The sequence below is a fragment of the Sulfurimonas sp. HSL1-2 genome, from assembly GCF_039645565.1.
GTDB classification, from domain to species: domain Bacteria; phylum Campylobacterota; class Campylobacteria; order Campylobacterales; family Sulfurimonadaceae; genus Thiomicrolovo; species Thiomicrolovo zhangzhouensis.
In genome coordinates this window covers 2,210,425-2,438,158 of the sequence record NZ_CP147914.1, presented here as the reverse complement: position 1 = coordinate 2,438,158, position 227,734 = coordinate 2,210,425, and the positions used below count along the sequence as shown (strand labels likewise).

Below are 227,734 nucleotides of genomic sequence, written 5' to 3'. Positions count from 1 at the left end.
CTTCATTGATTATCGACTACTAGTCCACTATAATGCCGTCTGATTTTTCAGACGGAGCCTCTTTTTGTTACGTACGCTTTTTCTCCTGCTCATTTCCATTCAGCTCTTTGCCATCGTGGCGATCAAACCCCGCGAGGTCGGCGAGAAGCCGGGTCTTTCGGGTGAACTGACCGGCGCCTTTGAGACCAGACGCGGCAACACGGAGAAAGACAACTACGCCGGGAGCCTCCAGCTGCAGTATGACAGCAATGCGAGCTACGTCGTCTGGGGTGTCCTGCGCGGCGAATACGGCGAAGCGGGCGGGGTACGGAACACGAACAACCTCTTTGCGCACCTCCGTTATATCGAAAACGTGATGGGCTCCGACGTGGCGGCGGAAGGGTTTGCGCAGATGGAGCAGGACGAGTTCAAGTCCATCAAGGACCGGGCCCTCGCCGGCGGGGGGATGCGCTGGAAAGTGCTGAACAAGAAGCGCGGCCAGTGGGGCGGGCTCTTCATCGGTGCAGGGGCCTACGCCGAATATATCGGCTATTCGACCGCCGTCGACCCGCTGGAGCGCAACCTCCGTTTTAACAGCTACCTGGCCTACAGTCTTCCGCTCTCAAGTGAGGGGCTGTTCACGGCCGTCGGGTATTACCAGCCAAAATGCGATGATGTCAATGATTACTATGCGACGGCTTCGGCGCGGATCGAACTGCAGATCTACCGGCAGCTCTACCTCGGTTTCTCGGTGGAGTACGCCCACGATTCAAAGCCTGCTGTCGGCATCAAGCAGGATGATTTCTCCCAGCGGACCCTGTTCACCTTCAAATTCTAGCCGCGCCGCAACGCGACGACGGCGAGCGCCGATGCGGCCGCCGCGGTGAGAAAGAGCGCCCCGGGCAGAAACTCATAGATGTACCCCGAACCGACGGCCCCGATAAATCCCCCCAGCCCGTAGCTGATCCCGAAGAAGAACTGCTGCGCCAGCTTTTTCTGCGTAAAGAGGGTGTAGAGGTAGCTGATGGCCGCCGTGTGAAAGAGGGCGAAACTGATGGCGTGCATGCTCTGCGCCACGAACAGCAGCGGCAGGTTCTCGGGGAACTGCCAGACGATCAGCCAGCGCAGTACGGTCACGCCCGCGGCGAACTCCAGCAGTGCATGCAGATTGCGGCGCAGCAGGGGTCCTTGGAAATAGAAGAGGACGATCTCGGCGATGACGCCGAAACTCCAGAGGTAGATGGTCATGTCGAGGCTGACGCCGTGGGCGGTCTCGTAGATGGTGAAGAAGTTGTAGAAGGGGCCGAAGCTGATCTGCATCAGTAAAAAACCCAGCCAGAGCCCGGGGTGCGTCAGCAGTGTAAAGCCGCCGCTGTCGGCTACCGCAGGCGCTTCGGTCTGTTTTTTGGCATCATGCCCGGCGATGAGGTAGCCGAAAAGGGCTGTCAGCAGCGTGGTGCCCATCAGGAAAAAGAGCGCCGTCTGCGGCGCGTCCAGTACCTTGACCAGTGCCAGGGCGACAAGGATGAAGCCGACCGAACCAAACAGCCTCACCTTCCCGTAGCGCTCTTTGCCGATCAGCTCCAGGACGATCACTTCGATATAGGGGAGGATCAGGCTGAGCCCTATTCCGAGGGTGATGTTGGCGGCCAGCAGCGCCCAGAAGTGGGGCAGGGCGGGGAAAAACGCGGCGGCGGCGCCGAGCATCAGCACCAGGGCGCCGTTGAAGACCGTCCGGTCGAGCCGGAGGCCGCGCATAAAGGCGAAGGGGACGGCGAAACGTACCAGCGGCGCACTGGCGAAGATGATGCCGATCTCGGAGGGGGTGTAGCCGACCATCTCGAGCACCTTGGGCATAAAGATGACGTAGACGCCGATGATCGCGAAGTAGAAAAAGTAAAAGAAGGAGACGAGCAGGGGCATTCAGGCGTTGATGACGGCGGTGCCGCTGATCAGGTCGTGCAGGGCCCTGCCGTCGCGGCGGAACAGGCCGGTAAAGAAACCGACCAGGGTGATAAAGGACAGAAAATAGCCGACGAAGCGCAGGACCAGCCGCCCCCAGGAGGCCGTTCGGAAGGTGGCTGCGTCGACGACCCGGATGTGCATCATCTTTTTGCCGGGCGTCTGCCCGCTTTTGTGCCAGAAGAGGACGAAGGTGACGGCATAGAGCAGCATCTGCGTTAAAGATGCGTAGGGGTTGGGGGCGTGTTTCTGCGCCTCGGCCGGGTTCATCAGTACGTCCATTCCGCCGGCGCTGTTCATCATCTGGTCATGCCCGAAGACGATCATGATGAGCAGGGTGATGGGAATGCCGATCATGAAGATGTCCGTGACAAAGGCCAGTGCCCGAGTACGGAAGTCGGCATAGGTCACTGTCGGGCCGCTTTTTGGTTTCGGTTTCGGTTTGGTGTGTTTGATCTCTCGCCATCGCATGGCGCCATTATAGCGAAAGGGGCGGCGGGCAGAGGGGAAATAAAACTATTTGTTATACTTAAACATAATATAAAAGATTTGTATTATAGTTGCATGTTTACGGCCAGTTTACCTCTGTTTCCCTATAATTCGCCTGTCTCAACGACAACAGTAGCAGTCATTGAGTTTCATTTATACACTCCTTATATACCTATGAAGCGCATCCCGGTTTCCCCCCCCTCCTTTTACCGGGATGTTTTTAAGCCACACTTTACATTTCACATTGCATAGCCTGGGAAACCAGGACCTTTGCAACTTCATGCTTCCCGTCGACGATATGGCCGACATGCAGCGCTTCAAGCCCTTTTTTCTCTTCGAGCGTCACGATTTTCACGACAAGGTTGGCCTGCGGATTGATGGCGAGGACCGTTTCGCAGATCAGGCTTTTCTTTTCGGGGTTGTCGAGCGTCACGATGACGGCGGAGGCGTTCTCCGTATGCAGCGCTTCCGCAATGGCCGGCTTGGAGAGGTCGCCGAGGTAGATGGCCTCATTGCAGGCAAGCCCCTCTTTGACGTGTTTGAGGGAGTTGTCGATAATGACATAGTCCATCCCCAGCGCCTTGAGCTCGGCTGCGACGAACTTCCCGACGGTACTGAAACCGCAGACGATGATGTGGTCACGGTGCTCCGCGATGGGGGCAAGGTTGTCGTGGAGCCCCTTCTGCTGGAACCGCTTGAGCACGAAGGGGTGGACCTTCGGCAGGTAAAAGGGGGTCAGGACGAGGGAGACGACGACCATCATGATTAGGTACTGCTCCAGCGCCGGGTCGAGCAGCCCGTCCGAGGCGGCGAGGGCGAAGATGGCGAAGGAGAATTCGCCGAGCTGGGAGAGCGACAGTGCCGTCTTCAGGGCGACGGGCGTCGGGCTGCTCAGGCGGATCAATGCAAAGATGATCAGGCTTTTGAGCAGCATGACGGCCGCGAGGATGCCGAGGATATTGACGAGGTGACCGGCGAAAAAAGCGAGGTCTATTTTCATGCCGACGGTGACGAAGAAGACGCCCAGCAGGAGGTCTTTGAAGGAGGCGATATCCGCCTCGACCTTGTGATGGTACCTGGTTTCGGCGATGATGACCCCGGCGAGGAAGGCGCCCAGAGAGTAGGTGAACCCCATGGCATCGGCCAGCAGGGAGGCCCCGACGGCGATGACGAGGACCGAGCCGAGGAAGAGCTCCTCGATCCCGCTGTCGGCGGCGAAATGCAGCAGCCAGGTCATCAGCGGCCGGCCGACGGTGAAGAGAATGAGCAGGATCAGGACGGCACTCTCCGCGGTGTGCAGCAGGGTGCTCTGCCAGTCTCCCCCCTCGCTGGCGAGGAAGCCGATGAGCAGCAGGATCGGGATGACGGCGATGTCCTGGAAGATCAGGATCCCCATGGCGCGCTGCCCGTAGGGGAGGTGGATCTCCTTGGAGCTTTTGAGGTAGCTGAGCACGACGGCGGTGGAGGAGAGCGCAAAGGCGCTCGCGATGATGATGGAGGAGGTGAGGCCGATGCCGAAGAGGCCGTAGGAAAAAGCAAAAACCGTCACCGCCGTGACCAGGACCTGCAGCAGGCCGTTGACGAAGACGATCTGTTTCAGCGCCCCCAGCCGCGGCAGGGAGAGCTCCAGTCCGATCGTGAACATCAAGAAGACGATCCCGAATTCCGCCATCTGCTCCAGGGTATGCGAATCGCTGAAGTGGCGCAGGTCGAAAGCGTAGACGATGATCGTGCCCGTCAGGATGTAGCCGATCACCTGGGAGACGCCGATCTTCTTGAGAAGGATGTTGAGGATGACGGAGATGGCGAGGGCCGTAACGGCGTAGATCAGGGGCTGGTCCATTGACGTTTCTTTTTTCCGGTAAGTATAGCAGGTCTTTCTCATACAGCGATAAGCCGCCGCCCGATATAATTGCGAAAAAATAAAGCTTCAAACGGGGTCTGCGATGACGAAATATATCTTTGTAACGGGCGGGGTACTGAGTTCCCTCGGAAAAGGGATCACGGCCGCTTCCATCGGTGCGCTGCTGAAGCATGCCGGCAAAAAGGTCGGGATGCTCAAGATCGACCCCTATATCAACGTCGACCCGGGGACGATGAGCCCCCTGGAACACGGCGAGGTCTTCGTGACCAAAGACGGTGCGGAAACCGACCTCGATATCGGGAACTACGAACGTTTTCTCGATACGGCGTTCCTGAAGACCAGCAACTTTACGACCGGCCAGGTCTACAGCTCGGTCATCGAGCGCGAGCGCGCCGGGGGCTACCTGGGACAGACCATCCAGGTGATCCCGCACATCGTCGGCGAGATCGTCGACCGTATCAAAATGGCGGGCGAAGGGCATGATATCCTCGTTGTCGAGCTCGGCGGGACCGTCGGTGACATCGAGGGGCAGCCGTTCATGGAAGCCGTGCGCCAGATGAAACACGACGAGGAGGTCTCCGGGACCTTCTTCATCCATGTCACCCTGATCCCCTACATCAAAGCGGCCGGCGAGCACAAAAGCAAGCCGACGCAGCACTCGGTCCAGGAACTGCGCCGTATCGGTATCACGCCGCAGATGATCATCGCGCGCAGCGAGCACGCCCTGCCGAAGACCTTCAAGAAAAAGCTCGCGTTCTCCTGTGACGTTCCCCAGGACAGCGTGATCGAAGCCCTGGACGCGCCGAGCATCTACGCGGTGCCCATCAGCTTCATGCACCAGAACATCCTGCCTCCGATCGCCAAGGCGCTCGAGCTGGGCGACCTGAACCCGGATATGGAGCAGTGGGATGCGCTGGTGAAGAAGATTGTCTCCCCGCAGGAGCGCATCAGCATCGGTTTCGTCGGCAAGTACCTGGAGCTCAAGGAGTCCTACAAGTCCCTGATCGAGGCGCTGATCCATTCGGGTGCCCACCTGGATACGAAAGTCGACTTCTGCTGGGTCGACAGCGAGGAGATCGAGGAACGCGGCGCGGAGGCACTGCTGCAGGATTGCGACGCGGTCCTCGTCGCCGGCGGTTTCGGTTCGCGCGGGGTGGAAGGAAAAATCCAGGCGATCACCTATGCCCGTACGAACAAGGTCCCCTATCTCGGGATCTGCCTCGGGATGCAGCTCACTCTTGTCGAATACGCCCGCAACGTGCTGGGTTACGAGGGTGCCAACTCCGTCGAGTTCGACGAAGAGACGCCGTACCCGATGATCTACCTGATCGACAATTTCATCAACCAGAGCGGCGAGACCGAACTGCGCACCCACAAGTCCCCGATGGGCGGGACCCTGCGCCTGGGCGAATACCCCTGTGACACGAAAGAGGGCTCTTTGCTGCGCGAAGCCTACCGCGGTGAAAAGACGATCTTCGAACGCCACCGCCACCGCTATGAGGCGAACCCAACCTACCGCAAAGCGCTTGAAGATGCCGGCATGATTGTGACCGGTGAATCCAACGGCCTGATCGAAGCCGTCGAGATCCCGGCACACCCGTGGTTCCTCGGTGTCCAGTTCCACCCGGAATTCACGTCGCGCCTGCAGACGCCGAACCCTTCCATCCTCGCCTTCGTCAAGGCGGCACTGGCCCATGCCAAAGGCGCCTGACGCCCCGCTGCTGGACAAGCGCTCGCTTGACGCTCTGCTGCGTTCGCGCTTCGGCTCGGGCTTTTCCAAACTCTCCGATATCCCGGACCCCGCCGGTCTGACCGATGCCGCGAAGGCCGCCAAACGGATCGCCGATGCCATCAGAGGCGGCGAACGCATCGCCCTCGTGGGGGATTACGATGTCGACGGGGTGACCGCGACGGCGATCACGACCCTCTTTTTCCGGCAGATTCCCTACCCGCTCGACGTGACGATCCCCAACCGTTTTACGGACGGCTACGGCGTTTCCGAGCGCGTGCTTGAACGTATCGATGCCGACGTCGTTTTTACCGTCGACAACGGCATCAACGCTTTCGCCGCGGCCGAGGTGTGCAAAGCGCGCGGTATCGACCTGATCATCACCGACCACCATACCCCTTCTGATACGCTGCCCGACGCCTACGCCGTCGTGGACCCCAAGCGCGAAGATGACCACTACGCCTTCCCGGAGATCTGCGGGGCACAGGTGGCGTGGCTGCTGATGGCGCTGATCAAGAAGGAGCTGGGGCTCACTATCGATATGGGGCAGTTCCTCGAGCTTCTTGCCCTGGCGGTCATCGCCGACGTCATGCCACTCGTGGGGATCAACCGTGCGATCGTGCAGGCGGGGCTTGCGCAGATGGAACACTCTTCCCGCCCGGTATCCGTCATCGTCCGCGAGGCGCTGGGGAAAACGAAGCTGGGGGCGGAAGATATCGGCTTCCAGGTCGCGCCGCGCATCAATGCCGCCGGCCGCCTGGAAGATGCCTCTTTGGCCCTGGAGCTGCTGATCGCGCCGGATGAAAAGACGGCCTTCAGGCAGTACGAGCTTCTGACACAGCTCAACGCGATGCGCAAGGCCATCGAGGCGGAAGCGACGGAGGAGGCCATTGCCCTGGTCAGGCCGGACGACCGGGTGATTGTCGTCGCCCACGAGGGGTGGCACGAAGGGGTCGTGGGCATCGTCGCCGCACGGCTGGTCCAGCGGTTCGAGCGGCCGGCCATCGTGCTGAGCATCGAGGAGGGGCGGGCCAAGGGGAGTGCGCGTTCGCTCGGCAATGTCAGTATCTACGACCTGATCGCCACCCAGGAGACACTGCTCGAGAAGTTCGGCGGCCACAAGATGGCGGCGGGGCTCTCCCTGCGCGCCGAGGATGTTGACGCCTTCCGCGAAGGGGTCAACGCGGAAGCGGCTGCACTCGATCCGGACGATTTCCTGCCGGTCGAAGAGATCGTCGGGCAGCTCGATACGGGCAGCGTGGATTTCGAACTGCTGGAGATCCTGGAGCGCTACGAGCCCTACGGCGAGGGCAATCCCCGCCCGCGCTTCCTGGCGCGGGACGCCGAAGTGGTCGGGATCCGTTACCTCGGCAGCGACGGGGACCACTCCAAGGTCAGCCTGCGGCTTTACAGGCATGAACGCCAGACCTTTGACCTCATGGCCTTCCGGCGGAAGCTGGAGCGCCCCGAGAGCGGACGCCTCACCTGCAGCTATACCCTGGCCCGCAACGAATGGGGCGGCCGGGTTTCCATCCAGATGATGCTCGAACGCCTCTACGGCTAGGCATCGGCCGTTTTAGCGGCATTTTTTTCTTACACGTTTTTCAGAAGATTTTTACAGGAGTGCAGTGCGCAGCCCGTGCGGCGTCAGGCCGCTTTGAGCATAAGGGTTTTGAGTCCCTCTTCGGTGAGGAGCTCGGCATCGTATTTGATGATAATGAGGCTTTCGGTCTCGTTGACATAGAAATCGGAGATCCCTTCCATCCCCTTGAGCGACGGCACCTTGGCCTTGTCATAGGCATCGAAGTCGAGGAAAACGGTTGCGCGCAGCCCCGGGTTGCGCATGCCGAGGATCCAGAGGAACCAGAGCACTGATGCACCCATGACGAAGAGCGCGACCCCCTCTTTGGAGTAGTGCTGGTAGAGCGCCCCGCCCAGGGCGCCGCCGACGAAGATGCCGACGTAGGCGAAGGTGTTGGCGACGCCCAGCGCCGCACCCTTCTGGTGCACCTTGGCGAACTTGCTGACGAAACTCTGGAGCAGCGGTTCGAACATGTTGAAGCCGATGAAGAAGAAGACGGCACCGACGGTGAAGGCCCAGAAAGAGGTTGTAAAGCCCATCAGCGCGAAGGCCGCGATAATGAAGCCGATGGAGATAAGGAAGATCTGCTTGCCCTTGGCGTATTTCTCGCCGAAGACGGCCGCCGGCCCCATCGCAAGGATCCCGAAAATAACGGCGGGGAGGTAGACCTTCCAGAACTCCATCGTACTCATTTCGAACTGCTGTTTCATAATGATCGGAATAAGGAAGAAGGCGATCGCCATCGTCGAGCTGTGAAAGAGGAAGGTGATGTACATGCGCACCAGTTCCTTGTCCTTGAAGACGTGCTTGATCTGCGCTTCGTCCTCACTGTAGTGGTGGACGATCTGCGGCGGTTCCGGTACGGCGGTGAAAAGGATGACGAGTGCCGTGACGGAGAGGATCGCCGTCAGCCAGAAGAGGGCGGAGACGGACCAGACGCCGGCGACGAGCGGCCCGATGATCATCGAGGCGGCGAAGCTCATGGCGATGACCATCCCCATGACGGCCATGGCGTGGGCGCGTTCGTCTTCACGGACCTGGTCGGCGATCATCGCGGTGACGACGGAGCCGATGGCGCCCGCACCCTGCAGGAAGCGGCCGAAGAGGAGCCAGTAGACGTTGTCCGCCAGTGCGGCGATCACGGAGCCGGCGGCAAAGATCAGCAGGCCGACGAGGATCGTCTTTTTGCGGCCGAATTTGTCGCTCATGGCCCCGAAGGGGACCTGCAGAAATGCTTGCGTCAGCGCGTAGCCGCCCAGGGCGACCCCGGCAAGGAAGGGCGTACCGCCCGGCAGTTCCAGGGCATATTGCGACAGCACGGAGAGGACGATAAAGAGCCCGAAAAAGCGCAGGCCGATGATCATACTCAGGGGGAGGGTTTTCTTCATGATGGTTTTCATCAAGTATCCTTGGACGGAAAAATCCCAGTATTATAAGAAGAAATACTTAGGGTGTATGTTTACTTTCGGTACAGAAGGTAGCTTTATTGTTCGTTTAAGCTGGCTCCCCGTCCCCGCGTATTTTACGCAGCCACTCCCCCATCTTCTGCTCATAGCCGATGGGTTTGAAGTCGACGAAGTGCAGCGGTTCGGTGAGGTACTCCTGCGGCACCCAGCCGCCGAAGTCGTGGGGGTAGAGGTAGTGCTCGTTGAACTGGCGGATCGTTTGCGGCGGATCGAGCAGCACGCCGTTCCTGATCGCCTGCTGGGCGGCGTTGATGGCATTGTAGGCGCTGTTGGACTTGGGCGAGGCGCAGAGGTAGATGACGGCCTGGGCGAGGATGATGCGCGCTTCGGGGTAGCCGATCTGCTTGACGGAGGTCATTGCGGAGGTGCAGAGCGTGAGCGCCTGGGGGTTGGCGTTGCCGACGTCCTCGCTGGCAAGGATGACGAGGCGGCGGGCGATGAATTCGGGCGGTTCGCCCCCCTCGATGAGGCGGGCGAGGTAGTAGACGGCGGCGTCGGGGTCGGAGCCGCGGATCGACTTGATCAGCGCCGAGGCGAGATCATAATGCTCCGTCGCTTCGGCGCTGCCCCGGCTCTGGGCGGCGGGGCGAAGGCTCTGAAGCAGGTCGCGGTTCACGTTGCTGCGGATCGCCAGGGCGAACTCCAGCAGCTTCAGCATCGCGCGGGCATCGCCTCCGCTGGTGCGGATAAGGTAGTCGCGGGCATCCTCCTCAATGGTGCATCCAGACTGGGCGACGGCCTTCTCCAGGATCGTCGCCATCGCCGTTTCGTCCACGGGCTTCAGTTCAAACAGCATCGAGCGCGAGCGCATCGCCGCCGTCAGCGAAAAATAGGGGTTTTCCGTGGACGCACCGATGACTAACACGCTGTTAGTCTCCATAACGGGCAGCAGTACCTCCTGCTGGTTCTTGGCCAGGCGGTGCACCTCGTCGATGAAGAGCAGCGGCCTTGTGAGCGCATTTTTGTACTGGTCGAAGATCTTGCGCAGCTGTTCGATCTTCAGCGAGGTGGCGTTGAATTCGTAAAAGGGAAGGTCCATTACCTTCGCGATGATGCGGGCGATCGAGGTCTTTCCCGTTCCGGGGGGACCGTAAAAGAAGGTGTGGCCCAGAGCGTTCTTTTCGCACAGGGTCCGCAGCGGCGCGTCCGGGGCGCTCAGGTGCGGCTGCCCCAGCAGGGCGTCAAAAGAGTCGGGGCGGAGCAGCGCGGTGAAGTCCATCCCTAGCCGGCGATGATCTTGATCATGACTTCACGCGCTTCGCGCGGCCCGTCGAACTCGGCAAAGAGCACCCCCTGCCATTCGCCCAGCAGCGGGCGGCCTCCGACGACGGGGACGGTGACACTGACCCCCGTGCGCGCCGACTTGATATGGGCCGCGGCGTTGCCGCCGCCGTGGGCGTAACGGACGTTGTCCGGCGCGATCCGCGCGAGCGATCCCAGCAGGTCGCGCTGCAGCCGCGGGTCGACGTTCTCGGAGAGCAGGATACCCGTCGTCGTGTGCGGGGTAAAGATGACGCAGATCCCCTCTTTGACCCCCGAAGTGATCACGGCTTCCCTGACGTCGTCGGTAATGTCGGTGATCTCCGTTTTGCTTTTGGTGGTGAGCGTCAATGTTTTCATTTCTTCTTCTCCTCTTCTTTGATGAAGTCGCGCAGGCTGGCATACTCGTTGCGCGAAAGGAAACGGGTTTTCCCCGTCGGCAGGTTGTTGAGCTCGACCCCGCCGTAGGAGAGGCGCTTCAGGTCGGCAACCTCGGCGCCGAAGTGGGCGAAGAAACGGCGGATCTCGCGGTTTTTCCCCTCGCCGATGGCGATCTTGAGGATGGAGTAGTCGTGGCGGTTCTTCTGCACCTGGTAGGCGTAAAAGGGGGCGAAGCTCATCGCCTCGATATCGTTTTTGGCGTGCGCACCTGCCGACGCATCGTCAAGGTGCATCCCCTCCCGCATCGCCTCCTCCATTGCTTCGGTCACAGGCCCTTTGATCTTGACCTTGTAGACACGTTCCAGGGCGGAGTGCATCAGCACGGAAGCGACGCGGGGGCTGTCAGTAAGCAGCAGCAGCCCCTCGGTGGCGTAGTCGAGCCGTCCGACGGGAATGAAGTGTTTGTACGGCTTCTCCAGGGTGTCGTAGATGGTACGGCGCCCCTGGGGGTCTTTTTTGGTCACGAGTTCGCCGCGGGGTTTGTTGTAGACGATGACGGTCATCTTCTCCACGGTACTGACTTTTTTCCCGCTGATGTAGACCTCGTCGTTCTTTTCGTCGACCTGGGTGGCGGGGTTGGTGACAACCTCGCCGTTGATGCGGACGTAGCCCTCCTGGATGGCGCGGTCGGCCTCGCGGCGCGAATAGGTGGAGTGGTGGGAGATAAATTTGTTGAGACGCGTCATGCAATCCCCTTTTCAACGAGGTCGTGCAGGTGGAGCACGCCGTGGATATGCCCGGCTTCATCGGTGACGATGAGCAGCTGGATCTTCTTTTCTTCCATCAGCACGAGGGCATCGCTGGCGAGCATCTCGCTCTCTCTGACGGTCCGTGGTTCGGGGGTGGCATAGGTTTTCGCCGGGGCATTGATGTCAAAGCCGGGCAGCATCAGGGCGCGGCGCAGGTCCCCGTCGGTCAGCAGGCCGTGAAGCGTGCCGTCGCTGCCGGTGAGCAGCACGGCGCCCAGGCGCCCCTCGCTCATGGTGACGATGGCCTCTTTGAGCGGGGTGTTCTCGTCGGTGACGGGCAGCTGCTTCTTACGCATGATATCCGCGACCTTGACGAAGAGTTTCCGGCCGAGGCTGCCGCCGGGATGGAAGGAGGCGAAATCCTCCTTCCGGAAGTCCCGGGCTTTCATCAGGCAGACCGCCAGGGCGTCGCCGACGGCGAGGGTCAGGGTCGTCGAGCTTGTCGGGGCGACGCCGAGGGGGCAGGCTTCGCGTTCGACGCGGATGGGCACGAGGACGTCGCTGTAGCGCCCCAGCGTCGATTCGGCGCTGCGCGTCAGGCCGATGAGCGGAATATCGAACCGTTTGATGTGCGGCAGGATGGAGCTGAGCTCCTCGCTTTCGCCGCTGTAGCTGATGGCAAGAACGGCATCCTCCTTGCCGATCATCCCCAGATCACCGTGCAGCGCTTCGGTGGGGTGGAGGAAGAAGCTCGGGGTTCCCGTCGAGGCCATCGTGGCGGCGATTTTGGCGCCGATCAGGCCCGATTTTCCCACCCCCGTCACGATCAGTTTGCCGCGGGTTCCGAGGATAAGGTCGACGGCGAGGTTGATGCTTTCATCAAGGGCTTCCGAGGCCTTTTGCAGGGTCTCGGCTTCGATGACAAGCACCTCGCGTGCTACGGGAATATAGTTTTGTTTCATAGAGGGATTATAACTGAAATGTCGTTAAGGCTGGGATGATGTGGCAGGCGCTAGTGGCGCGCCTTGCGGATGGTGGCCAGGACGACCTTGGCGAGGCCGAGGGCCTTGGAGCGGTGGGAGATGCGTTTCTTGATCTCGCCGTCCAGTTCACCGAGGGTCTGATCATACCCCTGGGGGATGAACATCGGGTCGTAGCCGAACCCGCCGTCGCCGCGGGGGGTGTCGATGACCTTCCCGTGCATCCAGCCGTGGACGGTGTATTCACCTTCGCGGCAGACGATGCTGATGGCGGCGGTGTAGAAGGCGGGGGATTCGGTGAGCCCCTTCGCCTTGAGCGCATCGACGAGCTTGTTCAGGTTGTCCTTGTCCGTCGCGCCTTTGCCGGCGTAGCGGGCACTGTAGATGCCCGGGGCGTTGTCCAGGGCCTCGACGCTGATGCCGCTGTCGTCGGAGAGGACGATGGCGTCGGGGTCGTTCAGGGCGTCATAGACGGTGCGCGCCTTGATCATCGCGTTGGCGGCGAAGGTATCGCCGTCCTCGACGATCTCTCCGAGGTTGATGAGGTCGCTGAAAGCGACGACCTCGAAGCTGTCGCAGAGCTGGGCGATCTCCCGGATCTTGCCCTTATTGGATGTGGCGAGTACGAGTTGCATCTTCTCTCCCATCGTTACAGCCGGTCGAGCCGGATGACCCGGACGACGGTCCCCGCTTCCAGCGGGCCGTCACTCTCGTCGGTGATCATCAGGGCGGCGTTGCCGAGCATATTGGTCAGCACCGCGGAGGAGGCGGTTTTCTTCTCTTCGAAATCGACGAGGTAGCGTCCTTCGCTCAGGCGGAGGTTGCAGGTCGTGAATTCGCTTTTGTTCGAGCGCTTGTTGAACGGTTCGGCCAGGGTCGCTTCGACGATGGCGTGGCCGGGGTCGCGCCCGAGCATTTTGCGGATGAGCGGCAGCGCGTAAAGGATGAAGGTGACCGTGGAGGAGTAGGCGAAGCCCGGCAGGGCCAGGATGAACTGGCTGCCGCGCTGGGCGACCATGACATGCTGCCCCGGCTTCATCCGTACCCCTTTGAAGATGACGGTGGCCCCGAGGGCGGGGACGACATCCTTGACGAAGTCGTAGTCGCCGACGCTGACCCCGCCGGTACTGACGACGATATCGCTGCACGCGAGCGCATTCTCGAAGGCGGCCGTAATGCTGTCGCGGTCATCCTCGGCGGTCCCGAGCTGGACGACTTCCGCACCCGCGCTTTGCGCCAGTGCGGCGAGGGTATAGTTGTTGGAGCTGCGGATCTGCGAATCGGTGCGTTCGGGTTCGCCGAGGTCGAGGATCTCGCTGCCGGTCGAGAGGACGCCGACGCGGGGGCGGCGGGCGACGGGGATCATGACACGGTTCAGTCCCGCCATCACCCCGATCTCGGCATAGCCGATGGCCGTGCCGGCGGGGATGAGGATCTCGTCTTTGAAATAGCTCTCGCCGACGGGACGGACGCTGAACCCTTCGCGTACGGCGGTGTCGATTCGGATGGCACCGTTTTCGACCGTGACGTTCTCGATGGGGATGAGGGTGTCGGCACCCTCGGGCATCTTGGCGCCCGTAAAGGTCTTGACGGCAATGCCGCTGCGGACGGCTTCGCGGCCGTCGCTGCCCGCGGGGTTGTCACTGTGGGCCAGGGCGATCGTGCCTTGCGTCTGGTCGGCGGCCACGATGGCGTAGCCGTCCATGGAGGCCGTCGGATGGCGGGGGTAATCTTCGTCGGCGACGATGTGCTCGGCGAGAATACGCCCCAGTGCGTCGGGCAGGGCGACCTTTTCGACACGGACGCGGCCGGTGTCGAGGGAGAGCAGGCGGTCGACGGATTCAGAATAGGAGAGGAAACTCACGCGTCACCCCCGGCCAACAGCCCGCTGCCTTTGATGGCCGTGGAGCGGTCGTCGGCATAGATGCGTTCACCGTTTACGAGGTCATATTTCCAGATGGGAGCGCTGGCTTTGAAATCCTCGACGAACTCCTCGATCATCTCCAGCGCGACGCGGCGTTTCGGGGAGAAGACGGCAGCGATATAGGAGGACTCGTGCAGCAGGACGTCGCCCCGGCTGTGGGCCATCTTCAGTACGGCACCCCGCTCGGCGGCTTTCTCCTGCCAGGCGTCGAACCAGCTGTTTAGGATCGGTTCGTAGATGTCGAAGCTCAGCCCTTCGATGCCGTTCTCGTCGCGGACGGTCCCGACGAAGGGGATGTAGGCGCCGTAGTTGCTCTGCGCCTCCTCTTCATACCAGCGTGTCAGCAGTGCGGGCACGTCGAGTGCCCCGTCATAGAGCTTCAGCACCCCTCAGCCTCCGCAGACCGGCGGAAGCAGGGAGACTTTGTCCCCGGATTTCAGCGGGGTCTCGAGGCCGGAGACGAGGGTGTCGTTGACGGCGACGGCGCTGTTCTCCAGCCAGGGGGCGAGTTCCGCGTCCTCGCGCAGGGCCTTGGCGACGTCGGCCAGGGTGGCGGCTTCCATCTCGATGGCCGGTTTGCTGATCGGCCCCAGGAATTCGATACGAACCATATTCACAATCCTTATGAAAACAAGTCCGTGATTATAACAAAGCGGAGTTGAGGGCGGGTTATTTCAGAGGAGGCGCCGTATAATTGTTAGCTTTATTTCAGGAGGCAATATGCGTTTTGGCCGGATCGAATACCTGAATCTGCTGCCGTTTCACGTCTTTATGAAACGCTATGTACGTTCGTCGCAGTCGCAGATGATGCTGCGCCACGGTTCGAACGTGCCTTCCGCCATCAACCGCGCCTACCGGATGCGCAAGATCGATGCCGCGTTCATCTCCAGCATCCGTGCCAAGGGGCAGAAGCACCTGAACCTGGGGATCATCGCCGACGGCCCTGTGCAGAGCGTGCTGCTGCTGCCGTCCGAAACGCCTCAGACGGACACGGCCTCGGAAACCTCAAACGCCCTGGTCCGGGTGCTGGGGCATGAAGGGAGGGTTCTCATCGGCGATCCCGCTTTGCGGGCCTACCTGGAGGGCGTCGAGGCCCTGGACCTAGCCGAAGAGTGGCACAAACGCTACGGCCTCCCTTTTGTTTTCGGACTGCTGTCGTACCAGGCGAACGAAAAACAGATGCAGCGGCTCGGCCGTGCCTTTGCCCGCCGCCGCCAGAAGATCCCGCAGTACCTGCTCAAGCGCGCTTCCGCGCGTACCGGCGTCCGGCCGCAGGATATCCTCGCCTACCTGGAGGGGATCCACTACCGTTTGGACCACCGTGCCCGCCGCAGTCTCCGCCTTTTCTGGCGCCTGACGGAAAAGGGGCGCTGAACCTGGGTTTCGTTTAATAAGCGGGGGACGCTTATGCTATACTCGACCTCATGAAATACTGGTTCGCTGCGATCGTTTTATCGGCCTTTTCAACGCTTGCGATGGGGCAGGAACCCATCGAGCCGCTTCCCCGGCATGTGGCGTATGATCCGGCCAAGGCGGCGCTGGGGAAGAAGCTCTTCAGCGAAACCCTGCTTTCCAGCGACAAAACGGTGGCCTGTGCCACCTGTCACAGCTTCAATTACGGCGGCGCCGACCCCCGCCCGGTCTCCATCGGGGTCGGGGGGAAAACGGGCAACGTCCAGTCGCCGACCGTGTACAACGCCCGCTACAACTTCAAGCAGTTCTGGAACGGGCGCGCGGAATCGCTCACGGAGCAGGCCAGCGGGCCGATCCACAACCCCGTCGAAATGGGAATGGAGAGTGCCACGGTTACCCAGCGCCTCAACGCGGACCCCGCCTACGTTAACGCCTTTGCCGCCGTCTACGGGGAAAAGGGGGTCACCTATGAGCAGGTGATCGATGCGATCGTCGAGTTCGAAAAGGCGCTGGTGACGCCCGACAGCCCCTTCGACCGCTTCCTGCGGGGGGAAACCACCCTCTCCCCGCTGGAGCAGGAGGGATACCAGCGGTTCAAGGCCTACGGCTGCATCACCTGCCACAACGGGATCAACATCGGGGGGAACTCTTTCCAGAAGATGGGGCTCTTCGTCCCCTATGAACACGACGAAGCGGCTCCGGACCTGCATGCCATTACGAACAAACGCAGTCATGTGAATGTCTACAAGGTTCCGACCCTGCGCAACATCGCCCTGACGGCGCCCTATTTCCACGACGCCTCCTCCAAGACCCTGACCGACGCGGTGCAGAAGATGAGCTACCACAACCTCGGGGTCGAATTGAGCGACAAGGACGTCAAGGCGATCGTGGCGTTCCTCAAAACGCTGACCGGCGAGCGTCCGGAAGTGCTGCGATGAGTGCGCTGCTCCGGCAGATCGGCTGGAAACCCTTCCTGGCGCTTGCGGCCGGGGTGGGGTCGTTTTCGCTCCTGCTCTATTTCTACCTGTCGCAGCGCCATGTCGAGTACAACTTCCGGGAGGTGCGGGGTCATTTTCATACGATCGACCGCAACTACCACCGGCTCAACTACGAGATCCTTCGCAGTTCCCTCTTCGCCTATTCCAACCAGGACGAAATCACGGGGGATCTCGATACGCTGAAGCATGAGTTCGAGGCGCTGCGCAAAAACGCGTTTTTGCAGCGCGATGCCTACCGGCAGAGCTACCGCTCTCTGGTGCGTCTCGGTGAAGCGCTGAACCGATACGAAACGATGATCGGCGACTTTATGATGCTTAACGCCGGGATCAAGAACTCCTTTGTCTACATCACCTCGCTTTCGGCGCAGAAAGTGAAACTGTTCGAAGACGATCCGGTGACCTATGCCCGTATCCTCTCCATCATCGCGGAGGTCTCCCAGGCCCGGATACTTTTCGATGCCACTTTCCTCGGCGATCTCAATGAAGAGGTGGAACCGCTGGGGTTTCTTTCGGGCATGTCCAAAGAGCAGGCGGCCCTGATCCGGAGTTTCATGCTGCACGTGCATTATATCGCCGCAAACTATCCGGGATTCGTGCAGAACGTCAACCGCATCGAAACCTTCGACCTCGACCGGCGGATCGTCGAACTGGAAACGAACTTCCTCGATGAGGCGAAGCGGGATTACGAGATGCTCGACCGTTTCGTCGTCATCCTGGCGGCGCTTTTCCTGACGGCCCTGATCCTGGTTATCGGCCTGCTGGTCCATGCCGGGAATGAGAACCGCCGTCTGCGTAAGCTTGAAGGGGAACTGCGCCATGCGATCAGCCATGACCAGCTGACGGGACTGCTCAGCCGCAGCCGCTTCGAACAGCTACAGACGCAGTTCGAATCTCCGTATTTGCTGCTGCTCAACCTGGACCGTTTCAAGCATGTCAACGACTTTTACGGCAGTGCCGCCGGCAATGCGATCCTCAAAGAGATCGGCCTGCTGATCCGCCAGCCGGTCCTGGAGCCGTACCGCCCCCACTACTTCCGTCTGGGAGGGGATGAATTCGGCGTGGTGCTCCAGGGGATTGACGCCGAGCGTGCTCGTCAGATGGCCGTAATGCTGAAAAAAAGCATCGAGGGGTACACCTTCTTCGTGGACGATATCGAGGTCTACCTGACCGTTTCCGTCGCAGTCAACAGCGTGGCGCCGCTGCTGGAGAATGCGGACCTGATCCTCAAGTACGACAAAGCGCGTCACAGCGAAGGGGTGCTGGTCTTCTCGGAGGAGCTGCATCTCAAAGAACAGGCGGCCAGGAACATTGCCACGGCCCATGAGCTCAAAAGAGCCCTCGACCGCGACGCCATCGTGCCGTGGTTCCAGCCTATCGTGCGGCTGAAAAGCGGCGAGGTCGCCAAGTATGAAGCCCTGGTGCGGATGGTGGGGAGCGACGGCGCCGTCAGCGGTCCGGCGGCCTTTTTGAAAACGGCGATGCAGACCCCCTATTACCGCCGGATCACCGCGGTCATGGTGCAGAAGGTTTTCGAGGCGATGGCGGGGTACGATACCCGTTTCGCCATCAACCTCGGGATGCGCGACCTGGCCGACGAAAAGATGGTCTCGATGCTGCTCTCCGTGCTGGAGACCTACAAAGAGCGTGCCGGCCGTTTGGATATCGAACTGCTCGAAAGCGAAGAGCTTGACGACCTCGAATCGGTCAAAGCGTTTATCAAACGGGTCAAGGCGTACGGCTGCCGGGTCGCCATTGACGATTTCGGCGTCGGCTACTCCAACTTCGCCTACCTGATGGAGCTGGATATCGACATTCTGAAGATCGACGGTTCGCTGATCTCGAAGGTGGTCGGGGACGAGATGACCAAGCATACCGTCAAGACCATCGTCCGTTTCGCCAAGCAGCTCGGTTTCGAGATCGTCGCGGAATTCGTCGAGGATGAAGCGACGATTGCCGTGCTGGAAACGATGGGCGTCGAGTACGGACAGGGGTACTACTACGGCCATCCCGCACCGTCGCCGGAGGGAGTGACATGCAATACAAGGAGTTAACATGAGCCCTGAAAACCAGCTCGGCGCGGTCTGTTCGCAGCTGCTGCATCCCCAGGACCTGGAGATCGGGGAGGAACTGCTGAACGCGCTGCGGCAGTCCCCCATCGTCACACAGATCACGCAGGCCGAAGGCAAGGCCGCGGTACGGCTCTATTCCCGAGAGCAGCTGCTGCTCTCCGACATCACCCCGATCCTGCATGATTTCGCCTTCGTGGTGGTGGACGAGGTGACCTATACGGTTGAACCGGAGAAGAAGCCGGTCCATGTCTGCCGCTTCAACCTGCAGGTCGATGACACGGAGGCCTTCTCCCGGGCCAAAACGAATATCGAGTCGGTCATCACCGATTCGCTGCTGGGGCGGACCTTCAGCAGCTGCCGCATCTATTCGCTGGTCTACAAGCAGAACCTGAGCCTGCGCCAGGTGACGCTGCTGCGCTCCTTTATCGAGTACATCAACCAGGCCGTGCCGTCGATCAATTTCGAGACGATCCTCCACACGGTAACGCGGCACGACGAACTTTCGGCCATGCTGCTGCACTATTTCGCCGCGCGTTTCAACCCGGAGGCCAAGACGCGGGCGCAGAAAAGTACGGAAATAGAGGGGATCATCGCCGAGGCGATCAAAGCCGTCCCGGACATCATGGATGACAGGATCCTCAAGCTCCTCTTCGCAATGCTCGGCGCCATGAGCCGGACCAACTTTTATCTGGACCGCAGCGCGATCGCGTTCAAGCTCGATATGTCGAAGTTTGCCGAACATCTCCACGGCATCCAGCCGCGCATCGAGGCCTTCGTCTACCACCAGGATTTCCGTGGCGTACACCTGCGGATGGGTCCCGTCAGCCGCGGGGGGTTACGCTGGAGCGAACGGTACGACGACTACCGCAGCGAGGTACGCTCCTTGATGGTAACCCAGGAGGGGAAGAACGCGATCATCATCCCCGACGGCGCCAAAGGCGGCTTCGTCATCGACCGGCCGCGCAGCGAGATCACCAAGGAGCTCTTCAGCGAGATCTACAGCACCTTTATCGAGAACCTGCTGGATCTCGTCGACAACGTCGTGGAAGGCGAAGCCGTGCATGACGACCGGATCGTCGCCTACGACGGGGAGGACAGCTACTTCGTCGTCGCGGCGGACAAGGGCACGGCGGCGATGAGCGATACGGCAAATGCCATCGCACTCAGACGGGGGTTCTGGCTGGGGGATGCTTTTGCCAGCGGCGGAAGCAACGGGTACGACCACAAGGCCATCGGGATCACGGCCAAGGGGGCCATGCGCTCGACACAGCGCTTCTTCCTCGAGCGCGGCATCGACCTCTACAACGACCCCATCACCGTCGTCGGCATCGGGTCGATGAACGGCGACGTCTTTGGCAACGGGGTACTCCTCTCACGGGCGTTCAAACTGCTCGGCGCGATCTCACACCGGGAGATCTTCGTCGATCCGAACCCCTCGCCGCAGGAGGCGTACGAGGAGCGCAAGCGTCTCTTCGGGTCCAAGGACGGCAGCTGGGGGGCCTATAACAGGGAGCTGATCTCCGCGGGGGGCGGGGTCTGGAACCGAAGCGACAAGGCGATCCCGCTCAGCGAAGAGATACGCCGGATGCTCCAGACCCAGGCGCGTTACATGAGCGGGGAGGAGCTGGCCCGGGCGCTGCTGTGCATGAAGGTCGACCTGCTGTTCAACGGCGGGGTCGGCACCTATGTGAAACACTCTGAGGAGAGCGACTTCGAACTGGGGGACAAGCAGAACGAATCGGTGCGGATCAACGCCGCGCAGCTGCGCTGTTTCGCCGTCAGCGAAGGGGGGAACCTCGGCTTCACCCAGCGCGCCCGCATCGAATATGCCCTGGGCGGCGGCAAAATCAACCTTGACGGCATCGACAATGCCGGCGGGGTGGACACCTCCGACCACGAGGTCAATATCAAGATCCTGCTCGAGGCACTGAGCCGGAAAGGGCTGCTCGATCAGCAGAGCCGCACCGAAGTGCTCGGGCGCCACGGCGAGCAGGTGGAGAACAGCGTTCTGTGGAGCTGCTACCGCCAGGCGCTGGCGATCTCCCGCGACGAACAGCTCAGCCGGATCTACCTGGAGGATTTCCAGGAGGCGATCGACGTCATCGCCGAGGAGAACCCGGTCTTCAACCGCCGTGACTTCTTTATCCCGAAAAAAGAGAATATCTTCGAGGTGCTCTCCGCCGAGGGGGGGATCGTACGGCCGATCCTGGGCTCGCTGCTCTCCTACGCGAAGATCTTTATCAAGCAGCTGATCATCGATACGGAATTGATCGACGAGCAGTTCGCCCATCGCTATCTGTACAAATATTTTCCCAAGGCCTTTGTCAGTGCGTACGAGGAGGAGATCCGCCACCACCCGCTGCGCCGCCAGATCATCGCGACGATGATCGCCGACATGGTCATCAACAACCAGGGGGTCTCTTTCGTCAGTGACTTCCGGCGGCTGGGGAAAGCGCGTTTCCTGACGAAGATCCGCGCCTACCTGATCTGTAACGCCCTCTTCGGGGCGAACGACATCCGCCACACGATCTTCCGTTCCGACTACACCATGCCGGTACGGCAGCAGTATGCCCTGCTGGACCAGATCGAACACGTCCTCAACTTCGCGACACGCTGGATGGTCAAATATGTCGATGTCGAATCGATCGACAGCCTCCATTTCATCGAGCACAGGGAGGAGCTCTTCGACATGCTCTCGAAGATCAAACCGAAACAGCCGCGGATGCTGATCGAGGGGAACGACACCTTCAACCGATTCTTCGACGTACTGGATTACCTCCGCTTCGCGGTCGCGGTCATCATTACCAAAGAGCAGAGCAAACACTCATTCAGCGATGTCGCGACGCTTTTCTACCTGGTCATCGAACGGTTTGCGATTCTGCGGATCATCACCATCCTCAATGCCCTCGATCTCAAAGACGAACGGGACCTCAGTCTCCGGCGGCAGCTGCTGCAGTTCGTCGAGTATATCGCCGTGCACTATACGAACCGCATTCTCGCGTTCCAGCGCATCAACGAACCGCCGCTGGAAGCGTTCGAGAACTTCCTGACCAACGACCGGGAAGCCTTTGCCGATATTCTGGAATCGATCGCGGCGCTGGAGGCGAACCAGAAGCCGTCCCTGCGGGACGTGACCCTCCTGGTCAACCTGTTGATGACGTCGGTGATCTAGCGCCTATTCGGGCTGGCAGTCGACGCAGATACGCTCGGCGAGTGCTTTGCGGTAGGCATCGATATCGAAGTCACCGATACGGGCGACGCCCGTGTGGAGCGCCGCCGCGGCGACGGCGCTGGAGACCTCGACGATCAGACGCCTGTCGAAGGGTTTGGGGATGAGGTAGTCACGGCCGAAGGTAAGTTCGGTACCGTAGAGTTCGTTCAGGTAGGCGGGGACTTCCGTCCGGGCCAGGCGCGCCAGCGCTTCGGCGGCGGCGATCTTCATCTCCGTATTGATCGCTTTGGCGCGTACGTCGACGGCCCCGCGGAAGATGAAGGGGAAGCCCAGGACGTTGTTGACCTGGTTGGGGAAGTCGCTGCGCCCGGTGGCGACGATGGCGTCGGGACGGGCCTCGCGCACCAGTTCCGGCATAATCTCCGGGGTGGGGTTGGCAAGGGTGAAGACCACCGGGTTTTCGGCCATGCGCTTGACATCGTCTGTGCTGAAGGTGCCCGGGCGCGAGAGGCCGACGACGACGTGGGCGCCTTCGAAGGCGTCACTCTGGCTGGCGGGCACCTTGATGGCAAACTCCGTTTTGTAGGCATTGAGGTCGCTGCGGCCCGTATGGACGACGCCCTTGGAGTCGATCAGGATGATGTTCTCCACACCCAGGTAGCGGTAGAGGCGGGCGCAGCTGATCGCTGCGGCCCCGGCTCCGACGATCACGATGCGCAGGCTCTTGATGTCGCGCCCCGTCAGGCGGCAGGCGTTCATGATGCCCGCGGCGCTGATAACGGCGGTCCCGTGCTGATCGTCATGCATCACGGGGATATCGAGCCGGGCGACAAGCCGTTTCTCGATCTCGAAGCACTCCGGTGCCTTGATATCCTCGAGGTTGATGCCCCCGAACGTGGGGGCGATCGCCTCGACGACGCTGCAGAAGCGCTCGATATCTTTCGTATCAACCTCGATGTCGAAGGCATCCAGGTCGCTGAACTTTTTGAAGAGGACGGCTTTCCCCTCCATGACGGGCTTGGAAGCCTGTGCGCCGATATCGCCGAGTCCCAGGACCGCGGTGCCGTTGGAGATGACCCCGATCAGGTTCGCCTTGGCGGTATAGCGGTAGGCGTCGTCGGGGTTCTGCTCGATGGCAAGGCAGGGTACGGCGACCCCGGGGGTATAGGCGAGGGAGAGGTCCCGCTGGCTTTTGAAGGATTTGGTGACGCTGATACCGAGTTTCCCGGGGGTGGGTTCGGCGTGGTAGGCGAGGGCCTCGTCATTGGTAAGCGGGTTGGCCATGGGAACTCCTTTTTCAGTCGAGTTGTGCCGTCAGTCCGGCGATGCGTGCGAGGGTCTCCTCACGGCCGATCGCCGCCATGATGGTATCGACGCCCGGGCCGGAGAGTTTGCCCATCAGGGCCAGGCGCAGCGGCATGCCGATCTTGCCGAAGCCGATTTCCATCTCGGAGACGACCGTTTCCATCAGGGCGTGGTAGTCGGTCGGGAGATGGAGGCCGTCGGCGGCCTCTACTTTGGCGGCGAAGGCTTCCAGGACGGCTCTCGAGTCGGGTTTGACCGCTTTTTTGAAAGCCTTTTCATCGTAGGCGGCCGGTGCGGTCAGAACCTCTTTGACCATCTCGGCGAGTTCGACGAGCGTCTTGGCACGCTCTTTGAGGGCGTCAAGCAGGATCTCTTTTTTATCGTGGGCGTTCAGGTCGACGCCGAAGGGGGTCAGTTCGCGGGCCAGCGCCTCGTTGGCGAGGTTCTTGATGTAATGGGCGTTAAGCCAGTCGAGCTTTTCGGTATTGTAGATAGACGCCGACTTGTTGATATTGTTCGGATCGAAGAGTCTTTTCATCTCGTCGATGGAGAAAATCTCCTGGTCGCCGTGGCTCCACCCCAGGCGCACGAGGAAGTTGAGCAGCGCTTCGGGGCGGTAGCCCTGGCGCTTGTACTCCATCACGTCCGTTGCGCCGTCGCGCTTGGAGAGCTTTTTGCCTTCGCTGTTGTGGATCATCGGCACGTGGTAGAACGCGGGGGCTTTGAAGCCCAGCGCCTCGTAGACGACGAGCTGTTTGGGCGTATTGGAGAAGTGGTCGTCCCCGCGGATGACTTCGTTGATACCCATCAGCGCATCGTCGACGGCGACGACGAAGTTGTAGGTCGGGCTCCCGTCGGCGCGGGCGATAATGAAGTCGTCGAGGATGTCGTCGACGTTGAAGGTGACTTCGCCCTTGATGCCGTCAAAGACGGTGATGGTCCCCTCGGTCGGCGCCTTGATGCGGATAACGGGGGCGACCCCCTCCGGCGGCGTGCCGGTAAAGTCACGGTAGCGGCCGTCGTAGCGCGGGCGCTCTTTGCGTGCCGTCTGCGCTTCACGCAGGGCATCAAGCTCCTCTTTGCTCATATAGCATTTGTACGCCTTGCCCTCCTGGAGGAGCTGTTCGATATACATCTGGTAGACACCCGTGCGCCGTGACTGGTAGAGGATCTCGCCGTCGTGTTCGAGGCCGATCCATTCGAAGGCATCGACGATCGCCTGGGCCGCGTCTTCGTTGTTGCGGCTCTGGTCGGTGTCTTCGATACGCAGAACGAATTTCCCGCCGTTGCGGCGGGCCCAGAGCCAGGAGAAGAGCGCGGTGCGCAGCCCCCCGATATGCAGGTATCCGGTCGGGCTGGGAGCGAAGCGGGTGACAACCATGGTATACAAACCTTTTTTTTGGCGCCATTATAACTCATTACGGTTTGGAGGTAGGAAAAGCGCGGCGCGGCGGCAGCGTTTCCGGTTTTTTCAAAAGCGGAGCGGGAAATGCGCCCGCGGATGGTGCCGCGTGGGGCGAAAAACGGGCGCCGGAGCGTCCATTCAACAAAAGCGGGTAAAATGGTGCCTTTCAATCAGGAGATCTCTTTGCAAAAAACAGCACTGCTTTTCATACTCTTTACCGTGGCGTTGTACGCCCGGATGGTCGACGGCGTCGCCATCCTTGTCAAGGAGGAGCCGATCACCCTCTACGCCATCACGCAGAAGATGCAGGAGAACGGCATGACGCAGGCGCAGGCCGTTGACCTGCTGATCCGCGAAAAACTGGAGGCCCAGGAGGTCGCCCAGCGTGAGCTCAGCGTCACCGAGACCGAGCTGCAGGAGCGCATCAAGCAGATCGCCGGACAGAACAACATGACGACGGCCCAGCTTTTCGATGCGGTCTGGCAGACCGAGCACCTGAGCCGCACGGATTTTGAAGCCAAGCTCAAAAAGTCGATGCTGACCCAGAAGCTCTACGGGGCGATCGCGATGGCCAATATGGAGGAGCCCGGCGATGCGGAGATGCAGGAGTATTACCGCCTGCACTCGGACAAATTCTCTCACCCGGAGAGCTTTGACGTGACCGTTTACCATGCCCCCGGACAGGGCGTTTTGAAACGCAAGATGGACAACCCGATGCTGATGCTTTCGGAGGTGACGATGCAGGAGGCGTCGCTGCCGTATGAAAAGATCGAACCGCAGCTCGCCGCGCTGCTGATCAAAACGGAGATCGGTGCCTTCACGCCGATACTGACCGACCCGAAAGGGGGCTTTGCCTCTTTCTATGTCCGCAACAAGAGCCTCCCGGTGATGCAGCCGTTTGAGACGGTCAAGGCACAGGTTCAGGAGGAGATGATGGACGATGCGCGCGAACAGACCCTCAAGGATTATTTCGACCGTGCCCGCCTGAATGCGGAGATCACCATCGTCCGTCTGCCGGACCGGCAATAGGGAAGTGCTACCAAAGCGTCGTGTTGTTTGCGGGTGAAAGCGGGTAGGGCCGGAGGCCTTACCCTTTGTAGTTCTCGAGGTACTTCGTATCGAAGTTGTTGGAGATGAAGTCGTCGTTCTCCATCATTTTGATGTGGAACGGGATCGTCGTGCGGATACCGCTGATGGTGAATTCACTCAGCGCACGGTGCATGCGTTTGATCGCATGGTCACGGTCGCGTCCATAGACGATCAGTTTGCCGATCATGGAGTCGTAGGTCGGCGGAACGATGTAGCCCGCATGCGCGTGGGTGTCCATACGCACGCCGATACCGCCCGGCGCGATCCATTCGCTGATCTTTCCGGGGCACGGCAGGAACTTGATAGGATCCTCGGCCGTGATACGGCACTCGATGGCGTGACCCTTGAGGACGATCTCCTCCTGCTTCGGCAGGCTCTTGCCTTCGGCCACCTGGATCATCAGCTCGATGAGGTCGAGGCCGCTCACCTCTTCGGAAACGGTGTGTTCGACCTGCAGACGGGTGTTCATCTCCATGAAGTAGAAGTCGAGGTTCGCATCGAGCAGGAACTCGAAGGTCCCCGCACCTTCGTACTTGATGAACTCCGTGGCGCGGACGGCGGCGGCATGGAGGCGTTCGCGGACTTCCGGGGTCAGTACGACCGCCGGGGACTCCTCGATGAGCTTCTGATGGCGGCGCTGCATGGAGCAGTCGCGCTCGCCGACGTGGATGACGTTGCCGTGGCTGTCCGCCATGATCTGCACCTCGATATGGCGCGGGTTCAGGATGAACTTCTCCATATAGATGGTGCCGTCGCCGAACGCGGTGATCGCTTCGGATTCGGCGGCAAGGAAGGCGTTCTCGAGGTAGCTTTCATCCTCGACGACGCGCATCCCGCGCCCGCCGCCGCCCTGGGCGGCTTTGAGGATGACCGGGTAGCCGACTTCGCGGGCGCGTTTTTTCGCGTCCTCGATATCGGTGATGGCGCCGTCGCTTCCCGGGACGACCGGGACGCCTGCGGAGATCATGACGTCTTTGGCTTTGGACTTGTCCGACATCAGTACCATGACTTCCGGCGTCGGCCCGATGAACTTGATGCCGTGGTGGGCACAGATCTCGACGAAATGCTGGTTCTCGCTCAGAAAGCCGTAACCCGGGAAGATGGCATCACAGCCGCTCACTTCCGCGGCGGAGATGATGGCGGGGATATTGAGGTAGCTTGCGCTGCTCGGCGCTTCGCCGATACAGATGGCGGCGTCGGCCAGCTCGAGGTAGGAAGCGCCTTTGTCCCCTTTGGAGTAGACGGCGACGGCTTCCTTCCCCATCTCTTTGATGGTACGGATAGCACGCAGGGCGATCTCGCCGCGGTTTGCGACCAGGATACGCTTGATCTCTGCCATCAGAGCTTCTCTACCACGAAGAGCGGCATGTCGTACTCGACCGCCTGGCCGTCGGAGACGAGCACGTCAAGGATTTTGCAGTCGAATTCCGCTTCGAGTTCGTTCATGATCTTCATCGCTTCGAGGATCGCGATGACCTGCCCTTTTTTGATGGTGTCGCCGACTTTGACGAACGGCGCGGAATCCGGTGACGGTGCCGCATAGTAGGTCCCGACCATCGGGGAGAGGATCTCGTCACCGCTGACAGAAGGGGCCGGAGCTGCTGCCGGAGTAGGTGCTGCCGCCGCGACGGCGACCGGTGCTGCGACCGGTGCAGGGGCGGCTACCGGTGCCGCGACGGCACCGATGACTTTTTCCAGTTCCATCTCGAACCCTTCTTTGGTGATCTTCAGTTTGGAAAGGCCGCTCTCGTCAAATTCCTGCATCAATGCCTTGATCTGTCTCATATCCATGTCAAAACGCTCCTGGGGACCCCGGAAATATCGTAAAACCGTCGGTTTTCCGCGTCGGGGCCGCCTAAATTTTAATGCGTTATAATAGCACAACTTAATTTAAGCCGCCCGGGAAACGCCCCGTGGCAGGGAAGGATTTTTATGGGACTGAAGGCGGACAGCTGGATCAGGGAACAGGCGCTTGAACACGCCATGATTACGCCTTTTTGCGAGGATCAGGTCGGCAAGGGCGTGGTCAGTTACGGGCTGAGCTCGTACGGGTACGATATCCGCGTCAGCGACGAGTTCAAGATCTTTACGAATCTCAACTCCACCGTGGTCGACCCGAAACATTTTGATGACGCGAACGTCGTGGATTACAAAGGCGACATCTGTATCGTCCCGCCGAACTCGTTTGCGCTGGCGCGGACCGTCGAGTACTTCAAGATCCCCCGTGACGTGCTGGCGATCTGTCTGGGCAAGTCCACCTACGCGCGCTGCGGTATTATCGTCAACGTGACCCCCTTTGAACCGGAATTCGAAGGGCACATCACGATCGAAATCTCCAACACCACGCCGCTGCCGGCGAAGATCTATGCCAACGAGGGGATCGCCCAGGTGCTCTTCCTGCAGGGCGACGAAATGTGCGAAACAAGCTACGGCGACAAGGGCGGAAAATACCAGGGGCAAGAGGGTATTACTTTACCACGCATTTTACAGTAATACGCTATAGTGGCGTTATGGGACGTGGAAGCGGAGCCCAAAAAAGAAGAGGACAAAACATGCTGCACGAATACCGTGAAATCATCACCAAGATGAAGGAAGACGGAAGCGCCAATGCGCATTTTCTGAAAATTTTCGAGCGTCACAACGAGCTGGACGATCTGATCACGAAGGGTGAAAGCGGTCAGATCCCGATGGATGACGTCGAGATCGAAAAACTGAAAAAAGAGAAGCTGCTGCTCAAGGACGAGGCGTACGCCGAGATCATCAAGTACAAAAAAGAAAACAACCTCTAAATTGACTCCCGGCCGCCCCAAGGCGGCCTTTTCCCCTACGCTTTTACCAGATCGACCACTTTTTCCGGCGGACGCCCGATAACGGCTTTCCCGTTTGTAATGACGACGGGACGCTCAATCAGTTTCGGATGCTCCGTCATGGCTTTGATCAGGGCAGCTTCGTCAGTGACGTCTTTGAGACCGAGCTCCTTATAAATGGCCTCTTTCGTACGCATCAGATCGCGCGCACCGATGCCGAGCATCGCCAGGAGATCGCGCAGCTGCGTCTCGGTCGGAACGTCGTCGAGGTAGCGGACGATCTCCGGGGTGATCCCCTCTTCCTCCAGCAGTTTCAGGGCTTCGCGGGATTTGCCGCAGCGGGGGTTGTGCCAGATGGTCACTGTCGAATGCATCGAGACTCCTTTTTTCCGAAATTGTAACGCTTTTCTGATTTGCCCCCCTTTGCATGAGGCGTGCCATGACATCGATCACAAAAATGCGTAAAATATCCCAATGGAACAACTCAGACTCTTTTTGATCATGCTCAAAGGCTCCTTCACTGACCTGGCTCCCATCATCGCCGTCATCGCCTTTTTCCAGATCTTCATCCTGCAGCAGATGCCCGACAATCTGCTCTCTGTCGCGACGGGACTTTTCATCGTCGCCGTAGGGCTCGCGCTGTTTATCCAGGGGCTGGAAGTCGGTATCTTCCCCGTCGGGGAGAACCTCGCGCAGGAGTTCGCGCGCAAGGGCTCCGCGTTCTGGCTGCTGCTCTTCGCCTTTCTCATCGGTTTTTCGACAACCATTGCCGAACCGGCCCTGATCGCCATCGCCGACAAGGCGGCGGTCATCAGCGACGGGAAGATCGACTCTTTGGTACTGCGGCTGACCGTTGCTTTTTCGGTCGGTTTCGCCATCGCCCTGGGGACGTTCCGCATCCTGACGGGCCATCCCATCCACTTCTATATCATTACCGGCTATGTCATCGTCGTCCTGCTGACCTTCTTCGTCCCCCCGGAGATCGTCGGGCTCGCCTACGACAGCGGCGGGGTAACGACGTCGACGGTGACCGTTCCCCTGGTCGCAGCGCTCGGCGTGGGGCTCGCGAGCAGTATCCGCGGGCGGAACCCGGTTATCGACGGTTTCGGGCTGATCGCCTTTGCCTCGCTGACGCCGATGATCTTCGTACAGGTCTACGGGATCGTCGTTTACGCTTCCGGCAACGGCGAGGCGATTGCCGCCGTGGCGCAGAGCGTATCGGAGCACGTGGAACACAGCCGTACCATCGGTCAGCAGGCACTGGCGCTGCTGCTTGAGCTCTTTGATGTCATCAAGGACGTGCTGCCTATTCTGGGCGTGATTTTCTTTTTCCAGTATGCCATTATCAAGAAACAGGTGCCCTACCTGCGCCGCATCGTTTTCGGTATCGTGCTGGTGATCCTGGGGCTGTATGCTTTTATCGTGGGACTTGAGATGGGGCTCTTCCCTATCGGGGAAACGATGGCGCTGCAGCTCACGGAGCAGGATAACCGGCTGCTCATCTACCTGTTCGCCTTTCTGATCGGCTTCTCGACGACGATGGCGGAGCCGGCGCTGCTCGCGATCGCGATCAAGGTCGAGGAGATCTCCGCCGGGAAAATCCGGCAGATGGTCCTGCGGATCGCCGTGGCCCTCGGGGTGGCGGTGGGCATCGCGCTGGGGGCGTACCGTATCGTGGCTGGGGATCCCATCCACTACTACATTATCGCGGGGTACATCGTCGTCATCATTCTGACCTATTTCGCCCCGCGCTACATCATCCCGATCGCCTACGACAGCGGCGGGGTGACGACGTCGACGGTTACCGTGCCGCTCGTTGCGGCACTGGGGCTGGGGCTGGCGACCAACATCGAGGGGCGGAGCCCGCTCATTGACGGCTTCGGGCTGATCGCGTTTGCGTCACTTTTCCCGATGATCACCGTCATGGCCTACGGGGTGATTACGGAACTGAGTGCCAGGAGCACAAAAACTCAATACAAGGAGGAGTTTGAATGAGGTTTGCATTATTGGTAGCGATCGTGGAACAGTCGCTGGAAGAGGAGGCGATCGATATCGCCAAGGCCAACGGAGCCGGCGGGGTGACGAGCCTGACCGGCAAAGGGACGGGGCTGAACGAGAAGAAGACCTTTTTCGGCCTGACGTATGAGCGCCCGGAGAGCGTGCTGCTCTTCATCCTTGAGAAACGGACCTCCGTGAAAGTGATGAAGGCGCTCAAGAACGAACTGCATCTTGAAACCGAGAACAAGGGGATCGTCATGTCGGTGCCCATCGAACATCTCGCGGGGATCGCCAGCAACCAGATCGAAGCATTTGCCAACAGACTCAAAGAGGAGAAAGAGGTATGAAACTGATAACAGTGCGGGATATTATGACGCCGGCGGACGAGATCGCGATGATTTCGCCCTATGCCACGGTACGTGAGCTGATCAACATGATGGATACGCGGAGCGTACGCTCGGTCATCGTTGAGCGTACCAGCGATAACGACGCCTACGGGATCGTCACCTACTCCAATATCCTGGAGGCGATCTACAGCAACGACGGCGATATGGACCTGCTGAACGTCTACGACATCGCCAGTAAGCCGATGGTGCAGATCGTACCGGACCTCGACATCCGCTACGCGGCACAGCTCATGATCAACCAGAAGATCAAGCACCTCTCCGTCACCTGGGAAGGGCGCCTGACGGGGGTGATCAGCATGACGGATATCGCCCGGGTCCTGATGGAGGAAGCGCGCGCCGATATGTAACCTGCCGCCGGTCACTCTATAACGATAATCAATAAGTATTGTTAAAGAGAACGGGTGTTATATTGTCCGGAAGCGATAGCATTGAAGGAGTGAACATGTTTGATACGTTGTGCAAAAGCGGCGTGGCGATTGCCGCGGCAACTGTACTGTTTCTGAGCGGCTGCGGCGGGGGCGGCGGCAGCGGAACGACCAGTCTGCCGACACTGAATGTGCCGGAGGCGAATGCAACGGCGGCGAACGGTGCGGAAGCGGTAGCTGCGATCTTTTCCGGTCAGATCGGTAATATTTTTATTCCTTTCTCTGCTGCTGCTTCGCAGCCAACCGGATTTGATCCTGCCTATTTTATGCTGGACAAAAACGGGCCGGTCTCGAAAGTTCTGGGGTATCGTCCCGAGACACTGAATGCAACCTACTCAGACTCCATCACATGTGATTACGGCGGGACAATGTCGTTGACAGAGAGTTACACCGAGACGCATATGGATGCGACGGTGACATTCAGTAACTGCGCATTTGATCCGAATTTTGTTATGAACGGGAAGATGCGTGTGAGCGCGGCGGGAACCAATTACGGCGATACGTTGACCTATATGGCGGTCTCTTTCCCTGCCGATTTCACCATTACGGACGAGATGTATACGTTCTATATCAGTGCCGGCAGCAATATGCGCACGGATTATAGTGTGTATGACTACTACAATGATAATTATGCCGGTACGATGACAAGCAGCGTGCAGTGGGGTATCGACGGCGATATGGGACGTTACGACAACTTGACCGTAGTGTTCACGCAGGATTATTACAGCACTCCGATTGAGACCTATTGCTATAAGTCTGGGCGTATCTATGTCAATAATCTGACCGCAAGTCTCGATATCGATCCGACCTATGATCCAAATTGTACGGATCCTTTCTATTATGACTATTTTGATCTTATCAGCGGCAGCATGCGCCTCATCGGTTCGGACGGCTACATCAACGTCAATGTCACCGATATCAATACGATCACGGTGACGGATCAGAACGGTACGGACATCAACGTTACGCTTTGACGACCGCTTCACGCCGTACAATCGCGTCTATGATGCTGGCGGCGATTCCGCTGTCAGGGGATGGACTTTTTGCCGGCATCAAAGGGTTCAATGCCACGCTCTCTTACAGGGTAGCAGATCCTGCGCAGGGCCTGGAAGCACGGCTCCGCTTTCCCGCAACGGCAGCGGTCGGGGAGCTTGGGTATACCTTTGATACGCCGGCGGGCGTGCTCCGCTTTTCATTCGCTTCCGCCTTCACTTCTCTAACACGTACCGGGGATGATACTGACTGGGAAGGCGGCAACAAAACAGTCTACTCGGAGTCGGACACGGCGCTGGACAGCTATTATGCGTTCCATGTCGATTGCCTTTACCCGGTGACGCCGGATTTTGCATTGGGTACGGACTTTTTCTACGAACAGTGGCAGCTTGGCTGGTCGCAGACCCGGCAGACCGATTATACGGACGGGACAAAGATCGATATTGGCGGTAAAACCGTCAACTTTTCGCAGCAGTCGGGTGGGGTGAGCCTGTACAGCCGTTATGAGGCGCAACTATTCGCGTTGCCATGGACTTTCCGCGGTGGAGTGCTGCTGTCGCGTCAGCACTCCAGAGACGAACATTTGCTCAGAGGGTTCTATACCCTCAGCGACGGATGGATGACGGGGATTTCAGTTGGGGCAGATGCCCTGCTGTTCCGGCATAGCGGTTCCGAAATCAGCGCCGGAATTTCCTACCGCCGCCTCGAAGGGGATACGGATATGCACTTTTACTACGATTACGGTCCGCACTACAGGACATTACCAGCTACCTTCACGACGGAGATCACCGAAGCCGGGCTCTCTTACCGTTACGCTTTCTGAGCTACAGCAGGTGCTTTTTCATCCAGTGTGAGAGCACGAAGAGGCTCCACACCTGCTGCTTGAAGCGCCCCCGCTTTACAGCCGCGTCGATGTAGCGCGCCAGCATCTCTTTTTTGAACAGCCCCGTCTGCTCGTTGACCTCGGTGATGAGGTCGATCTTCCCCGAGGCGTGCAGGTACTCCATATAAGGCGAGGCAAACCCCTTCTTTTTGCGATTCAGTATCGCGTCGCCGAGGTAGGGCTGCATGATCTGCTTCAGCAGCGCTTTCGGACGGCCGTTGCCGATCTTGAGTGCCGCCGACGTACCGAAGACCGTCTCTGCCAGGCGGTGATCGAGCATGGGGGTGCGGGACTCGATGCCGTGGGCCATGGAGACGCGGTCGAGCTTGGCAAGGTAGTATTCGGCCTGGAGATGGCGCAGGTCGAGGTAGCTGTACCACTGCGCGGGGTGTGTCCAGCGGCTGGCATCGAAACGGTCGCGTTCGGGCTGGATGAAGCGCAGCCCCTCCTCGTCGCGGACGTTCCGGCGCATCAGGGCATTTTTCTGCAGGTCCGTGAACTTTTCACCCGCCCCCCGGAAAAGAAGCGTATCGTCGAAGGCGCGCTTGTACCACTCCCATTCGCGGTTGACGGAGAAGTGGCCGTGAAAAAACTTCTTCAGCCATGCCTTGCGCTGCAGGGAAGCCAGCTGCTCGATATCGAGGTAGTCGAAATACTGCCGGTAGCCCAGGAAGAGTTCGTCTCCCCCCTCGCCGCTGAGCACGACGCGGTACCCCTCTTTTTTGATGGCGCCGAAGAGGAGATAGAGCGGAATCGCCGCAGGGTCGTTCAGGGGCTCGTCGAGGGCGTCCATGACCGGGTCGATGGCATCGATGAAGTCGGTCTGTCCGATGGTGATCTTCGTATTGTTTACCCCCAGGATGCGTGCTGTTTCGGCGGCACTCTCGCTCTCGTCGTAGTTCCAGCGCTCTGCGTAGCCCAGGCTGAAGGTCTGCAGCGGACGGCCGAGTTTCTTGGCAAAGGCGTTCACGGCGGCGCTGTCGATCCCGCCGCTGAGCAGTGCCGCGACGGGGACGTCGGCCTCGAGGCGCATCGCGATGCTCTCTTCCATACGTGCTTCGATACGCTGCGGGGCACTGCTTTCATCCACCGGTTCGGCATGTTCGAGCAAACAGTAGTAGAAACGCCGGCTAACGCTGCCGTTTGTCACTGTTATGAGCTCTCCGGGCGCGATTTTTTCGATGCCTTCGAAGAAGGTATGGGGCGCTGTAGGGGCCTGGTGGGAGAGAAAACCCATCATTGCATCGTCGTTCATTCTGACGCGAGAAAGGAAAGGGAGGATACCTTTGATCTCCGACGCAAATACGAAACGCTCTTTCTGTTTGGCAAAAAAGAGGGGCTTTTTCCCGAGCCGGTCGCGGAGCAGGTGGAGGGTCCCGTCGTCGTAGATTGCCAGGGCGAACATGCCGCGGAACCGGTGGACACAGTCGATGCCCCAGCGCAGGTAGGCCGCCAGAACGGTTTCGGCTTCCGTAGCTGCTTTGAGCTGCAGCGTTTCCGCGATTTCACGGTAGTTGTAGATCTCCCCGTTGAAACTGAGCAGGACATTGCCTTCGCGCAGCGGCTGGTGGGAGCGCTCATGCAGGTCGCGGATGCTCAGGCGGTGCTGGGCGAAAAAAAGCCCCCGCTCCTCGACGATTCCGCAGTAGTCCGGCCCGCGGTGCGCCAGCGCGGCGAGACCCCTGCGGGCCATTGCAGGATCGTAGTCGCCGAGGATGCCGAAGACAGCACACATCAGGCGGTCCGCCGGAAAAAGGGAAGGGTGACAGGGAAATACATGGCGCTATTTTACAGCAAACGGAAGCGTTTAGAGTTCTGTTGGTGATGGGGCGTTATAATATGTCACTTTCATGTAAGAAGCTTTTATGGTCGGGGCGTTTGGGCACATTCAGTTGACAACGCCTGAGCAGGCGGCTTCAGAGGGCATCGGTAGATTGGGTCGTCTGGCTTGACGTGAAGGGCACTGTGGAAAATCCGACGTGGAGACTGTAAACGTATGAAGAATTTTGCGCTGATCGGCGCGGCCGGGTATATCGCGCCGCGCCATATGAAAGCGATCAAAGAGACGGGCAACGACCTGATCGCGGCCCTCGACCGCTGCGACAGCGTCGGCATCATTGACAGCTATTTCCCGGAGGCCAGTTTCTTTACGGAGTATGAGCGCTTTGACCGATTCGTCGACAAATGGCACCGCAGTCACAACGACCGCATCGAATACGTCAGCATCTGCTCACCGAACTATCTGCATGACAGCCATATCCGGTTTGCGCTCAAAAGCGGTGCGGACGCCATCTGCGAAAAACCGCTCGTGCTCAACCCCCATAACATCGACCAGTTGAAGATCATCGAAGAAGAAACGGGCAAAAAGGTCTATAACATTCTCCAGCTGCGGCTGCACCCCTCCATCATCGCCCTGAAGGAGCGAGTGGCGCGGGAACTGTCGGAGAACCCGGGGAAGGTCTACGACATCGATTTGACCTACCTGACGTCGCGCGGCAAATGGTACTTTATCAGCTGGAAGGGCGACGAAAGCAAAAGCGGCGGGATCGCCAGTAACATCGGGGTGCATTTTTACGACATGCTCACCTGGATTTTCGGCGGCGTCGAAGAGAATATCGTCCATCTCAAAACGCCGTATGCCAACGCGGGGATGCTTCGTCTCAAACATGCCAACGTCCGGTGGTTTCTCTCTGTCGTCTACGATTACATTCCCGACGAAATCAAGGCCCAGGGGCAGCGTACCTACCGTTCGATCACGGTGGACGGTGAGGAGATCGAGTTCAGCGGCGGTTTTACGGACCTGCATACGCGCTCGTACGAAGAGATCCTCGCCGGCAACGGTTTCGGACTGGAGGAGGCGTACGGTTCCATAGAAACCGTCGCCGCGATCCGGAACCTGTCGCCGGTCGGCCTGCACGGCGAGTATCATCCCTTCTGCAAAAAGGTGGAGGTCTGAAGATGGACGAACCTAGAAGATTGACGCCGGAGGAGTGGAAAAAGCGGTTGCGTTCGAAGGGAAAAGCGGAAGAACGGGACAAACCGGTGCCGTTTTTTGTGCATGAATCCGCGTTTGTCGATGATGCGGTCTCTATCGGGGATGCGACGAAGATCTGGCATTTCTGCCATATTCTGTCGCACACCCGCATCGGGTGTCAATGTTCGTTCGGCCAGAACTGCGTCGTCGGCCCGAAAGTCGTCATCGGCAACGGCGTGAAGGTGCAGAACAACGTCAGCATCTATGAAGGGGTTGAAATAGAGGATGACGTTTTTCTGGGGCCTTCGATGGTCTTTACCAACGTCATCAACCCCCGCGCCTTCGTCGTCCGCAAGACGGAGTTCAAAAAAACGCTGCTCAGGCGCGGATGTACGGTCGGGGCCAATGCGACGATCGTTTGCGGGGTGACGATCGGTCGCTATGCGATGATCGGCGCCGGGGCTGTCGTGACGAAGGACGTGCCTGATTTCGCACTGGTGACCGGGGTACCGGCAAAGCAGATCGGCTGGGTAAGCCAGGCGGGGAACCGGCTGGTGCTTGACGAGAACGGCGAGGCGCTTGACCCTTACGACAATTCGCGCTATCGCCTCAGCGGCGGCCGGTTAATGACACTGTAATGCGGCGTTATCACGGGAAGGAAAACGCTTTTTCCAGAAACGTAGTGACGCTGATGACGGGAAGTTCCGTTGCCCAGGCGATCCCGATCGCCATCAGCCCGGTTCTGACCCGGATCTATTCTCCGCAGGATTTCGGACTCTTTGCCGTTTTTGTCGCCGTCGTTGCGCTTTTCAGCGCTATAGCGGGCGGGCGCTACGAGATGGCTGTCCTGCTGCCTGATTCGGACGAGGATGCCCTCAGCATCCTGGCGCTGGCCGCGTTGCTGGTGACGGGGGTAAGCATCGTGCTGCTTCTGCTTACGGTGCTTTTCGGTGCGCAGGTGTCCGCTCTGGTGCCGGAGGCGGGGCTGGACGTTTGGCTTTACTGGGTCCCGCCGGCGGTTTTCCTGACCGCCTTTTTCAACTTGATGACGGCGTACGGCAACCGCCTGGGCGATTACACGCTGATCGCCAAGGCCACCGTATTGAAATCGATCATACTTGCGGCGGTGCAAATCGGTCTCGGCGTGATGAAGTCCGGCGCTTTCGGGCTTATTGCGGGTCAGATCGTTTCCAATTTTGCCGCGACGGTTCGGATGATTATGCGCGGAGTCGATCTAAAAAGCATGCAACGGGTCTCCTGGTCGTCGATGAAACGGCTTGCGCTGAGCCATGCCAATTTTCCGAAGTACCAGGTACCGCATGTGTTCCTCAACACCTTTTCGTCCCAACTGCCGGTGTATCTCTTCAGCACATTTTTTACCGCTTCGATTGTGGGGTTGTATGCCCTGGGTACCCGGGTCGTCTTTGGCCCGGCCATGATCATCTCTGCCTCCATGGCCAAGGTGTTCAATGCCGAGGCGGCGGCACTCCGTAACACACAGGGGGATGTCCACGGGCTGGCGGTCAACCTCTCCAGAAAGAGCGCACTGGTTTTGGCCGGGCCGTTTGCGCTGTTTGTCCTGTTCGCGCCGGAGCTTTTTTCACTGATTTTCGGGGAGCAGTGGCGGGAAGCTGGGGTCTATACGCAGATCCTCTCCCCCTGGCTCTTCATGGTGTTCATCGTGTCGATGATCGCTTACATTCCGAACCTTTACGCTCAGCAGAAGACTGCGCTCCGGATCGAGATTGTCTATTCGCTTTTGCGGCTTGCGTCACTGGGAGCCGGCGCGCTGTACGGCGATGTCTATCTCGCACTGGCGCTTTTCAGTGCCAGCGGCGTCGTGATGCTCACTTTTAACTTGTTCTGGATGCTGCATCTGACGAAAGGAGCGCAGTAGTGGCGGGAATTTACGGGGTCATTGCCAGGGAGGCCCTGCCGGAGGTCCGGGAGGTCTACCGTCTCTTCTTTTCCGCATCGGTCGAGGGGACGCGCAACGAGGAGATCGTTGCGGGGCGGATGCTGTTCGGCCGGAGCGTTCCCGACCGTTTCGACAGGGACCGTGTCCTGTATGAGGAGGGGGACGTCATTATCGCGTTTGAGGGGGTCTGTTACAATCTTGGGGCTCCCTATGACCATATGGGGAAAATGCTTCTGGCGCTCTACCGGGAAAAAGGTACAGGCTTTGTCGAGGAGATCGACGGCAATTTCAGCGGCTTTCTCCTGGACAGACGCACCAACACGCTGCTGCTCTTTACGGATCATCTCAATACCAAGCCGCTCTATTTTTTCCAAAATGATGCCTATTTCGTTTTTGCCTCGGAGCTGAAGGTTCTGAGTGCTTTGCTGCCCCGCCTCGGGATCAAAACGGCGCCGGACCGCAACGGGATTTTGTCGTTGGCCGCTTTCGGCTATGTGCTCGATAATGCGACACTGCTTGAAGACGTCAGGAAGCTCCCCTACGGAACCCTGATGACGCTGGACATTGAGCGCTGGAAGGTGACGCAGGCACACTATTTCGACTTCTCCGCCATCGGGGAGAATGCGCCGGAGAGCGAGGCGGAGATGATCGAGCGCATCGATACGCTGCTGACGGCCGGTGTCGCCGCACAGTGGCGCAAGGACGAAGCGTACGGGTACAAGCACTATCTCTTTCTCAGCGGCGGGCTGGACAGCCGCGTCAACGCCCTGCTGGCCCATGAACTCGGTTTTACGGAGACAACAGCACTGACGTTTGCGCAGCGGCAGAGCGATGACGCGGTCATCGCCGGACGGATCGCCGCGGATTACGGGTTCGACTACCGGTTCATGCCCCTGGACGGCGGGCATTATCTCGAAGGGGACCTGACGCGCTTCGTTGCGGCCGGTGACGGGATGAACCTGCTGATCGGTTCCGCCGCCGGGTTCGATTTCCTCAGCCGGATGGACCACCGTGCTTACGGGACGCTTCATACGGGACAGATAGGGGACCTGCTTTTCGGCTCGTACGTCAAGCCGTCTTTCTCGCTTCAGCAGGCTGCATTGACAAAGGAGCGGTCGCTGCTGGAGTCGATCGAGTGGTTTGAACCGCTGCGGCAGCGCTATGAAAACCGGCCGGAGCTCTTCGGGTACGAACAGCGGGTCATGCACGGCACGTTCAACGGCGACCGGAGCCTGGCGCACTTTACCGATATCAGTTCCCCTTTTTACAACAAGGAGCTGATCCGCTACTGCTTCGGTATGCCCAAAGCGGCAAAGCTGCATGAAGGCATCTACCTGAAGTGGATCAACGCCCGGCATCCATCTATTGCAAAGTATGTCTGGGAACAGGCCGGTGTCCGGCCGACGTCCGTGCGGAAAACGGTGTGGGGAAGGCAGTGGAAGCGCTACCAGAACGCACTGCGGCGCCGGCTCGGACTGAGCATTAACGATATGAACCCGTTTGACCAGTGGTACCACGGCAATCCCCGCCTGCGGAAGAACCTCGATACGGTTTTCCGTGAGCGCATCGAGGAGGTTACAGACCCGATGCTGCGCACGCTGCTGCTGGAGATGTATGCGCCTCCCCAGGAGCGGGGTCATTACGGGCGGTATAACAAATACCTCGCCGTGACCGTACTTCTGGCGCTCGAACTGCATTTTCCGGGAGGCAAGCGATGACCCTGCTGCTGATCGGAAACCACGGGAGTGTTTTCCCCGGCGAAGTGACCCGAAAACTGCGTGATAGCGGCATCGGTGTTTCCCATGTGGATTTTGTATCGCTTGCCGTTGAACGCGGGGACGGCACGGATATGACCTATGCCGGTCTGCTTCGGAACAGCCGGCTTCCGGCGAAGCTGCAGAGCCTCGCACGGATAGGTGTCTTGGCGAAAATGCTTGAGGAGTCGTCCGAGGATATCGTGCATTTCCATTATGCCCGGTGGTTCTACTTTTTGCTTGTACCGGTCATCAGATGGCTGGGGAAACCTGTCGCCGTGACGGTGTACGGCAGCGATTACTACCGCATTCCCCGCTGGAAACGCTGGCTGCAGCGCCGCTTTTTTCATGCCGTCGACGCCGTGACGTTCACCAATGAGGCAACGATGCGCTCGCTGCTCGCCGAAGACGGGACGCTGGAGGCGAAGTGCTCCGTCACCCGTTTCGGACTCACACCGCTTGAGGCGATCGACCGGTACAGCGGGACAGACAAGGAACGCATGAGGCAGGCCCTTGGCGTGCCGGCATTCCCCGTGACGGTTTGCTGCGGCTACAATGCCAATGCCGGCCAGCAGCACCTGAAAATGATCGATGCGCTTCAAAAGCTCCCGGAGCCGCTGCGCCGCACGACGCTCTTCCTGTTTCCGCTGACCTACGGGGGGAGCGAACCGTACAAGCAGAGCGTCATAAGCGCGTTGAAGGCGAGCGGGCTGCACTATACGGTCCTGGAGACCTTTTTACACGGTGAGCTGAATGCCTATGTCCGGCTTCTGCCCGATATCATGGTCAACATGCTTGTCAGCGATCAGCTGTCGGGGTCGATGCAGGAGCATCTGTATGCCGGCAATTGCGTCATTGCAGGCACATGGCTTCCCTATGGCGTTTTTGAGCAGAGAGGGGTCGTCATGGCGCGGGCGGATTCTTTTGACGCATTGCCCCGGATACTGGCGGAGCAGATCGGGAATCTGCATGTGTGTGAACAGTATCGTGACGGGAACAGGCGGGCCATCGCATCGCTGTCGCGCTGGGATGAGGTGCTCGGGGCGTGGGAAGCACTGTATGCGCATCTGCTGAGGGGAAAAGGATGAAACATATCGTGCATATGACGTCGGCCCATCCCAGGTACGATACGCGTATTTTTCTCAAGGAGTGCGGCGCACTGGCTGAAACGTTCAGAGTGTCGCTCGTCGTGGCAGACGGCAAAGGGGATGAGGTCAAAACGGGTGTGGGGATCGTAGATGCCGGGGCGTCCAAAGGCCGGACCGACCGTATCGTGAATGCCGCGAGCAGGGTATACCGCAAGGCCCTGGCACTCGATGCCGATCTGTACCACTGCCACGATCCGGAGCTGCTTTGGGCCGCGCTGAGGCTTAAACGGCGGGGAAAAATAGTGGTGTTCGACATACACGAAATGGTCACCGAACAGATCAAGTCGAAACATTATCTGCCGAAATGGCTGCGCGCGGGGGTAGCACTGGCCTACGGGATGCTCGAACGTGTCCTGTTGCCGAAACTCGACGGGCTGGTCCTTGCCGAAGCCTCCTACCGTTCCCGCTACGCTCCGTTGAACGATACCGTTGCCGTCGTGCAGAATATGCCGGATGACGCTTTTCTGGCGCCGTTCGTCTCTTCGCAGCGGGACCGGAACGAACTCTTCTACGTCGGGGCGATCTCGGATGCGCGGGGGCTGGATGTGACGCTCCGCGCCCTGAAGCTGCTCAAGCAAAGAGGCGTGGCGTTCAAAATGCATTATATCGGCAACCTGCAGGGCAGCACGCGCGAAGGGCTTGATCTCGAGGGGATCGAAGAGGAGGTCGTTTTTTACGGCCGACTGACGCTGGATGAGGCGTACGGGCTGTCGCTGCATGCGAAAGCGGGCCTGTCGGTCCTGCAGCCCATCGGGAACTACTTGCACTCCTATTCAACGAAAATATTTGAATACATGGCAATAGGCCTGCCGGTGATCACCTCCGACTTTGAACTGTACAAAGATGTCGTGGAGAAACACCGGTGCGGGATCTGCATCGATCCCCGTTCCCCGGAAGCGCTGGCGGAGGCGATCGTTTTCCTGTTCGACCATCCGGACGCGGTGGCACGGATGGGTGAAAACGGGAAAGAGGCCGTGCATTCGGTCTACAACTGGTCGCATGAAAAAGCGGCGCTTATGCGGCTTTACGGGGCGGTGATGCAATGACGATCTGGATTATCAACCATTATGCCGTGACGCCGGGCCATCCGGGGGGAACGCGCCACTATGATCTTGCCCGGGTACTGACTGCACGCGGCCATGACGTCACGGTGATCGCCTCGAGCTTTCATTATGCTACGCTGGCCGAGACGAAGCAGTACGGCGAAAGGGAGACGTTCCGGGTCGAAATGCTGGAGGGCATCCGGTTCGTCTGGGTCAAGACCGCACCCTACCGCGGCAACGGCTTCGGCAGGGTACGCAGCATGTTCGAATTTACCTGGAAACTGCGCCGCCTGCGTGAACTCGACCTGCCGATGCCCGAGGTTATCGTCGGGTCGTCGGTCCATCTTTTTGCCGTGTACGGTGCCTATCGGCTGGCCCGGACGTTTCACGTTCCGTTTGTCATGGAGGTCCGCGACATCTGGCCGCGGACGCTGGTGGACATGGGGGTGCCCTCGTGGCACCCCTTCGTCCTGCTGTTGAGCGTACTGGAGCCCTTTTTGTATCGTCGTGCGGTGCGGATCATCACGCTGCTACCCCGGGCAGGGGAGCATATCACCGCTTTCGGTGTGCCCAGGGAGAAGGTGCATTGGGTCTCCAACGGTGTCGATCTTACGCCATTCGTCTCCGTAGAGCGGTCGCATCTGCTCGATCCCGGGAAGTTCAACGTCCTTTATGCCGGAACGATGGGACAGGCGAATAACCTGGAACCGCTGATGGCTGCCGCGGCGCTGCTGGCCGCGACGACGGACATTCATATTACACTGGTGGGGAGCGGACCGTTGAAGGGGACCTTTGCAGGGCAGGCCGAAGGGCTCGCGAACGTCACGGTATTGGATGCGGTCCCCAAGGAAGCGGTCGCGCCGCTGCTCGCCGAAGCGGATCTTCTTTATGTCGGCCTGAAAGACCTGCCGCTTTACCGTTACGGGATGAGCATGAATAAGGTGTTCGACTATATGGCGGCGGGGCGCCCCGTCGTTTTCGCCGCCGCCGTACCTGAGAACCCGGTCGAAATGGCAGGTTCGGGTCTGATCGTCCGGCCGGACAATCCGGACGCGATTGCAAATGCAATCTTGACACTATATAATTACACACCGTCGGAGCGCTCCGCCATGGCAGCGAAAGGGGAGGCGTATGTACGTTCCCACTTTGGCATGGATGTCATCGCAGGTGCATTTGAGTCGGTTTTGAAAGAGGCAATAGATGAGTATAAAACAGATTGATTTTGGCAGTAACCGGCTCGGGTTTATCACTATTTTGATGGCGGCGGCGTACCTTTTTTCGCTTCTGATCCGTATGATCTGGGTCTACCAGATGGGCGGTGTCGCTGATTTCCATTGGAACGGCCAGCTGATGATCAATACCAACGACGGCTACTACTTCGGTGCGGCGGCGCAGAAGGCCCTGGAGGGGCTGCATCAGTTCAACCCCCGGCTGCCTGACTGGCTGGGCTCGGGCGTCGTCTTTTTCACGGTCCTGCTGACAAAATACACGCCGTTTTCCCTTGATACCGTCATGCTCTATCTTCCCGCGGTCGTTTCAAGTATCGTCGTCGTGCCGATCATTCTGATAGGGCGGCTCTACGGGTCGGCGCTTCTGGGCTTTTTCGCGGCATTGATCGGTTCGATCGCCTGGAGTTACTACAACCGTACCATGACGGGATATTATGATACGGATATGTTCTCGGCGATGATGCCGATGTTCATCCTCTATTTCCTGCTGGCGACCCTGGAGACGGAAAAACGCATCTTTATGCTGCTGTCGGCGCTCTCGATTATGATCTACCCGTTCCTGTACGATTCGGGGCTTTCGCTGATCTACGCGATGGGGCTGCTCTATATGGGGTACATGGTCGTCTTCCACCGCAATGATACGTTCACGTGGCACTCCATCATCCTGATCGCTGTTGCGCTGATGGGTATCCCCACGGTGGCGAAGTTTGTGCTGATCATCGGACTCTACCTGCTCTTTTCGAAAACGGCGTTTACCCAGCAGAAACTGATGATCGCCGCGGGGATCACCGTCCTGCTCTTTTTATACACGGGAAATGTATTTACCCTGATCTGGGCGAAGTTCTCCACCTATTTCTACCGCGGCGTCGACGAGAGCGGCGGTCTGCGGTTTTACGAAGTGGCCCAGACCGTGCGCGAGGCGGGGAAGATCCCGTTCGAGATGATGGCCAACCGCATCAGCGGTTCCGTCGCGGCTGTTCTGGCGGCACTGGCGGGCTATATCGTCCTGGTGGTGCGTCACCGCGGGTTCATTCTGGCGCTGCCGCTGATCGGAATCGGCATTTTTTCACTGTGGGGCGGTCTGCGTTTTACCGTCTATGCCGTTCCGGTAGCGGCGATCAGCGTCGTCTACCTGTTTTACATGCTGACATTTCAGGTGGCCAACCGCTGGGCCCGCTACGGGGTCGTGGCCGCACTGACGGGATTGGTGCTCTACCCGAATATTACGCATATTCTCGGGTATAAGGTCCCGACGGTCTTCAGTGTACCCGAAGTGCAGGCGCTGGACAAGCTCTCAAAAACGGGAAGCCCGAAAGATTATGTCCTGACCTGGTGGGACTACGGTTATCCGATCTGGTTTTACGGGGACAAAAACACACTGATCGACGGCGGGAAACACAACCATGACAACTTTATCGTTTCGCAGATGGTGTGCGGCGAATCGCAGCTTGAAGCTGCCCGGCTGGGGCGCCTGGCCGTCGAGGCCTATGTCGCCGCCGACTATAAAAAACCGGCGGCGGATATACTGTTCCGCAACAACCAGCCCGATCAGGTGGAGCCCAACGCTTTCCTGGAATCTCTCCGCTACGGCGACATCACGCTGCCTGAAAGCACACGCGATATTTTCGTCTATCTGCCGCTGCGCATGCTCGACATCTTTCCGACCGTCTGTACGTTCAGCAACCTCGATCTCAACTCCGGACAGCGTTATGCCCCTCCGTTCCTATACGTAACGTCGCAATTCCAGGAACGGCAGGGGATGCTGCTCCTTGGTAACGGGATCACCCTGGACCAGCGCCGCGGTGTCGTCAGTGCCGGAGGACAGGAAGTTTCCCTCAAAGCCTTCTACACGACCGGCCTTTCGTCCAACGGTGACGTAGAGGTCAAATCGCAGCTGGTCAAGATGGACGGTACCCTTTCACTGATCTATATGGCGTCGTACGGCCGGATGCTGCTGCTCGACGATTCGGTATTGCATTCTAACTATATCCAGATGTTCGTGCTGGGGCGCTACGACCCGGCCCTCTTCGAGCCGGTTGAGACGTCGCCTTATGTCAAAATATTCAGGGTTAAAAACTGACCGATGTACCGCCGTCTCCTCAAGCCGCTGCTTGACCGGATCGGGGCAGCGGTACTGCTGCTGCTGTTTTCGCCATTGATGGCCGTCGCTTTGGCAGCGGTGTATATTTCACTCGGACGCCCGCTCTTCTTTACCCAGAACCGTCCCGGGCTCGGCGGAAGGCTTTTCACGATCTACAAGCTTCGGACGATGGATGGGCGGCGTGACGCGGAGGGGAATCTTCTGCCTGACGACCAGCGGCTCCGCGGTGCGGGAAGGGTGATCCGGTCGCTGAGTCTGGACGAACTGCCGCAGCTGTACAACGTCTTGCGCGGGGAGATGAGTTTCATTGGCCCCCGCCCGTTGCTCGAGGAGTATCTTCCGCTGTATAATGAGGAGCAGAAGCGCCGGCATGAGGTCAAACCCGGGATAACGGGCTGGGCCCAGGTGAACGGGCGCAATGCGATCAGCTGGGAACAGAAGTTCGCCTACGACGTCTGGTATGTCGATCATCTGTCATGGCGGCAGGACCTCAGGATCGCACTCCTGACGATCAAAAAAGTGTTTGTCCGCGAAGGCATCAATGCCGAGGGACATGTGACGGTGGAGAAGTTCAATGGAAACAACTAAGCGCATCGGTATCTATGGGGTCGGGGGACATGGTCGGGTCGTTGCCCAGATCGCACGGGCATGCGGCTATACCGATATCCTCTGGATCGACGATGCGGTGAAAGAGGGCGCATGCGATTTTGATACGTTCAAAACGGCAAATGCGGACATCCCCGTCGCCCTCGGTGTCGGGAGCAATGCGGCCCGCCAGCGCGTTTTCGAAAAGTTGGTGACCATCGGGGCGGAACCCTTGACACTTATCCACCCCTCTGCCGTCATTGCAGCGGATGCGGCTGTCGGGAGCGGCAGCGTGATTATGCCGCTGGCCGTTGTCAACACCGGTGCAACGATCGGGGAAGGGGTTATCGTCAATTCCGGCGCCGTTGTCGAGCACGACTGCCGTATCGGAGCCTTTGCACACCTGAGTCCGAACGTTGCGCTGGCAGGTGCGGTGAGCGTCGGCCTGCGGACGCATGTGGGGATCGGAAGCAGTGTCGTGCAGGGCGTGAGCATCGGCAGTGATGCCGTTATTGCCGCGGGATCGGCTGTTATCGCCTCGCTCCCCGACGGTGTGATGGCCGCCGGCGTCCCCGCCGTCATCAAAAAGGAGCTGAAACAATGAGCGGACGTCTTTTCCTCTCCCCGCCGCATATGACCGGCAATGAACAGCGCTACATAGCCGAGGTCTTCGAGAGCAATTACATCGCGCCGCTCGGGCCGATGGTGACGCGCTTCGAGCAGGCGATTTGCGACTACACGCAGGCACCCTATGCATTGGGGACATCCAGCGGGACGGCCGCGCTGCATCTGGCGCTGCGCGTCAGCGGTATCGGGGAGGGTGACATTGTGCTCGCATCGTCATTTACCTTTATCGGTTCCGTTGCCGCCATCCTCTACCAGAGAGCCACACCCTGGTTCATTGATGCGGAGATGGCGAGCTGGAACCTCTCGCCCGAACTGCTCGAGGCCGCGATAGCGCGTTCCCCGAAACCGCCGAAGGCCCTCATTGTCACTCACCTCTACGGCCAGTGTGCGGACATGGCACGTATCACGGAGATCTGCCGTCGGCACGGCATTATTGTTATCGAAGATGCGGCCGAAAGTCTCGGGGCGACCCTGGACGGCGTCCATACGGGCATCTGGGGCGATTTCGGCATCTACTCCTTCAACGGGAATAAGATCCTCTCCACCTCCGGCGGCGGGATGCTTGTCGCCAAAAACGGGGAGGCGATCAAAAAGGCGATGTTCTATGCGACGCAGGCCAAAGAGCCGACCCCGTGGTACGAGCATAAAGAGCTTGGGTACAACTACCGAATGAGCAACGTGCTTGCCGCCATCGGCGTGGCACAGATGGAGGTGCTTTCCGAGCGGGTCGCACAGCGGCGTCAGATCTTTGAGTGGTACCGCGAAGCGCTGGGGGAGATCGACGAGATCACTTTTATGCCCGAACTCCCGGGAGCGCACGGGAACCGCTGGCTGACGACGCTCACCTTTGGTCACACCGATCCCGAACGGGTCCGTACGGCACTGGAAGCCCAGGATATCGAAAGCCGCCCCCTCTGGAAACCGATGCACCTCCAGCCCCTGTTTGCCGGGGCGGACGCAGTGACGGACGGTGCCAGTGAACAGTTGTTCTTGCGCGGCCTCTGCCTGCCCAGTGGCACCCAGATGGGCCGGGAGGACGTGCTCAGGGTCTCCGACATTGTCCGGGGGGCAGTGGTGTGACCGCTCTTCTGCGACCCACGTCCGGAAAGCGGATCGCTTTCTTTCTGTTGCTGGATATGCTGCTCTCCCTGGCCACCCTGTACGGTGCCTATGCGCTGCGTTTCAATTTTGACATTCCGCTGCGTTTCTTTTCATCCTTCGATACGGTGTTCCTCTATCTGGTCGTCATCAAGGTCGCCGCGTTTTTCCTTTTCAGGATCTACTTTATTGTCTGGCGTTTCGTTGGCTTCGCAGAGGCGAAGAATATTGTCAAGGCGCATGTGGCTGCCTATACGGTTTTTACGGCGGTTTACCTTCTCTTTCCGGAGGAGTTCGACCCCTTTCCCCGCAGTGTCATCATCATTGACTTTTTTCTCTCCCTCTTCGCCATCGGGGCGCTGCGCATTTCAAAACGGCTTCTGACGGAGCAGGAGCACGCCTTGGGACAGCAGCCGGCGCTGCTGCTGGGGGTCAACCCTAAAACGGCTTCGATCATCAAGAGTGCGCAGGAGGGGGATATCCCTTACTACCCCTCTGCCGTTGTTGTACTGACCGAGGAGAACCGCAGTGCTGTGGGGACCTACATCAGCAATATCCGGGTGTACGGCGAGGAGACGCTGGAAACCCTGATCGACGAACGCGGGATCAGTACGGCAATCGTGACGAGCAGCCTGACCCAGGCCGAACTTCAAGCCCTTTACCAGCGTCTGAGCGATGCCGGGGTGACAGAAGTCAAACGGGTACGGCTGCTGGGGGGACAGCACGACAAACTCGAAGATCTCTCCATTGAAGACCTCCTCGCCCGCCACCCGAAGGACCTTGATAGGGAGGTGATTGCCGCTTTTGTGAAAGGTAAACGGGTCTTCATTACGGGGGCAGGGGGCAGTATCGGCAGCGAGATCGCCCGCCAGTGCAGCCGTTTCGGGGCGGTGGCCCTGGCACTGATCGATCACAGCGAATTCAACCTCTACAGCGTCGGCGAGGAGATCCCCGGGGCGGAGCTGGAGATGTTCAGCGTGACCGACCGGCATATGCTGGATGCAAAGATGGCGGCCTTCAAACCCGATATCGTCATCCATGCCGCGGCCTACAAGCATGTTCCCCTCTGTGAAGCCAACAAAGCGACGGCCGTGCGCAATAACGTGCTGGGGACGAAGAATGTTATCGATGCGAGTATCGCCGCCGGGGTGGAAAAGGTGGTCATCATCTCGACGGACAAGGCCGTACGCCCCACCAATGTGATGGGGGCGACGAAGCGGGTGACGGAGCTTTATGCTGGGAACGTGCAGAGCGGCGGCACGGAAATCGTTGCGGTACGCTTCGGCAACGTGCTGGGTTCCAGCGGCAGCGTCATCCCGAAGTTCAAACGCCAGATCGAGGCGGGCGGACCGGTGACGGTGACCCACCCGGAGATGACGCGCTACTTTATGCTGATCCCCGAGGCGTGCCAGCTGGTGCTGCAGGCGGCCGCTATTGCCAAGGGGGGAGAGCTCTTTATCCTTGACATGGGCGAACCGGTGAAGATCATCGATCTGGCGCGCCAGATGATCCGGCTCTACGGCAAAGAGGATGAGGTCGGGATCGAGCTGTGCGGCTTGCGTCCGGGTGAGAAGCTTTACGAGGAGCTCCTGATCGACGACAGTGAGAAAAAGACGCAGTACAGCTCCATCTTTATCGCGGGCAAGACGGATTACCCGATCGGGAAGCTGCAAGAGGATATTGCTGCGTTACTGGCAGAGGATGACAAGGTGTCGGCATTGAAAAAGATCGTTCCGGAGTTTGATCATAAGCCCTAAAGGGCAATACATGCGAGCAACTAAATTGCGAGTCGTACAAGCCCTAAAGGGTCGTGCAGAGTTGAGAGGGTGTGAGGTCGTTTGCTGTTGACGGACGGGACGTCAGTCCAGTTCCGTCTTCAGTACCGCGCCGTTGGAGGCGTTGGAAACCAGCAGGCTGTAGCGCTTGAGCCACTTGGAGTTGATAGACTTTTTGTGGGCTTTGAAGTGCAGACGGCGGCGTTCGAGTTCCTCGCCGGCGACGTTGAGCTGCAGCAGGTGCGTGTCAACGTCGAGTTCGATCTCGTCGCCATCCTCGATCAGGCCGATGAGGCCGCCCTCGGCAGCTTCGGGGCTGACGTGGCCGATGGAAGCACCGCGGGTCGCCCCGGAGAAGCGGCCGTCGGTAATGAGGGCGACGCTCTCGCCGAGGCCCATCCCCATGATCAGCGATGTCGGTGCCAGCATCTCCTGCATACCAGGTCCGCCTTTGGGGCCTTCGTAGCGGATGACGACGACGTTGCCCGGCTTAACCTTGTGGCCGATGATGCCGGCGATCGCCTCCTGTTGCGAATTGAAGCAGACGGCGGTTCCTTTGAACTGGCGCATACTCGGTGCGATCCCGGCCGTTTTGACAACGGCGCCCTCTTCGGCAAGGTTGCCGAAGAGGATGGAGAGGCCGCCGACCGGGGAGTAGGCGTTTTCGTTGGTGTGGATGACGTTGGTATCCTTGATCGTCGCATCGGCGATGCGTTCGCCGATCGTCTCGCCCGTGACCGTCGGGTTGTCCAGGTGCAGCAGTCCGCCGCGGCGGCTGACCTCTTTCATGACGGCGTTGACGCCGCCGGCACGGCCGATGTCCTCCATGTGGACCGTTCCGAGGGACGGGGAGATCTTCGCGATGTGCGAGACGTTCTTGGCGATCTGGTTGATCTTGGTGATGTCGAAATCAACCTCCGCCTCTTTCGCAATGGCGAGCATGTGGAGGACCGTATTGCTGGAGCCACCCATCGCCATGTCGACGACGAAGGCGTTATGGATCGCTTTTTCATTGAGGACGTTTCGCAGGTTGTACTTCGCATCATCCGCCTTGGCCATTTCGACGATGCGTTTCGCCGCCGCTTTGACCATTTCGATACGCTCCGGCGTCATCGCCAGTACCGTTCCGTTGCCCGGCAGGGCGATTCCCATCGCTTCGCAGAGGGTATTCATGGAGTTCGCGGTGAACATGCCGGAGCAGGAGCCGCCGGATGGGCAGGCTTCACACTCGATCTCGTAGAGCTCTTCGTCACTCATATTGCCTTCGGCATGCTGGCCGACGGCCTCGAATGCGGTCGCAAGATCGATCGGCGTCCCGTCTTTTTTGTGGCCGGCCGCCATCGGGCCGCCGGAGACGAAGACCGTCGGGACGTTGACGCGCAGGGCACCCATGATCATCCCCGGGACGATTTTATCGCAGTTGGGGATACAGATGAGCGCGTCGAGCTTGTGTGCATTCATGACCGTTTCGATACTGTCGGCAATCAGTTCGCGGCTGGGCAGGGAGTAGAGCATCCCGTCGTGGCCCATGGCGATCCCGTCGTCAACACCGATCGTGTTGAACTCGAACGGGACGCCGCCCGCTTCGCGGATCGCTTCTTTGACGATACGGCCGTACTCCTGCAGGAAGAAGTGGCCCGGAATGATGTCGATGTGGCTGTTGGCTACCCCGATAAACGGTTTGTCGAAATCCTCGTCTTTGAGGCCGGTCGCTCTGAAAAGACTCCGGTGCGGGGTGCGGTCGAAGCCGCGTTTGACTGTATCGCTGCGCATAGGTCAGGTCCTTCTATATTTATATAAAATGCATATTTTCGAGATTATAACGAAGTTTTCGCAAAAACGGCGAAAAGCCCTTGACATTGGGAGTGAATTTCCCTATAATTTCGGTCCACAACAACAGATGCGGGAATAGCTCAGTGGTAGAGCACAACCTTGCCAAGGTTGGGGTCGCGAGTTCGAACCTCGTTTCCCGCTCCATTTTTATTCATTTAAACACCCCAACTGAAACTTCTTTTCTTTACAAGAGGTCTGAGTTGGGGTTTTTTTTGGTGTCTTGAGCCCGGATGGCGAAATTGGTAGACGCAAGGGACTTAAAATCCCTCGATCATTGCGATCGTGCCGGTTCGATCCCGGCTCCGGGCACCACCGGTGGCGCCATAGCCAAGTGGTAAGGCATGGGTTTGCAAAACCTTGATCCCCGGTTCGAGTCCGGGTGGCGCCTCCACCAAAACTCCGACTTTTTTTATGGACAGATGGCAGAGCTGGTTGAATGCACCGGTCTTGAAAACCGGCGAGGGTCATACCTCCCAGGGTTCGAATCCCTGTCTGTCCGCCACCACCTTTCTCACAATTCACAATCCAAAACTAACGATTGACAATTTTTCGAATGTACCGATTCGGCTGATTTTTTCCTGGGATACGTATTGCCTCCCGCTCAGGATGCCACTGTTCCCGCCGAGTCACAACAGATGCCATCGTCCGGCATTTTATGGAGTGTACAGGTTGTTCAAAGGCATTTCCCGCCAATGTTTTTTTGCTTTTAATCTGTAAAAGTTATAAAGTATTATTTTAGAAGAGGCCAATGATATTCGGCAGTTAATCGTTTCGGGTATTTGCCGGCACTTATGTATAATCTGAGTAGATAGTTTTTATAAAAAGGGGTTCTGTGCAGCAGAATATATTCCATCGGCTGGCGACGGGCAGCGGTATGATGATGCTCGGGTTGATATTGCTGTTCAGCGGTTGCGGGACGAGTACCAGCTCGGGAACGGCGACGGATGATCCCGTGACGCCGAGTGACCCGACGGCAAAAAACAGTGTGGCATTGGGCCCTATAAGCGGTGCAACGATCACAGTATGGGACGTCGCGGGGCAGAATCTCTACCAGACGAAGACAACAACATTCAATGCCGCAACAGAGCTGATGGATGACAACCATACGCTGGTGCCTTACGCGGAGCAGACGGTTGGTAAGTTTGCCGTTACGTCACTTGGCGGCTTGGCATCGACAAGGCTGGTACTTGTGAAAAGTGAAGGGGGCGTGGATATCGACCCCGACGACGACGGCCAGTATGTTAAAGTCGAGATCAAACCGGTGCAGGGTAGCCTTTATGCGTATGTGACGGTAGCGGATCTACTTAACAATAATGTGAGGGTGAACGCCTTCACCACGATTGCAGCGGAGTGGATCCGACAGGAGAAATTGACAGACGAAACAGAGATTAAATCGGTGCTTGCCAAGCTTTCCGAGCGTCTTTTCAAGGTTTCAGGGACGGCGCTCAGTGCATTCAACCCGGCGAAACTGAGCACGGGCGGTGTGATGGAAGATCTGACGCTCCTGTCTGATGCGCAGTCCTATGCAGATGCGGCGGCATCGGCGACCATACAGGAACTGTATACGGGAACGGTCCACCTGTTCCACGATACGGACAATGACGCTCTTTTTGATGATTTCGAACTGCTGGTCGGTACGAATCCGGCAGCCGCGAACAGCGACGGGGATGCACTCGGTGATTATGGCGAGTTTTTTGCCGGAACCGATCCGACCGTGAGCGATACAGTAGACCACATAGATGCCCTTTATGATTATCAGTGGCACCTTGAAAACACCGGACAGGATGCAGGCAGCATTTATGGCGGCAGTGGCATACCGGGGAACGATATCAATGTCGTCCCGGTATGGGAATCTTACGCGGGCCGCAGGAGTATTTTTGTCGGTGTTGTTGATACCGGGGTTCAGGCGGTTCACCCTGATCTGGCCGCTAACCTTGACCTTTCAAAAAGTTACCGATATTCCGACGGTGCCAGTGATCCCTCACCCGATGCGGATCAGCTGACATCGGATCCTTACGGCTCCAGCCACGGGACAGCTTGTGCAGGTTTGATCGCTGCTTCTGGGTGGAATGACATCGGGGTGCGAGGGGTGGCTCCTTTTGTGAAAGTGGCAGGATACAATGTATTCTCGCTTCCGACAGATGCAAACTTTGCCGATGCGCTGAATAAGGCGATAGATATTTCCTCGAACAGCTGGGGGTACGGTTCGGAGTTTTTGGTTCCCGATCCGACGCTTGTCGCTTCAGTGCAGACGGCAACGGAAACAGGCAGGGACGGAAAAGGTACCGTCATTGTCTTTGCAGCGGGAAATGACCGCAACTACAATGGATATAAAGACGAAAACAACAATACCCTTCATATTGGAAATGCTAACAACTCCGAGATTTTGAATAACCCGTACGTTCTTACCATTACAGCAATCAATGCGGATGGACAATACTCGTCTTACGCCAATTATGGTGCCAATATTCTTGTGTCGGCACCCGGCGGGGAGTACGGTGTAAATGAACCTGCTATCGTGACGACCGATTATACAGGGTTGACATACGGTCTGGATTCAACCGGTTTTGCGAACAGCTATCGCGGCGGTTACCGTTTTGATGTCCCGGGTAATGAGAATGGAGACTATACCAACTATATGAACGGGACGTCGGCGGCAACGCCGATCGTCAGCGGCATCGCCGCGTTGATGCTCACTGCGAATCCCGCACTCACCTACCGTGATGTGGGTTACATCCTGGCGACGACGGCAAAGAAGATCGATCCAAGCGACGGTGACTGGACGACCAACGGTGCGGGTTATCCAATCAACCATAACTATGGATTTGGACTGGTAGATGCCGACAAGGCTGTTGCTGAGGCGGAAAACTTTACGTCGTTGGGAGCGGAAACGGTGCTGCCGAAGCAAACGGCTTCGCCGAACCAGTCAATTTCTGAAGGGACGACAGGGGTGACCTCGTCCATTACAGTCACTCCGCCGCAACCGGTGAAAGTAGAGCATGTTGACGTTTGGGTGACGATCTCGCACGCGCGTCCGGGTGATCTCGATATCGTACTCGTATCGCCGCAGGGTACGCAGAGCCACCTGGCATACGGCGGGCAGTACTATCTTGAGGGAAGTTATTCCGACTGGCGATTTTCCACCGTCCGCTGTCTTGACGAAAATGCATCAGGAACATGGACGCTGAATGTGAAAGATCTTCGGAGCGGTACGACCGGGACTCTCAATAGCTGGTCTTTGCAGATCCGGGGGCATTAAGGGATGAATAAGATGATACGAATGATTGGACTGGCTGTGTTTTTACTGGCGGGAACAGCTTTTGCGGCCGATGCCCCGACAATGACCAAACAGGTGCTGGAAACAAAAAAATCCGTGATGGTTTTTTACCGCGCCGAGGATGAAATGGCCGTCTCCCCCGCAGCCGGTGCATCGGCAAAGCGGGTCGTGGCGGTTGCCCCGGCCGAAGTGGCGGCGAAAACGGCCGCTTCCGGCTCCGAATACCGTCGGGTGTTCTACACTTCCGAACGCCGGAGCGAACGCAACCGCTTTATCGCGACGGGAAATGTCCTGGTCCGTCTGCAGCCGGGGACTGCGCCCGAGACGTTTGCCGCAGGGCAGGGGTTCACCCTGCTGCAGGCTGTGAACGCTTCGGCGGGCATCTACCTTTTCGCGCCTGCCGGTGCCGGAGAGCTGATCGGGCAGACCAACCGCCTGAACACCCTTCCGGAGGTCGATTACGCCGAGCCGGAGTGGATCAAACCGGTCCTGCTGCGGTGAGTACGCTGTGCCCTACTGGGCAGAGGCATTCTCTCTGGTATAACCTGCTATAATGCGCCACATGTTTAAAAACCTCCGCAAATACCTCTATATGATCTGGCTCGGGAAGAAATTCATCCCCATTTTCCGCCATGTCTACCTGGACACGCAGCTGGATGAACACGACCGTTACCATGCCCTGTCCAAGGAGCGCCAGAACTATTCGATCAGCGTATTGGAATACCTCAACGTTGTTCCCGTGATGCACGGTGAGCTGCCCGAGGCAAACCGGGTGCTCTATATCGCCAACCACCGCAGTCTGCTCGATATCATCAGCATCGAATCGCTCTTTTCGACGCGGCAGAAGGCGGGGATGTGGATCGCCAAGCAGACGCTGCTCGACAACAAGATCTACGGGAAGTTTTTTGAATACAGCGGCTGTATTGCGGTCGACCTTAAAGCGGGGAAGGGGATGCTTGCCTTCTTCAAAAAGATCAAGCATATTTTCCAGGTGGCCCCGGATCTCAACCTTTTTATGTTTCCGGAGGGGGAGCGCTTCGGCGGCGAGGGCGTAGGGCCGTTCCAGCCGGGCGCGGAGAAGATCGCCAAGGCGAACAAGATGCAGATCGTCCCCATCTATATCGACGACCAGCTCGAAAAAGTCTACCAGGCTTCCCCATACAAGCAGCCCTATGAAGTGCATATCCATATCGGCGAGCCGATGTCGCTTGAAAACATCGAGACTCAATACCGTGCATTTATGGAAGGCGCGCGCAAAAATTAATTCGGCGCAACCGCCCACCATGTTTTTTTGTTCCCCTCATGCTATTTGATCCGTGTTACAATGCATCTTTATGAATGGAACCGTAAGGGGTGGAACGATGAAAATTGTACTACTGATGTTGACAGCATTGCAGCTTTGGGCGGGCGATGTCTATCCGACGCTCTTTCCGCAGATGGGTGATCCGCTGTTCAGTTATGCAGCAAAAACCGGGGCATTGAAAAGTGATGCCAAGCTCGGCGGCAGTGTAAGTGCTTATGTGCGACAGGCGCAATCTGTTCGAGAGGATGGCCTGAAAGTACAGCAGACTGGAACTGCGCAGGAACGGAACGCCTATCTCGGAGAGCTCCGTAGTCTGCAGAAAACACACGACCGCCTGATGGTGGACGTTAAAAGGGAAGTACTTTCCGCACAAAAAGCCGGGGATACGAAGCGTGTCATGCGGATCGTGTCCACGGAACCGGCGGTCATACGTGATGACTTCCGACTTCGCGACACGCTTGTCGCTTTTTACAAGCAGAAGCGGTTGGAGGGGAAATCGGCCTATATGGACGCTCTGGTAAGAGACAGTAAAAGAGACATCCGCTATGCTAAAGACAGTGCCGATATGCCGGAAAATATGAGTTCCGGCCTATCAGAAGAGCGGTATCCTTCGAAGGCGCAGAAGCCTTCGAAAGGGAAGAAGGCATCGAAGGCCAAGAAGGCATCAAAAGGCAAGAAGAAGCCCAAAAGAAAGAAGGCATCAAAAGATAAAAAGACGTCTAAGGGCCGTTAACCATAGGAACGCTGCGGGGGACGCCGATATCTGCTCCCGCATTATCATGCTGGATTTCCTCATTCCGCGATAGGGCAATAACCCCGCGGCGATCCTGCGGGCATACGGAAAGTAGGCCGGCTAAAACAGTGTAGGCTGTAACGCTTTCAGGCGGAAGCTTCGACGGTGGACGGCACTGTAGCCGTGGAGCTTGATCGCGTCGATATGCGCCGCCGACCCGTACCCCTTGTGTTTTTCAAAGCCGTACTGCGGGTAGGTGTCAGCCAGGGCAACCATCTCCCGGTCACGGGTGACTTTGGCGAGGATGGAGGCCGCGCTCACTTCGGGCACGTCGGCGTCGGCCTTCACCTGCGTCCGCAGTCCGTTGACCCCGTAGGTCGAATTGCCGTCGAAGAGGTAGTCGGCCTCCCCCAGCACTTTCATGATCTCTTTGAGCCCTTTTGAGAGGCAGGCGGAGATGCCCTCATCGTCAATCTGTTGCGCGGAAAAACGCACGATGTGGTAGGCAGCATTTGCCATAATGCTTTCATACAGCAATTCGCGCTTTTTTTCTGTCAGTTTTTTCGAATCGTTCAGGCCGTTGAGCGGCGCGTGTAAGATGACGCCCGCCATGACGAGGGGACCGGCGATGGGGCCCCGCCCCGCTTCGTCGATCCCGCAAAGAGGTAGTGCTGTTTCCATTCGGATATTTTAGGGTGTTCCGGCCCAAATATAGCTATAATCGGTAAAACGGGGAAGGGAAAGTGCGATGCGGTTACTGGTGGTCTGGCTCTCGACAACGCTCCTACTGTTCGGTTCCGAGGCATCCGACATTGTCAAAAAGGTCGAGGATAACCTGCGGGGCAAAGACGTCTACATGAAGCTGGAGATGGTCATTACCTCGGCCCGGCACAAGCGGACGGTACGGATCGAGAGTTGGGCCGAAGGGAAGACGAAGAGCTTTATGAAGATCCTCTACCCGCCCAAAGACCGCGGCATCACCTTTTTGAAACTCGACAAGCAGCTTTGGCAGTACGTGCCGAAGATCGAACGAATCGTCAAGATCCCGCCGTCGATGATGCTGCAGAGCTGGATGGGGAGCGACCTTACCAACGACGACATGGTCAAAGAGAGCTCGATGGTCGACGACTACGATGCGGAGATCCTCGAAAAGACGGCGGAGACGGTGACCATTGCGTTCACCCCGAAACCCGATGCAGCCGTCGTGTGGGGACGGATCGTCTCGACGATCGACCGGCGCACCTATACGCAGATCCACGATGTCTTTTACGACGATTTCGGCAGCGCGGTACGCGAAATGTTCTACAGCGACGTGAAAATCTTCGGCAGTCACCATCTCCCGACGGTGATGAGGATCAAACCGCTGGAGAAGGGCAAGGAGAAGAACGAGACGCTGGTACTCCTCTCCGACGTCGTCTACGACCGGGGCGTGAGCGGCAGCTACTTCACGAAGCAGGCGCTCAAACGCTACTCGCGCTAGGGGATCATGATGTTCGGACTGGCGCTGAAAAACATCCTGCATTACAAAGGGCGGACCGTCGTTACCTTCGCCCTGACCTTTTTCAGCTCCCTGCTCTTTATCGTCTACGTCGCCCTGATGGACGGTTCGCATGCGCATATGCTCAAAAGTGCCCTTGACGTCTACGAAAACGCCCTGCATGTCTACAAAAAAGGGTACCGCGAAGAGGGCGGTTACGATTACCTGCTGACCGACGTTTCCGCGGAGGAGGCACTGCTGGCGCGCACGGCGGGGATCACGGCCTACGCCCCGCGCCTGGAGAGTTTTGCGCTGCTCTCGACCCCCCGCGACTCCGTCGGGGCGATGGTGGTGGGTATCGACCCCGGACGGGAACGCCGGCTGTCCAAAATGGCCGAAGCACGCCGCGAGGGGCGCTACCTCGACGATAACGATACCAATGCGCTTTACATCGGCAGCGAACTGGCGGTAAGGCTTAAAATAGGGGTCGGCGATACGGTTGCTCTCATCGGCACGGCGACGGACGACTCCTTTGCCGCCGACAACTTCCGGGTCGTCGGTATCTTCAAAACGGGCCTTTTCGAATTTGACGCCTCTTCCGCGTTTGTGAACAAGACGTACTACGACACGCTGATGCTGAGCGGGGATATGGCGTCGTACATCGTTGCTTCCGTCGACGACCTTGCGGCGTTGCCGCAGACGGTCAAAGCGGTGCAGTCCGGCCTGGCCAGGGGGCTGGAGGCGGTGCCGTGGACGGTGCTGATGCATGCGCAGGTGGAAGCGATGGAGGTGGACAGTGTTTTCGGCTACATCTCGATGGGGGTCTTCTTCGTCGTCATCTTCTTTGTCATCATGATTTTCAGTTTCCTCAATATCGTCGGGCGGACCCGGGAGCTGGGGATGCTGCGCGCCATTGGCCTCTCTCCCCGGAACGTCTCCGCGCTGCTGCTGCTGGAGATGCTGCTGATAGCCCTCTCTGCCGTCGGGGCTTCCGTGGCCGTCGGGGCGCCGATCGCCTGGTACTATGAACTGCACCCCGTCGTTATCGAGGGGATCGCGGAGGCGTACCGTGATTACGGGATCGTCGACGACCAGATCCCGATGCGTTTCGACTGGTTCACCATCGGCTGGAACGCGGGGGTCGTCTTTGCGCTCAATATGCTGGCGGTCCTCTACCCCATTGCGGTCGTCAAACGTTACACCCCCGTGGAGGCGATGCACCATGTCTAAGGCGACCTTCGCGTTGGCACTGAAGATGGCGTGGTTCAACCTGTGGCGCCGCGCCCGACGCTCCGCGCTCGTCATTCTCATGATCGCCGGCAGTATGACGGCGATGCTCGCCATCGAGGGGCTTTACGACGGGATGGTCAAGACGATGCGCGAGAGTACGATCCGCAGCGACAGCGGCGAGATTTCCGTTTATGCCCCAGATTTCCGCCTCTACCAGAGCCTGGAGTACGCCATCGCCGACGACCGCCCCCTGCTGGCGGCACTCGATGCGGACCCGGCGGTCGCCGCCTACTCCGTCCGGCTCTCGCAGACCGGCCTGGCGTCGACGGCGCGCAAATCGGCGATGGGACGTCTGGTCGGCATCGACCTGGAAGCCGAAGAGCGCTTCGGGCAGCTCTCCGGTTTTGTCAAAGCGGGAAAGATCGACTGGGGGCGGCGGCAGAACGGCTGCGCCATCGGCAAGAAACTGGCGGAGGACCTGGGCGTCGAGGTGGGGCACCGCCTGGTCTTTTCCTCGCAGAATGACCAGGGGGATATCAGTGCCGTCTCGCTCTATGTGACGGCAATCGTGCAGACGTCGAACCTGCTCATCGACAACCAGACGATCTACGTCGCCCTGCCGCGCAGCCGCACCTTTTCAGGGTTGGGTGCGAACGGCGCGACCCAGGTGGCCGTGCGGCTGGCTGAGCCTTTGCAGACGGAAGCGGTTGCCGCGCGGCTGAAGGCTGCCTTCCCGGGGCTTGACGTCGAGACGTGGCAGACGCTCTACCCGGTGCTCAAACAGATGCAGGAGATGATGGTCATCTTCAACTCCATCACCTTCGCCATTGTGATGCTTGTGGTCCTCATCGGCATCTTCGGCGTCATGCTCGTCTCTGTCCTGGAACGCACTCGCGAATTCGGCATCCTCATTGCGCTGGGTACTCCCCAGTCGCAGCTGCGCATACAGGTCGCCGCGGAGGCGCTGGTGCTGGGTGTGGTCGGCTTCGTCCTGGGCGCGTGTACAAGCTACGCCGCCCTGTGGTACCTGCAGACGCAGGGGCTGGACCTGCGCGAATACGCGGCGGGGCTGGAGGCGTTCGGCTACAACGCCGTCGTGTATGCCGACATCAAGAGCCGCTACTTTACCAATACCTTCCTGGCCATTATCGCGGCGGCGCTCGTTTCGGTGCTGCTGCCGATGCGAAGGCTCAAAAAGCTTAATCCTATCGAGGTGATACAGGTATGATCGAACTGCGCAGAGTGAACAAATATTTTTACAAGGATACGGAGCGCGAGGTGCACGCCCTTCGCGATATCGATCTCACCGTCGAGACGGGGGAGTACGGGGTGATCACCGGGCCGTCTGGCTGCGGCAAGACGACGCTTCTAAACGCCATCGGGGCGCTCGACGCCATCGACAGCGGCTCCATCACCATAGACGGCACCGAACTCTCCGGCCTTGACGAGGGGGCGCGCTCGCGGCTGCGGCTCGAGCAGATCGGCTTCGTCTTCCAGGCCTATAACCTCGTCCCCGTGCTGACCGTACGTGAGAACATCGGCTTCATTATGAAGCTGCGCGGTTTTGCGCCCGAAGCGATTGAACAGCGGGTGGCGGAGGTGGCGAAGCTGCTGGAAATAGAGGAGAAGCTCGACGCCATGCCCGGCCATATCAGCGGCGGTCAGCAGCAGCGCGTCGCCGTGGCCCGGGCGGTGGCCGCCAAACCGAAGCTCATCCTCGCCGACGAACCGACGGCCAACCTCGATTCGCGCAATTCAGGGCACCTGATGGCGATGATGAAGCAGCTCAACGCGGTCGAAAAGATCACGATCCTTTTCTCTTCGCATGACGATTACGTCGTGGAGCAGGCGCGGAGGATCATCAAGCTCAACGACGGGCAAGTTGTGCGATGAGCCGTTGGCGGCTGCTTGCCGGGTCGGTACTGCTTTCGGCCCTGATGCCGCTGCAGGCGGAGGAGCCGACGTTCACGATTGAAAATACGAACTTCCTGCTGCATCAGCACTCCGGTCTCGACGACACGGCGTACCTCTATGACTATGACCGGCTCCGCCTCAGCGGCGGCTGGCGGGACGGGGGGTATTTCCTGACGGGCATCGGGGACGTCGTCAACCACCTGGGGAACGGGTACGTGCACAGCGATGAATTCACGCTGCTGGACGACGTTCGGCCGGACATCCCCTTTGAAGTGCGCACCGAGGCGCAGCATTACGGGCCGGGAGCAGCCCATGCACGGATCTACCGCCTCTACGGCGGGTACGAGGACAGTGTACAGCGGGTCACCGCCGGGATCCAGAAGATCAGCATGGGTGTGGGGCGGATTTGGACGCCGACGGACCTCTACAATGCAAAAAACAGTTATGCCCTGGAACCCGACGAAGTGTACGGCGTACTGGCGGCAACCTACAGCTATGCCCCCAGCGATCTCAGCACGGTGACTGCCGTCGCATCTGTCCGCCACGACCGTTCGTTCAAATACGCTGCGCGCGCAAAGGGGTACCTCTCTTTTGCCGACGTCGGCATCGATTTTATCCGCAGCGAAGATACGTTAATGGTAGGGTACGAGCTCGAAGGCAACTTCTTCACTACCGGGGCGGAGTGGCGCAGCGAAGGGGGGTATTTCAAGAGCGACCTCCTGGACACGGAATTTTTTCAGGGGATCGCCGGGTTCGACTACGGTTTCGAAAACGGCATCACCTGGGTTGTCGAAGCGCTCTACAGTTCCGAAACCTTCACCTATACGAAGCTTCTTGACAACTACGCGGACGAACTGGTCGGCAATATGGTCCAGTCCCCCTTTTACGCCGGGACGACTTTAATGTATGATTTCAACCTTGCATTCAGCGGCTCTTTCCTTTATATAGAGAGTTTCGATGAAGCGAACAGCCGTTTTGTCGCCCCGTCGCTGACCTACACGCTGAATGACCACAACACCTTCACGGCCGGGATACTGCTGGGCTTCGGCAGCGACAGCAGCGCATTCGGCCCCTACGGCGAGCGCTTCTACCTGGAGTGGCAGGCCAGTTATTAGAGAGAGACCAATGTTTTCAAAACGTATCCTTGCCGTAACGGTTGCGATATCAATCGGCATCGCGGGCGTAATATTCGCCGCCTACAATTCGCCATCTTTTTTAAACAAGGATTGGACGATGAAGTTTGATAAAACCATTACGATGTTATCCGCCTCGGCAGCAGCACTGCTGATGCTCAGCGGCTGTACCGAAGACGGTTCCAACGGCGTTGACGGGATCACCCCGAACGCGAACGAGGCGACGCTGATCTCCTTTTCGGAGCTGAGCGCCCCTGTCCTCGACGAGGAGAAATCCAGCCTCCGCGCCACGGACAGCGTTACTTACCTCAAAACGGGGAAAACGGCGTCCATCGGCTTTATGAAGCTGATGGCGACAGCCGATGTGAACAACGGCGAGACCTTCGGTCTGCTCAAAGACCATACGGATGCGGCGATCAGTTTCACCGACGGCAGCCCGTACATCTGTAACGGTACGAACAGCGGTGACGGTTCGGGTCTGGACCACTCTTCCATCCTGCGCGCGAACGGCCGTATCTTTATGGTCAACCAGTTCGAATGCGGCATCGGCGGCATGTACGGTATGGAGCTGCAGCAGAACAACGGCACCCTCTCCGTCAAACCGGACTCCATGCAGTACATCAGCCAGAAGGCGGACTTCGGCGGCTGGGTTCACTGTGCCGGTATGACGACGCCGTGGGAATCCCACCTCGGTTCCGAAGAGTACGAGCCCGATGCGAAAAAAATCGAGGACACGCTCGATCCGTCCACGAAGCTGACCAGCAACTCACGCTTCAACGAGGTGACGAAGTTCTACTGGAAAGACGAGAACAACGCGAACGCGACGGCGGACAACAACCCGTACTTCTACGGCTGGATCCCGGAAGTCAAAGTGGATGCTTCTGTAGCAACACCGGTTTTCGACTATACAAAACACTTCAGCATGGGGCGTGCGGCGTGGGAACTCGCCTACGTTATGCCGGATGAACGTACGGCGTACCTCACCGATGACGGCACGAACGTCGGTTTCTACATGTATATTGCCGATGCGGCGCAGGATCTGAGCGCGGGGACACTGTACGCGGCCAAGTGGATCCAGACGTCTGACGAAGGTGCGGGCAAAGCCGACCTGATGTGGATCAAGCTGGGCCACGCGACGGATGCGGAGATCCGTACGATCGTTGCCGGCGAGCCGGTCTTCAGCGATATCTTCGCATACGAAGCACCGGTGGGCGATGCCTGTAACCCGGGGTACACCTACGTCAACACGGCGATGGGCAAAGAGTGTCTGCAGGTCAAAACGGGCATGGAGAAAGCGGCTGCCTTCCTCGAAACACGCCGTTTCGCCGCAATGAAGGGCGCAACGACCGAGTTCAGAAAAGAAGAGGGTGTCACTTTCGACCCTGACCACAACCTTCTGTTCGTCGCGATGAGCGAAGTCCGCAAGGGGATGACGGACGATGCGGGTGATATCCGTCTTTCCGAGAACAAGTGCGGTGCGGTCTACGGACTGAACATCAACGGGGAGACGCAGACAGCCTACGACTCGGAGCAGGCGATGATCGACAGCAACTATGTCGTTCACAACATGCATGCGGTTGTCGAAGGTGCGCCGGCATCCTACCCGGAAGGCTCTGCGTATGAGAGCTACACCTGTGCGGTCAGCGGTATTGCCAACCCGGACAACGTTACCTACCTCGCGGGACAGAATATCCTGACGATCGGCGAAGATACCGGGGCGCACCCGAACGACTTCGTCTGGGCCTACGATGTCGTCAGCGAGAAGCTGACCCGCATCATCTCTACACCGTACGGTTCCGAGACGACGTCTCCGTACTGGGAGCGCGACGTCAAAGGGTATGACTACCTCACTGTCGTCACGCAGCACCCCTTCGGTGAAGTCTCCACCGGCGACGTAGAGTACGGCCTCGTCGGCCAGGCGACGGACGCGCAGAAAGAGTCCTTCGTCGGTGTCGTCGGACCGTTCAAGTTCTGATCGCCCTTGGCGATCGGAGAGGGCATCCCGCCTTCTCTTCGTGCAGACCGTACCGCCTCCTCCGTACGGTCTGCAAGGATAGAATCATGAAGTACCCCTCTTATCTCCTGGCCATTGTTTTACTCTTTGCAGGCTGCAGCAGCGATACCCCGGCAGGTGACGCCGATACGACGCCTCCCCCGCTTCCCGAGGCCAATGCGAGCCTCTATGAAACGGAGCAGGTCTTCACGGACGTGACGGCGATGACCGTCAAGAACAGCTACGGCGCCTATGTGACGTCGCAGTGTTATACGAAGACCGAAGCAACCGACGGGCGTGTACACAACCCCTGTTTCAGCTGTCATATCAACTCGGTCGAACCCAACTACATCGACGACGCGGCCCTTCAGGAGCGCTACGCTTTCAGCGAAGCGACCTACAAGAACCCGTGGAGCAACCTCTTTATCGACCGCACGGATGCCGTGGACGCCGTCTCCGACACGGCGATCCTTGAGTACGTCCGCGGGGACAACTACTTCGACGCCAACGGCAGCATCATGCTCGGCGAGATCCTGAAGCATGTCCCGGACACCTGGGATTACAACCATGACGGGCAGTGGGGCGGCTACGTCCCGGACTGCTACTTCGCGTTTGACGGTGAGGGGTTCGACCGTGACCCGGACGGCACTTTTACCGGCTGGCGGGCCTTTGCCTACTATCCGTTCCTGGGCACCTTCTGGCCGACGAACGGCTCCACGGACGACGTGCTGATCCGTCTGCCGGAAGTGATGCGGCAGACCAAGGAGGGGGTCTTCGACAAAGAGGTCTATAAGCTCAACCTCGCCATCGTGGAGGCGCTGATCAAACGCCGCGACATCGCAATCGCGCCGGTGGACGAGAAGGTGTACGGCGTGGACCTGAACCAGAACGGCACGCTCGACAGCGCGGCGAAGGTCGTCTACCGCTGGGCCGCACCCTCGTACGATTTTGAAAAGAAGCGCTTTTACAACTACGCCATGTACTACGTCGGGCGCGCGCAAAACGCGCAGATCGACAACGCACTGCACATGGCCCCCGGCCTCTACCCCGAGCAGACGGAGTTCCTGCATACGGTGCGCTATCTCGATGTGGACGCCAACGGCAGCGTCGGGATGGCCCCGCGGATGAAGGAGCTGCGCTACGGACGCAAGAGCGCCTGGAACACCTACCCGCAGCTCTCCAACGCGGCCCAGGCGGAGATCAAGGACAAGGATGCCTTCCCCAACCGCCTGCGTACGATCACCGGCAACGAGGAGACGGGGCTCAATACGGGACTGGGTTGGGTCTACCAGGGCTTTATCGAGGACAAAGAGGGGTACCTGCGGCCCCAGACCTACGAGGAGACGCTCTTCTGCATCGGCTGCCATTCGGGCATCGGTGCCGTCGTCGACAGCACCTTTGTCTTCCCGCGAAAATTCGAGGGGGGAGCAAAGCAGATGGGGTGGTACCACTGGACGCAGTCGGAGAGCGGTTTTAACGGTATCAAAGAGCCGCTCCTGGCCGACGGTCGTTATGAGTACACCCTCTACCTGGAAGCGAACCATGCCGGGGATGAATTCCGTGGCAACGATGAGGTCATGGCACGCTTTTTCGATGCGAACGGGAGCCTGATACCGTCAGAGATCGAAGCGCTGCACAGCGATGTCTCCCGCCTTATCATTCCTTCGAAAGCGAGGGCGCTGATGCTGAACAAGGCTTACAGGGTCATCGTGGAGGAGCAGGGCTATATCTACGGCCGCGATGCGCACGTTTCGCCCGCGGCAAATGTGCATCAGCAGGTGGCGGTCGATACCCCGACCGGTATCAAGGCCGTCACGATGAAACGCTACCCGCTGCAGTAAACCGTTTAAGTGTAAGGGTTAACACCCCTTTTTGTGCAGATGTTCTGCAAATGCCGCAGCCTCTTTCGCTTCGCTGCAGAGGTACCCCTGGTAGGCGACGGCGGCGTCATTCTCACGCAGCATCTCGCGCTGCGCTTCCTCCTCGACCCCCTCTGCGATGACCTGGTAGCCGAACTGGCGGGCGATGTCGATAATGGCGCGCACCAGGGCTGCGTCCTTGGGGTCCTGCAGGATGTCGCGGATAAAGCTCTGGTCGATCTTGAGGGCCGAAAAGGCAAACTGTTTGAGGTAGGAGAGGGAGGAGTAGCCGGTACCGAAGTCGTCGATAATGAACTTGACCCCTTCGGCGTTGAGTGTGTCGATGAGCTTTTTCGTCTTGTCGAAGTTCTCGATGAGTGCCGTCTCCGTGATTTCGAGCCGCAGCTGTTCGGGAGCGATGCCGTGGCGCCTGACGCTTTCGACGATGACGTCGGCGAAGTCGCTTTCAATGAGCTGGCGGGGACTGATATTGACGGAGATATACTCCAGGTTGAAGATCCCCTCCGCTTCCCAGGTGCTGATCTGCCGGCACGTTTCGTCAATGACCCATTCGCCGATGGCCCTGATCATCCCCGACTCCTCGGCGACCGGGATAAAGTGGGCCGGGGAAATCTCGTTGCCGATCTCGTCATGCCAGCGCAGCAGCGCTTCGGCGGCGATGACGCGGTCGGTCGCGATCTGAACGATGGGTTGGTAACAGAGGGTGAAGCCGTCCGTATCGATCGCATGGCGGAGCCGTTGCTGCGTATGGAGGTAGTCGCGGGCTTTCTGGTCCATCTCGGGATCGTAGAACCGGGTACGGTCGCGCCCCTCCTCCTTGGCCTGGTACATCGCGGTGTCGGCGCGGCGCAGGACTTCGTCGATATCGTCGGGGAAGCTTTCCAGGGTCGTAATCCCGATACTGCAGGAGGTATAGAGCTGGTGGCCTTCGATGCGGTAGGGTTGCCGCAGGGCTTCGTGGATCTTTTCCGCGACCTGGAAGGCGTGGCGGACGGTCCCGTCCTCATCGCTGGCGATCACGGGCAGCAGGATGACGAATTCATCTCCCCCGAGACGGCTGAGGGTATCGCTTTCGCGCAGCAGCGTCTCCAGACGCCGGGCCGTCTCGACGAGCAGCTGGTCACCGACAAGGTGGCCGGCGCTGTCGTTAATGTGTTTGAAGCGGTCCAGGTCCAAAAAGAGCAGGGCTGAGAAGTGGGCGAGACGGCGGTCCTCCTTGAGCAGCTGGCGGATGCGCTCTTTGAGCAGCTCCCGGTTGGGCAGCCGTGTCAGCGGATCGTGCAGGGCGAGGAACTCCGCCTGCTTCATGGCGTTGTGTTCCTGGGTCTTGTCGGTGAACATCGCCATGCCGCCGATCATGCCGCCGCGGTCATCGACGATGGGGATGAACTCCACTTTGATCCAGAGGTCCAGGCCCCGCAGCTTGGTATGGTATGGACCTTCGTAGACGCCGTAACGGGTATAGTTGTCGTCGTGGTAGGCGCCGCGCAGGGGTCGCTGATCGGGGAGGTCCCGCAGATGGAGCCCTACGAGCTGGTCGCGTTCGGCATGGAGGAAAGCACACAATGCGTTATTGGCATCGACGATGACCAGGTCGTTATCGTAGTAGAAGATCCCGATGGGGGCCTGTTCAAACATCATGTGCAGTCGCTGTTCACTTTTGCTGAGGCGCGCTTTCGCGTGGTGGTACAGCTCGAGGTTGCGGTAGCTCTCGACGAGGCTGAGGTGAAACTCGCGGGCGGTGCGGATGACGACGATAATAAAGGCGAGGACGAGGATGAACGAGGCGAAATAGATCGGTGAATCCGCTTCAAGCAGACGGTAGGCCAGGGGGACGAGCAGGGCGAAGAGATAGATAAACGAGAGGCGCAGGTCCGCCGCAAGGGTACTGAGGGCGCCCGCACTCATGCCCACGGTCAGAAGGATGATGAACATCTGGTAGATGGGGGCGACCGCGGCGAAGAAGATCAGCGGGATGGCCCCCCAGGCGATAGCCGAAAAGAGGACGCCGAGGAACAGACGCTTGTACCATTGACTGTAGGTCGGTAACTTCTGCCGGAAAAAGAGGCTCGTATCGACGACACGGATCAGGGTGATGCCCGAGATAAAGGCGTACCAGAACAGCAGCTGCGTGTGGTCTGCGACCGGCCAGAGGATATAGACGAAAAGCGATGCATTGAACCAGATGACGATGGCGGCACCCGAGAAGTTGTCGTAGAGAAGCCGGAGGAGGCGCAGCCGGATGTCGTCGGCTTCCCGGAAATGCTTGGAGAGGTGGAGCAGTGACGATCCCTTCATCCGTGCCTTTCGTTTTTCGGGCTATTATACTCTATTTTGTGTTTTAAGGCTGACGTCAGCCCTCATCGCTCAGTGCCCACTGCGCAAAGGGGATCATCTCCGCTTCGACGAAGGGGTGGTGCAGGGAGGATTCGCTGCTCATCGTGATGACTTCGACCTTCTTCACCCCGTGGGTAACGATGAAGGCTTCTGCCTGTTCGATCTTTTTGAAGAGGATCTCCTTGGTCCCGAAGGGCATGCAGAGAATGACGCGGCCGCTTTCGGGCAGGTAGAAGTCGATCTGCTCCTCATAGAAGATCTGTGTTCGGTGCTTGACGAGTTCGGCCAGCACCATGTTTTCGAAAAGGCGACCGAAGTGTTTCTGGAAGACCAGGGCGTTTTTGAGGGCGATGTCGCAGAGGTAGAGCTTCTTTGTGGCCCTGGGGTGGTCGAACTTGGCCACGGCGTGCAGGTACCCCTCGGCAATCAGTTTCTCATAGTGCCGGTAAAGCATGTCTTTGGAGATTTTGCGTTCGCTCTTGAGCCGTTCGTAGAGCATGAAAGCGGAGACCTTCTGGGTGTAGAGGCGGGCGGCCAGCTGCATCAGGTCGAAGCCGATATCGCCCAGGGCGGTTTTGAAGGTACGCTGCAGCAGGAGGTTTCGCTCCTCGGAAGGGGTCCTGTGCATCACCGGGAATCCCCCCAGCTGCAGGAAGTCGTTGAGGGCACTCTCATCGTACTTGCGCTCGAAAGCCAGGAACTCTTCGAAATCCAGGGGGAAAAGACGGTAGTGGGCAAGGTCCTGGGTGTCAGTTAGCTCGCGGCCGATGAGGATCAGCTGCGATACGGCGGGGCGCAGCAGCTCCGGCCGGTAGTTGTCCAGCACAACGGTTTCAATGTCATGGGTATTGCAGAACGAACGGATCTGGGCGTTGAAGCGGTCGGTATCAAGACGGATATCGCTGCAGTCGATGTAGAGGTAGGAGGCCTTGCGCTGCTGCAGCAGGTAGTGTTTGACGAGCATGGTTTTGCCGCTGAGGGCGACGCCGCTGAGGCAGAAGGAGTGCTCCGGCACCGAGAACTTGCGTTCGACATAGCCGCCTGCGTGAAGGTCCTGGCGGTAATACTTTTCCAGCAGTTCGGTCATGGCATCCCCCTTTTTTGACTAGAGTGATTTTACCATTTCCTTTTTAGAAGGAAATAAATTTCTACAAATTTGGCTTTTACCCCCCTAAAACCCTTGAATTCGGAAAGTGATCTCAGTATAATTCCGCTCCCTTTATAATAGTTGGAGAAGATCCAACGAGTTCTTTAATGAGGAAAAACTATGGAAAAGATTCGTTTGAAACTGAGAGCGTACGATCACCGTGTACTGGATCGTTCGGTTAGTTCTATTGTAGAAGCTGTAAAGCGTACGGGTGCGGAAATCCGCGGTCCGATTCCGCTTCCGACAAAAATCCGTAAATATACGGTTCTCAAATCCGTTCACGTCAACAAAGACAGCCGTGAGCAGTTCGAGATCCGTATGCACGCCCGTCTGATCGACATCGTCTCCGCTACGCCGGATACGGTCGACTCTCTGATGAAACTTGATCTGGCGCCGGAAGTGGATGTAGAAGTCCGCTCGATGGACAAGTAAGGAGTAACACAATGGAATATATTGTTGAAAAAATCGGTATGAGCCGTACTATCAGCGTTCCGAGTACTCCGGTAACGCTTCTGAAAGTCAAGGAAGCAAAGGTCTGCGAAGTCGAAAACGGCCGCGCGATCGTTGCATACAATGACGGCAAAAAGATGAACAAGTCTATCGAAGGTCAGCAGAAGAAATACGACCTGCCGAAAGAGTTCAACCGTTTCGTCACGCTGACTGTCAGCAACACGGAAGCCGGTGATCTTGAAACTGCACCCCTGGGTGAAGCGAAAGTGGTCAAAGCCTCTTTCAACACAAAAGGTCGCGGTTACACCGGTGTTATGAAACGCTGGAACTTTGCTGGGGGTCCGGGTGCACACGGTTCACGTTTCCACCGCCGTCCGGGTTCTATCGGTAACTGTGAATGGCCGGGCCGCGTCCAGCCGGGCCGCAAAATGGCCGGTCAGTACGGTAACACTCAGGTCACCGTCAAAAACGAAGTGATTTCTTACGACGCAGAGAACGGCATCCTCGTCGTCGCGGGTTCTATCCCGGGCGCAAACGGTGCTATGGGTCGTGTAAAGGTTGTTAAATGAGCGCTATCGTATTGAATGAAAATTTTGAAAAAGCATCCGAGCTTGCACTGCCGGAAAGCTTTTCGGGTATCAACCCGCACAACCTCTACCTGTATGTGAAAGCATACCAGGCGGGTCTGCGCGCTGATACTGCTTCCGCGAAGACCCGTTCCGAGGTTCGCGGCGGCGGCAAGAAACCGTGGGCACAGAAGGGCCGCGGTGGTGCACGTGCCGGTTCACGCCGTTCGCCTGTATGGGTTGGCGGTGCGGTTGTTCACGGTCCGAACACCGGCCGTAACTACGACCAGAAAGTCAACAAGAAGCAGAAGAAGCTCGCGCTGAACTTTGCCCTTGACGCTCTGGCGAATGAAGGCAAACTCTTCATCGTTGATTCGATCGAGATCGCGTCAGGCAAAACGAAAGATGCCAAGGCAATGTTTGACAAGCTGGGCGTCCGCGATGCGCTGCTCGTCAAGTCCATCGTTGATGAGAACACGTTCCTGGCCTTCCGTAACATCCAGTCAACTTACCTGGTTGAAGAGAATGAACTGAATGCATTCCTGGCATCAGCATACCGCGCTGTCGTTATCGAAAAAGCGGTATGGGAAAATCTGACTAAAGAGAGCTAAGATGGCTGATATTACAGATATTAAATCAATCGTTTACACTGAGAAAACGCTTGGTCTGCAGGAAGAGGGTGTCGTCGTTGTTCAGACATCCCCGCGCATGACCAAAAGCGGTCTCAAAGAGGTGTTCCGTGAGTACTTCGGTGTCATCCCGACACGCATCAACTCACTGAACCAAAGCGGTAAAACAAAACGCTTCCGCGGTGTCATGGGCAAGCAGAACGACTTTAAAAAGTTCTACGTAAAGCTGCCTGAAGGCGCGGCAATCGAATCGATGGCGGTGTAATCATGGCAATTAAAACCTACAGACCAATTACTCCGAGTCGCCGTTTCTATACGAACATCGACTCCGGTGACATTACAGCAAAGGCATCTGTCCGCTCTCTGCTGGTCAAGCTGCCGGTTAACGCTGGTCGTAACAACAACGGACGCATCACATCCCGCCACAAGCAGGGTGGAGCGAAGAAGCTGTACCGTATCATCGATTTCAAGCGTAACAAGTTCGGCATTCCGGGCAAAGTCGCATCGATCGAATACGATCCGTACCGCAACTGCCGTATCGCGCTGGTCAACTACGCGGACGGTGAAAAGCGTTACATCCTTCAGCCGAAAGGCCTGAACGTCGGTGACGCTGTTGCCGCAGCAGCAGAAGGGCTCGACATCAAGCCGGGCAACGCGATGAAGCTCAAAAGCATTCCGGTCGGTACGACCGTCCACAATGTCGAGCTCAAGCCGGGCAAAGGTGGCCAGATGGTCCGCTCTGCCGGTGCATCCGCTCAGATCATGGGTCGTGACGGCAAGTACGTCTCCCTGCGTCTGCCTTCCGGTGAGATGCGCTACGTCCTCGGCGAGTGTATGGCGACGATCGGTACTGTCGGTAACGAAGAGTACAGCAACATCGTCTTCGCGAAAGCCGGCCGTACACGCCACATGGGTATCCGCCCGCAGACGCGCGGTTCCGCGATGAACCCGATTGACCACCCGCACGGTGGTGGTGAAGGTAAAACAAACTCCGGTCGTCACCCGGTTACTCCGTGGGGTAAACCGACCAAGGGTGCGAAAACGCGTCGTAAAAAAGCGAGCGATAAGCTTATTATCACTCGTCGTAAGAAAGGTTAATCGATGGCACGTTCAGTAAAAAAAGGTCCGTTCGTAGACGACCATTTGATGAAAAAAGTGCTCGCAGCCAAAGAAGCGAAGAGCAATAAGCCTATCAAGACATGGTCACGCCGCAGCGTGATCCTGCCGGATATGATCGGTCTGACACTCAATGTCCATAACGGACGCCAGTTTGTACCGGTCTACGTGACAGAGAACCACATCGGCTACAAGCTCGGTGAGTTCGCTCCGACACGTACATTCAAGGGCCACAAGGGCTCTGTACAGAGAAAGGGCTAAAAGATGGCAAGAGCACTGTTGAAATTTATCCGCGTCTCTCCGACGAAGTCTCGCCTCATCGCACGCGAAATCCAGGGCATGAACGCTGAAGAAGCGATCGCTGCACTGGAGTTCACGCCGAACAAAGCGGCGAAGATCATCTCCAAAGTCGTTGCATCGGCTGTCGCGAACAGCGGCAACGATGCCAGCGACTGTGTGATCACTTCTTGCCGTGTTGACAACGGTCCGGTTCTCAAGCGCTTCCGTCCGCGTGCTCGCGGTATGGCTAGCGGGATCCGCAAACCGACGGCACACATCTTAGTAGAAGTAGAGGGCAAATAATTATGGGTCAGAAAGTCAATCCGATCGGATTCCGTCTGGGCATCAACCGTAACTGGGAGTCCCGCTGGTATCCGAATTTCAAAAACGCACCGGCCAACCTGGGCGAAGACCACAAAATCCGTACTTTCCTGAAAAAGGAACTCTACTATGCGGGTGTGAACAACATCATCATCGAGCGTACGGTGAAGCGTCTGCGCGTCACGATCGTCGCAGCGCGCCCGGGTATCATCATCGGTAAAAAGGGTGCTGATATCGAGAAGCTCAAAACAAAGCTTCAGAACCTGATCGGCAAAGACATTGCGGTCAACATCAAAGAAGAGAAAAAGTCGATGATCGCGGCGCAGCTCGTTGCCGAGAACGTTGCGACACAGCTGGAGCGCCGCGTTGCGTTCCGCCGTGCGATGAAGAAAGTAATGCAGAATGCACAGCGTGCCGGTGCCAAAGGTATCCGTATCGCCGTCGCAGGCCGCCTCGGTGGTGCTGAAATGGCACGTACCGAGTGGTACCGCGAAGGCCGCGTGCCGCTGCATACGCTCCGTGCCAAGATCGATTACGGTTTTGCCGAAGCGCACACGACTTACGGCATCATCGGTATCAAGGTCTGGATCTTCAAAGGTGAAGTCCTCTCCAAAGGTATCCAGCCGGAGCCGAAAGAAGAAGAAGTAAAACGTGAGCGCCGCGGTCGTGCTCCGAGAAAGGCGGATTAATCATGTTGATGCCAAAAAGAATGAAATTCCGCAAGTACATGAAGGGTCGCAACCGCGGTAAAGCGCGCAGCGGCTACAAACTTGCGTTCGGCGATATCGCAATCAAGGCAGTCGAAGCGGGCCGTATCAACTCCCGCCAGATCGAGTCTGCGCGTATCGCGGCAACCCGTCACATCAAGCGCCAGGGTAAGATCTGGATCCGTGTTTTCCCGGACAAGCCGCTCACAGCGAAACCGCTTGAAGTACGTATGGGTAAAGGTAAAGGTGCGATCGACCAGTGGGTAATGAACATTAAACCGGGTCGTATCATCTTCGAAATGGGTGGCGTTGAAGAGTCCCTGGCACGCGAAGCGCTGACGCTTGCGATGCACAAGCTGCCATTCAAAACGAAAATTGTAACGGCGGAGATGGACAATGAAGTATACTGATTTGGCAGAGAAGACCTCAGCAGAACTGAGCGCAATGCTCAAAGAGAAGAAGACTGAGCTCTTCACGCTGAGACTGAAGCAAAAAACGATGCAACTGCAGAACACGAGCGAGCTGCGTAACGTACGCAAAGATATCGCCCGTATCAACACTGCGCTCAGCGCAGCGAAGTAAGGAGACCCGGATGTCTAAACGTGAAATTCAGGGTGTAGTCGTCAAGAAAGCCGGTGACAAGACAGCGACAGTTGTCGTTGAACGCCGTGTTATGCACCCGCGCTACCACAAAACGGTCAAGCGCTTCAAAAAATATCTCATCCACGATGAGAACAACACGCTTAACGTCGGTGACGAAGTGATCGCAATCGAGTGTCGCCCGATGTCCAAGACGAAGTCTTTTGAACTCAAAAGCGTTGTTGCGACAGGAGTAGAGTCATGATCCAGAGCTTTACTCGTCTGAATGTTGCTGACAACACTGGTGCGAAAGAGATCATGTGTATCAAGGTTCTGGGCGGTTCCAAGCGCCGTTACGCTTCTGTAGGTGACGTTATCGTTGCTTCCGTGAAGAAAGCGCTCCCGACCGGAAAAGTCAAAAAAGGTCAGGTCGTCAAGGCTGTCGTTGTCCGTACGAAAAAAGAAGTACAGCGCGAAAACGGTTCTCTGATCCGTTTCGATGACAACGCTGCCGTCATCCTCGACGCAAAAAGAGAGCCGATCGGTACCCGTATCTTCGGTCCTGTCAGCCGTGAAGTACGCTACGCAGGGTTCATGAAGATCGTATCCCTGGCTCCGGAGGTTGTGTAATGGCAAAGTTTAACTTCAAAAAAGGCGATATGGTCGAGATCATTGCCGGTGACGACAAAGGCACCAAGGCAGAAGTTCTGATGGTCATGCCGAAAGAGAACAAGGTCCTCGTCAAAGGCTGTAAGCTTGCGAAAAAAGCGGTCAAGCCGACAGAAGAGAACCCGAAGGGCGGATTTATGAGCAAAGAGATGCCGATCGATGCATCCAATGTCCGCAAAGTGGAGGCGTAAGTTATGGCACGTTTGAAAGATAAATATGTCGCAATGAAACCGGAACTGCAGAGCAAGCTTGAGATCAAGAACGCAATGCAGATCCCGGCGGTCGAGAAGATTATCATCTCTGTCGGTACCGGCTTCGCGATGAAAGACAACAAACTGATCCAGAACATCCAGGACACGATCAGCCTGATCGCCGGTCAGCACGCGACAGTCGTCGATGCTCGTAAATCCGTCGCAGGCTTCAAAGTCCGTGAAGGGATGCCGGTCGGTGTCAAAGTCACCCTGCGCGGTGAAAACATGTACACCTTCCTGGACAAACTGATCGCTGTCGCACTGCCGCGCGTGAAAGACTTCCGTGGTATCCCGCGCAACGGTTTCGACGGCCGCGGTAACTACAACTTCGGTCTGAACGAGCAGCTGATCTTCCCGGAAGTCAACTATGATTCCATCATGCAGATTCACGGGATGAACATCACGATCGTCACTACGACGCAGAGTGATAAAGAGGCATTGACCCTGCTCGAAGCAATGGGTATGCCGTTCGCGAAAGGGAGAGAGTAATGGCTAAGAAGTCCATGATCGCAAAACAGCAGCGCAAACCGAAATTCGCGGTTCGTGCTTATACACGTTGCCAGATCTGCGGCCGCCCGCACTCTGTACTCCGTGACTTCGGTATTTGTCGTGTTTGCTTTAGAAAAATGGCAAATGAGGGATTGATCCCAGGCGTCAGAAAGTCAAGCTGGTAAGCTTGAAACTCCTGACTGTTAGCAAGGAAAAATAAAATGGTAAATGATCTTATTGCAGACTCTTTGACCCGTATCCGCAATGCAGCGATGCGTCGCCTCGACGTCACAACGCTGATGCACTCCAAGTCAGTTGAAGCAGTCGTTGGTATTCTCGCAGAGAAGGGCTACATTGATAGCTTTAACGTTGTCGAAGACGGTAACAAGAAAAGCATCAACGTTGTGTTGAAGTATGATGAAGCGGGTAAAACCGTCATCAACGAGATGAAACGCGTTTCCAAACCGGGACGCCGTATCTACAAAGGCCGTGACGAAATCAAGCGTTTCAAAAATGGTTACGGTACGATCATCGTCAGTACTTCCAAAGGTGTCATCCCGAACGATAAAGCTTACGAGCTTGGCGTCGGCGGTGAAGTACTTTGTACAGTTTGGTAAGGAGATAACACATGTCACGTATTGGTAAAGCTCCGGTCGCATTCCCGGCCGATGTGAACGTAACGGCTGACGGTGAGGTTATCACTTTCAAAAAAGGCAACAACACGCGTACCCTCGACACGAAAGGCAACGTTGACTTCAACATCGAAGGCAACACGCTGACGTTTGCATCCAAATCCGATGCACGCGAACACCGCGCTTTCTGGGGAACATACCGTGCTCTGGCAGCGAACATTGTCAAGGGTCTCACTGAAGGTTTCGAACGCAAGCTCGAGATCAACGGTGTCGGTTACCGTGCCGCGGTCCAGGGCAAAGTCCTGAACCTGCAGCTTGGTTTCTCCCATGACATCAACTACGACATCCCTGCGGGCGTCGAAGTCGCTGTTGACAAGAACGTTATCACCCTCAAAGGTGCTGACAACCAGCAGCTCGGCCAGATGGCTGCCGAGATCCGCGCTTTCCGTCCGCCGGAGCCTTATAAAGGCAAGGGTGTCAAATATGTTGAAGAACATATTGTCCGCAAAGCCGGCAAGACATCTAAGAAATAAGGGGTGAGCAGATGAATGCAAAAGTATTGAAAGCAAAAGTTTCAAAACGTGTTCAGCGCAAGCGCCGCATCCGTGCAAACATCAACGGAACGGCAGCGAAGCCGCGTGTTAGCATCTTCCGCTCCAACCGCTACCTCAGCGTCCAGGCAATCGACGACGCGAGCGCGGTCACACTGGCAGCTTCCAACACGAAGCCGCTGGGTGCGAAAGCGAACAAAGAGGGTGCGGCCGCACTGGCAGCAGATTTCGCAGGCAAGCTTAAAGCAGCCGGTATCAGCGAGATCTTCTTTGACCGTAACGGTTACGTCTACCATGGCGTCGTTGCGGCCTTTGCCGATGCACTTCGCGCGAACGAAATTAAGTTTTAAGGACTGATCGATGAAAACTGTCAACAGAGAAGAATTCGAAGAATCGATCGTACACATCGGTCGGGTCACTAAAGTTGTCAAAGGTGGTCGTCGCTTCCGTTTCACAGCACTTGTCGTCGTCGGCAACAAGAACGGCATCGTCGGCTTCGGTTACGGTAAGGCCAAAGAGGTCCCGGACGCTATCCGCAAAGCGGTAGACGAAGCGTTCAAAAACTTGACGGATGTTAAGATTAAAGGGACTACAATTGCGCACGATATCGAGCACAAGTTCAACGCAAGCCGCATCCTGATGAAACCGGCCTCCGAAGGTACCGGTGTTATCGCCGGTGGTGCGATGCGTCCGGTTCTCGAACTCGCGGGTATCCAGGACATCCTGACGAAATCCATCGGTTCGAACAATCCGAATTCGGTTGTCCGCGCGACAATCGAAGCGCTTGCGCGTATGAAAGGATAAGCATATGGCACTTGAAAACTTGACACCTGCAGCGGGCTCCACAAGCAATACAAAGCGTCTGGGCCGCGGTCAGGGTAGCGGTAACGGTAAAACCGCAGGTAAAGGTAACAAAGGGCAGAAAGCTCGCTCAGGTTACAATGCAAAGCGTAACTTCGAGGGTGGTCAGCAGCCGCTGGCTCGCCGTCTGCCGAAGATCGGCTTCACGTCACGTGTTGTTAAACCGTACGTTATCAACGTTGACCGCATTACAGCGGTTGCGGCACTCGACGAGATCACCGTCGAAGCGATCCGCGGTGTTCACAAGCTGGGCAAAGCCGTGACGAAGGTTAAACTGGTCGGCGCTTCTGCGAAAGACCTTGCCTCCAAGATCAAAGACGAAAACGTTACAACAACCGGCAAGTAATGAACCAGCAGCTCATTAACAAGATCCTCATAACGATCGGGTTTCTGTTCCTCTACCGGCTGCTGGCCTACGTGCCGGTGCCGGGCGTAGACACTGCCGTCATCGCCTCCTTCTTCGATTCACACTCCTCCGATGCTCTCGGTCTGTTCAACATGTTCAGCGGAAACGCCGTCGAACGCCTCTCCATTATTTCACTCGGTATCATGCCTTACATTACCGCGTCGATCATCATGGAACTGCTTGCAGCGACCTTCCCGAACCTCGGACAGATGAAGAAAGAGCGTGACGGCATGGTCAAATATATGCAGATCATCCGCTACTCCACTATCGCTATTACCCTCGTACAGGCGGTCGGTGTCAGCATCGGTCTGCAGAGCATGACAGGAAAGGACGGCAGCAGCGCGATCCTGATGGACCACAGTACTTTTGTTATGGTCGCAGCGATCTCCATGCTCGCCGGTACGATGCTGTTGATGTGGATCGGTGAGCAGATCACGCAGAGCGGTGTCGGTAACGGTATCTCTCTGATCATCTTCGCCGGGATCGTTTCCGCGATCCCTTCCGCGATCGGTCAGACGGTCACGATGCTCAACACGGGTGCGATCAGCTTCATTACGGTCATTGCGATCCTGCTGCTGATCCTCGTCACCGTCGGCGTCATTATCTACGTGGAGCTCGGCGAACGCCGTATCCCGGTGACTTACGCCAAAAAGACGATGATGGCGAACCAGAACAAGCGCGTGATGAACTATATCCCGATCAAGGTCAACCTGTCGGGCGTCATTCCGGTCATCTTCGCTTCGGCGATCCTGATGTTCCCGATGACGGTGCTCTCATCCAGCACCAACCCGTATGTCCAGGCGGTAGCGGACCTGCTCAATCCGAGCGGCTACTTCTTCAACTTCCTGACATTCCTCTTCGTCGTATTCTTCGCGTACTTCTACGCGTCGATCGTCTTCAACGCCAAGGATATCTCCGATAACCTCAAGCGCCAGGGCGGCTTCATTCCGGGTATTCGCCCGGGTGAGGGGACGAAAGAGTTCCTGAACGAGACGGCGTCACGCCTGACGTTCACCGGGGCGATCTACCTCGGTCTGGTGGCGACACTGCCGTGGATCATCGTCAAGGGGATGGGCGTACCGTTCTACTTTGGCGGTACGGCGGTTCTCATCGTCGTCCAGGTTGCACTTGATACTATGCGCAAGATCGAAGCCCAGATCTATATGAGCAAGTACGAAACCCTCAGCGCGGTCGGTCTGTAACTCCCATGGCCATCGCGCTGCGCAAACCCGAAGAAATTGAAAAACTCCGTGCCGCCAACGCCATTGTCGGCGGTACCCTTGACCTTCTCCGTAAAGAGACCCGTCCGGGTTTGAGCCTGAAGGAACTTGATGCCATGGCCGAGGATTATATCCGCAGCCACGGAGCACGTCCCTCGTTCAAAGGGCTCTACGGATTCCCCAATGCCGTTTGCACCTCCCTCAACGAAGTGATCATTCACGGTATTCCCAATGATTACAAGCTGCAGGAGGGCGATATCATCGGCTATGATATCGGTACGGAACTCAACGGCTATTACGGTGATTCGGCCATCACCGTCCCGGTCGGGAAGGTCACAGAGCAGGATGAGGCGTTGATCGCCTGTGCCAAAGACTCACTCTATTACGCCATCGATATTATCCAAGAGGGAATGCGGTTCAAAGAGCTTTCCATGGCGATTGAGCAGTTTATTCTCGAACGCGGCTTTGTACCGCTGCGCGGATTCTGCGGACACGGCATCGGGAAGCGCCCGCATGAGGAACCTGAGATCCCCAACTACCTGGAAGGATCCAACCCGAAAGCGGGTCCGAAGATCAAAAACGGCATGGTTTTCTGCATTGAGCCGATGATCTGCCAAAAAGAGGCCAAGGCGGTGATCCTGGAAAACGGATGGGATGTTGTCAGCAGCGACAACCTCCGCGGATCACATTACGAACACACGGTTGCTGTCATCGGCGGCAAAGCGGAAATCTTATCATTACCCCAAGGAGCATAAATGGCAAAAGATGATGTCATTGAGGTTGACGGTACAGTAGTTGAAGCGCTGCCGAATGCAACATTTCGTGTAGAGCTTGAGAACGGCCACGTGATCCTGTGCCACATTGCCGGCAAGATGCGTATGCACTATATCAAGATCCTCCCGGGCGACCGCGTCAAGATCGAACTGACGCCGTACAGCCTGGACAAGGGCCGTATCACTTACCGTTACAAATAAGTCCTTTTTCCCCTGTGGGAATCCCCCTGATTTTCAGGGCGGTTTCCGCATCTTTTTTTAAACTTTTTGGATATAATTTCCCTCCTCGTCGGGATGTAGCGCAGTATGGTTAGCGCACCAAGCTGGGGGCTTGGGGGTCGCTGGTTCGAGTCCAGTCATCCCGACCACTTTTCACCGATTCTCTTTTTCAAATTTTGGTTACTATTTCAGATTTCACATTCGCCTTTGCAGGCACGGAGAACCCTTTGCGGCAAATCAGCAACTATGTCTACTGCGATGACTTCATCGCCGAGCTGCGCTACGAGACCCGCCTGATGGCAAACCCCTATTACGACTACCCCTATCTCATCATCGAGAACTTTCTCTCGGAAGAGGCCTGCGCCGAGATCGCGGCCTATACCCACGATAAAAGCGAGGGGGAGCGGGCCAAAGTCAAAAAAAACTTCCACGGTGTCGTCGTGCCGGAGCTCGAGGAGGATATCCGAAAGACAGCGATCCACGAACTGCCTGAAATTCTGCTCGAGGGGTACAAGCTCAGTTTCGCCTATTATCAGAAACAGATCGAAGACTATTTCAGTGTGGCACTGACAACGGCGACCGAAGTGCAGGCGTTGGAGTACACGCGGGGCGGTTTCTATATCAAACATGCCGACGACTCGAACGAGCTTGTCAACTGTGAGGGGGAAACGGTCGGTTTTGCCCAGGTCGCGCCCGAGCGAAAGATCACGACAGTCCTTTTTGCAACGTCGCATCGGGACAACGGCGGCGACGGGCTGCAGTTCGGCGGCGGCGAACTGGTCTTTAACTACCTCTATGATGCGGAGAACAGGCCTGTCCGTTTCCGTCCGAAGGCGGGGGATATGGTCATTTTCCCGAGCAATCCCATCTACAGCCACGAGGTCCTTCCTGTGTCCGACGGCTACCGGCTGACCCTGGTGCAGTGGCACGACGCGATTATCAGCTAGGGCGGAGGACACAGCGCCAAACGATCAGGTATCAAAATTTTGTGTATAATGATTTTATTGGCTCATATAAATTCACATTAGAATAATTTATAACGGTTAAAGGAGAGAGGATGATCAGATCGAACATCTCCCTTTTCGAAGGGGTGCTGCACCGTGCCTTTGACCGTTTTTATGAGGACCTGATCAAGAACGCCTATGTTGAGGAGTTTCTCAAAGGCGTAGACCTCGTCCGCCTCAAGCAGTCCCAGCTTAGCAGTTTCCTCGAGGCCGTCTATGATGAAGATGAGGCTTTTTTCGCACGCTTTAAACAGCTGGGCCTCTTTCATTTCAAGATGGGCCTGCCCTATGTCGAGTACCGCGGTGCTTTCGACACACTCTATGCCTTTTTGATCGATGAGCTTGAAGAGGTGAACGATATTACGGGCCTGCCGGAAGCGATCGAGCTCTATATCCGCCGGGCCATCAACGCCAGTGCTGCCGGTTACCTGGAGCCGAACCTGGACAACGACCAGAAGACCCTCGAGCGGCAGATCAAACAGCAGATCGGCATCCCCGCGGTCAAAGAGCACCTGGAGTGGATCCTCGAGGTCATCAAGGATATCCGGCTGATGAACCCCGAAGCGCGGATCGAGTTTGACGAACACCGCTGTATGTGCGGCAGCTGGCTGCACAGCGAGGAGCTTGTCAAGTTCATCCCGGACCCGATGGTGCGCAAGGATATGCTCGATACGCACCGGGAGATCCACCTGATCACCAAGAATATCTACCGATCCATCCGCCGTGGAGACTATCACAAGATCTTTATCGACTACGTCATGCTGGTCCGCCAGTCGATGTACCTCTACAACGAACTCAATATCAATGTGACGCAGCAGACTTTGATCGATGATGTCTCAAAGGATGCCCTGACGGGCTTGCTGAACCGCCGGGACCTGATGGAGATCCTCAGCAGCGAGATCCGTCTGCACGGCCTTATCGGCAGTCTCTTCTGCGTCGTCATGTTCGACCTCGACCATTTCAAAGCGGTCAATGACACCTGCGGCCACCAGGACGGAGATACGGTCATCGTCGGGATGGCGGAAACGCTTTTGACCCATCTGCGCAAGACGGATCACATCTTCCGGTACGGCGGCGAAGAGTTCCTGGCGATCCTGCCGGGGACGACGGCAAAAGAGGCGTTTGCGATCTGTGAAAAAATACGGTCAGCGTTTGAAGCCCATACATGGGAGGGGTGTGTCATTACGACGCCGGTCACGGTGAGTATCGGCATCGCCGAATACAGCGAACGGCTGCGCGACAACCCCCGCCACCTCGTCTTCGAAGCGGATATGAACCTCTACCGTGCCAAACAGCTCGGTCGCAACCGGACGGTGATGTAACGCAACACTCTGTTACGACCACACCCCCGGGATGTGAGTCCCGCACTGCGGGCAGTTCCCCTCCTCGGTAAGGTGGTTCTGTACAAACTGGCCGATGTGGCCGCTGCGGTTGATCACCTTGAAACCGCAGTTGGGGCAGTAGGTCGATTCGCGGTCCTCGTCGTCGTAGTTGCCGATGTAGACGAAGTTCAGCCCCTCCTCCTTGCCGATCTCGTAGGCGCGGATCAGGGTGGTGGGCGGTGTCGGCGGGACGTCGAGCATCTTGTACATCGGGTAGAAGCCGCTGACGTGCCAGGGGATGTTTACATCGAGATCGGCCACGAAGCGCGCGATCTTTCTTATCTCCTCGTCACTGTCATTCTTTCCGGGAATCAGCAGGGTCGTCACTTCGATCCAGATCCCTTTGTCGTGGGCATATTTGACCGTATCGAGTACGGGTTTGAGTTTGGCGCCGCAGATATCCTCGTAAAAATCCTCCGTGTACCCCTTGATATCGATGTTCATCCCGTCGAGGTAGGGTAGCAGGGTGTCGATGGCCTTATGGGTCTCGAAGCCGCTGGTGACGTAGATGTTCTTGAGGCCCGCTTCGTGGGCGAGTTTGGCCGTATCGTAGGTATATTCGAAAAATACGACCGGTTCGTTATAGGTATAGGCGATCGAATCGCAGCCGTATTTTTGGGCCAGGGCGACGATCTGTTCGGGGCTGAGCGGCTGCCCCGTAATCTCGTGGTGATGCTCCTTGGGATACTGGGAGATGTCCGCGTTCTGGCAGAATTTGCACGAAAAATTGCAGCCGACCGTTCCGAACGAGAAGGCCCTGCTCGCCGGCAGGAAGTGGAACATCGGTTTTTTTTCGACCGGGTCGACGTTCACGGCTGCGGCCAGGCCGTAGGTCAGCAGCTGCAGCTGCCCCCCTTCGACTTTCCGGATACCGCAGACGCCATACTCGCCTTCTGAAAGTTTGCAGTGCTGGTGGCATGCCTCGCAGAGGATGCGGCCGTCATCGAGTTTTTTTGATAACCATGCAGGGGCTGACATGTGCTCTCCTTTCAACGGTGTCGGGTGAGAAAACGGGTCGCCTGAATAGAAACTACTTATATTCCATTATACACTATTCGTGACACTGCAGAAAAAAGGGGGCGTTACAGCGGGCGGATCATTTTTTTGACGCTTTTGGGCAGGTGGGCGAAGGGGAGGGTGCGCTCTTTGCCGCTCTCCGTCGCGCGCAGGACGACGTTCATGCTGTTCGGATCGAGGCGCAGCAGCTGCCAGAGCTCCTGTTCATATTCGAAAACGATATTCAAATCGGCATAGGATTCGGCCGGTCTTTTTTTTGCCATCGCGTTATTTGCGGTAGATCCCGGTCTCCTTGACCTCGATATCGCCGCTCTCCTGCAGCTGGACAAGGGCTCTTTTGAAGGCTTTCTTGCTCAGGCCGAAGGTTCTGGTGATGAGATCCGGGTCGCTTTTGGAGTTGTACGGCAGCATGCCGCCCGCCGCGTCGAGGGGGCCGAGGACCTTCGCCTGGTCGCTGCCGGCGCGGGCCGTTTTGCCGACGGGCTGAAGGCTGACGTCAAAGTTGCCGTCGGCACGGACCTGTTTCACATAGCCTGTCCGGCTGTCGCCGACCGCGATTGGTTCGAAGATCTCGTTATCGAAGGCGAGCCCCTCGTAGGCATCGTCGACGATCACTTTGAAGCCCAGGGGCGTTTTGGCGATAAAGAGCAGTTTCACCTCTTTGTTCGGGTGGTAGCCCCGCGGGGAATGCGAGAGGTACTTGCTGATGCGCTCCACCCCGACGAGACGGTCGGACTCTTCATCTTTGACGACCCGCAAAAAACGCTTTTCACCGACTTTGAAGGGGGTCTTCTGGCGGTTCTTCGGTACCAGCAGGTCCTTGGGCAGTCCCCAGTCGACGAAGGCGCCGAATTTGGCGACGTCGACGACGGTGAAAAAGCCGAATTCGTCGCGCATCGCCGCCGGGCGGTCGGTGGTCGCGACGGGGCGGTCCTCGGAGTCGGTATAGACAAAGACCTCGAGGAGGTCGTCGATTTCCATGGCGTCGGTGACGTACTGGTTGGGCAGCAGGACATCGCTGCCGTCTTCCGCCATCAGGTAGGCGCCCGGCACGGCGAAGCGGTCGATCCGGAGCGTATTGATACGGCCGAAGTCAAGGGTAGGGGTAAGGGTACTATTCATACCGACATTATAGCCCAAAGCCTCCGCCGTTGGGAGGAGTCATTGTATAATGGGGCATGATGAAGATGACGGGGCGGGTTTGGACCGCGGGGCTCCTGGCACTATTGACACTGACGGGGGCGGACGCGGACGAATACCGTCTGGGCGAAGGAGTGCAGGTCGGCAAAACGCCGCTCTATCTCGGCGGGTATTTCTCGCTCAATTACTGGAACAACTTCAAAGGGACGAGTGAGGTAGTTCTGGATGACCTGGCCGTCATGCTCTACGGCACCAAGGGGGCGTGGAGCGGCCTGGCGGAGGTGGAGTGGGGCGATCTCTACCGGAAACGCTACGGGTACGGCGCCCAGACCGATATCGACGGCACCCCCCACGCGGAGCGCGTCTTCGCCCAGTACGAACCTTCCGAACGCCTGCAGGTGACGGTCGGAAAGTTCAATACCCCGGTGGGGTACTGGAACCGGATGCCGGTCAATGTCCTGCGGGACACGACCTCGAGCCCCAACATCACCGAGGAAATTTTCCCCCGCTTTACCACGGGGATCGATGCAAAGATCACGACGGGAATCGTCAGCGTCAATGTCCTGATACAGATGACCCCCGATCTGGATGCGGCGTTCAACGGCGAGAACCTCTACAACAATTTTGATATCGAACGCCAAAGCGGGATCGGGATGACCCTGGAGCAGGGCGTTTGGTCGTGCGGTGTCAATGCCGGGCGTTACGAGGAACGGGTCGAGGAAGAGTCGTGGAACTACCTCTATGCGTCGGGCCAGTACCGTACGGCGCAGACCAGGATCATGGCCGAAGCCGGTTACCGGCAGAACGATGACAATACGCGCAGCAACGCAGGCGGATACATCCAGGGGTCACAGCAGTTCTTTATGAAGCACTACGCGGTGTTGCGCCTGGAGTACACCACGGACTATATCGCCAACTCCGACGACAGTATCGCCGTTGTCGGCTACACGTACCGGCCGCTCTTCCCCGTGGCCCTGAAGGGAGAATACCAGTTCCATACCCGGGAGAACGAGGACATGATGATCGTATCGTTCTCGATGCTTTTCTAGGATGCGGGTTATGATGAAACAGTTGCTCCTGCTCCTCTTCGCAATAGTTCTGGGTGCGCAGGAGTGGGTGCTGGTCATCCGATCTGATGCCCCCCTTAAGACATTGAATACGGCCCAGATACGCGATATCTACCTCGGTAAAACACGCTATGCAGGGGACTTCAGGCTCTTTCCGCTGCAACTGGGGGCGGATGATCCGCTGCGGCAGCAGTTTGAAAGGGAGACGCTGAAGCTCTCCCGTGCGGCATTGCGGGAGTGGTGGATAAGGCGCCACTACCTCGGCCAGCGCCCCCCGAAGGTCGTGGGCTCCGCCGAAGCGGTCCTCGCTTATGTACAGCAGGTTGAAGGCGCGGTGGGGTATGTCCCCTATTATATGGCTTTGGATGCGAATGTGACCGTGCTGCATTATGATGCCGGGGGCGCACGGTGATCGCCTGGGTCAGGCGGCACATGGCCGTCAAACTGCTCCTGCTGATTTTCCTGGTCGGCGTGGTGCCGTATGCGGCGATTCTTGCCTATACGCTCGTGAGCGAAGAAAAGCTCTATACGGAGCATTTTTACGACGAGCAGCAGGGGCGGATGGGGCAGGTGGCTGCGGATGTCGGAAATCATATTGCGCAGCTTTACCGTGAGTTGCACTTCCTGGCCGGTTCGGTCGTGATGGACGACCTGCTGATCAATGACCTTGACCGGCGGGTGGCATCGCTGCTGGAGCGCTACAAAGCAGTGTATGATCTTGATTTTTCACTGCTGGCACTCGGGCTTGACGGCCGTGTGATCGCCTCCACGGAAGTGATGCAGACGGGGAAACCCTATGCACGCTACCGGGCTTTCGAATCGGCGGTGGGGCATACCTCTCCTTACCAGGCTGATGAGAATACGCTCCTGCTGGAAGTACCGGTTCGCGCCGCGCTGGGATCGGACCGGATTATCGGTTACCTGGTGATGGAGTACCGTACAGCGAATCTGCAGCGTTTCAACCTGGAGGGCCCCTCGGCGTCAACCCTGTTGTTCAACCCCGAGACGCGGCACAGTATCGGGGGGCCACTGCCGCCGTTCGCGGTGGAGGGACAGACGGGGACGGTAGAGTCGAAGCGGTCGGTCTGGTTTTACCGGGCGCTGGCACCGCAGCTGTCGGGATGGTACGTAGGGTACCATATGGACCGTGCATTGCAGCGTTCACTGATCGATGACCTTAACCGGCTGCTGACGCTGTTGCTGCTCTTTGGCGTCGGTATGATTGCTGCGGCCGCCTTCTGGTTTTCCCGTCGTATCGTCGCACCGCTCGGAGCCCTGCAGCGCCAGGCGTCGGATATGGTGCGGACCGGCCAGTACAGCCTCCCTGTCGCCAGCGGCCGTACGGATGAGATCGGGCAGCTGGCACAGGCGTTCAATGCGATGGCGGGCGACATCCGCCAGGCCTTCGAAGCTCTGGAGCGGGAAAATGTCTTCCGCCTGCAGCGTTTGACGCAGATGATCGCCCTTTTCCACCACTTGATGGAGACGGAGGAGGAGAGCGCCTGTCTGAAAACGGCCCTGACCGAACTGAAGACACTCGCCCCCGAATATAATGTCCGTTTTGCCCGTGCCGGTGCGGCCAAATCGATGCCGACACTGTTCGTGTACGACTTCGAGCATGAAACGCTCAAATACTACGGCTCGCTTATGCTGCCTGAAGGGCTGGCGGAGGAGGAACAGGCGTTTTTCCGTGCGGTTGCCTCGATGATTGCGGCGCGCATCGGCCAGATCCGCGCCTATAACCGGCTGCGCCGCGATTCGGCGGCCAAAACGGCGTTTATCTCCCACCTCTCCCACGACCTGCGCACCCCGCTGCACGCCATTTTGTCTCAGACCCAGTTTCTGGTCGGGTACGGCCGTCTGGAAGCCGGTGCACTTGAACGCATCGGGGGGATCGAACATGCCGCGCAGCAACTGCTGGGGATGGTGAACGACCTGTTGGATCTGGCACGGCTGGATGCCGGTAAATACGAGCCGGAACTCGAAACCCTCCAGACGGCGGAGATCGCTGAGATGTTTGATGAGGTCGGGGCGCTGCTTGCCCCCCTGGCGGAGCAAAAAGGGGTGGCACTCCTTCTGCCGGAGTCCGTGCCGAACGCGACGGTGGTCGCCGACCGCCGTTTCCTGCGACAGATCCTCCTCAATTTGCTTTCCAACGCCGTGAAGTTTACCGACAGCGGCAACGTTTCGTGCGGGTTTGATACGACCGAGTCTATACTCTGTCTCCGGGTGCACGACACGGGGCGGGGGATGACGGCCGAGACGCTGAAACATGTCTTCGAGCCCTTCGTGCAGTCGGAGAAAAGGGACCGGGCACGCGGCGGTAGCGGCCTGGGCCTGGCCCTGAGCCGGCGGTATGCCCAGCATATCGGTGCGGAACTGACGCTCGCCAGCGAGGGCGTGGGCCGGGGGAGCACGGCGCGTCTCTGTTTGACGACGCTGTAAGGCGTTTGATGCATACGGGTGGGTGCAGGGTTAGGCGCGGTTGCCGTTATGTTTTAATGGTATAGCCGACGCCGCGGACGGTCTGGATCAGCTCCGGGCGGTCAAGTTTCTTGCGGATATTGCGGATATGGACATCGATGAGGTTACTGACCGAGATCCGGTCGAAATCCTTGCTGATGTGTTCGTTGAGCTGGAAACGGGTCAGGACGATGCCCTGGTGCTGCATCAGGAGCGTCAGCAGGTCGAATTCGGCCAGGCTGAGCTTGACGGGGATGTGGCTGACGCTGACCTCCCGGGCGATGATATCGACGACGACATCCTCGGCACTGAGCTTTGAGCTTTTAAGCGGTGCGTCCCGTCGCAGCAGGGCGCGGACGCGTGCAAGGAGTTCGATACTGGAGTGGGGTTTGCAGAGGTAGTCGTCGGCACCGGCGTTAAGCGCGTGTACCCGGTCGTCGACGGTGATGTTGGCCGAAAGGACGAGGACGGGAATACGGATTTTCTGCTCCCGCCACAGGTGCAACAGGGTGATCCCGTCGCCGTCGGGGAGGTTCCAGTCCAGCAGGATAAGGTCGAAGTTCTGCTCCTGCATGGCGTGTTTTGCTGCAGCGACACTCCCCGCCGCCACAGTCTTGTAGGCCTCCTGGTGCAGGGTCTCTTCAAGCTGCCGGGCCACGACGGTTTCGTCTTCGACGATCAGGATGTCCACTTCGCCTCCTTTGGGAATCTATCCGTATTATACAAGGGGTTGGCAACCCTTCATCAAATCTTCATAGTGTTGTTCCATACTGCGGTATGATAATGGCGTTTGGGGTCTGCCCAGGTGCCGCAAGAGGAGATGAAGATGCGAACGGTACTTTGGCAAAAGCTGTTGATGGCAGGACTTACAGCCTTGTGGCTGGGAGGATGCCAGATGGCGACGACATCGGGCGAAAGTGAGAGTGAAGACACCGTCAGCAGCGGGGGAACGGTCTGGGAAGGCACGACGGCCGATTACACGCTCCTGGCCTGGAACGATCTGGGGATGCACTGTATGGACGGGAAGGACTTTTCGGTCTTTTCGATCCTGCCGCCCTATAACAACCTCAACGCCCAGTTGATCAAACGGGCGGGGACTTCCGATAAGCATGTGACCGGCGGGGTGACGATTACGTACACCGCGGCGGCATCACTGGACGGGAAGTACAACACCACGAGCGTCTATACCGACAGCAATGACCTGAAGACCAATTTCTGGGACTATGTGGGGGCACTTTTCAACGCGACTCCCGCAGCGGACACGGGCCTGACGGGTAACCATACGCCGGAGCTGAGCGGCCATACGCTGAGCTACAACGCGGCGGAGCAGTGGTGGGAGGCGACGGGCCTTCCTATTACCCCGTATAACGACGACGGCAGCAAGAACTATTACCCGATGGTGAACGTCACGGCAAAAGACGGATCGGGGAATGTGCTGGCAACGACGAAGGTCGTGCTGCCGGTCAGCGACGAGATGGACTGCCGCGCCTGCCATGGTTCCACCAGTGGATATACGGACGCGATGCCGAATGCGGGCTGGGCCAACGACGCCGACCCGGAGAAAGATTATAAATGGAACATCCTGCGGTTGCATGACCAGGAACATCCGACGGCGGTCAGTGCCCACCAGACAGAGCTGCAGGCAGCCGGCTACAACGGGTATGACAGTGCCGGCCTGGAAGCGACGGCGCAGAACAACAACCCGGTACTCTGTGCGACCTGTCACAGCACCAATGCACTGGGCACGGCGGGAGTGAGCGGGACGAAACCGCTGACAGAGGCGCTGCACTCACTGCATGCCGAGGTAACGGACCCGACGAACGGGGAGACACTGAACAGTTCGACGAACCGCGATGCATGTTACCGCTGCCACCCGGGGGCGGCAACGAAGTGTCTGCGCGGGGCGATGGGCAAGGTCGGTACCATCCAGTGCCAGAGCTGCCACGGCAGCATGAATGCCGTCGGACAGCACGGCCGGGTCGGCTGGCTGGAAGAGCCCAACTGCCAGGCCTGTCACCAGGATGGGAAGCGGTATGAGACGGCGGTGACGGATATGCAGACGGGGACGCTGCGTGCGGCGCTCGATACCCGCTTCGCAACGAACCCGAATACACCGGCATCGGGGGTAAGCCTCTACCGCTTCAGCACGGGCCACGGCGACATGCAGTGTTCGGCCTGCCACGGTTCGACCCATGCCATCTACCCGAGTTCGCATACGGAGGACAACCTCCAGAGCATCGCGGTACAGGGGCACGAGGGTACCATCGCCGAATGTACGGCCTGCCATGACACGATACCGAGGACAACGGCTGAAGGGCCGCACGGCATGCACAGTGTCGGACAGTACTGGGTCGGTGCACATGGTGATGTCGCCGAAAGCAGCCGGATCGGCTGTACGGCATGCCACGGCAGTGATTACCGCGGTACGTTCCTTTCCAAGACCTTCTCGGCGCGCAGTTTCAGCACCGATTGGGGGACGAAGAGCTTCGCCGCCGGCCACGCGGTCAGCTGCTACGACTGTCACAACGGTCCCGGCGGGGATTGATCTTTCAGTCAGAGAGGCGCCGCCTGCGCCGGTCTCCTCTCACATACCTCATCGTTCGGGCACTCCTTTCTGAGAAAATCTTCATCTAATCTTCATAACTTTTTTTCATAATATTCCCCACTTTTATATAAGGAGTACGGTATGAAAGGCAAAAGAGTACTTGCCGGTGTCGTGTGCGTGGCTTTGGCCTGCGCTGTGGCAATGGGGGCCAATGCGAAAAGCGATGGCAGCAGAGGTAAAAAAGGCAGGGGCGGAAGCGGCGGTACGACTGCGGCCTCTTATACGCTCCTGGCCTGGAACGACCTGGGGATGCACTGCATGGACGGGAAGGACTTTTCGGTCTTTTCGATTCTGCCGCCCTACAATACGCTCAATGCGCAGTTGATCATGAAAACTGACGGCGGCGAGAAACATGTGACTTCGGGGGTTACCGTTACGTATACGGCGGCAGCGTCACTGGACGGGAAATTCAATACGACGAGCATCTACGACAACCAAAACAACCTCAAGACGAACTTCTGGGACTATGTGGGCACGCTCTTTCTTGCGAACCCTGCACCCGATGTCGGCCTGACGGGCAACCATACGCCGGAGATGACCGAGCATATGCTGCACTACAATGCCGGGGAAAACTGGTGGGAGGCGACGGGGCTGCCGATCACGCCGTACAACGATGACGGCAGTAAGAACTACTATCCTATGGTGGATGTAGTTGCCAAGGACGGATCGGGGAACGTCCTGGCGACGACAAGGGTCGTGCTGCCGGTCAGCGACGAGATGGACTGCCGCGCCTGCCACGGTTCGGCCAGCGGCTATAGCGAGGCGATGCCTTCATCCGGATGGGAAAATGACGCCGATCCGGAAAAGGATTTCAAATGGAATATTCTTCGCCTGCACGACGAGGAGCATCCGTCTGCGGTAAGCGCTCATCAGACGGAGCTGCAGGCAGCGGGCTACAACGGCTACGATGACGCCGGGCTCTATACGACTGCCAAGAACGGCAACCCGGTGCTCTGTGCGACCTGTCACAGCACCAATGCACTGGGCACGGCGGGAGTGAGCGGGACGAAACCGCTGACGGAGGCGCTGCACTCTCTGCATGCCGAGGTCGAAGATCCGGTGAACGGCCAGCCCCTGAACAGCTCGACGAACCGTGACGCCTGTTACCGATGCCACCCGGGCGCGACGACGAAGTGTCTGCGCGGGGCGATGGGCAAGATCAGCAGCATCCAGTGCCAGAGCTGTCACGGCAGCATGAATGCCGTCGGACAGCACGGCCGGGTCGGCTGGCTGGAAGAGCCCAACTGCCAGGCGTGCCACCAGAACGGCATGCGCTACGACACGGCGGTGACGGATATGCAGACGGGGACGCTGCGCGCGGCGCTTGACAGCCGTTTTGCAACGAACCCGAATACGCCGGCGGCGGGTATCAGCCTCTACCGCTTCAGCACGGGTCACGGCGATATGCAGTGTTCGGCCTGCCACGGCTCGACCCATGCCATCTACCCGAGTTCGCATACGGAGGACAATCTCCAGAGTATTGCCGTACAGGGGCATGCGGGGACGATTGCCGAATGTACGGCCTGCCATGAGACGGTGCCGGCAACGACCAGCGGCGGGCCGCACGGCATGCACAGCGTCGGACAGACTTGGGTAGGGGCACACGAGAACGCCGCCAGTGGCAACCTTGCCCAATGTGCTGCCTGCCACGGCAGTGATTACCGCGGAACCTTCCTCTCCAAGACCTTCTCGGCACGGAGTTTCAGTACCGAGTCCGGGACGAAGAGCTTCGCCGCCGGCCACGCGGTCAGCTGCTACGACTGCCATAACGGTCCCGGAGGGGATTGATCTCCCGCTTGCGTGCCACTCCGGCACGCTACTTTCCTGCAATCCAATTCACCCTACTATCCCTGTTTTCACAACGCTTAACGTCTGTTCTCACCGTTATTGGAGTATTTAACCATTCCTTATGACATTTATAAGTACCCTTTAAAAAGAAGGAGACTGTTATGAAATATATTAACCATAAAAGAAATGTCATTTTGACGACGGCTGTGGTGATAACGTTGCTGGCCGGATGCGGCGGGGGATCGTCGGGGGGCGGTACGGGCGACAATGCTGATGCATTTATGATGACCGTTAAAACGGATAACCCCGGTACGACAAGCAGCACGGAGTTCCGGATCCCGACGACGGGAGCGGGATACGACTACAGCGTCGACTGCGACAGCGACGGCGTGGTTGAAGATGTCAATGTCACGGGGGACTATATCTGTACCTACCCGGAGGAGGGGAATTACACCGTTTCCGTCACCGGTGCGTTCCCGCAGATCTATTTCAACGAGGATTTCGACAGCGACAAACTGCTCAGTGTGAAGCAGTGGGGCACGGGCCAATGGCGTTCGATGGCAAACGCGTTTCAGGGGTGCTCCAATCTGCAATTCGAAGCGGTGGATCAGCCGGACCTTTCGCAGGTGCAGGATATGAGCCGCATGTTTATGAGGGCGACTGCTTTCAATTCGGATATCGGGGATTGGAACGTCAGCAGCGTGACGAACATGAACGGCATGTTCTGGTATGCCGGCGCGTTCAACCGGGACATAAGCGGATGGGATGTCGGCAGCGTGACGGATATGAGCAATATGTTTAATTATGCCGGCACGTTCAACCAGCCTATCGGCGCCTGGGATGTCGGCAGTGTGACGACGATGGCGGGTATGTTCCTCAATGCAGACTCCTTTAACCAGGCCATCGGGGCCTGGGATGTCGGCAGTGTAACGAGTATGATCGGCATGTTTAGTCAGGCAGATTCCTTTAACCAGCCTATCGGTGGCTGGAACGTCGGCAGTGTGACGAGTATGGCCGGCATGTTCTATCTGGCGACTGCGTTTGACAAAGATATCGGTTTCTGGGACGTCAGCAGTGTCACGGATATGCAAAACATGTTTTACGGTGCAAGTTCGTTCAACCGCTATCTTGGTTTTTGGAAGGTCGGCAGTGTGACAAATATGAGCCAGATGTTCAGGTCTGCCTCTGCCTTCAACGGCTATATTGAAAATTGGAACACAGGCAGTGTCACTAACATGAATTACATGTTCGCCAATGCAGGAAGTTTTACAAATCATGACCTGAGCGTATGGAACGTGGCAAACGTCACAGACCATTACTTGTTTAGTGCCAACTGGGGTAGTGGAAATACTGAACCGATATGGCCGTAGCCGTCACTCTCTCCCTCCGGTACCACTTTGGCCGGGGCAGGGAGGATAATACTGCAATTTAATAATACATTCAGATATTTTTAAGTAATATACGCCTCCACTTTACCGTTTTAAACACAATGCGTTGAGTATTTACATCTGTTTTTTGACAAGACAGCTGCAAGTATTGGCAGGGTTTGAGTCCCGCCTGAAACGCGTAAAGCGTATCGCTGGTTATCGTGGGCCGTTTCCGCACGGCGGAATGCGGCTGAACCCATTTTCCCCGGGTGGGGAGAGTGTTTCAATTAAACCAACCAAGGGCATACAATGAAAGTACGTTCTTCCGTCAAGAAGATGTGTGATGACTGTAAAGTCATCAAGCGCAAAGGGATCGTCAGAGTTATCTGTAAGAACCCTAAACATAAACAGAGACAAGGATAAGCATGGCACGTATTGCTGGTGTAGACCTTCCTAAGAAAAAACGCGTTGAGTACGGCCTGACCTACATCTATGGTGTCGGCCTTCACACGTCACGCCTGATCCTCGATGCTACGGGTATCGATTACAACAAGCGTGTCTATGAGCTCTCCGAAGACGATGTCGCGAATATCACGAAAGAGATCCGCGAAAAATACATGGTCGAAGGTGACCTGCGCAAACAAGTCGCAATGGACATCAAAGGCCTGATGGACCTCGGTAACTACCGCGGTCTCCGCCACCGTAAGGGACTGCCTTGCCGCGGTCAGAAAACGAAGACAAACGCACGTACCCGTAAAGGGAAGCGTCGTACTGTCGGCGCAGCGTAAGGAGCGATTGAATGGCAAAACGTAAAGTAACTCGTAAAAAAGTTGTCAAGAAGAACATTGCACGCGGTATCGTGCATATTTCTGCGTCTTTCAACAACACGCTCGTTACCGTTACCGATGAAATGGGTAATATGATCGCTTGGAGTTCTGCTGGTAGCCTTGGTTTCAAGGGTTCCAAGAAGTCTACTCCGTTCGCGGCACAGCAGGCGGTTGAAGCCGCTTTGGAAAAAGCAATGGTACACGGCATCAAAGAGGTCGGTATCAAGGTTCAGGGGCCGGGTTCAGGCCGTGAAACAGCAGTTAAATCTGTGGGTGCAATCGAAGGTGTCCGCGTGACGTTCATGAAAGACGTTACTCCGCTGCCGCATAACGGTTGCCGCGCACCGAAACGTCGTAGAGTGTAAGGGGGCTATAGATGGCAAGATACAGAGGTCCAGTAGAGAAAATCGAAAGAAGATTCGGCGTCAGCCTTAACCTGAAGGGTGAGCGTCGTCTGGCAGGCAAATCTGCACTCGACAAACGTCCTTATGCTCCGGGTCAGCACGGCCAGCGCCGCAAGAAAGTGTCTGAATACGGCACACAGCTGAACGAGAAGCAAAAAGCGAAGTTCATGTACGGTATCTCCGAAAAGCAGATGCGTGCGATCTTTGCTGAAGCAAAACGCCGCGAAGGCAACACCGGTACGAACCTTGTTCTCCTGCTCGAGCAGCGCCTGGACAACGTCGTATACCGCATGGGATTCGCGTCTACACGCCGTTTCGCACGCCAGTTCGTTACCCATGGTCACATCCTGGTTGACGGCAAGCGTGTCGACATCCCTTCTTACCGTGTCAAACCGGGCCAGAAGGTCGAAATCCGCGAAAAGAGCAAGAACAACGTTCAGGTTGTCCGCGCAATCGAACTGACCAACCAGACAGGTATGGCTCCGTGGGTTGACGTTGACGGCGAGAAGAAGTTCGGGATCTTTACCCGCCTTCCGGAGCGTGAAGAAGTTGTTATTCCAGTGGAAGAACGTTTCATCGTCGAGCTTTACTCGAAATAATCTTTAAACGAAAGGCGCTTTATGAAAAAGATCAAAACAGCTCCGCTTCTGCCCGAAGAGTTCGTCGTCGAGCAGATCAGCGATACCGAAGCGAATATCATTGCCTATCCGTTCGAGACAGGTTATGCGGTTTCACTGGCGCACCCGCTGCGCCGGTTCCTGCTGAGCAGCTCGGTAGGCTATGCGCCGATCGCGATCAAGATCGAGGGAGCCAAGCACGAGTTCGACTCCGTGCGCGGTATGCTCGAAGATATTTCTGACTTTATCATCAACCTCAAAAGCATCCGTTTCAAACTGAAAAACGATGCCAAAGAGGCGACGATCGATTACAGCTTCGTCGGACCGTGCGAGATCAAAGGAAGCGATCTGATCAATGACAACGTTGACGTCGTCACACCGGACGCTTTCCTCGCGACACTGAACGAAGATGCGACGCTGAACTTCTCACTGAAGATCTTCCAGGGGATCGGTTACGTCCCGAGCGAAGATATCCGCGACGAAGTCGAAGAGGGCTACATCGCTCTCGACGCGTTCTTTACGCCGGTCCGCAAAGCGACCTATGCGATCCAGAACGTCCTCGTCGAAGACAACCCGAACTTTGAGAAGGTTGTCCTCAACATCGTCACCGATGGCCAGATCAGCCCGCTGGACGCTTTCCGCAATGCCCTGAACGTCATGCATGCGCAGATGGCGGTTTTCAGCAGCGAAATCAGCATCCAGTCCCCGGCAACGATCGAGCGTGCGGAAGCTTCCGAAGAGATCGGCAAGCTGACGGCACCGATCGAAGAGCTCGGCCTTTCAGCACGCAGCTTCAACTGCCTTGACCGTGCCGACCTGAAATACATCGGTGAGATCGTCCTGATGAGCCAGAATGACCTTAAAAACGTTAAGAATCTTGGCAAAAAATCGTATGACGAGATCGTTGAAAAGCTCGAAGAAGCCGGCTTCCAGGTCGGTCAGGAGATGAGCGACGAGACGATCAGCGTACTGAAAAAGAAAATTGAATCTGAATAAGGAACTGTCATGAGACATCGTCACGGATACCGCAAGCTCGGACGCACAAGCGCGCACCGCGCCGCCCTGCTGAAAAACATGAGCATTGCGTTGATCGAAAACGGAAAAATCGAAACGACGCTGCCGAAAGCGAAAGAGCTCCGCTCTTACGTCGAAAAGCTGATCACGACGGCACGCAAAGGTGACTCCAACGCGCACCGCGCCGTCTTCGCTTCCCTGCAGAGCAAAGAAGCGGTCAAAAAACTGATGAACGAAGTTGCACCGGAATACAAAGAGCGCAACGGCGGTTATACCCGCATCATCAAAACCAGAACACGCCGCGGTGACGCAGCGCCGATGGCTTTCATCGAACTGGTATAATCTTCCCCTCCCGGGAAGATCCCTTTCCCTAAATCACAATCATTTTTATTCCCACCGACACAGAGCCAGCGTTATTCTCCTATACAGTAGATCGGTAACAATACGGTTTCAGAATTCAGCTACGATGTTTATCAAATCTTCATAGTGCATTGACATAATCCACTCATTTCCGCGTGAGGAGAAATGATGCGATATGTGAAAGAGATCATTGCGGCGGGACTCGTCTTTATGCTGTCTGCCTGCGGCAGCACGTCGAACGACAACAGAGCGGAGGCAGTCGCTGCTGCGGAATTCGGGAACAGCGGCGCTTATACGCTACTGGCCTGGAACGACCTGGGGATGCACTGCATGGACGGCAGCGACTTCTCCGTCTTCTCCATCCTGCCACCCTACAACAATCTGAACGCCCAACTGATCCGGAAGGCGGATACGTCCGATAAGCATGTGACATCGGGGGTGACGATCACCTACAGCGCGGTGGCATCGCTTGACGGCAAATACAATACGACAAGCGTCTATAACGATCGTAACAGCCTCAAGACAAACTTCTGGGATTTTGTGGAGCTTCTGTTCCACGCCTCCCCCCTTCCCGATACGGGTTTGACGGGCAACCATACACCGGACCTGGGTGAGTACAACCTCTCTTTCAATGCGTCAACAAACTGGTGGGAAGCGACGGGGCTGCCGATGACGCCCTATAATGACGACGGCAGCAAGAACTATTACCCGATGGTCCGTGTCGCGGCCAAAGATACTTCGGGCACGCTCCTGGCGACGACGATGGTGGTGCTGCCGGTCAGCGACGAGATGGACTGCCGGGCCTGCCACGGGTCGTCGAGCGGATACGTTGCGGCACGGCCGGCGGGGGGATGGGAACAAGACACCGATGCCGAGAAGGATTTCAAATGGAATATCCTACGGCTGCACGACGAAAAGTTCCCGACAGCGGTATCGGACCATCAACCGGAGCTGAAGACGGCCGGCTATAACGGCTATGACGATGCAGGGCTTTACCCGACGGCAAAAAACGCCAACCCGGTGCTCTGCGCGACCTGCCACGGCAGCAATGCGCTTCCGGGTACGGGCATTGCCGGCATCAAGCCGTTGACGGAGGCGATCCATGCGTTGCATTCGGAGGTGAAAGACCCGGACAACGGATTGACGCTGAACAGCTCGACCAACCGCGACGCCTGCTACCGCTGCCATCCGGGCGCGACGACGAAGTGTCTGCGCGGTGCCATGGGCAAACAGAGCAACATCCAGTGCCAGAGCTGCCACGGCACGATGAATGCGGTCGGGGCCCATGCGCGCAGCGGATGGCTGGAGGAGCCGAACTGCCAGGCATGCCACCAGGAGGGCATGCGGTATGAGACGGCGGTGACGGACATGAGCACAGGCACGCTGCGCGAGGCGCTCGATACGCGCTTTGCGACGAACCCGGATACGCCGGCGGCGGGGGTCAGCCTCTACCGCTACAGCACGGGCCACGGCAGCATGCAGTGTTCAGCCTGCCACGGTTCGACCCACGCGATCTACCCGAGTTCGCATGATGAGGACAATATCCAGAGCATGACGGTTCAGGGACATAGAGGGACGGTGGCCGAGTGTACGGCCTGCCATGACACCGTACCGTATACCCACGATGCAGGCCCGCATGGCATGCACACGGTATTTCAATCGGAGGTTTACCCGCACAGCACCGTGGCAAACCACGACCGCGCATCGTGTAAAGCGTGTCACGGGGATGATTACCGGGGGAGCATACTTTCCAGGACATCCTCTGAACGCAGCTACACGACGTCATGGGGAACAACGGAGTTCAAAGCCGGTCACATGGTCAGCTGTTACGACTGTCACGACGGCCCTGAAGGGTACTGAGGCCGCTCCCCGTCCCCGCCGCCATTCCCCTTACGGTATCGGGGCATTTATGCCAAATGATCCGAACGTCTTAGCATTTGGGAGCCTTTTTGCTACAATGGAGCAGAAGGCTTCAAAGGAGCGCTCATGCAGTTCGGAAAGTTCTACGGGGAGTTCTCGCGGCTGGGCGAATACGGTTCCAGCCTGTTCCTGTTGGCGGCGCGGCTGGCGGTGGCCACAGGCTTTACGGAAGCCGCCCACCTCAAATGGGAAGCGATCGATGCAACGGCAGAGTGGTTCGGTGTGCTGGGCTACCCGCTTCCGCTTTTTACCGCCTATCTTGTCTCGTCGGTCGAGGTTATCGGGGTGGTACTGCTGGCGCTGGGGTTTTTGACACGCCTGATTTCGGTACCGTTGATGATTATTATGGTGACGGCGATTATTACGGTCCACCTCCCCAACGGGTTCGAGTGCAGCAAAAGCGGTTTCGAAATCCCGCTCTACTATTTCATCTTCCTCGGTCTTTTCCTCAGCCACGGCCCGGGAAGGTACAGTCTGGATCACCTGCTTTTCAAAGGCAATTGAAATGGACCAGCTTCTCGACTTTATCCAGGGTGAGCACTCGTTTCCCATCCTGACTTTCCTGCTTCAAGGTACGGGGACGGTCCTGCTGCTGCTGGCCGTAGTCGTCCTGATCTACGACCGTTATATCCAGCGTGAAAACCAGCTGCTCATCAACTACCCGCTGATCGGACGGATGCGCTACGTCTTCTACGCCTTGCGCGACCCGATGCGGCAGTATTTCGGTGACGAGGAGTTTTTTGACTCCTTCGACAAGGTCAGATGGGTCTACAATGCGGCGGAGAACAAGGGGCTTGTCTCCTCTTTCTCGCCCGGCCAGCCTCTTCATGGCACGCGCCTGGTACTGAAAAACGCGAATATCGTCCTGAACAGGGAGGAAGTCTCCGAGCATTTCAGTGTCACTTTCGGCAGCGGTGTGCGGTTTCCCTTCACGGCCGCATCGGTCGTGGGGCGCTCGGCGATGAGTGACGGCGCCATATCGCCCGAAGGGACCAAGGCGTTTGCCTGGGGCGCGTTCCTGGGCAATTTTCCCATTAACACGGGGGAGGGCGGTCTGACGTCCAATTTTCTCATGACACACCGTTACGACCCCAAAAACTGCCGCTACATGCAGGCGAAGCGGGGAACCCTTTTCGCGAGGGGCGTCTACCGGCTGATGCGGCTGCTTGTCAATCCGGCGATCGCCGAACGGGTCTACCGCCACATGGTGCTGCAGCCCAAAGAGGAGGAGACCTATCTGTTCGATCCCGTATCGCTGAACTGCTACCGAATCGACTGGAATGCACCGCTCGAGGCGTTTCCGGAAACCGTCCCGGGGGACCTGCCCGACATCATCTTCCAGATGGGCAGCGGGCTTTACGGCGTCCGTGACAACGAGGGGAAATTTGATGCGGAACGCTACCGAAAGGTGATGCGTTTCTGCCGGATGACGGAGATTAAACTTGCCCAGGGGGCAAAACAGACGGGCGGGAAGCTTTTGGCGGAGAAAGTCACCGATGCCGTCGCCTACTACCGGGGTATCGAACCCTTCAGGGATATCAACAGTCCAAACCGTTTCCCTTACGCCAGGACCCTGGAGGAGCTCTTCGATTTCATCGGGGAGCTTAAACGGCTCTCGGAGAAACCGGTCGGGATCAAGATCGTGCTCGCCTCCGCAGTGTCGTTTGAACCGTACGCAGCACTGATCGAGACCCGTCTGGCGGAAGGATCGGAGGCCTTCCCTGACTTCATCACCGTCGACGGTGCCGACGGCGGCAGCGGCGCGGCGCCGCTGGAAATGATGATGAGTGTCGGTATGACGCTGCAAAAAGCCCTCTATGTCGTCGACCGCGACCTCAAACGTATCGGGGCCCGGGAGAAGGTGAAAGTCATCGCCAGCGAGAAAGTGTTGACGCCGGACGATGCGACGCTCCTGCTGGCCCTCGGGGCGGACTATGTTGCGATCGCCCGCGCCTTCATGATGTCGGCAGGCTGTATCCGTGCCCGGGAGTGCTCGGGGGCCAACGGGCGTCACTGCCCCGTCGGGCTTGCCACGCAGGACCGTAAAAAACGCGCCTCTTTCCTCATTGCACAAAAGGCGCACAGGGTCGCAAACTACCACCGGCATCTGCAGGAGGGGATACGGGGACTGATGGCGGTTATGGGGGTGCATTCGCTTGGGGAGCTGGATCATACGCGTCTGGATGTCCGGGACGGCAGCGGCGGGCGGATTCGCGACGTCGGCGCCTATTTCGAAGCGGCGGTCGCGGGCTAGGCAGGAAAGGCTAAAGGGGGCTATGGCATCCTTCGGTAATCAAAAGCAGGGGCTGCCCGGCATCCAGAGGATATGCGCGGCACCGTTTCAAAGGGAGAAGCAATGGCAGAGATCGGTTTCGGCACCTACCGTGTCAGCGATGAGAACCCCGAACATATCGAGGCGCTGCGTATGGCCGTGAGCGCAGGGGTCAGACTTATCGATACCTCGACCAACTACATGGACGGCGGGGCGGAGCGCGCCATCGCCAAGGCGCTGCGTTTCATGGAGGACGACGCCCGGGAGCGTGTGCAGATCGTCAGCAAATTCGGCTATATCCAGGGCAGCACGATGGCGCGCCTGGAAGCGGGGGAGCAGTTCGAAGAGGTCGTCGAATACGCCCCGCACGTTTTCCACTGCATCCACCCCGATTTCATGTGGGACCAGCTGGAACGTTCGCTGGAACGGCTGCAGGCATCGTCGCTGGAGTGCTACCTGATCCACAACCCGGAGTACTTCCTGCTGGATGCCCTGAACAAAGGGCAGGAGCGCAGCGAGGTGCTCGATGTGATGAACGACCGCCTCTACCGCGCCTTTGTTGCCCTGGAAAAAGCGGCGGCTGCCGGGAAGATCGACGGCTACGGCGTCAGTTCGAACAGCTTCGCCAAAGCAGCGTCTGACCCGGAATTCCTCCCCTACGAGGATCTGGTCGCCCTGGCGATCCACGCCGCGGAAAGTGCGGGTAACGAGCACAACCACTTTACGACGGTGCAGCTGCCGCTCAACCTGTTGGAAACGGAGGGGCTCAAATGTGCGGCATGGGCGAAGGAACACGGACTGCGGGTGCTTTCCAACCGTCCCCTGAACGCCCAGCACGGCACGCAGATGTACCGGCTGGCGGACTATCCCCCTTCGCCGTCGTACGATGCGCACCTCAACGAACTGCTGCAGCTGTGCGATCACGAAGCCCTGGCATCGCTTGGGAACCTGATTCAGCAGCTCGACGAAGTCAAACACCGTTTCGGCTGGGTCGGCGAATACGAGTCGTTCCTCTACGGCCAGGTGATGCCGCACATCCGCCAGGTGCTCGAAAAGCTCGGCGAGGCCGAACGCGGTGCACTCGCACAGCAGCTGGTACTCTTCCTGGAGGCCTACGGCGCCGCCGTAGCCCATGAGTGCAGCCTGAAAGTACGCGATGCCATAGGGCCGCAGCTCGAAACGTGTGAGCGTCCCCTGCAGGAGTGCGCGCTGGCTTTTTTGCTGCAACGGCCGGAAATTGACGTCGTCCTGCTGGGCATGCGCAAACCGCGTTATGTAGCCACAATACTCGAAGCCTTTCCCGTTGACTGAGGGATCGGCGTCTCCTCGTTAAATTTATGACTTGTTAAGCGCATTTTTCCTATTTTATGATCATAAAATTGTCGACAGGTGTCGAAAAAAGGACAATCATATATGATTCCGTTTACAGATGAAGAACTGTATGATCCGGTGAAAAACGTCATCGAAAAGGTACGCCCCTCTCTGGCGCTCGACGGCGGTGACATCAAACTGCTGGGCGTCAAGAACGGTGTTGTCTACGTGCAGCTCGGCGGAGCGTGTGTCGGGTGCGGGAGCTCGGGCAATACCCTTAAATACGGGGTCGAGCGCCAGCTGCGCATGGATATCCACCCCGAGCTGAGTGTCGTTAACCTGCCCATGGGCATGGAAAACCAGATGGACGCCGTGTAGGCGCCCGTCGAGAGATAACAAAAAATACGTTATAATAGATTATCTCTAGAGAGAGAAATGCATACGATTTTTGAAAGAAGGAAGAGCATGAAACCAGTCAACAAATATAAAACGCTTGCCCTTGCTAACGAAAGTTTCAACCAGGAAAATTATGAAGAGGCATTGCGTCAATACGCGCAGGTACTCCAGGATTACCCCGAATCCAAAGAGGCCTTTAACGGCGCGATTCTCGCCGAGATGGCGATGAGCGGCGAAGAGGCGGCCGAGGCGCTGTTCGACTACTACGAAGTCCTGCGTGAAGAGGATGCGGAACAGGCCGATACGGTCATCGCCGAGATCCTGCAGACAATGGACGGGACGGTCGACCAGCTCACCTCACTCTTTACCGAACCGATGCGCCAGCGCCTGGATTACGAAGACGGGATTCTCTACGACGATTTCCGCCAGCTCGTCAAAGAGCAGGGGGATTTCAAAATGATTTTCGAGAATATCATGTTCTCCACACGGGTGCTGATCACCGAAAAAGAGGAGTTCATCGACTTCCTCAGCCAGCTGAACAGCCACGGGTACCACAAGATGGCCATGAATTACATCGAGACGGCCCTCTCCATGTACCCTAACGACGACCAACTGCGCGCCCTGCTGCGCGACATTCTGAAGAGCCGCCCGGTTGAAGATAGCGCTTCCTGATCAGCCGTTCCGTTTTGTAACGGAAAACTCCGCGGAGTGCGACGCTGAGACGGCGTTCGTTCTCACCGGACTTAACCGCCGCTACCTGGACGATGCGAAGGCACGCGGCGCCCACTCCATCATCTCCCCCGCCGACGTTGCCTCCCTCTTCGGTCTTGACCGCATCAAGGTGATCGGGATCACCGGTACCAACGGCAAGACGACGACGGCGAGCGCCGTCTACTCCATCCTGCTGGACCTCGGTCACAAAGCGGCAATGCAGGGGACCCGCGGCTTTTTCATGAACGATGCCGTCGTGGAGGGGAAAAGCCTCACGACACCGACGCTGCTGGAGACCTACCGCCATATCTACCAGGCGGTCGCCGCGGGATGTGAATACTTCGTCATGGAGGTGAGTTCCCACGCCATCGTCCAGGCGCGGGCTGAGGGGATCGATTTCGCGCTGAAGATCCTGACCAACATCACCCAGGACCACCTCGATTACCATGAAACGCTCGAGGAGTACATACGCGTCAAAAACAGCTTCTTCACCGACGAAGGGAAGAAACTGATCAATAAGGATGAAGCGAAAGCGGATTTCAACATCAAAAACGCCTTTACCTACGGGGCGGAGAACCCGGCGACCTACAAGGTGGTGGCCTATTCGCTCAACGACGGTATCAGCGCCGTCGTGCAGCACTTCGGGAAGGTCCACACCTTCCACAGCCCGATGCACGGTTTTTTCAACGTCTATAATTTGACCGCAGCCGTCGCAGCGGTCCACCTCGTGACCGGCGAGGACCTCGAAGCGGTCTGCGACGCCGTCAGCGGATTCGCCGGCGTGAGCGGCCGGATGGAGGTGGTCAGCGAATCCCCGCTGGTCATCGTCGATTTCGCCCACACCCCTGACGGGATGGCGCAGGTGCTCAATGCCCTCAAAGAGAAGGAGATGCTGGTCGTCTTCGGGGCGGGGGGCGACCGCGACCGCTCCAAACGCCCCCTGATGGGCCGGGTGGCGGAGAACCTTGCCAAGAAGGTCTTTATCACCAGCGACAACCCGCGCAGCGAAGACCCCGATGCGATCATCGCGGATATCCTCGGCGGGATGACCCACCCGGAGAAGGCCGTGGTCGAACCCAACCGCAAAGCGGCAATCGCCAAGGCGCTCGAAACGCGCAGCGGGGACGAAGTCGTCGTCGTCCTCGGAAAAGGGGACGAGCAGTACCAGATCATCTACGACAAGCAGTTTCCTTTCGACGACCGTGAGGTCATTCGTTCACTGTTAAGTGAGGTTTGACTATCATTACGGTTAAAAAAGGCGGTAGGGTGAAACGTTTTTTGGTTATTACGGCGCTGTGCCTCGGGGTACTGCATGCCGACGCGACGTTGCATGTCGGTCTCGGGGGCATTGCGGGGAGCGAGGATTTCCGTGTCGAGAACCCCGGAACGTCCGACCGTACAACGTCGGCAACGCTGCAGGGCGTACAGCTCAAGGCGGGCTACGGCGACATCCGCGGGTACGCGGTCGAAGTCGACCTGGGGTACGGCCGCTACGATAAGAATATCTTCTCGGAACGCGATACCGACTACATCTATTTCGACATCAGCCTCATCAAGGCCTTCGATTTTGATATGGGCTTCTACCCCTTTTTCAAACTCGGGTTCGGTGCCGGCGAGCTTGAGGTGCGCCGCACGCTGACGAAATCGGTCAGCTCGGGCAGCTTTTTCGCCGGTCTCGGCTCCTATCTGCCCTTGGGACTCGGGTTTGACCTGGAGGCCTCCGTCATCTACCGGGCCAAAAGCTGGGAAGATGCTGATATGATCAGCAACCAGACGGAGACGGCCTCGTCCATCTTCGAGCCGTACATCGGCATCAACTACCGTTTTTAGGAGAGGGCATGTACAGCAGAGGGATACTTATTGCCGCCACATGGCTGCTCGTCGGCTGTGGCGAGAACAGCAACACGCCGCTGGCCGGTGATATCGCGTCGATCGCCGTCGAGGCGAACGCCACGACGTTCTACGCGACCCGGAAGGTGCAGATGAACGCCGTCGCTTCCTACACGAACGGCGTTCCCGACAGCAACGTCACAGAGTTTATTGACTGGAGCGAATCCAACAGTTCGATCGCGACGGTTGACATCAACGGGCTTGTCGAGGGGGGCAGCGACGGCGGTGATGTCGAGATCACCGGCAGCTACAACCAGTTCTTCGACACGGCCGTCATCCACGTCCATGCCCTCACCTCGGTCACGCTCTCCATCGAGAACAACGAGACGAACCTTTCGCAGGAACAGACGTTGCAACTCCAGGCGCTGGGAACCTTTGACGACAATACGACGCTGGACGTGACCGAGAGCATGACGTGGATACTGGGCAATGCCGGGGAGAGCAACGCGACCCTGGAGCAGAACGGTACCCTCTATACGGGGGATGCCAATGGCACCCTCGATATCAACGTGACGCGTTACGACGTCAATGCCTCGCTGACGGTCACTGTCACGCCGTAAGCAGCGCCTTCGGCGTTGTCTTAAGCCTTCCCACTAACTTTTTCGCTAAATTCGGCCGGCTTGACCGTTGGCTATAATACGCGAGTTTTTTCAAATTCTATTCAACACGGAGAATACCATGGGTGTACCACAGCCGGCTTTCTATATTTTCAAATGCGAGCAATCTTCCCCTCCGGGAATGCCCAAACCGTCCTGCGTAAACCCGCAGACACAGGATCTTTTCCAGCATTTAGCACAGACTTTGATGCAAAAGGGTATAATTGCGACAGTACAACCGGTCCGTACGGCGTGTCTTAACCGCTGTAACGTCGGCCCGGTGATGTTGGTCGAACCGGGACATTTTATGTACGCCGGTCTGAACAAAGACAAAATCACGCGCATTATCGATGAACACATCATCGGCGGGACGCCGGTCGAAGAGTACATCATTCCGGGCGAACTGTGGGATGCACCGATCTCGCCGGAAACAATGCAGCAGCAGATGGGAAGATAAAACATACATGACGATCGAAATGCTTTACAGCAAAATTCACCGTGCCACCGTCACGGATGCGAACCTCAACTACGTCGGTTCCATCACGATTGACGAGGAGCTGCTCGAAGCCTCCCGCATGCGGGTAGGCCAGAAAGTGGAGATCCTCAATATCAACAACGGCGAGCGCTTCTCAACCTACATCATCCTTGGTGAACGCGGCAAACGCGACATCTGCCTCAACGGGGCGGCGGCGCGCAAGGTGCACAAAGGGGACAAGGTGATCATCGTCGCTTATGCGACCTTTGACGAGAGTGAGTTGGAAACCTACAAGCCGACCGTCGTCCTTGTTGACGACGATAACGGCATCACGGATGTACTGCACGAGATCTGATGTTTGACAAAATGAATCTGGGCGACATGGGCAAAATGCTCGAGCAGATGCAGGAGCAGGCTGCCAAGTTCGATGCGGAACTCGCCGAGCGTACCTTTACCGTCAAAACGGGCGGGGGCATGGTACGGCTCGAAATGAACGGCAGAGGCGAGGCCGTTGACCTCGAGATCGACGATTCGCTGCTCGAAGACAAAGCATCGCTCCAGATCCTGCTGATCGCGGCTATCAACGATGCGGTCAAGATGGTCGAAGACAACAAAAAACACTCCGCAATGGGGATGCTCGGCGGCATGAACCCCTTCGCCGGCAACTGACCCGGCATAACCTCCCTTTGTACAAATTCATGTTACCATTTCACGATTAAACCGCACGGAAGAAGCATGGAAGAGTTTGAACGCTTTTTACAGGACAATCTGCCCCGTGCGGAGAGTTTTCACCCCCACTACGACACGGCCCTCTCGCTGATGCTGACCGCCGGCGGGAAACGTTTCCGTCCGGCCCTGCTGCTGGGGGTAGTACGCGCGTTCAACCCGCTGCTCATCGATGCGGCCAACCACGCGGCGCTGGCCATCGAGATGCTGCACACCTATTCGCTGATCCACGACGACCTGCCGGCAATGGATGACGCGGACCTGCGCCGCGGTTTCCCAACCCTGCACACCCGCTATGACGAGGTAACCGCGATCCTCGTCGGCGATGCGCTCAACACCCATGCCTTCGAAGTCCTCTCCGAGGCACCGTTTTCGGACCGGACACGGGTACGGCTCATCAACCTGCTCGCCAAGAACGGGGGCAGCGACGGGATGGTACTGGGACAGGCGATCGACTGCACGTTCGAGCAGACGAAACTCGCCCTGGACGAGGTGAAGTTCCTGCACACGAACAAGACGGCGAAGCTGATCGCGTGTGCGCTGCAGATGGGGGCGGTCATCGCCGGCCAGAAAACCCTGGAGCAGCCGCTCTACGACTTCGGGATCGACCTGGGGCTGCTCTTCCAGATCCAGGACGACATCCTCGACGTCACGCAGACGAGCGAAGAGGCGGGCAAGACGACGAACAACGACGAGGCGAAGAACAGCTTCGTCACCCTCCTGGGACTCGACGGTGCCGTGGCGGAGGCCGACAAACTGGCCGCGGAACTCGAAACGCAGCTTGAAAGTTTCGATGAGCGTTTGTACGACGAACTCTCACCGATGCTTTTGCATTACATCAATCGGCATAAGTGACATATGCAAAGTTAGCGCGGATTATCTGCGCGAGGGCCCGCTGCCGAAGCGGACACAGCGTCAGCGTAGTCGCCGGGGCTTTCAAGGAAACATCGCTTTGCGAGCGGTACCCTTGTTTTGCTCCGGTGACGTGTAAAGTAGATAAACATTGAGCTATATCAATCGACACAAATGAATTCAACAAGGATGATAATGAGCGACAATACGATGCGCGCCAAAATGGCGAATACGATCCGCTTCCTTGCGGCCGACATGGTCCAGAAGGCGAACTCCGGCCACCCGGGTGCCCCGATGGGCCTGGCGGATATCGCCGTCGTGCTCTCCGAGCACCTCAGCCACAACCCCAAAAACCCCAAGTGGCTCAACCGCGACCGCCTCGTCTTCTCCGGCGGCCATGCGACCGGCCTGATCTATTCGCTCTACTACCTCTGGGGCTACGGCCTCGAGATCGAGGACCTCAAGCAGTTCCGACAGCTCGACTCCAAGACGCCGGGCCACCCGGAGTACGGCCACACGGAAGGGATCGAGATCACGACCGGCCCGCTGGGCCAGGGCGTCGCCAACGCCGTCGGTTTTGCGATGGCCTCAAAGTACGTCGGCGCACAGGTGAACTCCGAGACCGCCAAAGTGATCGACCACCACGTCTACTGCCTCTGCGGCGACGGCGATCTGGAAGAGGGGATCAGCTACGAGGCGTGTTCCATCGCCGGCCACAACCGGCTGGACAACCTGATCCTCATCTACGACTCCAACCGCATCACGATCGAGGGTTCGACGGACCTGAGCATCAGCGAAAACGTCGCGCAGCGCTTCGAATCGCAGGGGTGGGACGTTCTTGAAGTGGACGGGCATGACTACGACGCGATCGACGCCGTCATCACCGAAGCCAAAACACGCATGAAACCGGTACTCATCATCGCCGATACGACGATCGCCAAGGGCGCGTGCGAGATGGAAGGCTCTCACCACTCCCACGGTGCGCCGCTGGGCGAGGAGATCATCTGCGAAGCGAAGACGAACTGCGGGTTCAACCCGAACGAGGCGTTCCAGGTCGACGAAGACGTCCTGGCCCGTTTCCGCTGCGCCGTCGAAGCGGGCGACCTGGCCGAGCGTGAATGGAAACACCGCCTGGCCACCCTCCCGCTGGTCGAGCAGAACGAAGCGCTGGGCGCCCTGACTGCCCCGGACTTCTCCCGCATCCAGTGGCCGGTATTCGACAAGGCCGACGCGACGCGTAACACGAACGGGAAGATCCTCAATGCCGTCGCCAAGGCGATCCCGGGCTTCCTCGGCGGTTCGGCGGACCTCGGACCGTCCAACAAAACGGAGCTCAAAGACCTCGGCGAGTTCCCGCGCGGCAAGAACATCCACTTCGGTATCCGCGAACACGCGATGGGGGCCATTACGAACGCCATGGCTCTCTACGGCCCGCTGATGCCGTTCAGTGCGACCTTCTTCGTCTTCAGCGACTACCTCAAACCGGCGGCGCGTATCGCGGCGCTGAGCGGTATCCAGCACTTCTTCATCTGGACGCACGACAGCATCGGCGTCGGCGAAGACGGCCCGACCCACCAGCCGATCGAACACCTGGGGCAGTTCCGCGCCCTGCCGAACTTCTACGTCTGGCGTCCGGCGGACGGCAACGAGAACATCGAAGCCTGGAAGTGGGCCCTGGCCAAAACCGACGCCCCGTCGGCCTTCGTCTGTTCACGCCAGAACCTTCCGCTGCTCGATGCCCCGGCCAAGGGAAGCGCAGCGCAGGGCGGTTACCTGCTGAGCGAAGAAGCGGATGCGGCAATGACGCTGATGGCTTCGGGTTCGGAAGTCGGCCTGGCCGTTGAGGTCAAGACGAAGCTTGCAGACAAAGGGATCAAGGCGAACGTCGTCAGTGTCCCGTGTTTCGACCTCTTTCTCGAGCAGGATGCCTCCTACATCGCCGAAATCGTCAAGCCGGGCACGAAGGCCGTCGCCATTGAAGCGGCCCGCGGGATGGAGTGGTACCGCTTTGCCGAAACGGTCATCGGCATGGACACCTTCGGTGCCAGCGCACCGGCCGGCGAACTTTTCACAAAATTCGGCTTCACGGCCGACGCGATCGCCGCACAGCTCTCCTGATCTCCGGTGCCTCCGGGCGCCTTTACCCCCCTTTTCAACATTTCACCCTATAATAGTCCCCAATGTAACGCGGGAAGGGACGCATGATTCGTACAATTATCATCGTATTGCTTCTGTCACTGTATGCGGCTGCCGGCACGGTCACGCTGGAGCCCTCGGAAAGCGGCGAGATCAACATCGTCCCGGACAGTGCCTATCTGATTGAAGACAAAACGCCCGTGTCCCCGGAGATGATCCCGGAGTGGATGCCACGTTTCAGGGCGGCGGAATCGACCATCTATAATTTCGGGTTCGTCGATAAACCCATCTGGATACGCTTTGAGCTTACCCGTCCCGCGGGCGACAAGACGGAGTGGATTCTGAGCATCGGGAATTCGCACATCGATGAATACAGCCTCTACCGTCTGGAGGGAGAGGGATTGAGGTTGCTGAGCCGCGACGGCGATACCGTGAACGCCCCGCGTGCCTATGCAAGCCGCATGTTCTGGGAGAAGCTGCCGCCCACGGAGGGAACAACCACCTACCTGCTCCAGGTCAAGACGCAGGGGGCGCTGCAGATCCCTTTGACCGTCGAACGGCTCTCGGGCGCCTATCGTGAGGAGTCTTTTTCCAACCTGCTCCTGGGGCTGTTCTACGGGGTGATGCTGCTGCTGCTCGTCTATAACATGGTGCTTTACATCTTCGTCCGGGAGATCCACTACTTCAACTATCTGGCCTTCCTGGCGAGTTACATGCTTTTCCAGCTCAATTTCGACGGACTGGGGCCGGAGTGGCTCTGGCCGGGGAATGTATGGATGGCCAACAGCGGTCTGGCCTTTTTCATCTTCTTCTCGGCCATGTTCGGGTTCCGCTTTGCGCGCTACTTCCTGATGCTCAAGCGTCATGCCCCGCAGGCGGAACGTGTCATCGCCTTTGCGGAGTTCATCTCCTTTCTCGGGGTCCTTGCGGTGCTGCTGCTCGATTACCATACGGCGATCACGGCGGCGGCCGTCTGGAGTGCGATCATCCCGTGGGTATTGATCTACGCCGGGATCAAGGTGCTGCCCAACTACCATGCGGCCCGCTACTACCTGGCCGGGTGGATTGTTTTCCTGTTGGCGACGATCCTCGTGGCGCTGAACCAGCTCGGGGTGGTACCGACGCATCCGGTGATGCTCTATACCCAGCAGGCCGGTTCGCTGATCCAGATGATCCTGCTCTCCTTTGCCCTCGCAGACCGGATCAACATGATGAAACATGAACATATGGCGAAACTGCGGGAGTTCAACGACGAACTCCAGGTAAAGATCGCCCTCAAGGTCGACGAGCTGCGCGAGAAGGACCGCATTATGATCCTGCAGTCGCGCCAGGCGGCAATGGGGGAGATGATCGAGAATATCGCCCACCAGTGGCGGCAGCCCCTGAACCAGCTCTCCCTGATCCAGAGTAACATCTTCTTTGAATACCAGCTCGGAAACCTCAGTGAGGCGAAGATGCAGACCTACCAGGAGCAGTCCGAGACGTTGATGGAGTATATGACACACACCATTGACGATTTCCGGACCTTTTTCATGCCGGACCGTGAGCGCGAGGAGTTCTGTATCTGCGGCGCCATCGAAAAGGTGCTGGAGCTCTTCCGGCCGACCCTGAACCGGTACAATATCGGGATCGATCTCAAATGCGAGGGACGGCCGGTGACACTGGGGCATGAGAACGAGTTTTCCCAGGTGATGCTCAACCTTCTGAACAACGCCAAGGATGCGATGCTCGACCACGGGACCAAAAAGCCGCAGGTCACTATCCGCGTGCAGACGGCCAGGGAGATGATCATGGTGGCGGTGTGCGACAACGGGGGTGGCGTCGCCGATGACATCATCGACCGGGTATTCGACCCCTATTTCACGACAAAGTTCAAGTCCCAGGGAACGGGGATAGGACTCTATATGGTCAAAACGATTATGGAGAAGAGTATGAACGGCAGCGTCAGCGTCCACAACCGCGGGGCGGGTGCCTGTTTCATGCTGGATCTGCCGCGAAAGGACAGTGATGCGACATGAGACCCTGCTGCAATTTTTAAAGCGCGAATCCGCGATCGGCGTTTTGCTGATCGTTTCGACCGTGATGGCCATCGCGATGGCCAACTCACCGCTGCACAGTTTTTACAGCTATTTTCTCAACATTCCCGTGGTCATCAGTTTCGATGAATTTGCCATCGCCAAACCGCTGCTGCTCTGGATCAACGACGGCCTGATGGCCGTCTTCTTCTTCATGGTGGGGCTTGAGATCAAGCGCGAAGTGCTGGAGGGCAGCCTCCAGGAGCGCTCCAAGGTCGCCCTGCCGGCTTTTGCCGCCCTCGGGGGGATGCTGGTGCCGGCCCTGATCTACTGGGGGCTCAATGCCGGTGACGACGCAGCGATGAAAGGGTGGGCGATCCCGATGGCGACGGATATCGCCTTCGCGCTAGGGATCCTCTCGCTGCTCGGCAACCGTGTCCCGCCCGCGCTGAAAGTCTTTTTGCTGGCGCTGGCAATCATTGATGACCTTGGCGCCATCATTGTCATCGCACTCTTTTACGGGCACGGACTCTCTTTCGCCGCACTCGGGACGGCGATGACGATGGCGCTGATCCTGCTCTTTATGAATCTGCGGGGCGTCACGAACAATACGTTTTATATCCTGATCGGGCTGATCATGTGGGCCGCCGTACTGAAATCGGGGGTTCATGCAACGATTGCCGGGGTTGTGCTGGGACTGCTGATCCCCCTGCAGGGCAACCGGGAGAGTTTCCATAACCTTGAACACTCCCTGCACGCGCCGGTCAATTACATCATTCTTCCGCTCTTTGCCTTCGTCAACACGGGGGTCAGCTTCGGCAGCGTTTCGGCGAGCGACTTTGCGCACTCCGTGACGATGGGGATCGCGGCCGGGCTCTTCATCGGCAAAAGCATCGGGATCTTTCTCTTCAGCCGTCTTGCCGTGATGCTGCGGCTGGGAAAACTGCCTGAAGGGGTGACGAACGCGCAGCTGTTCGGGGTCGCCATCCTCGGCGGGATCGGGTTTACGATGAGTCTCTTTATCGGCTCTCTGGCCTTTGAATGCAGTGAAGGGGTCTGTTTCTCGCTGGTGGATGAGCGGATCGGGATTTTGATGGGCTCGCTGGTATCGGGGATCGTGGGCGCCCTCTACCTTTCGGCGGTGCTGAAGCGGACGAAGCCGGAGGCGACTCCGGAAAGCTGAAGCATTACCCCTCAGTCGTGCTGATGAGGGAGACGGGGGTGCCGCTGCGCCAGACAAAACGGGTCGGGATGAAGCGTACCTCGTCATTTTCACCGAGCGTATGGCAGGCTTCATCGAGCATGATGAAACCGTTGGAGAGGGCCAGCGGCGTGATCATGCCAGGGGCGAATTTCTCGCAGACGCTGAAATGGGTACCGTCGTAATAGCCCGGCAGCAGTGTCCGCCGGCCGGGACGGACGCTGCAGGCATGCTTCATCTTCGCCCCGATACTGTTGTGGTACGGGGTATTGGTTCCGCTCAGGCAGGCGATGAGGGCCTGCCCGAAGAGTTCGAAACAGAGGGCTGCGGCCATCGGGTTCCCGGGGAGGTTGAGCACGAGCGTGTCGCCGATGGTGCCGACCGTCGTCGGTTTCCCCGGCTTGAGGTCGACCTTTTCAAACAGCGGGGCAAAGCTGAAGTGGGCGAAGGCCTCTTTCGTATAGTCCGCATCGCCGACACTGACCCCGCCGCTGGTGATGATGAGGTCGCTCTGCAGGGCGCTGTCGATATGCTCCAGCAGGGCGTCGAGCGTGTCGGCCGCCGTCCCGACGAAATGGACGTCGCAGTCAAGCTCTGTCGCGCGGGCCGCGAAGGTCGGGGAGTTGGTGTTGTAGAGCTGGTAGGGCGCCACCTGCTCGTGATGCATCTTCAGTTCGCTTCCCGAGGCGAAAATGGCGACCCTCGGGCGGTGGTAGACACAGACATGGGTGATCCCCTGGGAAGCGAGCAGGGTGATATGGTAGGCCGAAAGGGTCTCCCCCAGGGTCAGCAGCGTATCGTCAGTCTGGATATCCTCGCCGCAGAGCCGGATGTGCTGGCCCGCCTTGAGGATCGCAGGCAGGGTGACATGCGCGCCGTCGACGGTGACCTCCTCGATGGGGACGATGCACTCCGTGCCTTCGGGGATCCGCGCCCCAGTCATGATCCGGGCGGCCTGGCCCTGGACGATACGGATCTGTTCGCGGTCCCCCGCAAAGATCGTATGCTCGGCGGGAACGCGTTTGCCGGCGTCGGCGCAGATGACGGCGTACCCGTCCATCGCGGAGTTGTCGAAGGGGGGAAGGTTGTGGCGGGCGGTGACGTCCTGCGCCAGTACCCGGCCGATGGCATGTTCAATGGGGACAAATTCGCGGCGCAGCTTCGGACGGTGGGCGTGGATGCGCGCGAGGGCTTCTTCGACGGAAACGGGCATAGAGAGACTCTTTTTTGGTTCGATTATAGATAAAGTGGGGTAAAATCCGGATTATGGATACTATGTACAGTATGAGCCTGCAGCTACATTTCGGTTTTGTCCTGGTGTGGCTCGGTATTATCGTCTTCAACGGCGCGATGCTCCAGTTCGCGGTTCAGGCACCCGATTATGTGCGGCGTGCGCGTGTCGCCATGCCTTTTTCGGTGATGGCGATCGCGGCGATGGCTTTTACCGGGACCGTGATGATGGCGGCGAAGCACCTCGAGTTTACCCTTGAGAACATCGCGATGATCCTTCTCACCGTCGTGCTGATCGTCCTAGAGTCGCGTCGCTACAAGACGGTACGCCGCCTGCGGACAAAACTGCCCGAGGCTCTCGGGCTCTACCGCCCCTACGCACTGAAGCTTCTGGGCGCGGAGTTGGTTCTGACGATGCTGATGACGGTCTGGATGTCTTTGCTGTGAGATTTCTCTTTCACGACGAAGCGGGTGCGCCGGAGGTCACCCTCAAAGGGGAGGCGTACAAATATATCGTGAAAGTAAGGCGCCACGGTGTCGGCGACAGCGTGGCCCTTCGCCATCCGGAGGCGAGCGGCACGCTTTACACCTATCGCCTTGCGCAGAGCGACGGACGGCGCGCGGAGCTGATGCTGATGTCGGAGGAGTCCCTCCGTATCGGGGCAGTGCGGCCGCTGCACATCGGCTGGTGCCTTGTCGATCCGAAATCCGTTGAAAAAGTCCTGCCCCAGCTCAACGAAATGGGGATCGCCGGGATCACTTTCATCGCCTGCGACCGGAGCCAGCGCCAGTTCAAACCCGATTTCGAGCGCTACAGACGCATTCTCGAAGCCTCAATGCAGCAGTGCGGCCGCAGCGAATGGATGGGGCTGGAGATCGCGGATTCACTTGAAGCATTCCTGGCGGCGAACCCGCAGACGGTGGTGCTCGATTTCACCGAAGAGACACTGCGCGATACCACCGGAATAGGGACGGTGCTGATCGGCTGCGAAGGGGGCTTCAGCGAGGCGGAGCGCACCCTGCTGGCATCATGCCGGACGCTCCGTTTCGATACGCCGCTGATCCTCCGTTCGGAGAGCGCCGCCGTCGCCGCAGCGGCCAAGATCCTGCTCTAAACCGTTGAAAACTTGATCGACGACCGAGATTCCGCTATAATTGCGGTCTTAAAATCCGCACCCGTACGGATTTAAAAAATATACCGATATACGTACAGAGCGTGTATCAAAAGGCTTAACGATGAAAAAAGGTATTCACCCGGAATACATGGCTTGTACAGTCACTTGCGCCTGCGGCAACACTTTTGAGACAAAGAGCACGAAAGATGCGATGCGTATCGACATCTGCAACGAGTGCCACCCGTTCTTCACCGGTTCCGAGCGCCAGGTAGACACTGCCGGACGTATCGAGAAGTTCAAGCAGCGCTACAATATGAAATAAGCCGTTGCAGGAGCCTACGCTCTGCAGCGACGTTAACACCGGGATCACCGCAGCGGTGGACCCGGTACCCCGAGGAGACTTCCTTCGGGCGCGCCTTTGGCGCTTTTCCCTCTTTTTGCTCACCTGATAAAGGTCCTGAATATGCTGACGCTTGTACCCACCCCGATCGGAAATATTGCCGACATTTCGCTGCGTGCCATGGATGCACTGGTCAATGCGGACGTGCTGTTGTGCGAAGATACCCGCGTGACGAAGAAACTGCTGCACCTGCTCAAAGAGCGCTACGGCAAAGAGGCGGACAAAGAACAGTCGTTCATATCCGTCCACTCCCACAGCGAACACCGTTTTCTTGAGAAGACCGATCCGTCGTTTTTTGAACAGAACGTTGTCTACGCCAGCGACGCGGGGATGCCGGGGGTAAGCGACCCTGGGCAGATGCTTGTGCGCTACTGCATCGACCGCGGTATCGACTACGACGTGCTTCCGGGGGCGAATGCCGTTCTGACGGCCTTTGCCGCCAGCGGATTCGTCGAGACGCAGGTGCTCTTTTTCGGCTTTCTCCCCCACAAGGGCAGTGACCGTTCCGGGGCACTCGGCCGCGCGCTTTACAGCGGCTATACGACCGTACTGTATGAATCCCCGCACCGCCTGGAGAAGCTCCTGGGTGAAATCGCCGACGCGGAACCATCGCGCCGTCTCTTCGCCGCCAAAGAGCTGACGAAAATGCATCAGCGCTACCTGCACGGTACGGCCGCCGAAGTGCTCGAAACGCTCGGAGGCAATTACAAAGGCGAGTGGGTCGTTGTCATCGAGGCGGGGGAGGTACGCGATGCGACCTTCTCCGAAAAGGAGATCCTCGCCCTTGACCTTCCGAAGAAGGCAGCGGCGAAGCTGATCGCAAAATTGACGGGAGAAACGCCGAAAAGCTGTTATCAACGGTTATTGGAAACCGACAAATAACACAGAGCCTCTCGAAGCGGTTTCCTGCGTACATTTCAATCGTTATCTAACAGAAAATTGGTTACAATCAGAGCATGTTGATATATGGAAAACAACCGGTCTATTATCTGATCTCCCGGCATCCCGAAAAGATCGAGACGCTGTACCTCGCCAAGGAGCTGGAGGCGAAAGAGTATAGTCGGCTGATGCGCATGGGGTTTGAGGTGAAACGCATTCCTCCGGAGGCGGCGCAGAAGATGAGCCGCAGCGGCAATCATCAGGGTTTTCTGGCAGAAACGGCCGTACTTGAGCCGACACCGCTGCACACCCTTGCCGAGAAAGATTTTGTCGTCGTATTGTGCGGCATAACCGATGTCGGCAATATCGGTGCCATTGTCCGCAGTGCCTATGCACTGGGCGCGGACGGCATCATCGCGACCGGGATCAAATCCCTCGCTCTCGAACCGGTCGTCCGGAGCTCGACGGGGGCGCTTTATGACCTCCCTTTCAATGTGACGACGAATCTCTATGATGTGCTCACCGAGCTTAAAAACAGGGGGCATCGTCTCTATGGCGCCGTCATGGAGGGCGAAGATGTCCGCACACTCGCATTCGAGGGCAAACGGGCGCTGCTGCTCGGCAATGAGGGGGAAGGGATCCCGGCACGGGCCGTCCGCCGGCTGGATCAGGGGGTCCGTATCGCGATGGCGCACGGGTTTGATTCACTCAACGTCAGCGCGGCGGGCGCAATTTTAATGGAGAGGATGCGCACGGTATGAGCACGGTATCGGTGATTGAAACGCTGAAACGGATCGGTGTCCCCGATCTCAGTATGCGGACCCACATTTCGCCAGACAATATGCACAAACTGCTGGAGGGGGAATTTGATGCCTTTTCGGCCATCCAGTTCAACGGTTTCGTGACGATCATCGAACGGGAATTTGATGTCGATCTGACCGAGTGGCGGCAGCAGTTTGCCGCCTCCGGTCCTGCACCGCAGGAGCCGCTGGCCGCATCCGATGAGGACCCTTTCGCCAACGCGGCAAAGTCCAAGCGCCGTCAGCGGCTGACGGTGGCGGCGCTCGTGGCAGCGCTGCTGGTCGTGATCGTCGTGACCTACATTGTCCTCGGTACCGGCGGGAAAACGGAAAAGTTCGAAGTGAACAATACGGCGATTGACCAGGCCCGGGCCACCATGGCCGCCATGAATACGACGGCGTCTCCGAGCACCCGCGACGAGGCCGATGCCATCCAGGAGGCGCACCAGGCCGAGACCGGGGTGCAACTCGCGGCGGAACCGAACGCAACCGTGGCGGAAGCCAACGGTACGGATGCCGCTGTGGCCGCCGCCGTTCCGGTTGAAAACAGTGCGTTCGAGGATGTCATCCTGCGGCCGACATCGACCTCAATCTGGGTCGGCGTCATCGATGCCAAGACGCATAAACGCAGCGTCTATACGACCGAGGAGCCGGTCCGCCTCGACGGAACGAAAGCGTGGCTGATCGTTACGGGGCACGGCTATTTCTCCCTCGACTGCGGCGGAAAAGAGCAGAAGTTCGAACAGAGCGAACGGGTCCTGCTGGCGTACGAAGGCGGGGTGTGCAGTCAGCTTGACGAGACGGAATTCAGAGCGCGCAACAAGGGACGGGTGTGGTAAAAAAGATCGTTATACTGCTCGCTGTCACGCTGTCGGCGTGGGGGCAGTCGCCGCTGTTTGACAAGGTGCGCGCATTGATCGGGGAGCAGGCTTACAGCCGCAACGAGGCCTTTGTCAAGATCATCTTCGCCGACCGGAGCCGCTATATAAAAGGGGAACGGATCGACGTGGTCAGCGTGGTGGAGACCCTCAAGGAAAACGGCCTGCTGTCGCTCTTCTACAAGCATCCGAAAACGCTGGAACTCACCTTCGAAACCAACGGGAGTCCGCAGTTTTTCATGATGCTGATGAGCGAAACGCTGCGGGGGATGGGGTACACCCACTATCTGACGGATTCGGCGATGCTGACCAACGCCGGCTACAGCTGGCGGATCAAGATGCAGTCCGAATACGCGACGGACCCGACCGCCCTGCAGCAGGCGCTTTCGCGCCGGGGCTGCGGTATCCTCGATATCGAGCGCAAAAGCGATACACAGTGGCGCTACTTTGTCGATATGAGCGGCGCGCATCTGGAGCTCACCCCGCTGGAAGTGGGAAAAAAGATCCGGATGAAACGGCTCGTCTATCCGCGCTGGCTGGATGTTTCCAAAGCGGGCAGTCTGACCCTTTGGAGCCTGTCAGGAAATAACTGGTATCCTTACATCGCATTTTACGACGACGATTTGCGCCTGCTCAAGCTCTACAAAAGGGACAAGCGAACCCGGCAGATCACCATCAATCTTCCCAGCGGCTGCGCCTATGTGAAGATTGCGGACCTCTACAGCCGCAAAAACATGAATGCGGGCCTGAGTGTGAAAGCGCAATAGTCGCATCTAGGATAAAAAACAATGTTTGACGAAATCCAGTTTGACCGCATTCGCCGTCTCCCTAAATATGTTTTTGCAGAAGTGAACGACCTGAAAATGGCGGAGCGCCGTGCCGGTGCGGACGTCATCGATTTCAGCATGGGCAATCCTGACGGTGACACTCCTGCACATATCCGCGACAAGATGATCGAGTCGGTGATGAAAACGAAGACCCAGGGCTATTCGCAGTCCAAGGGGATCTACAAGCTCCGCCTGGCCATCTGCGACTGGTACAAGCGCCGTTACGATGTCGACCTCGACCCCGAGACCGAAGCCGTTGCCACGATGGGATCCAAAGAGGGGTACGCCCACCTGGCCTATGCGATCACCAATCCCGGCGACGTTGCCGTCGTCCCGGACCCGACCTATCCGATCCACTCCTACGCTTTCATCCTCGCCGGGGGCAGCGTCCAGAAGATGCCGCTGATCTTCGATGAAGATTACAACGTGGACGAAGACGCGTTCTTCGAGCACCTGGAGACCGCCTTCAAGGACGCTTTCCCGAAGCCGAAATACGTCGTCGTGAACTTCCCGCACAACCCCTCTACGGCAACGGTGACGCCGGCGTTCTACGAGCGTATCGTCGCGATGGCGAAGCGGGAACGTTTCTACGTCATCTCCGACATCGCCTACGGTGACATCACTTTTGACGGCTATCAGACGCCCTCCATTATGAGCGTCGAAGGGGCCAAGGACGTCGCCGTCGAGTCGTTTACGCTCTCGAAGAGCTACAACATGGCCGGATGGCGTGTCGGTTTCTTTGTCGGGAACAAGAAGCTCATCGGCGCACTGCAGAAGATCAAAAGCTGGCTGGATTACGGGATGTTCACCCCGATCCAGGTTGCCGCGACCGTGGCGCTCAACGGTGATCAGAGCTGCGTGGACGAGATCGTCCGCAAGTACGATGTCCGCCAGGATGTCCTGATCGACGCCTTTACGCGTGCCGGCTGGCCGATCCGCCGCAACCGCGCCTCCATGTTCGTCTGGGCGAAGATCCCTGACTGTGCGGCGCACCTGGGCTCGCTTGAATTTGCCAAGCGTCTCCTGGTCGAAGCGCAGGTCGCGGTCGCACCGGGTATCGGTTTCGGCGAATACGGCGAAGGGTATGTCCGTATCGCCCTGATCGAAAACGACAAGCGTATCCGCCAGGCGGCAAAGAACATCAAGCAGTTCCTGAAGCAGTTCGAGGAAAACGCCGATGCTTAAAGTCGGTGTCATCGGTGTCGGTACCGTCGGTACCGCGGTGGTGCAGATCCTTGAAGACAACAAGGAGATGATCACGGCGCGGGCCGGGACGGAAGTCGTCGTCAAGACCGGCGTCGTCCGGACGCTGAACAAAGAGCGGGGGATCGACATCGCCCTCACCAGCGACCCGTACGAGGTCGTCAACGACCCGGAGATCGATATCGTCGTCGAACTGATGGGCGGGGTCGAAGGCCCTTTCGACATCGTCAAGAAGGCGCTCGAGAACGGCAAGGCGGTCGTCACGGCGAACAAGGCCCTCCTGGCGTACCACCGCTATGAGCTCCAGGAGCTCGCCGGGGACCTCGCCTTCGAGTACGAAGCGAGCGTCGCCGGGGGGATCCCCATCATCAACGCGCTGCGCGACGGCCTCTCCGCCAACCACATCGAGAGTATCAAGGGGATCATGAACGGTACCTGCAACTACATGCTCACGAAAATGACGGATGAGGGTGTCGCCTTCGACGCGATCCTCAAAGAGTCCCAGGAACTCGGCTACGCCGAGGCGGACCCGACCTTTGATATCGGGGGCTTCGACGCGGCGCACAAGCTGCTGATCCTCGCCTCCATCGCCTACGGGATCGACGTCAAACCCGAAGATATCCTGATCGAAGGGATCGAGTCCGTTACCCAGGATGACATCGCGTTTGCGAAAGAGTTCGGCTACGCGGTCAAACTGCTGGGCATCGCCAAGCGCGACGGCGACGCGGTCGAACTGCGGGTGCATGCGGCCCTGATCAGCAAGGAGCAGATGATCGCGAAGATCGACGGCGTCATGAACGGCGTCAGCGTCATCGGCGACCGTGTCGGCGAAACCCTCTACTACGGACCGGGGGCCGGCGGCAGTGCGACGGCGAGCGCGGTGGTCGCGAATATCATCGACATCGCCCGGGCCGGCGGAAAACGTTCGCCCATGCTCGGCTACAACACGCCGCTGGAACACGGGCTGAAACTGCGTTCGAGCGATGAGATCGTCACCAAGTACTACCTGCGTATCCGGGTCGAGGACCGTCCGGGGGTACTGGCGAAGATTACCCAGCTCTTCGGCGAATACGAGATCTCCATCGAGACGATGCTGCAGCGTCCTGCTTCGGGCGGATTTGCAAACCTGCTCTTCTCGACACACAATGCGCTAGAGGGGAATATGAAAGAGGTGCTTTCACAGATCGAAGCCCTCTCCTTCGTCGCATCCAAACCGGTGATGATCCGGATCGTCTGATCCGCCTTCGGCATCCGCTCCTCCGCTTCGAACCGAAGCGGCTTCTCCTCCACCTCTCTTTATGCTTCACGACTCTTTGAGCAGCATCAGCCCGCGTACAAACAGGAAAATCACGAAGGCAACCGCACCGACGGGCGGCAGTACGAAGCTCAGCAGCGTCAGCAGGCCGACATAGAGCTTTTTGCCGCCTGTCATCAGGTGGCTGCCGTAGCCGACACCGGCCGTGACGGCGAGCCAGCCGAGGAAGAGAAAGAGGGTACTGCTCTGTTCCAGCAGGGGGAGGAGCCGTTCAAAGAGCTGGATCAGCAGGTAGACGACGGGAAGGCTCAGCCAGGCGATGGCGAAGAGCGGGATGAGCGTGCGCGTGAACGAACGGGTGCGCGCCCAGAGCGCCGCGACGAAGAGCAGAGCAGCAGCGGTGTGCGCTGCCAAAAGCATCCAGACGGTTTTGATATGGGCGGCCCGGTCCGCTTCGGTCAGGGAGTGATGCAGCTTCAGTGTCTTGTATTGGTCGAATTCGGCACCGAAGGCGTAGAGGACGCCGCTGAGGGCAACGAGGGCGACCAGGGCGACGCCCTGGAAGAGCGTTGCCTGCCGGCTTGCCTGCCGTGCGACAAAGAGCATGGCATACCCGATCCCCAGCAGCGAAACGGCGAGAAGCGGCAGCGCGCCGTAGCGTATGAGGGGAAGATGCACGACGGCAAGACTGGCGATGCCGACGGCATAGGCGAAGGCCCCCATCTCCAGAAGTTTGTGACGTTCCTGCAGGCTGTTATTCATCGAATGTATCTCTTTTTTTTGATTTATTATACTATGTTGAAACAATATGCCATAAGAGGTCAGGCTACAGCAGATTAAGCGCCTAACCGATAGACTTTTTTAAAAATTTCAGGCATGCGCCGTTTGTCAGAATCGGCGTCTGCTTTCCAGGAATGAACATGGGCAATTCGGTCAAAGTGATCGACAGCGTCTGTACCTACTGCGGCGTCGGCTGCGATATCGAGGGACACGTCGAGAACAACCAGATCGTCAAGATCGGCGCATCGGCGGACGGCTATGTCTCGCAGGGCAAGCTCTGCATCAAGGGCAAATACGGGTATGACTTCGTTACGGACGCCAACCGCCTCCGTATACCGCGTATCCGCAAAAGTTTCCTGGCGAAGAACCCGGCCATCGCCGAGGCGTTCGGCGGGAAACTGCATGATTTTGATGAGACCTGGTTCGAGTGCGACGTCGACACGGCGGTGAGCGCCGCGGCGATGAAGCTGCGCGAGATCCAGTCCAAGCACGGCGAGAAGAGTTTCTGTGCGATCGGCGGGGCGCGTACGAGCTGCGAGAGCGCCTACCTCTTCCAGAAGTTCACACGACACACGATGAACTCCCCGCACGTCGACAACTGTGCCCGCGTCTGCCACAGCCCCAGCCTCAAGGGGATGCGCACGACGATCGGCGAGGGGGCGGCGACGAACCCCTACAACGATATTTATGAGACGGAGTTCATGGTCGTCATCGGTTCGAACACGACCGAGGCGCACCCCATCGTTGCCAACCGCATCGTCGAGGCGGCGCAGAAGCACCACAACCTCGCCGTCATTGATGTGCGCGACATCAAGCTGATGAAGTTCGCCAAGCACAAGGCGATCATCCCGCACGAAGCGAACCTGCTCATTCTCAATATGATGGCCCGCGTCATCATCGAAGAGGAGCTGTACAATCAAGAGTTCATCGCGGTGCGCACGAAGTGGTTCGAGGAATACAAAGAGAAGATCCTCGCAGACCCCTATACGGACCCGGACTATTTCAAGCAGGTCAGCGGTTTCGAACACCTCTCGAAGCTGATCCCGAACATCGCCCGCGAGTACGCGGTGAAGAAGTCGATGATCTTCTGGGGGCTGGGGATCACCGAGCACCTCGACGGTTCCTACGCGGTTATGGCGATCACCCACCTCGCGCTGCTGACAGGGAACATCGGGCAGACCGGGGCGGGTCTCATGCCGCTGCGCGGCCAGAACAACGTCCAGGGCGCCTGCGACATGGGGTGCCTTCCCTACTACGACCCCGATTACCAGAAACCCAAGGAAGAGGGGCTGATGACGCCGCAGCTTGTCGACGCGATGCTCGAGGGCAAGATCAAGGCGGTGCTCAACATGGGCGAGGACATCACCCACATCCATCCCAACCTCAACAAGATCGACAAAGCGTTCGAACAGCTCGAGCTGCTGATGGTGCAGGAGATCATGATGAACGACGTCGCCAACCGCGCGGACATCGTCGTCGGCGTCAAGTCCGCCTATGAAAAGACGGGGGTTTACGTCAACGCGATGCGCCGTCTGCACCTCTCGCAGCCGCTGGTACAGTCCGATCTCCCCGACGACTGGGAAGTGATCCAGATGCTGGATAACAAGATGGGCGGTAGCTACGACTACAAAGACAGCTCCGAGGTGTGGGACGAGGTGCGCGAAGTCGCCCACCGCCGTTTCAGCGGCGCCTCCTACATGCGTCTCGAACGCCACCGCAAACGCGGTCTCCAGTGGCCGGTTTACACGGAAGACACTCCGGTGCTTCACCTGCTCGACTTCCGCACCCCCGATGGTCTGGGGCAGTTCCACTACCACCAGTACCAGCCCCGCGGGATGGTCCCCGAGCTGATCGCCAAAAAACGGGTGGAAGACGGTTTCTATCTGACGACTGGCCGTACGCTGGCGCACTACAACAATGCCGCCCAGACGAAAGCCTCCGAGCGCCTGAACAAGCGTTATGACGAAGATATCCTGCTGGTCAGTGAAACGGATGCGGCGGCTTTCCCGACGGAGATGGCGGTGCTGCACACCGAATACGGCTCTTCGGCCCCGCTGCGGGTCAAGATCACCGACAAGGTGCAGCCGGGAACGCTCTTTGCGACCTTCCACCACGCGGGCTCGCGCATCAATGCCCTCTTCGGGGACAAGCGCGACGAGCTGATCCTCACCGCGGCGTTCAAATCGATCAAGGTCCGGGCCGAAGCGGTATGAGCCGGGCCGTTGGCGACGCCGCCGAGCAGCTGGCCGTCGAATTTCTGCGGGCGCGCGGCTTCACGGTCATCGACAGGAACGTCAGCAGCCGCTTCGGCGAGATCGACATCCTGGCGATGAAAGAGGGGGTGCTGCATATCGTCGAGGTGAAAAGCGCGCCGACATTCGAGCAGGCCGCCAACAACATCACGCCGGCCAAAATACGCAAAATCCTGATGACGGCGGAGGCGTACATGAAGAAGCACCGCCTGGAACTTGACTACGTGCTTGATGCCGTCATCGTCAGCGGAAACGCATGTGAACTTCTTGAAAATATTACTTTGTAAACTTCCTTCAGAATCCGCTTATTTTAAATAGGATAATATTTCTCCGATTTAAAAACATATCGGAGACAAAGCTTCATAATAAAAATTATCATGCGAAGTTTACTTTATAAATTTTGCAGGTATAATGAAGACACGATATTCATGAAAGGAATTCAAAATGGGAAAATATGTTGAACTGACGGCGGCTACATTTGAGGAAACTGTAAAAGAGGGTGTTACACTGGTAGACTTCTGGGCACCGTGGTGTGGACCTTGTCGTATGATCGCTCCGGTAATCGAAGAGCTTGCTGAAGATTTCGAAGGCAAAGCAACTATCGCGAAAGTGAACACGGACGAAGAGCAGGACATCGCTGTTAAATTCGGTATCCGCTCCATCCCGACTGTCATGATCTTCAAGAACGGCGAAGTCGTTGATCAGATGATCGGTGCCGCTTCCAAGCAGGCGTTCGAAGAAAAAATCAACGCGCACCTCTAATACTTTGCAGGCGCTCGCCTGCACCCCAACTTTAAACTTCTCACTGCTTCTGTGTCAAAGTCCATCTTTAGTATGTTAGCGATATTATTTCTCCATTAATTACCGTAAGGGAATAAAGGGTTTTCCATGCTCGATTGTGCCATTATCGGAGGCGGACCTGCCGGGTTGACAGCCGGACTCTACACCACGCGCGGCGGCCTGAAAAATGTCGTCATGTACGAACAGGGCATGCCCGGCGGCCAGATCACGGGCAGCAGCGAAATCGAAAACTACCCCGGTGTGACCGGTGAGATCTCCGGCATGGACCTGATGATGCCGTGGCCGGAGCAGTGTATGCGTTTCGGACTCAAACACGAGATGGTCGCAGTCACCAATGTTTCACGTACGGAAGAGGGGACTTTCCGCATCACCCGCGAAGACGGCAAGGTCGACGAAGCGCTCAGCGTCATCGTCTGTACCGGTTCGACGCCCAAGCGTGCGGGCTTCAACGGCGAGAACGAGCTGTTCGGCCGCGGGGTGAGCAGCTGTGCCACCTGTGACGGTTTCTTCTACAAGGGCAAGGAAGTCGCCGTGATCGGCGGGGGTGACACGGCACTCGAAGAGGCGCTGTACCTCTCCAAGATCTGTTCCAAGGTCTATCTGGTGCACCGCCGCGACCGTTTCCGTGCCGCCCCGAGTACGATCGAGCGGATCATGAACACGGAAAATATCGAGCTGCTGCTTGATGCCGTGCCCGAAGAGGTCTACGGTGATGCGATGGGCGTGACCGGGCTGCGGGTGAGTTTCCGCGACGGCGGCAGCCGTGACCTGGAAATCCCGGGGGTCTTCGTTTTCGTCGGCCACAACGTCAACAACGCCGTGCTGAAACAAGAAGACGGCAGCTGGCTCTGTGATGTCAACGAATGGGGGCAGGTGATCGTGGACCTCAGCATGCGTACCAGTACGCCGGGGCTATTTGCTGCGGGCGACCTGCGCATCGAAGCGCCGAAACAGGTGGTCTGCGCCGCAGGCGACGGAGCGACGGCGGCACTTCAGGTGATCACGTACGTTGATGAAAAGCAAAACGCATAGAGGATGAGAATGGTGAATGTCGGAATTTACGGCGCGACCGGCCGTGTAGGCAAACTGCTGATCGAGGATCTGGTGCCGGAGGAGACGCTGAAGCTCTCTTCGGTCTATGTCCGCAACACTCTGGAGACTTCCCTGCCGGAGGGGACACTGGTGACCAATGATGTGGATGCCTTTGTCGCGGCGTCGGATATCATTATCGACTTCTCCCTCCCCGAAGCGGCCCAGCCGCTGCTCGAAGCCCTGCTGAAAACGCCCAAACCGCTGGTCAGCGGAACGACGGGGCTCAATGTCCACCAGCTCAACCTGCTCAAAGAGCTCAGCGGCGTGGCGCCGGTCCTCTATGCGACGAACATGTCCCTGGGCGTGGCGCTGCTGAACAAGCTCGTGAACCTCGCTTCCAAGACCCTGGAAGGGTTCGACATCGAGATTGTCGAGATGCACCACCGCCACAAGAAAGATGCCCCGAGCGGTACGGCGCTGACCCTGGCCGAATCGGCGGCGGCGGGCCGTGAACTTGACCTCGACAAGGTCCGCGTCAGCGGCCGTAACGGCAATATCGGCGAACGCACCGGTGACGAGATCGCCGTGATGGCGCTGCGCGGCGGCGACATCGTCGGACGCCACACCGTCGGTTTCTACAACGACGGGGAGTTTATCGAACTGAACCATACTGCCACCAGCCGCAACACCTTCTCAAAAGGTGCCATCCGTGCGGCGAAGTGGCTGCATACCCAACCCAGCGGCCTCTATTCCATCGCCGACTGCCTCGGGCTGTAAGTAAAAGGAGTCATATGCGTCAATCTCTGAATGAAAAATGTGCCGTCGTCGGTATCTTTAACCACGTCGAAGCGTCCAAGCTCGCCTATTTCTCCCTGCATTCGCTGCAGCACCGCGGCCAGGAGGCGGCGGGGATCAGCTCCGGTGACGGGGAACGCCTGCATACCATCAAGGACCGCGGCCTTGTCACGCAGGTCTTCGATGAACAGAAGCTGGCCACCCTCAAAGGGCACATGGCCATCGGGCATACCCGCTATTCGACGGCCGGGGATGACTCCATTCTTGATGCCCAGCCGGTGCATGCCAATTACGACCTGGGGCAGATCTCCATCGTCCACAACGGGAACCTGACCAACGCCCAGGAGGTCCGCAACAAGCTCATCAAGGAAGGCGCGATCTTCCAGAGCTCCATGGACACGGAGAACCTGATCCACCTGATCGCAAAAAGCAACCAGGGCAAGCTCAAAGACCGCATCATCGATGCCGTCAAGCAGATCGAAGGTGCCTTTTCGCTCGTGTTCCTCAGCCGCACCAAGATGTTCGCCGTACGCGACCGTTTCGGTTTCAGACCGTTGGCGCTGGGGCGTATCGGTGACGGTTATGTCGTCGCTTCCGAGACCTGCGCCTTTGATCTGATCGGCGCGACCTATATCCGTGACGTCGAGCCGGGTGAAATGCTCATCTTCGAAAAGGGGAAAGCGCCGCAGTCGCTCAAGATCTTCGACGCCACCCCGAAACACTGTATTTTCGAATACGTCTACTTCGCGCGTCCGGACTCCGAAGTCTTCGGTAAAAACGTCTACCAGAAGCGCAAGAACATGGGCGTGGAGCTTGCCAAAGAACAGCCCATTGAAGCGGACATGGTCGTACCGGTCCCAGACGGGGGCGTTCCGGCGGCCATCGGCTACTCCCAGCAGAGCGGCATCCCCTACGAAATGGGGATCATGCGCAACCACTACGTCGGCCGTACCTTTATCGAACCGACGCAGGAGATGCGCGATCTCAAGGTCAAGATGAAACTCTCCCCGATCCGCGAACTGATCGAGGGGAAACGCCTCATCGTCATCGACGACTCCATCGTACGGGGAACGACGAGCCGCCGTATCGTACGGATGCTCAAAGAGGCGGGCGCGGCCGAGGTGCACATGCGTATCTCCAGCCCTCCGACGACGGATCCCTGTTTCTACGGCGTTGACACGCCGAACAAAGAGAAGCTTATCGCGGCAAATATGAGCATCGAAGAGATCTGCCACTACATCGAGGCGGATTCCCTGGGCTTCCTCAGCACCGAGGCGCTGATGCGTTCGGTACGCGCCGAGGGCAGCGAATACTGTACCGCCTGCTTTACCGGCGAGTACATCGTCTAGGGACGCGTTTGCAGCCGAAGCAGATCTATACTTTCGGGACCTACCTCCAGGAGAAATTCGGCGAGAAGGTCTTCAAAGTCTCCATCTCCATCTCCGGCTTTACCTGCCCCAATATCGACGGTACCGTCGCCCGGGGCGGGTGTACCTTCTGCGAAAACGACTCCTTCAGCCCGAGCCTGGACAAGGTCCAGCCGCTCAAGGGCTTCCACCTGAACCTGCAGAGCGAAGAGAACCCCTATCTTCCCAAACAGCTCGAGCAGCTTGAAAAACAGTTCGATGTTCTCTCAAAACGCCTGCGTCGCGAATACGGGGCGACGAAGTTCCTCGTCTATTTCCAGTCCTTTACGAACACCTACGCCCCCTTCGAGACGCTCAAGGCACTCTACGACAAAGCACTCTCGTTTGATGACGTCGTGGGGCTGAGTATCGGGACGCGTTCGGACAGTATCACCGACGAGACGCTCGATTACCTTGCAAAGCTGGCCAAAACGAAGGAGATCTGGGTCGAATACGGCATCCAGTCCGTCTACGACGAGACCCTCGAGCGGATCAACCGCGGCCATGACAGCGCCAATGTCGAATACTGGATCAAGAAGAGCAAGGCTGCCGGCCTGCATGTTTGCGGCCACCTTATTTTCGGCCTGCCGGGAGAGACACAGGCAATGATGCTGGAGACGGCGGCGAAGGCGTACGAGTGGGGGATAGACTCCGTGAAGTACCACCCCCTCTACGTCGTGACGCGCACGGCCCTGGCCAACGAGTATGCCCGGGGCGAGTTTACGCCGATTACGGAGGAGGAGTACCTCGATACGCTGCTCAAGGCGATCGAGATGAAGCCTGAGTATGTCTCCGTACAGCGTATAACCGCGGGGATCGACAATGACACGCTTATCGCACCGTCGTGGTGCCGGGACCGGAATACGCAGGTGCGGCATATCAATGCGGCGTTGAAGCAGATCGGGTTGAAGTACTAGGGGAGATTGTTCCCCTTCTTCTTTGTGTGCCCAAAGAAGAAGCCGAACCGGGAAGAAGAAAGGGCAACAAGCTGCCGCTCTCGGGACATGCCATTCTTTTGTTGTCCGCTCGACACGCTAATTACCGTTTCGGAATTGATAAAAGAAGCGGATTATAGAACTTAATATTCACCCCGGAAGATGTTCCTCCCGAGAATCGCATTGATCTACGAAGGCCTGGAAGCTTTTTCGGCAATGCCGCTTATGCCGAAGCGGCGGGCAAGCTCCTGCTTTATGCGGTCGGGGGAGATGTTCTTGTAGCCCAGGGCGACGAGGACGTGGTAGGTGAGGTCCGCGGCCTCGTAGACGATCTCCTCCTCGTCGTCGTCCTTGACGGCGAAACTGAACTCCCCGGCCTCTTCGACGACTTTTTTCAGGATCGTGTTTTCGCCTTTGCTCAGCAGCTTGGCTGTCCAGGAGGTCTCCGGGTCGGCGTTCTTGCGCTCGAGGATCGTGTGGTAGAGGGTGTCGATGACGCCGTAGGCGGCTGCCGTGTCAACTTCGACGGCCATCGTCTCGCTGCCGCTGTCGAGCTCGGTGAAGAAACAGGACTTGCGGCCGGTGTGGCAGGCGACGCCTTCCTGCTCTACTTTGAGCAGCAGGGTGTCGTCGTCGCAGTCGATGAGGAACTGCTTGATGTGCTGCAGGTGGCCGCTGCTCTCGCCCTTTTTCCACAGCCGCTGCTTGGAGCGGGAGTAGTAGTGGGCGAGCTTCGTCTCCAGGGAGAGCTGCAGGGCTTCGCGGTTCATATAGGCCATCATCAGGACCTCGTTCGTATGGACGTCCTGTACGATAACGGGAAGCAGTTCCTGTTTTTGCCAGTCGACCCGATTGAGAATTTCTTGCATGTTTTTTCCAGGAAAAAGGATTGAATCAAAGCGGAGGTTTGTCCGGCTTGATTCAACCCTCCGAAAGGGAGGAGGGTTACTTGATGGCGCTTTGGCGCTGCGGGTTCTTCATGTCAACCCAGATGTTCGGCGTGGAGCCTCCGGGGGTCAGGAAGATCTTCGCATCCTTGTTCTCGCGCAGGGCATCGTTGAACTGCCCCTGTACCTTGATCTGTTCCATCTGGAGCAGCTTGTCCGTGAGCGAGGCGCTGATTGCCCTGTTGGCCTGGGCGGTTGCGTCGGCTTCGATCTTGATCGCGTTGGCTTTACCCTCTGCTTCGATGCGGACGGCGTTGGCTTTACCCTGGGCTTCGGCGGCCCGTTTGAGGGCTTCCTGTTTGGCGCGCTGGACGTCCTGCTCGGCTTTCTGGACCTGCTGCTTGGCGATCTGGACGCTTTCGATCTGGTCCTTGACCTTCTGCGGCAGGACGATCTCGCGCAGCTGGACCGACTGGAAGTTGGCCGGGGAGTTCTCCTGCCCCTCGATACTCTGGCGGATGCCCTGTTCAATCTGGTTTGCGATGGTATTGCGGTTCGTCGGCAGGGATTCCGCCTCGTACTGGCCGACGACGTTGCGCACGATGTCGCGTACGACGGGGTTGATGATCTTCTCTTCCCAGCTGAAGCCCCAGTTGGAGATGGTCTGGGCCGCGTACTGCGCGTTGAGGCGGTACTGTACCGTCAGTTCGATGGAGACGGGCAGACCGCGCTTGTCGAGGACGGTGATCGCCGGACGGACTTCAAGGCCTTCACCTTCGGCCCCGGCGCGCTCGATACGGCTGGCGTAGTTGATGATTCTGACCTTCGTGTCGACGAGGTAGACCTTCTGGATCACCGGGATGATGAAGTGCAGGCCCGGCAGGAGGGCATTGGGCTCATACTTCCCGTTGGTCGCGAGGATACCGCGTTCACCTTCGGTGATGATGACGAAGGGTTTGGCAATCAGTAGAAAAACGACGATGACAACGCCGAGGAGGAGCAGTGCCGATTTGCCTTTGCCCATGTTGAACTCCATCTTGGGGGGCTTGGGCGGGGTGAAACCGCCGCCGCTGCCGCCGGAGCTGCTTTTTTTCTTGTTGAAGTAGTCGTTCATGTCTGTTGCCATGCTTGCTTTCCTTTAGACGTATGTCAGGTAATGGGTGAACTTCGGGTTGCGTCCGAAGACGACGTCGAAGTAGGCGCTTTGTAGTTTCTCCGTGATCGGACCGCGGGCACCGTTGCCGAGGATGCGGGCATCGATCTCGCGGACCGGGGTGATCTCTGCGGCGGTGCCGGTCAGGAAGGCTTCATCGGCGATGTAGGCCTCTTCGCGGGTGACGCGGCGGCGGATCACCTCGTAGCCCATGTCCTGGGCCAGCTCGATGATCGTCTTCTGCGTGATCGACTCGAGGGAGTTGTCATTAGGCGGCGAGATAAGCTTGCCGTCACGGACCATGAAGAAGCCTGCACCGCTTGCCTCGGCGACGTAACCCTGGTCGTCAAGGAGCAGGGCTTCGTCATACCCGCACTCGACGGCTTCATACTTGGCCATCTGCGAGTTCAGGTAGTTTGCGACGGCCTTGGCCTTGCCCATGTTGGAGGTGTTGGCCGGGCGGGTGAACGAGGAGATCTTGAGGCGGATGCCTCTGCGCATCCCCTCTTCGCCGAGGTAGGCACCCCACTCCCACGCAGCGACGGCCGTCTCGACCGGGGCGTCCTTGTGATAGAGGCCCATGACACCGTAACCCAGGAAGGCAAAGGGGCGCAGGTAGACGTTGTCACCCGTAAAGTCGTTCTTGCGGATCAGCTCGATCTGCGCAGCGTTGAGCTCTTCAGCACTGTAGGGGATGTTCAGCAGGACCATTTTGCCCGACTGGATCAGACGCTCGGTATGGTCGTTGAGGCGGAAGATGGCGTACCCTTTGTCGGTCTTGTACGCCTTGGTCCCCTCGATAACGCCGTTGCCGTAGTGCAGCGTGTGTGACAGTACGTGGACTTTTGATTCGTGCCAGGGAAGGAATTCGCCGTTCATCCAAATGTACTTGGCTTCGTTCATTGGTTCTCCAAATTATCGGTAATTCTACGAAAGTCGGATATTTTATCCAAGAGGTGTTTAAGGCTGTGTTAATGGGGGTTTCGCGAATGTTTCGGCATAATGGTTTAAGGTGGCTCCGGAGGGAGCAATTCGGGGAAGGAGACCGCGATGGGAGTGGTGGGAGAGAGCGTTGTCCGTGTCGATGCCGCGGCGAAAGCGGACGGGACGCTGCGCTATACGGATGATCTCGCTTTTGACGGCTTGTACGGTGTGGTCGTGCGCTCCGAGATTGCCTACGGAAAGATTCGGTCGATCACCTATGACCCGGCCTTTGATTTTTCCGGCATTGTCATCGTTGACCACAGCGATATCGAGGGGCGCAATGCCAACGTCGTCCTGACCGACGACCAGCCCTTCCTCGCTGCAACGCGTGTCCGGCACATCGGGGAGCCGATCCTGCTGCTGGCGCACCGTTCGAAACAGCGGCTGCGCGATGCGGCGGCCCATATCACGATCGACTACGACGCGCAGGAACCGGTACTGAGCATGGAGGAGTCCCTGGCGTGCAAGCAGCGGCTCTACGGCGAGGACAACGTCTTCAAAGCCATACATACGGTCAAGGGCAGCGTCCCGGAAGCGGAGGGGCTTCATAGCCTGGACAAAACCTACACGACCCCGCATCAGGAGCAGGCCTACCTGGAGCCGCAAAGCATGGTGGCGCGCTACAACGGCGGGCGGGTCAAGATCATCGGCTCGATGCAGTGCCCTTTCTTCGTCGAGGCGGCGCTGGAGGGGCTGGCCGGCGAGAAGATCGAGGTGGAACAGGCCCCGACGGGGGGCGGCTTCGGCGGCAAGGAGGATTACCCCTCCCTGATCGCGGGTTACGCCTACCTGCTCTGCAAGAAGGCAGGGCAGGATGTCAAAATCGTCTATGACCGTGAAGAGGATATTGCCTACACGACCAAGCGCCACCCCTCAAAACTGCGCTACAAAAGCCGCTTTGATTCCATGGGTAAACTGTATGCGCTGGAAGTGGAGATCATCATCGACGGCGGGGCATATGTGACGCTCTCGCCCGTCGTCCTCGCGCGCTGCGTCCTGCATGCGGCGGGCTTCTACGACTGCGGCTACCTCAGGATCGACGCCCGCGCCGTGGCGACGAATACCCCGCCCAACGGGGCTTTCAGGGGGTTCGGTGCCCCGCAGGTCCTTTTCGGGATCGAGCGCCACATGGACGATATCGCCCGCGCTCTCGGCCTTTCGCCGGCGGCGGTGCGCGAACGCAACCTCCCCGGTGCGGACTCGGTCGGCGTTTCGGGGGTGCCTATCACCGAACATGCCCGGCTGCGTGCCCTGTTCGAGACCGCACGGCGCGAGAGCGGTTTTGATGCCCTTTACGACGTCCCATCACCGCACCGAGGGGTCGGAATGGCGCTCTTTATGCATGGTGCCGGGTACACCGGCGTAGGGGAGAGCATGCTGGCCTCCAGCGTTTCGATCGCCCTGGAATCGGACGGCAGCGTCGAAATCCGTGTCGGGAGCGTGGAGATGGGGCAGGGGACGCTGACGGCGCTGCCGCAGATCGTCGCCGATGCGCTGGCACTCCCCGTGGAGATGGTCACCTGCCGTACTCCGAATACCGCCGAGGTCGCCGACAGCGGCCCGACGGTCGCTTCCCGGACGGTGATGATCGTCGGGCGCCTGCTCGCACAGGCGGCGAGCAAGCTGAAAACGGCGCTTGGGGACTATGACAGTCCAGACGGGTACCGGGAGGCGGTGACGCGCTACCGGCAAAGTGGCGCTCCGCAGCAGTTCGGAGCCTCCTATGAACAACCCGCCGACATTCTCTGGGACGAAGACCTCTTTTACGGCAACGGCTATGAGGCGTACGGGCTGGGATGCTACATCGCCGAAGTGGAAGTTGACCCCGTCGACTACCGCGTCCGGGTCGTCCGTTTTGACGCCTACAACGACGTCGGTCAGGTTGTCAATCCCATGATGGCGGAGGGGCAGGTCGAAGGGGGTGTGGCCCAGGGGATCGGGTATGCCCTTTTCGAGCGCCTGGTGTATGAAACGGGGCGCGTACGAAGTCCCCGTTTCAGTGATTATACGCTGCCGATGGCCCCCGACCTGCTGAAAATTTCCGTGCGTTTCCTTGGTTTGGAAGGTCCCTCGCTGGGGCTTGGGGAGCTGCCGATGGACGGTCCGGCCGCCGCCGTCGCAAACGCGCTTGGGCATGTCCTCGGAAACGCTTTTGACGCTTTGCCGATCACCCCGGAAACGGTGGAGGAAGCATGCAGATAACGTGTACGATCAACGGCAAAGTTCACCGGTTTGACTGTGCCCCGGAGAGCCGGGTGCTCGACCTGGTGCGCGAGGCGGGAATGACGTCGGTCAAGGCGGGCTGCGGTGAAGGGGAGTGCGGCGCCTGCAGCCTCTTTGTCAACGGCAGACTCGTCAATGCCTGCCTGCTGCTTGCCCCGCAGATACAGGACGCGGAGGTTGTGACGCTGGAGGGGTTGCAGGAGGAGACGGCAGCGATCCGCGAAAGCTTTGCCGAACACGGTGCCGTACAGTGCGGCTTCTGCACGCCGGGCTTCGTCCTGCGCGCCTACGACTACCTCAGTCACGGCGGTGAACGCAGTGAAGAGGCGATCAAGGCGGCCCTGGACGGCAATCTCTGCCGCTGTACAGGCTACCGGAAGATCGTCGAGGCCATCGTAAAGGTGAAGTCATGAACTATCTGCGTGCGACGAATCTCGGCGAGGCGACGGCACTGTTGGCGCGGTATCCGGAGGCACTGCTGCTCTGCGGCAGCACAGATGCGGCGCTGCAGCTGCGGCATGCCGCTGCCACCGCCACCCTCATCGACATCCACGCCCTGGAGGAGCTGAAAGGCGTCAGCGTGGAAGACGGCCATATGCGGATCGGCGCGCTTGTGACGCTCAACGAACTGCTCCGCAGCGATGTGGTCCGGGCTTCCCTGCCGCTGCTGGCGGCCTGTGCCGAAACCTTCGGCTCGCACCAGATCCGCAACCTCGCCACCGTCGGCGGCAATATTGCCAACGCCTCACCCGCCGCGGACCTGACGGCTGCGCTCGTGGCGCTGGAGGCCACGGTGACGCTGGCGTCGCAGGAGGGGGAGCGGAGCGTGCCGCTTGAAGCGTTCTACTGCGGCTACAAATGCACGAAACTCGACCATGAGCTCATTACCGCCGTCACCGTTCCGCTGCAGACGGGAGAGTGGTACTACCGAAAGGCGGGGATGAGAGAGCGGCTCAACATCGCGAAAGTGAGTATCGCCCTGACGCAGGGCCACGGCGGTTTCCGTATCAGCGGGGCGTCGCTGGGGCCTTCTCCCGTCCGCTTTCGGACCCTCGAAGCCTTGCTGGATGGGGGTGTGTACGACGACGCGGCGATCAAAGAAGCCCTCGAGAGCGATACGGACCCCTCCGGCGGGCACCGTTCGACGAAAGCGTACCGGCTCCGGGTGGCGTTCAACATGATCAAGGAAGCCCTTTCGCAGCCGGAGGAGAGATGACGGTCGTCCTGCTCGCCGCCGGGAGATCCTCCCGCACCTCTGATCTGAAATCACTGTACAGGGTGGAGGGGGAGTACCTGATCAACCGGCAGATCCGGCAGCTGCAAAGCTACGGCTACGATGTCGCCGTCGTTCTGGGATATGCCTATGAGCGGATCAGCGCCGTCCTTCCCGATGGGGTGAAGGTGATCCGCAACGAAGCGTATGGGGAGGGGATGTTCTCCTCGGTCAAGAGGGCGTTCGAGACGCTCGATGCCCCGGAGCTCTACTTCTGCCAGGTGGACCGCCCCGTGCCGGACAAGCGCGTCTTCGAAGCGCTATCCCGCAGCGAAAGCCCAGTGGCGACGGCTTTTTACGAGGGACACCGCAGGCCGCCGCAGCGCATCAGCGCCGTGATGAAAAGCGATCTGCTCGCCTCGGACGCGGGGCGTTTAGATGCATGGATCGAGGCGACCGGCATCGCAGAGGCCGTTGACGTCGACGATCCGAAGGTGGCGCTCAACGCCAATACGGATGAGGAGCTCAGACGCATCTTCGGCTGAGCTCAAAGAACGAAGAAGACGAGCAGGGCGACGGCGGCGAGGACGCCCATCGCGATATCGATCTGCCTGAAGCGCCCCTGGATGAGGCGGATAAAGACGTAGGCGAGTGAGCCCAGCAGCAGGCCGTCGGTGATGGAGTAGGTGAGCGGCATCCCCAGGACGATCAAGAAGGTGCTGTACTTGACCGCCGCGTCCGAATAGTCGATGTGCTGCAGTTCCCCGAACATCATGACGCCGATAACGATAAGAACGGGATAGACGGCGTTGGAGGGGATGGCCTGGAAAAAGGGGAGCCAGAAGAGCGGCAATATGAAAAGCAGCCCGGTAACGACGGCGGTCAGTCCCGTCCGCCCGCCCGCTTCTACCCCGGCAGCACTCTCGATGAATGCGGTTGTGCTGGTGACCCCGGCAAGGCCGCTGAGCATCGTCGCCGCGGCGTCGGCCTCGATGGTGCGCTGCAGGGGGACGGAGTCCTTGCCGTGGAAGAGGTTCGCGCGCATCCCGACCCCCGTCAGGGTGCCGAGGGTGTCAAAGAGGTCGGTGATGAGGAAGATGAGGATGAGCGGCGCCATCGAGAGGCTGAGCGCCGAGGTGATGTCGAGTTCGAAGGCGATCGGTGCCATAGAGGCGGGCAGGGAGAAAAAGCTCTCGGGCATCGGCTCCACCCCCGTCGCCCAGGCGAGCAGGGCGGTCAACGTGATGGAGAGGATAAAGGCTCCACGGACCTTTTTGATGACAAAAAAGATCGCCAGGCCGAGGCCGAAGAGGCCGATGAGAAGGTGGGGGTCTTTGAGGTTGCCCAGGGTGACCAGGGTCGCCGGGCTGTCCGTGATGAGGTGAAGCTGCTCCATCCCGATAAAGGCGATGAAGGCCCCGATACCTGCGCTGACGGCGCGTTTGACATCGACGGGGATCGTTGTGATCATCCAGCGCCGCAGCGGAGTGATGCTGATGAGGATATAGAGGATGCCGGAGAGGAAGACGATCCCCAGCGCCGTCTGCCATGCCAGCCCCATCCCCTTGACGAGCCCGAAGCTGAAGTAGGCGTTGAGCCCCATGCCGACGCTCATGGCAATAGGGGTGTTGGCCCAGAGGCCGTTGAGGATGGAGGCAATGATGGTCATGACCGCCGTCGCCGTGATGACGGCATCAAAAGGAAGGCCTGCTGCACTGAGGATCGCGGCGTTGACGGGGACGATGTAGAGCATGGCGAGGAAGGTCGTAAAGCCGGCGGTCATCTCGGTGCGGACGTCCGTGCCGTGGTCGCGGAGTTGAAAAGGGTTCATGGTTCTGTTCTGCACCCTTTGATGAAGTGGAAGGTCCGCCCGTCGAATAGCCCCTTGTCGCTGAGTTTGAGTTCGGGGATGACGAGCAACGCCATAAACGAGAGGGTCATAAACGGTGCGTGCAATTTTGAACCCAGCGCCGATCTTGCGAAGCGGTCCAGCATTTCGTACTGTTCAGCGACTTTGAAACCGTCTTCTCCGCTCATGATCCCGGCGATGCGCAGCGGCAGCAGATGCTGTTCCGCGGCGTTCAATGCGCAGATACCGCCCCGGGAATCGATGATGAGGTTGACCGCCTCGGCGATCGCTTCGTCGCTGCAGCCGACGGCGATGATGTTGTGGGAATCGTGGGCGACGCTGGAGGCGATGGCCCCCTCTTTCAGTCCGAAACCGTTCACGTAGGCGACGGCGGGCGGGGCCTCTTCGTAACGGTTGACGACGGCAATTTTGAGAATGTCGTGCTCGGGGTCACCGATGCGGCGGGCAGGGACGTTTTTCAGCGAGGCGATCATCTCGTGGGTGACCAGTTCGCCGTCGACGGCCTCGATCACCTCCACGGTGTCACAGGGCGGAAAGGCAAAATCCTCCGGCCGCTTAGGCGCTGCATGGAAGTTGTTGAGCTCCGGCAGCGGTACGGAGTGGATAAGGCTTCTGCCTTTTTCGGCAACAATGCGGCCCCCGATAACGGTCCGTAGGACGCTGAAATCCTCCAGATTATTGACTTCGATGAGGTCGGCGCTCTCCCCCGGCTGCAGCGTACCGACGCCGAGGCCGTAGTGATCAATGGGATTGAGGCAGGCGATGCGAAGCACGTCGAAGAGGTCATACCCCTTGGCGACGGCGCGCCGTACGAGGGCGTCAATATGTTCTCGGCGGAGGTCGTCGGGGTGGCGGTCGTCGCTGCAGAACATCAGCATGTCGGGGTACGCTTTTATCAGCGGGGCAAGGGCTTCGAAGTTTTTCGCGGCGGAGCCCTCACGGATGAGGATCTTCATCCCCGCCTGAACCTTTTCCAGCCCCTCTTCGTAGGTGAAGGCTTCATGGTCGGTCGTGATGCCGGCAGCGATGTAGCGTTTCAGGTCGTCGCCGCGCAGACCGGGGGCGTGGCCGTCGACGGGTTTTCCCAGCGTCTTTGCAGCCGCGATCTTTGCAAGCATCTCCGCGTCGCCGGCGACAACCCCCGGGAAGTTCATCACCTCGCTGAGGTAGCGGATCTTCGGGTTTGCCAGCAGTGTTTTCACCTCCTCGACGCCGAGGAGCGCACCGCTCGTTTCAAAGGGGGTCGCCGGGATGCAGGGGGAGGCCCCGAAGGCGAAGTGGAAAGGAACCTTCCCGGCATTTTCCAGCATGAATTCCACCCCTTTGATGCCGAGAACGTTGGCGATCTCGTGGGGGTCGGAGACGGTTGCCACCGTACCGTGAAGGACGGCGAGGCGGGCGAATTCGCTCGGCGGGAGCATGGAGCTTTCAATGTGGATATGCGCGTCGATGAAGCCGGGGAGGAGGTAGGTGGAGCAGGGGGTGTCGATTTTGGTAACGGCATCGATAACGCCGTTTTCAATGATGACTTTGGCGGGGTAGATCTCGCGGCGGCGGATATCGACGTAGTTGGATTCGATGACCATGGCTTTGCACCTCTTTTCAATCGAATACATTTTTGCATAGATGGGATAAAGGGGGGATTACTTGGGGCGTTATCGTTTTTTTATTGGTGTTTTGTTCCCCTTCTTTTTTGCTTATCCAAAAAAGAAGCCGAACCGGGAAGAAAAAAGGATAAAAGGCTGCCGCTTTCGGGACATGCCACTCCCCGGTGGTCCGGCTGACACGCTAAGTACCGTTTCGGATTTGATAAAGAAGCGGTATTCTTAGCGCTTAGGCGGAGGGGGTGTTGATCATCCAGCCGGAGAAAACGTTGATGTAGTCCCAGAAGGACTGGACGTAGGCTTCGTCGATTCCCTCTTCGACGAGCTGGGGCAGCAACTGGGCGTAAAACTCCAGCCAGCGGCGGCGGGCCGCTTCGTCGATGCGGAACGGCGCGTGGCGGCCGACCATTCTCGGTTCGCCGCGGTGCTGGTTGAAGTAGTCCGGACCGCCGCAGATCTGGATAAAGAAATCCGCGGCATTGTTCTTGGCCTGCTGGAAATCGTCCTCGTCGTTGACGGGGAACAAAAAGGCGATATCGCTGTCGCGGATCAGTTCGTAGTGGTCGTCGACGAGTTTGCGGAAGCGCGCTTCGCCGACCTGCGGGTAGAAGCCGGGATGGGGTTTGGTTACCGGGGGACGGACGCCGAGCTGGCCGGGCATGATTTCAAGGTTAAGCATCGTATTCCTATCGGCGGCATCCGGGAGATGCCGCATTTTTTGTTTCGATTGTAAAAGGTTTTTTCTAAAATCAGCGTAAAGGCCGGGAAGAATCCATGGCTTAACGGGGCGCTTTGTATAATGGAAACACTCTTTAAAATACGGGAGCGTACGATGGAAGCAAAGGTCTTTTTCGGTTCAAGCGAAGCGGTGACGGGGAGCTGGACGGAGCGCCGCAGCCCCTTTGACGGCCGGGTGGTCTCGAAAGCGCCGCACTGCGGTGCGGAAGAGACACAGCAGGCACTGAAGATCGCCAAAGCGGCTGCCAAAGCGGCCAAAGCGTCGACGCTGTCGCAGCGCTGTGACTGGTTACACGACGTGGCGGCAAAGCTTCGGGAACAGAAAGAGGATATCGCCAGGACAATCACGGACGAGGTCGGTAAACCGATCACTTTCGCCCGGGTTGAAGTGGAGCGCTGCATCGAGACGGTCACCCTCGCCGCCGAGACGATGCGTACCATGCACGGCGAAACGATCAATACTGATGCGATGCCCAGCGGCCGCAAAACGACGGCCTTCTATCTCCGCGAACCCGTCGGCGTCATCGCGGCGATCACCCCGTTCAACTTTCCGCTGAACCTGGTGGCGCACAAGCTTGCCCCGGCCCTCGTCGCGGGCAATACGGTCGTGCTCAAGCCGACACCGGAAGCGCCGCTGACGGCCTACAAGTTCGCCAAGCTCTTCATCGAGAGCCCTCACGCGGTCAAAGACGCCCTCAGCGTCGTCTACGGTGATGCCGAAGTCGGCAGTACACTGGTGGGCAGCGACATCCCGCGCAAGATCAGCTTTACCGGTTCCGTGCCGGTCGGCAACATCATTACCAAGAGCGCGGGGATCAAAAAGGTGAGCCTGGAGCTGGGGGGCAACGCGGCGACCTTCATCGACAAGAGCGCCGACCTTGACCTGGCAGCGCAGCGCTGTGCGCTCGGGGCCTTCGTCAACTCCGGGCAGGTCTGCATCTCGCTGCAGCGCATCTATGTCCATGCCGATGTCTACGACGTGTTTGCGCAGAAAATGGCCGAAGCTACGCAGAAGCTCACGGTCGGTTCACCCTACGAAGACGATACCTTTATGGGACCGCTCATCAACGAGGAGTCGGCGGAGCGGGCACTCTCCTGGGTGCAGAGCGCCATCGACGAAGGGGCCCGGCCGATGACGGAGGTGAAGTGCGAAGGGACGATGTTCTACCCGACGGTCATGGCGGACGTCACCGACGATATGGCGATCGTCTGCGAAGAGGTTTTCGCACCGATTGTCTCCCTGGTGAAGGTCGAAGGGTTCGACGACGCGGCGCCTCGGATGAACAATTCACCCTACGGGCTCCAGTTTTCCCTTTTTACCAACGACCTGGCCCTGACGCAGCGTGCGATCAGCGAGCTGGAGGCGGGCGGGATCGTCATCAACGACATGCCGACCCTGCGTTTCGACATCCAGCCCTACGGCGGGGTCAAGCTCAGCGGCGTCGGGCGCGAAGGGCCGCGGTTCGCCATCGAGGAGATGACGGAACTCAAATCGGTCGTCATCGCGTAGTGTCATGCAAAAAGAGAAGGTGATCGTCTCCGCGTGTCTGGTGGGGGAAGCATGCCGGTATGACGGCTGCTCCAAAAAAGATGAGGGTGTTCTCGCCTTTCTCGCAGACAAAGAAGTCACCCCCTTCTGCCCCGAAGCCCCGGTCCTTGGGACACCCCGCGGGCGGATCAGCGTCGTCGCGACCGAGGATCACGGCCTGCGCGTGAAAAAGGATGCGGACGGTACGGACGTGACCGAGGCGCTGGTCGAACAGACCGAAGCGCTGATCAAGGCGCATCCGGACGCGACGAAGATTATCCTCAAATCGAAATCCCCCAGCTGCGGCATCGGCACGACGCCTGTTCTGGACGAGGCGGGCAACGAGATCGCCAAAGGTAACGGCGTGGCGGCGGACATGCTGCTGCATGCGTTTCCAGACATTGATATTTCGGACGAGAATACTTTTTAGGGCTACTTCTTCTTTTCCTTTCTTTTTACAAAGACACGCAACCAAAGACAGTGGAATAAGAGAGCTTCGGTTCACCGAAGCGCATTAATCAATAGGAAAACGGTCGTTAAGCGTGCCATGAAAGCCGCTGCGGAGGCCCAAAGCCGGGAGCAGCGCGCGATTCGCGCGACGACGATTTTCTTTTGGTTCTTTTCTTATGAAAAAGAAAAGAATGAGCGGAGTATTTCTTTGCCACTTTTTTAAAAAAAGTAGCGCAAAAGCGGCCTTTCGCGAATCGCTCATCCCTCCCGGCTTTGGGCCTCCGGGATGGCTTTCAAGGAACGCTCAAGGCCAAGGCCCTATTTGATTGAATGCGCTTCGACGTGTCGAAGCTCTTTCGATTGGTTTTGCAGGGAAGGAACGGTTGCTGCACTTGGCACCTATGCTATGATTCCCCAAAAATGAAAAGGACAAAATAATGCTTGAAATCGGAACCGTTGCACCGGATTTTTGCCTGGAGAACCAGGACGAGGTGGAGATCTGTTCGCGCGATCTCAAAGGGAAATGGATCGTGCTCTACTTCTACCCCAAGGACAATACGCCCGGCTGTACGACCGAAGCGTGCGACTTCACCGAACAGCTGCCGGAATTCCAGGGGCTGAAGGCGGCCATTTTCGGCGTCAGCGCCGATTCGCCGAAGGTCCACCGCAGCTTTATCGAGAAACAGTCGCTGAAGATCACCTTGCTCAGCGACCCGGAGCACACCATGATGGAAGATTACGGCGTCTGGGCGCTGAAAAAGAACTACGGCAAAGAGTACATGGGCATCGTGCGCACGACATACATTATCGATCCGCAAGGAAAGGTTGCCGCGGCATGGGGGAACGTCAAAGTTCGTCAGAAACGTTCAAAGAACGGTGAGAAGTACGAGATCGTGCATGTCGAAGAGGTCAAGAAGAAGCTGGCGGAGCTGCAGAACAGCTAAAGGATTTTTTTCCGTTGGTGAGGTAAAACGTTACGAGGCACCGCCCGGAAGGGAGGCGCTTAGTAGCGGTAGCGCAGGTAGAAGCGGATGTCCTGGGCTTTGTCGACAGTGACGCTGGCCAGTCCCGGATTGGTCGTCGCGAGATCGTCGATCTTGAGCGGCTCACCCGTCGCCGTACCGAAGAAGCCGTTTGAACCGGTATAGTCGTAATCGATATACGTATAGCGGATCTGGAAGCTGAAGACGTCCTCGATGAGGTAGTCCGTATAGTAGGCCTCATAGGCACTGCCGCGTGCGGCGACTTTGGAACCGATGTTCGTGTCCTCGGCATAGGTAATGGAGCGCCAGTACTTGTCGCCGTGGTTGTATTCGAACCCGATGCGTCCCATATCGGTGAACAGCGTCGGGATCTGCAGACCGACCCAGTAGGAAGAACCGGTTTTGCTGTCGGTGGAGCCCAGCATGCCCTGGCCGTTCTCTTTGGGGTCGGTGATGCTCATCGCACCGCTGGCGAAGAAGACCGTATCGTCGAGGAAGTCGCTCCAGCCGTTGCCGATACCGTTGATCATGAAGTTCGCCGTGACGGCGTGCATGCTCCCGACGTCTTCCATCCCGTTAAAGACGTACCCGCCCGGAGTCGGGGTGACGGAAGCGTCGATGAGGTGCGTGGCATAGTAGTACTGCGTGCCGAGGCTGTATTGACCGTCATCGTAGGGGACGAAGATCAGGCCGCCCAGGTCGATATCCGGAAGGTCGGCGTCATTCTTGGCATAGGGTGCCGCCGTACCGAGCGTATTGTTGTTCTCCATGCTCACCGTGAAGAACTTCGCATTGGCATTCGTGCCGCCGCGACCGGCGCAGAACTTGATGTACATCCCGTCGATGCCGGTGAGATCTTCAAAGCTGAACTTGGAACTCATGCCGTCAAATTCGACGTTGATGTTGTGGCCCATCGGTGACGCAGGGCGCTCATCGTCGCGCAGGTTGATGAGGTGGCCGTTCGTGGAGGGGCGGCGACCGATGCTGAAGGTCCAGGGAATGCTCGCACCGAGAAAGGTGTCGTTGCGGTAGAAGAAGTAGGCGGAACGGACGCGAACGACATCGTCATAGGCATTCTCGTTCGTGATCCAGTCAAAGGTCTCGAAACCAGGGTAGCCGCCGGCAAAACCGCTACGGTAGCCGTAGGCTTTGTTGTAGGCGAGCTGACCGGTAAAGCTCATATTCTCCGTTGCCAGCCACTCCATGTTGAGCCAGAGGCGGTTGGTCAGGAAGGCGTCGTTGCTCTGGGTGTCGTCGCCGTCGAAGGACATCGTGTCCGGGTTGTAGGCCTTTCCGGCCATTTTGTAGTTCAGGTTGTCGACGGCCGTACGGAAGTCAACGCCGAATTTGAGGTGGCTACCCGAGGTGTTTTTGTTGATCGCGCTGACCTGCTCCTCAAGGTCGGTCAGACGCTCATCGGTCGCATCGCCTTCCTCTTCGCTGCCCTCTTCATCATCTTCAGCCTCTGCCGCTTCATCATCTTCAGCCACTGCCGCTTTATCGGTTTTGGCATCTTTCATGGCGGATAGCTCTGCCTGCAGCGCCTCGATCTGGGCTTCCATCGCCTCCATACGGTCGGTGGTTTCATCGGCCTGGAGGCCGACGCTCAGTATCGCCGCAGCGGCAACGGAAAGGATCAACGGTGTTTTCATTATTATCTCCTTGAACATGTGTATCGTTTTTCCGGACATCTAATCCTTAACATAAGAAAAACGAATTAATCACAATAGTATTACACAGCCTACCAGAATAAATATAAAGCGCAATTGAAATTAACAGGGGCGAAACGGCAGGAGATGGCAATCTATATGCTTAACTATTACTTAAGTCTTTATAAGATAAAATTCCGCGATTTTCTCCATGCGTTTTGACTATACCGTCGGAGAACAAGATCTCAGGTGCCAAACCCAAAAACCGGTGCAGCCTCGTCTGAAAAAATAGAAGAGGACTGCCGGGGGCATTGAAGCGAACCGGTATTTTTAACATTTAATCGTGCCTCCGGGGCACGATGCTGAAAGGACCATTATTATGGTAACTATGAAAGACCTTCTCGAGTGCGGTGTCCACTTCGGTCACCAGACACGCCGCTGGAACCCGAAAATGAAAAAATACATCTTCGGTGTCCGCAAGAACATTTACATCATCGACCTGCAGAAGACGCTTCGCTACTTCCGCAACACGTATCAGATCGTCGTTGATGCTGCTGCCGAAGGCAAAACTGTCATGTTCGTCGGTACGAAAAAGCAGGCACGCGTTGCCATCAAAGAAGCGGCTGAGAGCTGCGGCATGCCGTATGTTGACAACCGCTGGCTGGGTGGTATGCTGACGAACTTCCCGACGATCCAGAAGTCTCTGCGCAAGCTTGAAGTCATCGAGCAGATGCAAGAGAGCGGCCAGATCAACCTTCTGACCAAGAAAGAAGCGCTGATGATGGCACGTACGAAAGAGAAGCTCGAGTCCTACCTCGGCGGTATCCGCGATATGAAAAAACTGCCGGACATGATGTTCGTCGTTGACGCCGTCAAAGAGCACATCGCCGTTAAAGAAGCACGCAACCTCGGTATTCCGGTTGTTGCACCGCTCGATACAAACTGTGATCCGGACCTGATCGACTTCCCGATCCCGGGTAACGATGACGCAATCCGCTCTATCCAGCTTTTCTGTAAAGAGATGGCGGCAGCAGTCAACGAAGGTAAAGCGATGATCGCCGACAACGCGGAAGCGGAAGGCGAAGAAGTTGAAGCGGCGGAAACTGTAGAAGCCGCAGCAGAAGAAACAACGACAGAGGAAGCATAATCATGGCAGAAATCTCAGCAGCAATGGTAAAAGAGCTGCGTCAGGCAACTGACGCACCGATGATGGACTGTAAAAAGGCGCTCACCGAGTCAAACGGCGACATGGACAAAGCCAAAGAGTGGCTGCGTGAACGCGGGATTGCTCAGGCGGCGAAAAAAGCGGACCGCGTTGCTGCCGAGGGCTCTATCGGCCTGAAAATTTCTGCAGATTTCAAACGCGCGACTCTGGTTGAAGTCAACTCCGAGACGGACTTCGTTGCGAAAAACGACGGGTTCCAGAATCTCGTTTCCAAAACCGTCGAGCAGGCATTCACGACGGAAGCCGATACAGCGGAAGCACTGCGCGAAACTGAACTCGAAGGCAAGGCGTTCAGCGTCTACTTCGACGAAGCGGTCGCAAAGATCGGCGAGAAGATCGAACTGCGCCGCATCGCAGCACTGAGCGGCAGCGAGAACGTCGCGGTCAACGGTTACATCCACTCCAACACGCGCATCGGTGTCATCGTTGCGATCGAGTGTGATTCCGCAAAGACGGCTGACGCGATGGTACCGGTTGCCAAGCAGGTCGCGATGCACGCGTCTGCAATGAAACCGTCGACGCTCACCTACAAAGACTTCGACGCTGATTTCGTTGCTGCCGAAACAAAAGGCCGCATCGAAGCGATCAAAAAAGAGAACGAAGAGCTCTCTCGCCTGAAAAAGCCGCTCAAAAACGTTCCGGAGTACATCTCCATGTCACAGCTGACTGAGGATGTCCTGGCGGCGGCCGAAGCGAAGATGAAAGAAGAGCTCCTCGCCGAAGGCAAACCGGAGAAAATCATCCCGAACATCCTGCCGGGTAAACTTGCACGCTATATCGAGGACAACACTACCCTCGACAAAGAGCAGTGTCTCCTGGACCAGAACTATGTTCTTGACGACAAGAAAACGGTTGCCCAGGCGGTTGCTGACGCGGCGAAAGCTGCCGGCGGTACCGCTGAAGTCGTTGCATTTGTCCGTCTCGAAGTCGGCGAAGGCATCGAGAAGAAACAAGACGACTTCGCTGCCGAAGTCGCAGCACAGATGGCGTAAGCCGGCTGCTGCCCTCTTCCGGGTGACGTCGTCACCCGCTTTTCCCCACAATCCCTTAAAACTAACCCAGAACTAACCCAAAACGCACTACTATTGCATTCATGAAACTGCTTGAAGCCAGCGGCATTGCCCACCATTTCGATTATCCGCTCTTTTCCGACGTCGACCTTTCGATCGGGAGCCACGAGTCCGTTGCCATCATCGGCGTCAGCGGCAGCGGTAAATCGACCCTGCTGCACATTCTCTCGACGCTGCTCTCCCCCGACAGCGGCAGCGTGAAGCTGATGGGCGAACCGATGCAGGGGCTCTCCAACCGCGGGCTGGTGGAGCTGCGTCGGCGGCAGCTGGGGATCATTTTCCAGTCGCACTATCTCTTTAAAGGGTTTACGGGTGCGGAAAACCTCGAGGTGGCTTCCATCCTCTCCAACCAACCGGTCGAACCGGGGCTGTTGCAGGCCCTCAAGATCGAGCATGTTGTGGGCCAGAAAGTGACGGAGCTCTCCGGCGGGCAGCAGCAGCGCCTCTCCGTCGCCCGGGTGCTGACGAAGAAGCCGCGTCTCATCTTTGCCGATGAACCGACCGGGAACTTGGACCTGGAGACGGCCTGCGAGGTCATGGACCTTTTCGACCGCTACATACAAGAACACGATGCCGGTCTGCTGCTCGTGACGCATGAACTGCAGTTGGCGGACCGCTGCCAGCGAGTCTACAAGCTTGAAGACCAAAAGCTGGTACAGGTCAAATAGGCGCTAAGGGGCGAAATACGGTTTACACTCCTGCCGTAGCAGTCTGAGTGTTTCACCGAACACGGTGCCGTCATCGCAGAGCATCAGGCCCGGGACGTTTCGAAGCAACTCCGTATCGAGGGGATGGCTCAGCATACAGCCCCGCCTGGACGAACGGACGAGAGTGAAGGTTATGTTGCTGTCCGGGGGCAGGAGGCAGGCATGAAGGGAACGATACATCGCCCACTGCGATGCCGTTGCCTGCGAGGGCGTGATGAGCGTCACCGCTTTCTCCTTTTCAAGGGCACGACGGAGCGTGCGGCGCAAGTAGGGGTCGTCCAGGCATCCTGTTACGATGGTGAGCGGGGTCTCATCGCTGCGGATCATGACCCCGAGAACATGCCGGGCATCCTGCCAGCGGTGCGGCAGCAAAAATGCCTCACTGCCGAAGAGGGGCATGAGGAAAAGGCCGGCAAAGAGGAGGTGTTTCATTCGGATCACGATGCTTTTTTGTTACAATGCTAACACACTTTTACGGGTATTCTCATACCGCAATCAAGGGACGTTATGACCATCGCGCTGCTCAACACCACACCGATCGTCGCTAAACTGGTCGAGCGCCTTGCCCAAAAACGCGGGGATACTTTTTTGAATACGGAGCGCTCGGGCGGGCAGCGGGCGGATGTCGTGATCGTCGATGACAGCGTCGCGATGCGCTATGACGCGGCGGCTGCAAAAAGAGAAGGGCATTATGCCATCTTTATCGGATCGCGCTTTGAAACGATGCCCCAGGGGTATGATGCCGTGCTCGGCAAACCGTTTCTGCCCGAAGAGCTCGGCCATGCTCTCGACGATGCGGAACTGGCGGTGAGTGCCCTGGTCGAACGCAGCGACGTTTTCGATGCCGATGAAGCGGCGGAAGCGTGGGAGGCGGAATCGGCTGCCCCGGTCTTCAACAGTGCGGAGATCGACGAGCTCAAAGAGCTCCTGGACGCCGTAGAAGGCGACGAGGAGATGGGTGCAGGGTACGAAGAGCAGATCGAGGCGGCGATGGAGCACCTGGACCGGCGGGAGTGGGAACGGCCCGTAGAGGAGGTGCTGTATGACGCCGATGCACCGGAAACCGCCGAGAACGGAACGGATTTCAGCGACATCGACCTGCATGCCCGCGGCGTCGAAGCGCTGCAGGACCTGATGGCGATCCTCAGCGACGAATCCGTTGCACAGGCCCTCAAGGCGATGGGTGTGCGCATCGATATTTCATTCGGGGAGAAGGCATGAACAAAAACGGCGGAGCGATCCTGGTGCTTTCGGGCCCAAGCGGAGCGGGGAAGAGTTCATTGATCAAAAAGGTGGCCGAGGCGATCGGGCCCCACTACTTTTCCATTTCGACGACGACGCGTCCCATGCGCGAAGGGGAAGTCGACGGCGTGCACTACCACTTCGTCGACGAAGCCTCTTTCAAGCGGGATATCGACGAGGAGAACTTCCTGGAGTACGCCGTCGTCCACGGCAACTATTACGGTACGTCGCTCAAACCCGTCAAAAAGGCCCTCTCCGAGGGGAAGCTGGTCATTTTCGACATCGACGTCCAGGGACACGACGCCGTCCAGAACCGCATGGGCGATATTACGACCTCGGCCTTCATTACGACCCCGACCCTGAGCGAACTCGAGCAGCGTCTCCGGTCGCGGGCCACCGATGCGCCGGAGGTGATCGAGCGCCGGATTGACATGGCCAAGCGCGAAGTCCAGCGCATGTGCGAATACGATTACATCATCATCAATGATGACCTCGACGAAGCGGCGGAAGTACTCGTTTCCGTCGCCAGGGCCGCCCGCCTGAAAGTCCCGACGCTCACGATCAACGAATTCGTACAGGCCTGGGAAGCGCAGTAGCACCGCTCTCCCTGCCGCAAAACGGCTTTACTAACCAATATCCCCGCATTTTTTCGCTATTATTACATTTCCAAAAAAACCACCTAAGGAATTACTATGGGTATGCCAAGCGGAACTGAACTGCTGTTGATTTTCGGGATCATCGTCCTGCTCTTCGGTGCGAAAAAAATTCCGGATCTTGCCAAGGGTATCGGCAAGGGAATCAAGAACTTCAAGAATGAGATGAAAGACGAACCGGAAGAGGTTGCAAGCAGCGAGGCCCCCAAAAAAGTCGAGGGCGGTGACGCAACGGCGGCTTCCGAAGCACCCAAAGAATCCGAAAAACAGGCGTAATCGATTTGAAACAGCGTGTATCGGCGCTTCTCAAAGCGCAATTTGAGCGCGAGGTCGTGCTCGAAAAGCCCAAAGACCGCTCTTTCGGGCACTACGCCACCCCCATTGCCTTCTCACTGGCCAAGGAGCTGCGCAAATCGCCGATGGTGATTGCCGATGAACTGGCCTCCTCCTTCGGCGAGCATGCGATGTTCTCCGCCGTCGAAGCGACCAAAGGCTATATCAACTTCCGCCTCTCCGAAGCCTTTATGGACGAGTATGCCGGTTGGGCGCTTGCCAATCCGGACGCTTTCGGCCATGCCGACCGCGAAGGGAAGATCCTTCTCGAGTTCGTCAGCGCCAACCCGACGGGACCGCTGCACATCGGCCATGCCCGCGGCGCAGTCTATGGCGATACGCTCCTGCGTCTCGGACGCCGCCTGGGCTACGACATCACGGCCGAGTACTATGTCAACGACGCCGGGAACCAGATCGACCTTCTGGGCGTCAGCCTGCAGCTCGAAGGGCAGCACAGCGTCCTCAACATGGAAGTCGAGTGGCCGGAGAAGTACTACCGCGGCGAATACATGACGATTCTTGCCGAAGAGGCGCTCACGGCATTCGGCAGCGATATTCTCACGAATCCCGACCGCCAGAAAGAGCTCGCGCTCTGGGCGAAGGACAAGGTGATGGATCTCATCGTCTCCGACCTGGGCGACGCGAACATCCACTTCGATACCTTCGTCAGCGAAGCGTCTCTCTACGACGATTGGGACCGGGTCATGAAGAAACTCGGCGAGGGTGTCTACGAAGGCGAAGAGAAGCTCTGGCTCCGTTCGACGGAACACGGGGACGAGAAAGACCGCGTCGTCGTGCGCGAAGACGGGCGCCCGACCTACCTGGCCGGCGATATCGTTTACCACAACCGCAAGTTCGAGCAGGGGTTTGACCACTACATCAACATCTGGGGCGCCGACCACCACGGTTACATCGCCCGCGTCAAAGCGGCGGCGCGTTTCCTCGGGTACGATCCGGAAAAACTCGAGATCCTGCTGTCGCAGATGGTCAGCCTGCTCAAGGACGGCGAACCGTACAAGATGAGTAAGCGTGCCGGAAACGTCATTCTGATGAGCGACATCGTCGAGGAGATCGGCGCGGACGCCCTGCGCTTCATCTTCGCGAGCAAGAAGAGCGACACGGCGCTGGAGTTCGATGTGGAGACGCTCAAGAAGCAGGACAACTCGAACCCGGTCTATTACATTAACTACGCCCATGCACGGATCCAAACGATCCTCTCCAAGAGCGAGTTGACTGAGGAGCAGATCATGGCGGCGGAGCTCACAGGGCTCAATGCCGACGCCGATGCGCTGCTTTTCGAGGCGCTGCTGCTGCCGGAAGTGATCGAGGATGCCTTTGCATCGCGCCAGGTGCAGAAACTGCCGGAGTACCTCAAGTCCCTCGCGGCGCGTCTGCACAAGTTCTACTACGATTACCGAGTTCTGGGGACTGAAGAAGAGGCGAAACTGCTCAAACTCTTCCTGATGGTCGCCCTCTCCATCCGTACCGGCCTCTCCCTAATGGGGATCACAGCCAAAGACCGGATGGTCGCCGACGAGAAGTAAGCTTCGGGCTTACTTCGCCACTCACTAATTACTATTATCTTTCTCTTATTAGCTTCGATCTATCGAAGCGCATCCATCAATAGGCAAAAGGTCGTTAAGCGTGCCTTGAAAGCCGCTGCGGAGGCAAAAAGCCGGGAGCTGCGAGCGATTCGCGCAACGACGATTTTCTTTTGGTTCTTTTCTTATGAAAAAGAAAAGAATGAAGGTTATACTTCTTTGCCACTTTTTTAAAAAAAGTAGCGCAAAAAACGGCCTTTCGCGAATCGCTCGCCCTTCCCGGCTTTATGCCTCCAGGGCGGCTTTCAAGGAGCACTCAAGGCCAATTCTTGATTTAATTGAATGCGCTTCGGGAACCGAAGCTCTTATTTATAACGCGAATTACGCTGACGCCGGCGGCTCGACGCCGTCGGGGAGCAGCCGCGGGCTTCTGATCCGTACCCGTTTATTCCTCCCCAGCTCTCCCGACTCTATCGTCACGTCTCCCTTGGCCACCTTGCACATTTTCGCCAGCAGTGCTATGATGTGTTTATTGGCCTTGCCGTCGACGGGCGGGGCGGTAATGCGCAATTTACGCTCCTCCCCCATGATCTCCGCAAGCTCGTTGGAACTCGCCTTCGGCTGAATACGCAAAGAGAGAATAAGGTCGTCGTTATCGAAGGTGTACCACATAACGGCATTATAACGTTAAGTACGGTGCTGCATTCATCCTTTATTCGATAAGAAGGGAGCTATGAAACTTTTTCTTCTTGGGCTGGTCCCGGTGCTGCTCTTTGCCGCAACGCGGCAGGAGTGCACCCGGATGCTCGAAGCTTTTGCACCGGTTGAAAAGGCATATGATGCTGTTCTAGAAGCCGAGATACCTTCCCCGACGAGCGAAAAAGTAATACGGCAGTTCAGGAGCGATGGGGGGAAGATATACAAAGCGTGCAAAGACCGGATGAGCACGACAAAGTGGTATATGCTCGGCAAGAAGATCGCACCGGAAAAGGCTGATATCGCTGCGTTTCACATGGAAAGCGCCGTAGAGCTGACGCGCTACGCCATCACCCATCCGCCGGTTGTCACCGAAGTACGTTGCGGCACGATCTGGCAGGGTATCCACCCATTGCCGAGGTGACGGTCATGAAAATATTCATTCGTGTGTTTCTGCTTATCCCGATGCTGCTTGGCGCGGTTTCATGCACAAAGCTTGAGAGCGACTTCGCCGCGCTGGATAAGCAGTACCGCGCCGCGAAGCGTATCCAATCCCCGACGTCGCGCTACGACTACTACTACCGCTACATCGCCAAGGGGAGCGAGCTGATGGCCTGGTGCCGCAACGATCCGCGCAATTATAGGTACACGGAGATCGTGCGCAAGCTCCGCGCGGCAGACCGGGAGCGCAGCGGGCTGCGTCAGAGCGTTATCGAGGAGCAGTGGCGCGTAAACAATGTTCAGCCCATTGTCAACATCATCTACAAAGAGTGCGTCTACCAGTATTGAAAGCTCCGTTCGATACAATATCTTTCTTCTTTTCCATCCGGTATGTCCTCATCGCTTAACAGGATAAAGCAGGGCCCTCCTAAGGCCTAGCTCGAGGTTCGAGTCCTCGTGGGGACACCACTTTTTTGTACAAAATCCCAGAATATTTTTTCAATGCGGTATAAAATATTTACAGACGGCATTTTTTGCGTTTGAAAAACTTCAAAAAAGTTATTAATATGTAACACATTTTAATAGAGGGTTTACCTCCTGAGGGGTATTATTGCAAGACAAAATTAAAGGGATGTAATGCAGGTTTTGGTCACCGGCGGTGCCGGCTACATAGGTTCGCACGTCGTCAAGCAGCTGCTTGAAGAGACGAACCACGATGTCTGCATTCTTGATAACCTCTCTACGGGGCACCTCGAAACGGTCGAGACGCTTGAAACCATTGCCCGGGAAGCGGGCCGAGGTGCACTGCGATTTTACAAGATGGATCTAGCCGATTTCAAAGCCGTGGCGAAACTCTTTATGATAGAGAAGTTTGATGCCGTAATGCATTTCGCAGCGAGCAGTATCGTCTCCGAATCGGTTGCAAACCCCCTCAAATACTATATGAACAACACCGTCAACACGGCACACCTTGTCAGCTGCTGCACCGAAGCCGGCATCGGAAAGTTCATCTTCTCCTCCACCGCGGCAGTTTACGGCGAGCCGCAGGAGGTCCCGGTCAAAGAGACAACGTCGACTGAGCCCATCAACCCCTATGGCATGAGCAAACTAATGAGCGAAACGGTCATCCGCGATACGGCGGTGGTGAATGACCATTTCGACTATGTCATTCTCCGTTACTTCAACGTCTCCGGTGCAGATGTAATGGCAAGTGATGCGGTGCCGCGCATCGGGGAGTGGCATGAACCGGAAACCCACCTAATTCCGCTGGTCGTCAAAACGGCCCTCGGCAAACGCGACAGCATTACGGTCTACGGCGAGGATTACGATACCGAAGACGGAACCTGCGTCCGCGACTACCTCCATGTCGAGGATCTTGCAGCGGCACATCTCCGTGCGCTGGAGTATCTTGGATTACCTTTGGCACAAGGGGACGAGCCTAACATTTTCAATGTAGGCTACGGGCACGGGTTCAGCGTAAGCCAGGTAATCGAGACCGTGAAAAAAGTGAGCAGCGTTGATTTTGCCGTTGAAAAGGGCAAAAGGAGGGCTGGAGACCCGGCACTGCTTATTGCGGACAATCAGCGTATCGAGAATGTGTTGAAATGGTATGCGCGTTACGATGATCTGGCACTTATCTGCAAGTCGGCTTTGGCGTGGGAAGGGAAAATTGATGAATAATATATGTTCTACGCAAGTAAGTGATAACAATATGAATAATTTCTCTAGAGGAAAGATAGTATGATTGATGAGAAACGTCTGACACACCTCAAACAGCTGGAGGCCGAGTCGGTATACATTCTGCGCGAAGTTGCCGCCGCGTTTACGAATCCGGTGATGATGTACTCCGTCGGCAAGGACTCCTCGGTGATGCTGCACCTGGCGATGAAGGCGTTCGCTCCAGGCAAAGTCCCCTTTCCAATGTTGCATGTCGATACGAAATGGAAGTTCGGCGAGATGATCGAATTCCGCGACCGCCGGGCGAAGGAGCTGGGATTCGACCTGGTGGTGCATTCCAACCCAGAAGGGGAGAAGATGGACATCTCCCCCTTCACGCATGGCAGCAAGGTTCATACCGATGTCATGAAGACGGAGGGGCTTAAGCAGGCGCTTAACATGGGCGGCTACGACGCTATCATTGGCGGGGCACGTCGGGACGAGGAGAAGTCGCGGGCCAAAGAGCGTATCTTCTCCTTCCGCGACAAGCAGCACCGCTGGGACCCGAAAAACCAGCGTCCGGAGCTGTGGAACGTCTACAACACGGCGATCCAGAAGGGAGAGAGCGTCCGTGTCTTCCCGATCTCCAACTGGACCGAACTGGATATCTGGCAGTACATCTACCTTGAGCAGATCCCCATTCCTTCGCTTTATTTCGCCAAAGAGCGCCCGGTCGTCGAGTATGAAGGGACCAAGATCATGGTCGACGACGAACGGGTGCCCGAAGAACTGAAGGCCAAGGCAAAAAATGAGATGGTACGTTTCCGTACCCTGGGGTGCTACCCGCTGACGGGGGCGATCAATTCGACGGCGAGCACCCTGCCGGAGATCATCCGCGAAATGCTCCTCTCCAAGAGCAGCGAACGCGAAGGGCGCCTGATCGACAAGGATCAGGAAGGGGCGATGGAAAAGAAAAAAATCGAGGGGTACTTTTAATGGCGCATACACCGGCAGAAAACATCGAAGCCTATCTGAAGGAACACGAGAACAAGGATATGCTCCGTTTCCTGACCTGCGGTAGCGTCGACGACGGCAAGAGTACGTTGATCGGCCGCCTGTTGTACGATTCGAAGATGATCTTCGAGGACCAGCTCGCCGCTGCGGAGAGCGAAAGCAAGAAGTACGGTACGACCGGCGAAAAGATCGACATGGCGCTGCTGGTCGACGGGCTGCAGAGCGAACGGGAGCAGGGGATTACCATCGACGTCGCCTACCGCTTCTTCGCCACGGACAAGCGCAAATACATCATCGCCGACACCCCGGGCCACGAACAGTATACGCGGAACATGGTCACAGGCGCCTCGACCGCGGACGTCGCGATCATTTTGATCGATGCCCGGAAGGGGATTCTGACTCAGACGCGCCGCCATACCTATATCGTCAACCTGCTCGGTATCCGGCACATCATCGTTGCCGTCAACAAGATGGATCTTGTGGAGTTCTCCGAAACGCGCTTCGACGAGATCAAGCGGGCGTATGAAGAGGAGGTTCTCTCACAGCTGCCGATGGGCGGCGGCAAGCGCCCGGAGACGATCTATATTCCGATGAGCGCCCTGGACGGAGATAATGTCGTCGACAAAAGCGAAAAAATGTCGTGGTTTTCCGGGAAGCCTCTGCTCGCACAGCTTGATACCATGGACCTCTCCCATGACGGCGGGATGGAAAGTTTCCGCTTTCCCGTCCAGTACGTCAACCGTCCCAATCTCGACTTCCGCGGTTTCTGCGGTACGATCGCTTCGGGAATGGTGCGTGTCGGTGACGCCGTCACCGTGCTGCCTTCGGGCAAGACGACGACGGTGAAGAGTATCATTAATTCCGGCGACATCACCGAAGCGGATCGGAATGCTACAACGTCAGAGGCATGCGCCCCGATGGCCGTAACGATCACGACGACGGAGGAAGTAGATATCAGCCGCGGCGATATGATCGTGCATACCGAAGCCGTCCCGCGGGTCTCCAACGCGTTGAAGGTCATGCTTGTCTGGATGGATGAGGCCCCGATGAAACCGGGGCACTCCTACGACATCAAACGAGCGACTTCCCTCGCTTCCGGCCAATTCGAACATATCAACTATAAAGTCGACGTCAACACTTACGAACGGGAGCAGGTCGGGACCCTCGCCCTCAACGATATCGCCTCATGCAAGCTTGTATTGAACCGTCCCATTGCCGCCGACCACTATACGGACAACCGCCAGACCGGTAGCTTTATCGTGATCGACCGCGTCACGAACAACACGGTAGGGGCGGGGATGATCGTCGATGTTGCCTCAAGAGAAGTTGAGCAGACTCCGTCTATCTCTGCATTCGAACTGGAACTCAACCAGCTCATCCGCAAACACTTCCCGCATTGGGGCGCGCGGGACATGCGCGAATTCTTTTCCGAAGAGGCGTAATGCTGGAAACGGGGGTTTTGGCTTCACTGGTACTGCTGGTCGTCTTACTGGTGCGCGGCACCGGGCGGCCTGCGGTCCTGTTCGGCGGCTTGCTGGCGCTGTATTATTTCGCCGGCCTGATCGAGACGAAAACGATGCTGCAGAACTTTGTCAACCCTTCGCTGATGGTACTGGTCCTGCTGATCATTCTCTCCAGCGTCATCGAGCGGACGGCCGTCGTCGAATGGATGGCCCGTTTCGCCTTTTCGACGAACCGTTTCGCTTCCCTGCTGCGGTTCACGGGAATGACATCGCTCTTTTCGGCTTTTCTGAACAATACGGCCGTCGTCGCGTCGATGCTCGGGATGGCCAAAAACAACCGTCATATGCTCCCCTCCAAAATCCTTATTCCGCTCTCTTATGCGGCCATTTTCGGCGGGACGATGACGCTGATCGGCACCTCTACAAACCTGATCGTCAACGGGTTCGTTATCGAGGCGGGTCTGGAGCCGATCGGTCTCTTTGATTTTCTGTATGTGGGGCTGCCCATCGTCGTTGTCGGCACGCTCTTTCTCAGTCTCGCCGGTCCGGCGCTTCTGCCGGATTACGACGCGAAAAAAGAGAAAGAGGAAGCACAGTATTTTCTCGAAGCGCGGGTCGAAGAGGGCTCCCCGCTGATCGGGCGCAGTATCCAGGAGAACGGACTGCGTAACATGGAACAGCTCTTTGTGGCCGAACTGCTCCGGGGCAAAGAGCTTGTTTCGCCGGTGACGCCGCGCGAAGTGCTGCAGGCGGGGGACGTGCTGATCTTTACCGGGAACATGCGCGACGTCCATGAGCTCAACCGCTTCAAAGGACTCTCCATCTTCGATGACAGCCGCTGTACGCTGCAAACGAACCTGACGGAAGTCGTCGTGTCTCATGAATCGAACCTTGTCGGCAAAACGATCAAGGAAGCTGAGTTCAGAATGAAATTCGACGCGGCGGTTGTCGCTGTCCGGAGGGGGAACGAGAAGCTCTCCGGCAAACTGGGCAATATCCGTATGCAGGCCGGCGATACCCTGCTGCTGGCGGCCGGGGAGGATTTTTCCAAGCGTGACAACCTGAAAAAGAATTTCTATTTCGTATCGGACCGCCCCCTGACAAAGAAGTTCGATGCCAAGAGCAGTTTGACCATTATGATGCTGTTTCTCGGCGTCATTGTGCTGAGCGCCATGAAAATTATTCTTTTCCTCAAAGGGCTGCTGTTCCTGCTGGGGCTTTTCCTCTTCATGAAATTCCTCGACCTGGCCGAGATCAAACGGACTTTTCCCTTCGAGCTCGTGCTGATCATCGGTTCCGCATTGGGCATAGCGCAGGTACTTATGCAAAGCGGCGTCGCGGGTATGCTGGGGACGTTTATCACGGCAACGACCGACTGGATGGGTGTTTACGGCAGTTTTGCAGCCATCTATCTGATGACCTTCCTGCTGACGGAGATCATCACGAACAACGCGGCGGCGGCCCTCAGCTTTCCGATCGCCTATGCGACCTCGGTATCGCTCGGCGCCGACCCCATGCCTTTCGTGATGGCCGTCGCCTACGGGGCCAGCGCAAGCTTCCTCAGCCCCTACGGGTATCAGACGAACCTGATGGTCTACGGTCCCGGGGGGTACAAGTTCGGCGATTACGTCCGTATCGGGCTGCCGGTCTCTTTGCTGTACAGTGTGGTCGTTTTGACGCTGGTACCGCTGTTTTTCCCTTTCAGCGGTTGATCAAAGGAGTTTTAGAGATGAGAACGGAAAATATTGTCTGGCATGATCATCACGTTACAAAAAGTGAGCGCGAGAAGCTCAAGGCACAGCGCCCCTGCATCCTCTGGTTTACCGGGCTCAGCGGATCGGGCAAAAGCACCATTGCCAATGCCGTCGAGACGAAGCTCCTGGCGATGGGGAAGCACACCTATCTGCTTGATGGTGACAACATCCGCCACGGGCTTAACCGCGGACTTGGTTTTTCGGACGAAGACCGTATCGAGAACATCCGCCGCATCGGCGAAGTCGCAAAACTCTTTGTTGATGCCGGCACGATCGTTCTGACGGCGTTTATTTCGCCCTTCCTCGAGGACCGGGAACGGGTGCGTGCCCTGGTCGAAGCGGACGAGTTTGTCGAGGTCTTCATCGATACGCCACTGGAAACCTGTGAACAGCGCGACCCCAAGGGGCTCTACAAGAAGGCGCGCGCCGGAGAGATCCCCAACTTTACGGGGATCGATTCGCCCTACGAGGCTCCGGAAGCTCCGGAAGTCCATGTCAGAAATGACAATGTCCCCATCGATGACGCTGCGCAGCAGGTCATTGATTACTTGCAAACCAAAGGATACCTGCATGCTTGAGAAGATTGATCTTGAGACCGTTGTCGCCATTGCCGAGAAAGCGGGTAAGGCCATCATGGAAATATACGAGCGAGATTTTATCATCGAATACAAGGACGACAAATCCCCACTGACCGAAGCCGATACGCTTTCCAACGAGATTATCTGCCGGGCGCTCGGCGAGTTCTACCCGGAGATCCCGCTGCTCTCGGAAGAGAACAAAGCCGTCCCCTACGACGAGCGCAAGAGCTGGGAGTACTACTGGTGCATCGACCCCATTGACGGAACCAAGGAGTTCATCAAGAAAAACGACGAGTTCACCGTCAATATTGCGCTGATCCATAAGGACACACCGGTTCTCGGTGTCGTCTACGCCCCGGCCCTCGGTGACATGTACAAGGCGAAACAGGGGGAGGGTGCTTTCAAAAATGGCATAAAGCTCCCCACCAAGCAAAACTTGACGCCGGAACTTTCCTTGCATGTCGTTGCCAGTAAGTCACACCTTTCCGAGGAGACGCAGGCCTTCATTGTCGCGCTGGCCAGAACGACCAATGAGATCCACCAGGTCTCCAAGGGAAGTTCGCTCAAGCTCTGCATGGTCGCCGAGGGTGAAGCCGACATCTACCCCCGTCTCGCCCCGACGATGGAGTGGGATACGGCAGCAGCGGATGCCATCGTACGTGAAAGCGGAAAAATGACGTATCAATACACCCTTGACATGTCTGAGGAAGTACCGGTTGTCTACAATAAAGCCGATCTTTTGAATCCGTGGTTTGTGGTGAAAGAACTTCATAAATGAAAATGGGTAAGCAATGAGCAAAGATAAGATAGCTGTCATAGGTTTAGGGTACGTCGGTCTGCCGCTGGCACATGCATTCAGTGAAAAATACAGTGTCACCGGTTTCGATATCGCTCAGTGGCGGATTGACGAATTACGAAGTGGAACAGACCGCACGCTCGAACTGAGCGAAAGCCAGGTGAAGGAGGCGATCGCACACGGGATGCATTTCACGAACGTGCTTGATGAAATTGCCGACTGTACCATCTATATTGTTACGGTACCGACGCCGATTGACGAATACAAGCGCCCCGATCTGACGCCTCTGATCAAAGCCAGCGAATCCATTGGGAAGGTCCTCAAAAAAGACGATATTGTCATCTATGAATCCACCGTTTATCCGGGGGCGACGGAAGAGGAGTGCGTACCGGTACTGGAACGTGTCAGCGGCCTGAAGTTTAACGAGGAGTTCTTCTGCGGTTACAGCCCGGAGCGGATCAATCCGGGGGACAAGGAACATACGGTCAAGAAGATCCTGAAGGTAACATCCGGTTCCACACCGGAGATTGGCAAGCGGGTTGATGCACTCTATGCGAGTATCATTACGGCGGGAACGCATCTCGCACCTTCCATCAAGGTCGCTGAGGCAGCAAAAGTGATCGAGAACTCCCAGCGCGATATCAACATTGCCTTCGTCAATGAACTCGCCATCATTTTCAACAAGCTTGGCATTGATACAGAGGCCGTGCTCGAGGCCGCCGGGACGAAATGGAATTTTCTGCCGTTCCGTCCGGGCCTTGTCGGCGGTCACTGCATCGGCGTCGATCCCTATTACCTGACACACAAGGCACAGGCCGTCGGTTACAATCCCGAGATTATCCTTGCAGGCCGCCGTCTCAATGACAACATGGGTATCTATGTCGCGAACCAGGTGATCAAGCTGATGATCAAAAAGGGGCACAAGATTGAAGGCTCAAAAGTGCTCGTGCTGGGTATTACTTTTAAGGAAAACTGCCCGGATATCCGTAACAGCCGCGTTATTGACGTTGTCAGCGAATTGCGGGAATTCGGTACGAGCGTCGATGTGTATGATCCCTGGGCGGACAAGGCGGAGGTCCGGCATGAATACGGTATAGAGCTGATCGATGCATTTGATTATGACAGTTATGAAGCCATCGTATTGGCGGTCGCCCACAATGAGTTTAGAACGCTCGATCTTCACAAGACCGACAAGAGCGTCCTGTTTGACATCAAGTCGTTTGTCGATGAAAAATTAGTCGATGGAAGGCTTTAAAAGATGACGGCATTTGAACAGTTGAAATTGCGGCTGCAGCAGGAGCAAAAGACCTGGCTGGTGACCGGGTGTGCCGGTTTTATCGGGTCGAATCTGACCGAATTTCTGTTAATGCATCATCAAAACGTTGTCGGAATCGACAACTTTTCAAACGGCTTCCAGCACAATCTCGACGACGTCCGGGCTTGCGTTGGCACGGAAACCGCTAAGCGTTTCCGTTTTATCGAAGGTGACATTGCGGACCTTACCGCATGCCAGGAAGCCTGTAATGGGGTTGACATTGTACTGCACCAGGCAGCACTCGGGTCCGTACCGCGTTCGATTGCAGACCCCATCACGTCGAATCGTTCCAACATTACAGGGTTTCTTAACATGATGACGGCTGCCAAGGATGCGGGGATAAAACGCTTCGTCTACGCGAGTTCAAGTTCGGTTTACGGCGATTCAAAAGAGCTGCCCAAGGTCGAAGCGCGAACGGGAAACCTGTTGTCACCCTATTCGGTCATGAAGAAAACCAACGAGCTGTACGGTGACGTTTTCTGGAGAACCTACGGGCTTGAGACGATCGGTCTTCGTTATTTCAACGTTTTCGGACGCCGTCAAACCCCCGACGGGGCCTATGCGGCTGTCATCCCGAAATGGATCGGTTCGCTGCTGACAGGCGAAGATGTTTTTATCAATGGCGACGGAGAGACCAGCCGTGATTTTACCTACATCGACAATGTGATCCAGATGAACGTTCTTGCGGGCCTCACCGACAATGGCAAAGCCTTCGGCGAAGCCTTCAACGTTGCCGTCGGCGGCAGAAATACGCTGAACGAACTCTACGATCTGATCAGCGAAGAGCTGATGAAACATGTGGAGGGGTTCCAACGTAAAGAAGCGGTTTACCGCGATTTCCGTCCCGGTGATATTCGCCACTCGAACGCTGATATTACCAAAGCAAAGACGCTGGTCGGGTTTGAGCCCACACATGATATCTACCGGGGGATGCAGCAGGCGATCGAATGGTATATCAAGGACTTTGAAAAGAGGAGGGAACGATGAAAGGGATCATACTCGCAGGGGGCAGCGGCACACGGCTTTATCCCATTACACGCGGTGTGAGCAAGCAGCTCACGCCTATTTACGACAAGCCGATGATCTATTACCCTCTCTCCGTCCTGATGCTTGCCGGCATCCGGGAGGTCCTCATCATCTCAACCCCGAACGACCTGCCGCGGTTTGAAGAGCTTCTCGGGGACGGGCATGACATCGGGATGCGGTTCGAGTATGCCGTTCAACCCTCTCCCGACGGCCTGGCACAGGCGTTCATCCTTGGGGAAGAGTTTATCGGGGAAGACGATGTCTGTCTCGTCCTCGGGGACAACATTTACTACGGTCAGGGATTTACGAAGCTGCTGGCGCAGTCCGTTAAAAATGTCGAAGAGGAGGGGAAGGCGACGGTATTCGGCTACTACGTCAACGATCCTCAGCGCTACGGCGTGGTTGCGTTCGACGACGCGGGTAATGCTGTCAGTATCGAAGAGAAACCGGAGGCCCCCAAATCGAACTACGCGGTAACGGGACTCTATTTTTACCCCAACTCCGTCGTTGGGATCGCGAAAGGCGTCAAGCCATCCGCACGCGGCGAACTGGAGATCACCACGGTCAACCAGACCTACCTTGAGCATGGGAAACTGAAAGTTGAGCTGATGGGCCGGGGTTACGCCTGGCTCGATACGGGTACCCATGAGAGCCTGCTCGATGCCTCCAATTTTATCCAGACCATCGAGAAACGGCAGGGACTCAAGGTTGCCTGTATCGAGGAGATTGCTTTTGAAATGGGCTATATCGACCGCGAGCAGCTCATTGCATTGGCGCAACCGCTCATGAAAAACCAGTATGGCCAGTACCTGCTGCGCCGTGCCGAAAGCGGGATGGTGCAGCGATGACATTTATCCGTACAGAAATCCCGGACGTCATCATAGTCGAACCGAAGGTGCATGGCGATGCACGGGGTTATTTTGTCGAGACATACAGGCAAGAGAAGTTGGAAGCGTTTCTAGGGTACACAGTAAACTTCTGCCAGGATAACGAGTCGAAATCTTCCTACGGTGTACTGCGGGGGCTGCATTATCAGCTGGCGCCGGCCGCACAGACGAAGCTGGTACGGGTCATTCAGGGACGGGTTCTCGATGTCGCTGTCGATATCCGCAAAGGCAGTCCGACTTTCGGCAAACATGTCGCCGTTGAACTCTCGGGCGAGAATATGCGGCAGATGTTTATCCCGCGCGGTTTTGCACACGGTTTTGTCGTCCTCTCGGATGAGGCGACATTCGCCTACAAAGTCGATAACTACTACTCCCCCGAAAACGATCGGGGAATGGCATTTGACGATCCGGCGCTAGGCATCGACTGGCAGATTGATGCGTCAAAGTTGAAACTCTCCGAAAAAGACATGAAGCAGCCCTTTTTTACAGAAGCTGAGTACTTCGAATATGGAGTAGACTATTATGCCTAAGCGCATACTAGTGACCGGTGCGGACGGCCAGCTCGGCAGCGAACTGCGTGTATTGAGCGAGCAGACGGATCAATTCAATTTTACATTTATCGATCGCGCCGATGCCGATCTCGCGGATACGGCGCAGATCGGACGTTTTTTTGACGGGAAAACTTTTGACGTCATCATTAACTGTGCAGCCTATACTGCTGTCGACAAAGCGGAAAGCGAACCGGAAATGGCCAATGCAATCAATCACCGGGCAGTCGAGACACTGGCACATATTGCCAAGGCAAAAGGGATCTCGCTCGTTCATATCTCTACCGATTACGTTTTTGACGGCAGCAACTACAAGCCTTACACGGAAAACGAACCGACGAATCCGCAGGGAGTTTACGGGCAGACGAAACTTGACGGGGAGGAGGCGATGCGGGCCATCAACCCTCCCCGTTCCGCGATCATCCGCACGTCATGGGTCTACTCCGAATTCGGGAGCAACTTTGTCAAAACGATGCTGCGGCTGGGCCGTGAGCGGGACGAACTCGGTGTGATCTTTGACCAGATCGGTACGCCGACCTATGCCCGTGACCTGGCCCGGGTTATTCTCGATATATTGCCGCTTTTAGAGAGTGAAGGCACCGAGGTCTACCACTATTCAAACGAGGGAGTCTGCAGCTGGTACGACTTCGCAAAGGCGATTTTCGAATTGGCCGGGGTTGGTTGTACGGTCAACCCGATTGAGACCAAAGCATACCCGACGCCCGCGACGCGGCCGCACTACAGCCTGTTGAATAAAGCGAAAATCAAAAGCGATTTTGAATTGAAGATACCGTACTGGCGGGACAGCCTCAATAGTTGTTTGGAAAAATTAGGAGAGACGCATTAATGTTTGACAATAACAACAAAACCATTCTGGTCACGGGGTGTGCAGGCTTCATCGGGAGCAACTTCGTTCCCTATTTCTTGGAGAAATATCCGGAGTACAACCTGGTCAACCTCGATCTGCTGACTTATGCAGGCAACTCAGAGAACCTCAAGGAAGTTGAGGAACACCCACGTTATGCATTCATCGAGGGAAACATATGCGACCGCGAACTGGTTGGGAAGATCTTCGACGATTTTGATATCCGCGGCGTTATCCATTTCGCAGCGGAGAGCCACGTGGATAACTCCATCAAAAACCCGGGCGTTTTCATCGAGACCAACGTCAACGGGACCTTTACCCTGATCGACGTCGCCTATAAAAAGTGGATGCATAAGCCCTTCGTCTACAACAAAGGCTACGAGGGGTGCCGTTTTCATCACATCTCGACCGATGAGGTGTACGGCACATTAGGAGAAGAGGGGCTCTTTACCGAAGAGACGCCATATGCTCCGAACTCGCCCTACAGCGCATCCAAGGCGGGAAGCGATATGGTGGTCCGCAGCTACCACCATACCTACGGCATGGATACGGTCATCACCAACTGTTCGAACAACTATGGCCCGAAGCAGCACGACGAGAAGCTCATCCCGACGATCATCCGCAAGGCACTTCATGGGGAAGCCATCCCGATCTACGGTGATGGCAAGAACATCCGCGACTGGCTCTATGTGCGTGATCACTGTACCGGGATTGATCTGGCATATCACAAGGGGAACAGCGGCGAGGTTTACAACATCGGCGGCCGAAACGAACGGACGAACAACTACATTGCCGACAAGGTGTGTGAAATCCTCGATGGGCTGAAACCCAAAGAGGGCGGAAGTTATAAAGCGCAGATCAATTATGTCGAGGACAGGGCGGGGCATGACCGCCGTTACGCGATAGACGCGACGAAGATCGAGACGGAACTGGGCTGGTGTGCAAACGAGACTTTTGAGTCAGGTATTATTAAAACGGTTTCATGGTATCTTGAAAAGTATAGAGATTAAGATGAATAAGTTTGCCACAAAGGCGGAGAAAGTGAATTACGAAGCAAGAGAGACCACCCTGGGGTGTGAAAACTTTGAGAGTGGGATCGTGAAGACACTACAGTGGTATCTAAGGAAGTATAATAATTAATGAGTAAATCAAATACATTATCAAATATTATATATATATGGGCATTGCTTGGGGGCAAACGGCGTTGGCAGTTTGCAGGACTTATTTTTTTACTGATTATGTCTGTTTTTGCAGAAATGATTAGTCTGGGTGCAGTTGTTCCTTTTTTGAGTGCTTTGACAGATCCACAGATGGTTATGGACAATAAATGGCTGCAACCGGCAATACAGCAAATGAAAATTGATTCAGCTGAGGCACTTTTGCTGCCTATGACAATTGCTTTTGTTGCAGCTGCTGTTTTTGCTACAGGCCTTCGAGTCACTCTGCTTAGAGTAAATACTCGTTTAGCGGCAAGTATGGCTTTAGACCTACGTTCTGAAATATATCGACGCACACTATATCGACCCTATGAGTTTCATATAGCAGAAAATAGCAGTAAACTGATTAGTATTGTGACTGAAAAAGTTGGGGCAGTAATTAGTGCTGCAATTATGCAGGTACTTATGATGACAACATCTCTTTTGTCAATAATCAGTGTTGCTGTGGCTCTGTTGATTATTAATAGCGATGTTGCTCTTGTATCCTTTGTGGTTTTGGGAGGTGGTTATTTTCTGATTGGAAGTATTTCAAAAAACATACTCAAACGTAATGGTCAAATTCTCTCTATAAATCAACCTCTCGCAATTAAACAACTCCAAGAAGGAATAGGAGGCATTAGAGATATTATATTGGATCATTCACAGGAAGAATACATAAAAAATTACACTGCTTATGTCAAAAAAAATCAGTGGGCCGGGAGTAATAATGCTTTCGTGTCCCAGCTTCCAAAATCGATATTGGAACTTACAGGTATTATATTGATAGCAGGCTTGGCTTATAACATACAAATGCAAGGGAAAGAGGCATTACCTATTCTAGGTGCATTAGCTCTGGGTGCACAACGTCTCTTACCTTCATTACAGCAAGTCTATTACTCTTGGTCACTTGTTATAGGTAATCAGGCTGTCATAAACGACGTCGTGTCTTATTTGGATATTGTACCGGAAACAAAGAATATCAGTGAGCCCACGTCTAATCCAATTGAATTTAATAAAAAAGTTGAACTGAAAAATATAAGTTTCAGATATGCAGGATCAAAAATAAAGACCCTCAACAATGTGACGATCACTATACCGAAAGGTTCGCGTGTGGGAATTATTGGTCCTACAGGCTGCGGAAAGAGTACATTGCTCGATATAGTGATGGGATTACTTAAACCTTCTGATGGGCAGCTGGTAATAGACAATGTTGTTGTAGACGAAAATAATTCACAAAGTTGGCAAAAACAAGTCGCCCATGTTCCTCAAAGCATTTATTTGTCTGACGCAACAATTGAAGAAAATATCGCATTTGGTATTTCAAAAGATCGAATTGATCTTGAAAGAGTCAGAGAAGCTGCCAGGCAGGCACATCTAGATCATTTTATTGAAAAACTTCCTAATGGTTACGATACCTATGTTGGTGAGCGAGGGGTACAGCTCTCCGGAGGCCAGCGTCAGCGTATAGGAATCGCCCGTGCTTTATATAAGAAGACACCCGTGATTGTCTTTGATGAAGCCACCAGTGCTCTTGACAGTAAAACTGAAGCTGTCGTTATTGAAGCCATAGAATCTCTTGGTAATGAAGTGACAATTATTATGATCGCACATCGTTTGAGCACATTAAAAGGTTGCAACTCGGTCTGCAGATTGTCGGAAGGGCAAGTTGTCGAATACGGATCTTATATACAGGTCTGTAGTTCAACAACAGAGTCCATTTGAATGTCGATAGATATTTCGTAGACACATGTAAGGGTATACACGATGATACATAGAGAAATATCAGATCGAAAATTTCAAATGGACTCTTTGGACGGTCTCCGTGGCTTTGCAGTTTTGATCGTTGTTTTGAGCCATACGAGCAATTATGGGCTATTCTTTTTCCCCTATTTGAATTTCAGTGGTATTGGTAAATCGGGGGTATACTTGTTTTTTTTGCTAAGCTCTTTCTTGCTCACATTGCAATTATTAGATAAAGGCAAGCAGATTTTTACTTTGCCAGTTATGCTCCACTACTGGCAGAGAAGGGTCTTACGTATTTATCCACTTTACACTATCTATTTGGCAGTTGGTTTACTAAGTACATGGGGTATCACTGTATTTTTTGGTAAACATGGTGTAGGAATTCCTTTTAGTTTAGACTGGCAAGGCTTTTTTCAACAAATGTTTTTGTCCGCTGGCAAAGGTGTGACTTGGAGTATCGCTGTAGAGTTCAAATTTTATTTTGTACTTCCAATTTTTGTGTTTGTGATCGTTTTGATAGAAAAGTACGGATTATTTGTTACTACATTATTTTTTTTATTAATCTTGTCAATGACTCAAGTAATATCACCGCAAAGTGCATCTGAAGTAAACGATATAAGATTGTTGCCATATATGCCAATATTTGTTTTAGGCGTTTTTCTCGCCGTAATTCAAAATTATATGCAGAGAAGACAAGTCAATAAAGCATTCGAAAAAATTATGAAATATTTGGGATATTTAGGAGTAGTTGGTATTGTTGTCATGACGCCACTGATTTATTCGGCAATTGTAAACCCTGTGCCAAGCAATTATTTTCATAAACAATTTATTTTATATGCATTGTTTTGGTCCCTGGTTTTACTTTCATCTGTCAATGTGAAAGGAATGTTGCAGCAGTTTTTTACATTGCCGATTTTGCGTTTTTTTGGAGCTTTGAGCTTTAGCCTTTATTTGTTTCATCCAGTTTTCATAGAGATTATTCTCAGATTAAAGATGAATTCATATTTAAGTGCGTGGATAGTTCTGTTGGCAGCTACTCTCGCTGCGTACGTTTCATTTGTCTTTTTAGAAGGTCCAATTTCAAAATATAATTTATTGAAGAAAAATACAGAGGGAAGGAAGTGATTCATAATGATAATAAGTGACAAGTATAAGTTTGTTTTTGTGCACATACCAAAATGTGCAGGTAGTTATGTCCGAGATAAATTAATTGCTTATGATGATACTAATGGCATGTTCACAAAGCGAGTCGCTTATCATCAAGACCTGGGGTTGCTTGATTATGTTCATTTACCTCTAAGTACTTTGCAACAATATTTTCCGGAAGAATATGCCAAGATAAAAAACTATTGGTCATTTGTAATAGTTAGAGACCCATATAAACGTTTTCCATCCTCATTTTCTCAACATGTTTTGATGTATGAGAAAAAACGGATATATAATTTAAAAAGAAAAGAAATCACACGAAGTCTTGATAAGGCAATAAGTTATCTCAGTCAGTATGGAGATCAAAAGCAGTTGCCTGCAGAATATATACATTTTCAAAAACAGAAAGATTACATTTATTTCGAAGAAGAAAAAATCATTGATTCTTTATTCTTAATAGACGATCTCCATACCTGTCAAGAAGTATTTAAACAAAACACTGGTTTGGATATTCTATTCCACAAAAATGATGACAAAATCAATGAAATGGTCGTTGTTAAAAATCAAGCATTGAAAACTACACTTGATTTCGTCAGACCTCTGTCTGATATGGTTACCAAACATTTTTCTGAAGAGGTAAAACAGTATATTAGGTCTTTTGTATATGTACCGCGCGATAAGAGGTTCAAGGATATTTTCCAAAGTAATTACGTGCTGGATTTTGTCTCAAATTACTATAAAGAAGACATAGATCTAGTTGATCGTACGGGTAAGGTCTTAAAGAAAGTGAAATTACAAAAGACGGAGGAGAATCTATAGCGGATGAAAAAAGGACTATCTCTTATTATTGTCAATTATTTTTGTGAAACGTATATCGAAAAGTTGGTCGATAGCGTTTTGTCGAACGTGCAGTTGAAGAACCTTGAAATCGTTATTGTCAGTAACAGTATTCCCGCATTTCAGTGGACGGATGAATATCAGCATGAATACAATATTAAAATTATAAACAATCATGGAAACGAAGGATTCGGACGCGCTATAAACAAAGGCGTTGAAAATTCCCAATATGATTATTTTTGCATGGTAAATCCCGATATGGAATTGGTGCAGGGAAACATTTTGGATGAGTTGTATGGTTATTTCCAAACATTGCCGGATGACGTCGGCGCACTAAGCTGCTTGATTAACAATGATGACGGGACGCGGCAACATACTTTTTTTATGCAGAAGGGTATTGCGAAAATGAGGTTCCTGAAATTTATGGTCAGGGGCCTTTTGCCGTACAGAGTAAAACAACTGATTTCCAAAGACAGGTCGGGGGAGTTGGAAGAACTCATAAAAAAGAGCGAACCGTTCGAAGTGGGCGGTTTTCATGGGCCTTTTGTGATGATGCGCCGTTCTGCTTTTTTTGACGTGGGCGGATTTGATCCCGACTTTTTCATGTATGCGGAAGATATTGAATTGTTCAGGAACAGGTTTTACAAAAAATATAAAAGCATGGTTTATCCGAAAGTCGGCCTGGTCCATTTTTCCGGCAAAACGGACAAATACGGTCTCATGTCCAAGCAATCGATAGTTTCTTATATGCTGTATCTGAAAAAACAGGGCAATTATTTTCTTGGAATATACGTTTTTTTCAGAACGATTAAAAGTTTGCTTTTATTATTATTTTCACTTTTCAAAGGCAAAAAATATGGACGAGAAGCTTTTCAGTTCTTGTCTACCTTGAAATACGTTAAAGCGATAGTTTTGACACCAAGAGGATTTCATACGCGCGTCACCAGTTTAAAGATAGATGAAATTCCTGATTAAAGTTGCCAACCGTTAAAATGATACTTGGAAAGGGTAGATTTGAGTATTAAAGAAGAACGCATTCCTAAGATTATTTGGACATATAGGGAGCAAGGATTTGGGAACTTCCTTTTGATTGTCCAAAATTATATTCAATCCTGGCGAAAATGGAATCCGATTTGGGACATTAAGCTTTTGGATAAAAACAGTTTATTGAGGCCTGGCCGATTTAGACAAAAAGCAGTTGAGCAAATCGATTTCTTTAAATGGTTGCTGTCAAAGAACAAAATTTTGGGCTACATTCCTGTTTAATAAGGTTTTCAAAATTTATTCTAATCCATTAATGCAATAGAAGATAGATGAAATTTTTTTATTTTTAAATAGAAGGACAAGATCATGGTAGTCTTTTTTCACATTCCAAAAACAGCGGGAACGACTCTCTATGGAATTTTAGAACAACAGTATGAAAAAATATTTACAATCAATGGGCGTGATAAGGAGAAAACCTTACAAAAACTTGTTGAAATGGATGCAGAATCAATGAGAGAATTTGACTGTGTTCAAGGGCATTTGACTTTTTCAATGCGCAAACATCCAGCTCTGAAAGATCAAGATCTTACATTTTTCAGTTTTTTTCGTGATCCTGTTAAATGGTTCGTTTCTAACTATACATATGTTAGAAAGCAGCAGTTGAATAGATTTCATGATGTGGCTTTGAATATGAGTATGGATGAATGGTTGTTATTCCAAAAGGAAGAATATTATGACAACATACAAAGCAGACATCTATTGGAGCGATTACCACTATTTAATCCAGAGAATCTTGAACTTGATTTAAATAAAGTCGATAAAGATGAATTAATAGCAGAATTGTTTGATAGGCTCAATAGCATTAATTATGTATTCACTACGGATAATTTTGATAGTGCCCTTTTATTTCTTTATTCTGAGCTGTCCTGGAGAAAAAAGCCTTATTATATTTGGCTTAATGCCTCTTCGAAAGTGTCAAAGGATAAACTCTCTCCAAAAACTCGAAAAGATATTGAAGCAGTGAACTGGCTTGATATGATTTTATTTCAAGAAGTTCAAAAAAGAGAACAAGAATATCTAAATAACATTTCAGATACAGCTGTGGAAAAATTCCAAAAAGTTAACAAAAATTGGAAATATTTACAGTATTTTAGATGTTGTTTTAAGTAGAGAAAACTCGATTACTTTGGAAGCTTAAAAATGTTTATAGACAAAAGATTCAATAAATATCCCATTTCATTAAAAGAGTTTTAATGGATAATCAATTTACTATTCCGCAAACTATCTGGATGTACTGGGAACAAGGGTTCGAAAATGCACCGTTGGTTGTCAAAAAATGTGTTGAATCATGGAAAAGGCTCAACCCAGAATGGGACATTAGACTCTTGGATGAAACCAGTTTGACTGAATACGTCCAACTGGATCTTCCGGAAGAAAAGATCTCTTCTCTTCTTTTGGCACACAAATCTGATCTCATCCGTTTGAAGCTGCTTGATGCCTATGGTGGAGTTTGGGCTGATGCAACGACGTATTGCATGAAGCCTTTGGACTCTTGGCTTAATGGAGTGTCCGGAACAGGTTTCTTTGCATTTGACAGACCAGGGCCTGGGCGATTGCTTTCAAACTGGTTTTTGGCTGCAGAAAAGCACAATAGGATTATTTCCAAATGGCATAGGTTATTACATGAATTTTGGGATAGAAACACTTTTCCGAAACCTGGCAGGTATAGACAAAAACTGGTTAAAAGGGTCGGCCTTCATCTCAATGGTGATTGCCAACGAACAAAGTATTGGTTTTTGCCACTGTTTACGAAGGTCTTTAAAATTTACCCTTATGCTGTAATGCATTTCTTGTTTGAGAGGTTGATCTCCAATGATGCAGAAAGCAGAATTATTTGGCAAAAAACAAAAAAAATAAGTGCTGATGGTCCGCACGCGCTGCAGTTTGCTGGGCTACTGACTCCGTTGAGCGAAGAGCACAAAAAACTTGTGGATGAAAGTGATGCCCCAATGTTCAAACTGACATATAAAGGTTTCGAAGCGGGAAAATATCCTTCATCTTTATTATGGTATCTGTTAGAAGGTAGAGACCTTGAACAAAGAGAGCAGGCCAAAAAATGATGACGACCATTATTAAAGGAGTATGGGTTTGCAGGTATGTATAGCAATTCTGGGGATGCACAGAAGCGGGACATCGGCACTCGGCGGGGTGCTGCACGCGCTTGGTATTTCAATGGGGCAGACGCTTGTAGAAGCGAAGAAACATAACCCGAAAGGCTACTTCGAAAACAAGAAGATTATAGATTTTAACGATTACGTGCTCTTCCCCATACTGGAACATACATGGGATGATCTATCGCTTCTGCCGGAAGGATGGGAGGAACATGAGGAGGTAAGAGGTCTTTATTCGATTGCCAAAGAGATCATACGGGATGATTACTCACATGAGAAACTTTTCGGTGTCAAAGACCCGCGACTTTGCATTTTATTCCCATTTTGGGAAAAAGTTCTCCGTGACTTGAATATAGAAATAAAGGTGATTCTGCCATATAGAAATCCGGAGGAAATATATCGCTCACTGCAGAAGCGCGACGGTTTCAGTAGGGAAAAAACATTTTTAATGTGGGTAAAATATGTTCTTCTTGCTGAATATTATTCCCGCAAATATCCACGGGTTGCCATTGCCTATTATGATCTGCTTGGAGAGCCAAAAGAAACCGTTAAAAAAATATTTCAACGACTTTACGTCGACGTTGAAGATATGGATAGTAAGATAGATCATGCAGCGCTTTTCGTGGAAAAGGGGCTTAAACATTATAACGGGGACAACTCTCTTGTCTCTCCTGTACCTATATTTGTACAGGAAACCAATGAACTCTACCTGCAACTTATTGCAGGCGATCCGGGCCTTGAACAGGCGTTTGACAGGGTGAGAGAAGAATACATGACCAATACTTCCTTTTTTTTACATGATAATAAAGAGCTGATTGAACAAAAATTCAAGCTCCATATCAACAACAGGAAACTTAGCCATCGTCTTCGTAATCGGCTAAAACCCATATACGAGTTGTATAAACATAAAATGAATAAAGACTGATGATGACAAAAGTTATACTCATCCCTGAATTTTTCCCCTATGGTATTGCAACGGAAACATTTTTGGAGTCAGAAGTTAAGTATTGGGCTGAACGTAAAGATGTTGAACTAATAATTATGCCAATGAAAGTGGGAGATGACAGTCGGCAGCTTCCGAGTAGCATAAAAGTGGATCAGTCATTTGCCAATTATCTTAATAAACATGGCAATCATAGAATTAGTAGTAAGTTTTATAAAATCCTTTATGCAATAAGAGTTTTATTTACCACTATGTTTTGGACAGAAATATTTGCACAAAAGATTTTTGATATTGCCAAAATAAAAGATCTTATGCTTTCAATGAGAAAATACTTTGTGTATAAGCATTTTTTTGGATCGTTACAAAAACAATATCCTGAAGCAATTTATTATACCTATTGGCACACAGAAGTTACATATGCTTTACAAAGAATTCTGAAAGGCTCGAGGAACAAGTTAATCACAAGAACGCATAGATTTGATCTTTATGAAGATACTACATTACATAATTACATGCCTTTGAGGCGGCAGTTTGTTAGAGGACTGGACCATATATTTACTATCACGGATTCGGGGATAGATTATCTTTCAACTACCTATGGGTTTGACAAAAAAAACATAACAACATCTAGGCTAGGGGTTGATGATAAGCAGATAAATGCAAATGCGACGGGAGCAGGAATATTTCATATCGTCTCATGTTCGGCCTTAAGGCCAGTCAAACGGGTAGATAAAATCATAGATCTTTTGGGGAAGCTTTCTGAGCAATATCCTGGAGTGTCTTTTGTTTGGTCACATATTGGTGATGGTCCGTTAGAAAAGCAAATTAAAGAATATGCTTTTACAAAACTTTCTCGGAAAGAGAATGTTCAATACAACTTGCTTGGAATGCTTTCTAATGAAGATGTCTATAGTTATTATGAAAGTCATGCAGTTGATGTATTTATCAATGCTAGCGAGTCCGAAGGTGTTCCAGTTTCGATGATGGAGGCGATGAGTTGCCATATTCCTGTTGTGGCTCCAGATGTCGGCGGTATTTCCGACATGATTGAGGATGGATACAACGGAAAATTACTGAGTGAAAAGTCAGAGGTAGATGAATATTTCATTGCCTTTACGGATCTTTCTTTTTTTAAAGATACAGCTATACGGGAAAATGCCTATAAAGTTTTTAAAGATAAATATCTTGCTTCTGAAAATTATAGGCAGTTTATTTTGTATTTGATTCATTTATGTGATGATAGAATTAGATAAAATGTCCGCTATTTTGATTATATCCCCTGAACCGTGGAAAGGGCATTTCGTCAGTAAACATCATTACGCGGTTAACCTCGCTGCGAGAGGTTACGGGGTTTATTTCCTGAACCCACCCGATGCATCCCTGTCCGGGGTTAGAATCGAGAAGACAAATCATGCGAACCTGTGGGAAGTATCCGGACCGATGGTTGCGAAGGGACTGCGGTTTTACCCGGCCGCTGTGCGCCGCCGGCTGGAAGCACGATGGCTCAGAGCGCTTGAAAAAAAGGCGGGCAGAAGGTTTTCTGCGATCTGGCTATTTGAAAACTCCCGTTTTTTCGACATGAAATTTGCAAAAAATAGGCTAAAGATCTACCACCAGGTGGACCTGAACCAGGACTTCCATGTTGTTGATGCAGCATCGTCGGCAGATATTTGTCTTGCAAATACAGATGCGATCTTGCGTAAGATCCTGCCATACAGTGACAGGACATATAAAATCCATCATGGTGTTTCCATGCCTTCCGCACTACTTCCACTCTCGGAAGAACAAAAGGGTCGCTTTTTTGAGAATGGCATTAATGCCGTGTATGTAGGAAACCTTGAGATTCCATACCTTGATACGAAGCTTCTTGGCGAACTCGTAAAAGCATTCCCGGCAATCCGGTTCCATTTTATAGGCAAATATAGCGAAGACGGCAGCTTGTACAAGCAATGCAAGGATAGTGAAAACATAAGATGGTGGGGGGCAGTTAAGAGTGAAATGATTCCTTCGATCCTGTTGTATTGCGATATTCAGCTCTTGACGTACAAAGTCGAAAGTGATTGGGAGAAAGAGCAGATGGCAAGTCCACATAAGCTCATGGAGTATTTATCCAGCGGGAAAGTCGTCGTCGCGACCTATACGGACGAGTACAAAGACAAACCCGGACTGCTTGAAATGGTTGATAGACCGGGAAAGTATATTGAGAAATTTTATGATGTCGTTTCGAATATTGATGATTACAACAGCAATACAAAACAGACTGTACGCAGAGCTTTTGCACAGGAGAACACCTATCCTAAGCAGCTTGACCGTATAATCACAATTTTAAATAAACATAATTTGAAATTCTAACAAGGTCCGGAGTGATGAGGAACAGGCGCAAGATCGTTATTTTTCTTTATAACCGTCTGTTCGATCAGGTAAACCAGTCCAATTTCTGGCTGTACATAAAAGATCTTCTGGAAGATAAAAACAGTCACTACCGCTTTCACGTCGTCAGTTATGAGGACCCCGCATATCCTCTGACGGACGAACAGGAAGCACTGGTGGAATATTGGAAAAGTCTCGGACTGGGGTGGACGCCCCTGACCTGGCACCGGGGAAAAGAGCTTGGCAAAAAGTTCATCGACCTGTTCAACGGCTTTATGGTCGTCACAAAGCTACGTATACATGGGTATAAATATATCGCGACGCTGGCATCGATAGCTGGTACGTACGCATATGTATACAGTGTGCCGCTTCGCATGCGTCTGTTTATGTATTCATTCGAACCGCATAGCGAATACGGCCTTGACAGCGGATGGTGGACAAAAGAGAGTCGTCAATACAAAATCACCCATTTTCTGGAAGAAAAAGCGGCAAAATCCGCTGCAGTAATAGGGTCGGGTACGGTTTTTATGCAGGAGAGACTTGAGAAAGTATGGAAGTCAAAGGCAAAATTTGTCAAATTGCCTACAGCTGCAAATGACGAAAAGTTTGTTTTTAATGAAAAGGATCGGACAACAGTAAGAAAAGAACTGAATATTCCAGAAGATGCCTGGGTGCTGTACTACCCTGGGAAATTCGGCGACCTTTATTATCGCGAAGAGTTTGCATGGATGTACAAATGGTTAAAAGAGGAAGATGAGAGGCTGCATCTGCTGATTGTAACACCGCATACGGATGCCGAGGTGAAAACACTGTTCGATGTAGCGGGGGTGCCCCCGGAGGACTACACCGTTACCCATAGCGATTATGCGGATATCCACAAATACAACAGTGCCGGCGACTTCGCAATCATTTCCGTTCCGCCGGGCCCTTCCAAAAAGTTTACTTCCAGTATCAAAGTCGGAGAGTACCTGTGCTCCGGTCTCCCTTTTCTGGTCGTGCGCGGGGTGTCGGAAGATTACATCTATGCCGAAGAAAGGGATGTCGGGGTCGTCGTGGAAGATTTCAGCAAAGAAGAGATCAAAAAGGCATGGCCGAAGATCAGAGAGTATTTGACACGTGACGATGCGGCATTGCGGAGACATTGCCGCGAGGTGGGCCTGGAGTACCGCGGCTACAGCCGTTTGAAACTGCGTTTTGCCCAGGCGCTGCACTATCTGACGGAGACGGAATAATGCCGAAAAAGATCAATCTTCTGTTTGTGAGTATTGCTTTTCCGCCAAAAAGCGATCCGGAGTGTCTGCAAACGGCCAAGTACTTCAAATATCTTGTCAGGGATCAGGGCTTCGAAATAGATGTGGTAACATCGACGGACGACACGGTGAACATGCCGGCCGATCAGAGTCTTGTCCGATACGGCAAGGGATACCGGCAAATGATACAGGCTGGGTTTTTTGAAAACAGGTATGTCAGTTTTCTGCTTAGAAAAATTCATCCCGACATTCTGAAGTATCCCGATTCGAAATTTAGATTTTACAGACAGTGGAAGAAGGTAGTCAAACGGCTTCAAAACAGGCCAGATGTGATCTATTCCCGGTCATATCCCCTGTCGTCGACGCTGATGGCGTATTATCTGCAGAAGCATTACAAAGTACCCTGGGTATTGCATCTCAGCGACCCCTGGACGCTGAACCCGCTGCATGATTTCGGAAAAGCCGGGCGATGGAACGCGTCGATGGAAAAAGCCTGTTTCGAGGATGCCGCATGCATTGCTTTTTCGTCGTCGAAGACCATGGAACTGTATCGAAAAAAATATCCGGATTTCACGGAGAAATTCAGGCTTTCCCCGAATGTTTTCGACCCTGAGGATAAAACCCCGCAAACGTATAAGCTCAAGGATAAACTGACGGTGGTTTACACGGGCGGCCTGGTCGGCGAAAGAAGCCCCGAAAAGCTTTTTGAAGCGATCGCAAACATGGAGCGTGAACGGCCAGAAGTCCTCCGGGACTTCGATTTTGTATTTGCCGGCGCACTGGACCGTAAAAACCGGGCGTTGTTCGACCGGGAAATCATGGGGGTGAGGCATATCGGCAGTCTCTCGTTTCCTGATGCGCTCAAGCTTCAGCGGCAGGCCGACATGCTTCTCGTCATAGATTCGCCGTTTCACAATCCCGAAGATGCACAGTTCTTTCCTTCCAAGCTTCTCGACTATATGCTGATGCAGCGACGGATCATTGCACTGACCGATCGGGGCAGTATGTCATGGGAGATTATCGAGGGTCAATTAGGGAATTGTTTCGCTCATGGCGATACCGAAGGCCTCAGTACTGCCTTGATTGACGCATGGCATGCATGGAAAAGGAAGGACGAATCGTATTTTATGCTTGATTCACCGGATGATATGTATGCAGCCGACTACAATGTAGAACGTTTAGGCCAAATTTTCAGGGAGGTTGCAGGTGAAAAATAAGATTGCGATTATATTGGGAACAAGGCCGGAAGCGATCAAGCTCATTCCAATCTATCTCGAACTGAAAAGGAGTGAGAACTTCGAGCCTGTACTAATCTCCACCGGACAGCATGAATCTATGCTTCAGCAGATTTTTGACTTTTTTGCCGTGCAGCCGGACTTTAAACTCAATGTGATGGAGCCCAATCAAACGCTGTCCGGATTGACATCGAAACTGTTTCGGGAAATCGGCGCGCATTTCAGTGAGCATCAGTATGCTTATGTCATGGTTCAGGGAGATACAACGACCGCGTTTGTCGGGGCAGTTTCCGCACTGTACTACAAATATAAGATTGTTCATGTGGAGGCCGGACTGCGGACGCACGACAAATGGGCTCCTTTTCCGGAAGAGAGCAACCGCAGGATGATAGGCAGCATAGCAGACATCCATTTCGCCGCCACCTTGCCCGCCGTCGAAAACCTGAAAAACGAAAATATCACGGAAAATGTCGTGCTGGTCGGTAACAGTGTCATCGACAGCCTGCTGCTTGCCAAGCAGAAAATCGAGCAGGATATCGGACACTACGAACGGCAGTTCGTGTCGATTACGGAAGGACAAAAGACCATCCTGGTGACGGGGCACCGGCGAGAAAGTTTCGGAAAGGGGTTTGAGCAGATTTGCCTCGCGCTGGCTACGATCGCCGAGCAGAACCCAGATATACAGATCATCTACCCGGTGCATCTTAACCCGAATATACAGGAAGTGGTCTACCGTTTGCTGGATGGATACGCCAACATTCGCTTGATCGAACCCCTGCCTTACGACGAGCTTGTCTATCTCATGATGAAGTCGTGGATGGTCCTGACGGATTCCGGCGGTATCCAGGAAGAGGCACCGACGCTGAACGTGCCGCTGATTGTGATGAGAAACACGACGGAACGCAGCGAGGGTATTACCAGCGGCTGCAGCGTGCTGGGAGGAACGGATGCCGAAAAGATATTGGGAGCATTCAATGATATTAAAAACTCTGAAGAGCGCTACAATCGGATGGCAAAAGCGGATAACCCGTATGGGGACGGTACGACTTCCAAAAAGATCGTCGGTTTTCTTGCTTCGATACCGTTGAATGCAGAGTAGCGGAGCGTTGTGTGAAAATTGCAATATTTGACGTATGCGACACTTTATACCGCGTTAATACGTCATTCGCATTTCTCGACAGCTATTTTTCCGGAAACGGTCGATATCGTCTTTTCCGAAAATTCAGTAGATCGTTCCCGGGAAAACTGATCAACTACCCTTTTTACAAATGGATGAAATACGATTTGGTGAGAGTAGCGGCAACACGCTTCTTGGCCGGTGAAGACATACGGGAAATTGAGATGAGTTCCCGGGAGTTCGTATTTAACCATTTGGTGAATAAGATCAACCCGCAAACGGAAGCACTGCTGCATGAACTGCGAGAAGCGGGATACAGGATAGTTCTAATGTCCGGTTCTTACGGTTTTATCGTGGCACATGTCGCCGACTATTTTTCCGCCGACGGTTTTTTTGCCTCGGAGCTTGCGAGTGCTGAGGGGCGATTGACGGGTGAGTTCCGCGCTGACCAGCTGTTTACGAAAAAAATGCGTATGGAAAGCGTTTATCCCAATATCGATGAGCTTGTCGTGGTCAGTGACAATAAAACGGACTATGACTTGTTGAGTACGGCGGACAAAGCCTATGTCGTATGCAACAAAAAGAAAGACCGGGATTTTTGGGAGCAGCGTTTCCCCGATTCGTCGAAAGTACGCTATCTGGAAACTTACGATGAATAGACTTTTCCTGCCCTTCAGTTACCTGTTCTACAGCAGGTTGTCCGCAAAATCCGAAAAAATTTCGTGGGTCATCATCTATGTTATTCCCGTACTTTTCTTTTCGGCCGTCGTCTCCAGCATGGGAACGCTGCAAACGCTTGGAATAGCATTGCTTGCGATGGTGGGGTATGTTTCCCTTTACGAGATCGGCTATCTTCAAAATGATCTCACGACAACAGAAAAGGAAAAAGAACCCACGAATAGAATCCGTGCGGGAGACCATGACTTTTTTACCCGGCAGTTTGGAAAACTGATTTGGATTAGGTATTTTTACGTCTTTTCTGTTCTTCTGATACTGATTGTTTTGTCCTGGTATGAGCTTGATCTGTATATTTTCCAAAATGCTTCGACTTTATTGGTTTCAAGGATCGCCTTTGTTCTGCATAATCGCTGGAGGGACAGGCGCAATATCATCACATTCGCCTTTTTGCAGGCGACCAAATACCTTGCGCTTCCTCTGCTCTTCGTTTCGGCGTGCGGTTCGGTATGGGCGGTGGCGACTTTGTTGCTGATTTATCCGATTGTCAGAACAATGGAATATGCATCCAGCGAGAAGTTTCAATTTTCGAGTTACCAAGCGTTGATTGGCAGCCATGATACTTTTAGAGTAAAGTACTATTTTTTACTTTTTATAGTATCAATTTGTTTATTTTTTTTTCCGGGATCTAGCGAAGAGAATAGGATTATTGTTGTTGCAACAGTGTACTTTTTTTTATTTAGAATAACAGCTTGGTTACTAGTGAAAAAAGGGATTTATCAAAGATGAATACTTTGAGTAGAAATATTGCTTTAGACATTTTAAAACTTGTGATGGCCTTCATAGTCATTGGACTACATACACAATTTTTGCATGATTTTACCAAGGTTGGAAATTTTTTAACATGTAATGGCGTTTTCAGAATAGCAGTTCCGATGTTTTTACTAATAAACGGGTTCTATTTCTATTCTTTTGCATGCGAAAAAAAATATATTCACTGGTTTAAAAGAGTTCTATTCCTTTACCTATTTTGGATGATGGTCTACTCGTATTTCTGGTGGAAGCCATTTGAAATATCTCTAGAGACATTGTTGGCCATACTTGAAATTTTTCTTGTTGGTTATTTGCACCTATGGTATCTTGCTGCATTACTAGGCGCTGCTCTGATAATGATTATAGTGAAAAAATTTTCGGCAAAAACACTTGTGGCAGCTATCCTAATCACTTTTTTGTCGGGAACGGCAATACAGTATGCAGGAAATTATCATATTTTCGACATGCCTTTGTTAGACAGAGTTGCTAATACAAAATGGGTTTATAGAAATTTTTTGTTTTTTGCCTTCCCTTTTTTTAGCATTGGATTTTTTATAAACAAATATGATGTACACAAAAAAATATCTTTTGAACTTTCTCTGATAGTAACTGTCATAGGCTTTATTTTAGTACTGGGCGAGTCTTATTTGAATTTATTATCTCCAATTAATGATAAGGATTTTGATATGCTTGTTTCACTACTGATTTTATGTCCCATATTATTTATTTTGTTTATGAATTTCGAGTTCAAAGGTGGGAGTAAACAATTTGCACTATATGCCTCTGGAGTTTATTTCGTTCATCTGATAATATTATTTGCATATAGAAAATTTATGCATCTAAACAGTATAGAGTTGACATTGGCAGTTATTGCGACATCACTTTTCATCTCTTTTTTCTTGATCAAAATTAACAGTAAACTAAAATTTATACTTTGAGTGAATAGCGGAGGAAAATTTGATTTCATTGATTGGTGCGCAAAAAACAAAAAGTGCTGTTGTACTTTTTTTTATTGTATTGATTGTTCTGGGTAACCTGATATACAAAGATTACGGCATGTCGACTGATGAATGGAGAGAGCGGGTGACGGCGACCGTTACGGCCAATTATCTTGCAGAAAAGTTTGCGCCGTCCCGGGTCAAAGAAGATGTCCCTGCACTGGGAACTTATAAAGACAGGGATTACGGCGTAGCTTTTTCATTGCCGGCCGTCATTTTGGAATATGCCCTTGGCATCAAATCCGATAAAGACATATTTTATTTACGGCACCTTTTGACGTTTTTGATGTTTGTTGTCGGCGTGTTTGCAGTCTACCAAATGTCGGCCAGGCGCTTTGAAAGCGAGTGGATAGGGTTGCTTTCCGCCTTGGTGCTGATCTTGTCCCCGCGGATTTTCGCAGATGCATTTTACAACGGTAAAGATATCGTGTTCATGGCAGCATACGCGTTGGCCGTAAACACGTTGATCATCTATGTGCTTTCCCCGACAATCAAAAATGCGCTGATACATGCGGCGGTGACCGCCTATGCCATCGATATTCGAATAATGGGTATCGTCGTCTTGGCGGCAACTATCGTCATCATCGCAATCAGATTGTTCAAAAAAGAGTTGGTCGTTCGAAATATATTGATCAGTTTGGGCCTCTATCTCATTACAGCGTCTCTACTTGTTGTCGTTATGTGGCCATGGTTGTGGACAGACCCCGTCGGTCATTTCATTGAAGCATTCAAAAACATGTCCCAATTCAGATGGTACGGAAGCGAACTCTTTTTTGGCACATATATCAAAGCTACGGAGCTTCCCTGGTATTATGTTTTCATATGGGTCGGGATCACGACGCCTATTATCTATCTGCTCTTTTTTATTGTGGGGTCCGGCTATACGGTCTTCTTGGCTGCGGTCAATCATTTGAAACTATGGAAAAACGAGCACGAATTACAGGATTATATATTTTTTGCATTTTTCTGGGCGCCGGTTCTCGCCGTCATCGTTTTGCATTCGGTACTTTATAACGGGTGGAGACAACTCTATTTTATTTACCCCATGTTTATTCTGCTGACGACAGGCGGCTTCATTCTGGTATGGAACAGGCTGGGTGTCCTTTATAAACGTATTCTTGCCGTTGTACTCGCAGGGGTATTGATATCCGTTTCCGGTTGGATGTGGAAAATGCACCCGATGCAAAATATTTATTTCAATGCCTTTGCGGGCAAAGATTGGACAACGAAATGGCCTGTGGATTATTGGGGCCTCGGCAACCTCGCTGCAGTCGAATACATTCTGGCAAATGATAAAAACCCTAAAGTCAACATTTATGTCGCATCCCATACGAACCTTTTTCTGTTCTTCTTGCTAAAAAACTATCAGGATAGAGACAGAATAAATTATGTTAAGAGCGTCGAAAAGGCTAATTATATTTTGAATAACTATTACAGGAATGGAAGGAATGATCCCAAAGAAGTAGATGAAATGTCACTGAAAAACTTCAAAGTTTATTATCAGGTTAGAGATGGCGATGAGGTGGTCTTGACGGTTTTGCAAAGGAAAAATCAGATAAAGTTTGAAAATCAATGAAACAGATCAGAGATTTTTTGTATGTCGGGATTACGGCGACTTTGGTTGACTTTTCATTATACAGTCTGCTGGTGGGGTTCGATGTCTTCAAGTATGTCCTTGCAACGGTTGTAGGGTATTCGGCAGGATTTTTTGTCAGTTTCTTTTTGACACGCAAATATGTGTTTTCAACGATTAAAATGGAGAAGATGCATCATGAATTTTTGGTGGTCGCGGCTATTACGTTTGTGGGGCTAATTCTAAATATTTTGATCGTTTACGGATTGAAAAAAGTTGCATTGGACGATTATTCCGCCAGGGCAATCGCCATAGGTATTGTCTTTTTCTTTAATTATTTTGCCAGAAAAGGTTTTGTATATGGGTGATGAAAACATACGTCCGGTCATCTCTGTAGTCTGCCCTTGTTATAACGAAGAAGATGTCATTAACATCTTCTTGCGCGAGATTACGAAAGTATTGGGTGAAATCGGCGAAACCTATGAGTTGGTTTTTATCAATGACGGGAGTCGAGATAACACATTGGGCGCATTGGTTTCTGCAAAGCAGACTTTTCAAAATATGCGAATCATTAACCTCTCAAGAAATTTTGGGAAAGAAGCTGCTTTGACGGCAGGGCTGGACCAGGCAAAAGGCGACGTCATCATACCGATTGACGTGGATTTGCAGGACCCACCTGAGATGATCAAGGAATTCATGCTTCATTGGAGAAACGGCAGCGATGTCGTTTTGGCCAGAAGGATTGACAGATCGTCAGATAGCTTTGCAAAAAGGGTGAGTGCGAGGCTGTTTTATAAATTCAACAATAAAATTTCCAAGGTTGCCATTCCGGAGAACGTCGGTGATTACAGACTTATGACGAGAAAAGTACTCGATGCATTGCAACAACTTCCGGAAAGCGAGCGCTTCATGAAAGGCCTTTTCGCCTGGGTGGGTTTTAAAGCCACAGTGGTCGACTACAAAAGAGATGAAAGAAAAGCAGGGAAAACAAGTTTCAATGGTTGGAAATTATGGAATTTCGCATTGGAAGGCATTACAAGTTTCAGTACATTTCCTTTGAAAGTCTGGTTGTATCTCGGCTTGATCATTTCGCTTCTTGCATTTTTCTATGGCACAGTGATTATTCTACAAACTATCATTTTAGGTGTTGATATGCCTGGTTATGCATCGACAATGACTACTATTCTCTTTTTGGGCGGAATCCAACTTATAGGTATTGGAGTCTTGGGGGAATACATAGGACGTATTTATATGGAGTCCAAAAGAAGACCAACATATATCATTGAGGATGAATATTGATCTTTATAATGTTGAATAATTTATGTGCGGCGTAGCAGGGTTTATTGATCACCGGGGGCACTCGTCAGAGGCGGTACTTAAATCGATGACGGATGCTATGGTATTGCGGGGCCCGGATGATTCCGGAACATCTTTTGAGCGTACCGATTTCGCCCAGATCGGTCTTGGGCATCGCCGGCTCTCCATTCTGGACCTTTCTGCACTGGGGCATCAGCCCATGTTCTTTGAACATTTGAGCATGGTCTATAACGGGGAAGTGTACAACTTCGGCGAGATCAAAAGTGAGCTTGAAACCCTGGGGTATGCCTTCGCATCCCACTCCGATACGGAGGTCATTCTCAAAGCGTTCCATGCATGGGGAAAGGAGTGCGTCGGCAGGTTCCGGGGAATGTTCGCATTCGTCATCTATGACAGCAGGGCGGAGAAACTGTTTATGTTCCGTGACCGGGCCGGTGTAAAGCCGTTCTATTACTACGTAAAGGACGGACTTTTTCTATTCGCCAGCGAACTCAAGGCGTTCAGGGAACACGAAAGGTTTGAAAAGACGATCGAGAGATCGGTCATCCCTGTGTACATGCGTTTCGGGTACATTCCGGCGCCCTATACCATCTTCGAGAATACCTACAAGCTCAAAGCGGGCCATTACCTGGAGTACGATCTGCAGGCGGGGCAGTTCGAGATACGGCAGTATTGGAATGTCAATGTGTTTTATAGTAAAGCGAAGCTGGATCTTTCCGAAGAGGCCGTTCTTGACACGCTGGAGCAAGAGCTGATGGAGGCTTTTCAGCTGCGCATGGTCTCTGATGTCCCTGTCGGTGTCTTTCTGAGCGGAGGTGTCGACAGTTCACTTGTAACGGCACTGCTTCAAAAAGCTTCGAAGGAGCCGTTGCGGACTTTTACCATCGGGTTTGACGAAGAGGGCTACGATGAAGCGGAGCATGCCAGGAAGATCGCGGCCTACCTGGGCACGGAACATACCGAATACTACTGCACCAAAGAGGATGCCTTACAGGTCATCCCGGAGCTGCCGAAGATCTATGATGAACCTTTCGGGGACAGTTCGGCAATAGCGACTATCCTGGTCTCGAAGCTGGCAAAAGAGAAGGTCTCCGTCGTCCTTTCCGGTGACGGGGGAGACGAGCTTTTTTGCGGCTACAGCAAGTACTTTGCCCTGAACAGGGTCATGAGGCTCCTGGTACCGGGTGTGAAAAAGAACGTGCTTAAAGGGGCGGTCAACCTGCTAAACGAAAAAGCGGTCTACCGGTTGAACGGCATGCTCCCCCGCTCGAAACGGCAGACCAATATCCGTGACAAATTCCAGAAGTTTAAACGGGCTGTCAACGCCGATACGCTGGAGCAGATGTTCATCGAGGCAAGCTCTTATGTCGATGCGGAGACCATAGAGAATTGTTTGGGGGGTGAAGCGGGCCTTCCGGCGCAAACCGGCTTCGGCAGTTTTGAAACATTGGCGGATATCGCACCGCTGGAACGGATGATGGCTGTCGACTTTCAGACTTTTATGGTCGATGATGTCCTGACCAAAGTCGACCGTGCAACGATGAGTGTCAGCCTGGAAGGGCGCGAACCGTTGCTCGATCACAAGGTCGCCGAGTTCATTGCACGGGTACCCATAGCACTGAAATACAAAGACGATAGCGGGAAGTACCTGCTGAAAAAAGTGCTCTACAATCACATACCCAAAAGTTTTTTTGAGCGCCAAAAATCCGGTTTTCAGGTCCCGTTGTATGAGTGGCTGAAAAATGATCTGAGGCCTTTGCTTGACCGTTACCTTGCAAAAGAACGTTTGGAAGAGGGGCAGATCTTCGATGCTATACAAGTGCAAAAAACACTGGAAGATTATTATGAAGGACGGTACGTCAACATCAACGAGATATGGTTCATACTGATGTTCGAGATGTGGTGTGAAACGTGGGGAAGTATGACGATCGGTAAGGATTGAAACTATGCTGGCTTACTATTTGATGTTTTTGGTGCCGGCATTGGCCGCCATCATGACAGCCGGAAAAGGGGTGCGCCCAAACAATGCCGTATGGATATCTACCGGGATGCTTCTGACGCTCCTGCTTGGGTTTAGGATGAGTGGCGGTGACTGGTATAACTATCTGTCGCGATTTGATGAGATGCGTTACCTGACGCTTGATCTGGCACTGGGCATCAAAGACCCGGGGTATCAGCTCATCAGTTACTATATGTACCAGTGGGACTGGGGATTTTACGCAGTCACGATGATCTGCGCAGTGATTTCCGTCACGGGATTGATGATATTCCTACGACGCCAGGTCGATCCGTGGCTGGGACTGGCCGTGGCAGTCCCATATCTGTATATTGTCGTGTACATGGGATATATGCGACAAGGGGTGGCACTGGGTCTCGTCATGTGGGGGATCACCTTCCTCGAACGGGGGAAATTCGTACGTTTCGTTTTGATGGTCGTACTGGCGGTCACTTTCCATAAATCGGCGATCCTTATGATCGCATTCGGTGTGTTTCAGCAGGGAAAAGGAAGGATATTCAAGATTCTGGCAATCCTTTTTGCCGGGGTTGGCGTCTGGAGCGCTTTTGTCGGTGATGCTGCCGAAACGCTATACGTAAACTACGTTGAAGCCGGAATGCAGTCGGGGGGTGCGATGATCCGTGTATTGCTCAATGCTGTGCCGGCGATGCTGCTGATGCTTTATCGCAAACAGTGGAAGCAGCATTTCAACGACTATGGATTCTGGTCAATGATCGCACTGGCTTCACTGGCTGCCATTCCGCTTGTCGTGTTGGCTTCGACGGCAGTGGACAGGATGGCGCTCTATTTCCTGCCGCTTCAGATCGTCGTTTTTGCCCGCCTGCCGTTTTTGATGCGCGATACGCTTTCCCAGCAGATAACGACGTTCCTGATTCTGTTGTTCTATTTTACTGTCCTCACCGTTTGGCTGACCCTGGGTAGTTTTTCAAAGTGGTGGTTACCGTACAAGAATTTTTTGATCTTTAGTATGTTTGGGTAAGTGTAAAGTAGGAAGTATTCGGGTCGGCGAGCCCCCATGCTGCCGATGCAGAAACTCAATGCTTGATTGCTAGCCATAATATTCCTAGGTACTCATGGAACGCATGCTCCGAGAGTTGCAACCCTGCTGATGAAGGCCACTGGAGCCAGCGGGTATCTTTGCATTTGTAATCAGTCGGAGCGGGGATGACGTTGACACCGGCTTTCCTAAACAGTGCTACGGCCCGCGGCATGTGTATGGCGGAAGTGACGAGGATGACTTGTTTGTCGCCTGCGACAGCTCCGGCTGCGGCAGCTTCCTCGTCCGTGTCTTTCGGTGTTGTCAGCACGATAATGTCTTTTCGCGGAACGCCGAGGGCCATGCCGACCGCGGCGTTTACTTCGGCATTGGAGACGGGGTCGTCTCCGCCGTACCCGCTGAAGATCAGTTTGGCATTTTCCGACTGCCGGTAGATCATTACCCCTTCGATGGTCCGTATCAATCCCGTGGGGTTGGGTTGTGATGAAAGCGGCAATCTGGCGTCAGAGTCGTGACCGGAACCCAGAACGTGAATGTAGGCAGGCTGTTCGCTTCCTGGCTGCCATTTGGGGTAGATATTTTCCAGCGGGGCGAGCAGCAGACCGGAAAAAGGGGTGTAGGACAGAAGCGTGATCCAGATCAGCGCGACCGTCAGCATTTGTACGGCCCTTTGACGTTTCTTCATATACAGCAGGAACAGGCCTAGACCGAAAAGGATGAAGAAGATCGGCAGGGGCATTAGGAAGGAGGCGATGATTTTTTTGAGTACAAACATGAAGAGCATTATAGGTTCATAGCGCTAAGAATTTGGAGCTGTTGCGGCTTGAAAGATGAAAACCGAGTCCATCGGCTCAGCAGCGAAATGCTAAGATTTGCGCAATTTACGTACACGGAAAATCATGCAGCCAAGTAAACACCTGACTATTGCCATCGTTATCAATACCTCCTGGAACATCTATAATTTCCGACGGGGACTTGTGAAGGCATTGCAGGCAGAAGGACACCGTATCGTCTGTATCGCGCCGCGTGACGACTACTCCGAAAAGCTGCAGGCACTTGGGTGCGCGTATCGTGAGATCTCTATGAATAACAAGGGGACAAACCCGCTTGAAGACGCCAGATTGATCAGGGATTTTTACCGGCTGTTCAAAGAGGTCAGGCCGGACGTACTGCTGCAGTATACCATCAAGCCGAACATATACGGTTCCATGGCGGCCGGGCTGCTCGGTATCCCCGTGATCAGCAATATCTCCGGACTTGGCACGGTTTTTATCAATGATAATCTCGCTTCAAAAATTGCGAAAATGCTCTACAAAACGGCATTGCGCATACCCAAAAAGGTATTTTTCCAAAACGTACAGGACCGGGAGCTGTTCATCCACTCGAAATTGGTCAAAGCAGAAAAGACCGGCCTGCTGCCGGGATCGGGGATCGATTCCACTCGCTTTGCACCTAGGCCGGCACGCGTTTCCGACGGAATTGTCCGTTTTCTTTTCATTGCACGCCTGGTCAGAGACAAGGGGATCATGGAGTACGCCGAAGCGGCAAAAATGATAAATCAGCAGTTCAATGCGCAAAAAGTCAAATTCATGATCCTGGGGGCCTACTACCCGGGGAACCCGACGGCCATCACCGAGACCGAGATGAAAGCATGGGAGGCGGAAGGAACGGTTGAGTATCTTGGTACGAGCGATGATGTTGCATCGGTCATTGCCGGCATCGACTGTGTCGTATTGCCTTCATACCGTGAAGGATTGTCACGTGTGCTGCTCGAAGCCGCCGCGATGGCAAAGCCTATCGTAACGACGGACGTCCCCGGTTGCCGGGAAGTCGTGGACGACAGTGTAAACGGTTACCTGTGTCAGGTGAAGGACACAGGGTCCCTGGCAGAGGCGATGATGAAAATGCTTCGATTGACAGAGGTGCAGAGAAGTGCCATGGGGCAGAAGGGGCGTGAGAAGGTCTGTAGGGAATTTGATGAACAGATTGTGATTGATCGATACCGCGAGGCGATCGCGGGGGCAGTGCAGCGTTGAACATGTTCGGCGGTAGAGTGTGAAACTGCTTTTCGTACATGATCATATTTTTGTGACCGGGGGCGGGAAAGTCTACTCCAATACATTCCCCTATGAATTATTGAGACGTTACATCGATATGGGGCTCGAAGTGACAGTCGTGGCGCGATGCAGGGAAACGGGAACGGCGCCGGAACTCCCTGTTGCTTCCGGCAGCGGTGTATCATTCGTTTTTTTGGAGAACATCGCCTCGTTCAAGGCGTTTTTCGGCGCGAGACAGCGGCAGCGGCAGCGGCTGACAACTCTTGTTGCAACACACGACTACGTGATTGCGCGCGTGCCGAGCGAATTCGGATTAATGGCGGCGGCGATTGCCAGGCGATTGAACAAACCGTGTCTGCTTGAAGTCGTCGGATGCGCCTGGGATGCGATGTGGTACTACGGAAGTCTCAAAGCCAGACTCTATGCTCCTCTTCTGTATGTGAGAATGCGCCGCGCTGTCAGACAAGTGCACTATGTCAGCTATGTGACCGAGGGATTCCTGCAGCATCGGTATCCGCCCGGACCGAATGCGATGACCGCGGCAATCTCGGATATCATATTGCCCGATGCCGACGAGGCTGTACTACGAGGTAGGATCGAAAAGATCAATCACCCCGAAGCCAAGCCCGTTTTGGGCACGATCGCCAATTTGGGCCTGGCGTACAAAGGTGTTGATGTGGCCATCAGGGCTATGGCCGTGATCAAAAGCCGGGGAATCGACATAGAATACAGGGTACTTGGGGGCGGAGATCCTGACCGTTACCGTGCGTTGGCAGCCCGTCTCGGTATCGATGGAGATGTTCACTTTGATGGCAATGTGCCGGGCGGCGACGCTGTCTACCGCTGGTTGGACGCGATTGATCTGTATCTGCAACCCAGTCTGACCGAAGGACTCCCCCGCTCGCTTATTGAGGCGATGAGCAGGGGATGCCCCGCCGTTGGTGCTAACGTCGGAGGTATCCCTGAGCTGCTGGATGAGACAGTGCTGTTCCGGCATACTGCACCGCAGCAGTTGGTATCGCTGATCATCGCATTGCTTAATGACAGGCTGAGAATGAGGCAGGCGGCAAAGCGGAACTTTGACGTGGCACGGCAGTATGAAAACGCCCGGCTGGGGGTACAACGGCGTGTTTTTCTGGAGAGGTTCTTTAATGAGCAGCGCTATTGACTGTTTGGCCGCAGGTATTTTTTGATCAGCAGGTATGGGCGGAGAAAAAAATAGGCCCAGTGCAGTTCACGGGGAAGGTTGAGTGTTCGATATTCGTTTTTTGACGGTTTGAAGAGGACCTTGTTCAGGTAGCGCAGCTTCATGGGAAGCGTGGGGAAGAGTTGGAGCATGGCCCGGGTGTTGGAGAACATGCCGGCGCGGCGTACCCAGTTGCTTTCGACAAAACGTGTAAGTGGAACGAGCCAGTGACGATCTTTCGGGCATGGTTCGAAGGCAGATGGCAGGGGAGTGTCAAAGTGGCGGCTGCTCAGATGGAGACCGAGGAGAAGAAGACGACGGAAGTTGCCGCCCGCCATTTGTGCGGACACGCCGTGCCAGTCAATGGGTTGGGTGCGGATTAACACATCGATATCTTTGATCCAGCCAACTCTTTCCCATAAATGTTTTGATCCGTGCACACACAGGTAGATCAGCAGGGCTTCATTTGAAAACGTACGGATGGCATGTCCGTTGATCTGTAACGGTTGTGCTTCAGACCAGATTGAATGGAGATTGATACGGATCGGATAGTCAGTATCGAGCAACTGCCAATGGAGTTCGAGGGGCAGATGTTTTTGAGGATGGTACAACACCATGTCTTTGGCATTCCGGTACCACTGCTGCTCCTGCCCGGTCGGGATAAGGAGCGTATCTTTATAGCCTTCCAGGCCCAGATGGTGCTTAAGCAGATCAATATCTTTTCGATGGATGAGTAAATCCAGATCTCCGAATTGTCTCAAGGTGATGTCGCCGTAAAGCAGTTGCGCGAGTGCAGGCCCTTTGAAGGTCACTGCTTTGATCCCATTTTCTTCAAGACGTTTTGTGATCTGCAGAAGCTCTGCAGACATCAGCATATTCCTTTGTGCAATTTGCATATAGGCTGATTGCAGATCTGCAATCAGCGTTTGTAAGTGGGCAGTGGCTGTCGCGAGTTTAGTGCTGAAACGCTTTTGTTCAACAAGGTTTTTTAGAGATTTGTAGACAAGCGGAAGGAGACCGTGGGCACTTGCCACCGCTAGCAGGTCATGGCGGTCGGACGGGACTGTCGATGTAAAAGATGCGATGAGGTCGATCTCCTCTTGTGACGGTTCAGCCTGGCAGCAGGCGATGAGGAAACGGAGGGCATCGGAATGTGGGCGCTTCTGGGACAGAACGGTATGCATGCGCTATTATAGCAGTGGGTATGGAATTTGCAGACGGCACGACTCTCCCCGAATACGTCGTGTCCGCCAAAAAACAAGAAAGTAAATGGGATGGAACATTTCTGTAATCAAAAAAGATGTTTTATATGATTATTTGTATGATATTTTAGTTTGTATTCATATGAAAACTCTATAATTACATGCATATTGATTCATACTTATTATTTTTTCCGTTTTATAGAAGGCCATATTCATGTTTGCTGAGATTATTGCTATTTTTATTGTTTCGACGATTTTTACCTATGCCCTGGTTTGTTTTTCAGAGACGCTGGGTTTGGTGGACCACCCGAACGGTCGCAGCTCTCATGTCCATCCTACGCCGCATTCCGGTGGCATAGGAATATTTACGGCTTTGATGATCGGTCAGATTTTCTTCGAACCGGAGCTTTTTTCACAATATCCGCTGCTGTTTGTCGCGATTGCTTTTGTCTTTCTGGTCGGCATCGCGGATGATCGATTTGAGGCCAGTCCGAAAATGAAATTTGTTGTCATTTTCGTTGCAACCCTCATCACCTTCATGGAGGGTTTCAGGATCACGGACATCGGCCATTATTTTGGTACGACGCTTGGTCTGGGGTGGCTGGCACTCCCTTTTACACTGTTCGCTGTGGCCGGTTTTACCAATGCGCTTAACCTCATAGACGGCATCGATATGCTTGCCGGTACTGTCGCCTCTATCATTCTGTTGACCCTGGCGTACATCGGTTACATTCATAATGATGAATTGATGATGCATCTGTCTCTGGGTACCGTCGCGGCGATCGCGGGCTTTCTGGTCTTCAATTTTCACCCCGCGCGTATTTTTATGGGGGACAGCGGGGCACTGACGCTTGGCTTCATCATCTCGATGCTCTCTGTGCATGCATTGAATTATGTCGATGCGACAACGATTTTCTTTATCGCTATGGTACCGATCCTCGATACGGTCGTCGTCATGGTACGGCGCATTCGCTGGGGACGCTCACCTTTTGCCCCCGACAAGACGCATATCCATCACATCATTATGCGTCTCAAAAATAACAATGTTCCGTTGACCGTTGCTATCATCGCCTCGATACAGCTTGTTTTTTCTATGATTGGCGTCAACCTTGCGGACAATGAACCCTTTTTAAACCTGTTGATTTTTGGACTGATTTTTTTTGTGTTCTATATCTTTCTTACACTCCGTATTCCCCGGGAGACCGAGAGTCACTGAAGATGCCGCGGGGCTGTTTTGATAAAAAGACGCAAGCGTAAAGAGGTGCACCATGAGCATTTTCAGGGAGTACGACATCCGCGGCATCGTGCCGGGGGAACTGAATGAGGAGTCGGTAACGAAGATCGGCTTTGCGCTGGCCGGGAAAATCGACGGCGAGTACGTTGCCGTGGGGTATGACGCACGGACGCATTCGCCGGAGCTGTTCGGATACCTGGCCGCAGGGCTTAATGCCGGCGGGAAAACGGTGCTTGCCATGGGACTCGTGCCGACGCCGGTAAACTACTTTGCCAACTACCAGGAGTTCAAGGTGAATGCCGGAGGCGGAGAAGGTCCTCTGGAGGATGACTGGGTGACGCCTTCCGCTTCCGTCATGATTACCGGGTCGCACAACCCCATCGAATACAACGGCTTCAAGATCACCGTTACCAAAGCCCCCTTCTTCGGCGAACAGATCTACGCCCTGGGTGATGAGGTCGCCGCGATGGAGCTGCCACCAAAGTCGGAAGCGAAGATCATCGAGATCGATGTAAAGGCGCGTTACATCGACTATATGGTCGAGCAGTTTTCCCATCTCAAAGGGATGAAAGAGAAGATCGTCTATGACTGCGGCAACGGGGCGGCCGGTGTCATCGTACCGGAAATCTTTGCGTGTCTCGAGCTTGATGCCGGAGGCCTTTACGTTGAGCCCGACGGAACCTTCCCCAACCACCACCCGGACCCTTCTATCGAGGTAAACCTGTCCGACGTCAAGTCGGCCCTGGAGGCGGAAGGCGATGTCGCCATCGCCTACGACGGTGACGCCGACCGTGTCGTTGTGCTGACAAGGAAGCGCAAAATCAACGGTGACCAGATGGCATTGCTCTTTTCCATGGGGATGAACTATCCTACAGTCATTGGTGACGTCAAGTGTTCGCAGGTGATGTTTGACACACTGAAAGCCCGTGGTGCAACAGCGGTAATGTACAAAACGGGGCATTCCAACCTTAAGGCGAAGATAAAGGAGCTCGATGCCGATTTGGCGTGTGAGATGAACGGTCACTTTTTCTTCAATGACCGCTATTTCGGGTACGACGATGCTATCTATGCCACCTTGCGGATGCTGGAACTCGTCCAGGCGGGAATAGACCTTGACGAGGAGCTGGACAGACTCCCGCGGGTCTTTTCGACTGAAGAGATCCAGGTGGAGACGACCGAGCAGGAGAAGTTCCCGCTGATGGCGAAACTGGGGGAGATGCTGCAGCACCCGCCGGCGGATTTCCCGGCGATCCGCGAGATCATCACGGTCGACGGCGTCCGGGTTATCTTTGAAAACGGCTGGGGGCTGGTGCGCGCGTCGAACACGACCCCGGTTCTCGTCACCCGTTTCGAATCGCCTGATCTTGAAGATGCGAAGCGTTACGAAAAGGCGCTCAACGACCTTATTGCCGAGGCAAGAGCGGCACTCTAGCCCGCACGCAGGATCGAATAGATATCTGCAATATCCCCTTTGAGGCGGTACACCCCGCCGATCTCCCCTGTTGCAAGCACGCTGTTGAGCGTGGAGAGCATCTGCTGCAGTTTTGCTTCAATCGTCACGTTCACCGACAAATCTCCCGTCATGTTTTTTTGAGGCTGATCGTCCTGCGATTCGGACTGCAGCCGGTGTAGTTCCGCCTCGAACTCCTCCTTGACCCGCTCGATGTCGTAACGGTAGTAGGGCTCCCCGGTACGGCCCGTGTAGGCTTTGGCGATCCCGTGGACGACAGCCTGTTCATAAGGGAACCCCTTTTGCTCGGGGTGATCCGGATCGCGGATTTTCAGTGCGTAAAGAATCTTGCCGACGATCTTGGCATCGACGCCGTAGGTTTTACCGATCTGGGTCATAGTCTGATACATATGGTCGCTCCTCATCTCAAGATATTTCAAAATATACAATACCTGTATAAAACATAAAATAATTATAATATTGCATATTGAAATATATACAGTTAAAATATATTTAAAACTATTTGAGTAGGATTACGGAAGGGTACCTGGAATTTTTGAGTAAAAAGGAGTTCAAATGGGATTCGTGAAAAGAGTGGCAGCCATGTTGGCTGCCCTGGTGATGAGTATGCCGCTGCTCGCCGGTGTCAACCTCAATACGGCGACGGCGGAAGAGCTCGAAAGCCTCAAAGGCATCGGACCGTCGACGGCGGCGAAGATCATCGAATACCGGAACGAACACAGGTTCAACAGCATCGAGGACATTATGAATGTCAAAGGCGTCGGCGAAAAAACGTTTTTGCAGATCAAGGACGAACTCGAGGTCTGACCCTTCCTTTGCCGGGATGAGCCCGGCAGAAGGCTTTTGGGCAATTGTGAAAACCCTGTGCGGTGTGCGAGGGCATGGTCGGCGGAACCGTTCTCCCCGTCGGCCGATGTCAGCCAACCTCCGCACCGTGCAGGGTTTTCAGAGCTGCCCCTTTTCCTGCACAGCCACCTACAACGACAGACCATTCACCCCAATCACTTTCCTTGTCATGACCAGCGGCTTCGGCATGCCGAAGCTCCTTCTTCCCTGTTAGCTTCGGTCACCAGAAGCGCATTCAATCAAATCAAGAATTGGCCCTGAGCGCTCCTTGTAAGCCGCCCTGGAGGCCTAAAGCCGGGAGGGGCGAGCGATTCGCGAAGGGCCGCTTTTTGCGTTACTTTTTCTAAAAAAGTGGCATAAATGTATTTTTCTCTATCTTTTCTTTTTCATAAGAAAAGAAACCAAAGAAAATCGTCGTTGCGCGAATCGCTCGCTGCTCCCGGCTTTGGGCCTCCGCAGTGGCTTTCAAGGCACGCTTAACGACCATCTGCCTATTGATCAATGCGCTTCGGCATGCCGAAGCTCTGTTCAGGTATCACGAATCACTCTTACAGGATAGCCGTGCTTGAAAGCGGTATAATTCGGTTCAGTTTGATTGGGAGAAAACCATGGTCAGAGTCGCCGCAGTACAGATGCGAATGGGTGAGGATCAGGAAGTTAACAGAAACCGGGCGGAAGCCCTGGTACGCGAAGCGGCGGCAGGAGGGGCGCAGATCGTGCTGCTGCCGGAACTTTTCGAAGGGCTCTATTTCTGCAAGGATATGGACGCCAAGTATTTCGATTGGGCCCAGCCCCGCGACGGCCATCCGTTGATCGAACGCTTCGCGGCGCTCGCCAAGGAGCTCGGCGTCGTACTGCCGCTGAGTTATTTCGAACGCGACGGCGAGCGCTATTTCAACTCCCTGGTGATGATCGACGCTGACGGGTCTGTGCTGGAGAACTACCGCAAGACCCATATCCCTTCCGGTCCGGGGTACGAGGAGAAGTTCTATTTCGTGCCGGGAGACACCGGGTTCAAAGCATGGCAGACGCGTTTCGGCAAGATCGGCGTCGGTATCTGCTGGGATCAGTGGTTCCCGGAGACAGCGCGCTCGCTTGCACTGATGGGTGCCGAACTGATCTTCTACCCCACGGCGATCGGCAGCGAACCTGAGATCAACGTCGATTCCAAAGAACACTGGCAGCGCGTCCAGCAGGGGCACAGCGCCGCCAATACCGTCCCCGTCATCGCGGCCAACCGCATCGGCGAGGAGGCGGGGGAGAGCTGTACACTCACCTTTTACGGCTCCTCCTTCGCGACGGACTACACCGGAAAGAAAATTGCCGAAGCCGACCGGGAGAGCGAAGGCGTCATCTATGCCGATTACGATCTCGAAGCGATTGCCGCACAGCGCGACTACTGGGCGCTTTTCGCCGACCGCCGACCGTCGATGTACGGCGAGGTGTGCAAGGAGCGCTGAGGGCATGCTTCCGCCATGGCCTGTGCTATAATGCCCCCATGCTGACCGAGGGCCCGAATTGCTGCTGAACCAACTACGCCGTTTCTACAATGAGACGTTTCCCGAATCGATGGAGATTCTCATTGCATATTTCGCCGTTTTCGGTGAGAGCGGCATCGAGATCGATACCACCGTACCGCTTCCCGAACTGATCGAAACGAAGATACTGGACCACTACGGCGAACACTACAACCGCATTCATACAGGCTTTCTCGAGGACAAGCAGGTGATTGCGCTGCTTCAAGCGGTTGCCAAGGGGGACCGCCGCATCCACTCCGCCTGTCGACGGGCGCACATCAGCGAGGCGAAGGGGGGTGAGATCGTCGACCACCTGCGTACCCTCGGCATCCTCGACCTGGAGGCATCCCGCGAAGCGCCCCCGAAAAAGGAGTACCCGAAACAGAAGCTCAAGCGCGAGGTCGCCCGCCACCGTATCTCGCATAAGCTGCGCTTCCGATCGCCTTTTCTGCGCTTCTGGTTCCGCTTCGTCTCCCCGCAGCACCGCCGCATCGAACGGGGAGATTATGAAAGCGTCCTATCACGTTTCGAGGAACAGGACACGGCGTTTACGGGGCTTGTCTTCGAGGAGATCTCCCAACTCTACCTGCGGCGGAAGCTGGGCGATGACCCCTTTCTGCGCTGCGGCAGCTACTGGGACCGGGTGATCGAGCTTGATATCCTGGCGCGTGCCCCCGGCGGCGGCTTCATCGTCGGCGAGTGCAAATGGACCAATACCAACGTCAACAAAGGTGAACTGCAGAAGCTGCAGGAGAAGTGCGCCCTCGTGGGGCTCGAGCCGGAGCAGATCTGGCTCTTTGCGAAACGGGGCTTTTCCAATGAGCTCGAGGCGATGCGCAGCGATACGCTGGTACTTGTCTGCGCGGAAGAGATGAAGGAACTGATTGAGTAGCGTGCTGGGAACGCAACGCTTTTAGGAGGAGAAAAGATGCAATACCGTTATATCGGCCGAAGCGGCCTGCGGGTCAGCCCCATCTGCCTGGGGACAATGACCTTCCCCGGGCAGTGCGACGAGAAGAGCGCCTTCGCCATTATGGACAAGGCGTATGCGGCGGGGGTGAACTTCTATGATACCGCTGAACTCTACCCGGTGCCGCCGCGCAGTGACCTGGCGGGGCAGACCGAGGAGATTGTCGGCCGCTGGCTCAAAACGAAGCCGCGGGAGAGCATCATTCTTGCCACCAAGGTCGCCGGGGCGGCCTCGGGCTGGTTCGTACCCCCGGTGCGTCACGGGCTGACGGCCATGGACCGCTTTCATATCGAGCGGGCGGTCGAAGGGTCGCTGAAAAGGCTCGGAACGGACTATATCGATCTCTACCAGATGCACTGGCCCGATACCGTCGTACCCGTCGAGGAGACGATGGAGGCTTTTGACCGCCTGGTGCAGAGCGGCAAGGTCCGCTACATCGGTACCTCAAACGACACGGCCTACGGAACGGGGAAGGCCCTGGCCGCCAGCCACTACAAGGGGTTCGCGCGCTTTGAGTCGATCCAGAACAACTTCTCCCTGCTCAACCGCCGTTTCATGGATGAACTGGCCACCCTCTGCCGTCAAGAACAGATATCCCTGCTGCCGTACTCCCCGCTCGGCGGCGGGGTACTCAGCGGCAAGTACAACCAGGCCGAGATAGGTGAGGGGCGATTCGCGGACTATTTCAAATCTCCCAACGCCCGCCAGCGCCTGATGGCCGCGCGCTTCGTCAACGACAAGACCCTGGCTTCCACGCAGCGCTATCTCAAGATTGCCGCCGATGCGGGACTGGACCCGGTGACGCTGGCGGCGGCCTGGAGCAAGCAGCACGACTTTGTCGCGTCCACGATCATCGGGGCGACGCGACCCGAGCAGCTTGATGCGTCGCTTGCGGCGATGGAACTGACCCTCTCACCAGAGGTGATGGCGGCCTGCGACGCGGTACACGCCGATATCCTCTACCCGATGGGCTGACAGGGGCGGTGGGAGAATGAGGCGGGGCGCAGCATGGCAAACGGGAGGCCTTGGCATCGCATTGCTGCTGTTGCTCGGCGGCTGCTCTACGCGCTATGCGGACCACAGGCCGCTCCCGGCTCCGGCCCTCTACGCCGCTGACAGGACCTTCGCGGCATTGCCGCCGACAGAAGAGGTGTGGCTGCTGCAGGAAGAGGAAACGGTCTCGCAGCCGCAACCTGCCGAAGAGGACCCGGTTCTCTCCAAGCTCTATCCGTTTCAGGAGCAGTGGCACCGTACCCCCTACCGCTACGGGGGTGCTGGCCCGCGGGGGATCGATTGCTCCGCGTTTGTCCAGCGTGCCTACCGGGACCTTTTCGGCATCGCGCTGCCCCGTACAACCCGGCAGCAGGCCAACTGCGGCAGTGCCGTTGACAGACAGGAGCTGCAGGCCGGGGACCTTGTCTTTTTCCGTACGAGCGGGCGGGACCGCCATGTCGGCATCTATCTCGAGGCAGGGAAGTTCATGCATGTTTCCACCAGGTACGGGGTGATGATCTCGAGCATGGATAAGCCCTACTGGAAACGGCACTACTGGACGACGAGAAGGATCAGATGAGCATGACGATATTGCGGTCGTGGCTTTTCGCCGCGCTTGTGGCTGTCCTCTTTGGCGGCTGCGCCATGAAAAAACCCCCGGAGACGGAGGCCTACGTCGTCGTGTTCAAAACACCGCAGTGGCGCTTTGCCGACACGGGCTATATCCGCAAGGGCGACGGCGTGGCGGAGCTGGAAGTCTTCGAGGCGGGCCAGCGTATTCTGCGGCTTCAGGTTGAAACCCTGGTCTGTACGGAGGGCGAGGGGTGTCTTTCCAAGTCGGCTTTCAATGCCAAATACCTCAGCGCCGACTACCCCGATGACCTCTTTTACCACCTGCTTCGCGGGGAAGCGATCCTGCAGCGCCAAAACCTTATCCATACCGATGACGGATTCGAGCAGCAGATCGGTGGGATTGTCTACCGGGTCACGTCGGAGCAGATCTATTTCAAAGATTTCGAGCACGGGATCCTGATCAAGTTCAAACGGTTGCAGTAAATCAACAGTGCTGTGAGCTTCGGTTCCCGAAGCGCATAAAATCGATAGGCGACCTGTCGTTAAGCGTGCCTTGAAAGCCGCCCTGAAGGCATAAAGCCGAGAAGGGCGAGCGATTCGCGCAACGACGATTTTCTTTTGTTTCTTTTCTTATGAAAAAGAAAAGAATGAAGATAATAGTTCTTTGCCACTTTTTTAGAAAAAGTAGCACAAAAAGCGGCCTCTCGCGAATCGCTCATCCCTCCCGGCTTTGTGCCTCCGGGATGGCTTATAAGGATCGCCCTCAAGGCCCAAGGGTCTATTTTATTGATGCGCTTCGGGAACCGAAGCTATTGGGAAAACAGAGCTTCGGTTCCCGAAGCGTGCCGTTTCTTAATTAGTTATTGAGACATCACCAATGGCACTTAGCCCCTGATACTACCTGCGCCCCTTTCGTCTGGTTTAACGCGCGATTGGCTATGCTTGCGCAAAAAAACAGGAATTTTTATCATGAGCAATAAATTTGTCGGTGCACATACGTCGGCCTCGGGCGGGGTCTACAACGCCATCACGAATGCCGAGGCGATCGGGGCGCAGGCCTTCGCTCTCTTTACCAAGAATCAGCGCCAATGGAACGCGAAAGCGCTGGATACGGAGACGATTGACACTTTCAAGCGCCTGCTCGACGAGAGCGGGATCGCGCCCAAACACGTGCTGCCGCATGATTCGTACCTGATCAATCTGGGTCACCCCGAAGATGAGAAGCGCCAAAAATCCTTCGACGCCTTCGTAGACGAAGTCGAGCGCTGCATGCAGCTGGGGCTCGACCGCCTCAATTTCCACCCGGGATCGCACCTCAAACAGATCGGCGAAGAGGAGTGCCTGGACCGTATCGCCGAGAGTATGAACCGGACACTGGAGCGCACGGAGGGGGTGACGCTTGTGCTGGAGAACACGGCGGGACAGGGGAGCAACCTCGGCTGGAAGTTCGAGCACCTCGCGCACATCATCGACAAGGTTGAGGACAAGTCCCGTGTCGGCGTCTGCATCGATACCTGCCACATGTTCACCGCCGGTTACGACATCCGCACCAAGGAGGCCTATGACGTCTCCATGGCGGAGTTCGAGAATATCGTCGGTTTCAAGTACCTGCGCGGGATGCACCTCAACGACTCCAAGCCGGATCTCGGCAGTCATGTCGACCGCCACGACAGTATCGGCAAAGGCAAGATTGGGCTCGAGGCGTTCCGCTACATTATGAACGACCCGCGCATGGACGATATCCCGCTCATCCTCGAGACGATCGACGAGACGATCTGGGCGGAGGAGATCAAGTTGCTTTATTCCCTGGAAGAAAAGTAGGGGTTTTTTGTTCCCTTTCTTCTTTGTTCGCACAAAGAAGAAAGGGAACCCGAAAGAAGAAAGTGCGAAAGGCTGCCGCTTTCGGGACACTCCATTCTCCGGTGCTCCCACGGACACGCTAATGACCGTTTCTGAGTTGACTCAAGATGCGGATACTGACATCTCCACTTAGCACTCGTCCCGGAGGAAGTTCCCCCCGGGGATAGCACGCTGCTACTTGATGATCGCAGGGTCGTTGACCTGGATCGCCGTACCGTTGCTGTAGATGAAAGAGATCAGCTCGGTGTGGTATTCCAGGAAGGCGTCGAGGCTGTATTGCGGGTCAAGCGGGGAGCGGTGTTCGCCCTCGGTGACCCGGGTGACGGTCCTGTTTGTATCGGGCAGGTAGATGTTGCCCGGAAGCAGGGCGCTCGTGTTGAGATCTTTCGCCTGGGTGAAGGCGATAAAAGGGCTGCCGCCGGCCAGCGGGTAGCCCGGTACGACGGCCGGGATATGCTGGTCGCCGCTTCCCTCGGTTCCGTCGCCTATTGCCTGCATTTCGAGGATGGGGAAGGTATTGGCTGCACCGATGCCTGCCGCGTAGTTTGCCGGGTCCGCATCGTCGATCAGGGTCTGGGTCGCCAGCATAAAGGCCGCATATTCTTCCGTGCCGGGCATGATGCCGTAGACGGACAGGCCGGCATTGATCTCCGGTGCGAAGACGGGGGAGTTGATCAGGAAGGGGATCATCTGCTGGCCGGGCATCATCATGACGGCGCTTTGCAGCGCATCGGTCTGGTTGAGGTAGCCGATGGAGGCGATGTTGCCCAGGGAGTGGGACAGGAAACTGATGCGCGATCCGTCGAGGTTGGAGAGTGTCGCGTTGAGCTCAAAAACGACGGCAGATGCGATGCTGTTCGTCAGTTCGATGAGGTCTGAAGTCGTCTGCTGCAGATTGTCCCTTGTGGTTGTGACGTTGGCGAGATTCATGAAGTGGATCCCCGTGGAGTCGATCACGCCGTCGGGGGCATAACCTGTAACGGTGCCGTAGGGGTTCTCCGTGACCAGGTCCACGTTGAAGGTGCGCTCCAGCGCTCCCATGTAAAAGGGGTTGAGCGTCGTATTGGACTCCGTGACACCGTGCAGGGGCAGGTCGATGGCGACACCGACGTAGCAGGCCGAGGCCAGCGTTTCACCGTAGACAAAGAGGTCGGTACGCACGCGGGTGATGCCGTGCTGGTAGATCACGACCGGCCAGCCGGCGGCAGGTTTCGTACATCCCGAAGCCGCACTCGGCACCGTCGCGACGACCGGCACGGTGACGTTGGCTTCGATGACCGGCGTAAACGGTGCGCTGTAGCTGAACGCGCCCGCCAGGACGGGGAGGGGGTTCATCGGTGAGCCCTGCGGCATGTATTGCGGGAGGTTGGAGAGGGTCCCGGCATAGATCTCGGCGCTACCCGTCATCAGGCTGGTATCCATTCCCAGCTGTGCAAAAAGGGCTTTGGTCGTGACATTGACATCCTGGATCGCCAGAGCGGCGTTGGTGTCATTTTGCGCATACTGGGCGATACTGTGCTGCACGGCGCCGATCATCTGGGTGCGGAAGGTCCAGATCTGCACCGTTTTGGTCGGGTCCTTGCCGGCCATGGCCAGTGCATAGAGCATGGCCTGGTTGCCCTGGCGGATCGCTTCGAGCGCGGCGGCCGTCGCTTCGTCCAGGGCGCCGCCGGCCTCGACCGGGTTCGGCGAAAGGGTCAGGGCCGTGGCATAGTCCGGGGCGAGGATTCGGCCCTCGCTATCGTTGAGGTCACTGGTGAGGACGGCCATATAGTTCGTCAGCGACTCCAGCGGTTTCATCGGCACGATGGCGACCTTGCTGCCGCTCTGGGCGACGGCAAAATCCACCCCGTAGACGAGGGAGGTATTGATACCCGTCACCGCCCCGGTCGTCGCATTGACGTCGACCTTGTAGAGCTGCACGCCCACAGGCAGGGAGGTGGCGTCGAGCGTGACCCCGTCGCTGATCGGCGCGGTGATCGGCATCGTCGTCGAGAAGCCCGTCAGGGTATTGAGCTGGCGCTTGACGTTGGCGTCGGCATCGGTCGGCTCGTAGGGGATGTTGAGCGTCTGGCCGAAGTCGTAATCGTTCGTCGTACTGCTGTTGGGGGCGAAGAGGATGTTGTTGGGATAGGGGATCGTCCCCGTCGTCGGGTCGAATACCGTGTAGCCGGCGATGAGGTCGTCGACGGTGTTGCCGTCCAGGCTGTCCTGCAGGTCCGTACTCTTGTCGCCGTTACAGCCGCCGAACGTCAGTGCCAGTACCGCGGCGGCCGCGGTGAGGGTAAGGTGATGATAGCGCATGGTGGCCTCCTAAAATTTCATGCTCAGCTGGGCGCTGAGGATGTCTACGCTGGAACTGTAGGTTCCCTTGAGGGTGTGGTTGAGCTCCGGAAGACCGGATTCAAAGGTATTCTCGATCTTCGTGGTTGCGACGAAGAGGTGGCTGTAGGCCGCGTCGATGCTGAGCATGCTGCTAATGGCATAACCCGCCCCCACTGAGAGCCAGAAACGGTCGTTGTCCGGGATGCGCGGGGTGCGGCGGTAGCGGTTCTTGACGGCCTTCTGGTCATACGCTATCCCTGTCCGGAGTACAAGCTTTTCGCTGATATGGATGCGTTCGCCGACCGCGACGCGCCACTGGTCCTGGTAATCCTCGGTAGTGACGGAATCGGGCTGGGCCGGGTTGTCGTACTTGATACGCAGCTCCTCGAATGTGCTCCACTGCGTCCAGGTTACATCGGCCATCAGGTCGAGGACCCCGAAACTGTGGAAGAGGCTCAGCGAGGCGGAGGCCGGCAGGGTGACGTCGGCGCTGAGGGTCGTATCGGTAAAGGCGCCGGTACTGACGATGGGGGCGGCCGCCGCGGGGACGCGGAAGTCGGCGTCGCCCTCGACATGCTGGTCGATAGCGGAACGGTAGGCGAGGGCGATCCGGGTATGTTCATCGACATTGTAGAGCATACCGACGTTCCAGCCGAAGGCCAGGTCGTTGTAGTTGTCACCGGTCAGTTTTGCAAAACCGTCCGCGCTGCCGGGGGTCCCGAGCAGGGCACCGAAATCGACGGCGCTCGTGAGGGTGATGTCGAGCAGCTGCAGGCTGACCCCGGCACCGATGCTGAGACGGTCGTCGATCTTGTAGGCGACCGCGGGGTTGATGTTGACGGTTTTGAGGTCCGACTCGACGGCGTGGTAGCGTCCGACCCAGTCGTCGTCATACTGCGTCACCAGCCCGAAGGGGGCGTTGATGCTGATCCCGGCGAAGAGCTGCTCACTGATCTGGCCGCTGTAGTAAAAGGTCGGGATCAGGGCGGGGGTGTTGCTGCTCGAATCGGGACCGCTCAGGGCAGTGCCGTCGGCAAAGGTGGAGCCGTTGTTGCTGAAATCGGCCGTCGGGAAGATGGCGTTGATCGCCCCGACGACGTTCTGGCCCTTCAGCAGGGTCATCGAGGCAGGGTTGAACCAGACGGTCGAGGCATCCTCGCCTGCCGCCCCGCCCGAAGCATAGGCCGTGCCCATGCCCGAGGCCGAGTTCTCGATGATGCCGAACCCGGCACCGTGTGCGCCCGCCGCGGCGAGCAGCAGCGCCGCGGCGCTGTAAAACGGATGAAGACGCATGCTTCCCATAGGTCATTCCCTCTCTTCGTTGTTAGTGCAGCTGTTACTATAGAGGAGATCGCTATAAAATGAGATTAAACGTATCGGAACAGGTAGCCACGATAGATGGCGGCACGCCACGGTATTATGATAATTCTAGGCGTCAATTGGATACCATAAGCATATAGTTAGACTCTGTGGATCAGGAGAGAGATAGATGAAGAGAGCGCTTCTGTTGGCGACGGCGGCTACGGCATTGACGGCCGGGGGATACCGCATTCCCGAAAACTCAATCAACAGCCTGGCACTGGCCGCGGCCTATGCCGCCAACGCCAACGGGGCGGATGCCACCTATTACAACCCGGCGAATATGGTCTTCGGCGATGCCGCGCAGAAGGCGGAGGCGGCCCTGACCTACATCGGGCTCACGGGGGTACATTTCAACGGGTCCGCGCCGCAGGCGGGGCTTGTCGGGACGGATACGAGCGGCTCCGATGCGGAGCCTGAGCACTTTCTCGTCCCGACGCTGCACTACGTCTCCCCTGCTTTCGGCGACTGGCGCTTCGGCGCCTCCATGCTCTCTCCCGGCGGCCTCTCCAAGCGCTGGAACGACCAGCCGGCGCGAAGCTATGCCTGGGAGGTGACGGTGCAGACCATCGAGTTCAATCCGACGGTGGCCTACCGCATCACGCCGGAGCTCTCCGTCGGGGGCGGCCTGCGGGCGCTCTACGTGCAGGGCGTCGTCAAAAGCGGTTCCATCGGCTCGCGGGACATGGCGGGCGACGGCTTCGCATTCGGGTACAACCTGGCGCTGAGCTACCGTCCGACACCGGCGCTGAAGCTGGCGGCGACCTACCGCAGCAGCGTTGAATTCGATATCGAAGGGGATGCAAAACTCTACTTCCCCGATGACGGCGCCTACAACGGTACGCTGCTCTACGATGTGGGGGGGTCGGTCAGCCTGCCGCTGCCGGCGGTGCTGCAGGTGGCCGCGGCGTACACCTTCAATGAGGGAACGGCGCACTCCACGACGGTCGAATTCATGTACGAAAAAGATTACTGGTCCGCCTTCAAGGACCTCGATTTCGACTACGACACCGATATCGGGGCGCTGGCCATGTATTTTGACGACCCCATCCCGAAGAACTGGAAAGACACGAACGTCTTCCGTCTCGGCGTGACGCAGGGGCTTGACGAATGGACGCTGATGGCGGGCATCGCGCTCGACGAGACCCCGGTCCCGGAGAAGACGCTCAATTTCGAGCTGCCCGATGCCGATGCCGTCATCTTCTCCGCCGGGGCGCGTTACCGTCTGGACGAGGCGTGGAACCTCGGCGGCGGTATCCTCTACGACCATAAAGAGGACCGCAGAATCGACGGCGCCGTCAATGACAACGAAATCGACGGGACCTTCACGAATACGGCCGCCATCCTGGTGACACTGGGTGCGGAGTACCGTTTCTAGGCCCCGAGCAAAACAAAGGAAGTGACTGAAGTGAAATATCTGGTGGAGTTCGTTGAACGCGGGGAGGTGGAGCAGAGCACCATCTTCGCCCAGCTCAAGTGCGGTGTTGAAGAGGCCAAGATCCTTCAGGCGATGGCGCGCCGCTATATTACCGGGCAGGAGGACAGCGGGGTGCTGGAGCTGCTGCAGGAGCTCTTCGGGGAGGAGGATTACGGTTTCCTTGCCCACCTCGATCAGATCAAGAACCTGCTGGAGCTCGGCTGGATCGCCCAGCAGAGCTTCACGCCGCTCAAGGTCAGCGAGGCCTGCAACCTGGAGCTGCTCAACACCTCCGTTGCGCTGAGCACCCCGTTCCTGCGGCTGCTGGAACTGGGATCGCTGGAGATGACGCTGCCCGAGATCAAACCCTACGAAGACCACCTGGAGTACCTCCAGGACCAGTTCTTCCGCATCGAGCTCTACCAGAAGATCAGCACGGTGCGCCACCAGGGTAACGAACAGTCGCTCTCCATCCACCGGCTGCAGAACAAGCTGGAGATCCTGGAGAAACGGATCGGGGAGCGGATCGCCCAGACGACGTCGGAGATCGCCCTGGAGAAGTACATCCGTACCAGTGAACTCGAAGGCAAGGAAGAGGTGATCTTCCTGGCCCTGCTCAAAGAGGAGTACAGCGCCGGCGACAACTCCCTGCGCGAGATGACGGCGCTGATCGACCTGATCAGCAGCGACGAGTACGACCGTATCCGCAACCGCTCCCTGCTCGAAGAGGGCTCCAAGCTGCTCACCGAGGAGATCATCGACTACGAGGAGATGCTCAACCCCTTCGGCGGGATTGCCCGCGCCTTCTACATCGTCGACGAGGTGCTGCAGAACATCATGCACCCGCAGAAAAAGAAGAAGGTGCACAAGCTCAAACTCGACATGCTGATCAAGGAGCAGGAGATCTTCGAACTGGTGGACCCCACCACCTCCCTCGACGACGTCGTCCTCAACCCTTCGACGCGGCGGGTGCTCGACAACCTGATGCACCAGATGGACAAGCGGGTCGTGCAGCGGCTCGTCGAGTGGGGCGTCAAGAGCAAGAAGCAGGGTGTCGACGCGCGCATCATCTTCTACGGACCTCCGGGCACCGGGAAAACGATGACGGCCTACTCGCTCTCGAAGTCGCTCAAGCGGCAGGTGCTCAGCTTCGACTGCTCGAAGATCCTCTCCATGTACGTGGGAGAGAGCGAGAAGAACGTCCGGAAGATCTTCGACACCTATAAAGAGCTGACGGAGAAGACGAAGACGGAGCCGGTGCTGCTGCTCAACGAGGCCGACCAGTTCCTGAGCGCGCGCTCCTCGGGTACGGGCAGCAGCGCCGAGCAGATGCACAACCAGATGCAGAACATCTTCCTCGAGCAGATCGAGGGGTTCAAGGGGATCTTGATCGCGACGACGAATCTGCTGGAGAACATCGACAGCGCCTTTTCGCGCCGGTTCAACTACAAGATCGAGTTCAAGCGCCCCGACCGCGAACAGCGCCGCATACTCTGGGAGAAGATGCTGCCGGTAAAAGCCCCGTATGCGCCGGATTTCGACATTGCAAAACTCGCCGGGTACGATCTCAGCGGCGGGCAGATCAGCCTAGTGATCAAGAACACCGCCTTCAACGTCGCGACGATGGAGGAGCCGCTCTTTACCCTGGAAGCCTTTGTCGAGGAGATCGAAAAAGAGAAACGGGGTACCTTCGATACGGAAAAAGCGATGGGATTCCTCCAGGGGTGAATATTTCATCAACCCCCTGCTTTTCTTTGCTACAAAATGAAACAACGCCTCTCGCACCCTCATTTTTGACCTGTTTCCTTCGGTGACATGCTTCCCAATTGGGAAGGCCGGATTTAGGGGATTTAATGACCTTTTCGCTATATTGCTATCAACTGTTTTTATATTGAATCTCGCCTGGAGAAAGCCCCGAATTTCGGGGATTTCCCCGGTCTGATACCACTAAAAAAGGTAGGATGCATGGAACATGTAGATGTTGCTCACCCCTATTTCGGGGTCTTTATCCTCTTCGTGCTGACTTTCGGCGCCTTCTACGGCACGACGGTCCTGGCACGATGGGCCAGCCGCGCTATGGCGGCAAAAGATACGGAAAAGATCAAACTTTCCATCTACGAGTGTGGACCGGAAGTGACCAAACAGCCCAACAGAATCTCGCCGCAGTTCTACCTGTTCGCGCTGCTGTTCTTGCTGTTTGACGTGGAGATCGTTTTCATGTTCCCGTGGGCAATCGACTTCAAACTGCTCGGTTGGTTCGGTTTTGCGGAGATGATGCTTTTCATCCTGCTGCTGGCCATCGGTTTCGTGTACGCTTGGAAGAAAGGAGCACTTGAATGGCACAACATCAAGTAAATTTCATGCAAGACGGCGGGCTTCCCGTCGCACTGACGACCGTCGACAAGGTGGTCAACTGGGGGCGCTCGAACTCGCTTTGGGCCCTGACATACGGTCTGGCGTGCTGCGGGATCGAGATGATGGCTTCGGGGGCTTCCCGTTACGACTTCGACCGTTTCGGTACGATCTTCCGCGCTTCACCGCGCCAGTCGGAAGTTATGATCGTCGCGGGAACGCTGACGAAGAAGCATGCCGAGTTTATCCGCCGCCTCTACGACCAGATGACGGAACCCAAATGGGTCATCTCCATGGGTTCCTGCGCGAATACGGGCGGGATGTTCAATACCTACGCCACCGTGCAGGGGTGTGACCGCGTTATTCCGGTCGACCTCTACCTGCCGGGCTGCGCCCCGCGTCCGGAGACTCTTCAGTACGCGGTCCTGATGCTGCAGAAGAAGATCCGCAGCGAAAAGGCGATCAAAGCCCAGAAACCGAAAAGGCTGCTGTAATGAGACGCTATACCCCGAAAGACGACGTACAGGCTAAACCCTATTATACGGACCGCTACTGGGTCGCACCGCAGGTCGCCAAAAGCGACGTCAGCGAAGACGAGGTCTTCGCGGCGGACCTCGCAGCGATCAAAGCGAAATTCGATGTCAGCGAGGCCTATATTCAGGTCGAGCAGATGGTCGTTTACATCAAGCCAGAGGACAACTACGGCGTCCTCGAACTGCTCCGTGACGAGCTGGGCTATACGCAGCTCTCCGAACTGAGCGCCATCGACTGGCTGGCGGAAAAAGGGCAGTTCGAGGTCTTCTACCAGATGCTCAGCATGTCCAAGCGCAAGCGCCTGCGCATCAAGATGTTCATTGATGAGAACGAAGCGGTCAACAGCGTCGAGAAGCTCTTCCGCAGTGCCGACTGGAGCGAGCGCGAGATGTTCGACATGTTCGGCATCAAGCTGAACAACCACCCGTTCCCCAAACGCATCCTCATGCCGGACGACTGGGAAGGCTGGCCGCTGCGCAAGACCTACCCGCTGCAGGGCGACGAGTTCGCAGCATGGTACGAAGTCGACAAGATCTTCGGCAAAGAGTACCGCGACATCATCGGGCCGGAACTGCGCGACCCGGCGGAAGTCAACCGCTACGACACGACGCGTTTTGCACGCCTGGGCCACGAAGTGCCGAAGGGTACGGATATCTCCGAGGGCGAAACGAAGAAGAATCTCGATTACCAGGAAGAGGGCGGCGTCTTCATGATTTCGAAATTCCACGAAGAAAAATCTGTCGTTATTGAAGACAGAGACAGATAAGGCGAGCTATGCAACAGACGAACCGATTACGACCGTTTTTTGAAAATATCACCTTTGAGCGTGACGACAACGAACTCGTGCTCAACTTCGGGCCGCAGCACCCCTCCGCGCACGGACAGCTGAGATTGATGCTGCACCTCCAGCAGGAGCAGATCGTCAAGGCGCACCCGGACGTCGGCTACCTGCACCGCGGGATGGAGAAGATGGCGGAGAACATGATCTACAACGAGTTCATGCCGACGACAGACCGTATGGACTATATCGCCTCCTCTTCCAACAACTACGGCTTCGCCCTGGCGGTTGAGAAGCTCATCGGCCTCGAAGTGCCGCGCCGCGCGAAGGTCATCCGTATGATGCTGCTCGAGGTCAACCGCCTGATGTCCCACCTCTTCTGGCTGGCGACAACGGCACTCGACATCGGGGCGATGACGGTCTTCCTCTACGCCTTCCGCGAGCGCGAATACCTGATGGACCTCGTCGAGGATTACTGCGGGGCGCGCCTGACGCACGCAGCGATCCGCATCGGCGGCGTGCCGCTCGATATCCCGGACAATTTCCTGGGCGACCTCAAGAAGTTCCTGGACAAACTGCCGCAGAACATCAAAGACTACGAGGACCTGCTCGACCAGAACCGTATCTGGAAGATGCGTATGGAGAACGTCGGAACGATCTCGACGGAGATGGCCCTCTCCTGGGGCTGTACGGGGCCGATGCTGCGCGCTTCGGGTGTGCAGTGGGACATCCGTAAAGAGGAACCGTACGAACTCTACGACGAAGTCGAGTTCAACGTCCCGTGGTCAGACAAGGGCGACAACTACGCGCGTTACAAAATCTACATGGCCGAGATGCGCGAATCCGCGAAGATCCTCTACCAGACGATCGACATGTACGAGGAGACGGTCAAGAACAACCAGACCGAACTGATGGCGCACGCGCCGCAGTACATCTCCGCGCCGAAGCTCGACATCATGACGCAGAACTACGCCCTGATGCAGCACTTCGTCCTCGTCACGCAGGGGATGCGCCCGCCGGTCGGCGAGGTGTACGTCCCGACCGAGTCTCCGAAGGGGGAACTGGGCTATTTCATCAACAGCCAGGGCGGACCGTACCCGTACCGCCTCAAGCTGCGCGCGCCGTCGTTCTGGCACACGGGGATCCTCACGGATCTTCTCCCGGGCCACTACATCCCGGACGTCGTCTCCATCATCGGAACGACCAATATCGTCTTCGGCGAAGTCGACCGTTAATAAGGAGCGCATGAATGCTACGTTACGACCTTAGACATCTGCACAATGAGTTTGATGGCCGCATGATGGAGATCATGCAAACGGCTCCTGCGGGCGAAGTGATCATCTTCCTGTTCGAAGTGGGTGATTTCTCGCCGGTACAGCGCAGTGCCGACCTGATGAAAGAGCAGGGATACGAACTGCTCAATTCGTTGAAGTTCAACGAAGTCGACTGGACCCTTGTTGTCCGCAAATAAGAGGAAGAAAAGTTGAGTAAAGTCTATTTCTCCACGTGGAAATCGGAGCAGATTAACAATATCGGCAAATCCGAAGAGGCGTGGGAAGAGAGTGCATACAAGCTGCCGATGCAGTACAACGAGCACAGCGACGCCAAGGCCTTTATCGGCTGGGACGGCGTCGCGCTGTACGATCCCGACGTGGATGTTGTACGCCTGGCAACCGAGTATGCCGCGCAGTATCAGGTCTACTCCGAGGCGTGCGGGCGCTGTGCCCCCGGACGCTGGGGCGGACGGATCCTGTACGATCTTCTGGACAAGATCGCCCGGGGCGAAGGCGCGCTCAGTGACATGGATCACCTCAAAGAGGTTGCGCGCAATATGCAGCTGACGTCCAAATGCGAGATCGGTAAAACCGTGCCGAACCCGCTGTTGGACCTGATGACGCATTTCGAAGCGGATTTCCGTGCCTGCATCGATGGGCAGAAGCCTTCGAAGCATTACAACGAGGAAGTCGGCTACATCGCCAAGATCACGGCGCCGTGTACGGATGCCTGTCCGGCACACGTCGACATCCCGGCCTACATCGAGGGTGTCCGTGACCTCCGTTTCGACGACTCCCTGATGGCAACACGCCAGACGATGCCGCTGGCGCACACCTGCGGCCGCGTCTGCCCGCATCCGTGCGAGGACGAGTGCCGTCGTACGAACCTGGACGAGCCGATCTCGATTATGGCGCTCAAGCGCCTCGGTGCCGACTACGAGACCGACCACGGTTTCGGCTTCTTCCACCCGGAAGAGCAGAAACCATCCACTGGCAAAAAAGTTGCCATCGTTGGCGCGGGTCCTGCGGGCCTCACGACGGCGTACTATCTGGCCCTCGAAGGGGTCCACTGCGACGTCTACGAAGAGCTGCCGGTCCTCGGCGGGGAAGTCACCGTCGGTGTTCCGGAGTACCGCATGCCGTGGGACAAGTATGAGAAGGATATCGAGGCCGTCAAGGACCTCGGCGTCAATTTCATCCTGAACACCCGTGTCACGGCGGATATGATGCGCCAGTTCGAAACGGACTATGACGCCGTCATGATCGCCTCGGGTACACGGATCTCCAAGAAGGTCTACTGTGACAACGAGCGTCCGGAAATCACCGGCTACTGGGGGGCGATCGACTTCCTCGACCGCGTCAACCTCTACGTCAAGTTCGGGATCACCCTGACCGAAGAGCAGAAAAAAGAGTACGCCATCGACAAGGACTACGTCGACCTCACCGGCAAGACCGTCGTCTGCGTCGGGGGCGGTTTCACCTCGATGGACGTCGTACGCTGCTCCATCCGTGCGGGTGCGAAGCGTGTCGTCATGCTCTACCGCCGCGATGAGAAGACGATTATCCGCAACACGACCTACGAAGAGTACCACGAGGCCGTCGAAGAGGGCGTCGAGTTCATCTTCCACTCTGCGGTGCAGAAGATGAATGACGAGGATGACATCCTCAAGTCCCTCACCGTCGACAAGTTCGAACTGGTACCCGATCCGGACGGCGGGCGTCCGCAGCTCGTCAAGATCGAAGGGGCTTCCTTCGAGATGGAGTGCGACTACCTGATCCCGGCGGTCTCCCAGAGCGCGGACCTGAAGTTCCTTCCCGAAGAGTGGGAACTGGAGATGACCTCCTGGGCGACGCTGAAGACGAACGGCAAGGACTATATGACCTCGCGCAAAGGCATCTTCGCTTCCGGCGACTGCGAATACGGTCCGATGACCATCGTCAACGCCGTCGGGCAGGCGAAACGCGCCGCCTCCGTCATGGCGCGCTACGTCGTGAGCGGCGAAGTGACGCTGAGCGACGACGAGGTCATGGAAGATCAGCTGCGCAAGATGCGGGTTTACGACAAGAACGAGAAGGTCACGGGGTGGCTGCCGGGTCTGCCGCGCCAGCACAGTGAAGTCCTCGACGTCGATATCCGCAAGGTCAACAACATGGAGGTCAACTTCGGTCTGACCCAGGAGCAGGCGATCGCCGAAGCTGAACGCTGTATGCGCTGTTACTATATCGCGATGGTCGCGCAATAAGGAGGCCGGATGAGTGAAATGATCAACTTTACGATTGACGGCCGCAACGTCAGCGCGAAAAAGGGCGAAACGATCCTCAAGGTCGCCCGTCGCGAAGGGATCTATATCCCGACGATGTGTTACCTGGAAAAAACGAACCCGGCGGCGTCATGCCGTCTGTGCGTAGTGGAAGCCGAGGGCGTCGACGGGATGGTCCTGAGCTGCCAGACACCCCCGACCGAGGGGCTGGCCGTCATTACCAACAACAACGTCCTGCACGAAGAGCGCACGAACATCATGCGTCTCTACGACGTCAACCATCCGCTGGAGTGCGGGGTGTGTGACAAGTCCGGCGCCTGCGACCTGCAGAACAAAACGCTGGAGTTCAATGTCGCTGCGCAGCACTTTACGGCGAAGGAGCAGTCGCGCAAGATCGAGCATTGGGGGCTGATCAACTACGATCCGAACCTCTGTATCATGTGTGAGAAGTGTACGCACGTCTGTAACGAAGTGATCGGCGACGATGCCATCGAGCTCAAGTTCGGCGGCTACAAATCGACGATCATTCCGAAAAACAGCGAGCAGCTCGACTGTACGTTCTGCGGCGAGTGTATCGCCGTCTGTCCGGTCGGCGCGCTGGTGAGTGCGGATTTCCAGTACAAGGCCAACGCCTGGGAACTGGAACGTATCCCTTCCACCTGTGCCCACTGTTCCGCGGGCTGTGCGCTGGAGTACGAAGTGAAGACCTCCGGTGCCGCCAAGCCGGGCGAAGAGCGCATCTTCCGCGTCACGAACAACTTCGAGTTCGCCTCCCTGTGCGGGGCGGGGCGTTTCGGCTTCGATTTCGACGTGAAAGGCGAAAAGAACGGCAAAGCGTTTGTCGCTGCCCTTGATGCCATCAAAGGCGCCGAGGCGATCCGCTTCTCCTCCGTCATCACCAACGAAGAGGCGCTGATCCTGCAGCGCCTCAAGGAAAAGACGGGCCTCAAGCTCTATAACGAAGATGCCCGCCGTTACGGCGCCTTCGTCGACGCCTTCGGCTCTACGGCCGACGGCAAGGCGGAACTGGCAACCATGGCCGACCTCAAGGCCAGCGACGGCATCGTCGTGATCGGCAGCCGCATCGGGACCGACAACCCGGCGCTGCGCTATGCGATGACGACGGCAGCCCGCCACCGCGGGGCGAAGATCGTCTACATGCATCCGCTCGAGGATGCGCTGATGCAGAACGTCGTGACGCAGTTCATCAAGTACGAAGTCGGGACCGAAGAGGGTGTCATGGCGCTGCTGGCGCAGGCACTGCTTGCAGGCGTCGAAACGAACAAGACGACCGAAGCGTTCCTCGAAGGACTCGACGACGGCTACCTCAGCGCGGAGAGCAACGTCGGTGAAGAGGAACTGGCCCTGATCGGCAAGCAGTTCAAACGCGCCAAGGCGAAAACCCTCGTCCTGGGAAGCGATCTCTTTGCCCATCCGCGTGCGGAAAACATCGCGAAACTGGCCGGGCTCCTGGCACGCTTCGGCGGCTATAAAGTCATTGTCGCCGCCAGCGAGGTCAATACGGTCGGGGTCTCACTTGTCTGTGATCTTGATGCGGACAGCGGCAGCAATGCCGGCGTCGTGGGCTACAACGCCGCCGGCGATTTCGTGATCGCGGCGGACGCCGATGCGGATCTGACCGTGGCGGCAATGAACCAGCAGGAGGGGACGGTGGTCAACCTCGACCGCCGGCTCCTGCCGATGAACGTCGCCGTAGGCTTCAAGGGCTACGTCCTCAACGACCTGGCGAACGCCCTGGGTGTGGGCAAGCGCTACACCATCGACTTCACGCCGGAACTTCCGGCGGAGAAGGGCTTCAAGGCCGTCGCTTTCGACGCCCTGGAGAACTTCTACTCTCCGTTGGGCGAGGATATGCGCGGCTACCGCCTGGAGAAGGCCAAAAAGCCCGCGGCGCAGAAGTGCGACGAGGTCGAGGAGCTGCCGGAGTTCAACGGGACGGTCGTTTACGCCTGCAACCCGGTTCTGCAGTTCAACCGCTTTACCGCGCGTACGGCACAGCTGGAGAAAGACGATGAACTGCGCGGCAGCGAACAGTTCGCCGTGGCGGCGCGCCTGGGCGACGGCGACCTTGTCGTCATCGGCAGCGGCGACGCGGCCCGTGAACGCCGTTTTGTCATCGATCCGAGCCTGAAAGGGACCATTGCCCTTGAACCGACCTTCGACCGCGGTCTTTCCGTCAACCCGGGGGCGTACAGGTTTGAGAAAGTCAATATTATGAAAGCGAGTAACGATGAGTAAAATCACTATCACCATCGACGGCCGGCCGATCGAGTGCGAAGAGGGCGAATACATCCTCAACGCGGCGCGGGCCAACGGCATTTTCATTCCTGCCATCTGTTACCTGACGCGCTGTAGCCCGACGCTGGCGTGCCGTATCTGTCTGGTAGAGGCCGACGGCAAGCAGGTCTACGCCTGTAACGCCAAGACCAAGGACGGGATGGATATTACGACGACGACGGACAACATCGCGACGGAACGCCGTGCGATCATGGAAGTCTACGACGTCAACCACCCGCTGCAGTGCGGGGTCTGCGACCAGTCCGGCGAGTGTGAACTGCAGAACTACACCCTGGAACTGGGTGTCGATTCGCAGAGCTACTCCATCGCCGACGTCGAGCGCCCCATCAAAGACTGGGGACACCTGCACTACGATCCGGGCCTCTGTATCGTCTGTGAGCGCTGTGTCACCGTCTGTAAGGATATGATCGGCGACAACTCGCTCAAGACTGTTCCCCGCGGCGGCGACGCGATCGATGCGGAATTCAAAGAGACGATGCCCAAAGACGCCTACGCGATGTGGAACAAGCTCAACAAATCCGTCATCGGTCTTACTTCCGGCGAAGAGATGCTCGACTGTACCTCCTGCGGCGAGTGTGCGGCGGTCTGTCCGGTCGGTGCCCTGGTCGATACGGACTTCGTCTACACGACCAATGCATGGGAACAGCAGAAGATCCCGGCGACCTGTTCACACTGTTCGGCGGGCTGCCAGCTCAATTACGAAGTGAAGCACACCTCCGTCGACAGCAACGAAGAGAAGATCTACCGCACGAGCAACGAGTGGAACTACGTCTCCCTCTGCGGTGCGGGACGCTACGGCTACGACTTCGAGAACCGCGGTGTCGAAAAAGACGAAGCGGCCTTCGGCGCGGCGCTCGCGGCCTTCGAAAAGGCAGATACGATCCGCTTTACGAGCACGATCAGCAACGAAGAGGCGCTGATGCTGCAGAAGCTGAAGGAACTCAAAGGGTACCGTCTCATCAACGAGGAAGCGCGTACTTTCAAAGCGTTCCTCGACGATTACGCCGAAGTCAGCGGCCAGCAGCTCTACGGCGGCGACCTGAAAAAAGCGCACGATGCGAACTTCGTCGTCTCCGTCGGTACGGCGCTCAAATCGGACAACCCGAATGCACGCTACGCTTTCAACAACGCCATCAAGATGAACAAGGGCGCGGGGATCTATTTCCATCCGCTTGCGGACCCGGTCATCGAAGGCATCGGCAAGGGGGTCTTTACGGCCTACCACAAACCGCTGCGCGAAGAGGCGGCGCTCTACCTGATCCTTGATCTTTTCGGGGACAAGGAGAAAATGCCTGCCGACGTCACGGAGTACCTGGCATCTTTCCACACGCTCAAAACGATTACGGTCGAAGAGACGATCAAAGAGAAGGTCGTCGAGAAGGTGATGGTCAAGAAGGTCAACGAGGAGACGGGCGAAGAGGAAGAGGTCGAGGAAGAGAAGACGACCATGGTTCCCAAAAAGGTCTCCAAAGAGGTCGAAGTCGACGAGAACCGCCTGCTTGCGTTGCTCGATATCGACGCCGACGAATGGAATGCCTTCGCGGAGAAGAACTTTGCGAAAAAAGACGCTTATGCGCTGATCGCAGGTCCGGACCTCTATACGCATCCGAATGCGAAGAACCTGGCGCGCCTCTGTGCGCTTGTCGAGAAGTACACGGACTTCGAGCTGACGATGATCCCGCCGCTCAGCAATACCCTGGGTGTGGCACTGATCTGCGACCTCGACAGCGAAGCCGGCGACTATAGCATCGGCTACAACACGAAGGGTGACTTTGTGCTCAGCGCACTGGGCGACGGCGACCTCGATATGCCGGCGATGAACCAGCAGGAGGGGACGCTGACCGGTATCGAGAAGCGTGTCAACCCGACCAATGCGGCGCTGCCGTACGGCGGGTATGAACTCAACGATATCGCCAACGCCCTCGGCCTGAATGCGAAGTACGCCATCAACTACACGGCGCAGCTTCCGGTTGAAGCCGGTTTCGAGGCGCGCGAGTTCGACAGCCTGCCGAACCGTTTCGAGAACGACGGTACGGAAGTCCGCGGCTACGCGCTGAACAACGTTGCCGTTGCAACAGGTAACGAAGCGGTGGAAAAGATCGACGAAGCCCTGGCACTCGAAGGCGAAAACGTGATCTACGCGGCCAACCCGGTACGCCAGTTCACGGCCTTCACGATGAAGCCGCACCAGCTGAACGAAGAGAGCGGTATCTACCTCTCTCCGGCACAGCTTGCAGCGATGGGCATTGCCGCAGGCGACACGGTCCGCGTCAAAACGGCTGCGGGCGAGCAGAGCATGAAGGTGGTCGAAGACAACAAGATCGACGGCAGCGTCATGTGCGTCACGACGTTCGATCCAAACATCAAAACAGAGGAGCTGTTCGGGGCATACCGCTTTGCGACAGCATCCATTCATAAGGAGGGGTAAATGGATACAGCTTTCATTATCGAGACGCTCGTCAAGATCGTCGTGGTACTGCTGGTCTTCTCGGCACTGGCCGGCTTCGGAACCTATTTCGAACGTAAAGTGCTCGCGTTTATGCAGCGCCGTCTGGGGCCGATGCACGTCGGTCCGTACGGTCTGCTGCAGATCGCTGCCGACGGGATCAAGCTCTTTACCAAAGAGGACATCGTTCCGTCCGGCGTCGTCGGGCCGATCTTCAAGATCGCACCGGTCATTACGGCGGCGACGGCATTCATGGCGGCAGCGGCGATCCCGTTCCTGCCGGAGTTCACGCTCTTCGGCTACACGGTACACCCGATCATCGCCGATGTCAACATCGGGATTCTTTATATCCTTGGTGTGATGGCCATCGGCCTCTACGGCCCGCTGCTGGGGGGTATGGCGTCGAACAATAAATGGTCGCTCATCTCCGCGGCGCGCGGCGCGGCGATCTTCATCTCCTACGAGGTGGTCACCGGGCTGGCGCTGCTGGTACCCCTGATGATCATCGGTTCGCTCTCCCTGCTGGATTTCAACGAGTACCAGGCGGCCAACGGCTGGATGGCCTTCGCACACCCGATGGGCTTCATCTCCTTTATCCTCTTCTGGATCGCGGCATTCGCCGAGACGGGACGTACGCCGTTCCACCTCGTCGCCAACGACCACGAGATCATTGACGGTTTCGGTACGGAGTATTCGGGAATGCGCTGGGGCCTCTTCTTTATCGGGGAGTATGCGAACATGTTCTTCATCTCCTTCGTGATGGCGATCGTCTTCCTCGGCGGATACGGTGACGGTACGGTGATGGGCGCACTGGGCCTCCTGCTCAAAGTGTCGTTCTTCTTCTTCTTTTTCCTCTGGACACGTGCGGCATGGCCGGATGTCCGTCCGGACCAACTGATGTGGCTCTGCTGGAAAGTACTGATGCCGCTCGCGGTTATCAATGTCGTTATTACCGGCATTGTGATGATGTTTTAAGGGGTCGTGATGAGTCTGGAACAATTTACTGACAGAAACGTGCAGCAGCACTACTTCAAGGTCGATATCGAGGACTATCCGGAAACGGGATGGGACCGGTTCAAACAGGTGGTCAAGCGGGCGGCGAGCGGCGAGCTCTTCGTCGGCCTCTGGGTCGTCATGCGCGAGATGATCAAATTTGACATCCATACCGTGCAGTACCCGAAAGAGAAGCTGCCGATCGGGCCGCGCTACCGCGCCGTCCATGAGATGCAGCGCCTCTTCGAATCCGGTACCGAGCGCTGTATCGGTTGCGGGCTTTGCGAGAAGATCTGTATCTCCGACTGTATCCGCATGGACACGCGCATCGACGAGAACAGCCGTAAAGAGGTGACCGAGTATACGATCAACCTCGGCCGCTGTATTTTCTGCGGTTACTGCGCCGAAGTCTGCCCGGAGCTGGCGATCGTCCACGGGCCGCGCTACGAGAACACCTCCGAGCAGCGCGAACACTTCATCCTGTTCGAGGATATGCTGACCCCGATCGATATGGCGATCAAGGGTGAGCAGAAAGAGTACCCGGGATTCGGTGCCGTTACCCCGAACGAAGATGCGCGCGTCAAGAAGACGCCGCTGGCGTATTAAGGAGCCTGAATGGAAGCTATTGCATTTTACCTTTTCGCGGTTCTGACCATCGCGATGTTCTCCTACACCGTTATGAGCAGCCAGGCCCTCTACGCGCTGAGCTCCATGGCGGCGGGGATGATCATGATCTCGGCGTTCTTCTTCCTGCTGAACGCGGACTTCCTGGGCGTCGTCCAGATCATCGTCTATACCGGTGCGGTCATGGCCCTGTACGCCTTCGGTATGATGTTCTTCGATACGACGCGTGCGGTCAAAGAGCATAACACCTCCAAGGTGATCGTCCTGACGCTGAGCGTCCTGGCGACGCTGCTCGTTATCACGATCTTCACCATGCCGATCGCGGCCGAGAACATCAGTGCGGCCTTCCCGGAACCGGCGGGTGTCGAGAACCCGAAAGCGGTCGGTATCGTCCTCTTTACGAAGTACCTCGTCCCCTTCGAGGTCGCTGCCGTCATGCTGCTCGTCGCGATGATCGCCGGTATCGTCATGGCCGGTAAGAAGATGGACCGCAGCCTCACGAAAATGAAAGAAGAGGAGATCGCGATGATGCATCAAGAAGAGACCCAGAAGAAGGTGACATTATGATGGAAATCGGACTGACACACTACCTGGTACTTTCGACGGTACTGTTCGCGATCGGTCTCGTCGGCGTTATGCGCCGCAAGAACCTCCTGATGCTCTTTATGGCGTCGGAGATCCTGCTCAACGCCGTCAACGTCGCGTTTGCCGCCATCGGTCACTACTACGGTGACCTGACGGGGCAGATGTTCGCGTTCTTCGTCATCGCCATCGCGGCGTCCGAAGTCGCCGTCGGCCTCGGCCTGCTGATCATCTGGTACAAGCGTACCGGTACGATCGACCTTGATACTATGACATCGATGCGAGGGTAATAAGAATGGAAATGTATCTCTATATTGCACTGTTCGCACCGTTTGTCGGCTCGCTTTTCGCGGCGCTGTTCGGTGCGTCACCGAAAACGCTCTGGACCGGGGTCGTTACCTCGGCGCTGCTCTTTGCATCGTTCGTCTCCAGCGTCACACTGTTTGTTTACCTGCTCCAGGGCGGTGAACCGATCCATACGGAACTGATGACGTGGATGGAGACGGGAAGCCTCTATATCCCGTTCGGCTTCGTCGTCGACCAGGTGAGCGCGACGATGATGATCGTCGTCACGACGGTCTCGACGGTCGTTCACGTCTACGCTATCGGCTACATGGACCACGACAAGGCGTTCAACCGCTTCTTCGCGTGGCTCTCCGCCTTCGTTTTCTCCATGATGATCCTCGTCATGAGCGATAACTTCGCGGGCATGTTCATCGGCTGGGAAGGCGTCGGTCTCTGTTCCTGGGCCCTGATCGGTTTCTGGTACCACAAAGAGTCTGCGACCTGGGCGGCGAACGAGGCGTTCATCATGAACCGTATCGCCGACCTGGGCATGCTCATCGGTATCTTCCTGCTCTACTGGCACACAGGCAGCCTGCAGTATGACGTCGTATTCGCGACCGTACCGCACCTGGAAACATCCATTGTTACCCTGATGGGGATCTTCCTCTTCATCGGTGCGATGGGCAAATCGGCGCAGTTCCCGCTGCACACCTGGCTGGCAGATGCGATGGAAGGTCCGACACCTGTTTCCGCGCTGATCCACGCGGCAACGATGGTTACGGCGGGGGTCTACCTCGTCGTCCGCGCCAACCCGCTCTACAGCCTGATCCCGGAAGTCGGCTACTTCATCGCCGGTCTCGGTGCCTTTGTCGCGATGTTCGCGGCCACGATGGCGCTGGTCAACCGTGATATCAAACGTATCATCGCCTACTCGACGCTGTCGCAGCTGGGCTATATGTTCGTTGCGGCGGGCCTCGGTGCCTACTGGGTTGCGCTCTTCCACCTGATGGCGCACGCCTTCTTCAAAGCGCTCCTCTTCCTGGGTGCGGGTAACGTCATGCACGCGATGAGCGACGAGCTCGACCCGTTCAAGATGGGCGGTCTTTACAAGGTGATGAAGTGGACGGCGATCCTGATGATCCTCGCTTCCGTCGCCCTGGCCGGTATCTGGCCGCTGGCGGGCTTCTTCTCCAAGGACAAGATCCTCGAAGTCGCCTTCAGCAGCGAGCACTACATCATCTGGGCGGTCCTCTGGATCACGGCGGGTCTGACGGCGTTCTACTCTTTCCGTCTGATCATGCTGACCTTCTTCTCCGGTGAAGAGCGTTACAAAGAGCACGGTTTCCACCCGCACGAGGCATACAAGTTCATGCTGTGGGCGATGGCGCCGCTGGCGGTCCTGGCCGTCATTGCCGGCTGGTTCGAGCACCAGTTCGTCCACTTCGTCACGGAACTGCTGCCGACGTTTACGTTCCATACGCACCACGTCGAGATGATGCTGATCGCCGTCACGTCGCTGATGGCCATCGGCGGTATCGTCGTGGCAGTCCTGCTCTATCGCAAAGGTCTGCTCAACCCGAAACTGCAGCAGACGGCAGTCTACAAACTGCTGTTCAACCAGTACTACATTCCGAAGTTCTACGACGAGTTCTTCTCCAAACCGTACGCGGAGCTCTCGAAGATCTTCTGGAAACAGGTCGATCTCAAGGTCGTTGACGCCACTGTCGACTTCATTGCGACAACGATCTACAAAACAGGTGAGGGGACGCACACGATGCAGAACGGGAACCTCTCATCCATGCTGCGCTGGATGGTCATCGGTACCGTTGGCCTCCTCGTGCTTGCAGTCCTCTACGTCAAACGCTATGACATTCTGGCGCTGATGCAGATGGTATTCCCAGGTTTAGGAGCTTAACCGATGTTTGATCATATTCTTTCGATTCTGATTTTCTTCCCGGCACTGGCCGGTATGCTGGGCTTTATCGTGTCCAAAGAGAGCATCCGCGCCTACGGGATCACGGTCAGCGCCATCGAGTTCGTGCTCTCTCTCGTACTGTGGTACGCCTACGACCCGGCGGTTGCGGGCATGCAGTTCATGGAACAGTTCGCTCTCGTCCCGGCCTTCGGCATCAACTACCTGCTGGGGATTGACGGGATCTCGCTGTTCATTATCATCCTGGCTTCGTTCTTCACGCTGATCGGTATCGCGTCGCTGACGGAGACCCGCCGTGTCAAGGACATGATCATCACCCTGCTGTTCCTGCAGATGACGATGGTCGGTGTTTTCGCGGCCCTGGATGCGATCGTCTTCTACGTCTTCTGGGAACTCTCCCTTGTTCCGATGCTCTATATCATCGGTGCCTGGGGCGGACCGCTGCGTATCTACGCGTCGATCAAGTTCTTCCTGTACACCTTTACAGGTTCACTGATCATGCTCGTCGGTATGCTCTTCATGGCGTACTTCTACTTCCAGGCGACAGGCCAGTGGAGCTTCTCGATCCTCGAGTGGTACCGTCTGGTCCTGCCGGAGAACCTGCAGCTGTGGCTCTTCGTGGCCTTCTTCATCGGTTTCGCGATCAAGGTTCCGATGTTCCCGTTCCACACCTGGCTGCCGTACGCCCACGGGCAGGCGCCGACGATCGGTTCGGTTATCCTGGCGGCGATCCTGCTGAAAATGGGGACCTACGCGTTCGTGCGTTTCTCCCTGCCGATGTTCCCGGACGCTTCCGTCTTCTTTATGGTTCCGGTCGCGGTGCTCGCGATCATCATGATCATTTACACGGCGATGGTCGCCTATGCACAGGAAGACATCAAGCAGGTCGTTGCGTATAGCTCCATCTCCCACATGGGTGTCATCATCCTCGGTACCTTCGCAATGAACGTCGAGGGGATCAGCGGTTCGGTCTTCCTGATGATCGGGCACGGGGTCGTCTCCGGCGCGCTCTTCCTTCTGGTCGGCGTCATTTATGACCGCCGCCATACGAAGCTGATGAGCGAGTTCGGCGGCCTGGCCCAGGTGATGCCGCGCTATGCGACGATCTTCGGGATCATGGTGATGGCTTCCGTCGGTCTGCCGCTCACGATCAACTTCGTCGGCGAGTTCCTGAGCCTGCTCGGCTTCTATTCCCAGTCGCATATCATGACGCTGCTCGCCGGTACGGCGATCATCGTCGGTGCGATCTATATGCTCTCCGCCTACAAGAAAGCGTTCTTCGGCGACGTGACCAAAGAGGAGAACAAGACCCTCAAAGACGTCAACAAGAAAGAGCTGGTCGCGCTGATCCCGCTGGTCATCCTTGCGGTCTGGCTCGGGGTCTACCCGAAACCGGTCCTGACGCCGATCAACAACTCGGTCGAATCCATCGTCCAGCTGATGCATGAGAAGGCGATCTCGCCGGAGGCAAAAGCGGCGATCCCTAACCCGGCCGAAACAAAAATCGCCATGGCTTCCGTCACGGAAGTCGAAGTGGACGTTGAAAGGGAGGCAGAATAATGTTGGAAGCTGTCAATGTATCTTTCGGCGAGCTGAACCTCGCCACCCTTGCCCCGATGCTCATCGCGATCACGGGTGCACTTGCAATCCTGGTCGTCGACCTGGCGAAGAGCGGGCTGCACAAGTCCTTCTACGTTATGGTCTCCCTGCTGTTCCTGCTGCTGGACTTCGGCTCCCTCGTCGATTTTGCCGGCATTTTCACGGAAAACGGCACGATGCTCGGATTCTTCAACGTCATGCTGATGGACGGGATCTCCATCCTGTCGCAGCTGATCATCGTCGGGGCTTCCATGCTCTTCATCCCGCTGGCCCTGACGTCGAAACGTTTCCACGAGTACAACTACCCGGAGTACTTCTCACTGTTCCTGTTCATGATTGCGGGCTTCCAGTTCATGGTCGCGACGGACAACCTGATCCTCGTCTTCGTAGGGCTTGAAACGGCGTCGCTGGCGCTCTATACGCTCATCGCCCTGCACAACCGCTCCAAGTCCTTTGAAGCGGCGGTCAAGTACTTTACGATGGGGGCACTCGCCGCCGGCTTCTACGCCTTCGGTGCGATGATCTTCTACGCGATCAGCGGTTCCGTCGAGATCCATACGATCGCCGAAGTGATGGCAGCGGACGGTTTCAGCAACATCGGTTATGCCAGTATCGGCAGCGTTTTCATGCTCGCAGCCCTCGGTTTCAAGGTCTCCCTTGTACCGTTCCATACCTGGACACCGGACGTTTATGAAGGTTCCAGCGCTGCACTGGCGGGCTACATGTCCATCGTACCGAAGATCGCGGGCTTCGTCGTCGTGATGCGTCTGTTCGAGTTCATGGTCCACAGCGAAGTCGTCTGGCTGCAGGTGATCCTCTACGGCGGTGTCGTCGTGACGATGACGGCGGCGAACATCTGGGCGCTGGTCCAGACCGATGTCAAGCGGATGCTCGCGTACAGCTCTATTTCGCACGCCGGTTTCGTCCTTGCGGCGATCCTGATCGGGACGACGCAGGCGAATACGGCGCTCTTCCTCTACTGGGTGCTGTTCAGCTTCACGAACCTCGGCGCCTTTACGATGCTGTGGGTCAACCGCCAGAAGCACCTGCTGCCGGGCCAGAGTTCTGACCATCCGTACGAGAAGTTCGCCGGCATGGTCAAGATTATGCCTTTCGCGGCGGTCCTGATGGGGCTTTTTATGCTCTCGTTGGCGGGTATCCCGCCGTTCGGCCTCTTCTGGGGTAAACTCTATATGATCAGCTCCGCCGTCACGGGCGGCTATACGGTCCTGGCCCTGATCATGGCGCTCAACTCCGCCATTGCCGGCTACTACTACCTGAAACTGATCATCTTCATGTTCATGAAAGAGCCGGTTATCCATGGCGTACACGAGTACTACATGATGAATGCTTCCCTTTCGCTCAAGACGATCATCGGGATCGCGGCATTCGCAACGATCTTCGCGGTCATTACGGTCAACCCGCTGATCGAATTCATCGCGACCCTCGTCTACAACTCCGGGTACTGATCCCGGGGCGGCGTTGCCGTCGCCTTTTCTTCTAACTCTTTTCCAGCGCTTCGTCGTTCTGTTTCCGTTTACTAGCGATTTTATTAAAGTGCTACAATGAT

Annotated in this window: 229 protein-coding genes and 6 tRNA genes (1 of these 235 cut by a window edge); 192 read left to right on the top strand and 43 right to left on the bottom strand. The window is 56.1% G+C overall.

The features are described 5' to 3' along the window. On the top strand, window positions 1–23 hold the 3' end of the coding sequence (locus WCX18_RS12450; protein ID WP_345988324.1) for a DUF481 domain-containing protein. The gene continues 769 nt to the left of window position 1, outside the view; the window shows 23 of its 792 coding nt (coding positions 770–792); its start codon lies beyond the left edge, outside the window; it ends in the stop codon at window positions 21–23. A 41-nt stretch (window positions 24–64) separates the two neighbouring features. Then, entirely contained in the window at window positions 65–817 is a 753-nt protein-coding gene (locus tag WCX18_RS12445; RefSeq protein WP_345988322.1) for a DUF481 domain-containing protein, read from the top strand. Here the strand turns inward: WCX18_RS12445 and WCX18_RS12440 are convergent. From WCX18_RS12440 to WCX18_RS12430, 3 genes are all read right to left on the bottom strand, one after another. Beyond that, a complete protein-coding gene (locus WCX18_RS12440) occupies window positions 814–1,902 on the bottom strand; it encodes an MFS transporter (protein WP_345988320.1) in 1,089 nt (362 codons plus the stop codon). The genes WCX18_RS12445 and WCX18_RS12440 overlap by 4 nt on opposite strands. Next, on the bottom strand, window positions 1,903–2,412 hold the full coding sequence (locus WCX18_RS12435; protein WP_345988318.1) for an RDD family protein: 510 nt from the start codon (window positions 2,410–2,412) through the stop codon (window positions 1,903–1,905). A 250-nt stretch (window positions 2,413–2,662) separates the two neighbouring features. Further along, the gene (locus WCX18_RS12430; RefSeq protein ID WP_345988316.1) at window positions 2,663–4,273 is read right to left on the bottom strand and encodes a cation:proton antiporter; all 1,611 of its coding nucleotides are present in this window, start codon (window positions 4,271–4,273) and stop codon (window positions 2,663–2,665) included. Between the two features lie 103 nt (window positions 4,274–4,376). Between WCX18_RS12430 and WCX18_RS12425 the strand changes: the two genes are divergently transcribed. Continuing rightward, window positions 4,377–6,005 (top strand): CTP synthase, encoded by a 1,629-nt coding sequence (locus WCX18_RS12425; RefSeq protein WP_345988314.1) that lies wholly within the window; start codon window positions 4,377–4,379, stop codon window positions 6,003–6,005. Then, a complete protein-coding gene (recJ, locus tag WCX18_RS12420; protein ID WP_345988312.1) occupies window positions 5,989–7,587 on the top strand; it encodes a single-stranded-DNA-specific exonuclease RecJ in 1,599 nt (532 codons plus the stop codon). Before WCX18_RS12425 ends, recJ begins: the two co-directional genes overlap by 17 nt. 83 nt (window positions 7,588–7,670) lie before the next feature. Here the strand turns inward: recJ and WCX18_RS12415 are convergent, their stop codons facing one another. The 9 genes from WCX18_RS12415 to WCX18_RS12375 form a co-directional block, all read right to left on the bottom strand. Continuing rightward, complete coding sequence (locus WCX18_RS12415; RefSeq protein WP_345988310.1) at window positions 7,671–9,005, bottom strand: MFS transporter; 1,335 nt, start codon at window positions 9,003–9,005, stop codon at window positions 7,671–7,673. A gap of 94 nt (window positions 9,006–9,099) precedes the next feature. Further along, window positions 9,100–10,290 carry a replication-associated recombination protein A gene (locus tag WCX18_RS12410; RefSeq protein WP_345988307.1) on the bottom strand — a complete coding sequence of 397 codons (1,191 nt, stop codon included), beginning with the start codon at window positions 10,288–10,290 and terminating at the stop codon, window positions 9,100–9,102. Between the two features lie 2 nt (window positions 10,291–10,292). After that, window positions 10,293–10,691, bottom strand: coding sequence for a secondary thiamine-phosphate synthase enzyme YjbQ (locus WCX18_RS12405; protein ID WP_345988305.1), 399 nt, complete (start codon window positions 10,689–10,691; stop codon window positions 10,293–10,295). Continuing rightward, window positions 10,688–11,458, bottom strand: a complete 771-nt coding sequence (locus tag WCX18_RS12400; RefSeq protein ID WP_345988303.1) for a pseudouridine synthase — start codon at window positions 11,456–11,458, stop codon at window positions 10,688–10,690. Before WCX18_RS12400 ends, WCX18_RS12405 begins: the two co-directional genes overlap by 4 nt. Next, window positions 11,455–12,423: a KpsF/GutQ family sugar-phosphate isomerase gene (locus WCX18_RS12395; RefSeq protein ID WP_345988301.1), complete on the bottom strand. Its 969-nt coding sequence runs from the start codon at window positions 12,421–12,423 to the stop codon at window positions 11,455–11,457. Before WCX18_RS12395 ends, WCX18_RS12400 begins: the two co-directional genes overlap by 4 nt. 50 nt (window positions 12,424–12,473) lie before the next feature. Continuing rightward, a complete protein-coding gene (gene rdgB / locus WCX18_RS12390; protein ID WP_345988299.1) occupies window positions 12,474–13,076 on the bottom strand; it encodes an RdgB/HAM1 family non-canonical purine NTP pyrophosphatase in 603 nt (200 codons plus the stop codon). 14 nt (window positions 13,077–13,090) lie between these two features. Continuing rightward, window positions 13,091–14,305: a gephyrin-like molybdotransferase Glp gene (gene glp, locus WCX18_RS12385; protein WP_345988297.1), complete on the bottom strand. Its 1,215-nt coding sequence runs from the start codon at window positions 14,303–14,305 to the stop codon at window positions 13,091–13,093. After that, window positions 14,302–14,751, bottom strand: coding sequence for a molybdenum cofactor biosynthesis protein MoaE (locus WCX18_RS12380; RefSeq protein WP_345988296.1), 450 nt, complete (start codon window positions 14,749–14,751; stop codon window positions 14,302–14,304). Before WCX18_RS12380 ends, glp (WCX18_RS12385) begins: the two co-directional genes overlap by 4 nt. Window positions 14,752–14,754: 3 nt before the next feature. Then, window positions 14,755–14,976 carry a MoaD/ThiS family protein gene (locus tag WCX18_RS12375; RefSeq protein ID WP_345988294.1) on the bottom strand — a complete coding sequence of 74 codons (222 nt, stop codon included), beginning with the start codon at window positions 14,974–14,976 and terminating at the stop codon, window positions 14,755–14,757. 109 nt (window positions 14,977–15,085) lie between these two features. On the opposite strand from WCX18_RS12375, the gene WCX18_RS12370 reads away from it, so the two are divergent. The 4 genes from WCX18_RS12370 to WCX18_RS12355 are packed head-to-tail and all read left to right on the top strand — an operon-like array spanning window position 15,086 to window position 22,017. Further along, entirely contained in the window at window positions 15,086–15,739 is a 654-nt protein-coding gene (locus tag WCX18_RS12370) for an MqnA/MqnD/SBP family protein (RefSeq protein ID WP_345988292.1), read from the top strand. Window positions 15,740–15,789: 50 nt separating this feature from the next. Continuing rightward, entirely contained in the window at window positions 15,790–16,716 is a 927-nt protein-coding gene (locus WCX18_RS12365) for a cytochrome-c peroxidase (RefSeq protein ID WP_345988290.1), read from the top strand. Continuing rightward, complete coding sequence (locus WCX18_RS12360; protein WP_345988288.1) at window positions 16,713–18,827, top strand: EAL domain-containing protein; 2,115 nt, start codon at window positions 16,713–16,715, stop codon at window positions 18,825–18,827. Before WCX18_RS12365 ends, WCX18_RS12360 begins: the two co-directional genes overlap by 4 nt. Before the next feature lies 1 nt (window position 18,828). Continuing rightward, window positions 18,829–22,017, top strand: coding sequence for an NAD-glutamate dehydrogenase domain-containing protein (locus WCX18_RS12355; protein WP_345988286.1), 3,189 nt, complete (start codon window positions 18,829–18,831; stop codon window positions 22,015–22,017). A 3-nt stretch (window positions 22,018–22,020) separates the two neighbouring features. On the opposite strand, the gene WCX18_RS12350 is transcribed toward WCX18_RS12355, so the two are convergent. Together WCX18_RS12350 and gltX are read right to left on the bottom strand one after the other, a co-directional pair. Continuing rightward, window positions 22,021–23,301 carry a malic enzyme-like NAD(P)-binding protein gene (locus WCX18_RS12350; RefSeq protein WP_345988284.1) on the bottom strand — a complete coding sequence of 427 codons (1,281 nt, stop codon included), beginning with the start codon at window positions 23,299–23,301 and terminating at the stop codon, window positions 22,021–22,023. A 13-nt stretch (window positions 23,302–23,314) separates the two neighbouring features. Next, window positions 23,315–24,703: a glutamate--tRNA ligase gene (gene gltX / locus WCX18_RS12345; protein WP_345988283.1), complete on the bottom strand. Its 1,389-nt coding sequence runs from the start codon at window positions 24,701–24,703 to the stop codon at window positions 23,315–23,317. Window positions 24,704–24,910: 207 nt separating this feature from the next. Between gltX and WCX18_RS12340 the strand changes: the two genes are divergently transcribed. Beyond that, window positions 24,911–25,756, top strand: a complete 846-nt coding sequence (locus WCX18_RS12340) for a SurA N-terminal domain-containing protein (RefSeq protein WP_345988281.1) — start codon at window positions 24,911–24,913, stop codon at window positions 25,754–25,756. A gap of 58 nt (window positions 25,757–25,814) precedes the next feature. Here WCX18_RS12340 and WCX18_RS12335 read toward each other — a convergent pair whose 3' ends face one another. Both WCX18_RS12335 and accB read right to left on the bottom strand, forming a co-directional pair. Beyond that, a complete protein-coding gene (locus WCX18_RS12335; protein ID WP_345988279.1) occupies window positions 25,815–27,155 on the bottom strand; it encodes an acetyl-CoA carboxylase biotin carboxylase subunit in 1,341 nt (446 codons plus the stop codon). Next, window positions 27,155–27,607, bottom strand: coding sequence for an acetyl-CoA carboxylase biotin carboxyl carrier protein (gene accB / locus WCX18_RS12330; protein ID WP_345988277.1), 453 nt, complete (start codon window positions 27,605–27,607; stop codon window positions 27,155–27,157). The genes WCX18_RS12335 and accB overlap by 1 nt, the downstream gene beginning before the upstream one ends. Before the next feature lie 141 nt (window positions 27,608–27,748). Here accB and dcd point away from each other — a divergent pair, with 141 nt between their 5' ends. Then, entirely contained in the window at window positions 27,749–28,309 is a 561-nt protein-coding gene (gene dcd / locus WCX18_RS12325) for a dCTP deaminase (RefSeq protein WP_345988275.1), read from the top strand. A gap of 59 nt (window positions 28,310–28,368) precedes the next feature. Then, on the top strand, window positions 28,369–28,605 hold the full coding sequence (locus WCX18_RS12320) for a DUF465 domain-containing protein (protein ID WP_345988273.1): 237 nt from the start codon (window positions 28,369–28,371) through the stop codon (window positions 28,603–28,605). A gap of 35 nt (window positions 28,606–28,640) precedes the next feature. Here the strand turns inward: WCX18_RS12320 and arsC are convergent, their stop codons facing one another. Continuing rightward, entirely contained in the window at window positions 28,641–28,997 is a 357-nt protein-coding gene (arsC, locus tag WCX18_RS12315) for an arsenate reductase (glutaredoxin) (RefSeq protein WP_345988271.1), read from the bottom strand. A gap of 100 nt (window positions 28,998–29,097) precedes the next feature. On the opposite strand from arsC, the gene WCX18_RS12310 reads away from it, so the two are divergent. From WCX18_RS12310 to WCX18_RS12290, 5 genes are all read left to right on the top strand, one after another. Further along, on the top strand, window positions 29,098–30,618 hold the full coding sequence (locus tag WCX18_RS12310) for a DUF1538 domain-containing protein (RefSeq protein ID WP_345988269.1): 1,521 nt from the start codon (window positions 29,098–29,100) through the stop codon (window positions 30,616–30,618). After that, the gene (locus tag WCX18_RS12305) at window positions 30,615–30,968 is read left to right on the top strand and encodes a transcriptional regulator (RefSeq protein ID WP_345988267.1); all 354 of its coding nucleotides are present in this window, start codon (window positions 30,615–30,617) and stop codon (window positions 30,966–30,968) included. The genes WCX18_RS12310 and WCX18_RS12305 overlap by 4 nt, the downstream gene beginning before the upstream one ends. Next, on the top strand, window positions 30,965–31,375 hold the full coding sequence (locus WCX18_RS12300; RefSeq protein WP_345988265.1) for a CBS domain-containing protein: 411 nt from the start codon (window positions 30,965–30,967) through the stop codon (window positions 31,373–31,375). Before WCX18_RS12305 ends, WCX18_RS12300 begins: the two co-directional genes overlap by 4 nt. 95 nt (window positions 31,376–31,470) lie before the next feature. Next, window positions 31,471–32,427, top strand: coding sequence for a hypothetical protein (locus tag WCX18_RS12295; protein WP_345988263.1), 957 nt, complete (start codon window positions 31,471–31,473; stop codon window positions 32,425–32,427). A gap of 29 nt (window positions 32,428–32,456) precedes the next feature. Continuing rightward, complete coding sequence (locus WCX18_RS12290) at window positions 32,457–33,269, top strand: hypothetical protein (protein WP_345988261.1); 813 nt, start codon at window positions 32,457–32,459, stop codon at window positions 33,267–33,269. A 1-nt stretch (window position 33,270) separates the two neighbouring features. Here the strand turns inward: WCX18_RS12290 and asnB (WCX18_RS12285) are convergent, their stop codons facing one another. Beyond that, on the bottom strand, window positions 33,271–35,064 hold the full coding sequence (gene asnB, locus WCX18_RS12285; protein ID WP_345988259.1) for an asparagine synthase (glutamine-hydrolyzing): 1,794 nt from the start codon (window positions 35,062–35,064) through the stop codon (window positions 33,271–33,273). A 261-nt stretch (window positions 35,065–35,325) separates the two neighbouring features. On the opposite strand from asnB (WCX18_RS12285), the gene WCX18_RS12280 reads away from it, so the two are divergent. The 12 genes from WCX18_RS12280 to WCX18_RS12225 all read left to right on the top strand — a co-directional run bounded on the left by WCX18_RS12280 (window position 35,326) and on the right by WCX18_RS12225 (window position 49,563). Continuing rightward, on the top strand, window positions 35,326–36,285 hold the full coding sequence (locus tag WCX18_RS12280; RefSeq protein ID WP_345988257.1) for a Gfo/Idh/MocA family oxidoreductase: 960 nt from the start codon (window positions 35,326–35,328) through the stop codon (window positions 36,283–36,285). Between the two features lie 86 nt (window positions 36,286–36,371). Further along, entirely contained in the window at window positions 36,372–36,941 is a 570-nt protein-coding gene (locus tag WCX18_RS12275) for an acyltransferase (RefSeq protein WP_345990814.1), read from the top strand. Window positions 36,942–36,994: 53 nt separating this feature from the next. Next, entirely contained in the window at window positions 36,995–38,200 is a 1,206-nt protein-coding gene (locus WCX18_RS12270; RefSeq protein ID WP_345988255.1) for an oligosaccharide flippase family protein, read from the top strand. Continuing rightward, window positions 38,200–39,939: an asparagine synthase-related protein gene (locus WCX18_RS12265; protein ID WP_345988253.1), complete on the top strand. Its 1,740-nt coding sequence runs from the start codon at window positions 38,200–38,202 to the stop codon at window positions 39,937–39,939. The genes WCX18_RS12270 and WCX18_RS12265 overlap by 1 nt, the downstream gene beginning before the upstream one ends. Beyond that, a complete protein-coding gene (locus WCX18_RS12260) occupies window positions 39,936–41,063 on the top strand; it encodes a glycosyltransferase (RefSeq protein ID WP_345988251.1) in 1,128 nt (375 codons plus the stop codon). Before WCX18_RS12265 ends, WCX18_RS12260 begins: the two co-directional genes overlap by 4 nt. After that, window positions 41,060–42,169, top strand: a complete 1,110-nt coding sequence (locus WCX18_RS12255; protein ID WP_345988249.1) for a glycosyltransferase — start codon at window positions 41,060–41,062, stop codon at window positions 42,167–42,169. The genes WCX18_RS12260 and WCX18_RS12255 overlap by 4 nt, the downstream gene beginning before the upstream one ends. Next, a complete protein-coding gene (locus WCX18_RS12250) occupies window positions 42,166–43,386 on the top strand; it encodes a glycosyltransferase family 4 protein (RefSeq protein WP_345988247.1) in 1,221 nt (406 codons plus the stop codon). The genes WCX18_RS12255 and WCX18_RS12250 overlap by 4 nt, the downstream gene beginning before the upstream one ends. Then, window positions 43,367–45,475: an STT3 domain-containing protein gene (locus WCX18_RS12245; RefSeq protein ID WP_345988245.1), complete on the top strand. Its 2,109-nt coding sequence runs from the start codon at window positions 43,367–43,369 to the stop codon at window positions 45,473–45,475. Before WCX18_RS12250 ends, WCX18_RS12245 begins: the two co-directional genes overlap by 20 nt. 3 nt (window positions 45,476–45,478) lie before the next feature. Continuing rightward, entirely contained in the window at window positions 45,479–46,084 is a 606-nt protein-coding gene (locus tag WCX18_RS12240) for a sugar transferase (RefSeq protein ID WP_345988243.1), read from the top strand. Continuing rightward, window positions 46,071–46,685 (top strand): acetyltransferase, encoded by a 615-nt coding sequence (locus WCX18_RS12235; RefSeq protein WP_345988241.1) that lies wholly within the window; start codon window positions 46,071–46,073, stop codon window positions 46,683–46,685. Before WCX18_RS12240 ends, WCX18_RS12235 begins: the two co-directional genes overlap by 14 nt. Continuing rightward, window positions 46,682–47,788 (top strand): aminotransferase class V-fold PLP-dependent enzyme, encoded by a 1,107-nt coding sequence (locus tag WCX18_RS12230; protein WP_345988239.1) that lies wholly within the window; start codon window positions 46,682–46,684, stop codon window positions 47,786–47,788. The genes WCX18_RS12235 and WCX18_RS12230 overlap by 4 nt, the downstream gene beginning before the upstream one ends. Continuing rightward, on the top strand, window positions 47,785–49,563 hold the full coding sequence (locus WCX18_RS12225) for a nucleoside-diphosphate sugar epimerase/dehydratase (protein ID WP_345988237.1): 1,779 nt from the start codon (window positions 47,785–47,787) through the stop codon (window positions 49,561–49,563). The genes WCX18_RS12230 and WCX18_RS12225 overlap by 4 nt, the downstream gene beginning before the upstream one ends. Window positions 49,564–49,665: 102 nt before the next feature. Here the strand turns inward: WCX18_RS12225 and ilvD are convergent, their stop codons facing one another. Next, a complete protein-coding gene (gene ilvD / locus WCX18_RS12220; protein WP_345988235.1) occupies window positions 49,666–51,354 on the bottom strand; it encodes a dihydroxy-acid dehydratase in 1,689 nt (562 codons plus the stop codon). Between the two features lie 129 nt (window positions 51,355–51,483). On the opposite strand from ilvD, the gene WCX18_RS12215 reads away from it, so the two are divergent. From WCX18_RS12215 to WCX18_RS12180, 8 genes are all read left to right on the top strand, one after another. Beyond that, window positions 51,484–51,558, top strand: a tRNA-Gly gene (locus WCX18_RS12215). A gap of 80 nt (window positions 51,559–51,638) precedes the next feature. Then, window positions 51,639–51,726: transfer RNA gene (locus WCX18_RS12210), tRNA-Leu, on the top strand. Between the two features lie 5 nt (window positions 51,727–51,731). Beyond that, a tRNA-Cys gene (locus WCX18_RS12205) sits at window positions 51,732–51,805 on the top strand. A gap of 22 nt (window positions 51,806–51,827) precedes the next feature. Next, window positions 51,828–51,916: transfer RNA gene (locus WCX18_RS12200), tRNA-Ser, on the top strand. 330 nt (window positions 51,917–52,246) lie between these two features. Further along, window positions 52,247–54,673 carry a S8 family peptidase gene (locus tag WCX18_RS12195; RefSeq protein WP_345988233.1) on the top strand — a complete coding sequence of 809 codons (2,427 nt, stop codon included), beginning with the start codon at window positions 52,247–52,249 and terminating at the stop codon, window positions 54,671–54,673. Between the two features lie 12 nt (window positions 54,674–54,685). Beyond that, window positions 54,686–55,192 carry a hypothetical protein gene (locus tag WCX18_RS12190; RefSeq protein WP_345988231.1) on the top strand — a complete coding sequence of 169 codons (507 nt, stop codon included), beginning with the start codon at window positions 54,686–54,688 and terminating at the stop codon, window positions 55,190–55,192. A 61-nt stretch (window positions 55,193–55,253) separates the two neighbouring features. Next, on the top strand, window positions 55,254–55,955 hold the full coding sequence (locus tag WCX18_RS12185; protein WP_345988230.1) for a lysophospholipid acyltransferase family protein: 702 nt from the start codon (window positions 55,254–55,256) through the stop codon (window positions 55,953–55,955). Between the two features lie 97 nt (window positions 55,956–56,052). Further along, window positions 56,053–56,727, top strand: a complete 675-nt coding sequence (locus WCX18_RS12180; protein ID WP_345988228.1) for a hypothetical protein — start codon at window positions 56,053–56,055, stop codon at window positions 56,725–56,727. Window positions 56,728–56,847: 120 nt separating this feature from the next. Here WCX18_RS12180 and WCX18_RS12175 read toward each other — a convergent pair whose 3' ends face one another. Next, window positions 56,848–57,408, bottom strand: a complete 561-nt coding sequence (locus tag WCX18_RS12175) for a ribonuclease HII (RefSeq protein WP_345988226.1) — start codon at window positions 57,406–57,408, stop codon at window positions 56,848–56,850. A 67-nt stretch (window positions 57,409–57,475) separates the two neighbouring features. On the opposite strand from WCX18_RS12175, the gene WCX18_RS12170 reads away from it, so the two are divergent. From WCX18_RS12170 to WCX18_RS12140, 7 genes are all read left to right on the top strand, one after another. Beyond that, on the top strand, window positions 57,476–58,207 hold the full coding sequence (locus tag WCX18_RS12170) for an outer membrane lipoprotein-sorting protein (protein WP_345988224.1): 732 nt from the start codon (window positions 57,476–57,478) through the stop codon (window positions 58,205–58,207). 6 nt (window positions 58,208–58,213) lie between these two features. Next, window positions 58,214–59,434 (top strand): FtsX-like permease family protein, encoded by a 1,221-nt coding sequence (locus tag WCX18_RS12165; protein ID WP_345988223.1) that lies wholly within the window; start codon window positions 58,214–58,216, stop codon window positions 59,432–59,434. Beyond that, window positions 59,427–60,662, top strand: a complete 1,236-nt coding sequence (locus WCX18_RS12160; protein ID WP_345988221.1) for an FtsX-like permease family protein — start codon at window positions 59,427–59,429, stop codon at window positions 60,660–60,662. Before WCX18_RS12165 ends, WCX18_RS12160 begins: the two co-directional genes overlap by 8 nt. Continuing rightward, entirely contained in the window at window positions 60,659–61,327 is a 669-nt protein-coding gene (locus WCX18_RS12155) for an ABC transporter ATP-binding protein (protein ID WP_345988219.1), read from the top strand. The genes WCX18_RS12160 and WCX18_RS12155 overlap by 4 nt, the downstream gene beginning before the upstream one ends. After that, window positions 61,324–62,463 (top strand): hypothetical protein, encoded by a 1,140-nt coding sequence (locus WCX18_RS12150; RefSeq protein WP_345988217.1) that lies wholly within the window; start codon window positions 61,324–61,326, stop codon window positions 62,461–62,463. The genes WCX18_RS12155 and WCX18_RS12150 overlap by 4 nt, the downstream gene beginning before the upstream one ends. A gap of 118 nt (window positions 62,464–62,581) precedes the next feature. Beyond that, window positions 62,582–64,456, top strand: a complete 1,875-nt coding sequence (locus WCX18_RS12145; RefSeq protein WP_345988215.1) for an alkaline phosphatase PhoX — start codon at window positions 62,582–62,584, stop codon at window positions 64,454–64,456. A gap of 86 nt (window positions 64,457–64,542) precedes the next feature. Beyond that, window positions 64,543–66,315: a hypothetical protein gene (locus tag WCX18_RS12140; RefSeq protein ID WP_345988213.1), complete on the top strand. Its 1,773-nt coding sequence runs from the start codon at window positions 64,543–64,545 to the stop codon at window positions 66,313–66,315. 18 nt (window positions 66,316–66,333) lie between these two features. On the opposite strand, the gene WCX18_RS12135 is transcribed toward WCX18_RS12140, so the two are convergent. Next, a complete protein-coding gene (locus WCX18_RS12135) occupies window positions 66,334–68,652 on the bottom strand; it encodes an EAL domain-containing protein (RefSeq protein ID WP_345988212.1) in 2,319 nt (772 codons plus the stop codon). Between the two features lie 55 nt (window positions 68,653–68,707). Then, entirely contained in the window at window positions 68,708–69,778 is a 1,071-nt protein-coding gene (locus WCX18_RS12130) for an ATP-binding protein (RefSeq protein ID WP_345988210.1), read from the bottom strand. 180 nt (window positions 69,779–69,958) lie between these two features. Between WCX18_RS12130 and rpsJ the strand changes: the two genes are divergently transcribed. The 26 genes from rpsJ (at window position 69,959) to WCX18_RS12000 (ending at window position 82,882) form a co-directional block, all read left to right on the top strand. Continuing rightward, window positions 69,959–70,270: a 30S ribosomal protein S10 gene (gene rpsJ / locus WCX18_RS12125; RefSeq protein ID WP_231019358.1), complete on the top strand. Its 312-nt coding sequence runs from the start codon at window positions 69,959–69,961 to the stop codon at window positions 70,268–70,270. A gap of 11 nt (window positions 70,271–70,281) precedes the next feature. Then, on the top strand, window positions 70,282–70,857 hold the full coding sequence (rplC, locus tag WCX18_RS12120) for a 50S ribosomal protein L3 (protein WP_345985393.1): 576 nt from the start codon (window positions 70,282–70,284) through the stop codon (window positions 70,855–70,857). Further along, complete coding sequence (gene rplD, locus WCX18_RS12115) at window positions 70,854–71,465, top strand: 50S ribosomal protein L4 (RefSeq protein ID WP_345985392.1); 612 nt, start codon at window positions 70,854–70,856, stop codon at window positions 71,463–71,465. Before rplC ends, rplD begins: the two co-directional genes overlap by 4 nt. Before the next feature lies 1 nt (window position 71,466). Continuing rightward, window positions 71,467–71,748, top strand: a complete 282-nt coding sequence (locus WCX18_RS12110; RefSeq protein ID WP_345985391.1) for a 50S ribosomal protein L23 — start codon at window positions 71,467–71,469, stop codon at window positions 71,746–71,748. Between the two features lie 2 nt (window positions 71,749–71,750). Then, a complete protein-coding gene (gene rplB / locus WCX18_RS12105) occupies window positions 71,751–72,581 on the top strand; it encodes a 50S ribosomal protein L2 (protein WP_345988208.1) in 831 nt (276 codons plus the stop codon). 3 nt (window positions 72,582–72,584) lie between these two features. After that, window positions 72,585–72,860, top strand: coding sequence for a 30S ribosomal protein S19 (rpsS, locus tag WCX18_RS12100; RefSeq protein WP_231019352.1), 276 nt, complete (start codon window positions 72,585–72,587; stop codon window positions 72,858–72,860). Between the two features lie 3 nt (window positions 72,861–72,863). Continuing rightward, window positions 72,864–73,181, top strand: coding sequence for a 50S ribosomal protein L22 (gene rplV / locus WCX18_RS12095; RefSeq protein ID WP_231019351.1), 318 nt, complete (start codon window positions 72,864–72,866; stop codon window positions 73,179–73,181). Window positions 73,182–73,183: 2 nt separating this feature from the next. After that, window positions 73,184–73,888 carry a 30S ribosomal protein S3 gene (rpsC, locus tag WCX18_RS12090; RefSeq protein WP_345985388.1) on the top strand — a complete coding sequence of 235 codons (705 nt, stop codon included), beginning with the start codon at window positions 73,184–73,186 and terminating at the stop codon, window positions 73,886–73,888. A gap of 2 nt (window positions 73,889–73,890) precedes the next feature. Continuing rightward, a complete protein-coding gene (gene rplP, locus WCX18_RS12085; RefSeq protein WP_345988206.1) occupies window positions 73,891–74,316 on the top strand; it encodes a 50S ribosomal protein L16 in 426 nt (141 codons plus the stop codon). Continuing rightward, the gene (gene rpmC / locus WCX18_RS12080; RefSeq protein WP_231019347.1) at window positions 74,303–74,488 is read left to right on the top strand and encodes a 50S ribosomal protein L29; all 186 of its coding nucleotides are present in this window, start codon (window positions 74,303–74,305) and stop codon (window positions 74,486–74,488) included. Before rplP ends, rpmC begins: the two co-directional genes overlap by 14 nt. A 10-nt stretch (window positions 74,489–74,498) precedes the next feature. Further along, a complete protein-coding gene (gene rpsQ / locus WCX18_RS12075; protein WP_345985386.1) occupies window positions 74,499–74,750 on the top strand; it encodes a 30S ribosomal protein S17 in 252 nt (83 codons plus the stop codon). Then, the gene (gene rplN / locus WCX18_RS12070) at window positions 74,747–75,115 is read left to right on the top strand and encodes a 50S ribosomal protein L14 (protein ID WP_345988204.1); all 369 of its coding nucleotides are present in this window, start codon (window positions 74,747–74,749) and stop codon (window positions 75,113–75,115) included. The genes rpsQ and rplN overlap by 4 nt, the downstream gene beginning before the upstream one ends. Next, on the top strand, window positions 75,115–75,345 hold the full coding sequence (rplX, locus tag WCX18_RS12065; protein WP_231019344.1) for a 50S ribosomal protein L24: 231 nt from the start codon (window positions 75,115–75,117) through the stop codon (window positions 75,343–75,345). The genes rplN and rplX overlap by 1 nt, the downstream gene beginning before the upstream one ends. Before the next feature lie 3 nt (window positions 75,346–75,348). Next, complete coding sequence (rplE, locus tag WCX18_RS12060; RefSeq protein WP_345988202.1) at window positions 75,349–75,894, top strand: 50S ribosomal protein L5; 546 nt, start codon at window positions 75,349–75,351, stop codon at window positions 75,892–75,894. Continuing rightward, complete coding sequence (locus tag WCX18_RS12055; RefSeq protein ID WP_231019342.1) at window positions 75,894–76,079, top strand: type Z 30S ribosomal protein S14; 186 nt, start codon at window positions 75,894–75,896, stop codon at window positions 76,077–76,079. The genes rplE and WCX18_RS12055 overlap by 1 nt, the downstream gene beginning before the upstream one ends. A 36-nt stretch (window positions 76,080–76,115) precedes the next feature. Beyond that, a complete protein-coding gene (gene rpsH / locus WCX18_RS12050; protein WP_345985384.1) occupies window positions 76,116–76,511 on the top strand; it encodes a 30S ribosomal protein S8 in 396 nt (131 codons plus the stop codon). 11 nt (window positions 76,512–76,522) lie between these two features. Next, window positions 76,523–77,059, top strand: coding sequence for a 50S ribosomal protein L6 (rplF, locus tag WCX18_RS12045; RefSeq protein ID WP_345988200.1), 537 nt, complete (start codon window positions 76,523–76,525; stop codon window positions 77,057–77,059). An 11-nt stretch (window positions 77,060–77,070) separates the two neighbouring features. Further along, entirely contained in the window at window positions 77,071–77,427 is a 357-nt protein-coding gene (gene rplR / locus WCX18_RS12040) for a 50S ribosomal protein L18 (RefSeq protein ID WP_345988198.1), read from the top strand. Window positions 77,428–77,437: 10 nt separating this feature from the next. Further along, window positions 77,438–77,881: a 30S ribosomal protein S5 gene (rpsE, locus tag WCX18_RS12035; protein ID WP_231019338.1), complete on the top strand. Its 444-nt coding sequence runs from the start codon at window positions 77,438–77,440 to the stop codon at window positions 77,879–77,881. 4 nt (window positions 77,882–77,885) lie between these two features. Continuing rightward, window positions 77,886–78,284 carry a 50S ribosomal protein L15 gene (gene rplO, locus WCX18_RS12030; RefSeq protein ID WP_345988196.1) on the top strand — a complete coding sequence of 133 codons (399 nt, stop codon included), beginning with the start codon at window positions 77,886–77,888 and terminating at the stop codon, window positions 78,282–78,284. After that, window positions 78,284–79,546 carry a preprotein translocase subunit SecY gene (gene secY / locus WCX18_RS12025; protein WP_345988194.1) on the top strand — a complete coding sequence of 421 codons (1,263 nt, stop codon included), beginning with the start codon at window positions 78,284–78,286 and terminating at the stop codon, window positions 79,544–79,546. The genes rplO and secY overlap by 1 nt, the downstream gene beginning before the upstream one ends. Window positions 79,547–79,551: 5 nt before the next feature. Next, the gene (gene map / locus WCX18_RS12020; RefSeq protein ID WP_345985379.1) at window positions 79,552–80,319 is read left to right on the top strand and encodes a type I methionyl aminopeptidase; all 768 of its coding nucleotides are present in this window, start codon (window positions 79,552–79,554) and stop codon (window positions 80,317–80,319) included. Beyond that, on the top strand, window positions 80,320–80,538 hold the full coding sequence (gene infA / locus WCX18_RS12015; RefSeq protein WP_231019334.1) for a translation initiation factor IF-1: 219 nt from the start codon (window positions 80,320–80,322) through the stop codon (window positions 80,536–80,538). A gap of 89 nt (window positions 80,539–80,627) precedes the next feature. Continuing rightward, window positions 80,628–80,705 (top strand) — tRNA-Pro (locus WCX18_RS12010). Window positions 80,706–80,783: 78 nt separating this feature from the next. Then, window positions 80,784–81,503, top strand: coding sequence for a 2OG-Fe(II) oxygenase (locus tag WCX18_RS12005; RefSeq protein WP_345988192.1), 720 nt, complete (start codon window positions 80,784–80,786; stop codon window positions 81,501–81,503). A 110-nt stretch (window positions 81,504–81,613) separates the two neighbouring features. Beyond that, on the top strand, window positions 81,614–82,882 hold the full coding sequence (locus WCX18_RS12000; protein ID WP_345988190.1) for a diguanylate cyclase: 1,269 nt from the start codon (window positions 81,614–81,616) through the stop codon (window positions 82,880–82,882). A 12-nt stretch (window positions 82,883–82,894) separates the two neighbouring features. Here the strand turns inward: WCX18_RS12000 and amrS are convergent, their stop codons facing one another. The 3 genes from amrS to WCX18_RS11985 all read right to left on the bottom strand — a co-directional run bounded on the left by amrS (window position 82,895) and on the right by WCX18_RS11985 (window position 85,081). Further along, window positions 82,895–83,920 (bottom strand): AmmeMemoRadiSam system radical SAM enzyme, encoded by a 1,026-nt coding sequence (gene amrS / locus WCX18_RS11995; RefSeq protein WP_345988188.1) that lies wholly within the window; start codon window positions 83,918–83,920, stop codon window positions 82,895–82,897. 104 nt (window positions 83,921–84,024) lie between these two features. Beyond that, entirely contained in the window at window positions 84,025–84,222 is a 198-nt protein-coding gene (locus WCX18_RS11990; protein ID WP_345988186.1) for a hypothetical protein, read from the bottom strand. A gap of 4 nt (window positions 84,223–84,226) precedes the next feature. Next, window positions 84,227–85,081 (bottom strand): S1-like domain-containing RNA-binding protein, encoded by an 855-nt coding sequence (locus tag WCX18_RS11985; protein ID WP_345988184.1) that lies wholly within the window; start codon window positions 85,079–85,081, stop codon window positions 84,227–84,229. Window positions 85,082–85,137: 56 nt separating this feature from the next. On the opposite strand from WCX18_RS11985, the gene WCX18_RS11980 reads away from it, so the two are divergent. The 3 genes from WCX18_RS11980 to WCX18_RS11970 are packed head-to-tail and all read left to right on the top strand — an operon-like array spanning window position 85,138 to window position 88,611. Then, window positions 85,138–86,148, top strand: coding sequence for a hypothetical protein (locus tag WCX18_RS11980; RefSeq protein WP_345988182.1), 1,011 nt, complete (start codon window positions 85,138–85,140; stop codon window positions 86,146–86,148). Window positions 86,149–86,158: 10 nt separating this feature from the next. Next, window positions 86,159–86,578 carry a hypothetical protein gene (locus WCX18_RS11975; RefSeq protein WP_345988180.1) on the top strand — a complete coding sequence of 140 codons (420 nt, stop codon included), beginning with the start codon at window positions 86,159–86,161 and terminating at the stop codon, window positions 86,576–86,578. Next, on the top strand, window positions 86,575–88,611 hold the full coding sequence (locus WCX18_RS11970; RefSeq protein ID WP_345988178.1) for an ATP-binding protein: 2,037 nt from the start codon (window positions 86,575–86,577) through the stop codon (window positions 88,609–88,611). Before WCX18_RS11975 ends, WCX18_RS11970 begins: the two co-directional genes overlap by 4 nt. A gap of 46 nt (window positions 88,612–88,657) precedes the next feature. Here WCX18_RS11970 and WCX18_RS11965 read toward each other — a convergent pair whose 3' ends face one another. Continuing rightward, a complete protein-coding gene (locus WCX18_RS11965; protein ID WP_345988176.1) occupies window positions 88,658–89,320 on the bottom strand; it encodes a response regulator transcription factor in 663 nt (220 codons plus the stop codon). Window positions 89,321–89,524: 204 nt separating this feature from the next. On the opposite strand from WCX18_RS11965, the gene WCX18_RS11960 reads away from it, so the two are divergent. From WCX18_RS11960 to nhaA, 25 genes are all read left to right on the top strand, one after another. Further along, window positions 89,525–91,174: a hypothetical protein gene (locus WCX18_RS11960; RefSeq protein WP_345988174.1), complete on the top strand. Its 1,650-nt coding sequence runs from the start codon at window positions 89,525–89,527 to the stop codon at window positions 91,172–91,174. Between the two features lie 141 nt (window positions 91,175–91,315). Further along, entirely contained in the window at window positions 91,316–93,022 is a 1,707-nt protein-coding gene (locus WCX18_RS11955; RefSeq protein ID WP_345988172.1) for a hypothetical protein, read from the top strand. Between the two features lie 194 nt (window positions 93,023–93,216). Then, entirely contained in the window at window positions 93,217–94,392 is a 1,176-nt protein-coding gene (locus tag WCX18_RS11950; protein ID WP_345988170.1) for a BspA family leucine-rich repeat surface protein, read from the top strand. Window positions 94,393–94,698: 306 nt separating this feature from the next. Next, window positions 94,699–94,812, top strand: a complete 114-nt coding sequence (rpmJ, locus tag WCX18_RS11945; RefSeq protein WP_231019314.1) for a 50S ribosomal protein L36 — start codon at window positions 94,699–94,701, stop codon at window positions 94,810–94,812. 2 nt (window positions 94,813–94,814) lie between these two features. Next, window positions 94,815–95,177: a 30S ribosomal protein S13 gene (gene rpsM, locus WCX18_RS11940; protein WP_345985366.1), complete on the top strand. Its 363-nt coding sequence runs from the start codon at window positions 94,815–94,817 to the stop codon at window positions 95,175–95,177. A gap of 11 nt (window positions 95,178–95,188) precedes the next feature. After that, window positions 95,189–95,581: a 30S ribosomal protein S11 gene (gene rpsK / locus WCX18_RS11935; protein ID WP_345985365.1), complete on the top strand. Its 393-nt coding sequence runs from the start codon at window positions 95,189–95,191 to the stop codon at window positions 95,579–95,581. Between the two features lie 11 nt (window positions 95,582–95,592). Then, a complete protein-coding gene (rpsD, locus tag WCX18_RS11930; protein WP_345988168.1) occupies window positions 95,593–96,219 on the top strand; it encodes a 30S ribosomal protein S4 in 627 nt (208 codons plus the stop codon). 21 nt (window positions 96,220–96,240) lie between these two features. Then, window positions 96,241–97,233, top strand: a complete 993-nt coding sequence (locus WCX18_RS11925) for a DNA-directed RNA polymerase subunit alpha (RefSeq protein WP_345988167.1) — start codon at window positions 96,241–96,243, stop codon at window positions 97,231–97,233. A gap of 9 nt (window positions 97,234–97,242) precedes the next feature. After that, window positions 97,243–97,593, top strand: a complete 351-nt coding sequence (gene rplQ, locus WCX18_RS11920; protein WP_345985362.1) for a 50S ribosomal protein L17 — start codon at window positions 97,243–97,245, stop codon at window positions 97,591–97,593. A gap of 183 nt (window positions 97,594–97,776) precedes the next feature. Continuing rightward, a complete protein-coding gene (locus WCX18_RS11915) occupies window positions 97,777–99,471 on the top strand; it encodes a hypothetical protein (RefSeq protein WP_345988165.1) in 1,695 nt (564 codons plus the stop codon). Between the two features lie 126 nt (window positions 99,472–99,597). Beyond that, a complete protein-coding gene (locus WCX18_RS11910; protein ID WP_345988163.1) occupies window positions 99,598–100,035 on the top strand; it encodes a DoxX family protein in 438 nt (145 codons plus the stop codon). Window position 100,036: 1 nt separating this feature from the next. After that, window positions 100,037–101,785: an FMN-binding glutamate synthase family protein gene (locus tag WCX18_RS11905; protein ID WP_345988161.1), complete on the top strand. Its 1,749-nt coding sequence runs from the start codon at window positions 100,037–100,039 to the stop codon at window positions 101,783–101,785. Between the two features lie 102 nt (window positions 101,786–101,887). Then, window positions 101,888–103,114, top strand: coding sequence for an aldo/keto reductase (locus tag WCX18_RS11900; protein WP_345988159.1), 1,227 nt, complete (start codon window positions 101,888–101,890; stop codon window positions 103,112–103,114). A gap of 102 nt (window positions 103,115–103,216) precedes the next feature. Further along, entirely contained in the window at window positions 103,217–103,492 is a 276-nt protein-coding gene (locus WCX18_RS11895) for a NifU family protein (RefSeq protein WP_345985357.1), read from the top strand. Between the two features lie 87 nt (window positions 103,493–103,579). Next, window positions 103,580–104,182 (top strand): hypothetical protein, encoded by a 603-nt coding sequence (locus WCX18_RS11890; RefSeq protein WP_345988157.1) that lies wholly within the window; start codon window positions 103,580–103,582, stop codon window positions 104,180–104,182. Beyond that, window positions 104,163–105,458 carry a UDP-N-acetylmuramoyl-L-alanyl-D-glutamate--2,6-diaminopimelate ligase gene (locus WCX18_RS11885; protein WP_345988155.1) on the top strand — a complete coding sequence of 432 codons (1,296 nt, stop codon included), beginning with the start codon at window positions 104,163–104,165 and terminating at the stop codon, window positions 105,456–105,458. The genes WCX18_RS11890 and WCX18_RS11885 overlap by 20 nt, the downstream gene beginning before the upstream one ends. Before the next feature lie 29 nt (window positions 105,459–105,487). Then, window positions 105,488–106,051 (top strand): outer membrane beta-barrel protein, encoded by a 564-nt coding sequence (locus tag WCX18_RS11880; protein ID WP_345985354.1) that lies wholly within the window; start codon window positions 105,488–105,490, stop codon window positions 106,049–106,051. A gap of 8 nt (window positions 106,052–106,059) precedes the next feature. Further along, a complete protein-coding gene (locus WCX18_RS11875; protein WP_345988153.1) occupies window positions 106,060–106,671 on the top strand; it encodes an Ig-like domain-containing protein in 612 nt (203 codons plus the stop codon). 118 nt (window positions 106,672–106,789) lie between these two features. Continuing rightward, window positions 106,790–107,164, top strand: a complete 375-nt coding sequence (locus tag WCX18_RS11870) for a (2Fe-2S) ferredoxin domain-containing protein (RefSeq protein ID WP_345988150.1) — start codon at window positions 106,790–106,792, stop codon at window positions 107,162–107,164. Between the two features lie 7 nt (window positions 107,165–107,171). Continuing rightward, complete coding sequence (gene panD, locus WCX18_RS11865; protein ID WP_345988147.1) at window positions 107,172–107,537, top strand: aspartate 1-decarboxylase; 366 nt, start codon at window positions 107,172–107,174, stop codon at window positions 107,535–107,537. After that, window positions 107,537–107,851, top strand: a complete 315-nt coding sequence (locus WCX18_RS11860; RefSeq protein WP_345988145.1) for a YbaB/EbfC family nucleoid-associated protein — start codon at window positions 107,537–107,539, stop codon at window positions 107,849–107,851. The genes panD and WCX18_RS11860 overlap by 1 nt, the downstream gene beginning before the upstream one ends. Before the next feature lie 66 nt (window positions 107,852–107,917). Then, a complete protein-coding gene (locus WCX18_RS11855) occupies window positions 107,918–108,763 on the top strand; it encodes a polyprenyl synthetase family protein (RefSeq protein WP_345988144.1) in 846 nt (281 codons plus the stop codon). A gap of 192 nt (window positions 108,764–108,955) precedes the next feature. Then, the gene (gene tkt, locus WCX18_RS11850; RefSeq protein ID WP_345988141.1) at window positions 108,956–110,878 is read left to right on the top strand and encodes a transketolase; all 1,923 of its coding nucleotides are present in this window, start codon (window positions 108,956–108,958) and stop codon (window positions 110,876–110,878) included. Between the two features lie 83 nt (window positions 110,879–110,961). After that, window positions 110,962–112,914, top strand: coding sequence for a sensor histidine kinase (locus WCX18_RS11845; protein WP_345988138.1), 1,953 nt, complete (start codon window positions 110,962–110,964; stop codon window positions 112,912–112,914). Next, window positions 112,904–114,094, top strand: a complete 1,191-nt coding sequence (nhaA, locus tag WCX18_RS11840; protein WP_345988135.1) for a Na+/H+ antiporter NhaA — start codon at window positions 112,904–112,906, stop codon at window positions 114,092–114,094. Before WCX18_RS11845 ends, nhaA begins: the two co-directional genes overlap by 11 nt. Window positions 114,095–114,098: 4 nt before the next feature. Here nhaA and glp (WCX18_RS11835) read toward each other — a convergent pair whose 3' ends face one another. After that, entirely contained in the window at window positions 114,099–115,325 is a 1,227-nt protein-coding gene (gene glp / locus WCX18_RS11835; RefSeq protein WP_345988133.1) for a gephyrin-like molybdotransferase Glp, read from the bottom strand. Between the two features lie 53 nt (window positions 115,326–115,378). On the opposite strand from glp (WCX18_RS11835), the gene WCX18_RS11830 reads away from it, so the two are divergent. The 9 genes from WCX18_RS11830 to WCX18_RS11790 all read left to right on the top strand — a co-directional run bounded on the left by WCX18_RS11830 (window position 115,379) and on the right by WCX18_RS11790 (window position 122,681). Next, window positions 115,379–115,789 (top strand): hypothetical protein, encoded by a 411-nt coding sequence (locus WCX18_RS11830; RefSeq protein ID WP_345988130.1) that lies wholly within the window; start codon window positions 115,379–115,381, stop codon window positions 115,787–115,789. Continuing rightward, window positions 115,786–116,457, top strand: coding sequence for an RsmE family RNA methyltransferase (locus WCX18_RS11825; RefSeq protein ID WP_345988128.1), 672 nt, complete (start codon window positions 115,786–115,788; stop codon window positions 116,455–116,457). Before WCX18_RS11830 ends, WCX18_RS11825 begins: the two co-directional genes overlap by 4 nt. Before the next feature lie 121 nt (window positions 116,458–116,578). Further along, window positions 116,579–116,779: a 50S ribosomal protein L31 gene (rpmE, locus tag WCX18_RS11820; protein ID WP_231019284.1), complete on the top strand. Its 201-nt coding sequence runs from the start codon at window positions 116,579–116,581 to the stop codon at window positions 116,777–116,779. Between the two features lie 141 nt (window positions 116,780–116,920). Further along, on the top strand, window positions 116,921–117,739 hold the full coding sequence (gene rsmI, locus WCX18_RS11815; protein ID WP_345988126.1) for a 16S rRNA (cytidine(1402)-2'-O)-methyltransferase: 819 nt from the start codon (window positions 116,921–116,923) through the stop codon (window positions 117,737–117,739). 74 nt (window positions 117,740–117,813) lie between these two features. Then, a complete protein-coding gene (locus tag WCX18_RS11810; protein ID WP_345988124.1) occupies window positions 117,814–118,497 on the top strand; it encodes an RNA methyltransferase in 684 nt (227 codons plus the stop codon). Beyond that, entirely contained in the window at window positions 118,494–119,375 is an 882-nt protein-coding gene (locus WCX18_RS11805; protein ID WP_345988123.1) for a hypothetical protein, read from the top strand. Before WCX18_RS11810 ends, WCX18_RS11805 begins: the two co-directional genes overlap by 4 nt. Continuing rightward, window positions 119,369–120,181: a hypothetical protein gene (locus tag WCX18_RS11800; protein WP_345988120.1), complete on the top strand. Its 813-nt coding sequence runs from the start codon at window positions 119,369–119,371 to the stop codon at window positions 120,179–120,181. The genes WCX18_RS11805 and WCX18_RS11800 overlap by 7 nt, the downstream gene beginning before the upstream one ends. 21 nt (window positions 120,182–120,202) lie before the next feature. Beyond that, window positions 120,203–121,426 (top strand): LL-diaminopimelate aminotransferase, encoded by a 1,224-nt coding sequence (locus tag WCX18_RS11795; RefSeq protein WP_345988117.1) that lies wholly within the window; start codon window positions 120,203–120,205, stop codon window positions 121,424–121,426. Next, the gene (locus WCX18_RS11790; protein ID WP_345988115.1) at window positions 121,419–122,681 is read left to right on the top strand and encodes a homoserine dehydrogenase; all 1,263 of its coding nucleotides are present in this window, start codon (window positions 121,419–121,421) and stop codon (window positions 122,679–122,681) included. The genes WCX18_RS11795 and WCX18_RS11790 overlap by 8 nt, the downstream gene beginning before the upstream one ends. 66 nt (window positions 122,682–122,747) lie before the next feature. On the opposite strand, the gene WCX18_RS11785 is transcribed toward WCX18_RS11790, so the two are convergent. Then, on the bottom strand, window positions 122,748–123,461 hold the full coding sequence (locus WCX18_RS11785; RefSeq protein ID WP_345988113.1) for a hypothetical protein: 714 nt from the start codon (window positions 123,459–123,461) through the stop codon (window positions 122,748–122,750). Between the two features lie 158 nt (window positions 123,462–123,619). Here WCX18_RS11785 and WCX18_RS11780 point away from each other — a divergent pair, with 158 nt between their 5' ends. From WCX18_RS11780 to WCX18_RS11750, 7 genes are all read left to right on the top strand, one after another. Beyond that, window positions 123,620–125,692: a molybdopterin-dependent oxidoreductase gene (locus WCX18_RS11780; protein WP_345988111.1), complete on the top strand. Its 2,073-nt coding sequence runs from the start codon at window positions 123,620–123,622 to the stop codon at window positions 125,690–125,692. Further along, entirely contained in the window at window positions 125,689–126,018 is a 330-nt protein-coding gene (locus WCX18_RS11775; protein WP_345988108.1) for a YraN family protein, read from the top strand. Before WCX18_RS11780 ends, WCX18_RS11775 begins: the two co-directional genes overlap by 4 nt. Window positions 126,019–126,175: 157 nt before the next feature. Next, on the top strand, window positions 126,176–126,493 hold the full coding sequence (gene trxA, locus WCX18_RS11770) for a thioredoxin (protein WP_345985333.1): 318 nt from the start codon (window positions 126,176–126,178) through the stop codon (window positions 126,491–126,493). 126 nt (window positions 126,494–126,619) lie between these two features. Further along, the gene (locus WCX18_RS11765) at window positions 126,620–127,564 is read left to right on the top strand and encodes an FAD-dependent oxidoreductase (RefSeq protein WP_345988106.1); all 945 of its coding nucleotides are present in this window, start codon (window positions 126,620–126,622) and stop codon (window positions 127,562–127,564) included. Between the two features lie 9 nt (window positions 127,565–127,573). Beyond that, window positions 127,574–128,341, top strand: coding sequence for a 4-hydroxy-tetrahydrodipicolinate reductase (gene dapB / locus WCX18_RS11760; protein ID WP_345988104.1), 768 nt, complete (start codon window positions 127,574–127,576; stop codon window positions 128,339–128,341). A 14-nt stretch (window positions 128,342–128,355) separates the two neighbouring features. Continuing rightward, window positions 128,356–129,708 carry an amidophosphoribosyltransferase gene (gene purF / locus WCX18_RS11755; protein WP_345988102.1) on the top strand — a complete coding sequence of 451 codons (1,353 nt, stop codon included), beginning with the start codon at window positions 128,356–128,358 and terminating at the stop codon, window positions 129,706–129,708. 8 nt (window positions 129,709–129,716) lie between these two features. Further along, the gene (locus WCX18_RS11750) at window positions 129,717–130,682 is read left to right on the top strand and encodes a TIGR01212 family radical SAM protein (RefSeq protein ID WP_345988099.1); all 966 of its coding nucleotides are present in this window, start codon (window positions 129,717–129,719) and stop codon (window positions 130,680–130,682) included. 206 nt (window positions 130,683–130,888) lie between these two features. Here WCX18_RS11750 and hisIE read toward each other — a convergent pair whose 3' ends face one another. From hisIE to WCX18_RS11735, 3 genes are all read right to left on the bottom strand, one after another. Further along, entirely contained in the window at window positions 130,889–131,569 is a 681-nt protein-coding gene (hisIE, locus tag WCX18_RS11745) for a bifunctional phosphoribosyl-AMP cyclohydrolase/phosphoribosyl-ATP diphosphatase HisIE (RefSeq protein WP_345988098.1), read from the bottom strand. Between the two features lie 76 nt (window positions 131,570–131,645). Continuing rightward, window positions 131,646–132,713 (bottom strand): prohibitin family protein, encoded by a 1,068-nt coding sequence (locus WCX18_RS11740; protein WP_345988096.1) that lies wholly within the window; start codon window positions 132,711–132,713, stop codon window positions 131,646–131,648. A 12-nt stretch (window positions 132,714–132,725) separates the two neighbouring features. Continuing rightward, entirely contained in the window at window positions 132,726–133,643 is a 918-nt protein-coding gene (locus tag WCX18_RS11735) for a branched-chain amino acid transaminase (RefSeq protein WP_345988093.1), read from the bottom strand. Window positions 133,644–133,790: 147 nt separating this feature from the next. Here WCX18_RS11735 and WCX18_RS11730 point away from each other — a divergent pair, with 147 nt between their 5' ends. From WCX18_RS11730 to WCX18_RS11715, 4 genes are read left to right on the top strand one after another with little or no spacing between them, the layout of a single operon-like run. After that, a complete protein-coding gene (locus tag WCX18_RS11730) occupies window positions 133,791–135,926 on the top strand; it encodes a xanthine dehydrogenase family protein molybdopterin-binding subunit (RefSeq protein ID WP_345988091.1) in 2,136 nt (711 codons plus the stop codon). Further along, window positions 135,917–136,360, top strand: coding sequence for a (2Fe-2S)-binding protein (locus WCX18_RS11725; RefSeq protein WP_231019263.1), 444 nt, complete (start codon window positions 135,917–135,919; stop codon window positions 136,358–136,360). The genes WCX18_RS11730 and WCX18_RS11725 overlap by 10 nt, the downstream gene beginning before the upstream one ends. Next, window positions 136,357–137,163 carry an FAD binding domain-containing protein gene (locus tag WCX18_RS11720; RefSeq protein WP_345988087.1) on the top strand — a complete coding sequence of 269 codons (807 nt, stop codon included), beginning with the start codon at window positions 136,357–136,359 and terminating at the stop codon, window positions 137,161–137,163. Before WCX18_RS11725 ends, WCX18_RS11720 begins: the two co-directional genes overlap by 4 nt. Beyond that, window positions 137,160–137,705 carry an NTP transferase domain-containing protein gene (locus tag WCX18_RS11715; RefSeq protein ID WP_345988085.1) on the top strand — a complete coding sequence of 182 codons (546 nt, stop codon included), beginning with the start codon at window positions 137,160–137,162 and terminating at the stop codon, window positions 137,703–137,705. The genes WCX18_RS11720 and WCX18_RS11715 overlap by 4 nt, the downstream gene beginning before the upstream one ends. Before the next feature lie 2 nt (window positions 137,706–137,707). On the opposite strand, the gene WCX18_RS11710 is transcribed toward WCX18_RS11715, so the two are convergent. From WCX18_RS11710 to WCX18_RS11700, 3 genes are all read right to left on the bottom strand, one after another. After that, the gene (locus tag WCX18_RS11710; RefSeq protein ID WP_231019260.1) at window positions 137,708–138,991 is read right to left on the bottom strand and encodes an NCS2 family permease; all 1,284 of its coding nucleotides are present in this window, start codon (window positions 138,989–138,991) and stop codon (window positions 137,708–137,710) included. Then, window positions 138,988–140,616, bottom strand: a complete 1,629-nt coding sequence (gene ade / locus WCX18_RS11705) for an adenine deaminase (protein WP_345988081.1) — start codon at window positions 140,614–140,616, stop codon at window positions 138,988–138,990. Before ade ends, WCX18_RS11710 begins: the two co-directional genes overlap by 4 nt. A 247-nt stretch (window positions 140,617–140,863) precedes the next feature. Next, entirely contained in the window at window positions 140,864–141,313 is a 450-nt protein-coding gene (locus WCX18_RS11700) for a globin (protein WP_345988079.1), read from the bottom strand. A gap of 153 nt (window positions 141,314–141,466) precedes the next feature. Between WCX18_RS11700 and WCX18_RS11695 the strand changes: the two genes are divergently transcribed. From WCX18_RS11695 to WCX18_RS11680, 4 genes are all read left to right on the top strand, one after another. Further along, complete coding sequence (locus WCX18_RS11695; protein WP_345990813.1) at window positions 141,467–142,882, top strand: aldehyde dehydrogenase family protein; 1,416 nt, start codon at window positions 141,467–141,469, stop codon at window positions 142,880–142,882. 4 nt (window positions 142,883–142,886) lie between these two features. Next, window positions 142,887–143,330, top strand: a complete 444-nt coding sequence (locus tag WCX18_RS11690) for a DUF523 domain-containing protein (RefSeq protein ID WP_345988077.1) — start codon at window positions 142,887–142,889, stop codon at window positions 143,328–143,330. A 117-nt stretch (window positions 143,331–143,447) separates the two neighbouring features. Further along, complete coding sequence (locus WCX18_RS11685; protein WP_345988075.1) at window positions 143,448–143,573, top strand: hypothetical protein; 126 nt, start codon at window positions 143,448–143,450, stop codon at window positions 143,571–143,573. A 214-nt stretch (window positions 143,574–143,787) separates the two neighbouring features. Further along, window positions 143,788–144,294 (top strand): peroxiredoxin, encoded by a 507-nt coding sequence (locus WCX18_RS11680; protein WP_345988073.1) that lies wholly within the window; start codon window positions 143,788–143,790, stop codon window positions 144,292–144,294. A gap of 59 nt (window positions 144,295–144,353) precedes the next feature. Here the strand turns inward: WCX18_RS11680 and WCX18_RS11675 are convergent, their stop codons facing one another. Then, complete coding sequence (locus tag WCX18_RS11675) at window positions 144,354–145,985, bottom strand: DUF3373 family protein (RefSeq protein ID WP_345988070.1); 1,632 nt, start codon at window positions 145,983–145,985, stop codon at window positions 144,354–144,356. Between the two features lie 376 nt (window positions 145,986–146,361). Here WCX18_RS11675 and rpsB point away from each other — a divergent pair, with 376 nt between their 5' ends. The 3 genes from rpsB (at window position 146,362) to WCX18_RS11660 (ending at window position 148,945) form a co-directional block, all read left to right on the top strand. Continuing rightward, window positions 146,362–147,129 carry a 30S ribosomal protein S2 gene (rpsB, locus tag WCX18_RS11670; RefSeq protein ID WP_345988068.1) on the top strand — a complete coding sequence of 256 codons (768 nt, stop codon included), beginning with the start codon at window positions 146,362–146,364 and terminating at the stop codon, window positions 147,127–147,129. A 2-nt stretch (window positions 147,130–147,131) separates the two neighbouring features. Further along, on the top strand, window positions 147,132–148,199 hold the full coding sequence (gene tsf / locus WCX18_RS11665) for a translation elongation factor Ts (protein ID WP_345988065.1): 1,068 nt from the start codon (window positions 147,132–147,134) through the stop codon (window positions 148,197–148,199). A 101-nt stretch (window positions 148,200–148,300) separates the two neighbouring features. Beyond that, the gene (locus WCX18_RS11660; RefSeq protein WP_345988063.1) at window positions 148,301–148,945 is read left to right on the top strand and encodes an ABC transporter ATP-binding protein; all 645 of its coding nucleotides are present in this window, start codon (window positions 148,301–148,303) and stop codon (window positions 148,943–148,945) included. A 3-nt stretch (window positions 148,946–148,948) separates the two neighbouring features. Here the strand turns inward: WCX18_RS11660 and WCX18_RS11655 are convergent, their stop codons facing one another. Further along, window positions 148,949–149,425, bottom strand: a complete 477-nt coding sequence (locus tag WCX18_RS11655; protein ID WP_345988061.1) for a hypothetical protein — start codon at window positions 149,423–149,425, stop codon at window positions 148,949–148,951. Between the two features lie 66 nt (window positions 149,426–149,491). Between WCX18_RS11655 and WCX18_RS11650 the strand changes: the two genes are divergently transcribed. The 4 genes from WCX18_RS11650 to argS all read left to right on the top strand — a co-directional run bounded on the left by WCX18_RS11650 (window position 149,492) and on the right by argS (window position 152,756). Further along, on the top strand, window positions 149,492–150,205 hold the full coding sequence (locus tag WCX18_RS11650) for a hypothetical protein (RefSeq protein ID WP_345988059.1): 714 nt from the start codon (window positions 149,492–149,494) through the stop codon (window positions 150,203–150,205). Further along, on the top strand, window positions 150,202–150,822 hold the full coding sequence (gmk, locus tag WCX18_RS11645) for a guanylate kinase (RefSeq protein ID WP_345988057.1): 621 nt from the start codon (window positions 150,202–150,204) through the stop codon (window positions 150,820–150,822). The genes WCX18_RS11650 and gmk overlap by 4 nt, the downstream gene beginning before the upstream one ends. A 96-nt stretch (window positions 150,823–150,918) precedes the next feature. Then, window positions 150,919–151,155: a twin-arginine translocase TatA/TatE family subunit gene (locus tag WCX18_RS11640; RefSeq protein WP_345988055.1), complete on the top strand. Its 237-nt coding sequence runs from the start codon at window positions 150,919–150,921 to the stop codon at window positions 151,153–151,155. A gap of 5 nt (window positions 151,156–151,160) precedes the next feature. Beyond that, on the top strand, window positions 151,161–152,756 hold the full coding sequence (gene argS / locus WCX18_RS11635; protein WP_345988053.1) for an arginine--tRNA ligase: 1,596 nt from the start codon (window positions 151,161–151,163) through the stop codon (window positions 152,754–152,756). Between the two features lie 378 nt (window positions 152,757–153,134). On the opposite strand, the gene WCX18_RS11630 is transcribed toward argS, so the two are convergent. Next, window positions 153,135–153,425, bottom strand: a complete 291-nt coding sequence (locus WCX18_RS11630) for a DUF167 family protein (RefSeq protein WP_345988050.1) — start codon at window positions 153,423–153,425, stop codon at window positions 153,135–153,137. A gap of 61 nt (window positions 153,426–153,486) precedes the next feature. Between WCX18_RS11630 and WCX18_RS11625 the strand changes: the two genes are divergently transcribed. The 36 genes from WCX18_RS11625 to WCX18_RS11450 all read left to right on the top strand — a co-directional run bounded on the left by WCX18_RS11625 (window position 153,487) and on the right by WCX18_RS11450 (window position 189,156). Then, window positions 153,487–153,873 (top strand): hypothetical protein, encoded by a 387-nt coding sequence (locus WCX18_RS11625; protein ID WP_345988048.1) that lies wholly within the window; start codon window positions 153,487–153,489, stop codon window positions 153,871–153,873. A 5-nt stretch (window positions 153,874–153,878) separates the two neighbouring features. Then, window positions 153,879–154,238, top strand: a complete 360-nt coding sequence (locus tag WCX18_RS11620) for a hypothetical protein (protein WP_345988046.1) — start codon at window positions 153,879–153,881, stop codon at window positions 154,236–154,238. 44 nt (window positions 154,239–154,282) lie between these two features. Beyond that, window positions 154,283–154,358: transfer RNA gene (locus WCX18_RS11615), tRNA-Arg, on the top strand. Between the two features lie 168 nt (window positions 154,359–154,526). Then, window positions 154,527–155,570: a UDP-glucose 4-epimerase GalE gene (galE, locus tag WCX18_RS11610; RefSeq protein ID WP_345988044.1), complete on the top strand. Its 1,044-nt coding sequence runs from the start codon at window positions 154,527–154,529 to the stop codon at window positions 155,568–155,570. A gap of 60 nt (window positions 155,571–155,630) precedes the next feature. Further along, the gene (gene cysD, locus WCX18_RS11605) at window positions 155,631–156,542 is read left to right on the top strand and encodes a sulfate adenylyltransferase subunit CysD (RefSeq protein ID WP_345988042.1); all 912 of its coding nucleotides are present in this window, start codon (window positions 155,631–155,633) and stop codon (window positions 156,540–156,542) included. Beyond that, entirely contained in the window at window positions 156,542–158,002 is a 1,461-nt protein-coding gene (gene cysN, locus WCX18_RS11600) for a sulfate adenylyltransferase subunit CysN (RefSeq protein ID WP_345988040.1), read from the top strand. Before cysD ends, cysN begins: the two co-directional genes overlap by 1 nt. Then, window positions 158,002–159,735 (top strand): SLC13 family permease, encoded by a 1,734-nt coding sequence (locus WCX18_RS11595; RefSeq protein ID WP_345988038.1) that lies wholly within the window; start codon window positions 158,002–158,004, stop codon window positions 159,733–159,735. The genes cysN and WCX18_RS11595 overlap by 1 nt, the downstream gene beginning before the upstream one ends. Window positions 159,736–159,752: 17 nt before the next feature. Continuing rightward, the gene (gene cysC, locus WCX18_RS11590) at window positions 159,753–160,355 is read left to right on the top strand and encodes an adenylyl-sulfate kinase (protein ID WP_345988035.1); all 603 of its coding nucleotides are present in this window, start codon (window positions 159,753–159,755) and stop codon (window positions 160,353–160,355) included. After that, a complete protein-coding gene (cysQ, locus tag WCX18_RS11585) occupies window positions 160,348–161,133 on the top strand; it encodes a 3'(2'),5'-bisphosphate nucleotidase CysQ (RefSeq protein ID WP_345988032.1) in 786 nt (261 codons plus the stop codon). The genes cysC and cysQ overlap by 8 nt, the downstream gene beginning before the upstream one ends. A 13-nt stretch (window positions 161,134–161,146) precedes the next feature. After that, window positions 161,147–162,406, top strand: a complete 1,260-nt coding sequence (gene tviB, locus WCX18_RS11580) for a Vi polysaccharide biosynthesis UDP-N-acetylglucosamine C-6 dehydrogenase TviB (protein ID WP_345988031.1) — start codon at window positions 161,147–161,149, stop codon at window positions 162,404–162,406. A 3-nt stretch (window positions 162,407–162,409) separates the two neighbouring features. Continuing rightward, the gene (locus WCX18_RS11575) at window positions 162,410–163,453 is read left to right on the top strand and encodes an SDR family oxidoreductase (RefSeq protein WP_345988029.1); all 1,044 of its coding nucleotides are present in this window, start codon (window positions 162,410–162,412) and stop codon (window positions 163,451–163,453) included. Then, the gene (gene rfbA / locus WCX18_RS11570) at window positions 163,450–164,340 is read left to right on the top strand and encodes a glucose-1-phosphate thymidylyltransferase RfbA (protein WP_345988026.1); all 891 of its coding nucleotides are present in this window, start codon (window positions 163,450–163,452) and stop codon (window positions 164,338–164,340) included. The genes WCX18_RS11575 and rfbA overlap by 4 nt, the downstream gene beginning before the upstream one ends. Beyond that, window positions 164,337–164,909 carry a dTDP-4-dehydrorhamnose 3,5-epimerase gene (rfbC, locus tag WCX18_RS11565; RefSeq protein WP_345988024.1) on the top strand — a complete coding sequence of 191 codons (573 nt, stop codon included), beginning with the start codon at window positions 164,337–164,339 and terminating at the stop codon, window positions 164,907–164,909. Before rfbA ends, rfbC begins: the two co-directional genes overlap by 4 nt. After that, on the top strand, window positions 164,902–165,774 hold the full coding sequence (rfbD, locus tag WCX18_RS11560) for a dTDP-4-dehydrorhamnose reductase (RefSeq protein ID WP_345988022.1): 873 nt from the start codon (window positions 164,902–164,904) through the stop codon (window positions 165,772–165,774). The genes rfbC and rfbD overlap by 8 nt, the downstream gene beginning before the upstream one ends. Beyond that, window positions 165,774–166,802, top strand: coding sequence for a dTDP-glucose 4,6-dehydratase (gene rfbB / locus WCX18_RS11555; protein ID WP_345988021.1), 1,029 nt, complete (start codon window positions 165,774–165,776; stop codon window positions 166,800–166,802). Before rfbD ends, rfbB begins: the two co-directional genes overlap by 1 nt. A gap of 129 nt (window positions 166,803–166,931) precedes the next feature. Next, window positions 166,932–168,710: an ABC transporter ATP-binding protein gene (locus tag WCX18_RS11550; protein WP_345988019.1), complete on the top strand. Its 1,779-nt coding sequence runs from the start codon at window positions 166,932–166,934 to the stop codon at window positions 168,708–168,710. A gap of 42 nt (window positions 168,711–168,752) precedes the next feature. Continuing rightward, entirely contained in the window at window positions 168,753–169,856 is a 1,104-nt protein-coding gene (locus WCX18_RS11545; RefSeq protein ID WP_345988017.1) for an acyltransferase, read from the top strand. Between the two features lie 6 nt (window positions 169,857–169,862). Then, window positions 169,863–170,696 (top strand): sulfotransferase family 2 domain-containing protein, encoded by an 834-nt coding sequence (locus tag WCX18_RS11540; protein ID WP_345988014.1) that lies wholly within the window; start codon window positions 169,863–169,865, stop codon window positions 170,694–170,696. 3 nt (window positions 170,697–170,699) lie between these two features. Next, window positions 170,700–171,689: a glycosyltransferase gene (locus tag WCX18_RS11535; protein WP_345988012.1), complete on the top strand. Its 990-nt coding sequence runs from the start codon at window positions 170,700–170,702 to the stop codon at window positions 171,687–171,689. A gap of 24 nt (window positions 171,690–171,713) precedes the next feature. Next, window positions 171,714–171,980, top strand: a complete 267-nt coding sequence (locus tag WCX18_RS11530; RefSeq protein WP_345988009.1) for a hypothetical protein — start codon at window positions 171,714–171,716, stop codon at window positions 171,978–171,980. An 84-nt stretch (window positions 171,981–172,064) separates the two neighbouring features. Further along, a complete protein-coding gene (locus WCX18_RS11525) occupies window positions 172,065–172,868 on the top strand; it encodes a sulfotransferase family 2 domain-containing protein (RefSeq protein WP_345988006.1) in 804 nt (267 codons plus the stop codon). 83 nt (window positions 172,869–172,951) lie between these two features. Beyond that, the gene (locus tag WCX18_RS11520) at window positions 172,952–173,818 is read left to right on the top strand and encodes a capsular polysaccharide synthesis protein (RefSeq protein WP_345988004.1); all 867 of its coding nucleotides are present in this window, start codon (window positions 172,952–172,954) and stop codon (window positions 173,816–173,818) included. 22 nt (window positions 173,819–173,840) lie between these two features. Beyond that, entirely contained in the window at window positions 173,841–174,794 is a 954-nt protein-coding gene (locus WCX18_RS11515) for a hypothetical protein (protein ID WP_345987998.1), read from the top strand. After that, the gene (locus tag WCX18_RS11510; protein WP_345987996.1) at window positions 174,794–176,065 is read left to right on the top strand and encodes a glycosyltransferase; all 1,272 of its coding nucleotides are present in this window, start codon (window positions 174,794–174,796) and stop codon (window positions 176,063–176,065) included. Before WCX18_RS11515 ends, WCX18_RS11510 begins: the two co-directional genes overlap by 1 nt. A 1-nt stretch (window position 176,066) precedes the next feature. Further along, entirely contained in the window at window positions 176,067–177,164 is a 1,098-nt protein-coding gene (locus WCX18_RS11505) for a glycosyltransferase (RefSeq protein ID WP_345987993.1), read from the top strand. Between the two features lie 14 nt (window positions 177,165–177,178). Further along, window positions 177,179–178,414, top strand: coding sequence for a hypothetical protein (locus WCX18_RS11500; RefSeq protein WP_345987991.1), 1,236 nt, complete (start codon window positions 177,179–177,181; stop codon window positions 178,412–178,414). Beyond that, window positions 178,414–179,649, top strand: coding sequence for a glycosyltransferase (locus tag WCX18_RS11495; protein ID WP_345987988.1), 1,236 nt, complete (start codon window positions 178,414–178,416; stop codon window positions 179,647–179,649). Before WCX18_RS11500 ends, WCX18_RS11495 begins: the two co-directional genes overlap by 1 nt. Further along, complete coding sequence (gene wecB, locus WCX18_RS11490; RefSeq protein WP_345987986.1) at window positions 179,639–180,766, top strand: UDP-N-acetylglucosamine 2-epimerase (non-hydrolyzing); 1,128 nt, start codon at window positions 179,639–179,641, stop codon at window positions 180,764–180,766. Before WCX18_RS11495 ends, wecB begins: the two co-directional genes overlap by 11 nt. Window positions 180,767–180,777: 11 nt before the next feature. After that, complete coding sequence (locus WCX18_RS11485) at window positions 180,778–181,443, top strand: HAD-IB family phosphatase (RefSeq protein WP_345987984.1); 666 nt, start codon at window positions 180,778–180,780, stop codon at window positions 181,441–181,443. Continuing rightward, window positions 181,436–182,248: a hypothetical protein gene (locus WCX18_RS11480; protein ID WP_345987981.1), complete on the top strand. Its 813-nt coding sequence runs from the start codon at window positions 181,436–181,438 to the stop codon at window positions 182,246–182,248. Before WCX18_RS11485 ends, WCX18_RS11480 begins: the two co-directional genes overlap by 8 nt. After that, the gene (locus WCX18_RS11475) at window positions 182,212–183,210 is read left to right on the top strand and encodes an acyltransferase family protein (RefSeq protein ID WP_345987979.1); all 999 of its coding nucleotides are present in this window, start codon (window positions 182,212–182,214) and stop codon (window positions 183,208–183,210) included. Before WCX18_RS11480 ends, WCX18_RS11475 begins: the two co-directional genes overlap by 37 nt. Before the next feature lie 19 nt (window positions 183,211–183,229). After that, window positions 183,230–184,846, top strand: coding sequence for a glycosyltransferase family 39 protein (locus WCX18_RS11470; RefSeq protein ID WP_345987976.1), 1,617 nt, complete (start codon window positions 183,230–183,232; stop codon window positions 184,844–184,846). Beyond that, entirely contained in the window at window positions 184,843–185,211 is a 369-nt protein-coding gene (locus tag WCX18_RS11465) for a GtrA family protein (protein WP_345987974.1), read from the top strand. The genes WCX18_RS11470 and WCX18_RS11465 overlap by 4 nt, the downstream gene beginning before the upstream one ends. Then, window positions 185,204–186,142 (top strand): glycosyltransferase family 2 protein, encoded by a 939-nt coding sequence (locus WCX18_RS11460; RefSeq protein ID WP_345987972.1) that lies wholly within the window; start codon window positions 185,204–185,206, stop codon window positions 186,140–186,142. Before WCX18_RS11465 ends, WCX18_RS11460 begins: the two co-directional genes overlap by 8 nt. Before the next feature lie 22 nt (window positions 186,143–186,164). Then, window positions 186,165–188,102, top strand: a complete 1,938-nt coding sequence (gene asnB / locus WCX18_RS11455) for an asparagine synthase (glutamine-hydrolyzing) (protein WP_345987969.1) — start codon at window positions 186,165–186,167, stop codon at window positions 188,100–188,102. A gap of 4 nt (window positions 188,103–188,106) precedes the next feature. Further along, window positions 188,107–189,156: an EpsG family protein gene (locus tag WCX18_RS11450; RefSeq protein WP_345987967.1), complete on the top strand. Its 1,050-nt coding sequence runs from the start codon at window positions 188,107–188,109 to the stop codon at window positions 189,154–189,156. A 55-nt stretch (window positions 189,157–189,211) separates the two neighbouring features. Here the strand turns inward: WCX18_RS11450 and WCX18_RS11445 are convergent, their stop codons facing one another. Beyond that, the gene (locus WCX18_RS11445; protein ID WP_345987964.1) at window positions 189,212–189,949 is read right to left on the bottom strand and encodes an ElyC/SanA/YdcF family protein; all 738 of its coding nucleotides are present in this window, start codon (window positions 189,947–189,949) and stop codon (window positions 189,212–189,214) included. A 124-nt stretch (window positions 189,950–190,073) separates the two neighbouring features. On the opposite strand from WCX18_RS11445, the gene WCX18_RS11440 reads away from it, so the two are divergent. Together WCX18_RS11440 and WCX18_RS11435 are read left to right on the top strand one after the other, a co-directional pair. Next, complete coding sequence (locus tag WCX18_RS11440; protein WP_345987962.1) at window positions 190,074–191,210, top strand: glycosyltransferase family 4 protein; 1,137 nt, start codon at window positions 190,074–190,076, stop codon at window positions 191,208–191,210. Window positions 191,211–191,229: 19 nt separating this feature from the next. Continuing rightward, a complete protein-coding gene (locus WCX18_RS11435) occupies window positions 191,230–192,399 on the top strand; it encodes a glycosyltransferase family 4 protein (protein ID WP_345987959.1) in 1,170 nt (389 codons plus the stop codon). Here the strand turns inward: WCX18_RS11435 and WCX18_RS11430 are convergent. Continuing rightward, window positions 192,393–193,601, bottom strand: coding sequence for a nucleotidyltransferase family protein (locus WCX18_RS11430; protein WP_345987957.1), 1,209 nt, complete (start codon window positions 193,599–193,601; stop codon window positions 192,393–192,395). The two genes, WCX18_RS11435 and WCX18_RS11430, sit on opposite strands and share 7 nt — an antisense overlap. 232 nt (window positions 193,602–193,833) lie before the next feature. On the opposite strand from WCX18_RS11430, the gene WCX18_RS11425 reads away from it, so the two are divergent. Beyond that, window positions 193,834–194,835, top strand: a complete 1,002-nt coding sequence (locus WCX18_RS11425) for an MraY family glycosyltransferase (protein ID WP_345987954.1) — start codon at window positions 193,834–193,836, stop codon at window positions 194,833–194,835. 52 nt (window positions 194,836–194,887) lie between these two features. Further along, window positions 194,888–196,285 carry a phosphomannomutase/phosphoglucomutase gene (locus WCX18_RS11420; RefSeq protein WP_345987952.1) on the top strand — a complete coding sequence of 466 codons (1,398 nt, stop codon included), beginning with the start codon at window positions 194,888–194,890 and terminating at the stop codon, window positions 196,283–196,285. Here WCX18_RS11420 and WCX18_RS11415 read toward each other — a convergent pair. Further along, window positions 196,282–196,713, bottom strand: coding sequence for a hypothetical protein (locus WCX18_RS11415; protein ID WP_345987949.1), 432 nt, complete (start codon window positions 196,711–196,713; stop codon window positions 196,282–196,284). The two genes, WCX18_RS11420 and WCX18_RS11415, sit on opposite strands and share 4 nt — an antisense overlap. A 193-nt stretch (window positions 196,714–196,906) precedes the next feature. On the opposite strand from WCX18_RS11415, the gene WCX18_RS11410 reads away from it, so the two are divergent. Then, complete coding sequence (locus WCX18_RS11410) at window positions 196,907–197,131, top strand: helix-hairpin-helix domain-containing protein (RefSeq protein ID WP_345990811.1); 225 nt, start codon at window positions 196,907–196,909, stop codon at window positions 197,129–197,131. A 382-nt stretch (window positions 197,132–197,513) separates the two neighbouring features. Here WCX18_RS11410 and WCX18_RS11405 read toward each other — a convergent pair whose 3' ends face one another. Next, on the bottom strand, window positions 197,514–197,657 hold the full coding sequence (locus WCX18_RS11405; RefSeq protein WP_345987946.1) for a hypothetical protein: 144 nt from the start codon (window positions 197,655–197,657) through the stop codon (window positions 197,514–197,516). Between the two features lie 121 nt (window positions 197,658–197,778). Between WCX18_RS11405 and aguB the strand changes: the two genes are divergently transcribed. From aguB to nfo, 6 genes are all read left to right on the top strand, one after another. Next, window positions 197,779–198,630, top strand: coding sequence for an N-carbamoylputrescine amidase (gene aguB / locus WCX18_RS11400; protein WP_345987943.1), 852 nt, complete (start codon window positions 197,779–197,781; stop codon window positions 198,628–198,630). A gap of 58 nt (window positions 198,631–198,688) precedes the next feature. After that, window positions 198,689–199,579, top strand: coding sequence for a DUF234 domain-containing protein (locus tag WCX18_RS11395; RefSeq protein WP_345987941.1), 891 nt, complete (start codon window positions 198,689–198,691; stop codon window positions 199,577–199,579). A gap of 36 nt (window positions 199,580–199,615) precedes the next feature. Beyond that, window positions 199,616–200,632 carry an aldo/keto reductase gene (locus WCX18_RS11390; protein WP_345987939.1) on the top strand — a complete coding sequence of 339 codons (1,017 nt, stop codon included), beginning with the start codon at window positions 199,616–199,618 and terminating at the stop codon, window positions 200,630–200,632. 16 nt (window positions 200,633–200,648) lie between these two features. After that, window positions 200,649–201,230, top strand: a complete 582-nt coding sequence (locus WCX18_RS11385) for an NlpC/P60 family protein (protein ID WP_345987935.1) — start codon at window positions 200,649–200,651, stop codon at window positions 201,228–201,230. Between the two features lie 2 nt (window positions 201,231–201,232). Further along, window positions 201,233–201,706: a hypothetical protein gene (locus WCX18_RS11380; protein WP_345987932.1), complete on the top strand. Its 474-nt coding sequence runs from the start codon at window positions 201,233–201,235 to the stop codon at window positions 201,704–201,706. A 486-nt stretch (window positions 201,707–202,192) separates the two neighbouring features. After that, window positions 202,193–203,044 carry a deoxyribonuclease IV gene (gene nfo, locus WCX18_RS11375; RefSeq protein ID WP_345987929.1) on the top strand — a complete coding sequence of 284 codons (852 nt, stop codon included), beginning with the start codon at window positions 202,193–202,195 and terminating at the stop codon, window positions 203,042–203,044. 213 nt (window positions 203,045–203,257) lie between these two features. On the opposite strand, the gene WCX18_RS11370 is transcribed toward nfo, so the two are convergent. Together WCX18_RS11370 and WCX18_RS11365 are read right to left on the bottom strand one after the other, a co-directional pair. Beyond that, window positions 203,258–205,387: a hypothetical protein gene (locus WCX18_RS11370; protein ID WP_345987927.1), complete on the bottom strand. Its 2,130-nt coding sequence runs from the start codon at window positions 205,385–205,387 to the stop codon at window positions 203,258–203,260. 9 nt (window positions 205,388–205,396) lie between these two features. Then, a complete protein-coding gene (locus WCX18_RS11365; protein ID WP_345987923.1) occupies window positions 205,397–206,710 on the bottom strand; it encodes an outer membrane protein transport protein in 1,314 nt (437 codons plus the stop codon). Between the two features lie 187 nt (window positions 206,711–206,897). Here WCX18_RS11365 and WCX18_RS11360 point away from each other — a divergent pair, with 187 nt between their 5' ends. The 17 genes from WCX18_RS11360 (at window position 206,898) to nuoN (ending at window position 227,633) form a co-directional block, all read left to right on the top strand. Next, on the top strand, window positions 206,898–208,145 hold the full coding sequence (locus tag WCX18_RS11360; protein WP_345987920.1) for an outer membrane protein transport protein: 1,248 nt from the start codon (window positions 206,898–206,900) through the stop codon (window positions 208,143–208,145). Window positions 208,146–208,175: 30 nt separating this feature from the next. Next, window positions 208,176–209,912 carry an ATP-binding protein gene (locus WCX18_RS11355; protein WP_345987917.1) on the top strand — a complete coding sequence of 579 codons (1,737 nt, stop codon included), beginning with the start codon at window positions 208,176–208,178 and terminating at the stop codon, window positions 209,910–209,912. 237 nt (window positions 209,913–210,149) lie between these two features. Further along, window positions 210,150–210,539: an NAD(P)H-quinone oxidoreductase subunit 3 gene (locus WCX18_RS11350; protein ID WP_345985221.1), complete on the top strand. Its 390-nt coding sequence runs from the start codon at window positions 210,150–210,152 to the stop codon at window positions 210,537–210,539. Then, entirely contained in the window at window positions 210,521–211,030 is a 510-nt protein-coding gene (locus WCX18_RS11345; protein WP_345985220.1) for an NADH-quinone oxidoreductase subunit B family protein, read from the top strand. Before WCX18_RS11350 ends, WCX18_RS11345 begins: the two co-directional genes overlap by 19 nt. Continuing rightward, window positions 211,030–211,836: an NADH-quinone oxidoreductase subunit C gene (locus WCX18_RS11340; RefSeq protein WP_345987914.1), complete on the top strand. Its 807-nt coding sequence runs from the start codon at window positions 211,030–211,032 to the stop codon at window positions 211,834–211,836. Before WCX18_RS11345 ends, WCX18_RS11340 begins: the two co-directional genes overlap by 1 nt. 8 nt (window positions 211,837–211,844) lie before the next feature. After that, window positions 211,845–213,083 carry an NADH dehydrogenase (quinone) subunit D gene (gene nuoD, locus WCX18_RS11335; protein ID WP_345987912.1) on the top strand — a complete coding sequence of 413 codons (1,239 nt, stop codon included), beginning with the start codon at window positions 211,845–211,847 and terminating at the stop codon, window positions 213,081–213,083. 14 nt (window positions 213,084–213,097) lie between these two features. Further along, window positions 213,098–213,319 (top strand): NADH-ubiquinone oxidoreductase subunit E family protein, encoded by a 222-nt coding sequence (locus tag WCX18_RS11330; protein ID WP_231019198.1) that lies wholly within the window; start codon window positions 213,098–213,100, stop codon window positions 213,317–213,319. A 12-nt stretch (window positions 213,320–213,331) separates the two neighbouring features. Next, window positions 213,332–215,365, top strand: coding sequence for an FAD-dependent oxidoreductase (locus WCX18_RS11325; RefSeq protein WP_345987910.1), 2,034 nt, complete (start codon window positions 213,332–213,334; stop codon window positions 215,363–215,365). Between the two features lie 9 nt (window positions 215,366–215,374). Beyond that, complete coding sequence (locus WCX18_RS11320) at window positions 215,375–217,642, top strand: 2Fe-2S iron-sulfur cluster-binding protein (protein ID WP_345987908.1); 2,268 nt, start codon at window positions 215,375–215,377, stop codon at window positions 217,640–217,642. Beyond that, window positions 217,635–220,130 carry an NADH-quinone oxidoreductase subunit G gene (locus tag WCX18_RS11315; RefSeq protein ID WP_345987905.1) on the top strand — a complete coding sequence of 832 codons (2,496 nt, stop codon included), beginning with the start codon at window positions 217,635–217,637 and terminating at the stop codon, window positions 220,128–220,130. The genes WCX18_RS11320 and WCX18_RS11315 overlap by 8 nt, the downstream gene beginning before the upstream one ends. After that, entirely contained in the window at window positions 220,131–221,123 is a 993-nt protein-coding gene (nuoH, locus tag WCX18_RS11310; RefSeq protein WP_345987903.1) for an NADH-quinone oxidoreductase subunit NuoH, read from the top strand. Window positions 221,124–221,132: 9 nt separating this feature from the next. Next, window positions 221,133–221,747 (top strand): NADH-quinone oxidoreductase subunit NuoI, encoded by a 615-nt coding sequence (gene nuoI / locus WCX18_RS11305; RefSeq protein ID WP_345987900.1) that lies wholly within the window; start codon window positions 221,133–221,135, stop codon window positions 221,745–221,747. A gap of 9 nt (window positions 221,748–221,756) precedes the next feature. Then, window positions 221,757–222,332: an NADH-quinone oxidoreductase subunit J gene (locus WCX18_RS11300; protein ID WP_345987898.1), complete on the top strand. Its 576-nt coding sequence runs from the start codon at window positions 221,757–221,759 to the stop codon at window positions 222,330–222,332. Continuing rightward, window positions 222,329–222,637, top strand: coding sequence for an NADH-quinone oxidoreductase subunit NuoK (nuoK, locus tag WCX18_RS11295; protein ID WP_345985212.1), 309 nt, complete (start codon window positions 222,329–222,331; stop codon window positions 222,635–222,637). Before WCX18_RS11300 ends, nuoK begins: the two co-directional genes overlap by 4 nt. 5 nt (window positions 222,638–222,642) lie before the next feature. Continuing rightward, on the top strand, window positions 222,643–224,547 hold the full coding sequence (nuoL, locus tag WCX18_RS11290; RefSeq protein WP_345987896.1) for an NADH-quinone oxidoreductase subunit L: 1,905 nt from the start codon (window positions 222,643–222,645) through the stop codon (window positions 224,545–224,547). 3 nt (window positions 224,548–224,550) lie between these two features. Beyond that, window positions 224,551–226,125: an NADH-quinone oxidoreductase subunit M gene (locus WCX18_RS11285; protein ID WP_345987894.1), complete on the top strand. Its 1,575-nt coding sequence runs from the start codon at window positions 224,551–224,553 to the stop codon at window positions 226,123–226,125. Further along, window positions 226,125–227,633, top strand: coding sequence for an NADH-quinone oxidoreductase subunit NuoN (gene nuoN / locus WCX18_RS11280; protein WP_345987892.1), 1,509 nt, complete (start codon window positions 226,125–226,127; stop codon window positions 227,631–227,633). Before WCX18_RS11285 ends, nuoN begins: the two co-directional genes overlap by 1 nt. The last annotated feature ends 101 nt before the right edge of the window (window positions 227,634–227,734 follow it).

Excerpts from the sequence above, each read along its gene's own strand:
- WCX18_RS12425 (WP_345988314.1), top strand. The coding sequence starts at position 4,377 with ATGACGAAATATATCTTTGTAACGGGCGGGGTACTGAGTTCCCTCGGA.
- WCX18_RS12185 (WP_345988230.1), top strand. The coding sequence starts at position 55,254 with ATGTTTAAAAACCTCCGCAAATACCTCTATATGATCTGGCTCGGGAAG.
- WCX18_RS11340 (WP_345987914.1), top strand. The coding sequence starts at position 211,030 with ATGAGACGCTATACCCCGAAAGACGACGTACAGGCTAAACCCTATTAT.
- WCX18_RS12140 (WP_345988213.1), top strand. The coding sequence starts at position 64,543 with ATGAAGTACCCCTCTTATCTCCTGGCCATTGTTTTACTCTTTGCAGGC.
- WCX18_RS11425 (WP_345987954.1), top strand. The coding sequence starts at position 193,834 with ATGTTTGCTGAGATTATTGCTATTTTTATTGTTTCGACGATTTTTACC.
- hisIE (WP_345988098.1), bottom strand. The coding sequence starts at position 131,569 with ATGCAAGAAATTCTCAATCGGGTCGACTGGCAAAAACAGGAACTGCTT.
- WCX18_RS11405 (WP_345987946.1), bottom strand. The coding sequence starts at position 197,657 with ATGGTCGTTAAGCGTGCCTTGAAAGCCACTGCGGAGGCCCAAAGCCGG.
- rplB (WP_345988208.1), top strand. The coding sequence starts at position 71,751 with ATGGCAATTAAAACCTACAGACCAATTACTCCGAGTCGCCGTTTCTAT.
- WCX18_RS12250 (WP_345988247.1), top strand. The coding sequence starts at position 42,166 with ATGACGATCTGGATTATCAACCATTATGCCGTGACGCCGGGCCATCCG.
- WCX18_RS11380 (WP_345987932.1), top strand. The coding sequence starts at position 201,233 with ATGACGATATTGCGGTCGTGGCTTTTCGCCGCGCTTGTGGCTGTCCTC.
- nuoN (WP_345987892.1), top strand. The coding sequence starts at position 226,125 with ATGTTGGAAGCTGTCAATGTATCTTTCGGCGAGCTGAACCTCGCCACC.
- rpsH (WP_345985384.1), top strand. The coding sequence starts at position 76,116 with ATGGTAAATGATCTTATTGCAGACTCTTTGACCCGTATCCGCAATGCA.
- WCX18_RS11350 (WP_345985221.1), top strand. The coding sequence starts at position 210,150 with ATGGAACATGTAGATGTTGCTCACCCCTATTTCGGGGTCTTTATCCTC.
- WCX18_RS11765 (WP_345988106.1), top strand. The coding sequence starts at position 126,620 with ATGCTCGATTGTGCCATTATCGGAGGCGGACCTGCCGGGTTGACAGCC.
- WCX18_RS11830 (WP_345988130.1), top strand. The coding sequence starts at position 115,379 with ATGGATACTATGTACAGTATGAGCCTGCAGCTACATTTCGGTTTTGTC.
- WCX18_RS11895 (WP_345985357.1), top strand. The coding sequence starts at position 103,217 with ATGATTCCGTTTACAGATGAAGAACTGTATGATCCGGTGAAAAACGTC.
- trxA (WP_345985333.1), top strand. The coding sequence starts at position 126,176 with ATGGGAAAATATGTTGAACTGACGGCGGCTACATTTGAGGAAACTGTA.
- WCX18_RS11410 (WP_345990811.1), top strand. The coding sequence starts at position 196,907 with ATGTTGGCTGCCCTGGTGATGAGTATGCCGCTGCTCGCCGGTGTCAAC.
- WCX18_RS11540 (WP_345988014.1), top strand. The coding sequence starts at position 169,863 with ATGATAATAAGTGACAAGTATAAGTTTGTTTTTGTGCACATACCAAAA.
- cysC (WP_345988035.1), top strand. The coding sequence starts at position 159,753 with ATGAGAACGGAAAATATTGTCTGGCATGATCATCACGTTACAAAAAGT.
- rpmC (WP_231019347.1), top strand. The coding sequence starts at position 74,303 with ATGAAGTATACTGATTTGGCAGAGAAGACCTCAGCAGAACTGAGCGCA.
- WCX18_RS11875 (WP_345988153.1), top strand. The coding sequence starts at position 106,060 with ATGTACAGCAGAGGGATACTTATTGCCGCCACATGGCTGCTCGTCGGC.
- WCX18_RS12000 (WP_345988190.1), top strand. The coding sequence starts at position 81,614 with ATGATCAGATCGAACATCTCCCTTTTCGAAGGGGTGCTGCACCGTGCC.
- rfbA (WP_345988026.1), top strand. The coding sequence starts at position 163,450 with ATGAAAGGGATCATACTCGCAGGGGGCAGCGGCACACGGCTTTATCCC.
- WCX18_RS12435 (WP_345988318.1), bottom strand. The coding sequence starts at position 2,412 with ATGCGATGGCGAGAGATCAAACACACCAAACCGAAACCGAAACCAAAA.
- secY (WP_345988194.1), top strand. The coding sequence starts at position 78,284 with ATGAACCAGCAGCTCATTAACAAGATCCTCATAACGATCGGGTTTCTG.
- aguB (WP_345987943.1), top strand. The coding sequence starts at position 197,779 with ATGGTCAGAGTCGCCGCAGTACAGATGCGAATGGGTGAGGATCAGGAA.
- WCX18_RS12150 (WP_345988217.1), top strand. The coding sequence starts at position 61,324 with ATGAGCCGTTGGCGGCTGCTTGCCGGGTCGGTACTGCTTTCGGCCCTG.
- WCX18_RS11790 (WP_345988115.1), top strand. The coding sequence starts at position 121,419 with ATGCTTAAAGTCGGTGTCATCGGTGTCGGTACCGTCGGTACCGCGGTG.
- WCX18_RS11520 (WP_345988004.1), top strand. The coding sequence starts at position 172,952 with ATGGATAATCAATTTACTATTCCGCAAACTATCTGGATGTACTGGGAA.
- nuoK (WP_345985212.1), top strand. The coding sequence starts at position 222,329 with ATGATGGAAATCGGACTGACACACTACCTGGTACTTTCGACGGTACTG.
- WCX18_RS11370 (WP_345987927.1), bottom strand. The coding sequence starts at position 205,387 with ATGCGCTATCATCACCTTACCCTCACCGCGGCCGCCGCGGTACTGGCA.
- WCX18_RS12430 (WP_345988316.1), bottom strand. The coding sequence starts at position 4,273 with ATGGACCAGCCCCTGATCTACGCCGTTACGGCCCTCGCCATCTCCGTC.
- recJ (WP_345988312.1), top strand. The coding sequence starts at position 5,989 with ATGCCAAAGGCGCCTGACGCCCCGCTGCTGGACAAGCGCTCGCTTGAC.
- WCX18_RS12295 (WP_345988263.1), top strand. The coding sequence starts at position 31,471 with ATGTTTGATACGTTGTGCAAAAGCGGCGTGGCGATTGCCGCGGCAACT.
- WCX18_RS11810 (WP_345988124.1), top strand. The coding sequence starts at position 117,814 with ATGTTGATATATGGAAAACAACCGGTCTATTATCTGATCTCCCGGCAT.
- WCX18_RS11525 (WP_345988006.1), top strand. The coding sequence starts at position 172,065 with ATGGTAGTCTTTTTTCACATTCCAAAAACAGCGGGAACGACTCTCTAT.
- WCX18_RS12395 (WP_345988301.1), bottom strand. The coding sequence starts at position 12,423 with ATGAAACAAAACTATATTCCCGTAGCACGCGAGGTGCTTGTCATCGAA.
- WCX18_RS12175 (WP_345988226.1), bottom strand. The coding sequence starts at position 57,408 with ATGGAAACAGCACTACCTCTTTGCGGGATCGACGAAGCGGGGCGGGGC.
- gmk (WP_345988057.1), top strand. The coding sequence starts at position 150,202 with ATGAACAAAAACGGCGGAGCGATCCTGGTGCTTTCGGGCCCAAGCGGA.
- tkt (WP_345988141.1), top strand. The coding sequence starts at position 108,956 with ATGAGCGACAATACGATGCGCGCCAAAATGGCGAATACGATCCGCTTC.
- nuoD (WP_345987912.1), top strand. The coding sequence starts at position 211,845 with ATGCAACAGACGAACCGATTACGACCGTTTTTTGAAAATATCACCTTT.
- WCX18_RS12360 (WP_345988288.1), top strand. The coding sequence starts at position 16,713 with ATGAGTGCGCTGCTCCGGCAGATCGGCTGGAAACCCTTCCTGGCGCTT.
- WCX18_RS11795 (WP_345988117.1), top strand. The coding sequence starts at position 120,203 with ATGTTTGACGAAATCCAGTTTGACCGCATTCGCCGTCTCCCTAAATAT.
- WCX18_RS12370 (WP_345988292.1), top strand. The coding sequence starts at position 15,086 with ATGCGTTTTGGCCGGATCGAATACCTGAATCTGCTGCCGTTTCACGTC.
- WCX18_RS11415 (WP_345987949.1), bottom strand. The coding sequence starts at position 196,713 with ATGTATCAGACTATGACCCAGATCGGTAAAACCTACGGCGTCGATGCC.
- WCX18_RS12190 (WP_345988231.1), top strand. The coding sequence starts at position 54,686 with ATGATACGAATGATTGGACTGGCTGTGTTTTTACTGGCGGGAACAGCT.
- asnB (WP_345988259.1), bottom strand. The coding sequence starts at position 35,064 with ATGTGTGCTGTCTTCGGCATCCTCGGCGACTACGATCCTGCAATGGCC.
- WCX18_RS11285 (WP_345987894.1), top strand. The coding sequence starts at position 224,551 with ATGTTTGATCATATTCTTTCGATTCTGATTTTCTTCCCGGCACTGGCC.
- WCX18_RS11440 (WP_345987962.1), top strand. The coding sequence starts at position 190,074 with ATGCAGCCAAGTAAACACCTGACTATTGCCATCGTTATCAATACCTCC.
- map (WP_345985379.1), top strand. The coding sequence starts at position 79,552 with ATGGCCATCGCGCTGCGCAAACCCGAAGAAATTGAAAAACTCCGTGCC.
- WCX18_RS12260 (WP_345988251.1), top strand. The coding sequence starts at position 39,936 with ATGACCCTGCTGCTGATCGGAAACCACGGGAGTGTTTTCCCCGGCGAA.
- WCX18_RS11535 (WP_345988012.1), top strand. The coding sequence starts at position 170,700 with ATGAAAAAAGGACTATCTCTTATTATTGTCAATTATTTTTGTGAAACG.
- WCX18_RS11780 (WP_345988111.1), top strand. The coding sequence starts at position 123,620 with ATGGGCAATTCGGTCAAAGTGATCGACAGCGTCTGTACCTACTGCGGC.
- WCX18_RS11735 (WP_345988093.1), bottom strand. The coding sequence starts at position 133,643 with ATGAACGAAGCCAAGTACATTTGGATGAACGGCGAATTCCTTCCCTGG.
- WCX18_RS11860 (WP_345988145.1), top strand. The coding sequence starts at position 107,537 with ATGTTTGACAAAATGAATCTGGGCGACATGGGCAAAATGCTCGAGCAG.
- WCX18_RS11675 (WP_345988070.1), bottom strand. The coding sequence starts at position 145,985 with ATGAAAACACCGTTGATCCTTTCCGTTGCCGCTGCGGCGATACTGAGC.
- asnB (WP_345987969.1), top strand. The coding sequence starts at position 186,165 with ATGTGCGGCGTAGCAGGGTTTATTGATCACCGGGGGCACTCGTCAGAG.
- WCX18_RS11980 (WP_345988182.1), top strand. The coding sequence starts at position 85,138 with ATGATGAAGATGACGGGGCGGGTTTGGACCGCGGGGCTCCTGGCACTA.
- infA (WP_231019334.1), top strand. The coding sequence starts at position 80,320 with ATGGCAAAAGATGATGTCATTGAGGTTGACGGTACAGTAGTTGAAGCG.
- WCX18_RS11785 (WP_345988113.1), bottom strand. The coding sequence starts at position 123,461 with ATGAATAACAGCCTGCAGGAACGTCACAAACTTCTGGAGATGGGGGCC.
- WCX18_RS11720 (WP_345988087.1), top strand. The coding sequence starts at position 136,357 with ATGAACTATCTGCGTGCGACGAATCTCGGCGAGGCGACGGCACTGTTG.
- gltX (WP_345988283.1), bottom strand. The coding sequence starts at position 24,703 with ATGGTTGTCACCCGCTTCGCTCCCAGCCCGACCGGATACCTGCATATC.
- WCX18_RS11545 (WP_345988017.1), top strand. The coding sequence starts at position 168,753 with ATGATACATAGAGAAATATCAGATCGAAAATTTCAAATGGACTCTTTG.
- WCX18_RS11430 (WP_345987957.1), bottom strand. The coding sequence starts at position 193,601 with ATGCATACCGTTCTGTCCCAGAAGCGCCCACATTCCGATGCCCTCCGT.
- WCX18_RS11845 (WP_345988138.1), top strand. The coding sequence starts at position 110,962 with ATGATTCGTACAATTATCATCGTATTGCTTCTGTCACTGTATGCGGCT.
- WCX18_RS11990 (WP_345988186.1), bottom strand. The coding sequence starts at position 84,222 with ATGGCAAAAAAAAGACCGGCCGAATCCTATGCCGATTTGAATATCGTT.
- rfbB (WP_345988021.1), top strand. The coding sequence starts at position 165,774 with ATGTTTGACAATAACAACAAAACCATTCTGGTCACGGGGTGTGCAGGC.
- WCX18_RS11925 (WP_345988167.1), top strand. The coding sequence starts at position 96,241 with ATGAAAAAGATCAAAACAGCTCCGCTTCTGCCCGAAGAGTTCGTCGTC.
- rpsJ (WP_231019358.1), top strand. The coding sequence starts at position 69,959 with ATGGAAAAGATTCGTTTGAAACTGAGAGCGTACGATCACCGTGTACTG.
- WCX18_RS11330 (WP_231019198.1), top strand. The coding sequence starts at position 213,098 with ATGCTACGTTACGACCTTAGACATCTGCACAATGAGTTTGATGGCCGC.
- WCX18_RS11630 (WP_345988050.1), bottom strand. The coding sequence starts at position 153,425 with ATGTGGTACACCTTCGATAACGACGACCTTATTCTCTCTTTGCGTATT.
- WCX18_RS12270 (WP_345988255.1), top strand. The coding sequence starts at position 36,995 with ATGACGGGAAGTTCCGTTGCCCAGGCGATCCCGATCGCCATCAGCCCG.
- rpsM (WP_345985366.1), top strand. The coding sequence starts at position 94,815 with ATGGCACGTATTGCTGGTGTAGACCTTCCTAAGAAAAAACGCGTTGAG.
- rplR (WP_345988198.1), top strand. The coding sequence starts at position 77,071 with ATGAATGCAAAAGTATTGAAAGCAAAAGTTTCAAAACGTGTTCAGCGC.
- WCX18_RS11505 (WP_345987993.1), top strand. The coding sequence starts at position 176,067 with ATGTCCGCTATTTTGATTATATCCCCTGAACCGTGGAAAGGGCATTTC.
- WCX18_RS11985 (WP_345988184.1), bottom strand. The coding sequence starts at position 85,081 with ATGAATAGTACCCTTACCCCTACCCTTGACTTCGGCCGTATCAATACG.
- nuoL (WP_345987896.1), top strand. The coding sequence starts at position 222,643 with ATGGAAATGTATCTCTATATTGCACTGTTCGCACCGTTTGTCGGCTCG.
- rpsD (WP_345988168.1), top strand. The coding sequence starts at position 95,593 with ATGGCAAGATACAGAGGTCCAGTAGAGAAAATCGAAAGAAGATTCGGC.
- WCX18_RS11495 (WP_345987988.1), top strand. The coding sequence starts at position 178,414 with ATGCCGAAAAAGATCAATCTTCTGTTTGTGAGTATTGCTTTTCCGCCA.
- WCX18_RS11710 (WP_231019260.1), bottom strand. The coding sequence starts at position 138,991 with ATGAACCCTTTTCAACTCCGCGACCACGGCACGGACGTCCGCACCGAG.
- WCX18_RS12400 (WP_345988303.1), bottom strand. The coding sequence starts at position 11,458 with ATGACGCGTCTCAACAAATTTATCTCCCACCACTCCACCTATTCGCGC.
- WCX18_RS11730 (WP_345988091.1), top strand. The coding sequence starts at position 133,791 with ATGGGAGTGGTGGGAGAGAGCGTTGTCCGTGTCGATGCCGCGGCGAAA.
- WCX18_RS11510 (WP_345987996.1), top strand. The coding sequence starts at position 174,794 with ATGATGACAAAAGTTATACTCATCCCTGAATTTTTCCCCTATGGTATT.
- WCX18_RS11855 (WP_345988144.1), top strand. The coding sequence starts at position 107,918 with ATGGAAGAGTTTGAACGCTTTTTACAGGACAATCTGCCCCGTGCGGAG.
- panD (WP_345988147.1), top strand. The coding sequence starts at position 107,172 with ATGACGATCGAAATGCTTTACAGCAAAATTCACCGTGCCACCGTCACG.
- WCX18_RS12440 (WP_345988320.1), bottom strand. The coding sequence starts at position 1,902 with ATGCCCCTGCTCGTCTCCTTCTTTTACTTTTTCTACTTCGCGATCATC.
- WCX18_RS11700 (WP_345988079.1), bottom strand. The coding sequence starts at position 141,313 with ATGCTTAACCTTGAAATCATGCCCGGCCAGCTCGGCGTCCGTCCCCCG.
- nuoI (WP_345987900.1), top strand. The coding sequence starts at position 221,133 with ATGAGTCTGGAACAATTTACTGACAGAAACGTGCAGCAGCACTACTTC.
- WCX18_RS11715 (WP_345988085.1), top strand. The coding sequence starts at position 137,160 with ATGACGGTCGTCCTGCTCGCCGCCGGGAGATCCTCCCGCACCTCTGAT.
- WCX18_RS11680 (WP_345988073.1), top strand. The coding sequence starts at position 143,788 with ATGCTTGAAATCGGAACCGTTGCACCGGATTTTTGCCTGGAGAACCAG.
- WCX18_RS11690 (WP_345988077.1), top strand. The coding sequence starts at position 142,887 with ATGCAAAAAGAGAAGGTGATCGTCTCCGCGTGTCTGGTGGGGGAAGCA.
- WCX18_RS12310 (WP_345988269.1), top strand. The coding sequence starts at position 29,098 with ATGGAACAACTCAGACTCTTTTTGATCATGCTCAAAGGCTCCTTCACT.
- WCX18_RS11695 (WP_345990813.1), top strand. The coding sequence starts at position 141,467 with ATGGAAGCAAAGGTCTTTTTCGGTTCAAGCGAAGCGGTGACGGGGAGC.
- WCX18_RS12170 (WP_345988224.1), top strand. The coding sequence starts at position 57,476 with ATGCGGTTACTGGTGGTCTGGCTCTCGACAACGCTCCTACTGTTCGGT.
- WCX18_RS11740 (WP_345988096.1), bottom strand. The coding sequence starts at position 132,713 with ATGGCAACAGACATGAACGACTACTTCAACAAGAAAAAAAGCAGCTCC.
- WCX18_RS11640 (WP_345988055.1), top strand. The coding sequence starts at position 150,919 with ATGGGTATGCCAAGCGGAACTGAACTGCTGTTGATTTTCGGGATCATC.
- WCX18_RS11385 (WP_345987935.1), top strand. The coding sequence starts at position 200,649 with ATGAGGCGGGGCGCAGCATGGCAAACGGGAGGCCTTGGCATCGCATTG.
- rpmJ (WP_231019314.1), top strand. The coding sequence starts at position 94,699 with ATGAAAGTACGTTCTTCCGTCAAGAAGATGTGTGATGACTGTAAAGTC.
- WCX18_RS12165 (WP_345988223.1), top strand. The coding sequence starts at position 58,214 with ATGATGTTCGGACTGGCGCTGAAAAACATCCTGCATTACAAAGGGCGG.
- WCX18_RS12145 (WP_345988215.1), top strand. The coding sequence starts at position 62,582 with ATGAAGTTTGATAAAACCATTACGATGTTATCCGCCTCGGCAGCAGCA.
- WCX18_RS12405 (WP_345988305.1), bottom strand. The coding sequence starts at position 10,691 with ATGAAAACATTGACGCTCACCACCAAAAGCAAAACGGAGATCACCGAC.
- WCX18_RS12375 (WP_345988294.1), bottom strand. The coding sequence starts at position 14,976 with ATGGTTCGTATCGAATTCCTGGGGCCGATCAGCAAACCGGCCATCGAG.
- rplC (WP_345985393.1), top strand. The coding sequence starts at position 70,282 with ATGGAATATATTGTTGAAAAAATCGGTATGAGCCGTACTATCAGCGTT.
- rplX (WP_231019344.1), top strand. The coding sequence starts at position 75,115 with ATGGCAAAGTTTAACTTCAAAAAAGGCGATATGGTCGAGATCATTGCC.
- WCX18_RS12230 (WP_345988239.1), top strand. The coding sequence starts at position 46,682 with ATGAGCGGACGTCTTTTCCTCTCCCCGCCGCATATGACCGGCAATGAA.
- WCX18_RS12415 (WP_345988310.1), bottom strand. The coding sequence starts at position 9,005 with ATGAAAACCATCATGAAGAAAACCCTCCCCCTGAGTATGATCATCGGC.
- rplN (WP_345988204.1), top strand. The coding sequence starts at position 74,747 with ATGATCCAGAGCTTTACTCGTCTGAATGTTGCTGACAACACTGGTGCG.
- WCX18_RS11900 (WP_345988159.1), top strand. The coding sequence starts at position 101,888 with ATGGCAGAGATCGGTTTCGGCACCTACCGTGTCAGCGATGAGAACCCC.
- WCX18_RS11445 (WP_345987964.1), bottom strand. The coding sequence starts at position 189,949 with ATGTTTGTACTCAAAAAAATCATCGCCTCCTTCCTAATGCCCCTGCCG.
- WCX18_RS12110 (WP_345985391.1), top strand. The coding sequence starts at position 71,467 with ATGGCTGATATTACAGATATTAAATCAATCGTTTACACTGAGAAAACG.
- rplV (WP_231019351.1), top strand. The coding sequence starts at position 72,864 with ATGGCAAGAGCACTGTTGAAATTTATCCGCGTCTCTCCGACGAAGTCT.
- WCX18_RS12305 (WP_345988267.1), top strand. The coding sequence starts at position 30,615 with ATGAGGTTTGCATTATTGGTAGCGATCGTGGAACAGTCGCTGGAAGAG.
- WCX18_RS11685 (WP_345988075.1), top strand. The coding sequence starts at position 143,448 with ATGAAAGCCGCTGCGGAGGCCCAAAGCCGGGAGCAGCGCGCGATTCGC.
- WCX18_RS11360 (WP_345987920.1), top strand. The coding sequence starts at position 206,898 with ATGAAGAGAGCGCTTCTGTTGGCGACGGCGGCTACGGCATTGACGGCC.
- WCX18_RS12410 (WP_345988307.1), bottom strand. The coding sequence starts at position 10,290 with ATGGACTTCACCGCGCTGCTCCGCCCCGACTCTTTTGACGCCCTGCTG.
- WCX18_RS11365 (WP_345987923.1), bottom strand. The coding sequence starts at position 206,710 with ATGGGAAGCATGCGTCTTCATCCGTTTTACAGCGCCGCGGCGCTGCTG.
- WCX18_RS11620 (WP_345988046.1), top strand. The coding sequence starts at position 153,879 with ATGAAAATATTCATTCGTGTGTTTCTGCTTATCCCGATGCTGCTTGGC.
- galE (WP_345988044.1), top strand. The coding sequence starts at position 154,527 with ATGCAGGTTTTGGTCACCGGCGGTGCCGGCTACATAGGTTCGCACGTC.
- rplD (WP_345985392.1), top strand. The coding sequence starts at position 70,854 with ATGAGCGCTATCGTATTGAATGAAAATTTTGAAAAAGCATCCGAGCTT.
- WCX18_RS12055 (WP_231019342.1), top strand. The coding sequence starts at position 75,894 with ATGGCTAAGAAGTCCATGATCGCAAAACAGCAGCGCAAACCGAAATTC.
- WCX18_RS12355 (WP_345988286.1), top strand. The coding sequence starts at position 18,829 with ATGAGCCCTGAAAACCAGCTCGGCGCGGTCTGTTCGCAGCTGCTGCAT.
- dcd (WP_345988275.1), top strand. The coding sequence starts at position 27,749 with ATGGGACTGAAGGCGGACAGCTGGATCAGGGAACAGGCGCTTGAACAC.
- WCX18_RS11480 (WP_345987981.1), top strand. The coding sequence starts at position 181,436 with ATGAATAGACTTTTCCTGCCCTTCAGTTACCTGTTCTACAGCAGGTTG.
- accB (WP_345988277.1), bottom strand. The coding sequence starts at position 27,607 with ATGGATATGAGACAGATCAAGGCATTGATGCAGGAATTTGACGAGAGC.
- WCX18_RS12335 (WP_345988279.1), bottom strand. The coding sequence starts at position 27,155 with ATGGCAGAGATCAAGCGTATCCTGGTCGCAAACCGCGGCGAGATCGCC.
- nuoH (WP_345987903.1), top strand. The coding sequence starts at position 220,131 with ATGGATACAGCTTTCATTATCGAGACGCTCGTCAAGATCGTCGTGGTA.
- WCX18_RS11625 (WP_345988048.1), top strand. The coding sequence starts at position 153,487 with ATGAAACTTTTTCTTCTTGGGCTGGTCCCGGTGCTGCTCTTTGCCGCA.
- WCX18_RS11465 (WP_345987974.1), top strand. The coding sequence starts at position 184,843 with ATGAAACAGATCAGAGATTTTTTGTATGTCGGGATTACGGCGACTTTG.
- cysQ (WP_345988032.1), top strand. The coding sequence starts at position 160,348 with ATGCTTGAGAAGATTGATCTTGAGACCGTTGTCGCCATTGCCGAGAAA.
- WCX18_RS11390 (WP_345987939.1), top strand. The coding sequence starts at position 199,616 with ATGCAATACCGTTATATCGGCCGAAGCGGCCTGCGGGTCAGCCCCATC.
- WCX18_RS11725 (WP_231019263.1), top strand. The coding sequence starts at position 135,917 with ATGCAGATAACGTGTACGATCAACGGCAAAGTTCACCGGTTTGACTGT.
- arsC (WP_345988271.1), bottom strand. The coding sequence starts at position 28,997 with ATGCATTCGACAGTGACCATCTGGCACAACCCCCGCTGCGGCAAATCC.
- WCX18_RS11955 (WP_345988172.1), top strand. The coding sequence starts at position 91,316 with ATGAAAGGCAAAAGAGTACTTGCCGGTGTCGTGTGCGTGGCTTTGGCC.
- rsmI (WP_345988126.1), top strand. The coding sequence starts at position 116,921 with ATGCTGACGCTTGTACCCACCCCGATCGGAAATATTGCCGACATTTCG.
- cysN (WP_345988040.1), top strand. The coding sequence starts at position 156,542 with ATGGCGCATACACCGGCAGAAAACATCGAAGCCTATCTGAAGGAACAC.
- WCX18_RS11550 (WP_345988019.1), top strand. The coding sequence starts at position 166,932 with ATGAGTAAATCAAATACATTATCAAATATTATATATATATGGGCATTG.
- WCX18_RS11420 (WP_345987952.1), top strand. The coding sequence starts at position 194,888 with ATGAGCATTTTCAGGGAGTACGACATCCGCGGCATCGTGCCGGGGGAA.
- rpsE (WP_231019338.1), top strand. The coding sequence starts at position 77,438 with ATGAAAACTGTCAACAGAGAAGAATTCGAAGAATCGATCGTACACATC.
- WCX18_RS11975 (WP_345988180.1), top strand. The coding sequence starts at position 86,159 with ATGATGAAACAGTTGCTCCTGCTCCTCTTCGCAATAGTTCTGGGTGCG.
- purF (WP_345988102.1), top strand. The coding sequence starts at position 128,356 with ATGCGTCAATCTCTGAATGAAAAATGTGCCGTCGTCGGTATCTTTAAC.
- WCX18_RS12130 (WP_345988210.1), bottom strand. The coding sequence starts at position 69,778 with ATGACCGAACTGCTGGAAAAGTATTACCGCCAGGACCTTCACGCAGGC.
- rplF (WP_345988200.1), top strand. The coding sequence starts at position 76,523 with ATGTCACGTATTGGTAAAGCTCCGGTCGCATTCCCGGCCGATGTGAAC.
- WCX18_RS12155 (WP_345988219.1), top strand. The coding sequence starts at position 60,659 with ATGATCGAACTGCGCAGAGTGAACAAATATTTTTACAAGGATACGGAG.
- WCX18_RS11595 (WP_345988038.1), top strand. The coding sequence starts at position 158,002 with ATGCTGGAAACGGGGGTTTTGGCTTCACTGGTACTGCTGGTCGTCTTA.
- WCX18_RS12320 (WP_345988273.1), top strand. The coding sequence starts at position 28,369 with ATGCTGCACGAATACCGTGAAATCATCACCAAGATGAAGGAAGACGGA.
- rfbD (WP_345988022.1), top strand. The coding sequence starts at position 164,902 with ATGCCTAAGCGCATACTAGTGACCGGTGCGGACGGCCAGCTCGGCAGC.
- WCX18_RS12350 (WP_345988284.1), bottom strand. The coding sequence starts at position 23,301 with ATGGCCAACCCGCTTACCAATGACGAGGCCCTCGCCTACCACGCCGAA.
- ade (WP_345988081.1), bottom strand. The coding sequence starts at position 140,616 with ATGGTCATCGAATCCAACTACGTCGATATCCGCCGCCGCGAGATCTAC.
- WCX18_RS11450 (WP_345987967.1), top strand. The coding sequence starts at position 188,107 with ATGCTGGCTTACTATTTGATGTTTTTGGTGCCGGCATTGGCCGCCATC.
- nhaA (WP_345988135.1), top strand. The coding sequence starts at position 112,904 with ATGCGACATGAGACCCTGCTGCAATTTTTAAAGCGCGAATCCGCGATC.
- WCX18_RS12290 (WP_345988261.1), top strand. The coding sequence starts at position 32,457 with ATGATGCTGGCGGCGATTCCGCTGTCAGGGGATGGACTTTTTGCCGGC.
- WCX18_RS11300 (WP_345987898.1), top strand. The coding sequence starts at position 221,757 with ATGGAAGCTATTGCATTTTACCTTTTCGCGGTTCTGACCATCGCGATG.
- rpsQ (WP_345985386.1), top strand. The coding sequence starts at position 74,499 with ATGTCTAAACGTGAAATTCAGGGTGTAGTCGTCAAGAAAGCCGGTGAC.
- tviB (WP_345988031.1), top strand. The coding sequence starts at position 161,147 with ATGAGCAAAGATAAGATAGCTGTCATAGGTTTAGGGTACGTCGGTCTG.
- WCX18_RS11650 (WP_345988059.1), top strand. The coding sequence starts at position 149,492 with ATGACCATCGCGCTGCTCAACACCACACCGATCGTCGCTAAACTGGTC.
- WCX18_RS12255 (WP_345988249.1), top strand. The coding sequence starts at position 41,060 with ATGAAACATATCGTGCATATGACGTCGGCCCATCCCAGGTACGATACG.
- rplO (WP_345988196.1), top strand. The coding sequence starts at position 77,886 with ATGGCACTTGAAAACTTGACACCTGCAGCGGGCTCCACAAGCAATACA.
- rplP (WP_345988206.1), top strand. The coding sequence starts at position 73,891 with ATGTTGATGCCAAAAAGAATGAAATTCCGCAAGTACATGAAGGGTCGC.
- ilvD (WP_345988235.1), bottom strand. The coding sequence starts at position 51,354 with ATGCGCAGCGATACAGTCAAACGCGGCTTCGACCGCACCCCGCACCGG.
- WCX18_RS11910 (WP_345988163.1), top strand. The coding sequence starts at position 99,598 with ATGCAGTTCGGAAAGTTCTACGGGGAGTTCTCGCGGCTGGGCGAATAC.
- WCX18_RS12180 (WP_345988228.1), top strand. The coding sequence starts at position 56,053 with ATGAAAATTGTACTACTGATGTTGACAGCATTGCAGCTTTGGGCGGGC.
- WCX18_RS12365 (WP_345988290.1), top strand. The coding sequence starts at position 15,790 with ATGAAATACTGGTTCGCTGCGATCGTTTTATCGGCCTTTTCAACGCTT.
- nfo (WP_345987929.1), top strand. The coding sequence starts at position 202,193 with ATGAGCAATAAATTTGTCGGTGCACATACGTCGGCCTCGGGCGGGGTC.
- rpmE (WP_231019284.1), top strand. The coding sequence starts at position 116,579 with ATGAAAAAAGGTATTCACCCGGAATACATGGCTTGTACAGTCACTTGC.
- WCX18_RS12280 (WP_345988257.1), top strand. The coding sequence starts at position 35,326 with ATGAAGAATTTTGCGCTGATCGGCGCGGCCGGGTATATCGCGCCGCGC.
- rpsK (WP_345985365.1), top strand. The coding sequence starts at position 95,189 with ATGGCAAAACGTAAAGTAACTCGTAAAAAAGTTGTCAAGAAGAACATT.
- WCX18_RS11575 (WP_345988029.1), top strand. The coding sequence starts at position 162,410 with ATGACGGCATTTGAACAGTTGAAATTGCGGCTGCAGCAGGAGCAAAAG.
- rplQ (WP_345985362.1), top strand. The coding sequence starts at position 97,243 with ATGAGACATCGTCACGGATACCGCAAGCTCGGACGCACAAGCGCGCAC.
- WCX18_RS11460 (WP_345987972.1), top strand. The coding sequence starts at position 185,204 with ATGGGTGATGAAAACATACGTCCGGTCATCTCTGTAGTCTGCCCTTGT.
- rpsB (WP_345988068.1), top strand. The coding sequence starts at position 146,362 with ATGGTAACTATGAAAGACCTTCTCGAGTGCGGTGTCCACTTCGGTCAC.
- WCX18_RS11915 (WP_345988165.1), top strand. The coding sequence starts at position 97,777 with ATGATGCGATATGTGAAAGAGATCATTGCGGCGGGACTCGTCTTTATG.
- WCX18_RS12240 (WP_345988243.1), top strand. The coding sequence starts at position 45,479 with ATGTACCGCCGTCTCCTCAAGCCGCTGCTTGACCGGATCGGGGCAGCG.
- WCX18_RS11805 (WP_345988123.1), top strand. The coding sequence starts at position 118,494 with ATGAGCACGGTATCGGTGATTGAAACGCTGAAACGGATCGGTGTCCCC.
- WCX18_RS11890 (WP_345988157.1), top strand. The coding sequence starts at position 103,580 with ATGAAACCAGTCAACAAATATAAAACGCTTGCCCTTGCTAACGAAAGT.
- cysD (WP_345988042.1), top strand. The coding sequence starts at position 155,631 with ATGATTGATGAGAAACGTCTGACACACCTCAAACAGCTGGAGGCCGAG.
- WCX18_RS11905 (WP_345988161.1), top strand. The coding sequence starts at position 100,037 with ATGGACCAGCTTCTCGACTTTATCCAGGGTGAGCACTCGTTTCCCATC.
- tsf (WP_345988065.1), top strand. The coding sequence starts at position 147,132 with ATGGCAGAAATCTCAGCAGCAATGGTAAAAGAGCTGCGTCAGGCAACT.
- WCX18_RS11515 (WP_345987998.1), top strand. The coding sequence starts at position 173,841 with ATGGGTTTGCAGGTATGTATAGCAATTCTGGGGATGCACAGAAGCGGG.
- WCX18_RS11660 (WP_345988063.1), top strand. The coding sequence starts at position 148,301 with ATGAAACTGCTTGAAGCCAGCGGCATTGCCCACCATTTCGATTATCCG.
- dapB (WP_345988104.1), top strand. The coding sequence starts at position 127,574 with ATGGTGAATGTCGGAATTTACGGCGCGACCGGCCGTGTAGGCAAACTG.
- glp (WP_345988133.1), bottom strand. The coding sequence starts at position 115,325 with ATGCCCGTTTCCGTCGAAGAAGCCCTCGCGCGCATCCACGCCCACCGT.
- WCX18_RS11775 (WP_345988108.1), top strand. The coding sequence starts at position 125,689 with ATGAGCCGGGCCGTTGGCGACGCCGCCGAGCAGCTGGCCGTCGAATTT.
- WCX18_RS12300 (WP_345988265.1), top strand. The coding sequence starts at position 30,965 with ATGAAACTGATAACAGTGCGGGATATTATGACGCCGGCGGACGAGATC.
- WCX18_RS11870 (WP_345988150.1), top strand. The coding sequence starts at position 106,790 with ATGGGTGTACCACAGCCGGCTTTCTATATTTTCAAATGCGAGCAATCT.
- rpsC (WP_345985388.1), top strand. The coding sequence starts at position 73,184 with ATGGGTCAGAAAGTCAATCCGATCGGATTCCGTCTGGGCATCAACCGT.
- WCX18_RS11500 (WP_345987991.1), top strand. The coding sequence starts at position 177,179 with ATGAGGAACAGGCGCAAGATCGTTATTTTTCTTTATAACCGTCTGTTC.
- WCX18_RS12135 (WP_345988212.1), bottom strand. The coding sequence starts at position 68,652 with ATGAAGGGATCGTCACTGCTCCACCTCTCCAAGCATTTCCGGGAAGCC.
- WCX18_RS12245 (WP_345988245.1), top strand. The coding sequence starts at position 43,367 with ATGAGTATAAAACAGATTGATTTTGGCAGTAACCGGCTCGGGTTTATC.
- rpsS (WP_231019352.1), top strand. The coding sequence starts at position 72,585 with ATGGCACGTTCAGTAAAAAAAGGTCCGTTCGTAGACGACCATTTGATG.
- rfbC (WP_345988024.1), top strand. The coding sequence starts at position 164,337 with ATGACATTTATCCGTACAGAAATCCCGGACGTCATCATAGTCGAACCG.
- WCX18_RS12160 (WP_345988221.1), top strand. The coding sequence starts at position 59,427 with ATGTCTAAGGCGACCTTCGCGTTGGCACTGAAGATGGCGTGGTTCAAC.
- rdgB (WP_345988299.1), bottom strand. The coding sequence starts at position 13,076 with ATGCAACTCGTACTCGCCACATCCAATAAGGGCAAGATCCGGGAGATC.
- amrS (WP_345988188.1), bottom strand. The coding sequence starts at position 83,920 with ATGTCAGCCCCTGCATGGTTATCAAAAAAACTCGATGACGGCCGCATC.
- WCX18_RS11345 (WP_345985220.1), top strand. The coding sequence starts at position 210,521 with ATGGCACAACATCAAGTAAATTTCATGCAAGACGGCGGGCTTCCCGTC.
- WCX18_RS11960 (WP_345988174.1), top strand. The coding sequence starts at position 89,525 with ATGGCGACGACATCGGGCGAAAGTGAGAGTGAAGACACCGTCAGCAGC.
- WCX18_RS11320 (WP_345987908.1), top strand. The coding sequence starts at position 215,375 with ATGAGTGAAATGATCAACTTTACGATTGACGGCCGCAACGTCAGCGCG.
- WCX18_RS12235 (WP_345988241.1), top strand. The coding sequence starts at position 46,071 with ATGGAAACAACTAAGCGCATCGGTATCTATGGGGTCGGGGGACATGGT.
- WCX18_RS11315 (WP_345987905.1), top strand. The coding sequence starts at position 217,635 with ATGAGTAAAATCACTATCACCATCGACGGCCGGCCGATCGAGTGCGAA.
- rplE (WP_345988202.1), top strand. The coding sequence starts at position 75,349 with ATGGCACGTTTGAAAGATAAATATGTCGCAATGAAACCGGAACTGCAG.